Source organism: Paenarthrobacter nitroguajacolicus (assembly GCF_007786235.1).
Classification (GTDB): Bacteria; Actinomycetota; Actinomycetes; order Actinomycetales; family Micrococcaceae; genus Arthrobacter; species Arthrobacter nitroguajacolicus_A.
The window spans coordinates 57672-288357 of the sequence record NZ_VNFK01000002.1; the positions used below are offsets into that span (position 1 = coordinate 57672).

Below are 230686 nucleotides of genomic sequence, written 5' to 3' on the forward strand. Positions count from 1 at the left end.
CCTGCGGATATTGCCTGAGCAACTGCAGATCGCGTCCGGTTCCATCAGGCTCGGCTCCGTGGACGTAACCAGCGCGCCGGAAGCAGAGCTGAACCGTATCCGGGGCGGTCGTCTGGGGATGTTGTTCCAGCAGCCCAAAAGGATGTTCAACCCGAACAGAACCATCGGTAAGCATCTGAAGGAACCGCTGAACCTGCATGGAGGCCTTCGAGGCAGGGCTGCCGATGCGAAAGTCTACGAGTTGTTGGCCGACGTCGGCTTTGAAGACCCCGCGTGGGGTGCGCGGGCGTACCCGCACCAGTTGTCCGGTGGCATGGCGCAGCGGGCCATGACAGCCATGGCCTTGGCCGGCCAGCCGGAGTTCCTCTTGGCTGACGAGCCAACCTCCGCGCTGGACAAGGTCCTGGAGCAGCAAATTCTGGAATTGCTCGATAGGCAACGGATCCAACGTGGCCTGGGGATCCTTTACATTACGCACAATCTAGCCTCCGTGGCCGCCTTCGCTGACCGGGTGTTGGTGATGGAGGCAGGAGTGATTGTGGAAGCCGGCACCACCGAAGCTGTCCTGGGGACTCCCAGGACTGAGTGCACGCGCAGGCTGCTTGAGGCGTCCAACCTGGCCCCCACCCGCACCACGGAAGCCCCAACCTCCGAGCGCAACGTCCTGACACTGACAAATGTGGTGAAGCACTTCGGCTCCGGAAAGCGATGGGGCCGTGGAAGCGGTAACCGCCCGGCTTTGGACTCGATCTCACTCGCAGTGAAGCAGGGAGAGATCTTGGGCGTCCTTGGCCAATCCGGCTCAGGGAAGAGCACGCTGGCCCGCGCCATCGTCGGGCTGGAAGGAATCAGCAGCGGGAGCATCGACAGGACGCTCGCGGCCGGGGCAACGAGTCCTCACACTGCTGTACAGCTGGTCTTCCAGGAACCACACGATTCCTTCGACCCCCGGATGACGCTCCGCGCCAGCCTGGAAGCACCGCTCCGGGCCCGCAAGGGACTGAGCCCCGCTGACCGATCCCGCAGGCTCAACGAGGCCATGCTGGAAGTTGAGCTGGATCCTGACCTCTTGGACAGGCGCCCCAGCCAATGTTCCGGCGGCCAGTTGCAGCGTGCCACGATCGCCAGGGCACTGCTGATGGAACCCGAAGTGCTCATCTGCGACGAAGCGACCTCCGCCCTGGATGCCCTGACCCAGCGAACCGTTCTTGACCTGCTTCAGCGCCTCCACCGGGAGCGGGGAATGACCCTCGTCGTCATCACCCACGACATGGACGTGGTGCGGCATATGTGCCAACGTGTCGCCGTCCTGTTCCAAGGCCGTTTGGTGGAGCTCACCGACACGCCCGGGTTTTTCGCCGATCCGCAGCATCAGCACAGCAAAGACCTCGTGTCAGCGGCGATTCCCTGCCGAGGGCTGCACTTGAAGAAGATGCGGGCCCTGCCTTAACCGGACCCGGGGTGGTGCTTATCCGGTTTGACGTGGCAAACGTCGTCGCCGAAAGTCCTCATCCCAAGACTCCGCTCAGGTTGTGGATGTGAGTGCCGCCGCAGCCACCAGGTCTACAGTTGATGTATGGCTGCCAGCCGCAATCCGCTCGATGACCTGCGAGAAACAATCGGCCATCTGGCCAATCAGCTCAAGCTGCCCGGTTCGGAGCGTGTTGACGACCTGGTGGGCGATCTCATCGGTGCAAGGCCCGGGCCCGCCCGGCCGCTGTCCGAGGTGCAGGCCGATCTCGATGCGCTGGTGGGACTGGAAACCGTGAAGGAACAGGTGCGGGCCCTCGTCGCCTTGCTGCAGGTCCAGGCCCGCCGTAAAGCCCACGGCCTGCCGGAGGTGGCCACATCGCAGCATCTGGTGTTCCTCGGAAACCCGGGTACGGGCAAGACCACCGTGGCGCGGCTCCTGGCCGAAATGTACCGCGCGGTCGGTCTGCTGCAGAAAGGTCACCTGGTGGAGGTCGACCGCTCGGGCCTGGTGGGGCAGTATGTCGGGGCGACCGCCATCAAGACGGATCGGGTGATCCGGCGCGCCCTGGACGGAGTCCTGTTTATCGACGAAGCTTACGCGCTGGCCCCGGAGGACGGCCGCATGGATTTCGGCCCCGAGGCCATCGAGGTCCTGCTCAAGCGGATGGAGGACCACCGCCACCGTCTGGTGGTGATCGTGGCAGGGTATCCGCGCCTGATGGAATCCTTCTTGCTCTCCAACCCCGGCCTGCGCTCCCGATTCGCCCGCGAGATCACGTTCCCCGACTACTCCGTCGACGAACTCCAGACGATCTTCCGCCAGATGTTGGACCAGCACGAGTACACGCTGGAGCCTGGTGCGGACCAGATGCTGCGCCGTATCCTCGCCGGGCTCCACGCGAGTGAGGACTCCGGCAACGCACGCTTTGCCCGCACGCTGTTCGAACAGGCGCTCAACCGCCAGGCGCTGCGTCTTTCGCTCGACGAGGAACGAAGTCTCGACGACCTCGACCGCGAGGCCGTCATGACGCTTACCGCAGATGACATCGTCGAGGCGGCCCTCGCTTTGGGTGAGGAACCGGAGCCGGAACCGACGCCGGAGCCGGAACCGTCACGCTGGTGGCGCTGGTTGGCCTGACCTGACCAGCATGCCGGAGACGCGGGCCGCGAAGGCGAGGACGGTGGCTGAAAATTCCATCACGTCCGTCGCCGCGCGCTGGCCGTGACCGCCGTCGTGTTCTGAGAGCAGCCACGCGGATCCACCGTGGCGGCGGACAGCGTCCACGAAGTCGACGGCGGCATGGTTGTCCACACGCTCGTCGCGGCCCAGGACGCAGCAGAGAATGGGAGGTGTGCCCGCCGGGGACTGCAGTCCCGCCGCCACTTGCAGCGGAGAGTAGAGTGCCCTTTCCTGCTGGGAGCACTCACCGTCGGCACCGAACTCGTGGAGCCATTGCGTTCCCAACCCGTGGCGGTCAAGATTCACCGTATCCAACAGGGGTGCCACGGCCACCACGCCACCAAAGGAAGCCGGCGATAGCAGGGCAGCCGATGTCACAACGAGGCCACCATGCGAGGCCCCGAACGCTACCGTCTGAGCTGGCGTGCTCCACCCGGCCGCGGCGAGAAACTCGGCAACGTCCACCAGGTCGAGGACGGTACGCAGCTTGCGGGGGCCGCGGCCGGCGTCATGCCAGGCGTCGCCGAGTTCTCCGCCGCCGCGCAGATGCGCCGCAACATACACGCCGCCGCTTTCCAGCCAGGCCGGCACGCTCGGCTCGGCTTCGGTGCGATGCTTGACGCCGAACCCGCCGTAGCAGGTGAGGATGAGCGGCAGGGGACGGAGCGGCAGGCCGTCGGCAGCAAGGTCCGCCGCGCGTACGGACACGGTGAGGGGGATGTCGACGCCGTCACGCGCCTTTGCGAAGAGGCGTCGGTGAACGAAGCGCTGGGGGTGGAGCGGCAAGGGGACCTCGGCTGGGGGCAGCTCAAGACAGTACACGCCGGATGGCCGTTCCGGTGATGCTGAATGCATCCACAGGACGTCGTTACCAGATGCCGCATGGACAGCGAAGGATGTCACATGTTCCGCGGGGGAAAGTCGGTGTACGGGTGTCCCATCCAGTAGAACTGTCGTGCCGCTGCAGGACTCCGCCAGCGTGAGTCGGCTGGGAACGGGGGCCGGAGCGTCAACCCATGTTTCGTCCCGCCACTGCCATGATCTGCTGTCCCTGCCGGGCGTTGCTGCGGTGATTCGAAGCATTCCCTCCCGAAGTGACAGGGAGAGGCGCGACCCGCTGCCCTCGGATTCAAGCGTCCCGGGTAGGGGAATCTCCGTCCGTCCTCCGGTTCTAAGGTCTGCGGAGGTGATTCTCTGCTGGGGTGGCTTACCGGAGAGGATCCACAGAGCGGCTCCGTTGGGTTCCCAAACCGGTGCCGAGTACCATGCCGAGATGCCTGGAATCCTGATAGGGGCGGTGTCTTCGGCAAGGATCCACAGCCCGGCGAGCTCTGTCCGGGGAGTGCTCAGCAGGGCAGCGACGGTGAGGCCATCGGGCGACAGCGTGAATCCGCGGACCACAGATCCTGGCGGTGCCGGCAATCTGACGCCGACCCGGGACACGATGTCCCGGACCTTCCAGGCTGCACGGAGCTCGGGCTCGGATGCCACATGCAAGGACGGGAAGTCTTCGCCGAAGCCGCGCCAGGTGTACGCTGCTCGCCCGGATTGGACCTGGGGCAGGCCTTGCCGTGGAGATGAATCCCACCGTTCCAGCAATGCGCGGAACCGGTCCTTCAGCTCGAAGCCCGGGATGCTTCCTCCGGGGGTGGTGTCCACGCCGCTCACCGCCCCACCGTGTCGCCGGGGAGGTTGCGCGCCGTTGAGAGCCAGGCGAGGTGCCCGCCGTCGTGCAATGGTGTATCCAGGTGGTGCGTTATCAGGGGTGCTCCGGGCATCAGGGTGTCCACGAGATGGAGCTCGCCGTGGCCTCCACGGGTCACGGCGACAAGCTCGGAATCAGGCGAGGCTGCGATGGCCCTCCGCTCGGCGTTGTCCCACGGCTCGTGGCCCGGTCTGGGGGCGCCGTCCATCGCCGGGAGACGCCAGATGGCGCGAAGCTCCAGTTTCTCGGGTGAGCGCAGCTCATGCATGGTGAGTTCGTCGCCGTCCGGGTGGATCCGCGCGGCGGCAATGCCTGTGGCGGTGAGCGCGAACCTGAAGACCAGCCCCGGTCCCAGCGGGGCGGTGCGTGTCAGTCCTGTATCCACATGGTGCACCCATAGCGCGTTTGACCATGCGGCCCAGTTGCGCGGTTCCTCTCCACCATTGCGCAGAACGGCCACCACGATTCGCTTTTCAGGGCAGAACCTGAGGAAGTAGGCCCTGCCGGCGATGCCCCACGGCACGGTTGGCAGGGTCTTCGGTTGCGGTTTACGGATATCGAAGCGTTCCAACCCTGGTCCCGTGGCCACGAACATGGTGCCGGTGAGGGGATCGAAGGCGTCGCCGTGTCCATCGGCGGAGACTCCGACCTTCAGGCCCTGCAGGGGTGGGCAATGGATCCCTTCGGCCAGGATGCGTTCGACGCTGAAGGACTCGATGGCACCCGGTTCGCGGTGGCGTACGACGGCGACCGGACCGTCGGGCGTTTCACCCACCACTACTCCCGGTTCCCCAACCCGGGTGCGGATACGGCGGGAGGCAGGGCCGCCGTCTGACTTCAGGTCAACGATGGTGAGCAGGTCGCTCCACGGTTCCCATGAGAGGCCGAGGCCGGTGGTGACAGCGACGTACCGGCCTGTCGGATCGCAGGCCAGGTGTTCACCCGGAATGGCCACCGGGAAGAGTAGGGGATTCGTATCAGTGAATCCATCCACGATCACCAGAGCACCGCCGGCGTCGTCGACGAAGGCGCACTTCCCGGAGCCCAGGGGCAGGATGCCCGCATGTTCTGCCAGGACTACGGAATCGAGGCTGCGGTGAATGGTGCCACTGGTCGGGTCCATGAATGCCACGGATGCCGCGTTCTGGTCTGCGACCATCAGGATTTCGTCTCTCAAAAGTGCTCCCTTGTCGTTAAGTTGAGAATCATTCTCATTAACTATAGTGTGGCGATGTCGCCGCAACAGCGGTGACGACCAACACCATCGAAAGGAGACCAACCATGGAGAAGACCACGGTTCTGGTTGAAGTTGAAGAGACCGAGCAGCTGGCGCACCTGTCGGCGACGCACTCGAACGCACTGGTCGAAAACCCCTTCGACTAGTCACTAAGCCAGGGGGCGGGCGCGCCGGCGAGCCCGCCCCCTTAGTTTTGCCACCGCCGGCGGCCAGACCCATCCGGAGGACCATGGAACACGCAGTAGACACTTTCGACGTTGACGGACGGATCACGGTCCGCAGCGGTGACGGCATCTTCTTCCGGGTACCCGGAGGAAGCACCCCGGGAACGAATGGCGGGGCCGCTGACAGGATACGGGCGGAGCTGCTGGAACGACGCTTGGCCGGGCAACGTCCCGCGGCCGGCCGGGAACGTGTCAGCGTTGCGGGGCCGGGAGCAGGTCGGGTGGTTGGTGCCCTTGAGGCGGCCGGCGTGCTGGCCACTCCGTGGGACGACGCCCAGGATCCTGCTGTTCCAGGCCTGCTGATTCATCTCCCTTCCTCGCCGGCAGAGCGGACGCGTTTCGATCACCTCCCCGCCGCCGGAACCGCTGTGCTGCGCTGTTACGCGGAAGGCGAACTGGTGTTCCTCGATCCACTGGCACTCAGCCCCCGGGATCCTTCGAGCACACAGATTCTCCGCCGCAGGCTTGCAGCATCCGCAGCCGCAGCCGAGTTGAAAGCCTGGCTCCAGACGCCCGCGGCAGCAACGGAACTTTCACTGCCGGACACGGCGTGGAGCATGGTCATCGCCCGGGTGCTGGGCACCGTCAAGGCATGGCAGTCTGAATCCGCCGCGCTTCAACCCCTCAGGCGGACACTGTGGCGGCTGGACACGCGAACGCTGGCGGCCAGCGAACACCCGGTCCTGCCCTTTCCCGAACCGGCCCTTCTGGCTGGCGGCTTGCCGCTGCCGCGGCGATGACTGAAGCCGCGCCGGAACTGCTGGCCGTGACCACGGACGACGGCGTTCGGCTTGCCACGGACCACTACCGCACTGGACCGGATGGGTCTGCCCTGGGAACGGTGCTGATTCGAACGCCCTATGGCCGGGGCGGCTGTTCCGGGCAAGCACGGGCTTGGCTGCGCGCCGGATACTCAGTCCTGGTGCAGGACGTCCGTGGCCGATACGACTCGGAGGGCGATTGGGAACCCTATGACTCCGAGGGCCGTGACGGGGCGGCGGTGGTGCACCGTCTGGCCGACCACGGGGTATTGTCGGGGCCGTTGATCCTGGCGGGCGCCTCCTATGACGCACACTGCGCCGTGGAGTGCGCGCGGGCACTGGAAGCGGCGCGGACCATGAATGGACAGCGGGCCGTTACGCCTTTCGCCGTGCTGGCGATGGTCCCGGCCTTGGGCCTGTACGAGACAGCCCATGCCCCGGATGGTCGCCCACGCCTCCTGGACAGGATTGGCTGGTGGCATCAACACGGCTTCGCCGGAGAATCCCGCCCACCCCTTGCCAAGACCGAACTGCGCCGCAGGCATCTGCTGGCCAGGAGTTCAGGCATGGACTGGGTCAGGGAAAGCCTGGTCAAAGACTCCGAGTACGGCAGTGGTTCCGCGGCCAAGTGGCGGAGGCTCTGGGAGTCGCCGCCGCTCGATCTGACCGCCCGCTACGGAAACCTGACATCGCCGTTGTTGGTCATCTCGGGGAACAAAGACTTCTTTACTGCCGAGGCGTTGAGCTTGGCAGAAGCGTGGGGCAGCACGGCCACCGGGACCCGGGTTGAAACGCTCTGGGGGCCCTGGGGCCACCGCCTGTCCAACGACCTCAATGCCGAAACCGCCGTCGCGTTCCGCAGGGAGGGCGGACTGATGGCCCGCATTGAGGCGTTCCTCGCGGGTGTCGCATCAACGGCACCTGACAAATCCCGCACGGCCTGGCTATGGGGACAGTCCCCAGTCCACCCCACCTGGGCTTGGTGGCCTACCACTACCGAACACCTACGACGCCACGGAGAACCATGACCGCAACAGCTGAAACCCTGGGCCTTCTGCCCTTGCACACCCTCGTCGACGAACAAACGGGAATCATCCGGCGGGTACGGTCGGTACTGACTCCGGAGAACGCGCCGCCTGCGTACACGTCCATGACGGCAGAGGTATCCAACGCGCGGTGGCTCGGCGATTGGCCAGCAGACCGGGTGAGCCTGGGCACCACGTTCGGTGACCCCCGGCAGGCGTGGATTGCAGCTGTCGCGGAGGGTATGGAACGTTACTGTGGCAATTTCATTCCAGCTGACCTCCCCGTGCATGAGTACTTCGCCGGAACCCGGGATGAGCTGGACGCGTCCGGACGTGCCGCCGTCGGACTTCATGAACTGCCGCACTTCGCACCCTGGCAAGAGTCGCGCAAGGACTTTCCCTACCGGAACCTCCAGCCGCACACACAGACGCTATGGACCGCATGCCGGCGGGAGTCGGACCTAGCCGAGGTGTGGCTCCCGGCCAGCCTCACCCTGCTCAACTGGCGGCAGCAGCGATTCCGGGACCTGCCCCGCATCCATCATCTGAACTATGCAGGTATTGCAACGGGCCAGGGGCGCGCTGACGCGACGGACCGGGCAGTGTTGGAAACCATCGAACGCGACGCCCTGGAACTCTGGTGGCACCTGGACGGACCGACCCGCGGGATCCGGACTGAGAGCATCCCCGGACTCGCCAACGACATGGCCGGATGCCGGCTGGAGTACTGGGTGGTTGAAATGCCCAGCGAATTCGCACCGTGTATGGCAGCGCTGGTCTTCGACCCCGAGACCGGCCTCTATGCGGCCGGTTTCTCATGCAAGAACGATCCGATCGAGGCCGCACGCAAAGCCGTCCTCGAAGCCGTCCATACGTGGATCTACTCGCAAGGCGCCAAGGACGCCGACGGATGGGTTTTCCAGGCTGTAGAGGCTGGACTTATGGCCAAGGGTCTCTACTTGGAGCACCGCGAAGACCGAAGATATTTGGACTCCGTGGGGCCGGACTTCGAGTTTGTCCGCGATTTGGGAGCACATGTCCAGGTGTGGCTGGATCCGCGAACGCACCACCTCGCCCAACGGTTTACTGAGCCGGCTTGCGGAATGGTGGACATCGACGCCGTGCCCTATGTTTCCATGCCGGAGCTGTACAGCCGACTCGAAGCTGCCGGCCATACCGTCTATACCCGCGACCTGACCACCTCGGATGTTGCGGTCACGGGCCTCAGCGTGGTTCGTGCCGTGGTTGGCGGGCTGGTCCCCAACGCTCCCGCGGCGTTTGCCTACCTGGGATGTCCCCGGATCGGAACGGCAGCCCTTCAACGCGGGTGGAGGTCCACGGCCCCGGAACTGCCGCAGCACTTCACGCTCACCCCACCACCCCACATGTAACCCATGAACTTACCCGAGTATTTGGCACCCGAAAGTTTCGCCCGCGCCTGGGCCCCCGAAGTGCCCGGTCCCATGCAATCCCCGGGTCCCCGGCACAGTCCTGCTCCTGGTGCCAAGGAAGAACGTCCCGGGTCCTCCGGGATACCCATAGCGGCCCTGATGCGCGCAGTGTGGTGGAGCGGTGACTTCCACCTCAATCCCGCCACTGGCCAGCCAGGCAAAGTACGGAAACGGCCTGTGCCCTCCGCCGGGGGCTGTTACCCGGTGCAGCTCCATGTTCTCTGCGGTGACGGTTGCGATGTTCCGAAGGGGAGGTATGTCATCAGCAGCAGCACCGGCGGGCTGCGACGTCTGGCCTACGACGACGAAGTTCACCACGGTGCCGGCAGCCGCCAAGGCGTCGGCAATCACCGCGGCACGTCCGGACAGCCGCCCGAGGTGGGCGCCGTCGTCGTCCTCACTGTGCTGCCGCAGCGCACCGCGGCGAAGTACCACCACCGAACCGGTCCGTTGCTGATAGCCGACGCAGCCTACGCGGCCCTCGCCCTGGTGCACCATGCGAGCGCACTGTCGGTAGGTGCCAGCTGGAAGATCCTGAGACCCGGGCCATGGCCGGCATTCCCACAGGAGACCGCCTTGGCGTGCGTGGCGCTGGGTACGTCACTCCCGGCAACGGGAGTCGCGGGGGTGTCAACACATCAGTTGGCCCGGCGCCGCAGCGCCGATGTCTTCGCGCCGCGCACAACGCCACGCACGTCCCCGGCTCTTGACGTCCGCAGCATGGTCGCAGCGGCCGAGCGAGGGATCGTACCGCCGAAGCCAGCGTCCTGCCGCATGCGCTTGATCGATGATGCGGGACTCGACGATCCACTCCTGGCCCAACACTGCGCAGGCCAGCACTGGATCCGGAACCTCGACGCTTTGCTGATCTTCGAGACGGAGACGCTGCCCGATCCCGACGCGATGTGGTGGGCATCAGCAACAGCCGCGCATTGCCTCTACACCGCACTGGGTACGGACGTTGCGATCGACTTCCGGCCGGTCGGCGGCTGGACCAGTGCCCGGGGCGGCTGGGCTGCCCTGCACGGACTCGGAATGCTGCACCAACACACCCACCACACGAACGAAAGGGCCGTGCATGCTGGTCAATAAAAGACTCCTTCAATTGACCAAGGGAAACAGGGTCCGGCTTGCGGGAGTCACGGCGCTGCTGTTCACCGCCACCGCAAGCTACTGGGTGCAAGCGTGGTTCCTTGCCCACGCCCTCGCGGCACTGGTGGGGCTCATGCAAGGAACGGCAAACCCCGACGGCGGCCCCGGCGGCCCGCTGCTGACGCCCCTTGCAGGCGTCCTGGCCTGCGGTATGGCCCGCCTTGTCCTGCTGCAATTCCATGCACGGCTGGCGGGCACGCTCGGTTCGGCGGTGCGGCTCGAACTGCGCCGCTCGCTGGCGGAGCGACTGCTGCAGCCCGACCGCTTGCGGGACACCTCCGACAGGTCAGGAGCCCGCCGCCTGGCACTCAGCGAAGGCGTCGACGGGGTGGACAACTACATCAGCAACTACATTCCCCACGCCTTCCAACTGCAGCTTGTAGTGCCACTGCTCCTGCTCTGGATTGCGTGGTTCAATCCGATGTTGGCGGGAGCCCTGTTCTTGGCCGTGGCTGTCGCGGTTGGTGCGCCGAAGCTATGGGGCAAAGTCCTTTCCGCGCGAGGACAGCGCCACTGGGACAGTTACGAAGCCCTGAGTGCCGACTTCCTGGAGGCACTCCAAGGAATGCGAACACTGAAGATCCTGCATGCCGTTCCGCGTATCCGGGACAAGCTCAACCGCCGTTCCCAGGAGCTGCACCGCGCCACAGTGTCCACCATGCGCACCTCCCTGGTGGACACGGCACTGGCGGACTTGGGTATCCAGGCAGGTATGTTGGCCGCGGCGGCATTGGCGGCCTACTCAGTCCTCAATCCCGGCAGCACCCCGGCTGCGACGCCAGCGACGACCTACTTCCTGCTCATGCTCGCCAGTGAGGTGTTCCGCCCGGTCCGGGACCTCGCCCGCCAATGGCATGCCGGCTATCTGGGCCTCTCCGCACTGGGGAGCATCGACGCGGCCGGAGGTACAAGCCAGACCACTCCGGCACGCAAGGCTCCCTTCCGCCATGAGCCAGGTGCCGCCGTCGGGCTTCCCGAAAGCCTGCGTCTTGAGGACGTGAGTTTCCGGTACTCCAGTGAAGACCCCTGGGTCCTTCACAACGCCTCTGCTGAGTTCCACCGGGGCAGCCTCATCGCGCTCGCAGGCCCGTCCGGCTCCGGCAAAAGCACACTGTTTGACCTGCTGCTCGGCTTCCTGAACCCCGACTCCGGCAGCATCACCATGGACGGACGGCCCCTTGTGCCGGCCGACATCAGCGTGGTCTCCCAACGCAGCTACCTGTTCCCAGGAACCGTCAGGGAGAACTTCAGCATGGTTGCCCCCGCCGCAACCGAAGGACGGATGCAGCACGTCCTTGCTGCCGTCGGTCTCGCAGGGGAACTGCAACCCGACGGGTTGGACACGCGGCTGGCCGAAGCGGGAGGATCCGTCTCCGGCGGACAACTCCAGCGGCTGGCCATTGCCCGGGCTCTCTTGGTGGACAGGCCGGTCCTCCTGCTGGATGAGCCTACGTCGGCCCTCAACCAGCAGCTGGCCGCACACGTCCTCACCGGGCTGAGGGAGGTGGCCCGGGACAGGATCGTTCTCATGATCGCCCACCGCCCGGAAGCCTTGGCCGCAGCGGACACCGTCCTCCGGATGGACGCCGGCACTTTGTACCCGTCCAACCAACCGAAAGCAGCACAGCTATGATCGCCAGCATCCGCCATAACCCCCTTCTGGGCCTGGTTCCCCACATGGCTGGTGAGTGGTCCGGGATGGCGTGGACCGCCGTCGTGGGTATCCTCAATAACCTGGCGCTCATTTTCCTGGCCGTCGTCGGTTCGTACGTGGTGGCACTGGCGGTTCTGCGGCAGGATGTCGCGGCGCCGGGATGGTGGGCGGCCGGAATCGTTGCCGTCATTCTCCGGGCAGTCCTTACATGGCACGAGATGGATATCTCCCACAGCATTGCCTACCGAATCCTGGCTGCGCTGAGAATGGCACTTTTCGATGGTTTCGCCCGGGGTGTTCCGGCCCGACGGCCGGGGCAGCACACGGGGAAGCTGGCAGCGACGGCCATGGGAGATGTGGAGAAGCTCGAGTTCTTCTATGCCCACACCGTTGCCCAGCTGGCCGGATCGGCTGTCCTTTTCGTGGCTGGTGTTGGATTGCTGGTTCCGTTGGGCCTGGACGTGGCCGTTGCCCTGTTGTCCGGGTTCGTGGCGCTCATCGCTGTGACGTTGCCTGGTCTGAGGCGAGGAGCGGAGTTGGGTGCCCAGGTCCAGGATGCGAAGGCCGCTGTGTCCGTCCTGGCAGTGGACCTGCTGTCTGGAACCCGCGAAATTTTGGGCTTCGGACTCATCCCACAGGCACAGGCGCAGTTGGCCGAACGGAGCCGGGCCGTGGATTCGGTGCAGCGGAAGCTGAGCGCATTCTTGGCACTTGGCTCGTCAGCGCGGGAATTGTGCGTGCTGGGAACCGTCGTCGCGGTATTTCTCGCCGCTGTCTCAAAGCCGGGTGTGGACCCTGTGTGGATTCCGGCACTCGTCGCGGGGACGCTCACCCTGCTGGCACCAGTCGCCGAAGGCGTCGCAACCGTCACACAGCTCCAACCCCACCGCGCGAGTGCCCTGCGGGTGCTGGAGGGAATCAGCCTCGCCGCTACTGTTCCGGAGGTGGAAGCGCCGGTGGCGTTCAACCCGAGCGGACCGTTGGGCGTTGACGTCCGGGACGTCGAGTTCACGTACGACGGCGGGACACCGGCTTTGCGGCGTACCTCGCTTTCCGTAGCACCTGGCGAGCATGTGGGAATCAGCGGTCCATCGGGGGCTGGAAAGACGACCTTGGCCCGGCTCCTGCTGCGCCTATGGGTGCCGGACTCCGGGACTATCACGTTCGCTTCCGGAGATGGCAGGACGGTGGATTCATGGGCGCTACCGGAGCCTTCCTTCCGCCGAATGGTCACCCTTGTGGAGCAGGATTCCCCGGTCTTCCACGGTTCGGTACTGGATAACATGCACTTGGCGGATCCGGCCGCCACGGAGGAGGATGTCCTGGACGCGCTGGACCGGGCCGGGCTCCCTCTGGGCGGGAAACGGTGGACTTCCGGCGTGGACACACTCATCGGTGAACAGGGAATGAGCCTGTCCGGGGGAGAGCGCGCCCGCTTCTGCCTGGCCAGGGCGCTCCTGCTGAAACCGAAACTCCTGGTGCTGGATGAGACCACCGCCAGCCTTGATGCTGCCTCTGAGCGCGCGCTGCTGGACGCCGTCTCCAGACTGGCCGGAGAGACCACGGTCATCACCATCTCGCACCGGGAGTCGACGTTGGCGGCCTGTGATCGGAGGGTGCAGTTGGGGGTTTGACTTAGTCGTGGCTTTCCCACATGCAGGTGGCGCCAAGGTTCTCACGAACCTTGGCGCCACCTGCTTTCTGATCTAGAAGGCTTCCGGGTGGAGGCCCTTGGCTATCTGCTCTACGGCGCGGATGTTGCCCCAGGTACCGGGCATCACATCGTCCGAGTTCACTGCAACCAGGCGGTCACTCTTTACAGCGGCGACCTGCGGGAACTTCTCCTTCAGGAACGTGCGGGTTGCTTCTTCGTGCGCCTTGTCCAGGGTGGTGAAGACGATGACCTCCGGGTTCTTCTGCACCAGGGTCTCCGGGGAAATAAGCGCAGAGAAAAAGGTCGCGAATGCTTCATCGGACGGGCTGAAGAGATTGTCCCCGCCTGCGGTCTTGATCATGTCGTACTCCAGGCCTGCACCAATGGCCGCGATCGAATTTCCCTCGACGAACAACTCAACCACTGTGGGCTTTTGCTTTCCGGCAACAGCTTTGTTGACGGCGCTCAATGCGGTGGCTGCCTCGTCCCGGACAGCCGTGGTTTTTGCTCCTGCTCCAAAAACGGCGCCGATCTTGTCGATGTCGGTGAGGATGTCCGTGACTTCTGCCTTGCTTCGGCGCTCCTGGCAGCCCGCCGTGGCGATGTACGCTTCCGCGCCCGCTTGCTTCAGCTGTTCGATGCTGGCGAAGCCTTGCTCGGCAGTGAATTCGTAAGCCGTGGGTGAGTACACAAAATCCGGATTTGCTCCCAGCAGTACTTCCCGGGACGGCGGCATCTGGTCGCTGAGTTGCTTCACGTCCCCGCGAGCCTTCAGCTCCGGTTGCAACTTCCTGCCTTTGGTCTGTGCCTCGGCCACCACCTTGTGGGCCAAGCCGAGCTTCACCAGCAATTCCGATTGGCCAGGGGTCATGGCAACCACCCGGTCCGGTGCAGCGTCGAATGTCAGGGTGCGGCCGCAGTTTTCGATGCTGCCGGCGGATGCAGATGCGGGTGCGGTCCCGGCCTTCTGGGTAGCCGGCGACTGGCTGACGGCCTGGCCACAGCCGGCCATCAAGAGCGCCGCGAGCGCCATGGCGCCCAGGGTCGGAGCGGATTTGGGCAGGGCGGATCGATTCATGGATATGCCTCCGGTTGAGTGGTGTGTTTTCAGTGATGGACTGCTGACGGATTCGGCGGCGTGCCCGCTGCCTTCTGCCGGTTCGTTGAGGCGCGGGTGGCGGCGACGGCGATCAAGGCCTTACCAGTAAGGGGGTGCTCAAGTTTGCGGGACTCCACTCCGAAACACCGCCGGATGAGCTCGTGGTCCAGCGTGCTCGAGGGAGGTCCAAAGGCCCGCAACCGGCCGGATTGAAGGACCGCCACGTGGTCGCAGAACTCAGCAGCCAGGTTCATGTCATGCAGGGCAGCAAGAACTGTTCTGCCCCGGGAGGTCACCAACTGCATGAGTTCCAACTGGAAGGCAACGTCCACGTGGTTGGTGGGTTCGTCCAGGACAAGCACGGGGGCCTCCTGGACGAGGGCCCGGGCCAGCAGTATGCGTTGCTTTTCGCCACCCGACAATCCTCCAAAGAAGCGGTTCGCGAGCGAGGAGGCGCCGACGTCGAGCAGTGCGTGGTGAACCAAATGATGGTCCCGGTCCGAGTCGGCGCCAAAGCCGCGCTGGTGCGGCGCCCGTCCCAGCATCACCACCTCCCGGGCTGTCATGGGAAAGTCCTGGCTCGATTCCTGCGCCATCACGGCCACACGGAGTGCCGCCTGCCGGGAGGTCAACTTCCGGACATCGTCGCCGTCCAGCGTGACAGAGCCTGACGTCGGTTTGTTAACCCGGTACAGGGAACGCAGCAGCGTCGACTTACCGCAGCCATTGGGGCCAAGGATTCCCACCACGGATCCACTGGGAGCGGTGAAGCTGACATCGTGGACGATCGGTGTGCCGCCCAGGGCGATACAGACGTTCTGGAAGGCGACTTTCACCGTTTGATACCTCCCCGCACAGCACCGTTGCCGCGCATGAGCCATAGGAAAAAGGGGGCGCCCACCGTGGCGGTGAGGATGCCCAACGGGATTTCAGCCGGTTGGGCCACCGTGCGGGCCAGCAGATCCGTGAGCATCAGGAAGAAGGCTCCACCCAAGATTGTCACCGGCAGCATCCGGCGATGGTCCGAACCCACCAGGATCCGGGCCGCGTGCGGAACCACCAGCCCCACGAAGCCGATGCCACCGCAGACCGCCACCGTCGTGGCCGTCAGCAGTGCCGTGGCCAGGAGAAGCGTCCGTCGCAGCGATTCCACATTGACGCCCAACGCGGTAGCCGTTTCGTCGCCGGCCAGGAAGGCATTGAGCGCGCGCGAGCGGAACATCGCGAACGTACCTACGGCTGCGAGGGCAACCCCTGGAAGTAGCAATTGGGGGTAGCCTGCCGCGGAGACACTGCCCAAGAGAAAGAACAGGACGCTGTAAACATTCTGGGCATCCGTGGTGATGGTGAGGAAGTTGGTGATCGCCGCCAGGAGGGAGCCCAAAGCCACACCTGCCAGAATCAGCCGGGATGGTGCAATCACCCCGTCCTGTTTGGCCAAGAGGTACACCAGCGCCGTAGCGGCGGCGGCCCCGCCGAAGGCCGAAGCGTTGAGGCCAAGCCCGCCCACCGCCGTCGAGCCGGCCACGATGGCGAGCACCGCGCCGACGCCGGCGCCGGCCGAAACTCCCAGGATGTACGGCTCGGCCAAGGGGTTGCGGACGTTCGCCTGCAGCAGTGCCCCGGCCAGGGCGAGGCTTGCCCCGGCTATGCCCGCCAGCAGGGCCCGTGGAATCCGGAAACTCCATACGGCCTGGTCCTGGGAGACGCTCAAGGAACCGTCGGTCATCCAAGGCATGCCGGGCATCAAGTGACCACCGATGATCTGAAGGGATTCCACCAGCGAGGTTTGCAGGGGGCCCGTGCTCCCCGACACCACCAGGAGTCCCAGGATGGCGAGCCCCAGTGCAGGCGCCAACAACCGTTCGAGCACTGACCTTCGTGGGGCAACGGAAACGGAGGGGCGGTTCCGGCCGGCTGCGGGTAAAACGTCAGCTGTCATGAAGAGAGTCCGATCACATCCCCGATGCTAGCTTAATTGAGAATGATTCTCATACTGAAGCGGACTGCATCCTCTGTGAGGGAACCTCCGGGCAGATGTGGCGACTGTTGAACCTGTGCGGGGATTTGCGAAAAGCGTGCCGCCCGGGCATCGAGTTCGAGACCCGTCAATTCCCGTGTTTCTCGCTGCCGCAGCGACCGACCCTGACCGTGCGTAGCTTATCCTTGGCCCATGTCGACTGATGAAGAGAAAGACCCTCCCGTACCTGCTGACGTTGAGGGCAAGATCCCCAAGAAAGTCCACGACGACCCGGACGCCGCCAAGGACCCGGGGGCCGAAAAAGGTGAAACGACCGCCGGCGAAGCGGACTAAAGTTAGTCAGCTCACCCGTTCCTTCCGCACGTCAGGATGTCAGGCATTCCCTTCAGCACACAAGCAGGCGCATGACCACGGAGCAAGCCAGGTATGGGGTCAACTACACACCTTCGCGGGGATGGTTCCACCACTGGCTGGATTTCACCCTGGATGAGATCAGGCGCGATCTCGACACTGTGGCAGGCCTCGGGTTGGATCACATCCGCGTTTTTGCGCTGTGGCCCCATTTCCAGCCGAACCCCTCGCTGATCCGCGGACGTTCGCTCGATGACCTGCGTTCCTTGGTGGACGCTGCAGGGGACCGGGGGCTCGGTGTGTCCGTGGACGGACTGCAGGGGCACTTGCCATGGCCGGCGAACGCCTCGCCGTGATACTGGCCGCCAAAGGATCCTGGGCAATTCGCCCTCGTTGACCGTGGAGCTGTCCGGAGGCAGCCTCAAACGGCCACGCACCCGATAAAGCACACGCATCCAGATGGTGTCAGGTGTGCAGGGTGGGCCGGTAGACCAGCTCTTGCGTGCGGCCGTCGAGTGTCCGGGTCTCCATCAGTTCAAGGTCGAAGTCTTTGGCGCCGTGAAAGATCGGGCTCGTTCTGCTCAGACCCGTGATGACGGGAAAGATTGTCACTTGGACGTGGTCCACCAATCCCGCAGCCATCAATGCCCGGTTCATTGCCAGGCTTCCATGTGAGCGCAATGGCACATCGGATTCTGCCTTCAACCGTGCGATAACATCGACGGCGTCGCCGCTCACCAGGGTCGCATCAGGCCAGGCTGGAAGGTCATGCAGGGTGTCGGAGATAACCGTGGCCGGGAGGTTGATCATCCGGGTGACCCACGGATCTCTGACCTCCGATTGCTCGCCGCTGGAGGACAGCATCTCCACGAATGCCCTAAAAGTGTTGGCTCCGAAAACCATTCGCTGGTTCTGGCTGTACTGGGCCAGGCGGTGCGCCAGCAGTTCGGGGCCTTGCTTGCCCCAGTACCCGGTCCAGTTGCCGCTTGCGGTGCCGAAGCCGTCGAGACTGGAAAAGACGTCGAAGGTGTAGGTCGTTGACATGAAGTTCTCCCGGGATGCGCGGTGGTGACGGCAAGCCTGCTGAGCCGTGAAAGGCGCGTACAGGCCCTACATCCGACGCGCTTCTGGAACGTGCACTACCGGGCCGTCCGGGCGCGATCCAAGTAGCCACTTCCCGCCGGAGGTGCAAAAGACGAGTAGTGACTACTCGTGAACAACGGCTGCCGATGGACTTGACTGAACGCAGCGGAGCCAATGCAGCCGGTACGAACCCCCAGCGTTGCCAGGTTGCAGCCAACGGTCTCCGCCGGGCGGGGCCGGGCAGGGATACCAAGTATCGTTCGTCCGGCCCTTGCTCGATCATGACACCCCGAGCCGCGAGTTTGAGTCCTTCCTCAGCCGAATCGTCCATCGCTAGACTTGTCCAACACCGCGATGAGCACTTCTGCTGAAGGAGGCGGCCACTATGCCCAAGACCGGCAAGGACGATCATGCCCGCAAAGACGAGCTTCCATCGACTCTGCAGCGCTCCGAACAGAAGGCCCAGGACACCTTCGCCAAAACATACGATTCCGCCATGGCGTCGTACGGCAACGACGAAAGCCGAGCCGCCCGTACCGCTTTCGCGGCGTTGAAGCACAGCTACGAAAAGGTGGGGGACCACTGGGAAGCCAAAGACGAACCGGGGCCGTCCGACCAGCATGCAGAAGAGGGAGTCAATTCACGCCACCCAACAGCTGGAGGAGTGGACGCCAACGCCCCCAAGAAGCATCTCTATGAGCGTGCGCGGGAGCTGGATATCAAGGGTCGATCCACCATGGACAAGGAAGAGCTTGTCCGGGCACTTCAGAAGGCCAACGACGCCGCAACGAGAAGGGCGCGGGAAGGCTGACGCCGTCACTCCGGAAATGGCCCCGTCGTGCTATGGCCGATGCTGACCGGCCAAGGGGCAAGTAAACGGGTCTGCTGCCCTGAGTCCCACCGCGTTGAGGTACCGGATCACGATGGCGTATGAGCTCATCAGCCGGGTCTCTGTGTAAGGGATTCCTGCAAGAAGGCAATGTGCCTTGACCAGATGGCTTGCGTCGCGCAGATGCCGGCGAGGCATGTCTGGAAAGAGATGGTGTTCGATCTGGTAGTTGAGTCCACCCATCAAGAACGTCACGAAGCGTCCGCCGGTGATATTGCGGGACGTGAGGACCTGCCGGCTAAGGAAGTCGGCCCTGCTGTGCTCGGGGAGTATGGGCATTCCTTTATGGTTCGGTGCAAACGTTCCGCCCATATACAGCCCAAAAACGGCGACCTGCACCCCGATAAAGGCGGCGGCAACGCCAGGGGACAGGACCATGAAGAGCAGTCCGAGGTAGGTGCCAAAGCGGAGGCCCAGTAAGCCAAGCTCCAGCCACCGGAACTTCACAGGGCCGCGACGCAGCAAGTACTTCAGCGAATCAATGTGCAATGTCCATCCGAGGAACAAAAGCAGCGGAAAGAGCAGATAACCCTGCCGCTTGCCGAAGGCCCGGGAGAGCCGTCCACGATTGGTCGGCACTTGGTTGTGGAAGACCACTGCGCCGGGTGCAATATCCGGATCCTTGTTCACGACGTTCGGCCGGGCGTGATGCCTGGAGTGCTTATCGGTCCAGTATGCATAACTCATTCCCACCAACAGCGTGGCGATCAGCCGTGCAACCCACTCGTTGGCGGACCTGGTCTTGAACACCTGAAGATGCGCCGCTTCGTGTCCCACCAAGGCGAACTGCGTGAAAACGACGCCGAGCGCGGCCGCGACGACCAATTGGAGCCACGTGTCGCCAAGGAACAAGAACACCCCCCAGACGCCTATCCCGGCAATCACCAGGAGCGTCAACAGCAGGAGGTAAAAGCGGCGGCAGCGTTCCAGCAGTCCTGCTTCCTTGACCGACATCAAGAGACTTGCGTAGCTGCTGGTGACCTTATTGATCCGAATGCCGGTGGTTGCCTGCTGAGGTGCTGGCGTGAGAACCACCGGAATGGGCTGGTTGGCCAGTGACAATTGTTGCCTCCTCGTGTGCGCTGGTTATGCGCTGCCGAGGTCTGGGGCAACAACACCAGCGTAGGCACGAAGGGCGGTGAGAGTCCATAGGAAAAGGACCCTGCGGGTAGATCCGTTAGGACGCAGTCACCCAGCCAAGGGTTGGATCTTCAGGGCGCGTGTGACGATGCTTTCGGCGACGTCGTGCACTGATGTGAATCCCATGTCCAGGGCGATTTCTTGTGGCATCGATGGGCAGTTGCTGCAGGAACACGGCCTACAGATCGCCGAGGGGTAAACCCGCCGGCGGTGATGACTCCCGACGGCGGCTCACCGGTTTGGATGGTCACTTTCCCGCGAGCTCGGCTGGCCTGCGGCGGAGGGTCTTGGTGATGGAGAGCTTGCTGGAGTACTGAATGGACCCATAGCGGAACAGGTGGACCGCAAGGCGCAGGAGGAGCGCCCCGATGATCAACGTCGTCGGGTTCAGGGTTGTCAGGATCATTTCGGTGACCCTGTTCTCGTTCTCCTCAAGGGTGCTGCTCAGCATCTGGTTGGAGAGCAGGAGGATGACCACATAGAACAGCAGAAGGAACGTCAACGGAGGAATGGCGGAGCCGAAGCCGCCGGATGCTTGCCCGCCACGGAAGGTCTCGGTGTGGACCTTGACTTCGCCGCCCGCGGCAGCCGTGAGTTCAGGTGAGTTGATGGTGGTCTGTGCTGCGACGGCCAGGAGTTGCTTGGCGACGGCTTCGTAGGTAGCCGCGTTCTTCCGGCAGGTACCCCAGCCGGGCGCCGTCACTGGGTTCGAAGGGTTTCCCGTCGATGTGCAGGGTGCCAGCGGTGGGCTGGTAGATGCCCAACAGCGCCCGCAGGGTGGTGGTCTTGCCGGAGCCCTTACTGCCCAGAAATCCGAAGGTCCTTGATGTGCACCAGCGGCTCCATGGCCGCGCCCCCTGCAGACATAACTTCACACTACAAAAGCTTTTGAGGATTTATGCGTCATGATTTGAAAGTTCGCGACACTGTAACCGCAGGGGAGGGGTGGGCCCGTCCCCACCCCTCCGCCCGGCGGCCGGCGACGCGGCGCGCCTTCGCTATTACCCGTCCAGTGGCAGTGTTAGTGCCCGGCTTCTGCTGCTGCCTGCTTCTTGGCGCTCTTTTCAGCATCTTTCTCGGCTCGGAGCGCTTCAGCCTCGTGTTGTTCTTCGGCCTTTTCCTGATGGATGACATCCGCGAACAGCTTTTCCATTTCCTTGGCGACGCCAGCGGCTGAGGCTGGGTTCTGTCCAGTCACCAGCCGTTCGTCCACCACGACCTTCTCCTCGAACACGGGGGCGGAGGCATGGGTGGCGCCCTGTTCCACGAGACGGTCTGCCAGGAAGAACGGAATGACCTTGTCCTTCCCTGCGGCTACCTCTTCGTCATTGGTGAAGGCGGCCACCGTTCGGCCTTGGACCAGGCGGAAGCCATTATCCAGTTCCACGTTCAAGAGGCCCGCCGGTCCGTGGCAGACGGCCCCTACCAAGCCGCCTGCGTTGTAGACACTGGCTACGAGGTTCTGAAGGCCCTCGCTGTCCGGGAAGTCCCACATCGTGCCATGGCCTCCCACGAGGTAGACGGCGTCATACTGTCCGGGATCAACGACCTCCACACGGGCGGTGTTGTAGAGCCCTGCGCGCGTCGTCTCGTCCTCGGTGAAGGCAACCTGGATGGGATCATCCTGATCCACCTCGTCGCGCGGAGGCTGGCCGCCCTTGATGGATGCAAAGTCGACGAAGTGACCGGAATCCTTGAAGACCTTCCAAGGATGTGCAGCTTCGGCAACGTTGTAGCCGGTCTTCTCTCCCGTAGCGCCAATCTCGGAAACGCTGGTCAAAACCATGAGGATTTTCTTCATGAGATGCTCCTTTCGTCCACCTCCCACCCTACGCCCAGCCACTTTTGGGCGTCATTCTCCTCAAGGGGCCAACCATTTCCGGCCCAAACAGTGACGGAATTAACACGCTGCAACGGCCCTGAAATATGCAGTATCCGCCTCGCACCGGCATAGTTAACGTCTTGGGCTTGCACAAATGGGTACAGTCACCGCATGAATGCAGGACAGAAACGAACAGGGGCTTGACTTGGCAGGGAATGCAACCTTCCGGCACAGCAACACAGCGCTGCTCTCGGTGAGCAGTGTTGAGGCTCCGATGATCGTCAGTTCCAAGGACTTCGACCACAGGTTGGCCTCGACCCTCAAACGGCTGAAGTTCCCGCCGCGATTGCTGGAGCGCGTCGCGGGTATCACGCACCGCCGCTGGTGGGCCGCCGGGACATCGTTCGACGATGCGGCGGTAGAAGCGGGCGCCAAAGCCTTGGCCGAGGCCGGCGTCGGGGCATCGGAAGTCGGCCTGCTGATCAACACCTCGGTCACCAGGCGCAATCTTGAACCATCTGTGGCGGTCAAGATCCATCACGAACTGGGCCTGCCGTCGTCGGCCATGAATTTTGACCTGGCCAACGCCTGCCTCGGTTTCGTCAATGGCTTGATACTGGCCGCCAACATGATCGATTCCGGCCAAATCAAGTACGCAGTGATCGTCAACGGTGAAGATGCCCAGGTGACGCAGGAAGCCACGCTGGCACGACTGCAGCGGCCTGAGACCACCAGGGAAGACTTCAGTCGGGAGTTCGCCACGCTGACGCTCGGGTCCGGGGCGGCCGCAGCGGTTCTGGGACCCGCGGACGAATACCCGGGGGCGCACCGGCTGGTGGGCGGCGTGATGCGTGCGGGCACCGAACACCACGAATTGTGCGTGGGCGGCATCGATGGCATGACGACGGACACGAAGGGCTTGCTCGACGGCGGACTTCAGTTGGTGGTCGACGCCTGGCACGAAGCCCAGCCGGACTGGGACTGGGCCGCCATGGACCGCTACGTCACCCACCAAGTGAGCAATGCCTACACCCAGGCAATCATCAAAGCCATTGACTTGGACCCGGACAAAGTACCCATAACGTTCCCGCACTGGGGCAACGTGGGGCCTGCCTCCCTTCCCATGACGCTTGCCGCCGAGGCTCAGTCCTTGAACGCCGGAGATCGGGTCTTGTGTATGGGGGTAGGGTCCGGGCTCAATGCAGGAATGGTGGAAATCGTTTGGTAATCGCCTCCTGGCCGGGGGTGGACCCCGAATGGTCACGGACCATCCGGGTTGAGTCCACCTCGACCGTCGATACGCCCGGTACAACGCGCCGTTGGCACCTGTTGGACAACGGAGCCCAGCTCGCCCGCCGCGGACTGCAACCCGTCGGCACGCTGCTGTGCGTGCACGGCAACCCGACGTGGTCGTATTTGTGGCGGACGCTGCTGACTGCCGGATCCGATCCCGCACACCCGTGGCGGGTTGTAGCCGTAGACCAGCTGGACATGGGCTACTCGGAGCGCAGCGGCACTTTCCGACGCCTGGCGGACCGAATCAATGACCTCGGCGACCTCACGGACGCTTTGGGCCTGAAGGGTCCGGTGGTGACGGTGGGGCATGACTGGGGCGGCGTCATCAGCCTGGGGTGGGCATTGGCGCACCCGCGTCACGTCACCGGCGTGGTGTTGACGAACACAGCGGTCCACCACCCGTCCGACACCGCGCTCCCGCCGGCCCTCCGGCTGGCCTTGCATCCCGCCGTGCATCGGTGGGGGACAACGACGTCGGACGCCTTTCTCCGAGTGACGCACTCGCTGGCGGAACCACCGTTGCCCGCCGATATCCGCAGGGCCTACATGGCCCCCTACCGTGGTGCCGGGCGCAGGTCCGGGGTGGGCAACTTTGTGGCGGATATTCCGGCAGACGCGTCCCATCCAAGCTATTCCGCGCTCCAAGGGGTCTCTGAAGGGTTGCGCGGCCTGAAAGTCCCGGCTCTGATGCTCTGGGGCCCGCGGGATCCTATCTTTTCCGACCGGTACCTGAAGGATCTTGTCGGCCGGCTCCCGCACGCGGACGTGCATCGCTTCGAAGGCGCCGGACACCTCGTGGCGGAAGACCGGGACATCGCGACGCCAATCTTCCAGTGGCTCGCCGGGAACACCGAAGCTGCGGCCATCGGAGGCCACGGCCTGGGCGATAGCGCCGAGCGTGAGGAAGCAGCATTTCGCCCTCTGTGGGACTCGCTCGGCAAGCAGGCACAGGGACAGGCCAAGGGAGATACCGCTGTTGCCGAAATGGCGCCGGACGGCAGTATCAGCCGCTCGCTGAGCTGGCAGCAGTTGGACCGCGGCATCCTGGATCTCGCCGCGGGGTTGCGGGAAGTCGGCGTCAAGAAGGGGAGCCGGGTCAGCTTGATGGTTCCGCCTGGCGCGGACCTGACCGTAGCGCTCTATGCCTGCCTGCGGCTGGGCGCTGTGGTGGTGGTGGCCGACGCGGGTCTGGGAACCAGAGGCCTGAGTCGCGCAGTGAAGGGCGCCACCGCCGATTTCCTCATCGGAATCGACAAGGCCCTGACGGCTGCTGCGGTACTCGGCTGGCCCGGACGCCGGGTCAGCGTGCAGGATCTGCCAGCTGCCCGCCGTCGAATCCTCGGCGTCGAAACGTCCCTCGCGGCCCTGGCCAGGCGGGGGGCCGGTTCTGCGTTGCCGGCGCACGCTGTGGACGCAGATGCCCCGGCCGCTGTGCTGTTCACGTCCGGCTCCACTGGTCCAGCCAAAGGCGTGCTGTACACGCATCGACAACTGGCCGCCATGAGGGACACAGTGTCCAGAACGTTTGGGATCCGGCCCGGTTCCCGGCTCGTGGCAGGCTTCGCTCCGTTTGCCTTGCTGGGCCCGGCGCTTGGAGCGGTTTCGGTGACGCCTGCCATGGACGTCACTGCCCCACGAACATTGACGTCCCGCGCCCTGGCGGAGGCCGCCGCAGCCATCGACGCCACGGTGGTCTTCGCTTCACCGGCGGCGTTGGCCAACGTCGTTGCCACCAGTGATGCTGTCAATGGTGCAGGGCATGAAGCCCTGAACGGCGTCGAGTTGCTGCTTTCGGCGGGCGCCCCCGTCCCCGAGCCGCTGCTTCTTGAGGTGCAGCAACTGCTGCCTCGGGCGTCGCTTCATACTCCGTACGGGATGACGGAGGCGCTCCCGGTCACGGACATCAGCCTGGAGCAGATTCAGGCCGCAGCGGCCGAATCTGCTGCGGGGACTGTCAAGGGAGCAGGGAACGGAGTGTGCGTGGGGGAGCCCGTGCACGGCGCCCGCCTGGCGGTAATCCCCTTGGCTGGGGACGGAACCGCACCAGGGTCCGCGTTCTCCACCGAAGCCGGAGTAACCGGCGAGATCCTAGTCAGGGCACCGCACGTCAAAGAAGCCTATGACAGGCTCTGGCTGACCCAGTGCGAGAGCGCCGGCCTGCCCGGATGGCACCGCACCGGTGACGTAGGGCACTTCGACGCCGCTGGTCGGCTGTGGGTGGAGGGACGCCTCGCCCACGTGGTGACAGCGCCCGGGGGCGTCGTGACGCCCGTTGGCGCCGAACAGGCCATCGAACGGCTGGAGGAGGTCCGGCTGGCCGCTGTTGCCGGGGTGGGGCCGGCCGGGACACAGGCGGTTGTGGCCGTCGTCGAAACGGTGACGCCGTACCGTAAGGCCGGTCCTGCTGCGCCGGAGCTCGCGGGCCGAGTTCGCAGGGCCGCGCTGGAAGCCGGCGTCGGTGTCTCCGCCGTCCTGGCTGTCCCCGCACAGCCCACCGACATCAGGCACAACGCCAAAATCGACCGCACCCGCCTGTCCGCCTGGGCTTCGCATGTGCTGGCCGGTGGCCGGCCGGGAAAGCCATGAAGGTCCTGGTCACCGGAGCCAGTGGGCTGCTGGGAAGTGAAGTGGCCCGGCTGCTGGTCCGCCAAGGCCATACAGTGTCCACGTTCCAGCGCCGACCGTCCGGAGTCGACGGCGCGACAGACATCCGCGGGTCCATTACGGACGACGCCGCGCTTCGGCGGGCGGTGGAAGGGGCCGACGGCGTCATCCACCTCGCCGCGAAAGTATCCTTCACCGGTCGCGCCGCTGAGTTCGCCGAAGTGAACGTCGAAGGGACCCGCCGCCTGGTCCGTCGCGCCCGGGCCGCAGGAGTGCGGGATGTCGTGTTCGTCTCTTCCCCGTCCGTGGCCAACTCCGGCGCCGCCATCGTCGGGTTGGGCGCTGAGCCGGCTGACCCGAAGCGCGCGCATGGGCACTACTCCCGCACCAAAGCGGAGGCGGAGTTGCTGGCGCTGGCAGCCGACACCCCCGAATTCCGGGTGGCAGCAGTGCGTCCCCACATCGTCTGGGGCCCGGGCGACACCCAACTGGTGGAGCGGGTCCTGGCGCGGGCAAGCCGAAGCCGGCTGCCTCTCCTCGACGCCGGTGCGGCCCTCATCGACACCACCTACGTGGACAACGCAGCCTCCGCGATCGTCGCCGCGCTGCACCGCATGGACTACGTCCATGGCCGGGCACTTGTGGTGAGCAACGGCGAGCCCCGTCCCATCGGGGAATTGCTGGCAGGCATCTGCGGGGCGGGGGATGTTGCGGCGCCGTCGTGGACTATCCCTGGTGCCATGGCGCGGACGGCTGGAATGGTGGTGGAGAAACTCTGGATCCTGGCAGGGCGCAAAGAGGAGCCGCCGATGACGAGGTTCCTTGCAGAGCAGCTCTCCACAGCCCACTGGTTCGACCAGCGCGTAACCCGGGAGCTCCTCGATTGGACCCCCGGCGTTTCTCTCGATGAAGGACTGGCGCGGCTGGCCACCTATTACGGTTCCGGGCAGCCATAGCGGTATGTGCCTGAGAGGGCAGTTCCTGTGCGGTGCCTCCTCCCGACTAAGCCCCGGGTGTGTACTGTGCGGACGCAGCCGCTGCTCCGCTGGCGATTTCGTCGGAGGTTGCGGTTCCGGAGGCTTCTACGCTGTGCGTCCAGCGGCTGATCGATCCACGATTGAACTCCACCACTTCGGGCGAGTTGGCCATCTCGATGGGGTCGTCCACCGCCACACCGCGCAAGTACAGGCCAAGGCCCAGCATGGCCCCGTCCCAGCCGGGCCCCACGAACAGTGCTCCCGCTCCGCTGCCGGCCATGGACAACGGAACGGTGTGCGTGAGTTCGACAGTGGTCTTCCCCGCCGTCTCCGTCAGGGTGACATCGACGATGCTTTCCGGGCCCCCAAAGGTGACCTGCAAGGTTACTGGCGGTTCGCAGCGCCGGATCTCGCCGCCTGCGTTGCCCTCCAACTGAAAGCTCCCACCGGGGCGCAGGTCACCCGTGATCGGATAGAACCAGCGGAGCAGCCGCTCGGGTTCGGTCAGGGCTGACCAAACATCTTCCGGCTCTGCGTCGTAGGCGCGGCTGACCCGTACCGATACGGTTTCAGCAGCTTTATTCCTGGCTACTGATCGGTGAATTTCCGCGAGCTCTTGGAGCATGTCAAACATGTGATCATTCCTTGTCTGTCGATTTTCGTGCACGTCGATCGCGTCGTCCCCTGGCCAGCTCGGTGTCGAGCGCATCCAGGCGTTGCGTCCAGAAGTCCCGAAATGGCTGCAGCCACTGATCCACGTCCTTGAAAGGCGTTGCGTCGACGGCGTACAGCCGGCGTGTGCCAACCGGGCGCACCTGGACGAAACCGTTCTCCCGCAGCACCCTCAGATGCTGCGATACGCCGGGTTGGGAAATGCCGAACTCTTGGCTGATCACGGCAGACAGTGCGCCCGATGACTGTTCGTCGTCCATCAAGAGCTCTAGGATTCTGCGTCGGACCGGGTCACCCAGGACGTCAAAAGCGTGCACATTCCGCAAAATATCAGCAGTTTCTTATATAAGTCAATACTTATATAATTGACGGCTCGACGACGGGAGGTCGCCGTCGAGCAACTATTGCGTCGGGTGCGGAGAAGTTCATGTCCTGCGGCGGGCGTTGCTCTTCCTGGTGAGCAGCCACGTGATGAACCACAATACGATGCCGATGGCCATCAGGCCGCCGGCTACCTGGTACTGGATGACGTTGCGACCAACCCAGGGGCCCGCGAGGAAGGCGCACAACAGGGCCGCTACCAAGGGCAGTTGCCCCGGTGAGGTGAAGAAGACCTTGCGGTTGGGGTCCCGTTTGCGGCGAAGTACAACGCACACCACATTGACTACGGTGAACACGCACAGCAGAAGGAAGGCAGTGGTACCTGAAAGATTGGCCACGATGTTGCTGTCAGGATCACTGCTGACGTACCAGATCAATCCCAGCGCCAACACGGTGGAGAACGTGATCCCCGCCCACGGTGAACGGCGACCGGGCAGCACCTTCCCCAAGCCGCTCGGCAGGACGTGCTGACGGGCCATGCCGTAGATCAGGCGGCTCGCCATCAGCATGTTGATCAGCGCTGTGTTGGCCACTGCGAAGACCGCGAGGAACGGAAAGATCCTGTCGATGGGAAAGTCGGGCGAGCCCTTGTGCACGACTTCCAGCAGCGCTGCGCCCTCCGCTTCCCTGATCTCGCCGAGCTCTGTGGGCGAAAGGACGCTGACAACCGAAATGGCAACCAGCATGTAGAGAAGCACCGCGATCCCGAGCCCGGTGAGCATCGTTCGCGGAAATATCTTCTCCGGGTCCTTGGTCTCCTCCACCATGTTGACGGAGTCCTCGAAGCCCACCATTGCAAAGAAGGCAATTGACGTGGCCGCCGTGACAGCGAGGAACAATCCCTTGTCCTGCTGGTCCGTGAAGACGAGGATCTCCTGGAAATTTCCCGTGCCTTGGGCCATCACGAAGAAGCCAACCCCGATCACGATGCACAGGGCGAGTACCTCCACCAGTGTCAGCACAACGTTGAACTTGACGCTCTCACCCACGCCGCGCAGGTTGATCGCCGCCAGTAACAACATGAATGCCAACGCGACTGCGGTAATCACACTGCGGTCCGGCTTGTCCATCCAGCCATTGATCTCCAACCCGCCGAAGAGGTTTTGGGCAAGGACGTTCGCGGACGTCGAGGCACTGGTGATGCCGGAGCACACCACGGCGAACGCCACGAGGAAGGTGACGAAATGGATTCCGAAGGCCTTGTGGGTGTAGAGCGCCGCACCTGCTGCCTGTGGGTACTGGGTCACCAACTCCAGGTACGAAAGCGCTGTGAGGGTCGCGACAATGAACGCCAGGAGGAACGGCAGCCAGACGATGCCACCGACTGTTCCGGCCATCGTCCCGGTCACCGCGTAAACGCCGGCGCCCAGGATATCGCCGACGATGAAGAGGAGCAGGAGCTTGGAACCCAAGACCCGCTTGAGCTCCGGCTCTTGGCCGGCGGGCATGGGGTTGAGGACTTCGTCGGACGTGGTGCTCATGGTTGACCTCCACGGCGGGTGCACGGCTCCTGGAAACGACGGCCTTGTGTGGCCTACTTCACTGTGATCCTCTGGGCGGGGTTTGGCAACACCACCGGTTGAGCATCCACGGGATCACGTCCAGCCCAGGTCCTGTTCAGGTCAGGTGGTCGAAGTCGCCCCGCGCCCACGCCGCATGCCGTTGAGCCGAGAGGCGAAGGACCCGCTGGGCATCGGAGTCGATGGCATTGTTGAAGTTGCCGTAGATCCGATCGAATTCGAGTTCACCCAATTGCGCGGCGATTCGTAACGCCACGGCCCCGGAAAGCGGCAGATGGTTCGGGTAACTGCGCATGAAGGCAATACTGCGGCGGTCGGGGTTGGGGAAAACGCTGTCACCGGTCAGCAGGACTCCTTTGCCGCTGGCTCCGGCTGCCCAATGCGCCACCGCGCTGCCTGGAAAATGACCGCCGGTTTGATGAAGGTCCAAGCCATCGGTGATCGACAAGCTGCCGGACCACGTGGAAATGATCGGATTCGTCCTCCCTAACCATCCACGGTCTGCCTCGGCCACCAGAACCGGGACGTTGCCGAGTCGACGGGACCATTCAACTTGAACGCCGAACATGTGGGGATGGCTGGCGGCAATGGCCAGGACCGGACCTCGGTCCAGCACTGCCTCGACGGCGGTGTCGTCGACGTAGCCCACTGGATCCCACAGCAGCGAGCCCTGCGGAGTCACCACCAGCTGGGCGGTCTGGCCGATTCCGACTTTCGGTTCGGTTCTGATTCCGATGAGACCCGGCTCGTTCTCCGTCAACGTGATCTGCTGGCCGGTCCCTTCCAAGCCATCCCTGGTGAGCCACTTTTGTCCGTCTTCCGGCACGTACTGGCGTTCGTCGGTACAGATGGGGCAGAGTTCGGGAACGGGTTCGCCATATTCGACGGCGCACGTTGCGCAGATCAGCATGGGCGGTCCTTTCGTGGCCTCGGGCGTCCCTGCAGCGCGCTGCGTACGCTCACAGGCCCAGACTATGGCACGGCCAAGCAGCCAAGGAAGGGCAGGCCAGCTGCTACGGGCTTGATCTTGTCCGAGCATCCGCGGCACGCCAAACTGGAAGACACGCCAACTGACGAGGAGGCCTGCGGTGAGCGGTACACCGGACCAAGCCCAACAGAACACTCCAGAGCCGCCACTTGCCGGCGATGAGACCGCCACACTGCTGGGATTTCTGGAACGGCAGCGGGCAACATTTGCCTGGAAAACAGGTGACCTCGACTCGGCCGGCCTTCGCGCAAAACTGGCGCCGTCGGCCATGACGTTGGGTGGCCTGCTCAACCACCTGGCCCGCTTTGAGGATGATATGTCCACCGAGTGGCTGCATGGCCGCCCGCAACTTCCCCCGTGGAATAGCGTGGACTGGGATACCGACCCCGATTGGGACTGGATTTCGGCCGACGAGGAGACTCCGGAAGCACTCTACGGGAGATGGCGCGCGGCAGTGGCCCGGTCCCGGCTCCTGTTCGCCGAGGCACTGGCGGACGGCGGCCCAGGCCGGCAGGGAAGCACTGCCTCCAATCCGGACATCGAGTTGCCCAGCCTGCGATACATCCTGCTGAACATGATCGAGGAATACGCCCGCCATAACGGGCATGCCGATCTCCTCCGCGAATCCGTGGACAGCCTGGTGGGTCAGGACCCGCCAACTCGGGCCTGATGCGGCCCTCGTTGCCGACCTGCGGTACCGCAAAAAGGTCATCATGCTTACTATTGGGAAGCCCCGGAAGTTGGAGAGGGCACCATAGCTAGGAGCGGACATGGCACTAAGCAAGGGAACGCACGTGGAGTGGAACACCTCGCAGGGCAAGACGCACGGAAGGATCGTGGAAAAGAAGACCAGCGACTTTGTGCTGGACGGCAACACGCATCGTGCCAGCGAGGATGAGCCGCAGTACGTGGTGGAATCTGACAAAACGGGAGCCCGGGCCGCGCACAAGGGTTCCGCGCTGACTGAAAAGAAGTAGCGGCATGGCCCGGCAGCACGAAGTTGTGATCATCGGCGGTGGCAACGCAGGGGTGTCGCTGGCGGCCCGCTTGGTTCGGTACGGGGTCAAAGACATAGCCCTCATCGAACCCAAAGACCACCATTTCTACCAACCGCTGTTCTCCCATATCGCTGGAGGCCGCGCGCAGGTCAAGGAAGCCGTACGGAGCCAGGAAGCGGTGATGCCCAAGGGCGTCCACTGGATCAAGGACAAAGCGGTGGGCGTGGACGCCAACGCCAATACCGTGAGGCTGGCTTCGGGGTCAACAGTGGCTTACGTGCAGCTCGTGGTGTGCCCGGGGCTGCAATATCGCTGGGATGACGTGCCGGGTTTGGCTGAGGCGGTGCACTCTCCCTACGGTGCATCCCATTACGAATTCGAGCTTGCCCCCAAAGCGTGGACCCTCTTGAGCGGCCTGAGGTCCGGCACGGCCATCTTTACCATGCCTGCCGGGCCCATCAAGTGTGGGGGCGCCAGTCAGAAACCGATGTACCTGGCCTGTGACTATTGGAAGGAGCAAGGCGTCCTCGACCAGATCAGCGTGGTGATGGTCCAGCCGTACCCCACTGTGTTTGGCATCCCGGAAGTGGACCGGGAGCTTGAACGCAAGCTTGCTGAATATGGCATTGAGCTAAGGACAAACAGTGAGCTCGTGGCCGTCAGCCCTGGGAGCCGGAAAGCCACTATCCGGAACAATGCCACTGGCACTATGGAAGAAGTGTCCTACGACGTCCTCAACGCCGTTCCACCCCAAGCTGCTCCTGATTGGCTTCGGGCCACGGACCTGCCGGCGTCAGGTGACGAGGGCGGTTTCGTTGAGGTTGACACGCAGACCCTGCGGCACGTGCGCTACCCCAACGTCTGGTCCCTGGGGGACGCTGCCGCCACGTCCAACTCCAAGGCCGGCGGGGCGTTGCGCAAGCAGACCAAGGTGCTCGCCAAGAACCTGGTGGCTGCCCGTCAGGGCAAAGCGCCCACCCACAGGTACGACGGATACTCCGTGTGCCCCTTCACTGTTTCGCGCAACACGGTGGTCTTTGCCGAGTTCGATGACCAGTACCGGCCTAAACCCACCATCCCGATGGTTCCCACGTGGAAGGAAAGCAGGCTTTCGTGGTGGGTTGACCGGGACATGTTCCCGAAGGTCTATTGGCATCTGATCCTCAAAGGCCGGGCGTAACCGACAAGGGACCGGCCGGCGTGTAGCCGACCGGTCCCTGTGGCGCGGACCTAGAGCGGTTGGATGTTCTCGGCCTGTGGACCCTTAGGGCCCTGCGTGATATCGAACTGGACCTTTTGGTTCTCGTCCAGCGAGCGGTATCCGCTCGAAGTGATGGCTGAATAGTGCGCGAACACGTCGGGGCCTCCATCGTCGGGTGCGATGAATCCGAAACCCTTTTCGGCGTTGAACCACTTGACTGTACCTGTTGCCATGCCTGTTTCCTTCACGGGTAGCTGGTCGGTCCCGCTCATCGGATTGCCGTCCCCGCCACTCACGTAATTGACCCTATGGGCTGGCCTCCGGCGGGGCAACACTTTCCGGCGCCCATGCCGCAAAGCGTCTTACTTACGGGCCCGCTTCGTACTGGGATGAATTCGTATTGGGATGAATTTGTGCTGGATGAATTTGACGGAGCGCCAGTAACGGGAACAGCAGCACGGAGAGCATACCGGCCCCAACCAGAGCGGACGAGATGCCGCTGGTGATCAGCCCGTGGTCACGGCCAATGGCAGTCACGGCCACGATGATGGGCAGCCCTGTGGCACCGAAGAGGACCATGGCCCGCTTGGCCGCCGAAGCGGAGCGTGGGGGAGCAGCAAGCAGCGAAGGAAGTCCCCGGATGACCAGCAGCAGGACCAGGAACAAGGGGACCATCGCCAGGGTCGCGGGGCTTGCGACGAGTGCGCCAAGCTCGAAGTCAATCCCGGTATCGATAAAGAAAATGGGCACCAGAAAGCCAAATGCGACAGCATCGATTTTCGTTTCGATGACTTTCCGGTCTTCTTCCGGAGCTCGTGCGATGGCAACCTTCCAAAGTACTCCGGCAGCGAATGCACCAAGCAGCATGTCAAGTCCCAGCACCATGCTCAGTACAACAAGGGCGCTGAGTATCAACATGATGGTCCGCATGGCGAACTGCGCGCTGGTGTGGAGGGTCCGCGTGACCTGGGCATGAAACATCGTGTGCCGTGCCTGGGAAGCAAGGTAGATCGCCAGGCCCGTGAGAAGGACAAATCCGAGAAGTACGCCTGAGGCAGTTCCCAGTTGCCGGCCGCTGAAGAACAGCGAGATGGCAATCAGGGGACCGAACTCACCGACAGCGCCCACGGCAGTCACCGCGATGCCGATGGGAGACTTTGCTTCGCCCGCATCGCGGAGGATGGGCAGCAGGGTGCCAAGTGCCGTGGAACACAAGGCGACGCCGATGATGACGGCCGCTTCCGGTGCGGGGGCCAAGGCGAATCCAGCACCGATGCCGGCAACCAGGGAGATGAGCCAACCAGCGGATGCGCGGCTGATGGGCCGGCCCCGAATGGTCGTGAAGTCGATCTCGTTGCCGGCGACGAAGAACAGCATGGCCAGCCCGAAGTCAGCCAAGGTGTCGGTGAACTGTGTGGATTGGACCCAGCCCAGGAGGCTGGGTCCCAGCAACATTCCCAGGACAATCTCGAAGACCACGATGGGCACCTTCACCACGCGCTCGAGTGAACGGGCAGCGAGCGGAGCCGCGACGGCCAGGACAGCGATGAGAACCAGCGACACAGATAAGCCTTGCATCAGGGGTGCCTCCGGTAGCTCGGCTGCTTCCACGAAAAGTATTCCAAAGCTACCGCCACCTCTGCGCCCGCGCTATAGAACCAACGCCGGGTTCCCCGCCCGCTGCAGGAGTCGCATACAACCAAAGCGGGCGGTCCAACGGGGACTGGAGTCTCAGGTGCGTCCCGGCCACTGCTTGCCGGCCCACGGGTCGTAGTCCGCAATAAGCACCTCTTGCTGTGGCCGCTTGGCTTCGGCAACATGCTGTAGGTTTACTCGGACCCGGTACCAGAGGGAGCTCGATCCACGCATACCGTCAACCAACACATCGGAGGGATGCAAATCGGCGACCACCTCCTTATGCCGCGCCTTCCATTCGTCAAGGGCAGCGTGTGCCTCGGGCTTCGTCTTGGTGCGGGCAATCTCGATAAGCGGCATGGTGGACATCCGGCGGCCGGAGCCGTCTCCTGATCGTGGTGCCTTCTCGGCTGGGCCCATTTCAGCGGCCAAGGACAGCAGCCCGTCGAGCGAACCGGCGGCGTGGTCGATGCCGGAGTGCGGGTCTCCGAGGTCCTCGAAGCGATCCGGCACGGTACGCACCGTGAACTGTTCCGGCCGGGCGGATCGCACTTCGTCCCAACTCAGAGGGGTTGAGACGCGGGCATCGGGCCGTGACCGGACGGAGTAGGCGGAAGCCACAGTGCGGTCCTTGGCGTTTTGGTTGAAGTCGACGAAGACGCTCTCACCACGTTCTTCCTTCCACCATCGGGCGGTGGCAAGGCCGGGTGCACGGTTCTCCACCTCGCGGGCGAGGGTTTCGGCGGCGAGCCGCACGTCCCGGTAGGACCATCGTGGAGCAATGCGTACCAGGATGTGCAGCCCGCGTGAGCCGCTTGTCTTGGGCCAGCCAACCAGCCCGACGTCGTCCAGCACCTCCTGTGCGACGTAAGCGGTGTCGACAATCTGCGACCAGTCCACCCCGGGCATGGGGTCGAGGTCCACCCGCAGTTCGTCGGGATGGTCCAGGTCCTCTGCGCGCACGGGGTGGGGATTGAGGTCCAGGCATCCCAGGTTCACGACCCACGCCAGCCCCGCAGCATCTCGAATGACGGTCTCTTCGGCCGAAGTCCCGGACGAATAGTGCAGTGTTGCTGTGTGGATGAACCCTGGGTGGTTTTCGGGCACTCGCTTTTGGAAAAACGGCTCCGCGTCAATGCCCTTTGGGAAGCGCTTGAGCACCATGGGCCGCCCGCCGGCGCCCCGCAGCGCACCCTCTGCCACGGTGAGGTAGTAGTTGACTACATCAAGCTTGGACAGACCAGGCTCGGGGAACACTACTTTGTCCGGATTCGAGATGCGAACCTCGTGGCCGGCAACATCGAGGATCACAGCCGGGGGCTTGGCGGGGCTCATGCGGTCACGCTAGCAACGAACAGGCGTTCCAGCCAGAGTTTTGGACCGAAACAATCCGCCCGACATGGAGGGCTGGGGGCTGCAGCCGAGAATTTGAAACAAAAAAGCGCATAAAACTTGCCGACTGGCTTAAATAATAAAACTGGGTATGGTGTTGTCATAGCGACATGGAAAGGATGGGCAATAATGTCGAAAAAGTCCCCCAACACTCCCAGTGCAAAGAAGGCCGGTAAGTCAATTCTGGAAAAGCGTGCCGAAAAACGGGCCAAGGCGGAAAACAGCGAGAACCTGTTCTCAAAGCCACGGAAGAACCAGAGATAGCGGTACCACTGAGCCCGCCGTCTGCGTAGCGTTCCCGGTGTTCTGCGGCAGCCTTTTGTGGCTCCCGACTACGAAAGGTTGCCGCATGTAGCCGCCGCAAATTTTATGCATTTCTCGCTGTGCTGTCGATTTCAAGGTCTGCATTATTCACTCTTCAGTTCGCAGTATCGTCAATGTGAGAAAAGGTCTGTCCGGATTGTGGGACCGGTTGTGAGTCAACTATCCAAGGCGCTCATTATTGCGTCGCGCCAAATACATTCCCCAGCCACTTAACCGCAGAGCGGAGGTTCTGATCCGTCAGGCCGGCATCCCCTTTAAAGGATCTGTGACTGGAACGGCAGTGTTCCTCGGCCACAGCAAGAACGGCAGGGACAAAGACGTCCCTGGCCACCTGCTCCGGTTGGCCGTATGCCTCTTTGATGCCGCCCTTGCCGCGTAGGAAGACAGACAACCTTGGTCTCCCCGCAAGGTGGGCCGACTATATTTGGCCATGTCAGCCCACCACCAAACTGCGGGAGTCTGCACATCATGGCCAAGGAACTTGCCACCCAGCTCATTGAACAACTCCAGGCTGCCGGCGTGCAGCGGATCTATGGAATCGTTGGCGACAGCCTCAACCCGATCGTTGACGCCGTCCGTCAAACCGGGGGTTCAAGCCAAGGAGGCATCGACTGGATCCACGTACGCCATGAGGAGGCGGCCGCGTTCGCTGCGGCTGCAGAGGCGCAATTGACCGGCAAACTGGCCGTCTGCGCGGGATCATGTGGCCCCGGCAACCTGCACCTGATCAACGGCCTGTACGACGCCAACCGCACGGGTGCGCCTGTGCTCGCCATCGCCTCGCACATTCCCAGCAAGCAAATCGGCAGCGGCTTCTTCCAGGAAACGCACCCCGACCGTCTCTTCAACGAGTGCTCTGTGTACTCGGAACTCGTCAGCACGGCCGAACAAGCTCCCAGGGTCATGCACAGCGCCATCCAGAATGCCGTTGGCCTTGGCGGAGTCGCGGTGGTCACCCTGCCAGGTGACATCGCCGGCCTTGAGGCGACGGCGCCTACGCCGCTTCCCGCCACGTTCCGGCCCGCCAGCCTGGTGCCCGATCCTGCGAGCGTCCAGGACTTGGCCGACGCCATCAACGAGGCCGGTAAGGTCGCCATTTTCGCGGGTGCCGGCGTTGCGGGGGCGCACAACGAGCTGATCGCCTTGGCTGAACTGATCAACGCACCCATTGGGCACTCACTGCGGGGCAAGGACTTCGTCCAGTACGACAACCCCTTCGACATCGGCATGACCGGGTTGCTGGGGTACGGTGCAGCTGCCGAAGGCATTGAAGACGCTGATCTGCTGATCCTTCTCGGTACGGACTTCCCGTACGATCAATTCCTCCCCGACACTCGGACAGCCCAGGTGGACCGGGCCGCCCAGCGGCTGGGGCGTCGCACCGACGTCGATATCGCTGTCCATGGCGACGTACAGCCGACCTTGACCGCGCTGCTGCCGCTGGTGCAGCAGAAGAAGAACCGCCGCTTCCTGGACCATATGTTGAAGAAGCACGACCGGCTGATGAACAAGGCCGTGGGCGCTTACACGCGCAAGGTTGAGAAGAAGCAGCCCATCCATCCGGAGTACGCGGCGTCACTGCTGGATCAGGTCGCGGCGGAGGACGCCATCTTCACCGCGGACACAGGCATGTGCAATGTCTGGACCGCACGCTACATCAATCCTTTGGGCACTCGGCGTTTGATCGGTTCCTTCCTCCACGGTTCCATGGCCAACGCCCTGCCGCACGCCATCGGCGCGCAGGTGGCCTATCCCGGTCGGCAGGTAGTGTCTGTCTCCGGCGACGGTGGCCTGTCAATGCTGCTGGGGGAGCTCATTACCGTTGCCGCTCACAAGTTGCCGGTGAACGTGGTGGTGTTCAACAACTCCACCCTGGGCATGGTCAAGCTCGAAATGTTGGTGGACGGCCTTCCCGACTTCGGTGTGGACGTACCGGATGCCAACTATGCCGCTGTGGCCAAGGCATTGGGCTTCCACGCTGTGCGAGTCACCGATCCGGCCGACATCGAGGCGGCTTACCGTGCGGCCTTCGCGCACCCCGGTCCTTCGCTGGTGGAACTCATCACCGACCCCAATGCGCTGTCCATCCCGCCAAAGATCTCCGGATCCCAAGTCATTGGGTTCGCCACGGCCATGTCCAAGGTTGTCCTGAACCGAGGTGCCGGGGAGGCGGTCAGCATGGCGCGCAGCAACCTGCGCAACATTCCCCGACGGTAGGTCACCGCCCGAGGGCAGCGGCGAGGTAGGGAGCGGTTCGGCTTGTGGTGGAACGCGCGACGACGGCGGGCGGGCCTGCGACCATGATCTCGCCGCCGGCGTCGCCGCCACCTGGCCCCAAGTCGATGACCCAGTCGGCGCCCGCGACGACGTCCATTTCGTGCTCCACCACGATCACCGTGTTGCCGGCATCGACGAGCCTGCGGAGTTGGGCCATCAGGAGATGGACATCGGCTGGGTGCAGACCGGTGGTGGGCTCGTCCAAGAGGTAGAGAGTGTGACCTCGTTGGATGCGTTGGAGTTCAGTGGCCAGCTTGATGCGTTGGGCTTCGCCGCCGGAAAGCTCGGTGGCGGGCTGACCCAGCCGGAGGTAGCCCAGGCCGACTTCGAGCAGGGTTTGCAGGCTGCGTGACACCGATGGGAGGTCTGACAGGAACTCGGCGGCGGTGGTGACGGTCATGCCCAGGACTTCGGCGATGTTCCGGTCGCGGTAGGTCACTTCCAGTGTTTCGGGGTTGAATCGCGAGCCGTTGCATTCGGGGCACGGGCCGTAGCTCCCGGGCAGGAACAGGAGTTCCACGGCCACGAACCCTTCTCCCTGGCAGGTTTCGCAGCGGCCGCCGGCCACGTTGAAGGAGAAGCGGCCGGCTCCGAAGCCCCGGGAGCGGGCGCCTTGCGTAGCGGCGAATTCTTTTCTGACGCCGTCGAAGAGCCCCGTGTACGTTGCCAGGTTGGATCGTGGTGTCCGGCCGATGGGCTTCTGATCAACCGTGACCAGCCGGTCCAGGTGGTGGAGGCCCGATACCAACCCCAGGCCCTTGGGCAGGTCGCGGCTCACGGTGTCGGCGTTGTCAGGATGCAGCTCCGCTGCGACCACTTCAGCCAGAACATGGCTGACCAGGGTGGACTTACCCGAGCCGGAGACGCCTGTGACTGCAGTGAGCACACCCAGCGGGAATTCAGCCTCAAGATCGCGGAGATTGTGCCGGGTGATTCCCTGAAGAGTGAGCCACTCCTTCGCCTCCCGGGGATTCCCCGGTTCGCTGCGGGTCCCGGCAGGGAAGAGGAACGGCCGCGTGACTGAGTCTTGAACGCCTTCCAGCCCTGCCACGGGACCGCTGTAGAGGACCCGCCCACCGCCCTCACCCGCGTGTGGGCCAACATCGACGATCCAATCGGCCGCCTGCACAAAGTCCATGTTGTGCTCCACCACGAAGACGGAGTTTCCGGAGGTTTTGAGCTGTTCAAGGACGGCCAGGAGCGGTTCGGCATCGGCCGGATGGAGCCCGGCTGACGGTTCGTCCAGCACGTAGATCACTCCGAAGAGGCCAGAGCGCAGTTGCGTTGCGATCCGAAGCCGCTGCATTTCGCCGGGGGAGAGGGTGGGCGTCGGCCGCCCCAGGGCGAGGTATCCCAGGCCCAGGTCCAGGAGCACTGTGACCCGGGCGAGGAGGTCGCGGGTGATGGCCACGGCAACCTCGTTGGCTTCCCCGGACGTTTGTGTACGCGAGGCCGTCCCGGCGGATGTCAGTTCGGCCGTGGGCCTGATGACGGCGGCCAATTCGGTCATTGGCATCGCGTTCAGTTCGGAAATGGTCTTGCCGGCGAAGGTGACGGCCAGTGCATCCGGCCTTAGTCCGCTGCCGCCACAGCGAGGGCATTGGCCGGTCTCCATGAAGCGAAGTACGCGGTCGCGCATGGTGGTGCTTTTGGAATCTGCGAGCGTGTGAAGCACGTAGCTTTTGGCGCTCCAAAAGCGGCCTTTATAAGGCTTGGCCACCCGGTCCCGTTGTGGTGTCACTTCCACCACGGGCTGCTCATCGGTGAAGAGGATCCAGTCGCGGTCCTTCTTGGGAAGCTTCTTCCATGGCGTATCGACGTCGTAGCCCAAGTGGGTGAGGATGTCGCGCAGGTTCTTGCCTTGCCAGGCTCCGGGCCACGCGGCAATGGCGCCGTCCCGGATGCTTAGCGAAGGGTCGGGAACCAAGGATCCTTCGGTGACGGTGTGGGCCACACCCAAGCCGTGGCATTCAGGGCAGGCTCCTGCGGCTGTGTTGGGGGAGAAGGCGTCAGAATCCAGCTGCTTGGCGCCGTCCGGATAGCTTCCGGCTCGCGAGAACAGCATCCTCAGGGAGTTGGACAGCGTGGTCACCGTGCCGACGCTGGAGCGCGCCGTCGCCGTGCCTCGCCGTTGTTGAAGTGCGACGGCGGGTGGCAGCCCCGTGATCGCGTCGACCTTGGGGTTGTGTCCCTGTTGTATGAGGCGGCGGGCGTACGGCGCGACGGATTCGAAGTAGCGGCGCTGGGCTTCGGCAAAGATGGTGCCGAAGGCCAGCGATGATTTTCCAGATCCGGACACTCCCGTGAAGGCGACGATCGAATCCCGGGGCACATCGACGTCTACGTTGTGCAAGTTGTTTTCGCGGGCCCCCCGGACCCTGACGAAGCCGTCGTCGGCCTCTGCAAAGGGTGGAGTCGGCCGGATGGGTCCGGGACGCCGGGAAACAATCAGTTTGCTGTCCATTCATATGACTCTATCGGCGTTCACGTACGCCCACGTGCGTTCCCCCCAGGAACGGGAGGTCCGGCGGACGGCTTCACCGCCTCAGCGGTGGTGCAATCCGACGCCCAGGAGGACAATGCGGATCATGGCTCAGGAAAACGTCAACGAGAACGTGGTCAAACGGCTGATCGCCTGCATCAATGATCGCCATGTCGAGGTCATGGATGAGCTGTTCCACGACGACGCCGTGATGCATTGGCCCCAATCCGGGGAGATCGTGCGCGGCGCCGAGAACCGACGGGGAATCTACAACGCCTTCCCCCAGCTGCCCACCATCACGCCTCGCCGGCTGCTCAGCGGCGGGAACCTTGTAGTGGCCGAGGCATCGTTGGACTACGGCGGGCCGACGTACGAGACGGTGTTCATTTTCGAATTCCGGGACGGCCGGATCGCCAAGGAAACGGCTTACTGGAGCGAATCCTTCCAAGCCCCACAGTGGCGTTCGGAATGGGTCGAAATCAGCGGCCCTTAGTCGCGCTCAACGGCGGCTACCGCACTGATCTCCACCAAAGCGCCTTGCACCCCCAGACCTGTGACAAAGGCCGCCGTCACCAGGGGCGGCTCGTCGGAGGCGAGCTTGGAGGCGATAGCCCCGTATCCCGCGGCGAGGTCGGCGCCGTCGACAAAAAGCACGTTCCACTGAATGACATCTCCGAGGCTTGCTCCCGCGGCTTTCAGGGCAGTTGCGGCGTTGTCCAGGGCGCGGGCGGATTGAACGGCTGCATCGCCTTCGCCAATCAGGGTCCCGCCGGCGTCCACGGCGTTTTGTCCACCGATATAGATCATGGTCGCGCCGGGTGGAACGACCGCGACGTGGCTGAAGGCGGGGCTGGAGACCAGCCCCTCTGGACTGATGCGTTGAATGGGTGCCATGGATGTATGGTCCCACCGACGGCCGCCTGCCAACAGGGGATCGGCGCTACTCGGCGGCAGGTCGTCGTCGTTGCTGTTTGGTTGCCGAACGCTGTTCCTTGGCCACGCGGTGACGGCGGGCGGACCCGCGCGTGGGTTTGGAGGCGCGGCGGACGGATTCCGGGACAAGGCCTGCCGTGATGAGACGGGCGAGCTTGGCAAGGGCAAGCTCCCGGTTGCGAAGCTGGGACCGCTCCTCGGAAGCCGTCACTGAGATCACGCCGGCCACCAGGCGACGTCCGAGGCGTTTGAGCAGCAGTTGCCGTTGCTCGTCCGTCAGGACCGCGGAGTCGGCCAGGTTCCACAACAATTCGGCGCGGCTGTCGGTGGTATTGACGTGTTGTCCGCCCGGCCCTGAGGACCGGGAGAACCGCCAGCTGAGTTCCGACGCGGGAATAGTCAGCGAGGGCGAGATTTCCAGGTCCATGCAACAAGCCTCGCATGTCCCTGACGCCCCTGTGGGCAGGCTCACGATGACATTCGCGGACACGTTTGGAGTAATTAGGTAAGCCTAAGCTAATCTTTCATTTTGTGATTGAACTGAGCGAACTCTCCGGGCTCGAGGCCACTGACCTGGTCCTCCGCTACGGGGACAAGGACGTGGTCCATGGCGCTGGAATCCGGCTGGAGCCGGGCCGCATTGTTGCCTTGGTGGGTCCGAACGGCAGCGGCAAGTCCACGCTGCTTCGCGCGCTCGCGCGGCTGCATGAGGCGTCGTCGGGAACTGTTACTGTGAGCCCGCCTCACGGTACGCCGGCAGATGCCTTGATGATGAAGCGCAGCGACTTTGCACGCCACGTGACACTGCTCTCGCAGAGCCGTCCCGTGCCGCATGGCCTCAGTGTCCGCGACGTGGTCGAGTTCGGGCGCCATCCCTACCGGGGACGGTGGCGCGCTGCCGATCCCGAGGGTCCCGCCGCCGTCGACCGTGCCATGGAACTGACCGGCGTTGCCGAGCTTGCCGCCCGGGGCGTCCACGAACTCTCCGGCGGGCAACTGCAGCGCGTGTGGCTGGCGAGCTGCCTTGCGCAGGACACGTCGGTGCTGCTGCTCGACGAACCAACCAACCATTTGGACCTCCGGTACAAGGTGGAGATCTTCGATCTGGTGCATGACCTCGCGCGCGTCCACGGAGTGGCAATCGGCGTGGTCCTTCACGACCTCGACGAGGCAGCTGCGCTTGCTGACCATGTGGTTGTCCTGTCCGAAGGCCGTATTGCCGCCGCCGGGCCCGCCCACGAGGCACTCGATGCGGAACTGCTCAGCGATGTCTACTCAATCCCCATCGTTACCCATACCGATCCGCTGACCGGACGGCTGCGCACCCGCGCGGTCGGACGGCACAGCAACAGCTAGACCCCGGAAATACATCACCCCCACACTACGAAAGGGACCACTGTGTCCATGAAGATCCACAAAGCACTGGCTGCCACCGCTGCCCTGGCAGTCCTCCTCACCGGGTGCGGCACCACGGAAGGCCCCGCGAGCTCCGCCTCAAACGGCGCCGGCACGGGTGAAGCCATCACGGTAACGGATGCCCGCGGCACCGAGGTCAAGCTTGACGGCCCCGCCAAGCGCGTGGTTGGCACGGAGTGGAATGTGGTGGAGAACCTCACCACTCTGGGTGTCATGCCTGTCGGCGTGGCGGACGTCAAGGGCTACAGCGCCTGGGTCACCGCCGGGAAGCTGGACAGCACCCCCACCGATATCGGAACGCGCAACGAGCCCAGCTTTGACACCATTGCTTCCCTGGATCCGGACCTGATTGTCGCCACCACCGACCTCGCCGAGCCCGTCATCAAGCAGCTTGAAGAACTGGCCCCCGTGGTAGTCGTAAAGTCCGCTGATGGCAGCCGCCAGATCGCCCAGGCTGAGGACAACCTCAAGCTCGTGGCAAAGGCCACAGGCACCGAGAAGAAGGCCGACGAAGCCATCGCCGCCTTCGACGCCGCTGTTGCAGAGGGCAAGGCCGACCTTGAGAAGGCCGGCCTGGATGGTTCCCGCGTGGCGTTCGCTGACGGCTGGGTTGCTGACGGCAAGGTCTCCATCCGGCCCTTTACCAAGGGATCCCTGCTCGCTGACATCAACACCGAACTGGGACTCGTCAACCCTTGGACAGTTGAAGGCGACCCGGCTTACGGCCTTGGTTCCACCGACATCGAGGGCCTGACGGCCGTCAACGCCGACCACTTCGTCTACATCACCAACAGCGCCGATGGCGATTTCACCGAACAGTTGACGGATAACGCCGTCTGGAAGTCGCTTCCGTTCGTGGCAGCCGGCAAGGTGCACCGCCTCTCCGACGGCATCTGGATGTTCGGCGGGCCTGCCTCGATGACGCAGTACGTTGACGCAATCGTTGCGTCCCTGACCAAGTAGTCCCACGGCATGACCGACACTGTGAAGAGGCCCGCCATGACCGTACCCACGGCCGTGGTGGGTGCTCCCATGCCCGCCGCTCCGGCTGCTGGACCAGCGGCCGGCCGTCGTTCCGGCCCAGTCCTGGTGGCTGGCTCGGGGGTGGTCCTCCTGGCACTGTTCTCGTTGATCCACCTCACGCAAGGAACGGCCGACGTCGGCCCCCTCCAGTTGCTGGGGCTGCTCACCGGCAGCGGTTCCGACCAGGAAACCGCAGTGTTGGTCGCCTCGCGCGTTCCCCGACTTTTCGCTGGCCTGTTGGTCGGCGTCGCCTTGGGGGTGGCCGGCGCAGCAATGCAGTCGGCCACCCGCAACGTCCTTGCTTCTCCCGACACCCTGGCGGTCAATGCCGGGGCTCACTTTGCGATCGTAGCCATTGCTGCGTTTGGACTGTCCCTTCCATCACTGCTTTCCGGTGGTGTCGCCTTCATCGGTGGCCTCGCTGCGGCCGTACTCGTGCTTGCTTTGTCAGGCGGAGGCGCCAACGGGAACGGCGGCCCGATTCGTCTGGTCCTGGCGGGTACCGCACTGGCATTGGGCCTGCATTCGGCCACCAGCGCGCTGCTCCTCCTGTTCAGCCAGGAAACTACCGGCTTGTATGCCTGGGGCCAAGGAAGCCTGGCCCAGTCCCGCACCGATGAGCTGGTTCAGTTCACGCCCGTAGTTCTCTTGGCCATCGCCGGGCTCTTGATCCTCGCCCGAAGGCTGGACCTGCTGGGATTGGGCGACGACGCGTCCCGGCTGGCAGGCGCAGATCCGCGCCTTGCCCGGGTTGGCGCCGTCGTACTTGCCGTTGTCCTGTCCGCCGCAGCGGTGACGATCGCCGGTCCGATCGGATTCGTGGGGCTCTGCGCTCCTGCGATCATGCGCCTCTTGGCGTCGCGACTCCGTGGACTTGGACGTCACCGGGCGTTGCTGCCCATCTCCGGCCTGGCCGGTGCCATCGTAGTTGTCGGCGCCGATGTCCTGGTTCGTGGACTTTTCGGTGCGCAGGCTGGCGTGGAAGTTCCCACCGGTGCTGTCACCACGGTCTTCGGTGCCGTCTTCCTGGTGATCCTGGCCATGCGGATGTCTGACGCCGGCTTGAGTGTCGCCGGAGATGCCCTGGCCCGGCTGCGCTCCCGCCGGTTCTTCCTCACTGTATTGATCGGGCTCCTGGTCCTGCTCACGGGCTTGCTGGTGGCGGGAGCTTTGCTGGGCGATGCCAAACTACTGCTCGGTGATCTCGCCAACTGGCTCACTGGCCAGTCAGGAAACCGTGTCAGCGCCGTCTTGGGTACACGTATGCCCCGTGTGCTGGCAGCGGTCCTCGCCGGTGCGGCCCTGGCTCTCGCCGGAGCGCTGATCCAAGCGGTGTCCCGGAACTCGCTGGCCGAACCGGGCATTCTCGGCGTCTCAGGCGGTGGTGGCCTGGCGGCGATCATCGTCATCACCACTGTCCCGACGGCTGGTTCGTGGGTCGTTACCGGCTCAGCCCTTGGGGGAGCGGCCCTGTCCGCGGTGCTGGTCTTCGGGCTTGCTTTCCGTGGCGGACTTCAACAGAACAAGTTGGTGTTGATCGGTATAGGTGTTTCGGCGGGGCTGGCGGCGGCTATCACTGTTCTTTTGGTGACCACCGACCCGTTCAACCAAACCAAGGCACTCACCTGGCTGTCGGGTTCCACCTATGGCCGAAATTTCGCCTCCGTCCTGCCTCCGTTGCTGGCCCTGGTGCTGGCCTTGCCGGTGCTGGCCGGCATGAGGCGGGATCTGGACCTGATCGCAGTGGACGACGATTCTCCCCGCGTCCTGGGCATCCGGCTCTCCGGATCCAGGCTCCTCCTCCTGGCCGTCGCGGTGCTGCTGACCGCCGGTGCTGTCTCTTCGGTGGGCGTCATTGCCTTCGTTGGCTTGGTGGCCCCGCATGCAGCCCGCACGCTGGTGGGCGCACGGCACTCCCGTGTCCTTCCGGTCGCCGCGCTCATTGGCGCCTGCACCGTGGTGCTGGCCGACGTCATCGGCCGCACGGTCATCGCACCGGCCCAGATACCTGCCGGCATCATGACGGCGCTGGTGGGTGCTCCGTACTTTGTGTACTTACTGTGGCGTTCACGGGTGGACCGTACCGTCTGACTCCACGTCACCTGCCGGGCGTTCACCTCTTGCGTTTAGGATCAACTCATGGCCGGTTCCCTGGATGTTCTTGGCCCCATCCTGGAAATGATGACGTGGGTGGGGTTCGTCCCGGGCGTGCCTCTCCTGGTGAGCGCCTGGATCATAGCCAAGCGCCGGTGCCAGTGGGCCACCGCGGACGCCGAACAGTTTGCCGCCGGGGGATTCCTGGGACTCCAGTGGGTGGATCAGGCGAACGAGGAACAAAAAGTCCTGCTGGACGTCGCTGCCCGGGACGGGAGCGTGGATTCGCGGTCCGTTGTGGTCCACTACGACGTCTGCCATCCCTCCCGATGCTCGCTCCAGCCACCGCGCCACGACAATACGGTGCTGATCCTTGGCTGGATCCTCACCGGTGTTGGGATTCTGAGCACCCTCGGGGGATTCGTCCTCCTCCTGCTCTAGCGTGGAGCTCTTGAACGCCCGATCGGTCCGGGGCTAGCATTTCCGCGCACGGCCAATCCGCACGGCTAAACCGAGGAGACTGCTATGGGCGAGACAGCCGCAACCCTGATGGTGGACTTGATCATTTCCCTGGACGGCTATGCGTCCGCCGAAGGGTGGCCTGGTTGGTGGGGGCTGGAGGGTCCGGAATACCTCGCGTGGCTCGAAGAAGAGGGAAAGAAGGACTTCACCACCCTCATGGGCGCCAACACGTACCGGGTCATGGCTGGCCTCTCGGAGCAGGCTGCCGACGACGATTCAGGTTTCTCGGAGGAAGAAGGCGCCAGCCTGGGTGGCCTGGCAGCCATGCCCAAGGTCATCTTTTCCTCTACTTTGAAAGAACCCCTTGTGTGGCCCAACTCGGAGTTGGTGTCCGGGGACGCGGTTGAAGCCGTGCGGGAGATGAAGCGGACACGCACCGGCACCCTCAGCACACTGGGCAGCTTGAGCCTCTGCCGGTCCTTGGTGGCAGCTGGACTGGTGGACAGGTATCGGCTGGTTGTTTTTCCCGTGATCACCGGCAAGACCGGGCGTGAGCGCATCTACGACGGGTATCCGGACGTCGCCTTGGACATGGTGGACAGCCGGACGTTCGACGGCCGGCTCCAGTTGCTTGAGTATGTTCCCCGCGTCATCGATGCCCCCTTGAGGCGGGATTGATTCAGCGGGCGGGATTGATCCAGCGGGGGTTCGGCTACGTGCTTTGCTTGGCGAAGAAGGGCGCCAGGCAATCGGAGTAATGCGTCATGGTCTCCGAGAAGGTCAGGAGGCGTCGGCCGTCCAGCCCGGCTGAGTCCGTCTTTTGCAGACCTTCTGGGGACGCAATGCACAGCATGGGCTCCACGCTTCTCCCGCCCGACGTCAGGATGGCGATTCCCCATGGATCGCTCGGATCGGTGACCGAGATGCCGGCCTGATCGAAAGTGTCGCGGAGTACGTACCGTGTGACGGTCCGCCAAGATTGGAGGAAGGGTGGCTGCAACTGTTCTATGAGGTCTTCGTCGTTGGTGTCATAGGCCTGCAGCAGGCCGGCGGAAAGGCCGTCCCACTCCTTCACGTCGCGGACCATCAGGTGCGCGGCCCGAATGCGGGCGATTGTTTCATTCAACGTCATGGCAGTCCCCAAACTTCCCGTCGCTTTCGCTTGCCCATGGGCAGGCCTGACCGCCGTCGGCTGTCACTACCAAAGAGAACGGACAAGGGAGCGGCATGATTCCCCGAGAAGCCGGTCTCATTCCATCCTGGCCTGAAAGCGACATTCCTTGTCCTCCTAGTAAATCAGTAGGCTTACTATTAGGCTGGCCGTTTGGGGGAAGGCCCCCGGTACTTAGAGGAGTGAGGCGAGGAATGACTGAAGAGCAGGCAATCAGCAAGGTTGTTGGCATCATTAACGACTCCAAGATCGGAATGCTGACCACCATTAACCAAGAGGGCGCCCTGGTCAGCCGACCGCTGGCCGTTCAGGAAGTGAAGGACGACGGCGATATGTGGTTCTTTACGGGGCTGGGAACTTCCCAGGTAGCCCAGGTGCGCTTGGACCCTCGAGTCAATGTTTCCTTCGGCAAGAACACTGAATGGGTCTCCGTGGCAGGTACGGCGGAGGTCGTCACAGACCGGGAAAAGATCCGCGGGATGTGGAACCAGGTTGTGGAGGCCTGGTTCCCTGACGGCCCGGATACCCCGGAGGTTTGCCTGCTGCGGGTCGATTCGGAGTCGGCCGAGTATTGGACCAGCCCCGGTGGAACGGCCGCAACCGTACTGCAATGGGTCAAGTCCAAGGTCACCCATACCCGGTTCAGCGTTGGCGAGAGTGGCACGGTGGAATTATGATCCGCCGTGATTGACGTGGAACGGTTTCAACGCCTCCTTGAGGAAGAGCGTGATCGCAAGCTCGAACTGCTGAAGGCGTTGCGAAGCGACATCAGTTCGGTGAACCTTGCTCGACAGGATTCCAATGTGGACGATGAACATGATCCCGAGGGCAGCACCATTGCGTTCGAGCTGTCCCAGGCGTCGGCACTCCTCGACCAAAGCCGTGGGGGGCTGGAGCAGATCAACGCCGCTCTGCAGCGGATTGCCGCGGGGAGTTATGGCCGGTGCGAAATCTGCTCGGTAGCCATTCCGGAGGGGCGGCTCGAAGCCCGGCCATGGACGCCATTCTGCGTGGACCACGCCTCCGGGAAAAGCTAGCTATCCTGCCATTCCCGGCGAGACCGGCACGAACTCAATGCGCTGCTGGACCTTTTTCTTGGGGCCCCGGCTAAATCCCTTGGCGTCCAAGTGGTTCCCGGCGCGGTACGCTGCCAGCGCTTCGTCGTAGATCTCGTTGAGGCGTTTCCCAGTGAAAACTTCCTGGGTTCCGTCGGCAAAGATGACGGCTATGGAAATGCCGGCGGGAAAGTGCCTGTTCATTCGGATAAAGCCTTGGGGGTCCTGCTGCAGGGAGATCACGTGCCAACCGCTTTCAGTAGTGGGTGTTCCCAGTCTTGCCTATGTGGGCCGCTAACGTGGCTTCGGGCATTTACAACAAGCAGTGGCAGGGCCACAATTGCCCCCATGTCAATCCTCAAGGTGCCGTCCGAAGCCGAGGCCACCGGCATGACGGCTGAAATTTACGATGCCGATACCCGTTCCATGGGCTACGTCCCCAGCCACACCAAGGCCATGAGCCTGAACCCCGAGGCGTACCAGATCTGGGAGTCACTCACCCAGGCCATCAGTTCGTCCCTGGGCCTCCGGCGCTACGAGTTGGTGACCTTGGCCGCGGCCCAGGCCATCGGATCGTCGCACTGCCGACTGGCCCACGGCAAGAAGACACTGACCATCATCGACCAGGAGCAACTGCAGGCCATCGCCCGGAACTACCGTGACGCCGGGCTGCCCCCTGAAGACGTGGCCATGATGGATTACGCCGTGAAGCTCAGCACCGATGCCGCCGGAATGAGCGACGACGATTCGCAAAGGCTCAGGGATGCCGGCTTCAGCGACCGCGAGATTGCGGACATCACCCTGGCTGCCGCGGCCAGGAACTACTTCAGCAGGGCGCTCCTGGCCTTGAACGTGGAACTCGACGTTCCACCAGGGGTCAGCCCGGAACTCCAGGAGGCCCTTTTGTCGCCCCTGCCCACTGCAGGTGAGTGAGTCGTCGTCGCGCTTTCAGGCCCCTTGGGCCCGCACCCTGTAGTTGAGCAGCACGATCCCTGATGGGTAATGGCGGCACTCCAACAACTCCAGCTTTCTCCGCTGGCCGAGGCGGCCGAAGAACGGAACTCCGCCGCCCAGGATCACGGGGATCACAGAAACGCCCAGTTCATCGATCAGGCCATGCTCGACGAACTGCGTGACCAGTTCACCGCCGCCGAAGAGACAGATGTCTTTGTCCTCCGGTATTGACTTCCTGATCCGGGAGACAAGATCCCCAAGATCGCCGGAAAAGAGTTCGGTGTTGCCTGTGGCCACCAGCGTTGGATCGTGGGTCACCACGTAGGTGGGGATCCGTGATCCACCGCCGCCCATCCGTGACACGTCGCGGTAGGTATTGGCGCCCATCACATAGGCCCCGGTCCTGCGCTCGGTCGCTTCAAAACCGTAGTCTTCGTCCTTGGCCATGGCGTCGTTCAGCCACGCCAGATCGCCGTTTTCCGACGCGATGAAGCCGTCGAGGCTTGCGGCCATTCCACCGAATACGGTGCTCAAGGTCGGGTTTCCTGGTCTGTTTCGGTTTCGGACGTAGTGGCACGGTCCGCTGGCGCACCCTGCTTCCTGCTCGCCAGCAGGAAGGGCACAGCGACGAGCTCAATGACGCCCGCCATCGCCAACGACGCCGGGTAGCCGTAAAGGTCAGCTCCCCGCCCCAGGGCCGGTTGGATCACCACGCCACCACTTGAACCCATGAGCGAATCAAAGCTCAGGACGGTGGCGCGCTGCTTGGACGGGATCATGTCGTTCACATAAGCCTGCCGCACGGGGGTCGCCGCGGACCCCACCACGGCCCATAGTGCCAGCAGCACCAATGCCAACCAGAAGATCCGCGTGGATCCGAGGGTCAGCAGGATCACGCCGCCCACCACGCCGCCGAGGATCAGGACGGAAGTTCGTTTGTGGAACAGTCGCCGGGCGTGCGGGGCGAGCCAACCTCCCAGGATCTGCGAGCCTGCAACGATAGCCGCAGCCAGGCCAGCGATGGAGTACGCTTTTTGGTCGCCGTACAGATCCAACAGGAACGGCTGCAGTGCGTAGAAAACGTAGATCCCGACGCCGGCGCTGAAGGGGGCGGCGAGCATCACGTAGCGGACGGGCGGGTTTTTCAAACCGTTCTCGATCGATGCGGACAGCACCGCGCGGGTAGCGCGGAGAGGGTGCGTCGAGCGCTCAGGCGAGAAACCGACGTCGTGCATGAGGCCAAAGGCGACCGCAAACATGGCGAGCAATACCAGCACGCGCAGGAGGAACGGCACCCCAAGGTTGGTGGCTTGGGCAATCACACCGCCGGCCACCGAGCCCAACAACATGGCCACACCCTGCACCATCTGACCGCGCCCAAGGACAGACTCCAGACCGCCCTCGTAGCCCGAGAAGCGCAACGCATCTACGAGCCACGCTTCAACGGCGCCGGAGAAGAACGTAAAGCCCAGGCCCAACAGGACTGAGACCACCGCCCACATCCAGAACGGCGCGGAGATCTGCCAGAGCACGTAGTACAGGTACGTGGAGGCGGCCAGCGTCACGGTGCCGAGCAGGAACGACACACGCCGTCCCCAACCATCCGCAATCACCCCGGTGGGCACCTCGAACAGAACCATGCCGGCTGTGAAGAACGCGTTGGCCGCGAACGCCTCCAGGTTGCTCAGGCCAGCGTCCAGCAGGAAAAGCGTGTTGATGCCCCAAATGAAGGACGCCGCCACTGTATTGCCCAGCGTCAGCGTGAGGTAGACGCGTTGGATTTTCCGGGCGGCGTCGTTCATGGTGTCGCCGCCCCCGTTGGATCGAGGAGGGACCACCAGCTCATTCTCGTCCCGTTTACCGTCCTCCGCCAGACTCCCGCGATGGTGCTGGCCTGCCTAGGAAGCCCGGGGGGTGCAGGCTTTCGGCTCGTCGGCACCCACGAACCACGTGGGCAAGTCCGCGATGTAGGCGTCACGGACCGAGGTGTCCTGTGCGACAGTCCAGTCGACGTCGGCTTTGACCTCCACCTCCAGCTTGTCCCACTCGAACCAGTTGATCATCTTCAATTCGGGGAAGTCCCGGGGGATTGCGGGATCGAACAGCTGCCTCCACCAGGCTTGTTTGATGGATAGGGGATCCGCGCCGTCGCGCGAGCGAATGCTGAGGGCAGCGGTTTCAGGGATGGCGACCGGCTTGCTCCGCGCTTCGCCGTATTCCGTGTAAAAGTCAGGAACACCGAGGTCGTTTCCGCCGGCGCCGTTATACGTTCCCGTGAGTTGCTGCAGGAACTTGCCCTCCTCAGGCAGCACATTGGCACCCCACGGATAGGTGTTGCCCCAGTGGTAGAGGGACATGCCTACCCAGTCCACGGCATCGTCGCCGGGATAGTAGGGCTGGTAGGGGTCGTCCGCCGCACTGACTTTTCCGTCGCCGTCGGTATCCAGCGCCACAGCGTCCGCGGTACCCGCCGCAGCTTGGTACTGGCCGCCACTGAAGGGGTACCCACCGCCGTAGTTGGGTGCCCACATCATGTCGCTACCAGGAGCGAATTGGTGCACGGCGTCCGCCACGACCTTGAATGCCGCTACATAGTCGGCAGGTTTCTGTCCCCATTGGTACCAGGAACCATTCATCTCGTGGGCAAACCTCACGATCACCGGAACACCGGCTTTGTTGTAACCGTCAAGCCGCATTGCAAGTTCCCCAGCCCGCTCCTTGGTGACTTCCCCAAGTCCCTCGTGGGGTTCCAGCGTCAGGAGCAGGGTGCCGCCATTGCCCCTGACCTGTTCGACGGCGGCCTCGACGTTGCGGTTGTCTGTGTCCGACATCGGGAACGGCGAAAAGCTGACGACGACGGCGGGTCGCCTCCCGAGGTTGGCCGCGTACTCGGCCAGCGTCTCGTGTTCCCAGTCCAGGTTCACCCCTGACAGGATTCCGGTCTCTGGTGCGAGGTTGGTCTCCACCACGCATTCAGGAGCCGCTGCAGGCTGCGGCGCGCCACATCCTGTCAAGGCCAAGCCAACAGAAACGATGACTGCGCCCCCAGCGCTTCGCCTGAACATGCCACCAATCTAACCATTTTGACGTGTTGTTCAGCAGCAGGAACGGCCCGGATGCCCGCACGTGGTGGGCGTCCGGGCCGCAGCCAGGTGGTTTGTCAGTGCCAGAGGCCCAGGGCGAACTCCGCAATGACTGTGGAAAGCAGGAAGGACGCGGTAATGGCCACGAGACCTACGGGAATGATCTTCCAACCGATATTCCGCAGCAACGGAATGTCCTTGCCAAGGGAAAGGCCGGCCAAAGTCAGCATCACCGTGGCGATGGACAGGAAGTCCACAGTCTTGACGGCCTCGTTCAAAACGTCGGCTCCGAAGAACCACGGGCTGGAAATGTACGCGCCGATGGTGGTGATGAAGACGATGGCAGAGATCTTCCTGGTGATCTTTGCCAGGAACAGGCTGACGAGGACCAGGGCCAGCATGATGCCGTAGCCGGCAAGGATGGACCAGCTCAGGCCCTTCGCGGCCACCGCAGCGGTTCCAACACCCAATACGGTCAAGACTGACAAGGAAAGCCACAGGGGCAACTTCATCGCCGCAGAGGACTTTGCCACCTCTTCCCGGAAGCGGCGGTTCTCCTCGGCCTGGACCTCGTCCTGTTCCAACTCAGCCGCGGTGCGGGCCTGGGGAGCTGTGCCGGCAGCAACCTTCTGAGATTCCTTGTTGCGGGTGAGCACCTTGTAGAACCGGTCTGCCACGGGCAAGGCGATGTAGATGCCCACATAGACGCCCAGGATGGTGGTGATGAGGTTGGAGACGGCGGCCATGCCCAGGATGGCTTCCTGGTCTGCCGGGTAGGCGGCAATGATGCTCGCCGCTGAGGCAGCCATCATGGAGCCCGAACCAACGCCCGCCCCCATGGCCAAAGCCAGGGGATCAAAGATCTTCCAGTTGGCAACCAGCGACGTCAGCAGTGTGATGAAGATGGCGCCGAACAGGGTGCCGAAAACGTACATTGCCAGGACGCCGCGGTACTGATCGGAGTCCGGACCATACTTCTCCGAGACCATGGCGAACGACGGTTCACGGTCCAGGGAGAACGTGGCGCCCACGGTGGCTTTGCCCATCCGCAGCAGGACAGCCAATGGCAGTGCCAACACGATGGTTCCCAACAAGTGGCCCACCTCTTGCAGTAGCAGCGCGGGGCCGGCCTTGATGAGGCTCGGCAGGCTGGGCCCAATGTTGAAGGCAAGCCTGGCCACCAGGAGCAGGACGGCGACACCAACAAGGGCCGCTGCCACGCGCTGGAGATCCAGGCCGAGCGGCTTGAACTTTTGGATGGAGACCAATAGGCCAAGAATCAAGCCCCAGACCATGGGGAAGATGATGATCGCTCCAATGCCGAGATCAATCTTGGCCTGGCCGATGAACTGGACCGCAAGGGCGATGACAAACGCCAGGGCGGCAATCGGAAGAGTCAGCCGCGTTCCGGCCTTGTCTGTCCGCGCGGTTTCGGTGCTGGTGCTCATGATGTTGCCTTCTGGATAAGGGCTTCACGGCGGTAGGCCGCCTTGACGAAGCGTTCTCTCTGCTGGGGATTTGTTGCGGCACCCGCCACAGTCCAAGCCAGCGCAGTAGCTGCCTCGAACATCACGGCGTATGCCTCGGGAGTGTTCGCAAGAGCTGCAAAGCCGTGCGAATGGATGGGGACGTTGGCGCCGGGAATGCTCAACCACGGATGCAGGGAAGGAATGACTTGGGAGATGTTGCCCATGTCCGTGGAGCCCCCTCCCATTCCCGCCGCCGGGGATGTGTCTTTGCCGAAAGCATCCATGGCTTCGGTCCAGTGGGCGGCGAGTTCCCCGTCTTGGACCAGCGGCTCGTAGAGCGGTTCCGCGGCAGCGATCTGGAGCGTTGTGCCCGTGGCGAGAGCCGCGCCTTCAAAGCAGTGCTTGACCCGTTCGAGCAGTGCCTCGTACTCCGGGAGGGTGAAGGCACGGCATTCGAAGGGAACCACGGCATGATCCGGAATAATGTTGGTGACGTGGCCCGCCTCCGCCACGTAGCAGGCAACACGGTGGTCGCCGGGAATCTGCTGGCGGAGCAAGCCAATGGCAACTTGGCTGAGCACGGCCGCGTCCCCGGCGTTGACGCCCATATGTGGGGCGGAGGCCGCGTGGGCGGCCTTGCCGGTAAAGACGGCCTCGTAGCGGCCCACAGCCTGGGCCGTGGTGCCCGCAGGGTTGTACGTCACGCCGTCCTGGACCGGGTGGACCATCAATGCCAGGCCTACGCCGTCGAAGGCACCCCGCTCCAGCATCAGCACTTTACCGCCTCCATGCTCCTCGGCTGGCGTGCCGATCGCCTTCAACGTGATGCCAAGGTCATCCACATGGGGAAGGAGCGCCAGCGCAGCAGCCACCGAGGCTCCAGCGATGAGGTTATGTCCGCAGGCGTGCCCCACCGACGGCAAGGCATCGTATTCCACGCACAGGGCAACCGTGAGATCTCCGGTTCCCGCGGTAGCGGTGAAGGCTGTCGGAAGGTCGGCCGTTCCCTGGGTGACGTCAAAGCCACCTTCGGCGAGCAGGGACGTAATCGATTCTGCGGCCCGGACTTCCTGGAAGGAGATCTCTGGGTTGGCGTGCAGGTTCTCCGACAGGGACTGAACCCGGGGTTTCCATGACGTGACGCCTTCCGCCAAGGCTTGACGCAGCACAAGTGAGGAGGATGTATTGGTGAATTCCATGATTCTTCCTGCTAGTAGGACAGGGACGGGAAGGGGGATCCGGCTGCACGGGTGGGAACCCAAACCGCCTTGGTCTGCGTGTACTCGTCCAATACGCCGGGCCCGGAGGAGCGGCCGTGGCCGGAATCGCCGAAACCGCCAAAGGGAACGGCAACGTGGATGGTCTTGTACGAGTTGATCCAGAACGTCCCTGCCTTCACCTCACGGGCGATGTGGTGGGCCCGGGAAACGTCCGAGGTCCACACAGCGCCGGCCAGTCCGAAGTTGGTGTTGTTGGCACGGGCAATTGCTTCGGCTTCCGTGTCAAAGGCGTCGGCACCGACTACTGGTCCGAAGACTTCAGTGGTCTCCAGGCGGTTTGCCGGTGTCACGCCATCCAACAGCGTCGGCATGACCCAGTGGCCGCCAGCCAGAGACGACCCGGCCAAGGACTCAGGCAACGTTCCGCCCGTGAGCCTGCGGCCGCCGTCGTTCATCCCGGCCTCAATCAGCGCAGTGACGGTCGCGAACTGTGGCGCGGTGATAATCGGCCCCACCTCGGTGGCGGCGTCCAGCGGATCCCCGACCCGGAGCCGGGCAGCACGTTCGGCCACCATTTCAATAAACCGGGCGTGAACGCTGCGTTCCACCAGCAGGCGCGACCCTGCCACGCAGGATTGCCCGGCACCGGAGAAGATGGCGGAGATGGCGCCGTCGGCGGCGCGCTCGAGGTCGGCGTCGGCGAAGACGATGTTGGCACTCTTGCCGCCAAGCTCCAACAAGGCTGGAATTCCGGCTTCCGCAGCGGCTACGGCAACCCGTCGGCCCGTGGGGACGGAACCGATGAAGCTGACTTTGTTGACCCGGCGATCGGACGTGAGGGTGGCTCCCACAGTCTGCCCGAGCCCCACGGCTACGTTGAAAACGCCGTCGGGGAGTCCGGCTTCGTGGGCCAGTTGGGCGAGACGGACGGTTGTGGCAGGTGTGAATTCGCTGGGCTTGATGATGACGGCGTTGCCGGCTGCGAGTGGCGCCGCCGAGTTCCAGCCGGCCGTGAACAGCGGGGCATTCCAAGGAGTAATCGCCACCACGACTCCCCACGGGACCCGCTCTGTGTACGTGTGCCACGGGCCCGGCACGGGAATGGTCTGGCCAGTGAGCTTGTCCGCCCAGCCTGCGTAATAGCCGAACATTTCGGCCACTTTGGATGCTTCAACGCGGGCATCACGGATGGGCTTTCCAGTGGTGGCCGATTCGAGGATCGCCAATTCCTCGGTGTGGGCTTCGACCACCCTGCTGACGTTACGGAGAATGGCAGCGCGGTCGAAGCCGTTCAGGGAGCCCCATGCTGCAGCGCCGCGAACGGAGCTCTCCAGAATGGCGTCGGCACCTTCAGTGCCGGGATCGGCATACGTGGCAAAGGCTTCACCCGTGGCCGCAGACGTCAGAGTGACATTGCTGCCTGATCCAGGGAGCACCCTTCCGTCGACGAAAGCGCCCAGGCCCGTAGGAAAGGCTGCGCCCAGGACATCGCGGGCTGTCTTCGCGGAGGAGGCAGGAGGGGCTGTAGTGATGTTCAAAATACTGTCCTTTTGTTACTGATGGCTACGCGACGTGCGTGGTTTTGGGGGCGCCGGCGGGAGTTACAGCGGGCGCAACTGTCCTGGCGATCTCGGTGAAATCTGCGGCCGGCCCAAGGGCAGCCAGTGCTTCCTGCCATTGTTCGGCCGCGGCTGCCAAAAGTTCGGGGTGCTCGCCGACCTGCCGTGCCATGTCGATGGCGAGGGCAGCATCCCGTGCCATCAGGCCGAGGGAAAAACCGGAGTCGTGGGTGCCGGACAAAACCCAGTTGGGGTACATCGCGGCGGAGACTTTGCTGCCTCCGGAGGCGTTGCTGATGCTGGCGGCAGCCACGGCCGGATCGATTCCATAGGCCTTCGCAACGCCGAGGGCTTCTCCCACGGAGACGAGGTTGGCGGCGGCAAGGACGTTGTTCAACAGTTTGACGACGTTTCCGCTGCCGGGTCCGCCGATGTGGGCGTACCTTCCGCCGGTGAGCGCGTCGAGGACGGTCTGTGCAGCCGCCACGGCGGTGTCTGTTGCTCCGACGAAGGCACTGAGTGTTCCGGTTGCTGCGCCGTCGCGCCCGCCGGAAACCGGCGCATCCACGAACGCTGCGCCGTGGGAGTCCGCCAGGGTCGCCATGGACGTGCTGGTGCTTGGTTCGGAGGTGGTGGTGTCAATAATTGCGATGGTCCCGGGCGCTGAGAGGAGCACCGGTACGGTTGCCTCGACTATTTTGGCTGAGGGCAAGGACAGGACGACGTACGGGACGCCGGCGAGGTCGCGTAGTTCTGCCGTGGTGGAGATTCCAGCCCCGGCAGCGGCGTTGCGTGCAGCTTCCGAGGGGTCGAAGCCTGTGACGTCCCAGCCCGCACTGTGCAGGGTTGACGCCATCGCGCCTCCCATGGATCCGAGGCCGATGACGGCTATGCGGCGGTTGTTGCTCATGAGTACTCCTAAGTGGGGATCTTGACGGAGGAAGACTGTGGTGGCCAACAGCCCGCGTCAGTCCAGGTAGATGTCCAGGTCTTTCCAGAGTTGCTGGGTTCGCCGGATGGCAGTTCGGCTGCGCTCCGGGTGGGCTGCTTCCATGCCGGCCAGCAGGCCGTAAACCATGGAATTGGCCGCGGTCACGGACTGGAAGAAGGAGATTCCTTCCGAGGCGACGATCAGCAGGTGGTCTGCGGCTGCAGCAAGGCGTCCACGGCGCATATCGCTGATGGCCACGACGGTGGCACCGGACTGCTTGGCGGCTTCTGCAGTGACGATGATCTGTTGGACTGACCGCCACATATTGACCACCACCAGGACGTCACCGGGGCCGAGGCTGTTGGCTGCCGAGGCCAAGTGGACGCCGCCCCGGTTTTCGAGCGTGATGGGGTATCCCATGGTGGACCCTAAGTGCGCCATGACGCTTGCCGGTCCAGCGAAGGAGCCGATGCCAATGGTGGTGATGGACTGCGCTGAGGCGAGGGCGGCGATGGCGGCCTCGACGTCTTCGGCAGTGTTTGAGTCGAGGGTGAGCCGCAGGTTCTCGATGTCGTGAGTCAGTGCGTCGTGGAGCGGGCTGCGGTGCTCGCCGTGCTCGAGAAGGGTGTCTTCGGTGGAGATCATCACCAGGTACCGAGAGCGAAGCTCGCGCTGGAGGTCGGGCCAGCCGCGGTAGCCCAGGCGCTGGGCGGTACGGACAACGGTGGAATTGTTGACGTCGGAGCGTTGGGCGATTTCTGCGATGTCCGCATATGAAGAAAGCTGCGGATTTCGGGCAATGACTTCCACAACCCTCGCCTGCGACTTGGAGAGCGCAACCTCGGGGAGCGCGTCTCCCAGCCACGCGTGGTCCACGGCTTCCCGCGCCATGGGTGCGGTGCCCGCCTCGTCTTGCTTGCTTGTCACGGTCTCAAACTCCTTGTAATGCACATCACTCGGCAAACTGGATTGCACTTAACATACTCTGCAATTTTGTTTGCGGCTAGTGGTTTGCGTTACAGCCGTGTAAACCTTCCGCCTGTACGCCGAAACGTCATGGCACCCCGTTAAACGACAGGTGCCGGGAAACCCCTGTGGGGCTCCCCGGCACCTGTTGGACGCCTAGGCTTGGTTGCTCACCAGGCCTTTATTCGCCCGCGCTGCTTCAATTCGCCGAGCGGAATGCAGAGGTGCGAAGAACGAGCCGAGTTCCGCCGTCGCCGTCAACGGCAGCACGTTGGCCACGTACTGGTCAGGGCGGACAACCACCACCACGCCGTCACGACTGAGGCCGCGCAGTTCGAAAATGTCGTTCGCCGGATCTGCGCCGAATACCTTCTCCAGGTAGGTGAGCTTGAAGGGCCCGACGGTGGGTTTGAAGGCCGCCGGAACGGCGTTGATGTCCACGTTGGTGTGGTCCTGCTGGTAGATCACCTTGACGTCGAACCAGGCATCCCTGTCAAGGTTCGACGGCGTTGCGGCCAGCGGGGAGTCCGGCGAGTTCGCTATCCACTCGGCCAAGTCCGCTACCGCGCCTGGGGCGCCGGCCTTCGCGGAGTCGGCGAAGACGTAGATACGCCATCGGCCGTCGGCTTTGGCATGGTGGCCCAGGTGCATCGGGTTGGTATCGCAGACACGGAGCACCGGCGCAGACTTGAAACGCTTTCCGATGGGGAAGCCCGTTGCGAGTCCCTGGTGCTGCGGCTCAGCGACCAGGACGGAAGGGGCGTACTGCGTCATGAAGCCCGCGGGGAACTCGGCGGTGCTGGTGTAGAAGTTCTCCAGTTCCGTGGGGTCTTCAAACTCTTCGGGCTTCTTGGCCATAAGGGAGGACCATTGTTTGTCGAAGTCGATAAGGTTCTTCGCTACCACCTGGCGCTCCGCAGAGTACGTATCCAGCAGGCTTTCGGGGCTGCGGCCTTCAAGGACGTGTCCGAGCTTCCAGCCAATGTTAAAGCCGTCCTGCATGGAGACGTTCATTCCCTGGCCGGCCTTAGCACTGTGGGTGTGGCACGCGTCGCCGGTGATGAACACCCGCGGGGTGCGGGTCCCGCGCTCCTCCGGCAGAACGTCGTCGAACCTGTCCGTGAGGCGGTGGCCGACCTCGTACACGCTGTGCCACGCCACGTTGCGGACGTCCAGGGTGTAGGGGTGGAGGATGTCGTTGGCCTTCTGGATGATCTGCTCAATGGTGGTTTTCCGGACGGCCCCGTGATCATCGGCCGCTACTTCGCCCAGGTCCACATACATGCGGAACAGGTGGCCGCCTTCGCGGGGAATCAGGAGGATACTGCCGCCGCTGCCGGATTGGATGGCGCATTTGGTGCGGATGTCCGGGAAGTCGGTGACGGCCAGGACGTCCATAACGCCCCACGCGTGGTTGGCTTGGTCTCCGGCCAAGTGGCAGCCGATTGATTCACGGACCCTGCTCCGCGCACCGTCCGCGCCCACGACGTACTTGGCACGGATGGTGCGGGTATGACCTTCGTTTGGCCCGGACGTATGGAGCAGCGTTACCGTGACGGGATATTCGCCCGCACCCGTGACCTCAAGGCTGTGGAATTCGTAGCCGTAGTCAGGAGTCATGCGTGTGGGGGAGTTGGCCATGAATTCGGCGAAGTAGTCCAGCACGCGAGCCTGGTTGACGATCAGGTGCGGGAACTCGCTGATGCCCGCGGGATCGTCAACAGCCCGGGCGGCGCGCACGATGCGGGAGTGGTCAGCGGGGTCCGGCTTCCAGAAGGCCATCTCGGTAATACGGTAGGCCTCTGCGGTGATGCGCTCGGCGAACCCGAAGGCCTGGAATGTCTCGACGCTGCGAGCCTGGATGCCGTCGGCTTGGCCAATAGCGAGCCTTCCGGGGCGACGCTCAATGATCCGGGTGGTGACGTCAGGGAACTGCGACAGCTGCGCCGCGGCCAGCATCCCAGCCGGACCACTGCCCACGATGAGGACGTCAACTTCGTCTGGAAGATCGGCTGGGCGGTCGATTCCGACGCCGGCCACCGGTTCGACTCGGGGGTCACCGGATACGTATCCGTGATGGTGGAACTGCACGGGCTTTCCTCACTTCTTTGTGGGCTGACAATCGCCAAGTTGTTCGATAATAGAACATGGTGTTCTATTATCGCTCACACAATGGTAATCCTGCTCACATCGGTGTTCAAGTCTTGGCGCCCTGTTCCGACTGAATCGGGTTGGTTCCTTCGTAATGGACGGTCGGCGTGTCAGGATCGGGGGTATGCCGCGACTGATGCTCCTGGACACCGCTTCGTTGTATTTCCGTGCTTTCTATGGCGTGCCGGATTCCATCCGTCGGCCGGACGGAACACCGGTCAACGCCGTTCGCGGACTGATGGACATGATTGCCCGCCTCACCACCGACTACGAGGCAACGCACGTCGTCGCCTGCTGGGACAACGATTGGCGCCCGCAATGGCGGGTGGACCTGATCCCCAGTTACAAGTCACACCGGGTGGCCGAGATCGTGGCGGACGGACCCGACGTCGAGGTAGTCCCCGATCCGCTGGAGGCGCAGATTCCCATGATCCGACGCGTACTGGCTCTCGCTGGCATCGCGGTGGTGGGTGTTGATGAGCATGAAGCGGACGACGTCGTGGGTACCTACGCAACCCAGGCCCGCATCCCCACCGATGTGGTGACAGGTGACCGCGACCTCTTCCAGCTCGTAAACGACGACCGTGACGTCAGGGTCATCTACACCGCCCGCGGCATGAAGAACCTGGAGGTACTCACCGAGGTTGCAGTGGTGGGGAAGTACCGCGTCCTTCCGCAACAGTATGCAGACTTTGCCACACTCCGAGGGGATGCTTCGGACGGTCTCCCCGGCGTGGCCGGGATCGGCGAGAAGACAGCAGCGTCCCTCCTCGGCGAGTACGGTTCGCTGGATGCCCTGCTGGAAGCGGCTGAAGACCCCGACGGCGGGTTGTCGGCTACCGTCCGAGCCAAACTTTCAGCGGCGGCGGATTACCTTAAGGTGGCGCCCGCCGTCGTCAACGTTGCGCGGGACCTGAAGGTCCCCACGCTCGAGGACGCGGGCGCCGAACTGCGTCCCGTCGCTGGCGAGGCGCGGGCGGAACTGGAGCAGCTGGCCGTCGACTGGAACTTGGGCGGATCGGTCAAGCGCCTCCTCGATGCCTTGGATCGTGTTCACTGAAACAGCTCCATTTCACAGCCCCGCCCTTGCATTCACAGCACAATCAAAGGTTCGCAACAGCGTGGACTGGGGTGGCCCTCTCATGGTGATAAGAGGACGGCACCATCGACCGTCCCTCAGACACCAGCCGTACCTAACGGCTCATTGAGGAGAGGTACATGTCGAAAACCAAGAGAATTACGCTGGGCGTTGCAGCAGGAGCGCTGGCGTTGGGTGCAGGAATGGGCGTAACCAGTATGGCCACAGCGGCCACCACCCCGTCGCCCAGCGCTACCTCGTCAGCAGATGCAACCACCCCTTCCGATCGCGGCGGCAAGCCAGGCGGCCACGGACATGGTCGTGACGGTGGCCAGATTGCCACTGAGCTGGCCACCAAGCTCGGCGTTGACGAAGCCAAAGTGACCGAGGCGCTCAAGGCCTTCCGTGAGGCCAACAAGCCCACCACGCCGCCAACCGGGGGCGCGGAGGGTACCAAGCCGGACCGTTCGGCGCAGGACGCAGCCCTCGCCAAGTCGCTGGCCGAAGCGCTCGGCGTTGACGAGGCCAAGGTGACGACGGCCCTGGAGGAAATCCGTGCCGACAGCCAGGCCCTACGCGCTGCTGCGCTGAAGACGCGACTCGATAAGGCCGTCACGGACGGCAAGCTGACCCAAGCCGAAGCCGATGCTGTGACCAAGGCAGTTGAAGCGGGAGTCATCGGAGGAGGCGGCCGGTAGGGCGCCACCCACGGCCGTAACGGATGAAAAGGGATCCCCTGGGTACGCTCGGGGGATCCCTGTTCATCACTGCCGGAAACTTTTCCAGGGTGTTGTCGATTTGTCCTCGCACTGTTCGACCTATGGATGAGAAGGTCGAAAGGCGACCTTCCACAACACAGGAGATTGATCCAAATGGCCAAGTACATGCTGATCATGCGGGCAGACGACGACTCATACGCCAAGTTCCAAGACATCGACTTCAACGAGATCCTCGAAGCCATGGGAAAGTTCAACGACGAACTGATCCGCGCCGGCGTCCTCCTCGCAGCTGAAGGGCTGGACGACGCCAAAGATGGCGTGGTGGTCGACTTCACCGGCGAAACTCCCGTTGTCACTGACGGCCCCTACGGTGAAACAAAAGAACTGTTCGGCGGTTATTACATCCTGGATGTCGCGTCCCAGCAGGAAGCGATCGAATGGGCTAAGCGGGCACCGATGACCTCGGGAACCAAGACCGAGATCAGGCGCGTCACCAGCATCGACGAGTTCCCCCAGGACAACGAATGGATCCAAAAGGAACGCGCGTGGCGCGAGCAGACCGGGCAACTCTAGGCCCACTGAACAGCCGTAGGCAGCAGCCGAATTGAGCCGCAATGAGGCAAGGGCCGCCGTCGAAGCTGTGTGGCGTAGTGAATCTGCCCGCATCGTCGGCGCCCTCGCCCGCTACACGGGGGACTTCCCGCTGGCCGAGGACCTTGCGCAGGAGGCACTCGCGGAAGCGTTGGTGTCATGGTCGGTGAGCGGCATTCCGGCTGAGCCGGCGGGTTGGCTCCTGACCACCGGTCGGCGGCGTGCCATCGACTCGTTCCGGCGGCGTGCCCTCCGTGATGAAAAGTACGCCCTACTGGCGCACGACCTGTCCGAGGAGGCACCGGGCGTGGACACTTTGTTCAACCCTGACGCCATCGACGACGACGTGCTGGCACTCATGTTCATTTCCTGCCACCCGGTGTTGTCCAAGGAAGCTCGAATCGCCCTGACGCTTCGGGTGGTTGGTGGCATGGGTACCGACGAGATTGCCAAGGCCTTTCTGGTCCCCGTTCCAACTATTCAGGCGCGCATTACGCGTGCCAAGAAGACGCTTGCGGCGGCCCACGTCCCGTTTGGCGTGCCGGAAACAGGCGAGATTCCTGAGCGGCTGGGGTCCGTTCTGCAAGTGGTCTACCTGATTTTCACCGAGGGTTCGTTCGCCTCCGGCGGTGATACTTGGATGCGGACAGAGCTGGCCAATGAGGCCCGCCGACTTGCCCGTGTGTTGGTGCGGCTGGCCCCTGAGCCCGAGGTGTTCGGGCTGTTGGCGTTGATGGAATTGACTGCGGCCCGCTTCCCGGCGAGGCTCGACGCTGCTGGACTGCCAGTGCTTCTGGAAGACCAGGATCGACGGCGGTGGGACCAGTCCGCCATACGGCGAGGCAGGGCGGCGCTTGCGACGGCCGTGGCGGCGGGCCGGGGTCTCGGCGCCTATGGACTGCAGGCCTCGATTGCTGAATGCCATGACGTGGCGCGTACGGCGGGGGAGACGGACTGGCAGCGGATTGTGATCCTGTATGAAGCACTTGGCCGACTGACGCCGTCGCCCATCATCGAATTGAACCGCGCCGTGGCAGTGGCCATGGCTTCGGGCCCAGCCTCGGGCTTGGAACTCCTGGATGCGCTTCAGGTCAGGGGTGAGCTGGACGGTTCCCACCTCGTGCCGACAGTGCGGGGTGAGTTGCTGTCCCGGCTTGGCCGCTACAGCGAGGCGAGGGAGGCCCTGGCTGAAGCCTTGGACCTCTGCTCGAATGCCGCCGAACGCACATCCCTGGAACGCAAGATCGCCCACTTGCCCGAGTAGTAGGTCACGGATTCACCTATGTGGAAAACACTGGCTTGTTGTCTCCGTTTACAGAGTCGGCAGATAGTGGGCAGGCTCAGGGCGGTGAACTCCGCGGGGGCGGTAGCCCAGGGCTTCGGCGCCTCCGAGAAGGTCGGCGAGGTACCAGATGATGGCGAGCCACATCTCTGTGCCTTGTAGCGTTGACAGGTGTTGGTTTCCGCTTTCCGGCGCGATGCTGAAGGCCATCCCTTCCCCAGCACGCCACCAACCCAGCGCCTGGCTGAGCTGGCCCCGTGCCCAGGCGTTCGCCTCGTCCCGGCGATGATTGGACTGCTTGGCCGCGAGCCACAGGGGATGGGCAACATCCAGGACGTTGCAGGCATTTTGCCTACCCGGGCCGAAGTACCGCGGATCCGCCGAGTGCTCCAGCACGGTGTCCACGAGCCGTTCGACGTACGGCACAGGCAACCCAAACTGAGCGAAAGTGCCACGCGTCAGGCGGTAGTAGCCGTTGACCACCTCGAGGCGGGTGTCGTCCGTGGGAGTGCCCCACGTCCCGGCAAGCGGATTGGCATGGGTCATCAACCAACCGAACAAGGTATTCAGTGACCCCGGAGAACTGCCGTGGTTCTGTGTGAGGTTCCAATAGGCAGCGGTTCCCCATGCATCAACCCACGCACCTGATTCCCACGCTTCCTTTCGCCAGGGAAGGGAGTCCATCTGAGCCACCAGCGACGCAGGGTCGGTGTCCGCCACCGCGTGAATCGGGTGCACGAACCGGCTTCCTGCGAGGTCCAGGGCATACCCTACGGAGAGCACATGGTAGGTCGCCGGGCCAGCGCCGAATCGAAGACCTCCAGCGGAGGCCGGCCCATCAAGCCCGAGTTCCGGCACGAGGCCAGTCACGGGATCCTGAAGGCCTTGGAGTCGACGCACGTGTTCTTCCCGCGAAAGTTGCGGAGGAACAGAGCCCAGGAGCAGGTCCGCGATCTCAATCGCGTCGCAATGTGCCCTTACTGTGGGTTCCACGCCGGGTCGGTCCAGGAACTGACCATCGGCAGCGGGCCTCCAGCTGCGCGCGAGAATCGTTGGGGCGTCGGCGCGCGCCGTATTGGCGAAGGCCGCAAGCGCGGAGCGCATCCTGTCGTCAGCTGCTGGTGGTTGGGCGGCTGGCTTGGCACCGGAGGTATCCCGCCGATCCCGGATCCTACGCGCGGGATTACCACCCACCACGGACCACTCCGGAACGTTTTTGGTGACTACGGCACCCGCGGCGAGGACGGCGTGTGACCCAACGGTGACGCCATCAAGGATCACGACGTTGGAACCGATCCAGACGTCGTCTCCAATGGTGATGCCTTTGCTGGTGAGCGGCTGCCTGAACACAGGCTCAGACGGGTCCATGGAATGGTTGAAGCCCAGGATGGATGTGTGTGCGCCAATCCGGACACCGTCGCCCATGGTGATATTCCCACGGACCACCGTGAAGGCATTGATCGTGCAGTCGTCGCCAATGGTGATGGAGCCAGTGACGTATGCATGGGCGGCGATGAACGAGCCGACGCCGATCGAGAGTGTGTCTGTATCAAGATTGGCCAGTGGGGACAGGAAGGCCCGCTCTCCAAGGAGGATGCCCAGCCGTTCAGCAATGCCCTCTTGGTACTCGAGCTGCGCCTCGCGCTCGGAATCCGCGGCTGAGCCCCAGAACGTCCAGGGCGAATAGTCGTACTTAAGATCGTGCCGGGGATTCACGTTGTTGTCTCCGCAATCAGGGATAGGGGCCACATGGCTGGAACGGGAAAGCGCTTGCCATCATTATTGGCTGGCCTACAAGCCCGGTCAACGCCTGGCCGCTAAACGATCAGAACTGAAAGGGCCAGGTGGTCACTGGCGAAGGTTCTGGCGCACGACTTCTGACGACTGCGGGGTCAGCTGGGTTGCCGCCCAACTCGCAAGCAGAGTCAGGGCATCAGCGGTGCCCGTGCCGGGCTCAGCGTTGTAGACCGTGAGGGTCAAGCCGGAGTCGGCCGATAGTTCAAGGGCTTCATAGAGTAAATGCAGGTCTCCCACGATCCGGTGCCGGAAGTGCTTCTTCCCGGTGTAGTGCAGCCGGACGTTGTGGGAGGCCCAGCGGACCCTGAATTCCTCGCTGCGGGTGGAAAGTTCGCCCACCAGGTCGCTGAGTCCGCGGTCGTAGGGATCTCGGCCTGCCTCTGTACGCATGATGGCCACGGTGTCGTTGGCTGCTCGTTCCCAGTCCGTGTAGAAGTCGTGGCTGCGGGGGTCGAGGAACAGGAAGCGGGCATGGTTGGGCGGACCGGCGGGGCTGTCATGGATATCGGCGTAGAGTGCCCGTCCCAAGGCGTTGGTGGCCAGAATGTCCAAGCGTCCATTTCGGACAAACGCCGGTGACTGCGTGATCGCGTCCAGCGTGAGTTGCACTCCAGGTCGAATGGCTTGCTTCCGCACCGGTCGCCGCCGTGCTCTGCCGCCGTCGCTCGCTGCCCGGGCGAGGTCGTACAAATGCGCCCGTTCTGCGTCATCCAGTTGCAACGCGCCAGCCAGTGACTCCAGGACGCTTTCCGAAACGCCTGAGAGGTTACCGCGCTCAAGACGCGTGTAATACTCCACGCTCACACCAGCAAGCATGGCTACCTCACCGCGTCGTAGCCCCGGCACGCGCCTGTTCCCGCCGTAGGCGGCGAGCCCCGCTTGTTCGGGAGTGATCTTGGCCCGCCGAGTGGCCAGGAAGTCGCGCGTCTCAGTCCGGTTGTCCATGCTTCCAAATGTAGGCGTTTTGACCTGCTGAGGGAGTCCCTGCCATTACCCCTAACAGCAGTAACTCCTTTCACCCAGGGAAAGAGGGTTAGATGGAAAGCATCCACAACGTTCACCACGCAGGAGAAACATGCCTACCGCTAACGCTTACGCTGCCCCCTCGGCTACGGGCGACCTGACCCTCACCACTATCGAACGCCGCGACGTCGGCCCCAACGACGTCAGCATCGACATCAAGTTCGCCGGCATTTGCCACTCTGACATCCACACTGTGCGGGGCGATTGGGGCCCACAGCAGTATCCGCTGGCGCCCGGCCACGAAATCGCGGGCATCGTCACCGAAGTTGGCTCGGATGTCTCCAAACACAAGGTGGGCGACCGGGTTGGCGTTGGCTGCATGGTCAACTCGTGCAAGGAATGCAAGCATTGCCTGGCCGGGGAAGAACAGTACTGCCTCAACGGAAACGTCGGTACATATGGGTCCGTTGACCGTGACGGCACCATCACCCAAGGCGGCTACACCAGCCACGTCGTGGTTAACGAAGACTTTGTTGTCACGATCCCGGAAGGCCTGGACCTGGACGTCGCCGCGCCGCTGCTGTGTGCCGGTATTACCACCTACTCACCCCTGCACCACTGGGGTGCCGGCCCCGGCAAAAAGGTTGCCGTTGTTGGTCTTGGCGGCCTTGGCCACATGGCCGTGAAGCTCGCCCACGCCATGGGCGCGGAGGTGACAGTCCTCTCACAATCCTTGAAGAAAATGGAGGACGGTCTCCAGCTGGGCGCGGACCACTACTACGCCACCAGCGATCCGTCCACGTTCGAACAGCTCGGCGGGACGTTCGACCTCATCATCAACACGGTCAGTGCGTCCATCGACATCAGCGCCTACCTGCAGCTGCTGACGCTGGATGGCACGCTTGTCAACGTTGGTGCTCCGGCGGAGCCGTTGCCGGTGAACGTTTTTTCATTGATCACCGGTCGTCGCCGTTTTGCCGGTTCTGCGATTGGCGGCATCCGCGAAACGCAGGAGATGTTGAACTTCTGCGCGGAGCACGGCCTGGGTGCCGAGATCGAGGTCATTCCGGCCAGCAAGATCAACGAGGCCTATGAGCGTGTGCTCGCCTCGGACGTCCGCTACCGCTTCGTCATTGACGCCTCCACCATCGGCTAGAAGCCACGGCACCACCGATCAGGCCGCGCTCCCTCACGGGGTCGCGGCCTTTTCGGTGCCGCGCAACAGGGACAATGGACAGGTGACTTTCAGACTGGACACCATGGGGACGGGGCTGGTCTTTGCTGATTCCCTCAAGGACCTGGCTGCGGCCCTGACAGAACAGGGCGACGGCGGCACGGCAGTAGTGCAGGCGCCGCCCGGCACGGGCAAGACCACGTTGGTGCCGCCGCTGCTTGCCAATCTTCTGGACCAGCGGCACGGTGTTCGGCCCCGTGTCGTCGTCACCCAACCCCGACGTGTTGCGGCCCGTTCAGCCGCTCGTCGCCTTGCCGTGCTGGACGGCAGCCGCCTTGGCGACCGCGTGGGTTATACCGTCCGCGGGGAAAGCAAAACGAGCCAGGACACGGTGGTTGAATTCGTCACACCAGGCATACTCCTCCGACGACTCCTCGCCGACCCCGGACTTGAGGACATCCACGCCGTGGTCCTTGATGAGGTGCATGAGCGTGGACTGGAAACAGATCTGCTGGTGGGCATGCTCGCCGAAGTCCACGAACTTCGCGGCGACCTCATGCTCGTCGCCATGTCGGCCACCCTTGACGCACCGCGTTTCGCCGCGCTGTTGGGAGGAAGCACCCACGACGGCGGCGGGCCGGCTCCCGTTGTTGACTGTCCCTCAGCGTTGCACCCCTTGGAAGTGGTATGGGTTCCGGGCAGGGAACAGAGGCTGGATGGCAGGGGAGTGGCACGGGCCTTCCTCGATCACGTCGCCCGCACGGCGGCCGCGGCGCACGCGTCAGCGTTGCTGCTGAATCCCGATGTGGACGCCTTGGTGTTCCTTCCAGGCGCGCGTGAAGTATCCGACGTCGCCAGCCGCCTCCGCGCGCAGGTGCAAGGAGGCGTTGAGGTACTTGAATTGCATGGCCAGATCGGCCCGGAGGCCCAGGACCGCGCCATCTCCGGCCGGGAACCGGGAGGCCCGCCACGGATCATCGTGTCCACGTCGTTGGCGGAATCCTCGCTCACTGTCCCGGGGGTGCGGCTGGTGATAGATTCCGGGCTTTCCCGCGAACCCCGCCGCGATGCGGGGCGGGGGATGACGGGCCTGGTAACGGTCTCCTGTTCCCGCGCATCCGCTGATCAGCGGGCGGGCCGCGCTGCGCGACAAGGACCCGGTACGGTAGTTCGCTGTTACGACCAACAGGCTTTTGCCGCTGCTCCCGCACATCAAACCCCCGAAATTTCGGTCGCGGACCTGACCGGTGCTGCCTTGGTTCTTGCCTGCTGGGGCGCACCGGGAGGCCGTGGCCTTTCGCTTCCTGACACACCGCCCCGGACGGCCATGGACGATGCCGTTGAGGTCCTCCGGGAGTTGGGTGCCGTCGCTGACGATGGGGTAGCCACCGCCTTGGGCAAAACCTTGGCGCGGGTCCCTGCCGACCCCCGGCTTGCCCGCGCCCTGATCGACGGAGCCGCGGTGGTGGGCCAGCGCGCAGCGGCGGAAATCGTCGCTCTCGTGGCAGGTGACCATCGGGCACCAGGGGCTGACCTGACCAAGCTGCTGACGTCCCTTCGTTCCGGTTCCGACCCCGGCAGGCGGCGTTTCACTGAGGAGGTGAAGCGCATGGAGTCGATAGTGCGGCAGGAAGCGGCCGCCGTCGAGCGTCAGTCCTTGGTCACTGACGTCACCGCGGTGGAGGCTGCTGGACTTGTAGTGGCCTTGGCCTTCCCGGACCGCGTGGCTCGTCGTGTTCCAGGCGATGGAACCACCACGTACCTGTTGTCGTCGGGGACGCGGGCCGGCTTGCCGGCAGGAAGCCCGTTGTCCGGCCAGGATTGGCTCGCCATCGCCGAAGTGTCGCGCGCCCAAGGCCGGGACGCTGCCGGAACCGGGGCGGTCATCCGTGCGGCGGCCCCATTGTCTGCTGAACTGGCGGAAGCTGCAGCGCCGGGGCTGCTGGAAGAAAGTGTGCAAGCGGCCTTTGGGCAGGGACGGGTGACTGCCCGACTGGAGCGACGCTTGGGAGCGATCGTCCTCTCATCCACGCCCGTTCGCGCCACCCCGGAGGCAGGACGCCAGGCCGTCGCCGAGGCACTCGGAAAGTCCGGACTGTCCATGATCGGCTGGTCAACCTCCGCTGATGCCCTGCGGCGGCGGCTCGCGCTGTTGCATCGTGAGCTCGGCCCACCGTGGCCCGACGTGAGTGAATCGAGTCTGTTGGCCAGGCTGGAGGAGTGGCTTGCCCCTGAACTGGAGGCCATGGCCACGGGCACCCCCGCACGATCCATCAACCTCACGGACCCACTGCGGCGCCTTCTGCCTTGGCCGGAGGCCACCCGCCTGGACGACCTGGTGCCTGAACGCTTGGCGGTGCCCAGCGGTTCTCGCGTGCGGATCGACTACCCGGAGGCTTCCGATGGCAGCAGTCAGCCCGACGGCGGCCGGCCTGTGGTGGCGGTTAAGCTCCAGGAGTGTTTCGGCTGGGACAGCACCCCTCATGTGGTGGACGGCAGGGTGCCGGTGCTGTTCCATCTGCTGTCCCCGGCAGGCAGGCCGCTGGCCGTCACGGACGACCTCGCGTCGTTCTGGTCCGGGCCCTATGCGCAGGTCAGGGCCGAGATGCGTGGGCGCTACCCCAGGCATCCCTGGCCCGAAGACCCGTGGACTGCGCCTGCTACGGCCAAGACCAAAAACCGTATGTAGTTCCTTCCGGCTACGCCAGACGTTCCAGCAGGAACTGAATTTCGCCGTCCACGAAGGTCCCCAGCACGCTGCTGGCGGCGAACTCGTCCGGATCCGCGGTCAAGGGATCGAGTTCGAACGCAGTGAAGTCTGCGCGCTTCCCTACTGTGATCGAGCCTGAGACGTCCCAGAGCCCGGCGGCCTTGGCCGCGTGCGAGGTGTAGCCCTCAAGGGCTTGGAGTGCACTAAGGGCCTGTGACGGCGCGATGGGTTCCTGCTCTGGCGCTCCGGAACGGCGCCGCAGCTGGGCATCGGCCATGATCGGCAGGGGCTCATAGGGAGCGATCGGCCAGTCAGAGCCAATGCCCAGGGTCACTCCGGCCTCGCGAAGATCCCGGCACCGCCACGCCCGGTCGGCACGCTCCGCCCCGAGACGCGTGGACCAGTTATCGCTGTGGTCGGCGAGGGAGTAATGCGTGCAATGCGTCGGCTGCATGCTGGCGACCACACCCGTTCCCTTGAAACGGTCCACGAGATCATCCGGCACGGTCTCCAGGTGCTCGATCCTGTGGACGGTCCCGCGCAGAATGTCTGCCGGCACAAGACCCCGCAGTGATTCCAAGGCATCCAACACGTGTTCCACTCCTGCATCACCAATCGCATGCGTCGCCGTGGGGATGCCGCGGGAAGCGAAATACTGGACAGCGCCCGTGTATTCCTCCGGCCGTGGCCAGAACGGTGCCGTGGACTGGCCATACAGGTCCGGTTCGTAGAGCCAGGCAGTGCCATTATCCACGGTTCCATCGACGAACAGCTTGATGGCTTCAATGGACCAGCGTCGGCCTCCCGTGCCAATGGTCCGGGCAAGTTCTTTCCACTCGCCTTCGCCGCTGCCCGGCATGCACCACGGTGCCGTACGCAGCCGTAGCGGCAGTTCGCCGTCGTCTTCAAGTGCCTGCAAGAGCGCCGACGATTCGTCACTGTGGTCCATGACATGGCCACCGGTCAGGCCCGAGCGGGCAAAGTCACGCAGGAGCGCGCCGAGCCTGCTCTTGCGCTCGTCGAATGGTTCCTTGGGTATGTGGCTTTGGACCAGCTCCATCGCGGCGGCTTCGATGAGGAATCCGGTGGGGACGCCGTCACTATCGCACACCACTTCCGACGCTTGCTCGAATTCGTACCGGCCGTGGATTCCGGCCACGGCCAGTGCACGACTGTTGGCCACCGCCGAGTGCCCGTCGAACAGCCGGATGAATGCGGGCTTACCGTCGCTGACGTCGTCCAGCACGTTGCGGTGCAGAGGCGCTGTACCGAAAGCGTTCGGGTTCAGTCCCCACCCGCGCAACCAGTCGACGTCGCGCGCTGCTTCTGTCCGCAGGAGCGCACGGACTTCCTCCAGCGTCGACGCGCTGGAGAGGTCCACGCCGATAGTGAGGTCCAATCCGAACACTGGGTGGATGTGGCAGTCCACCAGGCCCGGCGTCAGGGTTGCGCTGCCGAGGTCCACCACGCGCGTGCCGGTGGCCTGCCAGTCCAGTGCGTCCTGGCGGCTTCCGACGGCGGCTACCACCCCACCGCTGACGGCGACTGCTTGGAGGGGATGGGCATGGTGGCTGTCCAGCGTGTGGATGGTGTCAGCAAGGACGATGAGGTCAGGAGTCATGGGTTTCGAAGCTTCCAATTCGGGCGAAGTCGTTGGGACGGTTGGCGCGCAGCCTTCGGGCGAGGAGCAGCCCTACCAGGAAAACGGTGGGCGCCACCAGGAGAAGGATGGTGTTGGTCAGCGCGTCCGCGAAGGTCAGGAGCTCGATATTGACGGCGATCAACGCCACCACCCCGAACAAGAGGACGGCCGAGGCAGCGCTGACGGGTATGAGGAACCGGTTGGTGACCGCAGCTGCATTGCGGCGCAGGTAGATGAACGCTGCGACGGACACCAGCCCTTGCAGCGCGACGATCCCTACGATGCCTGGGGTGTTGACCCAGATCAGCAGGTGCTTGTAGGGGTCGGCGCCGGCAATGGCGCAGATCATGATGACGATGGCGGCCAGGACAGTCTGGATCTGCCCGGCACGGTGCGGCGACTTGTACCTGGGGTGGGTCCTGCCGAGGAACGCCGGTAGGATCCCATCCTTGGCGAGCATGTAGACGTAGCGGTTGATGGCGTTGTGGAAAGCCAACTGGGAGGCGTACACGCTGGTCACGATGAGCACATACATGACCACCTCGGCCCACGGGCCCACGTACTGGCTGATGGTGGCGAAGAACATCCCGTCGGCGAGCTCTCCCGCTGCACTCACCACGTTGCCGTCGCCATAGGCCTGGATAACGGTCCAAACGATGAAGGCGTAGAACACGGACATGAAACCAACGGCGATGTAGGTTGCCCTGGGGACGGACTTGTCCGGATTACGTGCTTCCCGGCGGTACAGCACCGTTGATTCGAATCCCATGAAGGCCGCGAAGCAAATGGCCAGGATCGCGAGGACGCCAGGGGTGAAAGCGTGCTCCGGGGCGAACGATCCGAAGCTGATGCCTTCCGCGCCACCTCGCGCCAGGATTCCGACGCCCATGATGGCAAGGATCGCCGTCTCGGCGATGAGCAGAATCCCCAGGACTTTGGCTCCGACGTCGATGCCGCGGTAACCAAGGAGCCAGACGGCGGCAATAGCCACCAAGGCGACGGCCGGCCATGGCACGTCCAGGCCGAACAGTGTCAGCAGCATGGCCTGGGTTTGGACGGCGAACAGACCATAGACGCCGATTTGCAGGCAGTTGTAGGAAACGATGGCCAGGACCGCCGCGGCCAGTCCCACTGTCTTGCCCATGGCCAGCGTGATGTAGGTGTAAAAGCCGCCGGCCGCTTTCACATGCTTGGTCATCGCCATGAAGGAAATGGCAAAGACGAGCAGGACCGCGCCGGCAATGATGTAGCCCATGGGGGCGCCGATGCCCCCGATGCCAATGGCTACAGGCGCCACGCCGGCCATCACGGTCAAGGGCGCTGCTGCGGAGATCACCAGGAAGGCGATGCCACCGGTGCCGATCGCGTTCCGTTTGAGTCCATTTCCAGCATCCGCTGCTGGAGGTCGGGTTTCGAGGTCAGGCATGGGGGTCCTCTGAGTTCATGGGGAGGGAAGTCTTCACAATGAGCCGAACGCTTAGCGAAAGGCTTTCGTTTATGGTAGGTCCTTGTGACCGGCGGCACAATACCTTGACGCAAAGTTCTGGCTAGAGTCGTAACAACAACCTTGAATGGAGACACCCGTATGGCACGCCCGCTGGTCCCGCTGATATCCATCGATGCCCTCGTCACTGCCGCCCTGGAACTGGTGGATGAAGCGGGGGACTTCAGCCTGCCAAAGCTCGCAAAACGCATCGGGGTCAGCCAGTCCTCCATCTACAACCACGTCAGTGGCCGGGAAGAGATCCTTGAGCTGATGCGGGGCCGGATTATCTCCGAAAGCCCCTACGCCCTCAAAGACGGAGAGGACTGGGAGGCGGCCCTGCGCGCCATCGTCCGCAGCTATCGTGACGCCTTCGCCCGCCATCCCAAACTCGCGCCCCTGCTGGTGCTCCAAACCGTCCAGGATGACCAGGTCCTGGCGCTCTACGAAAATCTGGCGGTGGCACTCGAAGGGGCCGGCTTCCGTGGCCAAGACGTCGTTTCGGCGATCTCCACCATTGACAGTTTCGCCTTGGGCTTCGCACTTGACCTCGCAGCGCCGGACGTTGTGTGGGCCCCACCAGCACAGGGTTATCCCATGCTCACCCGCGCTTTGGCGGACGCAGGACCGTCCGGGGAGCGCGGCGAAGCCGCCTTCGACTTCGGACTGGAAATACTCGTCGCGGGGCTGCGTTCCCGCCTGCAGACGACAGTGCTGTGATCGACCACAGTGCTGTGAACTACGTCGGTCCTGTGAATGACGTCGAAACTGTGAATGACATCCAAACTGTGAATTTCGCACAGACCTGGTGGGACGCAGTGGTCCGAGGATTTACGGATACGCACACCACGGAGGTCCCTTTACCTGCCCTGCTGGCTATCCTCGCATGCGCTGTGATCCTGAGCATTCCCCGCGTTACCTGGCGATGGTTCGGCCTGTATGTCACGTTCGTCCACGAGCTCGGCCACGCCTACGCTGCACTCATGACCGGACGTTTCGTCCACGGCCTCAGAATAGGGCTTGACCATTCGGGACGCCTCGTCAGCAGCGGAAGGAGTGCTTTCGGCGCAGCATGGTCCGGCTTTTGGGGTTACCCGGCGCCTGCTGTCGTCGGGCTGGCCCTGATCGCCGCATTTGCCTTAGGCCGATCCGGCGCGGCCATGTCCGTGGGAGCCGTGGTCCTGCTCGTCTCCCTGATCTTCCTCAGGAACCTCACCGGGATCCTGGTGGCCGTCCTCAGTGCCGGCGTTGCCCAGGCCCTGATCCTGTTTGCGACTCCCACTACGGTCAACTATGTGGTGCTGGCGCTTGGAATTGCGCTTTCCGTGGGCGGCGTCCGCGACCTGATGAAGCTCGCGGGTGTTCACACCCGCCGCCGCGACAGGCTGGCAGCGTCCGATGCCTTCATTCTTGGCCGTACCACGGGCGTCCCGGCGTTCGTTTGGCTGGCAGGCTTCACCGTGGTGATCGCCGGCTGTGCTGCAGTCTCTGCCTGGTTGTTGTGGGGCATGCTTTCCTCCAGCAGTTGAGCCCTTGCCCTGTGGTCCCTTGAGGGTGTCCAATCCTCTTTAACGTTCGAACCTCTTCGACGTTCGGACTCCATACTGGGATACACCACCAGGAGGTGCCCATGTCCGTGAAGGGCACGCGCGAAACTGCCAAGGCCACAGGGTCGGGCACACCCGAGGCCCGACGAAGTGACAACGGATCGGTACTGGCCGCAAGCGATCCTGCGAAGATTCGCAACGTTGCGCTGGTAGGGCATTCCGGCGTCGGCAAGTCGATGCTGGTGGAGGCTCTGCTGGCTGCAACCGGAGCCATCAACAGGATGGGATCCATCAGTGAAGGCACCACCGTCAGCGACTCCGATCCGTCCGCCATCCATCAACAACGTTCCGTGACGTTGTCAGTGGCACCGATCCTCGTAGGGGACATCAAGGTCAACCTGATCGACACCCCCGGCTACACTGACTTCACCGGCGAACTGCGCGCTGGCTTGAGGGCCGCCGATGCGGCCCTTTTTGTTGTCTCCGGAAATGACGGCATCGATGGTGCCACCATCGCCCTCTGGGGCGAGTGCGAAAAGATCCGCATGCCGCGCACGGTGGTGGTCAGCAAACTGGACCATCCGAGGGCCGACTTCAGTGCCGCCGTCGTGCGTTGCCAGGAAGCCTTCGGCGACGGCGTCCTCCCGCTCTACCTTCCGGCTGAAGGCAACCAGGGTCTAATGGGGGTCCTGCACAGCGGCAGCGACCACGAGGCTGTTGAGGAAGCAAGGGGGCCGTTAATCGAGGGGATCATTGCCGAGAGCGAGGACGAAACGCTCCTGGACCGTTACCTTGGCGGGGAGGAACTGCCATTGGCGGACCTGATCACCGATCTGGAAACGGCCGTGGCGCGGGGCAGCTTCTTCCCTGTCATGCCGACATCGGCCGAAACAGGCCTCGGCCTCCCCGAACTCATGGCCCTGATGACCGATGCGTTGCCGTCACCGTTAGAACGTACTCCTCCGGCAGCCATGAAACTCGATGGCTCCTCCCTGAAAGCGCTGGATTGCGATCCGGCAGGACGTCTCGCCGCAGAAGTTGTTCGGACCACCGTGGATCCCTTTCTTGGCCGCGTGTGCCTGGTCCGCGTCTTTTCGGGGACCCTGCGTGAGGATTCATCCATCCATATCGGCGGCAGGGGACTGGCAAACAGGGGGCACGAGGACCACGACGCCGATGAGCGCCTGACGCACCTCTACTCACCTGTGGGCTCCAGCCTGAAGGCCGTTCCACAGTGCATTGCGGGGGATATCTGCGCCATCAGCAAACTCACCAGTGCCGAAACGGGGGACACCGTCTCCGATCGGGAAACGCCGCTGCTGATCGAAACATGGAACATGCCGGAGCCCCTCATGCCGATCGCCATTGAAGGTGCCTCGCGCAGTGATGAGGATGCCCTTGCCAAGAGCATTGGAAAAGTGGCGGCAGCCGATCCTACACTTCGGCTGGAGCGAAACCAGGACACCCATCAGCTCATCCTCTGGTGCATGGGCGAGGCCCACGCGGACGTGGTGCTGGACAGGCTCCGCGGGCAAGGAGTCAAGCTCCAGACCGTGGACGTGATCACTCCTCTCCGCGAAACGTTTGCCACCAAGGCGACGGGCCACGGCCGCCACGTCAAGCAATCCGGCGGCCATGGCCAGTTCGCCATCTGCGACATCGAGGTGGAACCGTTGGCCCGCGGCGAGGGATTCACGTTCACGGACAAAATCGTGGGCGGCGTCATCCCGGGAACCTTCGTCACGTCCGTGGAGAAAGGCGTGCGCTCACAGATGCTCAAAGGGGTGTCAGCAGGATTCCCCGTGGTGGACATCAAAGTGACGCTGCTGGGTGGAAAGACCCACAGCGTTGACTCGTCCGATGCCGCGTTCCAGGCAGCGGGGGCGCTGGCGCTGAGGGAAGCGGCTGCGGCGGCGAAGATCCAGCTCCTGGAACCTGTGTCCTCGGTGGTCGTCAGTGTCCCCGATGAGCATGTGGGGGCCGTGATGAGTGACTTGTCCGGGCGGCGGGGACGCGTCACCGGAACCACCGCGGATGAGGGCGGTGGAACGGAGATCAGCGCAGAAGTGCCGGACCAGGAGCTCCTGCGCTACGCCATCGAACTTCGGGCGCTGACAGCAGGGACCGGCCGGTTCCGGCGTTCCTACCTCCGCCATGACCCCGTTCCTAGATAGCCCCTAGGAGTGTGTCCGCAGGAAAGCGGCCACCGCGGGAGCGAGCGACGCGCCCACTTCGGCCGGGGTGCGCTTCACGCCCTTGACCGCGAACGAATGGTCGCCGCCCTCGCTCCACTGAAGTGTCGCCGTCGGGCCTATCTTTTCCACCACGCTCTCCAACAGTGAAGGCGTGGCGAAGGTATCCCGAGTGCCTTGAAGGAAGAGCATGGGCGCCGTGACACCGTACAGGTGTTCATCGCGCAACTTCTCTGGCTTACCGGGAGCGTGCAACGGATAGCCGAGGTACACCAGCCCGCGGGCGGGCATGCCTTCGGCCACTGCCATGGATGCCATGCGCCCGCCGAAGGACTTGCCGGCGGCCCAGAGAGGCTCGGTATCGGATAGTTCCGCGGCTTTGTCCATCACGGCCCGCCACGTGGCGATGGCCAGCGGTGGACGGTCCGGGAAGCGCCTGCCTGCTTCGCGGTAGGGAAAATTGAAGCGCAGCGTGGCCACACCTTCGTCGGCCATTGCTTCGGCGAATCCGCGCAGGAACGGGTGTTCCATCCCGGCGCCTGCCCCGTGGGCCACCACCAAGGTGGCAAGAGGCTGTTCCGGCCGGATATGAAGGCCCGATACTTCGGTCTCGCCGACGGCAATGGTGACGGATGGTTCTGGTTTTGGCATGTATCCATCATGCTGCAGTCACCGGCGTGCTTGGGACGCGCGGCACAAATGCAGTGGTGAGTGCTGACGCGGGCCGCCACTTCGGGGTAGCTTGTGCCCATGGCGAGCGAAGCAACCACTGTTACCGTGCCCGGTCCCCACGGCCCCCGGGAGGTTCGAATCTCCAGTCCCAGCCGTGTGATGTGGCCTGAGGCAGGACTGACCAAACTGGACCTGGCCAACTACCTCATCGACGTCGGGGAAGCCTTCGTTACGGCGAACGGCAACAGGCCCATCAGCCTCCAACGCTATTCCGGCAACATCGAAGGGGAGATGTTCTTCTCCAAGAATCCACCCAAAGGCGCCCCGGAGTACGTCCGGTCTGTTCCGGTGACCTATCCCAGCGCGCGTTCGCATCCACAACTGGTCATCGACGAACCAGCTGCCGCTGTCTGGGCAGCCCAAATGAACACGGTGGTGTTCCACCCGTGGGCGTCGCGGGCCGATGATCCCGACAACCCTGACCAGCTTCGCATCGATCTCGACCCGCAGCCGGGGACGGACTTCGATGACGCCATTCCGGCCGCGCTGGAACTCCGATCCGTGTTGGAGGAGGCTGGGCTGACGGCCTTCATCAAGACCTCCGGCAACCGTGGACTGCACGTGTACGCGCCCATCCACCCCAAGCACGAGTTCCTGGACGTACGCCACGCAGTGATCGCCGCTGGACGCGAGTTGGAGCGCCGCATGCCGGAAAAGGTCACCACTGCATGGTGGAAGGAAGAACGCGGATCGAGGATCTTCGTGGACTTCAACCAAGCCAACCGGGACAGGACCATCGCCGGGGCGTACAGCCCCCGTGCCGTGCCCACGGCGCAGGTATCCTGCCCGCTTTCATGGGACGAACTGGAGAGCGCCGACCCTGCAAAATACACCATCGCAACGGTTCCCGATCGCCTGAAGACCATCGGCGACCCTTGGGCTGGCATGCACCAACAGCACGGCGACATCGACGTACTGCTTACGTGGTGGGACCGCGACGTCCGGAACGGACAGGGCGAGATGCCTTTCCCGCCCGAATTTCCCAAGATGCCGGGCGAGCCCATGCGCGTGCAGCCGAGCCGGGCCCGCAAGCCGGAGGAGTAGACCCAGGAGCCCATGTGCGAGGACGTCCGGGGCGGGGGATCCTGTCAGCCGCACTGGCGTGCGGCCTGCTGGTCAGTGGTTGCACCGACGAGCCGGTGCCGCTGCCGCCTGAGTCGACCACAGCCGTGCCGACGACGACGGCAACCACTCCGCCGGACGTAGTGACGCCCGCCCCGCCTGCGGTCCCGACACCCACCGTGGCAAGTCCGACGGAGACTGCATCAACACCGGCCTTCCAGGAACTTCGCGCGACCCTGGAGCTCTTCAGCCGGGAGAAACTGCAGGAAGGCGCCTCAGCGATCCTGATCAAGGCCAAGGTCGGCAGCCAGGAGTGGACGCATGCCGCCGGTGTCAGGAGCCGCGACGGACGTGTCGCCGCCCAACCCGGTGACCGCTTCCAAGTAGGTGGCCAGGTCCGGACCATGATCGCTGTTTCTGTGATGAAGCTCGTCGACGAGGGACGGTTGCGTTTGGACGACGCCATCACCACGCTTCTGCCCACGGCCATCGTCCCGGCAACGAATCCGGTGACCATCCGCCAGCTCCTGGGAAACAGGGTGGACCTGCCTGGAGCCCAGGCAGATGCCCTGCTGGCACAGGTGGTGGAGCAGCTTCGCGGGGCACCGCTGGACGCTGTGCTCCGAACGGACATTCTGGCGCCGCTGAACCTCGGTTCGACGGGGCTGCTGGGGGCCAACACCGGCGTGCCCGACGACTTGGTCCACGGCTACGTCCGGATAGGATCCGACACGGTGGATGTGACCAGCCCTGGCACGCCGGGCAGTGCTGCGTCCGCTGGCCTGATGTCCTCGGTGGAGGACATCACCAGGTTCCAGGCCGCGCTGTTGAACGGACAGTTGATGTCCCCACAGAGCCTCATCGATATGAAAAGCACGGTGTTCGCCGACTACGGACTGGGCCTGGACCATTGGCACGACCGCTGCACCAACGGGACCTACTTCGGTCATGCCGGCGACGTTCCCGGGTACGGGAGCATCGCCATCAGCAGTGCGGACGGTAACCGCCAACTGGCCATTTTCATGGCCTATCCGCCACTGCCTGCAGCACAGCAGCCCTCGGCCCTCGCCTTGGAGATGACAGGGGTGGCGCAAGTTGCCTTGAACACCGTCTGCCGGTTCCAGTTCCGCTGAGGGACTCTATTCGAAGCGCGAAGGATCGCCGGTTCCGCGTCGGACCACTTCTGCGACGCCGCTGGAGAAATCGATCACCGTGGTGGGCTCAGAGCCGGTATCGCCGGAATCGATGACGGCGTCCACCTCGTTGTCCAACCGTTCCTTGATTTCCCAGCCCTGGGTCAAGGGCTCCTCCTGGTCCGGCAGCAGGAGGGTGCTGGAGAGCAATGGTTCGCCCAATTCGGCGAGGAGTGCCTGAACCACCTTGTGATCCGGAATGCGAACGCCCACAGTTTTCTTCTTGGGATGGAGGAGTCGCTTGGGAACTTCCCGCGTGGCCGGGAGGATAAACGTGTAGCTGCCCGGAGTGACGGCTTTGATGCTCCGGAACACGTCGTTGTCGATCATGACGAACTGCCCCATCTGGGCGAAGTCCTTGCACACCAACGTGAAGTGGTGTTTGTCGTCCAGGTGGCGGATGGTCCGGATGCGGTCCAGCGCTTCCCTGTTGCCAATCTGCGCGCCGAGCGCGTAGCAGGAGTCGGTGGGGTAAGCGATCAAGCCGCCGTCCTGCAGCATATGGACCACTTGGCCAATGGCGCGCGGTTGGGGATCTTCCGGGTGGACGTCAAAGAATCTGGCCATGGGAAGAGCCTACGACAAAGCTATGACAAGACGTCCTTGTTGGAGAATTTCGCGTAGGCCAGCGCGCCGCAGACAGCGATGTATCCGGCCTGCAGCAGCGCGTTCTCACCAAACGACGTCCAGGCGATCGGCTGCCGAAGCAGATCGGCGAACCCCAGCCAGTGGTGGCTGAACAGCCATGGATGCAACCATTCCAGCTGCGGCAGGTTGTCCAGGACCTGTGAGACCACGGAAAGGACAATCGTCGCAGCCATTGCCCCCACCGGCACATCCGTGAACGTTGAGATCAGGAGTCCGATCGCGGACAACCCCAGCAGGGAAACGGTAATGTACGCAGCGATCAGCAGCGATCTCAGGGCCGACTCGCCCACGCTGATGGTGTCACCTGACAGCAGTGTCACCGGCCCCACGGGAAAAAGCACGACGCCGGCCAAGGCACCTGACGCTGCCACCGTCGCCGTGGCGGCAAAACAGAATGCGACGGCCCCGGCATACTTCACCAGCAGCAGGCGCACCCGCCCGGCAGGCGCCAGCAACAGATATCGCAAGGTCCCGAGGTTGGCCTCTCCGGCGATGGTGTCTCCGGCCACCACCCCGATGGTGAGGGGCAGGAACAACGGCACGCACACCACCAAGGCCGTCACTGCCACAAACAGGCCGTTTTGCGTGATGCGGTCCAGGAACAGTGGACCGCGTCCGGGCGTAGCGGGCCGGGACGATAACTTCACGGCGACGGCAATCAGGATGGGAACGGCAGCGAGGGCGATCAGCATGGCCCAGGTGCGGAGCCGGCGGAAAAGCACAGACAATTCCGAGGCGAGGAGTGCCCACCCGGCCCCGGGGCCAGCGGTGGCAACGGACGAAATCCCGGCAGCTTCAGCCGACAACGTCGAACCCCTCTCCGGTCAACGACACAAAGCGATCTTCCAAGCTTGCGTTTTCCACAGTGAAGCCACGGACCCGGACGCCATCTGCCACCAAGGCAGCCACGATCGACTCCGGTTCCACCCCATTGAGCCCGGTGCCCAACAGCGCCGTGGCCTCCCGTGGACTACCTGGGCCCGGAGCCTCGCCGGGGACAAGCCCCAGGCGTGCCAGGACGCGGGCAGCACGTTCGACGTCGGGCGTTTGGATGAGGACGTGAGCCTGCCCGGAGGACCGCAGTTCGTCCAGCGGCCCTTGGGCTACCAACCGGCCGGCGCTCATGACGCCAACGTGGGTGCACATTTGCTCAACTTCGGCCAACAAGTGGCTGGAGACAAAAACGGTTGTCCCACCGGCGGCCAAGGAACGAACCAGGCCCCGGACCTCGCGGGTGCCTTGGGGGTCCAGCCCGTTGGTTGGTTCGTCGAGGACCAGCAGTTCCCGTGGCCTCAGCATGGCGTTCGCCAAGCCCAGCCTTTGTTTCATGCCCAAGGAATACGCCCGGACCTTCTTCCCGGCAGCGTGGCTGAGTCCTACCCGGTCCAAGGCGTCGTGGACCCGTTGCCGCCTCGTGGCTGACGGTGCGTGGCGGTCGGCGGAGTCCAGGCGCAGGAGGTTGCCCGCGCCCGAAAGAAAAGGGTAGAAGCCCGGGCCCTCCACCAAAGCGCCAACATCAGGCAGCACCGAAGCCAGGGCACGCGGCATCTCCCGACCAAGGACGCTGATGTCACCGCTGTTGGGTGTCGCTAAGCCCAACAGCAGCCGGATGGTGGTGGTCTTCCCGGAACCATTCGGCCCCAGGAAGCCGAAGACGGAACCGCGCGGCACCGAAAGGTCGATGCCGTCCACAGCCGCCCGGTGACCGAAGCGTTTGACCAGGCCCCGGGTTTCTATGGCAAGGCCGGCCGCGACTGGCGGCCCGGGCTCGTGGGGGTCGGTTGCCTTCACTGGGCGGCAGCGGCTGACTGAAGCCGATCCAGAGGCACCATGCCCACAAAGATGCGGCCGTCGTCGAGAATGAGGACGCTCAGCAGAGACGATGTCAATGCCCTGCCGCCGGAAACGGGCTGAAGCATCTGGGCGAGCTGGGGACTGGACATGAGCTCAGCCGGAGCAGAACCTGCCGGCAGTGCGACAACGGCGCCCCAGCCTTCGCCGGAGACGGTGGCCCCATGCTGTTTAGGGTCCGCCTGGCCGAAGGCTTCCGGCGTGGCATCAGGCCCGGGGACCGCGGAGTCGGGCTCCGGCGCTGGCATGGACGGTACCGGTTTGGCGGGCAGCGCTTTCTCAGTGACCGTCGCGCCGGGCGGGGGCGTGAAGTTGAACAGCCCGGCGTCCGGAGTGGATAGATTCAGTTCCGTAAATGCCAGGGAGTAGGCAGGCTCGTCTTGTCCATTGGCCCGCACTTGGACGCCCAAGGGGAGCCCCGTCTCTGCATCCACGTCGATATCCACCGTATCAACCAACGTTTCGGCACTGCGAGGGTTGAGGCTCAGGCGGTAGGCGCTCCGGCCAGCGACCGATGACGAGCCTCCCACAGTCACCTCGGTGGTGGCATCAATGGCTGCGAGGAAGCGTTTCGCCATGGCCTCCGGAGTGGGCATATCCGGCCGTGGAGACGCGGAAGGAAGAGACTCCCTGAGTTCGGCCCTTGACGGCACCGGGACGCTCAGGTGGGTGGCGCTGTTGTCCGCCGAGTTGTAGAACCAGGCATCCCCACCATTGACCACGAGGTCACGTTCAGCCATCGGATCCAGGATTTGCACCCGCGCCTTGAACGGACCGTCCACGTAAACCCGGGCCGTATGGGAGCCTGTCAGGAGCTCCAGCGCAGACGCAGTACCGGGGGCGATACCAGGACCAACAGCTGGCACTTCGGGAAGTCCCAGCTCAGACGCCTGCTCCACCGTGCCGGACAGGGCGCGCACCTCGGTCCGCGCGATCATGGCGAGGACTTCGTCAGCTGACTTGGGTGGAAGGGATACAGTGGCGCCTGCTTGGACTGAACCGAAGAGGACTGCCACCGCCAAGGCAAGTGGAATCAGGAGAGCTGGCAGCCAACGCTGCCTGGCCCGTGCCATTGCTACCAACCACCGCATGTGAAAGGCATAAATCCAGATTACTCCGGATACCTACGGGCACCACCCCGCCAGCGGCTGGATACGGTCCAGGCTGGATGTGCCGAACCGTACCCAATCCGCGAAGGGCGGCTACCAGGTTTGCGTGACCTTCAGCAGGCCGCGCGGGGCGTCGGGATCATTGCCACGTGCCACCGAAAGCTGGAGTGCGAGCAATTGAAGGGGCAGGATCTGCAGGATGGGAGAAAGCTCCTCTGGCACACCCGTCGGCAACGGCAGCACCAGTCCGTCCCGCAGTGCAGCAGTGGGATCACCCACGACGCACACATGCGCGCCCCGGTCAGCCAGCCGTTCCAGAACAGGACGCATGGCCGCCCCACCGATGCCTTCCGGGACCACTGCGACGACGGGGTGCTGGGAATCGATCATGGCGAACGGACCATGCAGCAAATCCGCACCGGAGAAGGCCTGTGCAGGAAGGTAGGAAGTCTCCATGAGCTTGAGTGCACCTTCCCGGGCCGTGGGGTAGGAGTAGCCGCGCCCCGTGGTGATGATGCGATCGGCAAACCGGTACTTGCCGGCAATGTCCACGACGGCGTCGTCTTCCAGCACTGTCGCCGCCCACTCCGGAAGCCGCCTGGCGTCGTCAGCCGAACCACCACCCCAGGCTTCGATCAGCAACCACAGCGCCAGGAGTTGCGCGGTGTAGCTCTTGGTGGCCGCCACGGCGGATTCTTTTCCGGCCTGAATGTCCAGATGGTGTTCGGCGGCGCCGGCCAGCGGCGAATCCGGCGAGTTGGTCACAGCCACAGTGAGGGCGCCCAGGCGGCGGGCTGCCGCCGTCGACTCCACCAGGTCCGGGGAGCCGCCGGACTGGCTCACTGCCAGCCAGAGGACACCGTCCAACGTCGGAGCGGCACCGTAAGCGGTGAGGGTCGACGGCGACGCGAGGCCCACCGGCAGCCCAAGCTTGATTTCGATGAGGTACTTCGCGTAAAGCGCGGCGTGGTCGCTGGTTCCGCGTGCGGCCAGCAGGACAAAACGCGGGGCGGCCTTCTTGATGATGTGAGCCATGGCGCTGAACTGGTGCAGGCCGGAATCGAGCAGTCCGGCAAGCACCTGCGGCTGTTCGCCGATTTCGCTGGCCATCAGGAAACCGGGAGCGGCCTCCATGGGTGCGGGGGAGTCGGAAATGATGGTCATGGGTTCCTGTCTGGGTAGGAGGGTGGGAATCAGTCCTGGATCAGCTGGCGGGCCAGTTCCACCGCACCGTGGACGGGTGCCTGCGTCAGGATCCGGATGGACGACGGATCTTCCAGGGAGAGTTTGCGGGCAACGGCCCCGGCGAGTTGGCTTTGGTTCACCAAGAGGGCGCCGGCCATGACCAAGGGCAGGTCCAAGCCCAGTTCACCCATCACCTGCCGGGCCAAAGTGGCCAGCGAGTGGGCGGCTTCGGCCTGGATCCTCAAAGCCGCGGGATCGCCCTCGGCTGCCAGGTCCAGGACCAGTGGGGCCAATCCCGCCCAATGGTCCGGCTCTGGCTTGGCGTAGAACGAATCCATGAGCTGCAAAGCGTCAGCGCTTGCGGTGGCCGCCATCAGTGCCCGGACCAGCGTGCCGGGCTCCAAGCCGGCGTAATACTCGCGGAGAGCCTCGCGAACAGCGTCCCGGACCACGGAGTAACCGCCACCTTCGTCACCCAGCAGGTAGCCGTAACCTCCGCTGCGGGCTTCGCGTCCGTCACGGCTCCTTCCCCATGCCACGGAGCCGGTGCCCGCCACCACCACGGCGCCGGCGTCCAGGCCTGCTGCAGCCAGGACTATGCGCGTGTCATGGACGACGTCGATCCTGGCACCGGGGAAGTGTTCCGTCAGCAGGGCGGACAGGACAGCCCGGCTCGCCGGGGTGTCCGCGCCGGCGGCACCGACGCAGACGGCTTCAATTCCGCCGCCGACGCTCGTAGCGATCCGGCGCAGCACGGCGTCGGCTCCTTGGTGGCCCACCGACGACAGGTTGGCGCTGGCTTCGGTAATTTCGACGCCGGAACCACCTGGGGGCGCTGTGTTCGGCTGCCGGTCGTCCCACCGCACGGCGTGTGTCTTGGAGCCCCCGATGTGGAGGCCCAGAACCGCCGGCGTCACCGGACTGCCGCCGGTTCGGTGATCTCGCCCAATGGCGTCTTGCCGGCCTCAGCCTCAGGCCACTTCCCGCCGTTTTCCCAGAACTGCTGTATTTCTTCCAACTGACGTCCCTTCGTTTCGGGTGCGAACTTGCGGACAAACATAAAGCCGAGGATAGCCAGTACGCCGAACACAGCGAAGGTTCCCGCACCGCCAAGTCGCTGAAGCATCGTGAGGAAGAATGCCGCCACCAGCACGTTGGCCACCAAATCGGACGTCAGCATGGCGCTCGCCCCGAGTGATCGCAGCCGTGACGGGAAACTCTCACCGGCGTAAACCCACACCAAGGCACCGAAGCCGAAAGTGAATCCAACGGTGAACAGCAGGACCCCGAGGAAGCCCAGCACGGTGAGGAGCCCGCCGAAGTCCTGGCCAGCGATGAAGACGCCCACCAACAGGACGTTGGCCACGACCATCATGCCGATGCCGGTCAGGAGCACCGGGCGGCGGCCCAGCCGGTCCACCAGAGACAGAGAGACGAAGACGGCCGCAAGTGCGGCAACCTGAACCGCGGCCGGGAGGAGCAAAAGCGCTGCGTTGCCACTGAAGCCCATAGCTTCGAAGATTCTGGGGCTGTAATAGACCACGGCGTTGATGCCGGTGATTTGGATGAAGAAGCCCAAGCCCACAACAAACACGGTGGCCCTCAGGTAGGGGGTGCGCAGCATTTCACGAATTCCGCCACCGCGTTCTTCGCGGATGGCGCGCTGCATCTCGGCAAGTTCAGCCTCCACGTCGGTGTCCGGCTCGATGGCGCTGAGTGTCTTCCTGGCGTCTGCGGTCCTGCCTCGCATCATGTACCACCGCGCGGTGTCAGGGAGCTTGATGACGATGGCCAGGACAATCACCGCGGGAACCGCGGCCAGGCCCAGCATCCATCGCCAGGAGCCGGTGCCCGCCAGGGCGTAGGCGGCGACGTATCCGACGATGATGCCGATGACCGTGGCCACCTGGTAGGCAACCAGCAGCGCTCCACGGACTTTTGCCGGAGCCGACTCTGCTACGAAGACCGGAACCACCACCACGGAGACACCGATGGTCAAGCCAAGGAGGAGGCGTGCGATCAGCAGCGTGGGAACGTCGTTGGACATCGCGCTGAGGATGGCGAAGAGCGCGTACCCCACGGCGAGCCCCACCATGCAGGCCTTGCGGCCCAATCGGTTGGATAGCCAGCCACCCACCAGGGCCCCGAGGACTTCGCCAGCAACCACGGCGGTGGTGACCAGTTCCTGCTGGGAGGTGGTGAGGTCGAACTGCTTCGTAATGAACAGCAGGGCACCGGCGATGTTCGACATGTCGTAGCCGTAGATCACGCCAATGGTGGCGGCAGCGCCGCCCACCAGGAGCCCGAGCCGGGGTGTTTGCCGTAGGTCGTGCAGGATCGACATCTTTGTCCCTTGAATCTGTGGAAAAGTAGGGTCTTGCCGGAGGATTTCCGGAATTGGTTTAGACCAACCTGCACAAGATTGGCATAGACCAATCATGTTGTCTACAAGTAGGATGTCCAATATGTCCGCAGATGCCGCGCCAGCGACCCCAAAGTACTATCTCCTCAAGACCGAGGTGCTGGGACTCATAGCCGGGCTGCAGCCGGGCACGCTGATCCCCACGGAGCGTGCCCTGGCGGAGAAGTATTCGACATCCCGTACCACGGTCCGGCAGGCCATCAGTGAGCTCGTGGCGGAGGGAAGGCTGGGCCGCATCCAAGGGCACGGAACCTTCGTGGCTCCGCCGAAAGTGACCCACGTCCGGCAGCTGACATCGTTCTCGGATGATGCCCGAACGCAGGGGCTGCGGCCGGACTCCCGGTTGATCGCCCTCGATGTCGTCAAGTCTGACGCCGACGTCGCAGGCCATCTGGGGCTAAACCAAGGAGATCCGGTGACCCGGCTTGAGCGCATCCGCTTGATAGAGGGGGAGCCGTTGGCGCACGAGACAGCCTGGCTGCCCGGCAAGCTGCCACGATTCAAGTCGAATCTCGCCAAGGCTGGTTCGCTCTATGCAGTGTTGGCCGATGCCTACGCCATCAATATCGCCGACGTTGAGGACACGGTGGAGACCGCACTGGCCGGTCCAGCCGATGTCAGGCTGCTGGGAATCGAAATGGGGGCACCCTTGCTGGTGGTCCATCGCCTGGCCCGTGACGCCGCTGGCGCCCCGGTGGAGTGGACCCGCAGCGCGTTTCGCGGGGACAGGTTCCGGTTTGTATCGCGAGTGAAGGCCGGAGGTTGACCGCCCCTTTCCTGCCGGTGACCGCCGTCAGGAAGCCGTAACCCCTGCTGTTTCCTTCAAAGTACGGCGAACGAACTCCGCGCTCGGCTCCGCATAGGCGGCCACGATCCGGCGGAACAGATCCGCGCCTTCGCCCCCGGGCCAGTCCTCAGGTAGGAACGCGGACGGGAGGCCTGGATCGAGGTACGGAATGATTCGCCACCGGTCAATGCACTGGACATAGGTGGCAAAGGCATCGGGAGAAGAGTGCACGGCCGCACCGGCACGCGCGGCGCCGGCTGCGCCGTGCTCCCGGATAAAGTCGTTGTGCAATTCGGCCACTGCGTCCAGGTCCCACCACTTGGAAGCGGCATCCCGGAGGCTGCCACCCACCAGCGGGGTGTCAGTCACGAAAATCGTTGCCATGTCCCGCAACTCCAGGTCCGACAGGATTTCCTCGACCTCAACACGCAACGAGTCCGGGCAGATCCAGAGGCCGGCCGCCACCGTCCCACAGCCAATCCAGTGGAGCCTGCGGCGCAGCTGATGGCGCTTCTCCCGCTCCGTCTCCGGGATGGAGAAAGAGATCAGGCACCAGGGATCCGAAGCCGACATGCTCCGTGGGTGGTAGATTCTGCGGTCGCCACGGGCCAGCATGGCGGAGGCCCCGTCGGTGAGGGTGAAGCCTGGGACGCCATTGCGGACCTCCTGCATCACAACGTCCTTCTTGCGCAGGCGCCCCAGGGCCGTCCGGGACACTGTCCCGGACGTGCCCAGGGCCGCCATCAGAGCAACGATGTCCTTGGCCGACATCCATCCGCCAGCGTCCCGCAGATACAGGCCGATGACCGTTCGCAGCAACGACGTTGTGCTCCCGGGACGGGAGTCCATGTCGTCAAGGACGGCGCTCACAGCAGTTCGGAGAGGGCGTCGCGAATGGCTGCCACTCCCAGCTCAACCTCGGCGTAGCTCGTGCTCAGCGGGGACAGCCCAATGCGCAGGCCATGCGGAGGACGGAAGTCGGGGATGACCCCCTTCTCCCAGAGTTTGGCCGTGACGTCAGCGAAGAGCGGGTGGTCCACGGTGATGTGCGAGCCACGCTCAGCAGGATCCCGCGGGCTCACGATCTTCACGCCGAGCGGTACCAAAAGCTCCTCGGAGAGTGCAATGGCGTACTCAGTGAGCTTGATTGATTTCTCGCGCACGGCGTCCATGCCCACGGAGGCAATCAGCTCAACCATGTCCTTGAGGGGCTGCATGGCCAACACGGGCGGCGTTCCTGTGATGAACCGACGCATACCCTGTGCAGGACGATAGGAGTCGGTCATGCCGAAGGGGTTGTCGGCGCCCATCCACCCCCAGATCGGCTGTTGCAAACGATCCTGCTGCGAAGCATTCACGTAGCCGAAAGCGGGTGATCCCGGTCCGCCGTTGAGATACTTGTACGTGCAGCCGACTGCGAGGTCCACGTCCCAGGCGTCCAGTTCCAAGGGCACGGAACCAACAGAGTGGCAGAGGTCCCAGAGCATGAGGGCACCGGCTTGATGCACCTTGGCGGTGATACCCTTGGCGTCCGCCAGGAACCCTGAACGGTACGCAACATGGCTGAGAACGACGACGGCGGTCCGCTCGCCGAGCAGTCCGTCCAGGTCGGCTTCGCGTACACCGCTGGCAGGGTTGGCGGCGATCCACCTGATGCTGGCCCCGCGCTCCTTGGCGATGCCCTCGATGATAAAGCGGTCCGTGGGGAAGTTGTCGCGGTCGATGATGATTTCGTCCCGGCCCGGCTGGGCGTCCACGGCTGCGCGGATCATCTTGTAGAGCATCACGGAAGTGGAGTCGCCAACGGTGGTTTGGCCAGGGGCTGCGCCGAGGGCCACTTCGCCGATGCGGTCGCCCACAGCCGTGGGCTCGTCCATCCACTGCTCGTCCCAGCCGCGGATAAGGCGGCTGCCCCAAGCGTCATGAACGAACGAAGCGAGATTTCCGGCCGTTGCCTTCAGCGGGCGCCCCAATGAGTTGCCGTCCAAATAGGAGGTGAGTTGGTCGGCGTCGGGCGCATAGAAGGCGTCACGCTGGGCGGCGAGCGGATCGGCGGCATCCAGTGCGGCCGACGTTGGCCGCTGGGTTTCCTGTGCGGTGGTCATGGTTCCTCCTGGGAGAGTGTGGTTCAGGGGTGGTTGCTTAGTTACCGATCTCGGTGCGAACGGCGTAGAGCTCAGGGAAGAACGTCAGGTCCAGGGCGCGCTTGAGGAAGTCGACGCCGGATGAGCCGCCGGTTCCCACTTTGAAGCCGATGGTGCGTTGGACGGTCCGGAGGTGGCGGAACCGCCACGCCTGGAAGTTGTCCTCGATATCCACCAGGTCCTCGCAGGCTTCGTAGAGACCCCACGGCGTATCGTCGGATTCGTAGATCTTCTGGAAGACCGGGACGAGGTCCTTGCGGAACGTCCATGGCTCGCTCTTGTCACGCTCAAGGATGTCGGTGGGGATGTCGTAGCCGGCGCGTGCAAGGACGGCCAGGAACGCGTCGTACAGCGTGGGCTCCTCCAACAGCGTACTGAGCAGGGCGTGGGCCTCGGGCTCGCTTTCGAAGACGCGCAGCATGCCTCGGTTCTTATTCCCCAGGAGAAATTCGACACCGCGGTACTGGTACGACTGGAATCCGGAAGAGCTTCCCAGGAAGCCCCTGAACTGCGCGTATTCGCGGGGAGTGAGCGTTCCGAGGACGGACCATTGTTCGGTCATGGTGCGCTGGATGGCCTTGACACGGGCGATGCACTTAAGCGCCTTGCCCAGGTTGTCGGCGTCGAAAAGCCTACGGGCCTCCAGCAGTTCATGCAGGACCAGCTTGAGCCAGAGTTCGCTGGTCTGGTGCTGAATGATGAACAGCAGTTCGTCGTGGTGTTCCGGCTCGCTGAGCGGGTGTTGAGAGCTGAGCAGGTGGTCGAGGTCCAGATATCCGCCGTACGACATCGCGTGCCGGAAATCGGTGCGGACAGTGTCCTCAATCGGGCGGACGCTGTGGGCGGACTGGACTGCGGGCTTTTCCATATCCCGAGATTATCACTTCCATGACGAACGTCAAGAGATTGATTTGCCTCTCGATGTCACTCGGGTCCCGTAGTCTGATCCTCAACCGTTTGGGGAAGGGGGAGCGACCATGGATTCCGTCCGAGGCGCCGTGACGCCGGTGTCCATCTACTTGGATGTCGACGGCGTGGTGAACCCCTTCAGTCCGTTGGGAACCACCGACTGGGGTGGGGAATGGACCATTGCCGATGCTGGCATCCTGGAGGTTGCCTACGCGCCCGAGGCAGTGTCTGAGCTCAACGATCTTGCAGGCCATCCCGCAGCGCGCTTCGTCTGGCTCACAACGTGGGAGCGCCTCGCCCCTGAGTTTCTCTGCCCCGCCATCGGCCTGAAGGGCCAGGACTGGCCCGTACTGTCCAGCCAAGGCTGGGACGAGGGCCCTGAGTGGTGGAAACTGGTGGCCCTCCAAAAAGATGTGGCCGCCTCCGGCAGCGAGCGGATCGTCTGGCTCGACGACCAACTCCGCCACGAGTCCGACGCCCGCTCGTGGGCCGAGTACCAGCAAGACCGTGTGCTTTGCATCTCACCGGATCCCCGCAAGGGTCTGTCCCGTCGCGACCTCGCGGCGGTGCGGGCGTACCTGGGCTGAACCGGGGTCCCGGTACGTTTGTCCGCTCACGGGATGGCACGTAGGATTCTTAAGGTTTCAAGCCCGCCAGAGTGAATCCCGCAAGTCGAGTCAGTTGAACAATTGCTGAACTATGCTGTGGATGGCAGGTATGGGGAAGTGAAACTGCTGAACGTCGACGACTCTGCAGATTGGGCAACAGGTGGATATCACCTTCATGGTCGCGCTGGTAATAGCGTTGGCCCTATTCTTTGACTTCACCAACGGGTTTCACGACACAGCCAATGCGATGGCCACGCCTATCGCTACGGGGGCGATCAAGCCCAAGACGGCCGTCGCACTGGCCGCGGTGCTCAACCTCGTAGGTGCGTTCCTTTCCACGGAAGTGGCCAAGACCATCTCCGGTGGACTGATCCGGGAAGGTTCCGACGGCATCCACATCACGCCGGACATCATCTTTGCCGGCCTCATGGGGGCCGTGCTGTGGAACATGATCACCTGGCTCAAGGGACTGCCCTCCAGTTCCTCGCATGCCTTGTTCGGTGGCCTTATCGGCGCCGCAGTAGTCGGCATCGGCTTCCATTCCATCAACTTCGAGACCGTCCTGCAGAAAGTCATCCTGCCGGCGATCTTCGCGCCCCTCATTGCTGGCCTTGTGGCGTACATCTGTACACGCCTCGCCTACGCTCTGACGTCACGGCATGATCCCGAAACCGGCGACAAACTGACACAGAAGCGTGGCGGTTTCCGCACGGGGCAGATCTTCACCTCGAGCCTGGTGGCCCTGGCGCACGGCACCAACGATGCCCAGAAGACCATGGGCATCATCACCCTGGTCCTCATTGCAGGGGGCACCCAGGCGCCGGGCAGCGGCCCGCAGTTCTGGGTCATCGCGGCCTGTGCCTTTGCCATCGCCATTGGAACCTATGCCGGCGGATGGCGCATCATCCGCACCATGGGCTCCGGACTCACCGAAGTAAAGCCCGCACAGGGCTTCTCTGCTGAAACCAGCACCGCCTCGGCCATCCTGGCCTCGTCCCACTTGGGCTTTGCCCTGTCCACCACGCAGGTCGCCTCGGGCTCGGTCATCGGCTCCGGCCTCGGGCGCAAGGGAACGTCCGTCCGCTGGGGCACCGCCGGCAAGATTGCCTTGGGCTGGCTGTTTACACTCCCGGCCTCGGCAATTGTGGGCGCCCTCACCGCACTACTGGTGAGCATCGGCGTCGTAGGTGTTGTCATTGCAGCAGTGGTTGGCACAGCCGCGGTCCTGTTTATGTTCGTGGTTTCGCGCAGGTCCCACGTGGGCCACCACAACGCCGTCGAGGTCGAAGAAGCCGGCCATGCCGTGCGGTTCCGGAAGAAAAAGAAGTCTCGAAAGACCACCCAGAGCGAGGACGTGCAGCGATGAAATGGTTGGAATTGCTGCAGGTCGCCGGAGTGACCCTCCTGGCAGCCGTAACGCTGGTGGTCCTCTATTCCTTGGGTGTGCGGCTTACGGCCATCGCAGGTGACGCACGGCAAAAGTCGCCCGCCGTGGTGCGCTCCCTGGCCTACGTATGCTTCGCCTTCTGCGGCGCAGCCGTACTTTTCGGCATTTACCTGATTGTTCCGTACTTCGGAAAGTAGAAGTCTCTCTGGCAGTCAGATCCATTCGGGAGAATAATCAGCAGTGTAGTTATGCACATAACTGCGTGGTCGTGATCCGGCAGATGTGGGGCTGTCATGAAGTTCCAATCCCGAAGCCAGCTCATCGGACTGGCGCTGGTTCCGGTCCTGACGCTCGGCCTCTCCGCTTGCCTCCCACCTTCTTCCGACGGACTTTCTCCCAGCCCTGGCCCCGGATCGTCCACCACGGGAACGTCGGCGCGTCCGCAACCCACCGCCGTCGTACCGACGGCCGGCCAGCCCGCGGGTCCTGCAGGTCCTGGCGCGCCCCAGGCTGAGGCACCCGTAGTGCGCTGGGTTCCGGTGGGGCCGATCGGGCCCAACGACCCCACGTCGGGCCAGCGGTACCTCCTGCTGCAGCAGTTCCAGTGCGACGCCTTGTCCCAGAGCGTGGAGGGCGCCGATGACGCTGCCGTATGGGAGGCGGGCGCGGCCGTTTGCCGGGCGCTGCAAACGGGCAGTCAACAGGACTGGCAACGGGCGTCCATCGCTGTTGCCGCCACACCCAGGATTCCCCAAACTCAATGCCTTGAATTCAGGGTGGCCGCCACCGCAGCTTCGCTCGTGGCCCAACACCGCAGCAACCCAAGCGCCGCCTACCGGGTAGAGCCGGGACAGGGCGAGGCATGCCCGCGTCAGCTGCTGGGGCTGACGGTCGTCGACGAGGATTTGCGACCTGTTCCGGGAATGCCCCGGGCTTCCGGTCCCCGTACGGGCGGCACGATTGTTCGCCTGGATGGCTACTACGTGCGGGTGGGCGAGGTCCTGTTTGACGGCGTCCCCGCAGTCCCGGACATCGTTGGCGGGGGCGGCGACTACGAGACACTGTTCCTGCGTATGCCGCCGGCAGAAGGCAGGGAGACCATCCGGATCTCCATTACGGACACGGTGGACATCAGTGGGACTGTGACGTTCTTCTATGACGATTCCGGTGGGGCCGGCAGTTCACCAAGCCCATCGGAAACCGGGGGCAGCATCCCTTCCTCGGAGCCGCCGACCAGCAGCCCGGCGCCCACTGCTACGTCCAGTGGGACCTCCGCGACGGCTGCCCCGTGAGCGCTTCCCCCGAGCCTGATGAACAGAGCCTGATCAACGCCCGTTGGCAGAGGACCAAGGATGTGCTCTCCGTCGTCGGTCCGCCGTTGACTGTTGTTACGGCGCTTCTGGTGTACTTCGGCTGGGCCCGCACCGATGCCCAGGCAAAGGCCATGGGATTGGATGTGAGCCTCTTCGGGTACACGGTCCAGGACTTCATCCTCCGCAGTATCCAGTCCTTGTTCCAGCCGTTGGCCTGGCTGGTGGTGATCGGGCTGCTGTGGCTGATGCTTGACAGGGCCGTGTCACAGCTCCTCGAAGGCGGGCGGCATCGGGGTCTCATCCGCAGGACAGCGACAGTGGTGCTGGTTCTCGGTTTCGCCTACGCGGCCGTGATGTGGGTGGTGGTCGTGACGCAGCCGGAGCGGATTCTGCTGTATGCGCCCTTCCTCATCGCAGCGGGGCTCGTCGTAGGGGCCTGGGGCCTCAGTGTCCGACGCCGAGCTGTTTCGCCCGGCGATAAGCCGGTCCGGTCAAGGCCCCGCGCCCTTGAAACAGCGCTGGTGTTTGTCCTCGTCACGCTATTGCTGTTTTGGGGAACATCCGATTTTGCCCAGGCGCTGGGACGGGGAGCCGCCGTCGATTACCAGGAGAGATCCGGCCTGCTGCCCACGGCTGTTGTCTACAGCAAGGAGCGCCTGGCGGTCAGTGCCCCCAACGTCCATGAGGAGTCGACCGGCACCGAAGCGGCTCCGCTGTACCGCTACACGGGTCTCCGGCTATTGGTTGTCAGCGGCGGCAGGATTTTTTTGCTGAACGATGGGTGGAGCCTGGCCCAGGGGCGTGTGGTGGTCCTTCCGGACAACGGCACCGTCCGCGTGGAGTATGGGAACCCCACCGCCGACTGATTAGTCTGGGTCCATGGGGACTTTCCAATACTACGTAGCTTCCACCATTGACGGCTTCATCGCATCACCGGACGACGACCTTGGCTGGCTGTTGCAGTTCGACAAGGTGGATGGGGTCAGCCAGAGCATCGAATCCTTCATGGCCGAGGTCGGGTGCATCGCCATGGGCGGCGATACCTATCGGTGGCTCATGGAACACGAGCCTGGCAAGTGGCCCTATCCGGGTACGCCTTGCTGGGTCTTCACCCATCACGAATACTCCGCGCCGGCCGGCTCGGACATCACCTTTGTTCGGGGCGACGTCCGCGAGTTCGCGCCGGACCTGCTCAAGGACGCAGGAGACAAGAATGTCTGGCTGGTGGGCGGAGGCGACCTCGTGGCCCAATTCGCCAATGCGGGACTGCTCCACGAAATGATCGTCACCATCATCCCGGTGGTGTTGGGAGCCGGTAAGCGGCTTTTGCCGCTGGACGGCCCGACGGCGCCACTTGAGCTGGTCTCGTCCAAGATCCTGGGTGGGGCCGCCGCAGAGCTGCACTACCGGCTGCCGCAACGGCCACACTAGTCGCCCGGCGCCGGGACCTGCCGGGGACTCAGTGGCGGTTGTCCCGGATCATGTTGGTGATCCGGGCAGTTGAGAGCCGTCGGCCTTTCTCATCGGTGATGACGATTTCGTGCGTGGCCAGGGTTCCACCGAGGTGGATGGCGGTGCACGTGCCCGTCACGGTGCCGCTGGCAACCGAGCGGTGGTGCGTAGCGCCCACCTCGATGCCCACGGCGTGACGATCCTTCCCGGCGTGCAGCGAAGCAGCAAACGATCCCAGTGTCTCCGCGAGGACCACGTGTGCTCCGCCGTGCAGAATCCCTGCCACTTGGGTGTTCCCCTCCACCGGCATGGTGGCCACCATGCGCTCGGCACCCATCTCCGTAAAGCGGATCCCCATCTTCACCACAAGGTCACCGACGCCGTGCGCTGAGAGCCAATCGTGGAATTCTTCCGGCACACCTGCCTCGTTGAGCTGGTCGACAAACCGGTTCGGCGTGAAATTGTCCATCATGCCAACTAGGCTGGCACCTGTGAGTGAAACAACCAAACCGGACCAGGTTCCAACGGCCCAAGCTGCTGCCATCGCTACAGCACCCACCCCCTCTGCCACGGCATCCACCAGCACTACGGGGGAGGGTCGGCCCAGGCTGCTGGTCCTGGACGGCCACTCCATGGCGTTCCGGGCTTTCTACGCCCTTCCAGCCGAAAATTTCTCCACGGCCAGGGGCCAGTACACCAACGCCGTCCACGGCTTCACCTCCATGCTGATCAACCTGATCAAGGACCAGAAGCCCACTCATATCGCCGTGGCCTTCGACGTCTCTGACGACACCACATTCCGCAAAGCCGAATACAGCGAGTACAAGGGCGGCCGCAACGCGACCCCGGCGGAATTCGCAGGCCAGATCGGGCTGATTGCAAGGGTGATGGAGGCCTGGGGCATCAGGACCATCGCCATGCCCGGATACGAAGCGGACGACGTCCTGGCAACCCTGGCCGCACAGGCTGACGCTGCCGGTTTCGAGGTGTTGCTGGTCTCCGGCGACAGGGACGCTTTCCAGCTCATCAACGACAACGTCTTTGTGCTGTACCCCAAGCAGGGGGTCAGTAACATCCCCAAAATGGACGCCGCAGCCATTGAAGAGAAGTACTTCGTCAAACCCGGTTTGTACTCGGATCTCGCCGCCCTTGTTGGCGAAACCGCGGACAACTTGCCCGGAGTACCGGGCGTTGGCCCCAAGACCGCTGCAAAGTGGATCAACCTCTATGGCGGCCTGGAAGGAATCCTGGAAAACCTCGATGCCATCGGCGGCAAAGTGGGCGGAGCGCTCAAGGAAAACCTCGAGAACGTCAAGCGCAACCGCAGGCTCAACCAGCTGCTGACCGATCTGGACCTGCCAATCACGCTGGCGGACCTGCACGAGCCGCGTCCGGACCGCCAGGCGATCGAGGACCTCTTTGAAGAACTCGAATTCCGCACGCTCCGCACCCGGCTCTTCGACCTCTACGGCGACGACACCGCGGGAGCCGCGCCGGACACCATCGAGGCCCCTGAATTTTCCGTGCTCACTGACGCAGCCGGGCTCGAGGCATTCTTCGCCGCAGGTTCAGGTGTGCGTTCGGCATTGGCCGTCCAGCTCGTCCCGGGCCGGATCGGTGACGATGCCAGTGCCCTGGCTGTTGTCCGGAGCAACGGAGCGGCCTACATCGAGCTCGCAGGCTTGGACGCTGCGGCTGAAGCGGTCCTCGCGCGCTGGCTGCAGGACCCCGAGGAAGCCAAGGTCCTCCACGAGTTCAAATCGGCGCTCAAGGCCCTGCACAATCGGGGCCTGGGGCTCGAAGGCGTGGTGGATGACACGTCCATTTCCGGCTACTTGATCCAACCGGACCGCCGCAGCTATGACCTGGCCGAACTCGCACAGGTTCACCTGAAGATCTCACTGGCTGCCGCTGCAGCACAGTCGGGCCAGCTTGAGCTCGACCTTTCGGGTGATACTGATCAGGTTGCGGCTACATCGCTGGTCCAGCATGCCGCCGTCGTGCACGCCCTCAGCAAGCACTTCGAAACGGAACTAGCCGAAATCAAGGCTGACGCCCTGCTGACAACGTTGGAACTGCCGGTGGCACGCGTCCTGGCGCAGATGGAACTTACCGGTATTTTCGTTTCCACGGACCGCATGGACGAGCAACTCGCAGACCTCACCAAGGTGATCCAGAATGCCCAGGAACAAGCGTTTGCGGCAATCGGGCATGAAGTGAACCTTGGATCCCCCAAGCAACTGCAGACAGTCCTCTTCGAGGAACTTGGCCTGCCCAAGACCAAGAAGATCAAGTCCGGCTACACCACCGACGCGGCTTCCTTGAAGGGGCTGTTGGAAAAGACCGGTCACGAATTCCTGGTCCAGCTCATGGCGCACCGTGAGTCCTCCAAGCTGGCCCAGATGGTGGAGACCCTCAAGAAATCCGTGGCTGACGACGCCCGTATCCACACTACGTACGCGCAGAACATCGCAGCCACCGGCCGTATCTCGTCCAACAACCCCAATCTTCAGAACATCCCGGTCCGCAGCGAGGAGGGCCGGCGCGTCCGTGGAATCTTCGTGGTCAGTGAAGGCTACGAATGCCTCCTGTCCGCCGACTACTCACAGATCGAAATGCGCATCATGGCGCACCTTTCGGGAGATGAGGCCCTGATCCAGGCTTACCGCGACGGGGAGGACCTGCACCGCTTCGTTGGGTCGCGGATCTTCAACGTTGAACCAGCCGAGGTCACCAGCGCCATGCGCTCCAAGGTAAAGGCCATGTCCTATGGCTTGGCCTACGGCCTAACGTCTTTCGGCTTGTCCAAGCAGTTGGAAATCTCCGTGGATGAAGCGCGGACACTCATGAAGGACTACTTCGACCGCTTCGGGGGTGTACGTGATTACCTGCGGGGAGTTGTGGACCAAGCCAGGACCGACGGTTACACAGCCACCATCGAAGGCCGCCGCCGTTATCTCCCGGACCTGACCAGCACCAACCGACAAGCCCGAGAGGCAGCAGAGCGGATTGCGCTGAACTCACCCATCCAGGGCTCAGCAGCGGACCTCATCAAACGCGCCATGCTGGGAGTTTCTGCAGAGCTTGCAAGCCAGGGCCTGAAGTCCCGCATGCTGCTGCAGGTCCACGACGAACTCGTCCTGGAAGTTGCGCCCGGGGAACGCGAAGCAGTGGAGAAGCTGGTGATCGAACAGATGGGCTCGGCCGCCGAATTGTCAGTGCCCCTCGACGTCCAGATCGGCGTCGGGTCAAGCTGGTACGAGGCCGGACATTAGTCCAGGCACGGATTCAAAGGACCGCCGGAGGGCGCGCCGCCGAGATGGTGGCGCGCCCTCCGGCGTCTGGCTAGGCTCGAGGGCGTGGCTGATCCCAATGAACGAAACCTTGAAAAATACTCCGTCCAGCGTTTCCCTGCCGTAGCCGATTCCACCGCCGCAGATTACAACCGGTGCACCACATGGGTGCAGGCGGTGTCACACGGGTTCCACCAGCAACGGCGCGATGACGAATACCTGGCCAAGACGTTGAAGGCTTACCAAACAGATCAACGCGAGCTGACAGGTGTTTACGTCAACGGCGGCGTGCCCGACCATTCGCTGGCGGCCGACGTGCCCGTGGCTACGTACGCCACCATGCGCAAGGCCTTGAACGTTGGCTTTGGCCGCCAGCTGGAGTCGAATCTGGTCACGGCTGTGACCGTCCGTGGTACCCACCGCCGGAACGGAATCCTTCGCGGCATGATCACCGCAGATCTGGAAGCTGCCAAGGATGATGGACTGGCCATGGCGGCCCTCACGGCCTCCGAGGGTTCCATCTACGGCCGCTTCGGCTTCGGGGTGGCTACATTCGAGCGGAGCATCAAGGTTGATACCGGTCCACGCTTCCGCCTCAGGGGAGTGCCTGAAGGCACTGTGGAAGTCGCCGATCCCTCTGAGCTGTTGACGGTGGCGCCACAGGTATTTGAACGGGTCCAGCGGCTTTCACCCGGTTCCATTGACCGGCAGGAGTACTACCGCCTGGTGGCCTCCGGTTCCATAGGCCACGACGGCAAGCCGGACACCAGCGTCCGCTGCGCCCTGCACTACGACCTGTCCGGAACGTTGGATGGCTATGTTTCCTACCGTTTCAAGGGCTGGGACCACAAGCCATACACCATGGAAATCGTGGACCTCGTGGCCGCAACGAACGCAGGCTATCTTGACCTTTGGCGCTTCCTGGGCAGCATCGACCTTATTGACGAAGTGACCTGGGCTGAGGCCCCCGTGGACGACCCCCTCGTGTGGGCACTCGAGGATCCAAGGTGTATTGATGCCTCTGAGATCCGCGACATGCTGTGGCTCCGGATCCTGGATACCGCCGCCGCCCTGCAAGCACGCAGCTTCCCCGTTGCTGGAAAACTGGTGCTTGAGGTCACGGATTCCTTGGGTTTGGCCGGAGGCACCTGGGTTCTGGAGTCCGACGGCGGTGCTGCCGCCGTCGTCAATAACGCGTCGGGTGCGACGCCAGACCTCAGCATGGACGTTGCGGATCTCGCGTCCATCTACCTGGGTGCGGTGTCTCCGGTGACGTTGACCGCAGCCGGACGCATCCGGGAGATGACGCCGGGCGCTGCACTCAAGGCCCAGCAGTTCTTTACGGTGGAACGTTCCGCGCACTGCCTGACCCATTTCTAGACCACTCCACAACACCACAACCACAAACACATAGTCACAACCAGATAGGACATCCATGGGGGATTCCAAGCGGCGGCCATTGGCCGGCCGGCGATCAGTTCTGCTTGGAATGGCCGGCTTGATGTCGGCGGCCCTGGCGGCGTGCGCGGACAGCGGGCAGGGCAACCGGCCGGAGATGTCGGGGGAGCAATCGGGGGCACCGCGAACAGGCCCGGCAACCCCGCCGCCGTCCATTGCCGCCATATCCAGCGAACAGGCGGCCGCTGCCTTGGCTCCTGCCACTGCGTCCGCACCGCCTCCCGCGCCTGACAAGCAGCAGGTCCTCGCCGAGTTCGCAGGGAGGTATCCCAAGGAGTGGGGGCTCCACATTACGGGCGTTGTGAACAGGTCAACATCCCACAAAGTGGCGCTGACCTTTGATGCCTGCGGCGGTCCGGGCGGGACAGGCTGCGATCACAGGCTCCTCCAGACCCTTCGGAAGCTCAGCGTCCCGGCCACCTTGTTCATCAACAGCCGGTGGATCCAGGCCAACCCGTCCCTCTCGGTGGAGCTGGCCGCCGACCCGCTGTTCGAACTGGCCAACCATGGAACCGCGCACCTCCCGTTGTCGGTCTCCGGGAAGTCCGCCTACGGGATCGCAGGGACAGCCAATGCGGCCGCGGCGTACGACGAACTCATGGGCAACCAGGCCATCATGCAGCAACTGACAGGAACGCCTCCGCGCTTCTTCCGGCCCGGGACTGCGTTCTACGACGACGTCGCAGTGGAGATGACGCGGAGGCTTGGCATGTTGCCGGTCAACTTTTCGGTCAACGGCGACGGCGGCGCCACCTATCCGGCGGCCACGGTCGCCACCGAAGTGGGGCGGGCGGGAGCTGGCGACATCGTGATTTCACACTTCAACAGGCCGGCATCCGGAACCGCGGAAGGCTATGCGCTGGCCCTGCCACGACTCTTGGACCTCGGGGTGCCGTTCGGACGTCTAGGCGACATCCTGGCGCCGTAACACTCCTTTTGACCCTGCTTTGCCAATGCGACTAGAATAAACGGGCGTGTACTACGTGCATGCATCCATTTTGTACTAATCCACAAATCAGGATGACCCGGCGATTTGCCGTGTTCTGCCGTCCGGACCCGGGCGGCAGCGGTTTGCCTGACCGACTATCTATCCACAACGGAGCCCCTACTACATGACCATCACCTCCACCGAGAAGCCCGGTACCCCCGTAGTCGCCATTAACGACATCGGTACCGCTGAGGACTTCCTCGCAGCTGTCGACGCCACCATCAAGTACTTCAACGACGGAGACCTCGTCGAAGGTACCGTCGTCAAGGTCGACCGCGACGAAGTTCTGCTCGACATCGGTTACAAGACCGAAGGTGTCATCCCTTCCCGCGAGCTTTCCATCAAGCACGATGTTGATCCCGGTGACGTCGTCGCCGTTGGCGATCAGGTCGAAGCTTTGGTTCTCACCAAGGAAGACAAAGAAGGCCGTCTGATCCTCTCCAAGAAGCGTGCTCAGTACGAGCGCGCCTGGGGCGACATCGAGAAGGTCAAGGAAGAAGACGGCGTCGTTACCGGTACCGTCATCGAGGTTGTCAAGGGTGGCCTCATCCTGGACATCGGCCTGCGCGGCTTCCTGCCCGCATCGCTCGTGGAGATGCGTCGTGTCCGCGACCTCGCTCCGTACATCGGTCAGCAGATCGAAGCCAAGATCATCGAGCTGGACAAGAACCGCAACAACGTTGTGCTGTCCCGCCGTGCATGGCTCGAGCAGACCCAGTCCGAGGTTCGCTCCACGTTCCTCAACAAGCTGGAAAAGGGCCAGGTTCGTCCGGGCGTTGTTTCCTCCATCGTCAACTTCGGTGCCTTCGTGGACCTGGGCGGCGTAGACGGCCTCGTTCACGTTTCCGAGCTGTCTTGGAAGCACATCGACCACCCGTCCGAGGTTGTCGAGGTTGGCCAGGAAGTCACCGTCGAGGTCCTCGAGGTGGATCTGGACCGCGAGCGTGTCTCCCTGTCGCTCAAGGCTACGCAGGAAGATCCGTGGCAGACCTTCGCCCGCACCCACGCCCTCGGCCAGGTTGTTCCGGGTAAGGTCACCAAGCTGGTTCCGTTCGGTGCGTTCGTTCGCGTCGAAGACGGCATCGAAGGCCTCGTTCACATCTCCGAGCTGGCTGTCCGCCACGTTGAGCTCGCCGAGCAGGTTGTCTCCGTTGGCGACGAACTGTTCGTCAAGGTCATCGACATCGACCTCGAGCGTCGCCGTATCTCCCTCTCCCTCAAGCAGGCTAACGAGGGCGTTGACGCTGACAGCACCGAGTTCGATCCCGCTCTGTACGGCATGGCCGCTGAGTACGACGAAGAGGGCAACTACAAGTACCCTGAGGGCTTCGACCCCGAGTCGAACGAATGGCTCGAAGGCTACGAGACGCAGCGCGCCGCTTGGGAGCAGCAGTACGCTGACGCCCAGACCCGCTGGGAAGCCCACAAGAAGCAGGTTGCCCAGCACGCTGCCGACGACGCTGCAGCTGCAACGTCCGGTGAGAGCGATTCCGGCACCACGAGCTACTCCTCGGAGCCGGCTGCTGCTGAGTCCAACGCCGGCACCCTGGCGTCCGACGAAGCACTCGCCGCACTGCGTGAGAAGCTGACCGGCAACTAATTCCGCCGCCCTCACGGGATGTGCTGAATAGCCAAAGAAGGACCCCTGCCTCCGGGCGGGGGTCCTTCTGCGTTGTAACGCATGCTGTCAGCTGGAGACGTCGATCCACTCGGTTCTTTCGGGGCGCAACTCCGCATTGCCGGCGGTCAACGAAGCTACCCGTGCCCGGGCTTCGGCGATGGCTTCCGGCTGGTCCCGCAGCGCCACGCGCAGAATGGCGTGCCGGGCCTCATATGCAGTCTCCGCCATGACGTATCCGGCACCCCGCAGTTCATTTTCCAGGCGGCCGGCGTCGGCGTGGGGGACCTCAACAGCGCACAGCCGCAGGCGGCGCCTGTGGACCAACGGTGCCAGGTTCAAGGCAGTGGAGACCGATTCGGAGTAGGCGCGTACCAGCCCGCCGGCGCCCAGGAGGATCCCACCGAAGTAGCGGACGACGACGGCACTGACGTCGCTGAGGTCGGTCGCCCCAGGCGCTGTTTCGCGTTTGATGAGGGCTTCCAGCATGGGGATGCCCGCCGTGCCGGACGGTTCGCCGTCATCACTGGAGCGTTGGATCATGCGGTCCGGTCCTATGACGAACGCCGAGCAATGGTGGCGGGCATCGTGGAATTCACGTCGCAGGTCAGCCACCAGGGAACGAGCGGTTTCTTCGTCCGGTGAGCGCCGGAGAACGGTAATGAAACGGGACCGGCGGATTTCCAGTTCGTGGCGAAAGTCAGGACCTGCCGTCAGCGTCGTGTAGTTGGTCGCACGGCTGTCTTCCTCAAATTCCACCGCTTCAGTCTAGTGTTGAGGAGTGCTGAAAATCGGACTGACGGGCGGCATCGCCTCGGGGAAATCACTGGTGGCCTCCAGGTTGCAGGAACTGGGTGCACTCCTTATCGATGCGGACCTTATCGCACGGCAGGTGGTAGAGCCTGGAACTGCAGGACTGGATCGTATTGTCGAGGCGTTCGGTCGCGGCATTCTGGATGAGGAGGACCGGCTGGACCGGCCCAAACTCGGCTCCATTGTTTTTCACGACCCTTCCCAACGCGAAGTGCTCAACGGCATCGTTCATCCCTTGGTTCGCGAGGCTGCGGCCGCAATGATGGCCGGCGCCGCCGCGGGCGACATCGTGGTGCAGGACATCCCCCTCCTGGTTGAGACCGGGCAGGGCAGCAAGTTCCACCTCGTGGTGGTGGTTGATGCACCCGACGACCTTCGCGTCCAGCGGATGGTGGAACTCCGCGGGATGGCGCCCGAGGATGCTCGTTCCCGCATGGCAGCGCAAGCCACACGTAAGGACCGGAACGCCGCTGCCGACGTTATCCTGGACAACGCAGCAACCCGCGAAGAGTTGCTCGCCACCGTCGACGGCCTCTGGGAACAACGCCTGGTGCCCTTTGCTGAGAACATCAAACGTGGTGTCCGGGCAGTTCGAAGCGACGGCCCTGTCATGGCCTCATCGAAGGAGCACTGGGGATCCCAGGCCGCACGCCTCGCGGAGCGCCTTATGGCAGCAGCGCCCGAAGAGATTATGGCGGTGGACCACATAGGGTCCACTTCGGTGCCGGGGTTGGCCGCGAAGGACGTTCTTGACCTCCAAGTGGCCGTGGCGGACCTTGACACAGCGGACCGAATTGCGCCGCGGCTGGCAGCCGCCGGGTTCCCTGCAGTGCCCCATGTCCGTCAGGACACGCCGAAACCCTCGCACCCCGAGCCTGAAGGCTGGCAGAAGCGATTCCATGCCAATGCCGATCCTGGCCGGCCGGTCAACCTGCACGTACGGGTGGCGGGCTCACCGGGATGGCACTATGCGTTGTTGTTCCGCGACTGGTTGCGGGCAGAGCCGTCAGCGGTCGCGCTGTACGAGAGCCACAAACGCGAACTCGCGGGCCGGTATGCGGAGGACCGGGATACCGCCGCCTACGCCGATGCCAAGGAGCCGTGGTTCACGGACATCGCGTGGCCCCTCATGGAAGAGTGGGCCAACCGCACTGGTTGGAGGCCGCCGTCGTATTCCTCTTCTGCTGTCCGCAAACGCGGACAGTAGCTGTCCTGGGGCAGGGGTAGATTGGTTTCATGAGCCTTGCCCAGGAAATCAACCGTGTCGTCGCGCCTTTTGAAGTGGTCAGTGAATACAAACCTGCCGGCGACCAACCCACCGCCATCGCCGAACTGACTGAACGCATCAATAACGGCGAGAAGGATGTTGTGCTCCTGGGCGCCACGGGTACGGGCAAGAGTGCCACCACGGCGTGGCTCATCGAGCAGGTTCAGCGGCCCACCTTGGTGATGGTCCAGAACAAGACCCTCGCCGCGCAGTTGGCCAATGAATTCAGGGAGCTCCTGCCGAACAACGCAGTGGAATACTTCGTTTCCTACTACGACTACTACCAGCCTGAGGCCTATGTCGCCCAGACGGACACCTTCATCGAGAAGGATTCCTCCATCAACGAGGAAGTCGAACGGCTCCGCCACTCCGCCACCAACGCCTTGCTCACCAGACGCGATGTCATCGTGGTGGCCACCGTGTCGTGCATCTATGGCCTTGGTACCCCGGAAGAGTACATCGCCGGAATGGTCACCCTGCGGAAGGGCGCGGAGATGAACCGCGACCACTTGCTGCGGAAGTTCGTTTCCATGCAGTACGCCCGCAACGACATGGACTTCCACCGTGGCACCTTCCGGGTTCGCGGTGACACTGTTGAAATCATCCCCATGTACGAGGAACTCGCCATCAGGATAGAGTTCTTCGGCGATGAGATCGAGAACATCCAGACCCTCCATCCACTGACCGGCGAGGTGCTTCGCGACGAAGAAGAGATGTATGTTTTCCCCGCCTCGCACTATGTGGCTGGTCCTGAGCGCATGGCGCGCGCCATCAAGCGGATCGAAGACGAACTCGCCGACCGCCTGAAGGTCCTGGAAAGCCAGAACAAACTGGTGGAAGCCCAGCGACTCCGTATGCGTACCACTTATGATCTCGAAATGATGCAGCAGATGGGCTTCTGCAACGGCATCGAAAACTACTCCGTGCACATTGACGGCCGTGAGCCCGGAACGGCACCCCACTGCCTGATCGACTATTTCCCCGACGACTTCCTACTGGTGGTGGATGAGTCGCATGTCACCATTCCACAAATCGGCGCCATGTACGAAGGCGACATGTCCCGCAAGCGGAACCTCGTGGACTTCGGCTTCCGGTTGCCGTCAGCCATGGACAACCGGCCCTTGAAGTGGGACGAATTCCTGGAGCGGATCGGCCAGACAGTCTACCTGTCCGCAACTCCTGGCAAGTATGAGCTTGGCAAGGCAGACGGCTACGTTCAGCAGATCATCCGTCCCACCGGGCTGATCGATCCCGAGGTTGTGGTCAAGCCCACCAAGGGCCAGATCGACGACCTGTTGGGGGAGATCAGGACCCGTACGGAGAAAAACGAGCGCGTCCTCGTGACGACGCTGACCAAGCGGATGGCGGAAGATCTCACCGACTACCTGGTGGGTCACGGCGTCAAGGTGGAATACCTCCACTCCGACGTCGACACCCTGCGTCGCGTCGAACTGCTGCGGGAACTCCGCATGGGCGTCTTCGATGTCCTCGTGGGCATTAACCTGCTCAGGGAAGGCTTGGACCTGCCGGAGGTCTCCTTGGTAAGCATCCTGGACGCGGATAAGGAAGGCTTCCTGCGGTCCTCCACCTCCCTGATCCAGACCATCGGACGTGCAGCCCGTAACGTTTCGGGCCAGGTGCACATGTACGCAGACCGCATTACGGATTCCATGGCTCACGCCATTGAAGAGACCAATCGCCGCCGCGCCATCCAGGTCCAGTACAACACCGACCATGGCATCGACCCCCAGCCGCTGCGGAAGAAAATCGCCGATATCACCGATCAGCTGGCCAAGGAAGACGCCGATACCCAGGAGCTGCTCAACAACAACCGCCTGGCCAAGGGTGGCAAGCGTGGCAAGTCTGCTGCCAAGGGCGCGGCCACCGTACGGCAGGACGGCCTCGCTGCGGCGCCGGCCGAGGACCTCGTGGGCCTCATCGAGCAGCTCACGGAGCAAATGCATGGTGCAGCCGCTGAACTCCAGTTCGAAGTAGCAGCCCGCATTCGCGACGAAGTCAAGGAGTTGAAGCGCGAGTTACGGCAGATGCAATCCGCCGGGCACGCCTAAGGTAAGGTTGAGGTCACGTAGGGGAGTATCCCAAGCGCTACATCCGTCAGCACGCAAGGCACAGATGCCTCGCCGGATCTAGCGGGCCGCCATCATCTGCATTCACCGCACCCTGGCAGGCCGGAGAGACTTACACCGCTTTCCCGTACCCTGCGAAAGGCACCTTAATGCAGCTTCCCGTCTGGTTCGAGGTCGGCTCCTTTGTCGTCCTCGGAATCATCCTACTGATCGACCTCCTGTTGGTCGTCAAGCGTCCCCACGAACCTTCCATGAAGGAGGCCGGCCTCTGGGTTGGCTTCTATGTTGCCCTGGCGCTGGTCTTCGCCGTCGCCATGTTCTTCTTTGCCGGCGCTGAATACGGCGGACAGTTCGTCGCCGGTTGGGTTACTGAGTACAGCCTCAGTATCGACAACCTGTTTGTGTTCATCATCATCATGGCCCGCTTCTCCGTACCCCGTAAGTACCAGCAGGAAGTGCTGATGGTGGGCATCATCATCGCGCTGATCCTTCGGGGTATCTTCATCGCCCTTGGCGCCGTGGTCATCGAACAGTTCAGCTGGGTGTTCTACATCTTCGGCGCGTTCCTGCTCTGGACTGCTTGGAAGCAGGCCAAGGATTCCGGTGAGGATGAGGAAGAGGGCGCGGAAAACCCGCTCATTGCCCGCCTTCGTAAAGTCCTGCCGATGTCCGAGAAGTTTGACGGCAACAAGATCCGCACCGTAGTGGACGGCAAGAAGGTCTTCACCCCCATGCTGATTGTGTTCATTACGATCGGCCTCACCGACCTCTTGTTCGCAGTTGACTCCATCCCCGCCATCTTCGGGCTGACCCAAAGCGCGTTCATCGTTTTCACCGCCAACATCTTTGCGCTGATGGGCCTGCGCCAGCTGTACTTCCTGCTCGGTGGATTGATGACCCGCTTGGTCTACCTCAAGCATGCGTTGTCGGTCATCCTGGCGTTCATTGGCGTCAAACTGGTTCTTCACGCCATGCACGTCAACGAGCTTCCGTTCATCAACGGCGGCCACCACATTGAGTGGGCTCCGGAGATCCCCACCTACGTGTCCCTGGCAGTGATCGTAGGCACCATCATCGTGGCGGTTGTCGCCAGCCTCCTGAGCCCGGCTGCCCGCCAGGCCAAGCTGGATGCCCGTTTGGAAGAAGACGCGCAGAAGAGCATGAGCGAGGCAGAGTAACTGACGCAGAAAGTTGTAGTCTCGTGAAGTGACTACCACTTCAAGAACGGCGCTGGACCCCCAAAGGGTTCAGCGCCGTTCTGTTTTCCTGCTCAGTTCGGCCCAGCTCCTTAGCGGCGTTGGCAACGGCGCCACGCTCTCCATCGGGTCCTTGCTGGCCGTGGACTTATCAGGTTCCGAGGCCTGGGCGGGTTCCATCACCACCATCCTGACACTGGCCGCAGCGGTCTTCGCCCTTCCCTTGGCACGGTTGGCTGAGGTGCGTGGACGCCGTGTTGGGCTTGTTACTGGTCTGGTCGCCGCCATGATCGGAGCCCTTCTGATCATTGCTGCCGTGATGGCGCAATCCTTCCTCTTGCTATTGCTGGGAGCTGCATTCCTCGGGCTTGGCACCGCGGCGAATCTTCAGGCGAGATTCGCCGCCGTCGACCTCGCCGATCCTGAGCACCGCGGGAGGTCGCTGTCCACCGTTGTCTGGGCCATCACCATCGGCGCAGTGGCGGGGCCGAACTTGATTCAACCTGGCGCAGTGGTGGGCGCTGCCCTGGGGCTGCCACCCATTGCAGGGCCGTTCGTGTTTTCCGCGGCAGGGCTTTTCCTGGCGGCCGTCCTGCTGTTCGTCGGGCTAAGGCCAGACCCGTTGCTGCTGGCACGCCGCCTGGCGTCCACTGCCAAGGGTGCCAGCGACCCAGGCGAGCAGCCCGTCCGGGGCACCATCCGTTCCGGCCTGCGGGCGGTCCGCTCCTCGCCACTGGCGATCCTGGCCCTCGCGGCCGTGGTCGCTGCCCACGGTGTGATGGTGGCCGTGATGTCCATGACGCCACTGCACCTGCAACAGCTGGTGGGTGGATCCCACGAAGGCCACCATGGCGGAACCACCGACAGCACCGACGCGCTGGTGGTCATTGGACTCACCATCTCGCTTCACATTGCCGGCATGTTCGCGTTGTCTCCGGTGTGGGGCTGGCTGACGGACAAGGCCGGGCGCCTGCAGACCATAGCCATGGGACACGGGCTCCTCCTGGTAGCTGTCTTTATCGCCGGTTTCGGGCAGCGTGAACCTGTGCTGGTAACTGCTGGCCTGATCCTGCTCGGCCTGGGATGGTCGGCAGCAACCATTGCCGGTTCAACCTTGTTGGCCGAAAGCGTTGCTCCTGACCAGCGGGTGACAGTCCAAGGCGTCTCGGACACGTTAATGGGGGCCGCCGGAGCAGTCGGCGGCGCAACCTCCGGACTGCTTCTCGCATGGATCGGATACCAAGGACTCAACGTTGCTTCCAGTGTCATGGCGGCAGCGGTGCTCGCCCTGACAGCCCTGGTGGCAAGCCGCCCGAGGTCGCCTAACGCGGCGGAAGGGACCCCGGGCAAGCCACCAAACTAGCGTGCAGGGCGCACCATCGCGAAGAGTCGGCCGAAAATCCCCTCACCGTCCTCACCGATGCCGTCGTGATGGAAGTCGGACGTCACCCATGGTTGAAGCCCCCGCACAGCAGCGGCGGTTTCGAGGGAGAGGTCGTGGTCCACGTAGATGTCGTCCTTGTAGACGGCCGCGGCAACCGGAATCGTGTTGGCTGCCAGCCGTTCGGTGTCATACAGCGGCTTCCAGTCCTTCCTCGCAGCCAGCAACTCTGCCACCTCGCGCAGGGGAGCCAAGGATGGGTCCTGTTCGAAGTACCAGGGGTACACCATTTCCCCCGTCAGAAGGGGCTCCTCAGCCCCAGGCTTGAACTCCGGGTATTCCTCAAGCACACGCCAGGCTGCCCAGTTGGTCGCCTCGCCCTGACCGTAGATTGACTCGTGCAGGACCGCGTAGAGGGGATTGGCTGCCCTGCTCACCAGTGCCCGGACCTGCTCGAGGAACGCCTCGGACAACCGTTCTCCGGACGGAGTGTCGATGAAGGCATCCTCCAAAAGGTAGTGCAATGAGTCCACACGGGTGTTGCCACCCAGGAACGACCCCACCATCTGGAACCGTTCCGGTGTGAGCCGTTCACCGCTTGCCAGGAACTCCGCGTGTTTCTCCAAGTGGCGGGCTATCCGGGTGACCAGCTCCCTGTCTTCCGGGTACCACGAGAAGTACTCGGCGTTTCGGGCAGCCACACGGCGGAAAGTTGCGCGGTACACCCGCTCGGCGGAACCTTCGAGCGGTGCCAGGCCACCAGTGATCAGGACTTCCCGCAATCCTTCCGGTGCGAACGAAAGGTAGGTCAGCGCACAGAAGCCGCCGAAACTCTGCCCCAGAACCGTCCACGGTCCGGAGTCCAGGACGCCCCGGATGAATTCAGCGTCAGCCACGATCGAATCGGCGCGGAAGTGGGTCAAGTAGTCGGCCTGGGCGTTGGCGTCTCCTTGGAGTTCCAACGACTGCCGTTCAATAGGCGTGGACAGCCCGGTGCCACGCTGGTCAAGCATCAGGATACGAAAATCTTTTGCAGCCGCCTTCATCCACCCTGACAGCGACGTGACCCTGTTACCGCGACCGCCCGGACCACCCTGCAGGAACAGCAGCCACGGGAGCCTGCCGGCTTCCTCAGCCGTGTGTTCCGTGGAGGAGTACTCCCTGGCGAACACGGTGATCGTCTCAGGGGTGTCGCTGTCCACCTCGGGTGCATGCACCAAAGGAACTGTGAAGTAGTGCTCAGCAGTCCGGACGCCACGGAACTCGTGACGTGCCCGGATGCTGTGTACGTCGCCGGAAGTCACGTGTTCAGCCACGGGCAAGCGCTTCCTTCGAGGTGTCGGCGTTCGCTCCGAATGCTTCGAGCGCGTGGCCCGTCAATCGGAAGGTGGACCACTCCTCCATGGGGAAGGCCCCGAGGTTCTTGTAGAAGTTGATGGACGGTTCGTTCCAGTTCAGGACGCTCCACTCCACCCGGGCATAGCCACGTTCGACGGCGGTTTGGGCCAGGTGCTGCAACAGCGCCTTGCCGTGGCCCTCGCCTCGGGCGTCAGGAACCACATAGAGATCCTCCAGGTAGATGCCGTGGACTCCTTCCCACGTGGAGTAGTTCAGGAACCACAGCGCAAAACCCTGGACGGCCCCGGCGGCATTCTCAGCCATCGTGGCATGAACGCGGGGATTCTCGCCAAAGAGGACTTCCGTCAACAATTCCGGGGTGTTTTTGACAGCGTCCGGTTCCTTTTCGTAGATCGCAAGATCGTGGATCATACGCAGGATCGCAGGGACGTCTTCAGCGGTGGCGGGGCGGATTACACTCATGTCTTCGAGCTTACTAGGGGAGTCAGGCGCGCTGCCGCCAGGCGGGAACAGACGTTCCATACCGGACAGGCGGCTCCCTGTATCGGAATGGGACGCCATCAACCACGAATGGTGGCCCAACAAACCTGAGCTGGCCGTAGGGGCTGTCCATGTCAAGGTAGTCGGGCTCGGCAACCCAACTCGTGGAAGCGTCCGCAGGGCTCGACGGCAGCCCGAAGAGCTCCTCCGCCGTCCGAGCCAGGGAGAGCTTGGCTGAACCACCAGCTCCGGTCCTGAGGCGCTGGGCGAGCAGTGCCAGCACCGCTGCCGCCAGCCCGTACCCGGTGGCGTGGTCCAGGGCCTGGACGGGCAATGCGCCCGGCGTCCACCCGGCGTCGCCATGCTGTCCGTAGCGTTCGGCAATTCCGGAGGCAGCCTGGACAAGGCTGTCGAAACCGCGCCGACCTCTCCACGGTCCGATTCCTCCCCACGCCGTCAATGTGGCCACCACGAGGTCGGGCTTTCGTGCCAACAACGCCTCGGACCCAAAACCAAAACGGTCCAGACCGCCGTCGCGGTATCCCGTCACGACGACATCGGCGGAATCGACAAGGCAGGTGACGGCGGCCAACTCCACAGTGTCCTCCAGATTTGCAAGAGCACTCCGTTTGTCGAAGCCCCCATCCACAAATGCATCGGTCAGTTCCGGAATGCCTGGCGGGTCGACGCGCAGCACGTCCGCACCCAGAGCGCCGAGCAGGCGGGTGGCTGTTGGTCCGGCGATGACGCGCGTAAGGTCCAGGACCTTCAAACCGTCCAACGGCAGAAGCCGGTTCCCTCCCGGCGTCCACGGTGGGGCACCCGTCCCCGAGGACTGAACCTTGGAACGGTGGAAGCTGATCCAGGGGCCGGAGCTGGCCGCGGCATGCATGGCTGAGGACATCCATTCCGTTCGCCTGCGAACGGCGGCAGCGACACCTTGGTGCGAGACGATCGCCTCCTCGGCCTCCAACGACGTCATCGACAACAGGACGCGGTCAACATCGTGGGGCCCGGTTGCCGAAAGGGCCGCCATCAACCGGGCAGCGTGGTGAGGGTAATTGGCATGGAGGCGGATCCAGCCGTCCGAGGTACGCCGGAACCCCGACATGGCCGCAAAGCCTTCGGGCTTCTGCCCGGCGATCCTGAGGTACCCCAGGGAGTCGAAGGCTCCCGCCACCAACTCTGCCGCCGCTCCGTACGTACCGGCAGACCCTGTCAGGGCGTTGAGTGCCGTCGCTGCGGCCTGAACAGAACCAACCGCCAGCCCCTCAACATCCAGACCACCGCCCCACCACCGCCGCGGACCTGTACAGGACGCCCGCGGCACCTCGCGTACGGCTTCCAGTTGCCTCAGGCTGCCCGTAAGGTCGGGGATGGACTCCATGCGTACCAGCTACAGCCTGTTGACGTCGGTCACGCGGACCACGGCGGTGCCTGTCTCGTCAGAAGCTGCCAAATCAACGTCAGCCGAAATGCACCAGTCGTGGTTGCGGGCCGGGTCATCGAAGATTTGCCGGACTTTCCACACTCCGGCTTCCTCAGTGATGATGAGTAAGCCCGGCCCACGTGCATCCGGCCCGGTCCCAATGTCGTCGTGTTCGTCGAAGTAGTCGTCCAGGACCTCTTCCCAGCGGTCAGCATCCCAGCCGGCATCGGAGTCCAATTCGCCCAAGGCAGCTGAGTCCTCGTCCGCAAAGAGTTCAACGCGGCGGAACATCTCGTTCCTGACCATCACCCGGAAGGCCCGGATATTGGAGGTCAGCAGCGGCGGTGGGGGCGGTGGCGCATCATGCGGCGTCGGCGTCAATCCCGACGTGAGCTCTTCCCATTCGTCCAGCAAGCTGGAGTCCACTTGGCGCACCAGTTCGCCCAACCACGCAATGAGGTCTTCAAGATCCTCACGAAGCGAGTCCTGGGGAACGGTCTGGCGCAGGGCCCGGAAACCGTCAGCCAGGTAACGCAGGACGATACCTTCCGAGCGGGCGAGGCCGTAGAACTGCACGAACTCACCAAAATTCATGGCGCGCTCGTACATGTCACGGATGATCGATTTCGGTGCAAGCTCGAAGTCGCCCACCCACGGTGCCGCTTTGCGATAGACCTCAAAGGCTTCGCCCAGGATCTCCGCCAATGGCATCGGATAGGTGACTTCATCCAGCATGGCCATGCGTTGCTCATACTCGATGCCATCAGCCTTCATGGCGGCCACGGCCTCGCCGCGTGCCTTCTTCTGCTGGGCTGAGAGAATCTGGCGCGGCTTCTCCAGCGTCGATTCGATGACGGAGACCACGTCAAGGGCGTACGACGGCGACTCCGGATCGAGTAGTTCCAAGGCAGCAAGCGCGAAGGGGGAGAGGGGCTGGTTCAAGGCGAAGTTGGCCTGCAGGTGAACGGTCAGACGGACTGACCGTCCTTCTGCTTCCTGCTCCTCTTCCGGGATGCGCTCCACGACGCCCGCAGCCAGCAGTTCGCGGTAGATCCCCAGGGCTTTCTTCATGAGCCGCAACTGCGCAGGCCGGCTCTCATGGTTTTCGGTGAGCAAGCGACGGGTCGCCTGGAAGGGATCTCCCGGACGCTCCATGAGGTTGAGCAACATTGCGTGGGTCACCGTAAAGCTTGAGGTCAGTGGCTCAGGAACGGATTCAACCAGTCGATTGAACGTGGGTTCGCCCCAGGACACGAATCCCTCCGGCGGCTTCTTCTTGACCACCTGGCGCAGCTTCTTCTGGTCGTCGCCAAACTTGGCGGTGGCCTTTGCCATGGCTTTGGTGTTTTCCACCACATGGTCAGGAGCCTGGACCACCACCGTGCCGGCGGTGTCGTAGCCGGCACGGCCGGCACGTCCCGCAATCTGGTGGAACTCACGGGAGTTGAGCGCCCTGGTTCGGACGCCGTCGTATTTGCTCAAGGCCGTCAACAAAACGGTGCGGATGGGCACGTTGATGCCCACGCCCAAAGTGTCAGTGCCGCAAATGACCTTGAGGAGCCCTGCCTGGGCGAGCTGCTCCACCAAGCGGCGGTATTTGGGGAGCATACCGGCGTGGTGGACCCCGATCCCGTGGCGAACCAGCCGGTTGAGCGTCTTTCCGAAACCGGCGGCGAACCTGAAGCCGGCAATGAGCTCGGCGATCCGGTCCTTTTCATCGCGGCTGCACATGTTGATGCTCATGAGGTTCTGCGCGCGTTCAATGGCTTCAGCCTGGCTGAAGTGGACCACGTACACCGGAACCTGCTTGGTGGCGAGCAGTTCTTCCAACGTCTCGTGGACCGGGGTGAGGTGGTAGTAGTAATGCAGCGGAATGGGACGTTCGGCAGAACTCACCGTCGTGGTCGCCCGGCCCGTCAGCCCAGTCAACCCGGTTTCAAAACGGCTGACGTCGCCCAGCGTGGCGGACATCAGGAGGAACTGCGCTTGGGGCAGTTCCAGCAGGGGCACCTGCCAGGCCCAGCCGCGCTGGGGATCGGAGTAGAAATGGAACTCGTCCATGATCACCGAGCCCAGTTCCGCTGACGCTCCTTCGCGCAGCGCGATGTTGGCGAGGATCTCCGCCGTGCAGCAGATGATGGGGGCGTCCTGGTTCACACCGGAGTCACCGGTGATCATGCCCACGTTCTCGGCTCCGAAGATATCGCACAGCGCGAAGAACTTCTCCGAGACCAGCGCCTTGATCGGAGCCGTGTAGTAGCTCCGCTGACCTCGGGCCATGGCCTCAAAGTGGGCTGCGATGGCTACCAGTGATTTGCCCGAGCCCGTAGGGGTGGCAAGGATGACGTTGGCGCCGGCGGCGAGTTCCATGATCGCTTCGTCCTGCGCAGGGTACAGCTGCAGCCCGCGGCTCTCCGTCCACTCCACGAAGCGTGTGTAGATTGCGTCCGGGTCCAAGGGACCGGTAGCGGTGGAACCAGGGAGCTGCTCAAGAAGTTTCATTGGTTTCCAGCTTAGTGCCCGGACGGTTTAGGCTCGGCCCAGCAGTGGTGCCGGATGCGAGGAGGCTTTTGTGAAATGGGATCCGTCCAAGTATGTGGAGTTTGGCAATCATCGGGACCGCCCGTTCCATGATCTTGTCGCGAGGGTCCATTCCAGCGATCCGCGGCTCGTGGTGGATCTTGGCTGTGGCCCCGGAAACCTGACGGCCACGCTCACGGCCCGTTGGCCAGCAGCGCGGATTGTGGGCATCGACTCGTCGGAGGAAATGCTGCAGAAGGCCGAACGCCAGGCACTGCAGTCCAGCCAGTTGACTTTCGAGCAGGGGGACATCGCCGACTGGGCCCCTGACCCCGAAACTGACGTCGTTGTCACCAATGCCGCCCTCCAATGGGTTCCCGGCCATCGGGAAATGCTCAGCAACTGGCTCGCTGCCCTGAAACCCGGCGCCTGGTTTGCCATGCAGGTTCCGGGAAACTTCACGTCGCCGTCGCACACGCTGATGCGCGGACTCGCCGAATCTCCGCAGTGGCGGCCGCTGCTGGGCGGAGTGCTGCGGCACGACGGCGCGGTTGGCACTCCTGCGGAGTACCTGGGCATCATGCTCGACGCCGGATGCTCGGCTGACGCTTGGGAGACCACCTACCAGCAGGTCCTGGAAGGTGGGAATCCCGTTTTGGAATGGGTCCGCGGCACGGGGCTCAGACCGGTGCTGGCGGCCTTGTCCACGGCAGAAGCCGCCGACTTCGAACAGCAGTACTCCGCGCTGCTGCGGGAGGCCTACCCGGCGACGAGCCACGGAACGGTATTTCCGTTCCGTCGCATCTTCGCGGTCGCGCGAAAGAACGCATGAACCGGCGGTCTGCTGCCTTTTGCGTAGCAATCAGGTTCCGGCGGTGCGATGGCTTGTCCCATGCAGGCGTCGCTGGTCTAATTCTCGGCATGGACCAAGGACGCTTCAATCTTCAGCCGCACCGAGTGGTGCGGGCACACGGCCGGAGTTCCTCGTGACTCCCACCGGGGAGTTCCCGGGCGTCTGGCGCCCCAACACGGCCAGCGCTGTGGCGCTCTTTGAACAGCTGCGGCTGCGGATCATTGAGCTGGCGGACTCCGGCGTCCTCGCCGTCGGGGCTAAACTCCCGCCAGTGCGCAACCTGGCCGGGGTGCTCGACGTCGCTCCACACACTGTGGCCCGGGCGTACAAGGAGTTGGAAGCGGCAGGCGTCGTGGCCACCCGTGGGCGCAATGGAACGGTGGTGTGCGCACGGGATGACCGTTGGGGCGCGCTGGCTGATGTCGCTGCGCAGTATGCGGCCGCCGCGAAAGCTCAAGGGGCTTCCTTCGCCGAAGCAGTGCAGCTTCTTGCAGCTGCCTACGATGCCGATTGATACCGATCAGTAGCATGTGAGGCACGACATGGAAATTCGAAGAAGTTTTCGATTAGCATTGGTAAGTGCCCAAAGCCTTAGCTGAAGATACCGCCATCGATTCTCCCAAGAGCGTCTCCGTCGTTCCCGATACGAAGCCGAGCAAGCCAGACCTGTCGCGGCTTGTGGTGAAGGGTGCCCGGGAACACAACCTCCGCAACGTGGATCTCGACCTCCCGCGTGATGCCATGATCGTGTTCACGGGGCTCTCAGGTTCCGGTAAATCGTCCTTGGCCTTTGACACCATTTTTGCCGAAGGCCAGCGCCGGTACGTGGAGTCGCTGTCCGCGTACGCCCGCCAGTTCCTTGGCCAGGTGGATAAGCCCGACGTCGACTTCATCGAAGGCTTGTCGCCGGCAGTGTCCATCGACCAGAAGTCCACCAGCAAGAACCCCCGTTCCACGGTGGGCACCATCACTGAGATCTACGACTACATGCGTTTGCTGTGGGCCCGCGTAGGCCGCCCGCACTGCCCTGTCTGTGGCGAGCCCATTGCCCGGCAGACGCCGCAGCAGATCGTGGACCAGCTCCTGGAACTGGAGACAGGCACTCGTTTCCAGGTCCTCGCCCCGGTGGTTCGCGGGCGCAAGGGCGAATTCGTTGATCTCTTCAAAGAATTGACCGCGAAGGGCTATTCCCGTGCCCGGGTGGATGGGGAACTCGTTCAGCTGAGCGATCCTCCCAAGCTGGGAAAGCAGTTCAAGCACACCATCGAGGTCGTGGTGGACCGCCTGGTGGTGAAGGAAGATATCAGCCAGCGTCTTACGGACTCCGTGGAGACCGCCTTGGGCCTGGCTGAAGGGCGCGTGCTGGTTGAATTCGTGGACCTTGATGCCGAGGATCCCGCGCGTATCCGGGCCTTCTCCGAGAACCTGGCCTGCCCCAACGAGCACCCGCTGGCCATCGATGAAATCGAACCCCGCTCCTTCTCGTTCAACAACCCCTTCGGCGCCTGTTCCGCCTGCAGCGGCATCGGCACCAAGCTGGAAGTGGATGAGGAACTCATCGTTCCCAACCCGGAACTGTCCTTGGGCGAGGGTGCCATCGCCCCTTGGTCTTTGGGCACAGCGACTACTGAGTACTGGAACCGCCTCCTGGAGGGCCTGGCCCACGAGCTTGGCTTCTCCATGAAGACCTCGTGGGAAAAGCTTCCCAAGGACGTGCGGAACACCGTTCTTCACGGCAAGGACCACAAAGTGGTTGTCCAGTACAAGAACCGCTTCGGTCGTGAACGCAAGTACAGCACCGGCTTTGAAGGTGCCATTCAGTACGTCCATCGGAAGCACGGCGAAACCGACTCCGACTGGGCCCGCGACCGATACGAAGAGTACATGCGCCAGATCCCGTGCCCTGAGTGCAACGGTGCGCGCCTCAACCCCGCCTCCTTGTCCGTACTCATTAACGGAAAATCGATTGCCGCCGTTGCGGCCCTGCCGATGCGCGAGTGCGCAGAGTTCCTGGGCAGTTTGACCCTCACCAACAGGGAAGCCCAGATCGCCAACCAGGTGCTGAAGGAGATCCAGGCCCGCCTGACCTTCCTCCTGGATGTCGGCTTGGAATACCTCAACCTTGAGCGCCCCTCGGGTACTTTGTCCGGTGGTGAAGCCCAACGCATCCGTCTCGCCACTCAGATCGGTTCCGGCCTGGTGGGTGTCCTTTACGTTTTGGATGAGCCGTCCATCGGCCTTCACCAGCGCGACAACCGGCGACTCATCGAGACACTGACCCGCCTGCGCGACCTCGGCAATACCTTGATTGTGGTGGAACACGACGAAGACACCATTCATGAGGCCGACTGGGTAGTGGACATTGGACCAGGAGCCGGCGAGCACGGTGGACAGGTGGTGCACTCCGGTACCTATAAGGAACTCCTGGCGAACACCGACTCCCTGACCGGCGACTACCTGTCGGGACGTCGCAAGATCGACATCCCCGCCAAGCGCCGCAAGTACGACAAAAAGCGTGAGCTCAAGGTTGTCGGCGCACGGGAGAACAACCTCAACAACGTTGACGCGACGTTCCCGTTGGGACTCTTCACTGCAGTGACCGGCGTGAGCGGCTCGGGCAAGTCGACACTGGTGAACGAGATCCTTTACAAGGTCCTCGCCAATAAACTCAACGGCGCCAAGCAAGTGGCAGGACGCCACCGGACTGTTGCAGGACTGGAGCACCTGGACAAGGTGGTCCACGTGGACCAAAGCCCCATCGGGCGGACGCCCCGTTCCAACCCGGCAACCTACACAGGTGTGTTTGACAACATCCGCAAACTGTTCGCGGAGACCACCGAAGCCAAGGTTCGCGGATACCAGCCAGGACGGTTCTCGTTCAACGTCAAGGGCGGGCGCTGCGAAGCCTGCTCAGGCGACGGCACGCTGAAGATCGAGATGAACTTCCTGCCTGATGTCTACGTGCCCTGCGAGGTGTGCCACGGCGCCAGGTACAACCGGGAAACACTTGAGGTCCACTACAAGGGCAAGACCATTGCCGATGTCCTCAACATGCCCATCGAGGAAGGCGCCGAGTTCTTTGCCGCCTTCACCCCCATCGCACGGCATTTGAACACGCTGGTGGACGTTGGCCTTGGCTACGTTCGTCTGGGTCAGCCGGCCACCACCTTGTCAGGTGGCGAAGCCCAGAGAGTGAAGCTCGCGGCCGAGCTCCAGAAGCGCTCCAACGGGCGCAGCATTTACGTCCTGGACGAGCCCACCACCGGCCTGCACTTCGAGGACATCCGGAAGCTGCTCATGGTGCTGCAGGGCTTGGTGGACAAAGGCAACACCGTCATCACCATCGAGCACAACCTGGACGTCATCAAGTCCGCAGACTGGATTGTGGATTTGGGCCCGAATGGCGGTTCGGGTGGCGGAAAGATCGTGGCCACCGGCACACCGGAGCAAGTTGCCAAATCGACCGACAGCCACACAGCTACCTTCTTGGCAGAGATTCTGGGCTAGTACCTGACTGGCGGCCATGAGGCTGTCAAGGGAATATCTCTCCAACCCAGGAAGTATTCCGGTAGCGGCATGCGAGTTTCAGGCATGCCGCTACTCGTGAGAAACTAACCCGGTGACTCAAACAACGGTGCCCGTAATATTCGATCTGGACGGCACCCTTGTCGATCCCGCAGGTGGTATCACAGGAGGAATTTCGGCAGCGCTCCAGGAAATGGGCCTGCCCGTTCCCGAACAAGCCGTACTGAATTCCATGGTGGGGCCCAAGCTCAGCGACTCCCTCCTGCATTTGGCAAACGTCCCTGCGGAATTGGTGGATGAAACCATTGATCGCTATCGGCGCCATTACCGGGAATCCGGTATAGCCCAAAGTAAGCTTTACCCCGGAATATCCGACCTCCTTGAGTTCTTCGCCGAATCCGGCCGGCCAGTGGCAGTGGCTACCCAAAAACCGCAGTCGATTGCGCAGCTCGTGCTGGAGCACCACAACATTGCTGATTTCTTCGTCTCCATTCGTGGAGCGGCGGATGACGAGTCCGTGGGGGCGAATACCACGTCCGGCAAGGTGGAGATCGTTGGCGCTGCTTTGGCGGACCTCCATTCCCAGCCGGCGGTGATGGTGGGGGACAGGCACCAGGACGTCGCCGGCGCAATGGCCAACGGCTTGGACTGCATCGGCGTCACGTGGGGATTCGCCCCGGACGGCGAACTGGAAGAAGCCGGTGCGGTAGCCGTCGTGGGAACCGCGCTTGAACTCCGAAACAAAATTGAAGAACTTGACGCTGTCCGTGCGGCAGCCCTTAGCGAGGTACAAAACGATGGCAGTCTTTGATGCGATCCGGTGGACCACCCGCGGACTGATCTCCTCCACATGCCGGCCTACGGTCATTGGACTCGAAAACGTCCCCAAGGAGGGACCGTTCATCGTTGCTCCCAATCACCTTTCCTTCCTGGACAGTGTCATCGTCCAAGCCCTCATGCCCCGTCCTGTCGCTTTCTTCGCCAAGGCCGAATATTTCACCACCAAGGGCGTCAAAGGCGCTGTGATGAAGTCCTTCTTCGAGGCCGTAGGTTCCATCCCCGTTGAACGCGGCGAGCAGGCGGCAAGCGTACAAGCGCTCAAGACCCTCCTGGACATTCTCGAATCCGGAAAAGGCATCGGCATTTACCCTGAGGGAACCCGGTCCCGTGACGGCATCCTTTACCGTGGTCGGACCGGGGTGGGCTGGCTTGCCTTGACGACCGGAGCGCCGGTCATCCCCGTGGGCCTGATCGGTACGGAAAAGCTGCAGCCTGCGGATAAGAACGCCGTACGCCCGCAGCATTTCACCATGAAGGTCGGCGAGCCCCTGTACTTCGATAAAACGGGCCCTGACCACTCGTTGCCCGCACGCCGTGAAGTGACTGACAAGATCATGGACGCCATTGCCCTCCTCAGCGGACAGGAACGCTCCACGAGTTACAACCAGAGCAAGTCGGTGGACTAGGGCCAGCAGCGCGTCCGAACGGTTGTCAATGGCTGTCGGTCCTGTTCACTAGACTGGAATCGTGGCAGATCCAGCAAGTTACCGGCCCCAAACGGGTGAAATTCCCACCACCCCGGGCGTCTATCGATTCCGCGACCCCCATGGCCGGGTCATCTATGTGGGCAAGGCAAAGAACCTCCGGTCCAGGCTGAACTCCTACTTCGCCAACCCTGCGGGGCTGCTCCCGAAAACCCACGCAATGGTCCACGCGGCCAGTAGCGTGGAATGGACCGTGGTGGGCAGCGAACTGGAATCGCTGCAGCTGGAATACACCTGGATCAAGGAATTCAAGCCGCGCTTCAATGTGGTTTTCCGCGACGACAAGACCTACCCCTACCTCGCCGTGACCATGGGCGAGAAGTACCCCAGGGTGCAGGTCATGCGTGGGGAGCGGCGGAAAGGCACCCGGTACTTTGGGCCCTACACTGCTGGAGCCATCAGGGAAACCATGGACACCCTCCTGCGGGTCTTTCCGGTCCGCAGCTGCAGTGCAGGGGTCTTCAAACGGGCGCAGTCCAGTGGACGGCCATGCCTCCTGGGCTACATCGACAAGTGTTCGGCCCCCTGCGTTGGCCGGGTCACACCCGATGAACACCGGGCCCTCGCCGAGGATTTCTGTTCCTTCATGGGGGGCGAAGCCAAGCGCTTCATCGGACGGCTTGAAAAGGACATGACGGCGGCCGTGGCCGAGCTGGATTACGAGCGTGCCGCGGGACTCAGGGATGACATCATTGCCCTCCGCAAGGTCTTTGAACGCAACGCCGTGGTCCTCGCGGAGGATACCGACGCAGATGTCTTCGCGTTGCACGACGACGAACTGGAAGCCTCCGTGCAGGTGTTCCACGTGCGCGGCGGCCGTGTCCGCGGGCAGCGGGGTTGGGTGGTGGAGAAAGTCGAGGACGCCACCACACCGGAACTCATTGAGCACTTGCTTCAGCAGGTGTACGGGGAAGACAGCGAGGTGCAAGGCCGCATCCCGCGGGAGGTACTGGTACCGGAGAACCCCAGCAACCACGCCGAACTCACCGAATGGCTGGGTGGGTTGCGCGGCGCCAAGGTAGACATCCGTGTGCCGCAGCGCGGAGACAAAGCTGCCTTGATGTCCACCGTGCGGGACAATGCGGAGCAAGCCCTCAAATTGCACAAGACCCGCCGCGCCGGCGACATTACCGTGCGCTCCCTGGCGCTCCAGGAACTGCAGGAAGCACTCGAGATACCGGTTCCCCTCTTGCGCATCGAATGCTTCGATATCTCCCACGTACAAGGCACCAACGTGGTGGCCTCCATGGTGGTGGTCGAAGATGGGCTGCCCAAGAAATCGGACTACCGAAAGTTCTCCATTACCGGTCCCGCGGCAGCGGACGACACCGCTGCCATGCACGACGTCCTGACCCGGCGCTTCCGGCATTACCTGACGGACAAGGCCGCACAAGTCCCGGTAGTGTCCGGGGAGATCGTCAACCCGACAAGGGCGGGCGCCAAGACCGCAAGTGAAGTGCCGCCGTCGGACCCAAGCATGCCTGCGCCAAAGGCGAAGTTCGCCTACCCGCCCAACCTGGTGGTGGTGGACGGCGGGCAACCGCAGGTCAACGCCGCCGCGCGCGCCCTCGCCGCGCTTGGAATCGACGACGTCTACGTGGTGGGTTTGGCCAAGCGTTTGGAGGAGGTCTGGCTCCCCGACAGCGACTTCCCGGTGATCCTTCCCCGAACGTCGCAGGGACTGTACCTTCTCCAACGGATCCGCGACGAAGCCCACCGTTTCGCCATCACCTTCCACCGGCAAAAGCGCGGCAAGGCCATGACGGTCTCCGTTTTGGACGGTGTGCCTGGCCTGGGCGAGGCCAAACGAAAGGCCCTGGTGGCACATTTTGGTTCGCTCAAGAAGATCCGGGCCGCATCCGTGGAGGAGCTCACTTCCGCCAAGGGCATCGGGCCGGCCCTGGCCGCTGCAGTCGTCCAGCATTTGGGTTCCACCGCGGACACTGATGAAACAGCGCCCGCGGTCAACATGACCACCGGCGAAATCCTTGAATCTTAGCTAGGGTTAGAACTTGCTGTACTGAGCACTTCCGACGAAACGGGGACAATTGATGGATGAGGCAACGGCAGGGTCCGGCACGGAGCAGGACGGCATGACGCCCGTCAAGCCACCGGAGGCGGAGCTGCTGGTCGTCACCGGCATGTCGGGGGCGGGACGCAGTACCGCTTCGGATGCCCTGGAGGATCACGGCTGGTACGTCGTGGACAACCTGCCTCCGCAAATGCTGGGTACGCTGGCCGAAATCGTCTCCCATGCCCCCAAGTCAATTCCCAAGCTGGCTGTGGTGGTGGATGTCCGCAGCAAGGATCTCTTCACCGACATCCAGACTGCGCTGGGCGCTTTGAGTGCCACCGGCATTTCGTTCCGGGTGCTCTTCCTGGACGCAAGCGATGAAGTCCTGGTCCGCCGGTTCGAGCAAGGCAGGAGGCCTCACCCCCTGCAAGGTGGGGGTCGCATCCTTGATGGCATCGGCATCGAGCGGGAGGTCCTGCGGGAACTGCGGGAACACGCCGACATTGTTTTGGATACCAGCGAGTTCAACGTCCATGGCCTTGCCACGGCCATCACCGAGCTGTTCAGCGACACTGGACCGGTGACCCTTCGGCTCAACGTCATGAGCTTTGGTTTCAAATACGGGCTGCCTGTGGACGCCAACTTCGTAGCCGACGCCCGCTTCATCCCCAACCCGCACTGGGTCCCGCAACTTCGGCCCCACACAGGGCTCGACGAGGACGTCAGCAACTACGTGCTGGCCGCCGATGGTGTGCATGAGTTCGTAGACCGCTACGTCAGCGCCCTGGAACCCGTTTTGGACGGGTACCGCCAAGAAAACAAGCACTACGCCACCTTGGCCGTAGGCTGCACCGGCGGCAAGCACCGTTCGGTGGCGGTCGCCGTCGAGCTTTCCAAACGCCTGGCACAATATCCTCGCGTCACCGTCACCACCACCCACCGCGACCTGGGACGCGAGTAGTGGGGGTACTGACTGGTCCGCTGCCCCTCATCCCGCCGAAGGGCGTTCCAGGCAGCCAGCAGAAGAAGAGCCCCTCGGTGGTCGCCCTGGGTGGCGGGCACGGGCTGGCGGCCTCCTTGTCGGCCCTGCGCCTGCTCACCTCAGAGCTGACGGCCATCGTTACGGTAGCGGACGACGGCGGCTCCTCCGGGCGGCTCCGCGACGAGTACGGCGTCCTCCCGCCCGGTGACTTGCGGATGGCCTTGAGCGCCCTGTGCGATGACACGGACTGGGGGCGGACTTGGCGCGACGTGATGCAGCACCGCTTCGACGCCGGATCGGCCAAGGGTGGTTCGCTGGACAACCATGCCATGGGCAACTTGCTCATCGTGACACTATGGGAACTGCTCGGCGACACCGTTGCCGGCTTGAAGTGGGCTGGAGCCCTGCTGGGCGCCCGCGGTCAGGTGCTTCCCATGTCCAGCGTCCCGCTGACCATCGAAGGGCAGGCGCGAGTAGAGCTGCCAGGCGGCGGGCATGAGCTCCAGACCGTGCGGGGACAAGCGAAATGCGCCGTCGCCGGAAAGTTGGAAGAGGTCACGCTCCTGCCCGAAGACGCCCCGGCCTGCACGGAGGCGCTCACAGCGATAGAGCTCGCAGACTGGGTCATCCTCGGTCCCGGGTCCTGGTACACCTCTGTGCTGCCGCATTTGCTCCTGCCTGAGCTTCGGCAAGCCCTGGGCGATACTGCAGCCAAGCGCTGCCTCACCATGAACCTTGATGTGGAAACAAAGGAAACATCAGGCATGACGGCGGCCGACCATTTGGACGTCCTGCGCCGCTATGCACCTGAGTTCAGCGTGGACGTGGTCCTTGCGGACCCCGCAGCCATCCAGGATCTCAAGGCCTTCGAGAAAGCCGCAGGGATGATCGGCGCGGAAGTGGTGTTGGGTAGAGTAGGGGCGTCGAGGCGCCGCCCCGTCCATGATCCACTGCTGTTGGCAGCGGCGTACCACGATATCTTCGGGAACAGTTAGGAACACACGATGGCACTTACTGCGTCGGTCAAGGACGAACTGTCCCGGCTGGACATCAAGAAATCTTCAGTCCGCAAGGCGGAGGTTTCGGCAATGCTGCGCTTTGCAGGCGGCTTGCACATCATTTCGGGACGGATCGTCATTGAGGCCGAGGTCGACCTCGCCTCCACGGCCCGGCGTCTCCGCGCGGCAATCGCAGAGGTCTACGGCCATCAGAGCGAGATCATTGTGGTCTCCGGCGGCGGGCTGCGACGGGGGAGCCGCTACGTGGTCCGCGTTGTCCGCGACGGAGAAGCACTTGCCCGCCAGACCGGCCTGCTGGATGGACGCGGCCGTCCTGTCCGGGGCTTGCCGTCGGTTGTCGTCAACGGCTCCGCCGCGGACGCCGAGGCAGTGTGGCGGGGCGCTTTCCTCGCGCATGGATCCCTTACTGAGCCCGGACGTTCGTCCTCGCTCGAAGTGACCTGCCCCGGCCCTGAGTCGGCCTTGGCGCTCGTCGGAGCTGCCCGCCGCCTCGGCATCCAGGCCAAGGCACGGGAGGTTCGCGGCGTTGACCGCGTCGTCATCCGCGACGGCGACACCATCGCGGCTCTCCTGACCCGAATGGGCGCCCACGACGCCCTGATGGTCTGGGAGGAACGGCGCATGCGTAAGGAAGTCCGCGCCACTGCCAACCGGCTTGCCAACTTTGATGACGCCAACCTGCGGCGCTCTGCCCAGGCGGCCGTGGCAGCCGGCGCAAGGGTGGACCGCGCCCTGGAGATCCTGGGCGACGACGTCCCGGATCACCTCAAATACGCGGGGGAGCTCCGGGTGGCCCACAAGCAGGCGAGCCTGGACGAGCTGGGCCGTCTTGCCGACCCCCCGATGACCAAGGACGCCATTGCGGGGCGCATCCGCCGCCTTCTGGCCATGGCGGATAAACGCGCAGCAGATTTGGGCATCCCGGGCACTGAAGCAAATGTGACTCCCGAAATGATGGACGAGTAGTCCACACCCATAGAATCGAAAAAGTGCGGAGGAAATACTGCGAGGCCACCGCGGGTTGTTCCCGGTGGAGGCAAGAGCAGGTTTCTTCGCCAAGGATTTCCGGCCGGCCCGCTGGTCGGATGAAATAACGAGAGTTACCAAACCGGACTTCAGTCCATTACATTGGAGGATTTCGTGACAGAGTACGTTCTGCCCGAGCTCGGCTACGACTACGCAGCACTCGAGCCGCACATTTCGGCAAAGATCATGGAGCTGCACCACAGCAAGCACCATGCGGCCTACGTTGCTGGCGCCAACAACGCGCTCTCGCAGCTGGCCGAAGCGCGCGAGAAGGGCGACTACGCCAACATCAACCGCCTTTCCAAGGACCTCGCGTTCCACACCGGCGGCCACATCAACCACTCCGTGTTCTGGAACAACATCTCCCCGGACGGCGGCGACAAGCCCGAGGGCGAGCTCGCAGCCGCCATCGACGATGCTTTCGGTTCGTTCGATGCCTTCCGCGCCCAGTTCAGCGCTGCCGCGCTGGGCCTGCAGGGTTCCGGCTGGGCTTTCCTGGCCTACGAGCCCATCGGTGGCAACCTGCTCATCGAGCAGCTCTACGATCAGCAGGGCAACGTGGCCGTGGGCACAACCCCGCTGCTGATGCTGGACATGTGGGAGCATGCTTTCTACCTGGACTACGTCAACGTCAAGGCCGACTACGTCAAGGCCTTCTGGAACATCGCCAACTGGGCAGACGTTGCCAAGCGGTTCGAAGCTGCGCGCGCCAACGCCACGGGCCTCATCGTCCTGTAGTTGGTGAGTTCCGGTTCACGCCGATGTAACAAAAGTCACTTTTTGCGTGAAATGGGACCAAATGCTGGAAAGCCTGCCTCCGCAGTTGCGGGGGCAGGCTTAGTTAAACGTAAGATGGATCACGGAAGGCGGTTAGCCTTCAGCAACGTGGCTGGTCGCCCTCCGATCTGATAATCACCTCTGCCCAAAGACGTGCGGGGTCTGTTAGTTGGAAATTTACTAAATCCGACTCACTAGGCGTGCTTGCAAGAGCACCAAGGAGATTGACACATAGTGACCACCCGTATTGGTATTAACGGCTTCGGCCGCATCGGCCGTAACTACTTCCGCGCAGCACTGGCCCAGGGCGCAGACCTTGAGATCGTTGCAGTCAACGACCTCACCAGCCCCGAGACCCTCGCCCACCTCCTTAAATACGACTCCGTCGGTGGACGCCTCGCCCAGACCGTGGAAGTTGTCGATGGAAACCTGGTAGTCGACGGCAAGTCCATCAAGGTCCTTGCCGAGCGCGATCCCGCCAACCTTCCCTGGGGCGAGCTGGGCGTGGACATCGTTATCGAGTCCACCGGCTTCTTCACCAAGGCAGCAGCGGCCCAGAAGCACATCGACGCCGGCGCCAAGAAGGTCCTCATCTCGGCACCTGCAAGCGACGAAGACATCACTATCGTCATGGGAGTAAACCACGAGCTCTACGACCCCGCAGCTCACAACATCATCTCCAACGCTTCCTGCACCACCAACTGCCTTGGCCCGCTGGCCAAGGTAGTCAACGACGCTTTTGGCATCGAACGTGGCCTTATGACCACGGTCCACGCCTACACGGCTGACCAGAACCTGCAGGACGGGCCGCACGGCGACCTTCGCCGCGCCCGCGCCGCCGCCATCAACATGGTCCCCACCTCCACCGGTGCTGCCAAGGCCATCGGTCTGGTCCTGCCGGAGCTCAAGGGCAAGCTTGACGGCTACGCCATCCGCGTTCCCGTCCCCACGGGTTCCGCCACCGACCTCACCGTCACCGTTTCCCGCGAAGTGACTGTGGAAGAAGTTAACGCCGCCGTCAAGGCAGCTGCAGAGTCCGAGCAGTTCGCCGGCATCCTGAGCTACACCGATGCCCCCATCGTGTCCTCCGACATCGTGGGCGACCCCGCTTCCTCCATCTTCGACTCCGGTTTGACCAAGGTCATTGGCAACCAGGTCAAGGTTGTTTCCTGGTACGACAACGAGTGGGGCTACTCCAACCGCCTCGTGGACCTTACGGAGCTCGTCGCATCCAAGCTGGGCTAGGGTAGACACATGACATCTCACACCCTCAACGAACTCATCGCTGAAGGTGTCCGCGGGCGGTACATTCTGGTCAGAAGTGACTTGAATGTGCCGCTCGACGGCTCTACAGTGACTGACGATGGCCGCATCAAAGCGTCCCTTCCGGTCCTCAAGAAGCTCTCGGACGCCGGTGCCCGTGTGCTCGTAACAGCCCACCTGGGACGCCCCAAAGGTGCCCCTGAAGACAAGTACTCATTGAAGCCCGCCGCTGCCCGCCTGGCAGAACTCGCGGACTTCAAAGTCCAGCTCGCCGAAGATACGGTGGGTGCCTCCGCAAAGGAGCTTGCCGGGGCACTGCAGGACGGCGAAGTACTCGTCCTGGAGAACGTTCGCTTTGATGCCCGCGAAACCAGCAAGGACGACGCCGAGCGCGGCGCCTTCGCTGACGAACTGGTGGCCCTCACGGGAAGCAACGGCGCGTTCGTGGACGATGCTTTCGGCGCTGTCCACCGCAAACACGCCAGTGTCTATGACGTCGCCACCCGGCTGCCGTCATACCTTGGCGATCTCGTACACACCGAGGTGGAAGTTCTCCGGAAGCTCACCACGGACACGCAACGTCCCTACGTTGTGGTCCTTGGCGGTTCCAAGGTCTCCGACAAGCTGGCCGTCATCGACAACTTGCTGGGCAAGGCCGACACCATCCTTGTCGGCGGCGGCATGCTGTTCACCTTCCTCGCCGCTGCCGGACACAAAGTGGCAGGCAGCCTCCTGGAAGAAGACCAGATCCCCGTCGTCCAGGACTACCTCAAGCGGGCTTCTGCCGCAGGCACCTCCTTTGTCATCCCCACGGATGTGGTGGTCGCCAGCCGTTTCGCGGCCGATGCTGAGCATGAGGTGGTCAAGGCGGATGCCATTGAGGACAGCGCCTTCGGTGCTTCCGGCATTGGCCTGGACATTGGCCCCGAATCGGCGTCCGCCTTTGCGGCTCAGATTGAAGGCGCCAAGACAGTCTTCTGGAACGGCCCCATGGGCGTTTTCGAATTCGAAGCGTTCGCCAATGGCACCCGGGCCATCGCCCAGGCGCTGACGGACACCGTGGCCTTCACGGTGGTCGGCGGCGGCGATTCCGCAGCGGCCGTTCGAACCCTCGGCTTCGAGGACTCGCAGTTCGGCCACATTTCCACCGGTGGTGGCGCCAGCTTGGAATACCTTGAAGGCAAGGAACTTCCCGGCCTCAGCGTCCTGGACCGCTAAGCATCACACCGGCCGGCAGGACGCTCACACGTCCTGCCGGCCGTTCCATATTTCAACGCATTCTTTGGAGTTCATGTGACTACCTCTGCCAACGGCAACTTTGTCCGCAAACCCTTCATCGCCGGCAACTGGAAGATGAACATGGACCACGTCCAGGGCATCACGTTGCTGCAGAAGCTCGCCTGGACCTTGTCCGACGCCAAGCACGACTACAAGCGTGTCGAGGTTGCTGTCTTCCCTCCGTTCACCGATCTCCGCGGCGTCCAGACACTGGTACAGGGCGACGAACTGGAAGTTGTGTACGGCGGCCAGGACCTGTCCCAGTTCGACTCCGGCGCTTACACCGGCGACATCTCCGGACAGTTCCTTAGCAAGCTGGGCTGCGCCTACGTCCTGGTGGGCCACAGTGAGCGTCGCACCATCCACAATGAATCGGACGATGTTCTGAACGCCAAGGTCAAAGCTGGCTTCCGTCACGGGGTCACCCCGGTTCTCTGCGTGGGCGAAGGCTTGGAGATCCGCCAAGCAGGCACACACGTCGATCACACGCTGGCTCAGTTGCGTGCCGGCGTTGAAGGCCTCACGGCAGAGCAGGCAGCCGAACTCGTGGTTGCCTATGAGCCTGTCTGGGCCATTGGTACAGGAGAGGTAGCCGGCCCCGACGATGCACAGGAAATGTGCGCCGCCATCCGTGCCGAACTTAGCGAGCTCTTTGATGAGTCCGTTGCCGCCAGGACGCGCCTGCTTTACGGCGGCTCGGTCAAGGCCAACAACGCTGCCGCCATTATGGCCGAAACCGACGTAGATGGATTGCTTGTGGGTGGCGCCAGCCTGGACCCCGCCGAGTTTGCTAACATTGTCAGGTTCGAGAGCCACCTCGTCACGGACTAGTCCGGCTCCCGTTTTCCGCTTCTTCGAAAGGCCGTCGTGGACGTTCTTCAAGTCATTCTGCAGATCCTGCTGGGCATCACCAGCCTTCTGCTGACGCTGCTCATCCTCCTGCACAAGGGACGTGGCGGCGGTTTGTCCGACATGTTCGGTGGCGGAATGAGCTCCGGATTGAGTTCGTCCGGCGTAGCCGAGCGCAACCTGAACCGCTTCACCATCATTCTTGGTATTACGTGGGGCGCAGTCATCATCGGCTTGGGCCTGATCATGCGCTTCACGTCGGGTGGCGACTCCTAGTCGTCCCCGGCTGGGGAGGCTCCTCGAAGGGGCCTCCCCATTTTTTCTGCTCGGCGGCACCAATCACTAGTGCCGCCGTCGAACCTCCCGCATTAGACTGGCCCTGTTGGCCGTAAGGCCCACGGGCCGTGACGGCCAACCACCGAGTCGCTAGGGGTTCGAAAATGGTTCATGGCACGCCTGGTTACCGCGGCACCCGCGTTGGGGTAGCCCTCGGATCCGCTCCCAGAAATCAAAGCGACCACGGCGAAGGTGAACAATTGCCGCGTATTCGTGTCCCCTATTGGTGCGCCAAGGGACACGAAACGCGGCTCGTTTTTCTTAAGCTGCCGGATGACCAGCTTCCCAAGACCTGGGACTGCCCTAAATGCGGCTTGCCGGCTTCACGGGATCCCGGTCACCCTGCGGAACCAAGACCCGAAGACGAACTCTTCAAATCCCACCTGGATTACGTTAAAGAAAGACGCTCCAGCCAAGACGCCGAAGTTGTCCTGGCTGGAGCGCTGGAGCGGCTACGCGCCCGCGGGGTCCTTCCGGACCAGCTGCTGGGGGACGCGTGAGGCCGCATTCTCGTCAATAAGCCACAGGGTCCTCGCCCGGCCGGCGGGACCAGCTGCCGGCACCTGAACGGGGTTGGCACCTGCAAGGGCAAGGCCAACGGCACCCGCCTTGTCTTCACCGGCAACAACCATCCAAATTTCCTGGGCGGTGTTGATGGCCGGCAGGGTCAAGGAAATACGCGACGGCGGCGGCTTGGGTGAGTTTTCGACGCCCACCACGGTGCGTTCTTTCTCCCGAATGCCGGCCTGCTCCGGGAAGAGCGACGCCACGTGGGCGTCCGGACCTACGCCAAGAAGCAGGATGTCGAAGCGGGGCAGCTTGCCGGGCTGCTCCGGCCTGTCATCAGACATGTCCGCGGCGTGCTCAGCCTGGGCTGCGGCTTTGAGTTCTTCGGCGTAGGCAGCAGCTGCATCCTCCGCGGTGGAGAACTCGTCGGCCGAACCAGGTTCGTGAACCCGTGCGGGATCAACAGACAAGTGGGCCAGCAAGGCCTGGTGTGCTTGGCGGGTGTTCCTGTCGTCGCTGTCAGCGGCGACGAACCGCTCGTCACCCCACCAGAAGTTGACCTTCGACCAGTCGACTGCAGGTGCGGCGGCAGAGTCGGCCACCGCCTTCAGCGTTCCAATGCCTACGGTTCCGCCGGTGAGGACCACCGTGGCTTCGCCGTGCTTGTCCTGGACATCCACGAGCTTGGTGATGAGACGGGCTGCAATCGCGGCCATCAACACCTTGGAGTCGGGGTGGATGCTTACTCTTGGCTCAGCGTGCACTTGTCTGGACTCTCCTCTGGCTGGTAAGTGGAAGTCCCATCGTAATCACTTCTCCGAAGACTTCGTCGGGGTCCAGCCGCCGGAGTTCCTCGGCCAGGCAGTCCTTAAGGCTGCGCCGGGGGAGGGTGATGCGCTGCGCGGGTTGTCCTGGCTGGGTCAGCTCGGCCACGGACAAGCCGGGTCGGAAGAGCTGCACATCGCCGCTGGCGCGGGTGAGGCGCACGCGGCGGATACCGGTACCCGCCGGGTCTGCCACGATCGTGACGGGAGCCTGCAGGGCAAGGCTCAACCAGGCGGCGAGGAGCAATGTACTGGGTGAGTCCGATGCGCCTTCGACGGCCACCGCCGAAACCGGGTCGCCGTCAACCTGGTCGAAGACAGCTGCGAGCTGCATGCGCCAGTTGGTCAGGCGGGTCCAGGCAAGATCGGTATCGCCGGCCTTGTACGTTGCACGAATGTTCTCAAGAGCACGTCGGGGGTCCGGCTCGTTCGCGGAGTCCGTGATGCGGCGGTGCGCAATGCGGCCGATGGAAGTTTCGCAGGCACTTTCCGGGGCACCGTGCGGCCACCAGGCTACGATCGGTGCATCCGGAAGCAGAAGTGCCGCCACCAGCGATTCGCTCTCGTGGGCCATATGCCCGTGGCCGCGCAGGACGATGACCTCGGAAGCACCGGCGTCACCTCCAACACGGATCTGCGCGTCCAGGCGGTCCGGACCTTCGACGCCTGCGTCGGCAAGCACAATGATCCTGCACGGGTGTTCCCGGCTGGCTTCATTAGCCGCCTCGATTGCTTCCTCTTCCTGCCCGGACTTGGTCACCACCACTAGGGTCAACACTCGGCCCAACGCGATGACACCGCCTTGTTCGCGCAGCGACATGATCTTCTTGGAGACCTTGGAAGTAGTGGTATCTGGAAGATCTACAATCATGGCCTTCTCCAGGTTCGTCCGTCGCGGGCCAGCAGGGCGTCGGCCGAAGCCGGACCCCAGCTGCCGGGTGCGTAAGGTTGTGGTTGTTCTTCCAGCCCGGCCCAGTATTCCTCGAACGGGTCAAGGATCTTCCAGGACAGCTCCACTTCCTGGTGACGCGGGAAGAGCGGGGGTTCGCCCAGGAGTACATCCAGGATGAGGCGTTCATAGGCTTCGGGGCTGGACTCGGTGAAGGAGTGGCCGTAGCCGAAGTCCATGGTGACATCGCGGACTTCCATCTGCGTGCCCGGAACCTTGGACCCGAACCGGATCGTGGCGCCCTCGTCGGGCTGGACACGGATCACCACGGCATTCTGGCCGAAGTCGTCCTCGCCGTGATCACGGAACAGCAGGTTGGGTGCCCTCTTGAAGACCACCGCGATCTCTGTAACGCGGCGGCCAAGGCGCTTACCGGCCCGCAGGTAGAACGGCACACCATTCCAGCGGCGGGTATTGATATCCACCCGGATCGCGGCGTACGTCTCGGTCTTGGAGTCAGCCGGGATACCGTCCTCGTCCAGGTAGCCCAGGACTTCCTCGCCGCCCTGCCAGCCACCAGTGAACTGACCACGTGCGGAGTGAGTGGAGAGGTCCTCGGGCAACTTGACCGCAGCCAGAACTTTTTCCTTCTCCGCCCGCAAGTCATCGGCGTTAAAGGAAATGGGTTCTTCCATCGCCGTCAACGCGAGCAACTGCAGGAGGTGGTTCTGGATCACGTCACGGGCCGCGCCCACACCGTCGTAGTAGCCTGCGCGCCCGCCGGTGCCGATGTCTTCGGCCATGGTGATCTGGACGTGGTCCACGTAGTTGGCGTTCCAGAGGGGTTCGAACAACTGGTTCGCGAAACGAAGCGCGAGGATGTTCTGCACCGTTTCCTTACCCAGGTAGTGATCGATCCTGAACACCGCATCGGCAGGGAACACGGACTCCACAATGTCGTTGAGCTGCCGGGCGGACTCGAGGTCGTGTCCGAACGGCTTCTCAATGACCACGCGACGCCACTGCCCGGGCTTGGCCTGTGCCAGGCCGTGCTTGGACAGCTGACGACAGACTTGCTCGAACGCCTTGGGCGGGATGGACAGGTAGAAGCCATGATTGCCGCGCGTGCCGCGGGTTTCGTCCAGCTCATCCAGGACATCTCCGAGGCGCTCGAAAGCGTCGTCGTCGTCGAACTCGCCCTGGACAAAGCGGATACCGGAAGCAAGCTGCTCCCAGACCGCTTCATCGAATTTCGTCCGGGCGTGGGCCTTGACGTTCTCCTTGACCTCAGCGGCAAATTCCGCGTTGTCCCACTCGCGGCGGCCGAAACCCACCAAAGCGAAGCTGGGAGGAAGGAGACCACGGTTCGCGAGGTCATAGACCGCGGGCATGAGCTTCTTACGGGCGAGGTCGCCGGTGACTCCGAAGAACACCAACGACGATGGCCCGGCAATGCGGTTCAGGCGCCGGTCCCGCGGATCCCGCAATGGGTTCCGCAGGCCGGCGTTCTTCCTGCCGTTTTCAGTTTCTGGCATGTTTGGTTCTGTGCCTTAGCTTTCGAGTGCGCTGGCCTGGCCGGCCAACGCAGCGACGACTTCCTGGAGTTGGGCTACGCCGGCAGCACGGTCGGTGAGGTGCAGGCGCAACACGGGGCGGCCATGGCCTTCCAGGACCTGGGCATCGCCCGAGGCCTGCGCGGCAATGAGCTGACCGAAGGTGAAAGGGCGCTCCGGGATGGCCAGATCGGTGGACGATGCAGCGGTGATCTGCAGGAACACCCCAATGGCCGGTCCACCCTTGTGGAACTGCCCGGTGGAGTGCAGGAACCGGGGGCCCCAGCCGAAGGTCACCGGACGGCCACTGACAGCGGCGAGTTCGTCGCGAATTCCTTCGAGCGGAGCGTGCGAAATGCGGTCAAGGTAAGCCTGGACGCTTAAGTAGCCATCCGTGCCGAGCTGGCCGAGGAGCGCCTGCACGGCTTCCGATGCAGTTGACGCTGAGCCGAGCCACTCGCCACCGCGTACTTCAACGGCACCATCCGTGAAGGCTGCGGGAGTGGGTTCCGGCCGGGCGTCCAACAAGCCACGGGCAGCCACCTTCGCGGCCTCGACGTCTGGCTGGTCGAACGGGTTGATGCCCAGCAGGCGACCGGCGACTGCCGTGGCGAATTCCCAGACGAACATCTGGGAGGGCAGCCCACCGGCGATGGCAACCTCGTTTTCGCGAAGTTCGACGTCGGCATCCGCACTTACCAGCCGAACCACCAGGACGTCGTCGGCTCCGTTGAGGGCCTCCGGGGACTCCGGGCCGGCCACGACCGGAAGAACACCGGTACCGAGTTTGCCGGTGGATTCCGCGATGAGCTGCTCGGCCCAGTCGGCGAAGCCCACAATGCCCGAACCATCCTCGGCGATGACGATCTTGTTGCGCAGCGGGTTGGTACCACCCAAGGCAATGCCCAGGGCAAGGCCGATGTTGTCAGTGGAGTCCTCGTTGAGGATCTCCGCAGCCTCTTCCGCTTCATCCAGGAATGCCTGGATGTCCACGCCGGCCAGCCCGCAAGGTACCAAACCGAAAGCAGTGAGTGCCGAGAAGCGTCCGCCGACGTTGGGGTCGGCGTTGAACACTGCACGGTAGCCGGCTTCGCGGGATGCCTTGTCCAGCGGAGACCCGGGGTCCGTGACGATGACGATGCGGCTCTTGGCGTCGATACCGGCGTCGTTGAACGCCTTTTCGAAGACCCGTCGTTGCGAGTCGGTCTCCACAGTGGAGCCGGACTTGGAGGAAACGACGATTGCCGTCTCCGCCAACCGGTCTGCCAGAGCAGCACTGACCTGTTCAGGATCGGTGCTGTCCAGCACAGTCAGCTCGACGCCGGCGGTACCCGCAATAACCTCCGGTGCCAGGGACGATCCACCCATGCCGCACAGGACAATGCGTGAAACGCCTTCGGCGCGAAGGGCATCGCGAAGCTCCAGGATCCCGTCGACCAAGGGCTGGGACACTGTTGCGGCCTCAACCCAGCCAAGGCGGATCGCTGACTCGGACTCCGCGTCAGGGCCCCACAGCGTGTGGTCCTTGGCGAAGATTCGGGTGGCGATCTTCTCTTCGACCAAGCCGTCAATGTGTTCTGCGATGGCCTGCTGGGCGGCACCGCTGGCGTCGTAGCTGATAGTGCTCATAGTGGGTTAGGAAGCCTTCCGTGCGGTGACGAGTGCGCCTTCGACGTCGGCGAGGAGTTCCTTCCAGGAGCCCACGAACTTCTCGAGGCCTTCGGTCTCGAGGAGGGTGACGACGTCGTTGTAGGAGACACCGAGCGCTTCGAGGGCGTTGAGGGTCTCGTTTGCTTCGTCGTAAGTGCCCGTGATGGTGTCACCGGTGACCACGCCGTGGTCGAAGGTGGCGTCGAGCGTCTTCTCCGGCATGGTGTTGACCACGCCTGCTGCAACGAGTTCCGTCACGTAGAGGGTGTCCGGGTAGGCCGGGTCCTTCACGCCGGTGGAGGCCCAGAGCGGACGCTGCGGGAGGGCGCCGGCTTCGGCCAAGACCGACCATCGTTCGGTGGAGAAGAGTTCTTCGTAGACCTGGTAAGCCAGGCGTGCGTTCGCGACGCCGGCCTTGCCCTTCAGTGCCTTCGCTTCATCGGTGCCGATGGCGTCAAGGCGCTTATCGATCTCGGAGTCCACGCGGGAGACGAAGAACGAAGCCACGGAGTGGATCTTGGAGAGGTCGTGGCCGTTCTCCTTGGCCTGCTCAAGGCCGGACTGGAATGCATTGATGACTGCGCGGTAGCGCTCCAGGGAGAAGATCAGGGTCACGTTGACGCTGATGCCCTCGGCCAAGGTGGCCGTGATGGCTTCAAGGCCCTCCAGGGTTGCCGGGATCTTGATGTGGACGTTGTCCTTGTTGACCTTGGCGTAGAGGTGCTTGGCCTCGGCGATGGTGCCGGCGGTGTCCCAAGCCAAGCGGGGATCAACCTCGATGGAGACGCGGCCGTCCACGCCATGGGTGGCTGCAGCGATGGGCGCGAAGAGGTCGCAGGCGTCTGCAACGTCGGTGGTGGTGATCTCGAAGATCGTCTCTTCGACACTGGCGCCCGCCGCAGCCTGGGCTGCAATGGTGGCGTCGTAGTCCGTGCCGGAGGTGATGGCGGCGTGGAAGATCGACGGGTTGGTGGTTACACCAACAACGCTCTTCTCGTCGATGAGCTTCTGCAGGGTGCCGGTCTCCAGACGGTTGCGGGAGAGGTCATCGAGCCAGATCGAAACGCCGGCGTCGGAAAGCTGCTGCGTGGGAGTTGTAGACATGTGTTTTCTCCTGTTGTGGGGGATCAGGCCGTCAAGCCTGCGAGGGAGTCTTTGGCTGCGGCTTCCACGGCTTCGGCGGTGATGCCGAATTCGTTGAAGAGTCGCTTGTAATCGGCCGAGGCACCGAAGTGTTCCAGGGAGATGGATCGGCCTGCGTCGCCGACGAATTCGCGCCAGCCGAGCGCCAGGCCGGCCTCGACGGAAACGCGGGCCTTCACGGAAGCGGGGAGCACAGATTCGCGGTAAGCCTCGTCCTGCTTGTTGAACCACTCAACACACGGCATGGAGACAACGCGCGCTGCGATGCCTTCGGCCTGGAGGGCTTCGCGGGCCTGGACTGCGAGCTGGACTTCCGAGCCGGTGCCGATCAGGATGACCTGGGCGTCAACGGTTTCGCCGTCCTTGGAGGCTTCGGCCAGGACGTAACCGCCCTTGGCAACACCAGCGGTGGAACCGAACGTGTCACCAGCAGCTTCGCCTTCACCGCGGGCGTAGGTGGGGATGTTCTGGCGTGTCAGGACGATGCCGGCCGGGTTCTCGTGGTTCTCCAGCATGGCCTTCCATGCCGCAGAGACTTCGTTTGCGTCGCCGGGGCGGACAACATCCAGGCCCGGGATGGCCCGCAGGGATGCGAGCTGCTCCACCGGCTGGTGGGTGGGTCCGTCTTCGCCCAGGCCGATGGAGTCGTGCGTCCACACGTACAGGGACGGGACACCCATCAGCGCGCCGAGGCGGATGGCCGGCCGCTGGTAGTCGGAGAAGATCAGGAACGTGCCGGAGAAAGCGCGGGTGCGGCCGTGCAGGGAAATACCGTTCACGATCGACGCGGCAGCGTGCTCACGGATACCGAAGTGCAGCACGCGTCCATACGGGTTGCCCTTCCAGGCATCCGTGGAACGCGAGGTCGGGATGAACGACGGCGAGCCTTCGATGGTGGTGTTGTTGGACTCGGCGAGGTCGGCCGAACCGCCCCACAGCTCCGGAAGAACCGGACCAATGGCGTTCAGGACCTTGCCCGAAGCCGCGCGGGTGGAAACGTCCTTGCCGGCTTCGAACACCGGAAGCGCGGCATCGATGCCCACGGGAAGCTTCTTGGCTTCCACACGCTCCAGCAGGGCGGCGGCGTCCGGGTTGGCTGATTGCCATGCCTCGAACGAAGCCTGCCAGGCTGCACGGGACTCAGCACCGCGGTCAAGGACCTTGCGGGCATGTGCCAGGACTTCTTCGTCAACGTCGAAGGACTTGGCCGGATCAAAGCCGAGCACGGTCTTCAGTGCTGCGACTTCCTCGGCACCCAGGGCCGAACCGTGGATCTTGCCGGTGTTCTGCTTCTTCGGAGCCGGGTAGCCGATGATGGTGCGCAGCGAGATGATGGACGGCTTGTTCGTCTCTGCCTTGGCCGCCTGAAGTGCGGAGTACAGCTCCTGGACGTCTTCGACGTAGTCGCCGGTCTTGGTCCAGTCGACGCGCTGGGTGTGCCAGCCGTAGGCCTCGTAGCGCTTGAGGACGTCTTCGGTGAAGGCGATGTCAGTGTCGTCTTCGATCGAGATGTGGTTCTCGTCATAAATGACGACGAGGTTGCCCAGTTCCTGGTGGCCGGCAAGCGAGGAGGCCTCGGAGGTCACACCTTCCTGCAGGTCGCCGTCGGAGGCAATGACCCAAATGGTGTGGTCGAACGGCGACTCGCCGGCGGGAGCATCGGCGTCGAACAGGCCGCGCTGGCGACGCTGTGAGTAGGCGAAACCAACAGCGGAAGCCAGGCCCTGGCCCAGGGGACCGGTGGTGATTTCCACGCCGGCGGTGTGCTTGTACTCGGGGTGGCCCGGGGTCAGCGAACCCCAGGTGCGCAGCGCTTCCAGATCCTTCAGTTCCAGGCCGTAACCGGACAGGAACAGCTGGATGTACAGCGTCAGCGAGGTATGGCCGGGGGACAGGACGAACCGGTCGCGGCCAATCCAGTCCGGGTTCTTGGGGTCGTGGCGCATCAGCTTCTGGAACAGCAGGTACGCTGCCGGAGCCAAGCTCATTGCCGTACCAGGGTGGCCGTTGCCGACCTTCTCCACGGCGTCGGCGGCCAACACACGAACGGTGTCAACAGCCTTCTTGTCCAGATCGGTCCATGACAGTTCTTGCTCTTCCAAATGTGGCACGAAAACCGAGCCCCTCTCTGTGCTGACGGCAGGCGTATGGACACGGCACGCAGGAAGCACAGGATGGCGCCCGCTGCAATGTGTCTACCAGCCGTTCACCATTGAAACGTTGATCTCTCATCCAGACGCACGGATATCCGAGAATACGGTTTCCCGGATGGTCAACGTGTGCTGATCTGCTCAACAGCTTAGCCCTAAACGTGTCAGGGAACTCAGGGAATCCCACTAACTGGACAGAAATTCCCTTATATGAATCACGATGGCCCGCCGGGGGAGTGAAGATTCGGAAACATTGACGTATTTTGCGGACATCGGGCCACTTCCGGCCACGGTATGATATTTGGAGGCCACCAGCGGTTCACGCGCCCGTGCTTGCTTTCGACAACCGGGACGCCAGCCGCTGCGAGAACCCCAGAGCATAGAACAGAGTGACTGCCGCCGTGAGCACAACTGATACGCCCCTCAACGCGTCCCCGGCCCGGGGAAGCATCGGAATTTCCCGCAAGTTCAAGGCGTATCTGGCACTGACAAAACCCCGTGTCATCGAACTGCTCCTGGTCAGCACCCTTCCCACCATGATCTTCGCCCAGCGCGGATTCCCGTCGATCGGCCTCATCCTCGCCACCCTCGTGGGCGGCGCGTTCGCCGCAGGCAGCGCCGGCGTCTTCAACTGCTACATCGACCGCGATATCGACAAACTGATGCACCGCACCGAGAAGCGTCCCCTTGTCACTGGCGAGGTGACTCCGCGCGAGGCCTTGGTTTTCGCCTGGGTTCTTGGCGCTGCGTCCATCGCGATCCTGTGGTTCGGGGCCAACCCGCTGTCAGCCTGGCTGGGCCTCGGTGCCATAGTCTTCTACGTCGTCATTTACACCATGATCCTGAAGCGCCGCACCGCCCAGAACATCGTCTGGGGCGGGGCCGCCGGTTGCTTCCCGGTCCTCATCGCGTGGGCAGCGGTCACCAACACTGTTGAGTGGCCCGCAATCGTGCTCTTCATGGTGATCTTCCTCTGGACGCCTCCCCACTACTGGCCGCTGTCCATGCGCTACGGCGAGGACTACCGCAACGCCAAGGTACCGATGCTCGGCGCCATCGCCGGTGCGAAAGTGGTCTCTGTGCAGGTCGTCCTGTACGCCTGGGCCATGGTTGCCTGCTCCTTGCTGATGGTCCCCGTTGGCGGGGCCGGATGGGTCTACACCATCGTCGCAGTTGCTGCGGGTGCATGGTTCCTCTACGAGAGCCATGCACTGTACAAGCGCGCACAGGGTGGCGACGTCTCCAACAAGGGTGCAATGAAGGTCTTCCACGGTTCCATCAGCTACCTGACGCTGCTCTTCATCGCCCTTGCCGTTGACCCCTTCATCGGTTCACCGATCATCGGCGGCTAGGGCGTCCCACCCCGCAAGCAACAGATACTGACGACGCCGGCACTCACCCGAGTGCCGGCGTCGCTGTTTCGCCCAACGCCACCGCGACGCTCTCTCACGTCCCGCACCCTTTCGCCGGTCCCTCTCGCACCTCCCGCACCCTTTCGCCGGTCCCTCTCGCACCTCCCGCACCCTTTCGCCGGTCCCTCTCTCACCTCCCGCACCCTTTCGCCGGTCCCCCTCTCACCTCCCGCACCCTTTCGCCGGTCCCTCTCGCACGTCTCGCACATGGCACAGGTCGGGAGTTCCAAGGGTGGTGTTCGCGACTGGGCGAGGGGCGAAGGCGGAGGGGCACACCTCCCCATCGCGAAGGCTTCCCTGAGCAACGCCGAAGTGGGGGCATTGTTAGCAACTGACCGACCCCGGAGTCCCCGCCGTCGCCTTGTTTCGAGCTGTTCGGGAATCGAGGGATGCTGAGGGCTCGAACCAAGGCCCCTCCCTGCTGAGCGCTGCCTGGATCACGCTCCAGTGGACAATCCTCGCTGTCTACAGCCACGGTCGGAGCCCGTCCTCGTACAACGGCGCGGTTCGGTAAGTCCAGCGGCATCCAACGAGGAAAGGCGCTGTTCAGCGAGGAGATACAGACACCAATCGCCGCGTGTCATGGTCACGCCCGGGTGCCGGCGCCGCGACCACTTACAGACGACAAAAGGGAGCAGTTCAGGATGTGGGAGAGGGTCCCGTTAAAACCCGTGGGATGTGAGTGAGCGAACCTCAAAAAGGGGCGGGATGTGAGAGAGCGAACCTCAAAAAGGGGCGGGATGTGAGAGAGCGTGCGGGGTTCAGGTGGCGGGGCTGTACTTTGCCAGGTCTGCTGCATTCGTCGCAGCGCTCATCAGCACGGCAGCGCCGAACATGTGGGCACCGACGAGGAGGGCCGGGATGCCGTTGTAGTACTGGGTGAACCCAATGATGGCCTGCAGCAGGGTTACGCCCAACAAGAGATAAGCCGCTGTGCGGAACGGTCCGCCGATCTTGTGGCGCACCACCAGGAACACCGCGAGAAGCGTTCCGGCCATGATGAGGTAGGCGGGAACGGCGTGGATGTGCGAGAAGAGGTCCCAGTCGAGGTCGTTGCGGGGAGCGTCGGCGTCGCCTGCGTGCGGTCCGGCACCGGTGACTACAACGCCAAGCATCACAGAAAGGGCCGAGAAGACGGCTACGGCCATCATTGCCGGGCGGGCAATCGCCGGAAGGGACGGCAGCGTGCGATTCATGAAGCCCCCGGTCCTGCCGTAAGCCCGGTTGACGAGCAGCGTTGCGAAGACCACCAATGCCATGGACACCAGGAAGTGGAGGCCTACAACCCAGGGGTTGAGCCCTGACAACACGGTGATGCCGCCAATGATGGCCTGGGCCGGGATACTTGCGAGGAGTCCCAGAGCCAGGACAAAGAGGTCGCGACGCTCCTTGCGGAGGTTCCACAAATACACCAACATGAGCGCTGCAACGGCCGCGAGGGCGAACGTAAGCAGTCGGTTGCCGAACTCAATGAATCCGTGAATGCCCATCTCCGGTGTATTGACCAACGAGTCGTTGGTGCATCGCGGCCACGTGGGGCAGCCCAGACCCGAGGCGGTAAGACGGACCGCACCACCGGTCACCACAAGAACCGTCTGCCCAATGAGCGACAGCAGGGCCAGTCGGCGCACCGCCTTGTTGACTTCGGTGGGCAACTTGGACGTGAATCGCTGGATGGTTTTCGGGAGGCGCGATGCCGTGCTCACAGTTTTCTCAACTCTCAGTTCTGCATTGTTAGTGGCTACAGGCTGGTTAGTTCCACTTGAACCAGCGGATGGCTGCGGCGCCGGCTAGCACTGTCCACAGCAGGAGGATCACGACGGCGGGAAGCGGGACGGCCCCCAGCAGGAAGGCGTCACGGAGTGCTTCACCCAACGCGCCGGAGGGAAGGAACTGCACTATGCCCTGGGCGAGGGCGGGAAGCCGTTCGGCAGGGACCACAATGCCGCCCAGCGCGCCCAGCAGGATCCACAGCAGGTTGGTGATGGCCAGCGTTGCTTCCGGTCGCACCGTGCCCGCCACCAGCAAGCCCAGTGCTGTGAAGGCGGCGGCACCGAGGACCAGCAACCCAAGCCCAGGCAACCATGCCTCTGGACGTGGCTGCCAGCCAAGAAGGCCGGCAATCGCGCCGACCACCAGGACCTGGAGGAACAGGACCACCAGCACTGCGAGAATCTTGCCCGCAATCAGGCCTCCACGGCCCAGGGGAGTAGTGGAGAGGAACCGGAGGACACCATAGCGACGATCAAACCCCGTCGCGATGCCTTGGCCGGTAAATGCTGTGGACATGGCGCACAGGGCGAGAATTCCAGGGGTCGCCACATCCACACGCGATCCGCCCATGCCGTCCAACATGGGGGTGACCACCAGACCTATAAGTGCCATCAACGGCAGCACGATGGCGAGAATCAGTTGCTCGCCGTTGCGCAGCATGGTGATGGTCTCGTAGCGGCCCTGCTGGATGATCCGGCGCGGCAATGACGCCGGACCGGCGTTGGGTGAGAGGAGCTTGCTCATCTGAGGTCCCTTCCGGAAATATCCAGGAACACATCTTCAAGGCTACGGGCTTCCAAGCGCAGTGAAGCGGGCAAGATGTTCCGTTCTGCCCACCAGGCGGTCAGGGCCGCAAGGTCGTTTGGCGTCAGCTCACCGCTAATCGTGTAGCTGCCCGACCGGGTCTCTGTGATCTGGAGCCCGGCGCCGAGGACACCGGCAAAGTCGAGTCCGGCCGGGGCATCGAAGTACAAGGTCCGGTCCGTCATGGAGGTGTCGGAAGAATGGTCGTGCTTCAGAAGCTCGGCGACTGTTCCTTCTACAACATTGTGTCCGCCGTCGATGATATAGACGTAGTCCGCCAAGCGTTCGGCGTCGTCCATGAGATGCGTCGTGAGGACGATCCCCATTCCTGCGTCCCGAAGTTCTGCGATGAGGTCGAACACCATCTGGCGCGACTGGGGATCCAGCCCTGCACTGGGTTCGTCCAGGAACAGGATCTCCGGGTTTCCCACCAGCGCGGCCGCCAAGGCGAGCCGTTGCTTTTGGCCGCCGGAGAGGCGACGAACAGTGGTCCTGGAAAATTGGTCGATTCCGAGGCGCTCCACCAAGGCGTCAACGTCCATGGGGTTTCGGTACATGCCGGCGACGTGCCGCAACAGTGGGATGGGACGGGCCGACGGCGGCAAGCCACCGTCCTGGAGCATCACACCTACGCGCGCCCTCAAGTCCGCACCCGCCGTGTCCGGGTCCGCGCCGAGCAGCGAAATAGTCCCGCCGGTACGTTTTTGAAGACCTTGGGCGCACTCGAGGGTGGTGGTCTTGCCCGCCCCATTTGCCCCCAGAAGGGCGGTGACTTGGCCGCGCTCGGCTACCAGTGACAGTCCGCTGACCACCCGCAGCATTTTGCCGTCAAGCGAGGCCAAAGGGCCTACGTCCTTAATGAGTCCGTCTATGGTGAGGACAGGGGAATCGGGTGATCGCACCAAAGTATTCTACGTGAAGTAGTACGGTCACACTTGGCGGGCAGCCCCAGGTCAGTCTTGCCTTACTGGATGCATGAAACAAATTACGACATGATTGTGTTGTGTATTCCATGAGCAGTCCAGTTTCCATGCCCTCAAAGCGGCATGCTGCAGCGGCAGAGGCCTACGTGCCTCCGCCGGCGCTGCCGGACGCGGATGACCGTACACGGGATCGCGTCCTGAGCGCCGTCTTGGAGAATGGCCCGGTAAGCGCCGCAGAGCTGGGAGATCTTCTCGGCTTCACCCCGGCCGCAGTGCGCAGGCACCTTGACCACTTGGAACGCAGTGGCGTAATCGAGGTCAAAAGGGTGGCCAAGGCCGGCTCCGGCGCAGGTCGTCCGGCACGCCGCTATGTCCTCAGTTCCCAGGGCCAGTCAACGCTTGGCGACGATTACCTGAACATCGCCAGTTCCGCGCTGCGGCGCCTGCAGGAACTTGCGGGCGAGGACGCAGTGCGGGAGTACGCGGAAGAACGATTCGCCGACATGGAACGCCGTTACGCCCCTGAGGTGGAAGCGGCCGGTGATGACATCACGGCTCGTGCCATGGCGCTCTCCAAAGCCCTGAGCCGCGACGGCTTCGTCGCCTCTGCCCATTCCATTGAGGCCAAGGCCCCCTTGCCCGCTGCGTTGTCCAGCGTCCAGCTATGCCAAGGGCACTGCCCCATCCAGCGTCTTGCCGCCGAGTTCCCGGTGTTCTGCGATACAGAGACCAAGGTCTTCTCCCGCTTGGTGGGCGTCGACGTCCGGCGGCTCTCCACGCTCGCGCAAGGCGGGCACGTCTGCACCACCCATATACCTACCGGGCGACTGGCTGCCACGGCATCCCCAGATGTCGCAGTGCAGTCCGGGAACCCGTATCAGGAATCAAACAACCAGCAAGAAAGGCCGTGATGACGGACCAAATAGCAGAGAAAGCGGTAGCCGACGGCACTGTGATCTCGGAGATTCTGGAGAAGAATCCCGAACTGCACGGTATCGGAAACTACGAGTACGGCTGGGCCGACAAGAACGACGTAGGCGCAAATGCCCGTCGTGGCCTCAACGAGGAGGTTGTCCGCGACATCTCCTCGAAGAAGAACGAGCCCGAATGGATGCTCGATCTGCGCCTCAAGGGCCTGAAGTACTTCGACCGCAAGCCCATGCCCACCTGGGGTGCAGACCTCTCGGGCATCGACTTCGACAACATCAAATACTTCGTGCGTTCCACGGAGAAGCAGGCAGCTACGTGGGAAGACCTCCCCGAAGACATCCGGAACACCTACGAGAAGCTGGGTATCCCGGAAGCTGAGCGCAGCCGTCTCGTCTCGGGTGTCGCTGCCCAGTACGAATCCGAGGTTGTCTACCACCAAATCCGCGAGGATCTGGAAGCCCAGGGCGTCATCTTCCTTGACACGGACACCGCGCTGCGAGAACACCCGGAGATCTTCCAGGAGTACTTCGGCACCATCATCCCGGTGGGCGACAACAAGTTCGCCTCGCTGAACACAGCTGTATGGTCCGGCGGATCGTTCGTGTACGTGCCCAAGGGCGTGCACGTTGATATCCCGCTGCAGGCCTACTTCCGCATCAACACGGAAAACATGGGCCAGTTCGAGCGCACGCTGATCATTGCCGATGAAGACTCGTACGTTCACTACATCGAAGGCTGCACGGCTCCGATCTACACCTCGGACTCCCTGCACTCGGCTGTTGTGGAAATCATCGTGAAGAAGGGCGCCCGCGTCCGCTACACGACCATCCAGAACTGGTCCACCAACGTGTACAACCTCGTCACCAAGCGCGCTATCTGCGAAGAGGGCGCCACCATGGAGTGGATCGATGGCAACATCGGTTCCAAGGTGACCATGAAGTACCCTGCCGTCTACCTTGTTGGCGAGCACGCCAAGGGTGAGACCCTGTCCATCGCCTTTGCCGGCGAAGGCCAGCACCAGGACACGGGCTCCAAGATGGTGCACATCGCGCCGAACACCAAGAGCTCCATCATCTCCAAGTCCGTTGCCCGTGGCGGCGGACGTGCTGCCTACCGCGGCTTGGTCCAGGTCCGCGAAGGCGCCAAGCACTCGGCCAACACGGTCCGCTGTGATGCCCTTCTGGTGGACACCATTTCCCGTTCGGACACGTACCCGTACATCGACATCCGTGAGGATGACGTTGTGATGGGGCACGAGGCCACCGTTTCCCGCGTCAGCGAAGAGCAGCTCTTCTATCTGATGTCCCGCGGCATGCCTGAAGACGAAGCCATGGCCATGATCGTGCGCGGCTTTATCGAGCCGATCGCCCGTGAGCTGCCCATGGAATACGCCCTGGAGCTGAACCGCTTGATTGAACTGCAGATGGAAGGGTCCGTCGGTTAACAATGACTGATATCACTACTGAAAAGGCGCGCATCGGCGCGCCCTCGGCCCAGCCGTTTATCAACGGTTTCACCGAGGAAGGCGAAAACCTTTCGCCCGTAAACACCGGGACGAACACCAGCACGACGTCGGAGCAGCCTTCCGCTGGTCCGCTCGCTGGCGCTTCGGCCAAGAGCCACTCGCACGGTGGCGGCGTAGGCATCCCGGACAGCTCGCGGGCAGGCCGCCTCACTTCCTACAAGCTGGCTGACTTCAAGCCGCTGAACGGCTTGGAGGAAGACTGGCGTTTCACACCGCTGAAGCGCCTGCGCGGCCTCCACACCGAAGTCCTCAACGGCGCAGCTCCGGCGGTCAGCGTCACCGCACCGGCCGGCGTCGTTGTTGAAACCGTAGGACGCGATGACAAGCGCATCGGCCAGGCCGCCATCCCGGAGGACCTCGTGTCCGCCAACGCCTGGGAAAACTTCGCCGAAGCCACGGTGGTTACCGTGCCCGCGGAACTGCAGGCGGACAGTGAAGTTTCGGTCCTCATCACCGGTGCCGGAGAGGCTCCTTCCGCCCAGCACATCGTGATTGTGGCGGAGCGTTTCTCCAAGGCCGTCGTGGTCCTAGACCACCAGGGCACCGCAGTTGTCTCCGAGAATGTGGAGATCATCGTCGAAGACGGTGCGGAACTGACCGTAGTCTCACTGCAGGAGTGGGCAGACAACGCCGTCCACGCGTCATCGCAGCAGGCCAAGATCGGCCGCGACGCCAAGTTCAAGCACATCGTGGTCAGCCTCGGCGGGGACCTCGTCCGCGTTACGCCGTCCACTCGCTTTACTGCACCTGGCGCCGACGTCGAAATGTTCGGCTTGTACTTCGCAGATGCCGGACAGCACCTCGAGCAGCGCCTCTTCGTGGACCACGCAGTGGCCAACTGCAAGTCCCGGGTTCTCTACAAGGGCGCACTGCAGGGCCGCAATGCCCACAGTGTCTGGGTTGGCGACGTCCTGATCCGCAAGGAAGCCGAAGGCACCGACACCTACGAGGCCAACCGCAACCTGGTGCTCACCGACGGTGCCCGCGCGGATTCGGTTCCCAACCTCGAAATCGAAACCGGCTTGATCGAGGGTGCAGGCCACGCCAGCGCCACCGGCCGTTTCGATGACGAGCACCTGTTCTACCTGATGGCCCGTGGCATTCCCGAAAAGGTTGCCCGCCGCCTGGTGGTTCGAGGATTCCTCAACGAGATCATCCAGCAGATCAAGGTCCCGGCAATCGAAGAGCGCCTGACCGCAGCCGTTGAGCGCGAACTCGCCGCGACCGACAACTAAGACAGGCCAGGCAGGACAACAATGAGTGAAGAAACCAAGGGCGAACTGGTATGCAACGCCAATGACATCCAGGTCAAGCAGGCGCTGCGTGTCCTGATCGACGACTACCCCGTAGCCATCGTGAAGGACTCGATGGGCGATATCCACGCCATCGCCGATACCTGCTCGCACGCGGACATCTCGTTGTCCGAGGGCGAGGTTGAAGGCTGCGCGATCGAATGCTGGGGACACGGTTCCCAGTTCGATCTTCGCAGCGGCCAGCCCCTCCAGCTGCCTGCTTATGACCCCGTCCCGGTTTTCGCCGTCACCATCGACGGAGACGACGTTTACGTGGACGTGACCAACGTTGTGAACGGCGCTTCGGTAGATAACTACTGAGCGTCCAGTACCGCCAGACTTACGAACGAAAAGAAAGAAGAGCATGTCAACTCTTGAGATCAAGGACCTGCACGTCAGCATTGAGACGGAGCAGGGCACCAAGGAGATCCTGAAGGGCGTCAGCCTGACCATCAAGACCGGCGAGACCCACGCCATCATGGGCCCCAATGGTTCGGGCAAGTCCACGCTCGCCTCCACCATCGCCGGTCACCCGCGCTACAACGTCACCAGCGGCACCATCACGCTGGACGGCGAAGACGTCCTCGAGATGAGCGTCGACGAACGTGCCCGCGCAGGCGTCTTCCTGGCCATGCAGTACCCCGTAGAGGTTCCGGGCGTCACCATGACCAACTTCCTGCGCACCGCCAAGACAGCCATCGACGGTGAAGCACCGGCGCTGCGTACCTGGACCAAGGACGTCAAGGCGGCCATGCAGCAGCTGCGCATCGACGCCGACTTTGCCCAGCGCAATGTCAATGAAGGCTTCTCCGGTGGCGAGAAGAAGCGTGTCGAGATCCTGCAGCTTGAGCTCTTCAAGCCGAAGTTCGCCATCCTCGACGAGACCGACTCGGGCTTGGACGTCGACGCCCTGAAGGTTGTTTCCGAGGGCGTCAACCGTGCGCACGAAGAAGGCAACATGGGTACGCTGCTCATCACCCACTACACCCGCATCCTGCGCTACATCAAGCCGGACTTCGTTCACGTCTTCGTCGACGGCAAGGTTGTTGAAGAGGGTGGCCCCGAGCTCGCGGACCGTCTCGAAGAAGAAGGCTACGACCGCTACGCTCCAGGCGCCGGCGTTGCCGTTGCTCCTGCCGTGCAGGCCTAGTTAGGATCGTTCCATGACCGAAATCAACACGGCGCGCACCAGCCTCGAGGACGTCGAGGAAGCGCTTAAGGACGTCATTGACCCGGAACTTGGGGTCAACGTGGTGGACTTGGGCCTCCTTTACGGACTCAAGTACTCGGACGAGGACGGCGCCCTCCTGATTGACATGACACTGACCACGGCGGCGTGCCCGCTGACGGACGTGCTTGAAGAGCAGGTTGGCAAGTCCCTCGACGGAGTCGTTGACGATTGGCGCCTGAACTGGGTATGGATGCCGCCGTGGGGTCCTGAGCGGATCACCGACGACGGCAAGGACCAGATGCGGGCCCTCGGCTTCAACATCTGATCAGCAGGATTTGTCCGGAAAGCGGGCATAAGGAAGGGTTCCGGGCATGTTGCCCGGAACCCTTCCTTTTTCATGACACCACAGCCCTAGGGCGTGGCCACTCCGAACGTGTCGCATTTGTTGATGTCGCCGGTGGTGTAGCCCTGATAGAACCATTTCTGCCGTTGCTCGCTGGAGCCATGGGTCCACGACTCGGGCGAGACCCTTCCGGTTGCTGCTTGTTGGATCCGGTCGTCGCCGACGGCGGACGCGGCCGAGAGCGCATCCTGCAGGTCCTGCTCGGTGAGCGGATCCAGGAAGGGCCTGCCGCTGGCATCGGTTTGCGTTGTGGCGTGGCGAACCCACAGCCCGGCAAAGCAATCCGCCTGCAACTCCACCCGGACTGCTCCGGACTGCGGGCCCTGTGGGTCCTGCTGGGCCTGGTCCAAGGTCCCCAGGATGTTCTGTACGTGATGCCCAAACTCATGGGCCACCACGTATTCCTGTGCCAAGGGCCCACCCGATGAACCGAAGCGGGTCACCAACTCATCAAAGAAGCCCGGATCAAAATAGGCTTTGACGTCCGCCGGGCAGTAAAAGGGTCCCACTGCCGTGGTGGCTGGGCCGCACCCTGTGTTCGTGGCCGTATCGAAGATGACCGTCCCCGGCCGCGAGTACTGCACGTTGTACTGGGCCAGGTAATCGGGCCAGAAGGCATTGAGACTGTTCACAGTGCCTGTGATCCGGCAATCCAGGCGCTTGTCCGCATCGGCACCCGTCTGGCATTCCTGGATACCTCCCGCGCCGGGACCGCCACTTTCGACGGCGGGTGGCTGGCTTCCGCCGCCCGTCAAGTCTCCCAGGACGTTCGGATTTACCCCGAGCAGCACCAGCAAAAGCACCACGATGCCGCCGCCGATGCCACCACCAATCTTGGTCCCTCGGCCCATTCCACCGCCGCGTCGGTCTTCTACTTGGGACGGGTCAAGCTGCGCACCATCGTTGAAACTCATACAGTCAGAATAGACGTCACTTTTAGTGCCGGAGGCTGGACACTGCCGTAAAATTGCTTGGATGCCTTTCCTGGACAAACTTCAACTCTGGGCTGATGAGCGCCCCCACGACACCGCCGTCGTTGTTGGCAGCAGCCGAATCACCTGGGTGGAACTCCGCGATGCCGCAGCAGCGCTGCTCGGAACCGCCGGAGCCACTACGGTGCTGGCTGAGCCAAACTCCGTCCGCTTCGTCGCACACTATGCTGCCGCCGTAGCAGGGGAGCGGCGCTGCGCCGTCCTGGACCCGCAATGGCCGGCCGCCATGATCGAGGACGTGGCTTCGCGCCTCCTGGACAACGCCTCTGCGACCGGGACAGAACTCGTGGATGGAGATACTTCCAGCACTTTCCTGATCGGTCTCACCTCCGGCACCACTTCCGTGCCGAAAGCATTCACTCGCTCCCGCCGCTCGTGGCAGGTGTCCTTTGACGCCTCCATCGAGTTTTTCGGGCTTGCGCAGGATGACCGTACGCTGGCGCCTGGCCCGCTTTCCGCCAGCCTGAACCTCTATGCCCTCTCGGAGTGCCTGTATGCCGGCGCCGCGTTTCACACCCTGGCATCCTTCGATGTTGGTGACGCCCACGCAGCCATCAGCCATGACGGCATCACCCGTCTTGTGCTGGCTCCCACCATGCTCCGGTTGCTCAGTGAAAGGGGCCTCGCCGGTGATGTCGATGCCTCCGGTATCCGCAGCATCATTTGCGCGGGTTCCAAGCTGGACGCCCGGACTTTGGAGGCGGCACGCCGATGGGCGCCGCATGCCGCCATCTATGAGTACTACGGCGCCTCGGAGCTGAGTTTCGTCTCCGGCACCCGCCTTGCCGCGGGTGAACCGCTGGACGCCGGAGGCACAGGAATCGGAACCCCGTTTCCCGGTGTCGAACTGAGCATCCTTGACGATGCAGGCCGGCCGCTTCCCGATGGAGACCATGGGAATATCAGCGTGCGCAGCGGTATGGTCAGCAACGGCTACTTGTGGGGCGATGACGGGCAGGCGTTGCGGTGCCTCGATGGCTGGTACACGGTGGGGGACCAGGGCTACCTCGACCATGGCACCCTCCACATCCTTGGCAGGCGTTCGGACATGATCATCACGGCCGGAAAGAACGTCTACCCGCACGAGGTTGAACTCGCCATCGCCTCCGTTCCCGGGATCGAGCTCGCCATCGCCGCCGGGGCGCCCGACGATCTCCGCGGTCAAAGAGTGATCGCCGGAATCGTGCCTGCCTACGGTGCCGTGACAGCTACGCAGCTCCGTACGGGCCTTGATGGCCTGCTGGCACGGGACAAGTGGCCGCTGCAGTATTACGTATTGTCGGAGTTGCCCATGACCGACCGAGGCAAGGTCAGCCGCAAGGTGCTCCTCGATTGGATCAAGAACCATGATGCGCGGGCGCAGCCTCTTGGCTAGCGTCAATCCGTCCGGCAGGGGCACAGATGAATCCCGGCAGCCGGTCATCATCGCCGCGTTGCGGTCACCGATATGTCGCGCCAACGGGCAACTGAAGCAGTTCCGAGCGCCGGACTTGCTGGCACCAGTGTTGAGTTCGCTGCTGGAGTCCACAGGTATGGACCCAGTAGAAGTGGATGATGTCATCATCGGCAATGCCGTGGGTGGGGGAGGAAACCTTGCCAGGTACGCCGCCCTCCAGGCCGGCTTGCCCATGACCGTTCCAGGGCTCACTGTGGACCGCCAGTGCGGCTCAGGGCTGGACGCGATTGCCCTGGCCTCGCGGCTGGTGGCGGCCGGCGGCGATCCCCTGTACCTGGCCGGCGGCGTCGAAAGCATCAGTTCGGCACCGGCCCGCGCTCACAGGAACGACGACGGCGGCCTGGACTTTTACGCCCGGGCCACCTTCGTGCCACCCGAGTTCGGCGACCCGGACATGGGTGTGGCGGCGGAGAACGTGGCAAGGGACTTTGGGGTGACCCGGCAGCGGCAGGACGAGTACGCGCTCAGAAGCCATCGCCGTGCAGTGGGCGCCGCTGCTGCCGGGAAGTTCTCGGAGGAGATCGTTCCACTCACGAGCAATGGAACACTGGTGGATACCGACGACGGCCCCAAACCTTCACTGCGGGCGCCGCTGATGGCGAGGTTCCCGGCTGCGTTCGTGCGCGGTGGAACGGTCACGGCAGCAAACTCATGCTTCGACGCCGACGCGGCGTCCGCGGTCGTCATCACGTCGCTGAAGCGTGCACGCAGCATGGGTGCCGCAGACGGCTTGACTGTTTTGGGCTGCGACACCCATGGAGTGGACCCGGAACTGCTGGGTATCGGTGCCGCCTACGCAGCCGAACGCTTGCTGTCGTCGAGCAACCTGGTGGCTGATGAAGTTGACCTCATCGAATTCAACGAGGCTTTCGCATCCCAGACGATCGCATGCCTGGAGCATTTGGGCGTGGACCCTGCCAGGGCCAACCTCGAAGGAGGAGCGCTGGCGTTGGGCCACGGCTACGGAGCTTCGGGGGCCGTCCTGGTCACGCGACTGTTCGCACAAGCGCGCAGGAAGTACCAGGAAACGGGTGCGTCGGCGCTCGGGTTGGCGATGATCAGCATCGCCGGCGGCATGGGAACTGCTGCCCTCCTGCGGTATTCAAGGCTCTAGCTCTTCTCCGGGATTTCCTCAGCCTCGCCCAGCCCCCGGGCGGCCAACGCGTCGCCCGTCTGCCGGGCGTAGGCCACAGTGGTGATGAAGACAGGAAGGACCAGCGCCCGGGGATTGCGTTCCAGACCGCGGGCACGCGCTGAGTCCCGGACATCGGAGAAGGCGCCGGCGATGAAAGGAATGCTCCTCAGCATCACTGCGATGGTCAGTGCGAAGCGCTCGGGGTCGGCACCGAGCCGGCGGAAGGGCTTGGCCAACGACACCACGCCGTCCAGAAGGTCCTGCACCGGTGTTGTTGCTGTCAGCACCGAGGCCGCCACAACGCAGACCAGGATGTTCACTACGATGCGGGCCGCCGTCGGTCCCCCCAGCTGCCACCACTGGAAGAGCCCGATGACCAGGAGGATCGGCGCCACCATCCAGATTGCCCTGAGGAGGCGCCGCACGCCGGCACCGCTGAGAAGGAACAGCCCGCACATGACGGCGAAGATCGCCAGGGACACAGCCCAGTCCACGATCAGGAACGACGCCGTTCCGCAGGCAACCACCACCAGGAATTTCAGCCAGAGCGGAGTGCGGTGGATCACCGAGTCTCCGCGTACGTAGTTGGCAATCAGGAAGCCGTGGCCCCTCACCGTGGAGCACTTTCGTGCGGCAGTTCACCCAGGGAAGCTGCGCACAGCGCCCGGTAAAGGGCAACGCCCTCGGCTGCACCGCCGTCGAACACTATGCGGCCCGACTCCACCACCAGGACGCGATCCATGTCCAGCGCCAGATCGAGGTCGTGCGTGGACATGATGACCTGCTGGTCCAATCCCGCCAGTGTTCGGCGCAGAAGTTCGCGGTTGCGGAGGTCCAGCAGCGTGGAAGGCTCGTCCAGGACCAACACTCCAGGATTCACGGCCAGGACGGCGGCCAGCGCCAGTAACTGCCGCTCGCCACCAGAGAGCTCATAAATGCTTTGGTCGGCAAGGTGGAGCAGGCCAAAGCGATCCAGGACGGACTCGGCCCGGGCCGCACGTTCCTTCGAATTCTTCACGGATCGACGCAACGACAACTCAACGTCCTCGCGCCCTGTCGGCATGACCAGCTGGGACAGGGGATCGGTGAAGACGAAGCCAACATTGCCCCGGACACGGCGGACGTCCGTCACCGTGTCGGCGCCACCCACGGTCACCGTTCCGGCACTCGGTTCCACTAAGCCATTCAGGAGGCGCAGAAGCGTTGATTTCCCGGATCCGTTGGCGCCAATCACGCCGATGCGACGCTCGGACAACTCCAGGGAGAAGTCATGCAGCAGGGTCTTGGGCGCGTCCCGGCCGTCGACGACGACCCGCACCGAGACCCTGCTGAAACTGATGAGGTTCATGTACTGGTTGTTCCCGCTTTACTTGACTCGACGTACCAGGACGTCAGGGAAGGCCTTGTGGATTGCCAAGGCAATCACCACGGCCAGTACGTTCTTGATGATGTCGCCCGGGTAGAAGGCGAGATCTGCGATGAACGCCTTGGTGAAATCCAGTTTGCCGTTAACCATCATCCCCAGGACACCCAGGCCGTGGACGATCACGATGCTGCTGACCATGGTCGCGGCAAAGAGCCACAGCCCGCGGTTCCTGACCGTCCGGCGAATCACGACGCCGGCCAGGTAACCGGTGGCGGCAGCGGCCAGAGGGAACGCGATAATGTAGCCGGCGGAAGGGCTGGCAAGGATACCCAGGCCGCTGCGGCCGCCGCTGAAGATCGGCAAGCCTGCCAGGCCCAGGAGGACATAAAGACCGACGGCGGCAAAGCCGCGCCCAGCGCCGAGGACCAATCCGCTGAGCATCACTGTAAGGGTCACCAAGGTAATCGGAACCCCAAGCGCCCCTACAGGAATGCCGGGCACAATGGCGGAGGCGGCCACAAGGGCCGCAAACACGGCAATGAGGCCGAGGTCAGTCGCGGTCCAGCGTTTTCGGGAGGCGGCGGTGCGCTGCGACGTGGAAGCGGCAGCAGCGGCAGAGTCAGTCTTGCTCATGACGGTCCTATCAGGTGTGGTGCGATGCGATGGAAGTGCGTGTTTTTCCCCTGCTTTTGAGGATACGGAGGCCTTGGAACCGGGTTTTTGGAGCCTCTCCACAACGGACGGGCAGCAATCTTTGGTCGATGACACAGTTTTCGCTGTCCGGGGACGATGTCAGCCAGCGGCCATGCTGCCGGTAGACTTGAACAGGCTGTTCTCACGGCCGCCCCCGCCGCACTTATCGGACCCACCGGTCCCCGCAGGCGTTCCCCATTGAAAGGCATCACCCGAATTGATTACCGTCCAGGAACTCGAACTCCGCGCCGGCGCACGCCTGCTCATGGACCAGGTTAACTTCAGGGTGGACAAAGGCGACAAGATCGGGCTGGTTGGCCGCAACGGTGCCGGCAAGACCACGCTCACGCGCGTCCTCGCAGGAGAAGGCCTTCCCGCTGGTGGAAAGGTAACCCGAAGCGGCGAGATCGGGTACCTGCCGCAGGACCCGCGCACTCCGGACATGGAACAGCTCGCCCGTGACCGCATCCTTTCTGCACGTGGCCTGGACGTGGTGGTGGGGAAGCTCAAGAAGGCCCAGATGGAAATGGCCAGCGAGGACGCAGCCGTCCAGCGCAAGGCCATGAACCGCTACGACCGCTTGGAAGCTGAGTTCCTGGCTGGGGGCGGCTACGCCGCAGAAGCCGAAGCCGCTGCGATCTCCTCCAACCTTGCCCTGCCGGAGCGCATCCTCAACCAGCCGCTGAAGACCCTTTCCGGTGGTCAGCGTCGTCGTGTGGAGCTCGCCCGCATTCTCTACTCTTCGGCTGAGACGCTGCTGCTTGACGAACCAACCAACCACCTCGACGCCGATTCCATCACCTGGCTGCGCGACTTCCTCAAGGACCACCAGGGCGGGCTGATTGTCATCAGCCACGACGTGGAACTGCTGGAAGCCACGGTCAACAAGGTCTACCACCTGGACGCCAACCGCGCCCAGATCGACTACTACAACATGGGCTGGAAGCGCTATCTCCAGCAGCGCGAGACGGATGAGCGGGCCCGCAAGCGTGAGCGTGCCAACGCTGAGAAAAAGGCCCAGGTCCTCATCGACCAAGCCAACAAGATGCGTGCCAAGGCTACGAAGGCCGTCGCGGCGCAGAACATGGCCAAGCGGGCTGAACGCCTCCTCGGCGGCCTGGAAGCTGTCCGCGAGAATGATCGCGTGGCCGCGCTGCGGTTCCCGGACCCGTCACCATGTGGCAAGACGCCGCTCACCGCGGAGGGCCTGAGCAAGTCCTACGGATCCTTGGAGATCTTCACAGATGTGGACCTCGCCATCGACCGCGGCTCCAAGGTGGTCATCCTGGGGCTCAACGGTGCAGGCAAGACCACCCTGTTGCGGATGCTGGCAGGAGTCGACAAGCCGGACACCGGCGACATCATTCCGGGCCACGGCCTTAAGGTTGGCTACTACGCCCAGGAACACGAAACCCTGGACCACGATCGCACTGTCCTGGAAAACATGCGGTCTTCCGCCCCGGACATGAAGGACGCCGAAGTGCGCGGAATCCTGGGCTCGTTCCTGTTTTCCGGTGACGACGTCGACAAGCCTGCCGGCGTCCTGTCCGGCGGCGAAAAGACGCGCCTGGCTCTAGCGACGATCGTGGCCTCAAGCGCCAACGTGCTGCTCCTTGACGAGCCCACCAACAACCTGGACCCTGCCAGCCGTGCAGAGATCCTGGGCGCACTCAAAAACTACAGCGGCGCCGTCGTCATGGTCAGCCACGATGAAGGTGCCGTCTCGGCACTGAACCCGGAGCGTGTGGTGCTGCTCCCGGACGGTGTGGAGGACCACTGGAACGAGGACTACCTGGACCTCATTACCCTGGCCTAGGAGCCTCTGGCTAACGAACCTGCAAGGGTTCCGCACCCGTGATGCGTGCCAGTTCTTCGTAGCTGATCGAGAACATCGAGTTGTGGTCTCCCGCGCCAGCCCACAGCACTGGGTGTTCCTGCAGCGACGTGTCCAGGAGGGTCCGGATTCTGCGGGGGTGGCCCACGGGGGCAACTCCACCCACTTCCTGGCCGGTGTGTTCCAGCACGAATTCTGGCTTGGCGCGGCGGATTTTCCCCGTTCCCAGCTGATTGGCCACCAGTGCCGTGTCCACCTTTGCTGCGCCGCTGGCGAGGATAAGCAGGGGTTCGCCATCCAGCTCAAAGATCAAGCTGTTAGTGATTGCGGCTACGTTGCAGCCGAGTTCCGACGCAGCTGCGGCGGCTGTAGGCACTGTGGCAGCGAAAATCCGAACAGTGTCCTGCGCGCCGGCAGCCACCAAGGCGGACCTGACGTTGAGGACGGGGTCGGGAACCGGTTCAGTAGCCTTGTGCATCCAGGATCGCGTCTTCCTCTTCTTCGGACGTTGGCCGTTTGTTCTTGCGGGGGGCAGGAGTTCGGCGTTTGGGCGTGCCGCCGGCGGCGATGATCTCTTCGTCCTCTTCGTCTTCGGCGTCAATGGCGGCATTGCGGGCCTGCTGCCGCGCCGCGTAACCGAAACCGATGAACATCAGGACGCCAAAAGCGAACCACTGCAGGGAATAGGAGAGATGTGTTCCCTCTTCCGTGGCCGGCTTGGGGAACGGTGTGGGCATGGGCTGCACGGCAGGATCTTCGCTGGCGAGCTGCCCATACGCGCCCGTGGCGATCGGGTAGGGGAGTTCGGTGGCATAGCTGGCAAGGTCAATGGAGGCGAGCTGGCCGTCCACTGCGCCGCGGTCCAGTTTGGGCTCTGCGGGTTTGAGGCGGGCAACCACGGTGACCTCACCTGTGGGAGGCGGCGGAACGACGTCGGGGTGGCCGGGTGTGTTGTTTCCGATCGGTAACCAACCGCGGTCAATCACCACCGCTTCACCGGTGGTGAGGCGGAAAGGAACCACGACGTCGTAACCTGGCTGGCCATTCAGCGGCCGGTTCCGGACAACCCGCTGACCGTCAAGGTCGTAGGAACCGCGCAGTTGGACCTGCGTCCATTCACGCTCAGGGTCCAAAGCGTCGAATTGGCCTTTGATCTCTGTGTAGGGGACAGGCGTTGCGGAGTAATTACTGACCACGCGGTTGATTTCGGCCAGGGTCTCGGCCCTTCGGTCCATTTGCCAACGGCCCAGGAACACGCAGGCGGTAGCGAAGATGACAGCAAGAACGAAGTACCCCAGCCACTTGCTGGAGAAAAGGAAACGATACATTCAGCCAGCCTCGTTCGCCGTTGAGTGGTCCGTGAACGGCACAGTGTCTTTCCAGAGGCCACGCGTCTGCAGGTAATCCTCAAGCCACTCGCGGTGATCGCCACAGGAAAGCCAGACCTTGCGGCGTTCCGGAGTGTGAATCCGCGGATTGTTCCACAGCAGTTGCCATTGGGCCCCAGATCGGCAGCCCTTGCGCGAACATACCGCCGGACCGGCGGCACGTTCGGACTCCTGGCCGGCCATTCCTGCGCCGCCAAGGTTAAAGATGTTCATGAAGCCGCCCGTTCATCGCCGGCGTGTCCGGCCTCGCTTGCGTGGCCCTTAGTCGGGTCCGCTTGATTGCCTGTTGGTTCGTCATCCACCAATTCGCCTTGGAGCACCGTGGGTGCCTCAGCCCGTTCATCGTCGTCAGGCTGGGCCGAGCCCTCGATTTCCGGGACAGCAACGTAGTCCAACAAAGACTCGCTGTGGTCTTCGGCTTTGTCATTGCCGTTGGCGATCACCACGGCAATCCACGGAAGGAAGACAGCCCCGGCGATGGCAATAATCTTGAACCAGCCGTCAACCACGAAGATCAGGATGATGCAGACCATGCGGATGCCCATGGCAACGGCATATTTGATCATGCGTTCGCGCATGTCCTCAGAGTGGGCCGCAGCGGCATCGGTGATGCTGTGGACTTCGGGGTCGCTGGAAACAGCGTCCGGTTCCCCGGGCACTTGCTGCAGGGGACTGCTTTCTGGTGTCACAGCTGAATCATCACGCTCCAAAGGCCTCTCTCAATTCTCTCACCAAGGCTGTACCGGCCCAAACCGCGCAGGTGGCTGGTTACCCGCCGGTTGCTGCAGGCGGCGGATAAGATCGACACAGGAAAATCCCCCTTCACAGCGGCAATCGACTGCCGCGGAACCTGGAGCAACAGTATGTCTGAAGCAGTATCCACCGGTCGCAGCGTCCTGATCACGGGCGGGAACCGTGGCATCGGTCTGGCCATCGCCGAGTCATTCCTTGCCAATGGCGACAAGGTGGCTGTCACCTACCGCAGTGAAACAGAACTGCCTGAAGGCATCCTGGGTGTGAAGGCCGACGTCACGGATGAAGCATCGATTGACGCAGCGTTCAAGATCGTTGAAGAGGCACACGGTCCCGTGGAAGTGTTGGTGGCGAACGCGGGTATCACCAAGGACACTCTCCTGCTTCGCATGAGTGAGGACGACTTCACCTCAGTCCTGGACACCAACCTCACCGGCGCTTTCCGTGTCATCAAGCGGGCGTCCAAGGGCATGATCCGGCTGCGCAAGGGCCGTGTGGTTCTTATCTCATCAGTGTCCGGCCTCTATGGCGCTCCCGGCCAGATCAACTACTCCGCCTCCAAGGCCGGCATGGTGGGCATTGCGCGTTCCCTGACCCGCGAGCTCGGTAGCCGCGGCATCACCGCCAACGTCGTGGCTCCGGGATTCATCAACACGGACATGACTGCTGAACTCCCCGAAGACACGCAGAAGTCCTACTTGGCCAACGTCCCCGCTGGTCGTTTCGCCGAGGCGTCCGAGGTTGCCGATGTTGTGCGTTGGGTTGCAAGCGACGAGGCCGCCTACATCTCCGGCGCGGTGATTCCGGTCGATGGCGGCCTCGGAATGGGCCACTAGCAAACTAGCCCCAACAGCAGTTTTTGTCCGGGGTCAACAACGGATTTCGGCTCGGCCGCTGGCATGATGGAATCCGAGCCCACGGAATTTGGATGAAGTGAACAAAAGGAGCACGAATGGGAATGCTGGATAACAAGACCGCGATCGTCACGGGGTCTTCCCGCGGAATCGGCGCCGAAGTTGCCAAGATCCTCGCCGGCGAGGGTGCCGCCGTCGTAGTCAACTACCGCCAGAAGGCGCCGCGCGCCAACAAGGTAGTGACCGAAATCCAGGCAGCGGGTGGCCGTGCCGCTGCTGTCGGCGCCGACCTCACCACCGATGAAGGCGTGCACGCCCTGGCCAGCACTGCCATGGAGGAATTCGGTTCCCTCGACGTATTGGTCCTTAACGCCTCCGGCGGCATGGAGTCCGGCATGGAGGAGGGGTACGCGTTGAAACTGAACCGCGATGCCCAGATCAACATGCTCAATGCCGCAGTGCCGCTCATGCCCGAAGGCTCACGGGTTGTCTTCGTGACCAGCCACCAGGCGCACTTCGTAGAGACCCTTCCCACCATGCCCGAGTACGAACCCGTGGCAAAGAGCAAGCGTGCCGGCGAGGATGCACTGCGCGCCTTGCTTCCCAATCTTGCGGACAAAGGCATTTCACTGGTGGTCGTTTCCGGCGACATGATCGAGGGCACCGTTACGGCAACGCTTCTTGACCGCTCCAACCCGGGTGCCATCGAGACTCGCCGCGCGGAAGCCGGCAAGCTCTACTCCGTTGAGGAGTTCGCGGCCGAGGTTGCCAAAATGGTTACCGCCGATGTCGAATCCGGTCACACGGAATACGTGGGAGGCGCCGACTACTTCGGTAAAACAGCCGAGTAGCGCTTCGCCCTCTGCAACGGCCCGGGACAATGTCCCGGGCCGTTGTTGTTTATAGGGCCACTCACCCGAATCCTGATAGATGACAATTTGATAAATAATAGTGAATTTAGCGTCACGAAATCAGAAACCTTGTTTCGCTAATATGCTTTTGCGTTAACTGTTTCCATCTGATTGAATCTGCAAGGCGCCCAATCCGTAATTGAGCACAGCATTACGTTCCGGGCGGCGCGCGACTCCAGCTTCTCCAGCCCACCTCGAACGCATTGAACTGCGAACTAGGAGCTTCTTTGGACCTGTTACTACATGCAGATGGCATTCATGCGTCTTATGATCAACGGCACATCCTCAAAGGCATTGGATTTTCGTTGCACCGAGGAGAAATCCTGGGGTTGATCGGCACCAATGGTGCAGGCAAGACGACCTTGATGGACGTACTGTCCGGATCCCACAAGCATGATTCCGGACAACTGATGTTGGCCGGTGAAAAGTACGGGCCGGATTCCGTGGAGGAAGCACAGGCCTGCGGCGTGGGACTCATCCCACAGAACTTCCGGCTCCTGCCTGAACAGACCGTCGCCGAAGCAATTTTTCGAGGCACGTTTCAAGCCAACAAACCGCACCTGGAACTCCGCGACCAAGCACTCACGTTGATCCGGGACATCGGAATCGCGCTGGACCCGGACGTGAGGGTGGGGACGCTGATACGCGCGGAGCAAGCCCTGGTGGAAGTCCTGCGGATGGTGGCCGAGGAAGCCCAGCTCGTGATCATGGACGAAGTTGCTGCGTCGCTTCCGGACCACGACGTCGCCGTCCTGCACAAAGTCCTGCGAATGCTGATCGGGCAGGGCAGGGCCATCATCTACATCACCCACCGCTTGGACGAGGTCCGTTCCATTGCGCATCGCATCGCCGTCCTGCGGGACGGCAGGGTGCACAAGACCTTGGAAGCGAGCCGGACCGACGTCGGCGAACTTGCCTTCCTCCTGCTCCAGCAGGAACTCGAGGACAGCGCCCGGCCCGCCGGTCCTGCAGGCGGCGACGAGGCGCTGCGGGTCCTGAAACTCAATGCGGGCAAGAATGTCCGGGACGTGACGTTCAGCGTGGCAAAGGGCGAGATTTTCGGCCTGGCCGGTACACACCGCTCCGGCATCTACCAGTTGGTCGAAGCACTTGTGGGCATTCACCCGATCAGTTCGGGGCAGATTCTCCTGAACGGACAAGCGGTCCAGATCCAGAGCCTGGAGGATGCAGCCCGTTTGCGGGTCGGGTACTTGTCAGACGCTGCGGACGCCGTGGATACCGACGCCAGCATCGCGAACGGCCTCCGCCCTGGATCCGATGCAGGGCTGGCGGATCTCCACACGGAGATCACCCAGCTCCGAACCGTCATCGAACTCGTCCGTCGCATGCGGATCAGAACCACCAACATCCATGGCAGCATCACCACCCTTTCCGGCGGCGACCGGCAGAAGGTGGAGCTTGCCAAATGGATGTCCACTGACTGCGACGTCTTGATCCTGAGCCATCCCAGTCGGGGCATAGACATTGGGGCCAAGGAAACTGTCTACAAGATGCTCACCGAGCTCAGTCAATCAGGCGTGGCCATCATTCTCTTGTCTTCGGACATGTCGGAACTGGTCAACTGGTGCCACCGGATCGGTGTGATGCGCGAAGGGGAACTTGTCACCATCGAGGCAAACGCAAATACCAACGAGGACGTCCTGGTTCACCACATGTTGGGTCAGAAGTTCGATTCCAAGGGCAGCGAAGCCCGCCGCGTGAAGGCCCAGGAGCCCGGCCCCCTCCTACGATGAACCGACAGAGGGGCGGCCATGGATGGCCGCCCCTCTCACTTTTCCTGCTCTTGTTGGTTCAGATGGTGATGGCCTTCGCGAAGGTCTTGAGCTTGTGGCGGGCCAATGCCAGGTTTGCATAGGTTCGGTCGAGTACCAGGTACACAAACAGGCCCTTGGATCCGTCTGAATTCAGGACGTTAATCAGGTGGTACTGGGAGCCCAGCGTAATGAGGATGTCCTCGATATCGCTCTCCAGGCTCAAGTCGGCCATAGTGCGGAGCTTCGCGCTGACCACGTTCGAATTGCCGGCGGCAGCCACGCCGAGGTCAAATCCAGGGCTTCCGCCCTGCGCCAAGGCCATTCCGCTGGTGTAGTCCACAATGGCCGCACCCGTGGCGCCTTCGATGGAAAGCAATTGCTTGATAGCTTCATTCAGTGAGCTCATGGTGAATTCATCCTCTTCTTCTTCATCATCAACGGTCTCCGTGAAGTCGGCCATCCGGGCTCCCTGGTAAGGGCTTGCATTGCGGAGATGTTCAGGCACGGCGGCATTTACCGCGGATGCTTCCGTGTCCCAGTCTTCGCCATGGAACATTTCGTGGAAAGGCGTTTGCTGGCTTGTGTTTGCAGCCCAGCCATTGGCATCCGGCTCAAATTCATCGCGCCGCTTCCACCATTTCCATGTGCGCTGCGAATGGTTCACTCTTTGCCCCTGTACCTATATCCCGAATTAGCGCATGCTTCACAGCTTCGTCTTGGAATTCGAAATCTAACACATCGAATGCCAGCGTGGACAATGCGCAGGGAAATGATTTCGATTCAGTAAATTGTTTGGAATTTGGCGTCACGAAATCCATTTGCTTGTTTCGCGGCGTTCTTGCCGCACGCCGCTCATGTGGAGCCGCCGTTGTTTTGGGCACGCGAAAGGATCCGACCAAGCAAGAGCGGATGACCGGTAAGGGGCTGCAGGTGCTTACCCTGCGGATCAGACGTTGGCGATGTGCCTCACGGCGTCAAGGTACGGCATGTTGATGACGGCGTCAGCCACTGCCCGAACGGCTGGCTTTGCATTGAAGGCAACGCCTATTCCGGCCGCCCCGAGCATGTCGAGGTCATTGGCACCGTCGCCTACTGCAATGGTGTGTTCCAGGCTGATGCCTTCTGCGGCTGCCCACCGGCGCAGGTACTTTTCCTTGGCGGCACGATCTACGACATCTCCGAGGACCTTGCCAGTGAGAGCGCCGTCGACAATCTCAAGCTCATTGGCAATCCAGTAATCAAGGCCCAGCTCCTCTGCGATGGGACCCAGGATCTGGTTGAACCCTCCGGAAACAACCGCCACCACGTGGCCAGCCGCCTTGAACGCCGCAACCAGTTCTGCCGCACCAAGGCTAAGGCGCACCTCGTGACGCACGGATTCGATGACGGCGGACGGCAGACCGGCGAGGACGGCCACACGGGCATGAAGGCTCTGGGCAAAGTCCAGCTCGCCACGCATGGCAGCCTCAGTCACCTCGGCAACTTCTTCGCGCTTACCGGCATGGCCTGCCAGCAGCTCGATTACTTCCTGCTGGATGAGCGTTGAGTCCACGTCCATGATGAGGAGCTTCCGGGCAGCCTGGCGAAGGTCCTCCGGAACAATGGCCGTATCCACGCCGGCATCGGCGGACTGGGCCACCAAGCGCCGCACGGACAAAAGGTCGACGGCAGAGTTCGCCGGCAAAGTGAGGTTGGCCGTGTGGACTGTGAAGCGCCCGTCTCCACCGTGTGATTCCGATGACACTGCAACGCCGGCGTCGGCAAGCACCTTCCGCACACCCTCGAGGGACCCGGGGGACAAATTCACGCCATAGCTGACTGCAGCCAAGTTCGAAGTCATGGCCTCAATCCTACTGAGGGTGCTCTGTCCACCCGAAACTGTTTCGACTCATATCCGAGCAGAAACATCAGTTATCAGTCATGTGCAGTTTTGTCCTAGTGTCTACTGCTATGAGTGATGTTCTGGAATTGGCTTCCGTCAGCGTTGTCCGAGGCAAGAAGACCCTGCTGGACAAGGTCGACTGGGAGGTCAACGAAGGCGAACGTTGGGTCATCCTGGGCCCCAACGGTGCCGGCAAGACGACGCTTCTCCAGATCGCAGCCGCTCGCTTGCACCCGAGCAGCGGCAAGGCAGGAATCCTTGACGAGACGCTGGGCCGTGTGGATGTCTTTGAACTCCGCCCGCGCATCGGGCTTTCTTCGGCGGCCCTCGCCACCCAGATCCCGGAGCACGAAAACGTCCTGAACGTCGTGGTGACCGCCGCCTATGGCGTCACCGGACGTTGGCGGGAGGGTTACGAGCGCGACGACGAACGGCGCGCCTTCGGCCTCTTGAACGACTGGGGCATGGGGCCGTTGCTTAACCGCACCTTCGCAACACTGTCCGAGGGGGAGCGCAAGCGAGTCCAGATTGCCCGCGCCCTCATGACCGACCCCGAACTGCTTCTGCTGGACGAGCCCGCGGCCGGCCTCGATCTCGGTGGTCGCGAAGAACTCGTCCACAAGCTCGGCGAACTTGCCAGCGACGAAGCCGCACCCGCCATGGTGCTGGTCACCCACCACCTCGAGGAAGTGCCGCCGGGCTTCACTCACGCCATGCTTCTCCGCGAAGGCGGAGTGGTTGCGGCCGGCCCCATCAAGGAAGTCCTCACCGACGAACATCTAAGCACCACCTTCGGCCTGGCCCTGGATGTCTCGGAAAACGGTGGTCGCTACACTGCGACTGCCCGCCGCTAAGCGAAATCGTAGCCAACAGTGGAAATTCTTAGCAGCATCCTGGTCTTTTTCGCGGGCTTGTGGGCCGGCACCATCAACGCAGTAGTCGGTTCCGGCACGCTGGTGACTTTCCCCGTTCTCATCGCCATCGGCATTACTCCCGTGGTTGCGTCCATGAGCAATGCGATGGGCCTCGTCGCGGGAACGGCTGCCGGGGCTTGGGGCTATCGCCGAGAACTGGCCGGCAGGGGCCGGCAACTCATGAAGCTGCTGCCAGCGTCGTTGCTGGGCGGCATCACCGGTGCGTGGCTGCTGCTGCATCTCCCGGAGAAAGTCTTCCACTACGTTGCGCCCGTCCTGCTGGTTCTGGCCCTGATGATGGTCCTCTTCCAGCCGAAGCTGCAGGCGTGGGTGCGCAGCAGGGAACAGAACCCTGAACATGCCATCCGGGATCGCAGCCACGGCATTTTGCTGGTGGCCCTGGTGTATCTTGCCGGCGTCTACGGCGGTTACTTCGTGGCAGCCCAGGGCATCCTGCTGGTAGGAATCCTCGGGGTGTTCCTCACGGGAACCATGCAAAACGCCAACGCCATGAAGAACATCCTGGTGCTGGGCGTAAACATGGTGGCGGCCGTCTCGTACCTGATCTTTGCCTTCGACCGCATCAACTGGCTTGTGGTCCTGCTCATTGCCGTCAGCTCAACCATCGGCGGTCTTGTGGGCTCAAGGGTTGGCCGAAAGCTTTCGCCGCGAATCCTCAGGGCGGTCATTTTCACCCTCGGCATCGTGGCCCTTGGCTTCATGATTGCCAACCTGCTGAAATAATCTCCCGGTGACCTTCCACTACCTCGAGTCGGCTGACGATCCCCGCGTCACTGACTACACCACTCTCACCGACGTACATCTCCGCAAACTCCGTGAACCCGAAGAAGGCATGTACATTGCCGAATCTTCCCGTGTACTCCGGAGGGCGCTTGCCGCGGGGCACCAACCCAGATCCTTTTTCCTTGCAGAGAAGTGGCTGGAGGACCTCGACGATGTCTTCCAGGCCTATCCCGACGTTCCTGTCTTCATTGGCAAAGCGCCCTTGCTGGAGGAGATTACTGGCTTCCACCTCCACCGCGGCGCGATGGCTGCCATGCACCGGCCAGCTCCCGTTCCGCTGGAGGAGCTCTTGGTGAACGCACAGCGGGTCGCCGTGCTCGAAGACATCGTGGACCACACCAACGTGGGCGCCATCTTCCGTTCGGCTGCTGCGCTCGGAGTGGACGCCGTCCTCGTATCGCCGCGGTGTGGTGACCCACTGTACAGGCGCAGTGTCCGCGTCAGCATGGGAACTGTCTTCCAAGTGCCGTGGGCACGGTTGGAAAGCTGGCCCAATGACTTGGACCGCCTCAAGGAGCAAGGCTTTACCGTGGCTGCCATGGAGCTGACCGATGATGCCCTTGACTTGGACGAGCTGGCCGCCAGACGGTACCCGAAACTTGCCCTGGTTCTCGGCACCGAAGGTGCCGGCATGAGCAGCGACACCTTGAACGCCGTCGACCTCGCAGTCAAGATTCCGATGCGGGCCGGTGTTGACTCGCTCAACGTCGCGTCGGCGTCCGCGGTGGCGTTCTGGGAGCTTCGTCCGCGCGGATAATCCCCGGTTCGTGCCGGGTGGCTGTTTCCGCTATGATTGGTTGTTGGCCCGGCCGCTGAAATTTTCACATTCCAGCAATCGGACCACCTCCATTCATACCTGGCAGCTGGCAAAATCCAGTTGCGTGAACAAAAGGTCCCATTATGAAGTCTGATATCCACCCGAAGTACGAAGCTGTTGTTTTCAACGACCTGGCTTCCGGTACGCAGTTCCTGACCAAGTCCACCGTGTCTTCCTCGAAGACCATCGAGTGGGAAGACGGAAACACCTACCCGGTTATCGACGTCGAAATCTCTTCGGAGTCCCACCCGTTCTACACGGGCAAGCAGCGCATCATGGACTCCGCTGGCCGCGTCGAGCGCTTCAACGCTCGCTTCAAGGGCTTCGGCGGCAAGAAGTAACCCACTTCACCCCAAGGCTTTCAAAGCCCGCATTGCTGGAATTCCGGCAATGCGGGCTTTTGCGTTTTCCGGCAAGATGGACAGCATGACTTCCCAGCCCAAACCAGAAACAAAAATGCACGACGGCGGCACTCGCCTGCACGGGGAATACAAAGTCCCGGGCGGAAAACTCGTGGTGGTGGACCTGGATGTGGTGGAGGGGCGGTTCGCCAACGTCTCGCTGAGCGGCGACTTCTTCTTGGAGCCCGATGAGGCTTTGGAGGACATCAACGGGGCCCTCACCGGACTTTCGGATGCCTCTTCGGCCGCCGATATCGCAGCGGCTGTTACAGCCCGCCTGCCCGAAGGGGCTGTACTGTTCGGATTTTCCGCGGAAGCCGTGGCAGTCACTGTTCGCCGGGCGCTGTCCAAAGCAACCAGCTGGGCAGACCACCAGTGGGACGTCATTCCGCCAACGGTACTTCCCACGCAAGTGAACGTGGCGCTGGACGAGGTGCTCACTGAGGAAGTCGGGAGCGGCAGGCGCAATCCCACTCTCCGTTTCTGGGATTGGGAAGAACCCTCCGTGGTGATCGGCAGTTTCCAGTCGGTGCGGAACGAAGTGGATCCGGAGGGTGTGGCCCGCCATGGCATCACAGTGGTTCGCCGGATCAGTGGTGGCGGTGCCATGTTCATGGAAGCTGGCAATTGCATCACCTACTCCCTGTACTTGCCGCAGACGCTCGTGGACGGCATCAGCTTCGCGGACTCCTACGCCTTCCTGGACGCCTGGGTCATGGCCGCGCTTGAGAAGCTCGGCATCACGGCCTTCTACGTACCGCTCAACGACATCGCCACGGACCAAGGCAAGATTGGCGGGGCTGCGCAGAAGCGGCTGGCCAACGGCGGCATGCTGCATCACGTGACCATGAGCTACGACATCGATGCCGACAAGATGGTGGACGTCCTGCGAATCGGCAAGGAGAAGCTCTCTGACAAGGGCACACGGAGCGCCAAGAAGCGCGTGGATCCATTGCGCCGGCAGACCGGACTGGCCCGGTCAGCCATCCTTCACGCCATGCAGGAAGTCTTCACCGAGCGTTATGGCGCGGTGGAATCCCGGCTCACTGAAGCAGAACTGGACGAAGCCCGGAAGCGGGTGGACTCGAAGTTCGGCACCGAGGATTGGTTGAACCGGGTTCCCTAAGCGCACTTTCGACCTGCCGGCAGCTAGCCCTCCGACGCTTGCGCTGTCAGTGCCCGCAGGAGATGGCTGCGCTGTTCGATAATGATGCGCCGCAGGGCCCTGGGAGCACCCTTGTGATTCTGCATCCATTCATCAGTCCGGAGCATGACCGGATGGCTGGTGGGCCGCATTCCGTCCGCAAGATCCTGTGCGGCCGGGAAAAGTCCGCGGACGATCCTGCCGGCGATTTCAATACTTCGCTCAGCCCATACTCGTTCAAGGCACTCGAAGTACGGCTCAACATAGGGTTTCAGCATGTCAGCGGGCGCCGTCGCGAAGCCAGCGATCGTAGCGCTGAGGATCTCGTTGGAAAGGCCGGTGGTGTTGACCGCGGAGTCCCAGGCTGCTGCTTTCACTGAGGCATCCGGTCGGGCGGCCGAAGCCAGCGCGTGGCCCTCCCTGCCCGAAGCGGTTTTGTCAGCTTCAAGTTCCCGGTCCAGCTCAGCCTGCGTCGCTTGTCCGTGTGCTGAGAGTGCTTGCCAGAGGCTCCACCGCAGCTCCGCATCCACAGCAAGGCCGCCAATGACCGTAGAGCCCTCCAGGATGGCCCGGATCAGCGAGAGCTCGCTGTCACCGTGGCGCGACACGTCCGCGAGTGTCCTGGCCCACGCAAGTTGCTGATCCGATCCTGCCGCAGCGGCCTGCAACTGGTTTGCAGCAACAGCCAGGAACTCCTTGCGGACGTCGGCCCGCGTCGCGGCCGGAACAAAACGTTCAATGGCGCCGGTGGCATTGGCCAGCACGTTGAGCAGGACACCGATTCCACTCTCTGCTGGAGCAAACTGCTCGACGGCGGCAACGTACCGTGCAGCAGGCGTGACACCATCCCGGGCAGAGTCCCAGAGCGCCGTCCAGCAGAGAGCACGCGCCATGGGGTCCTGAATTCTGTCCAGTGAGGTGCGCACCGTGTGCTCGGACACGGGATCGAGCCGGACCTTGGCGTAGCTGAGGTCGTCATCGTTGACCAGCAGCAGCGCCGGCCTCCGCTTCCCGTTCAGCTCGGCTACCAGTGTGCTGGGGCCGACGACGTCCACGTCGATGCTCTCCGACCTGACCAGGGCGCCTGTTGTGTCGGCGTCGTACAAGCCCAGGCGCATGCGGTGCGGACGGAGCTCCTGGTGACCGGTGATGGGATCGATGGCGTCCTGTCGGAGTGTTACCGCGCCGAGCGTCCCACCGTCTTCCACGATCTCGGCGGAAATGGTGGAGATCCCGGATGTCTGCAACCATTGGCGTGCCCAGGTGGCGAGGTCGCGTCCGGAGGCTGCGCTGAGGGCCTTCAGGAGATCCTGCAGGGAAGTATTCCCGAAGGCGTGGTCGCGGAAGTACTGCCGGGAGCCGTCAATGAAAGCGTCAAACCCCACATAGGCCACCAATTGCTTCAGGACCGACGCGCCCTTGGCATAGGTGATGCCGTCAAAGTTTTGCTTGGCTGCTTCAAGATCGGGGATGTCGGCAACGATCGGGTGCGTCGTGGGCAACTGATCCTGCAGGTAGGCCCAGGCCTTACGCTTGCTGGCGAAGTTCACCCAGGCGGTGTCCCAATCGGTAGCCCGGTCCACTCCGAGGGTTCCCATATAGTCGGCAAAGGACTCCTTGAGCCACAGGTCATCCCACCAGTTCATGGTCACGAGGTCGCCGAACCACATGTGCGCCATCTCGTGCATCAGGGTGTTGGCGCGTGCCTGGTACTGTGCGTCAGTGGCCCTTGAGGCGTACACGTACTTCTCCGTGAACGTGACCAAGCCGGGGTTTTCCATGGCTCCCAGGTTGTATTCGGGAACAAAGGCTTGGTCGTATTTGCCCCACGGATACGGATAGTCAAAGAGCTCGTTGAAGAATGACAGGCCACCCTTGGTCAGACGGAAGAGTTCGTCGGCGTCGAAGGAGTCGGCCAAAGAGGCCCGGCAGAAAAGTGCCAGCGGCACGTCAAGGCGGGTGCCGTCGTCGAAGGTTGCTCCCCAGTGGTCCGTGGCCTTGTAGTAGGGCCCGGCAAGCACAGTGGTGATGTAAGTGGACATGCGCTTGGTGGTGGCGAAGTCCCAGCGGGCCACCCCGGGGTCGGATGTGGCGGGCGTCCGGGCGGCTTCAACGCCGTTGGATGCAACCTCCCAATCGGCGGGCGCGATCACATGGAACGTGAACTCGGCTTTGAGGTCCGGCTGTTCGAAGTTGGCGAAAACGCGTCTGCTGTCCGCCGGTTCGTATTGGGTGTAGAGGTAGCACTGGCCGTCGGCGGGGTCCACGAAGCGGTGCATGCCCTCACCGGAGCGGCTGTAAAGGGCCGTTCCCGTGACTGTTACCTCGTTCTCGGCAGCGAGGCCATCCAGGATGATCCTGTCGCGGTCCACCGCGCTCCCAATATCCAGCGGTACGCCATTCAACACCACCGACTGCACGCCTCCGCTGATGAAGTCCAGGAAGGTTGCGGAGCCGGGTTTGGCGGAGAAGGTGATGGTGCTGATACTCGGGTAGCCGGCGACTTCGGGATCTGCCGCGTCTCGGACATCGAGGGTGACGTCGTAGCTGTGGGTGGTGATCAGGGCTGAACGGGTAGCGGCTTCATCGCGCGACAGATTGTGATTCGACACACAGCTATCTAATCATGATCCACGCGGCACCCAGACCCAGCGAAGCGATGATCAGCCAGGAACCCAGCGCCACCAGCACAGCGCGTCCACCGGTGTGAATCAGGGTGCGCACCCGCACCGCCGAGCCCAGACCGAACAGCGCCGTTGCCAAGAGGATGTCTTGAAGGGCCGCCGCTGTTTCGAGTCCCATCTCCGGTGCCCAGCCCAGGGAGCGGACCACCACCATCGCGATAAAGCCAAGGACGAACAACGGCACGATGGGCGGGAACTTTCCCTCGCCGACGGTCGCCGCGTCCCCTGAACCGTTAGCGCGCTGTCGCAGATGGTCGATCCTCTGGTGCAGGCCGCCCGCTGCCGCGATGGGCGCAAGAAGGACCACCCTGGTCAATTTGACGACGACGGCGATCGCCAGCGCCGCTGGACCCGCGGTTTGCGCCGTGGCCACCACCTGGCCAACATCGTGCACGGACGCTCCGGTCCACGCACCGAACTGCTCAGGACTCAGGTTCAAGGGGTGCATCAGGAGTGGCAGCACGCCAATAGCCAACGTACCGCACAGTGTCACGAGCGCCACGGGGAGCACCGTGTCCTGGTGCTTGATGCGCCGCACCGCCGCCATGGCTCCGATCGCGGAGGCCCCGCAGATGGAGAAGCCCGTGGCGATCAGCAGGGCAGCTTCGCCGGGGAGGCGCAGCAGGCGGGCCAAGCCATAGGTTCCTGCGAAGCTCACCAGCACAACTCCGGCGATCAGGAGCAGGGAAAGCCAGCCGAGGCCGAGCACATCCTGAATGCTGACCTTGAGGCCCAGCAGTACGATTCCCGCTCGCATGAGGTGCTTCCCCGCGAAGTCCAGGCCGGGGCGGGCGCGCCCGGCAGCCAAGACAGCTGTGCCCGGTATATTGGCTGAGAGCAAGCCCAAGGCAACAGCGAGCGTCATGGCTGGTACGGCTGGAAACACCGCGTGGATGGCGAAGGCCAGACCCGTTGCGGCGATGCTCAGGACCAACCCGGGCCCCAGCCGGGACAGCTGGGGCGAAAGACTGTTGAAGGGCATGCCTCAACCCTGCCGGATGGGGGCACGGAAAGGCGAACCGGGACCTCCCGGAAACTGCGACACAATCTGCGCGTAATGCGCCCGACTCAAAAAGGTGATTGTCTAATTCCCATGTCTGACCTATTCCAGGATTACTCCGAGGCCGCTGCGCGCAGTGGCGCCTACGACGAGATGTTTGCCCCAGGCCACGTTGCCAGAAAATCCTACGGTCAGGTTTCCGGCGCTCTGCGCGAACTTTCCCTGGCGGACGTCACGGCCCGTGCCGATTCCATGGCCCGTACGTTCCTGGATCGCGGTGTGACGTTCGACTATGCGGGGGAGGAGCGGCCGTTCCCGCTGGACATCGTGCCAAGGGTCATCCCGGCCGACGAGTGGGACGTGCTGGAGCGCGGTGTCGCCCAACGCGTCAAAGCGCTCGAAGCCTTCCTGAATGACGTGTACGGACGCATGGCCGTGGTGACCGACGGCGTGATCCCGAGGCAACTGGTGACCACCAGTGCACACTTCCACCGGGCAGTCCACGGTTTCGAGCCGTCCGGCGGCGTCCGCGTCCATGTCTCGGGTATCGACGTCGTCCGCGATGCTGCGGGAACCTTCAGGGTGCTCGAAGACAACGTCCGGGTACCTTCCGGTGTCAGCTACGTGCTGGAAAACCGGCGCGCCATGGCGAAGGGCCTGCCCGAAGCGTTCGGCCAGCAGCACATCCGCCCCGTCGAAGAGTACCCCCGCCGGCTCCTCTCTGCCCTCCGCAAGACGGCCCCCGCCGGCGTCGACGATCCCACCGTCGTTGTGCTTACACCGGGTGTCTTCAACAGCGCCTATTTTGAGCACACCCTCCTGGCGGGGCTTATGGGCGTGGAACTGGTGGAAGGCCGCGACCTCATCTGCCGTGGCAACCGCGTCTACATGCGGACCACCGCGGGCGAGCAGCGCGTGGATGTCATCTACAAGCGCATCGATGACGACTTCCTGGATCCCCTGCAGTTCCGTTCCGATTCCATGCTTGGCTGTCCGGGCCTGGTCAACGCAGCCAGGGCCGGGGGCGTGACCATTGCCAATGCCGTGGGCAACGGCGTAGCCGATGACAAGCTCGTGTACAGTTACGTCCCTGACCTGATCCGGTACTACCTTCACGAAGAGCCAATTATTGCCAACGTCGACACCTTCCGGCTTGAAGAAAAGGAAGCCAGGGAGCATGTGCTGGACCGCCTCGATGAGCTCGTGGTGAAGCCCGTTGACGGCTCCGGTGGCAAGGGTTTGGTCATTGGCCCGGACGCCTCGAAGGAAGAACTTGATGCGTTGCGAAAACGTGTCATTGCCGATCCCCGCGGCTGGATCGCCCAACCCGTGTTGCAGCTCTCCACCGTGCCGACTCTTTCCGGTGACAAGTTCGGGCCACGCCACGTGGACCTGCGGCCTTTTGCAGTGAACGACGGCGACGACGTCTGGGTCCTGCCCGGCGGTCTCACCCGGGTGGCGCTCAAGGAAGGCTCGTTGATCGTGAACTCCAGCCAGGGCGGCGGGTCCAAAGACACCTGGGTCTTGGCCAATTCGCCGCAGATGCCCGCCGAAGTCATCCCGCGCCAGTCCGTCACCGTTCGCGAGCAGGTTTCCGTGTGGCCCGTGGAAAGCAACTGGCGGGACCGCCAGACGGAGCAGCAGCAGTGACCCCGCTCCACCCAACAACTGAACTTCGACATGCACCACGCGAAGGAGGCGCAGCCACATGCTGAGCCGTATTGCTGAATCACTTTTTTGGATCGGACGCTACGTAGAACGCGCCGACGGCACTGCCAGGATCCTGGACGTCCACCTGGAACGCCTGAACCACCTGCCCCTTGAAGAGCAGCGCAGCGTGGCCAGGGAGCTGCTGGCGGTCATGGGAGCGAAGCCCCAAAGCGAAGACTTTGGCCTGCCCGAACTTCTCCATGCCTTGGCTTACGACAAACAGAGCGCATCATCCATTGCCGGTTCCCTCGGTGCAGCCCGCGAGAATGCACGGCGGGCCAGGGAAACTGTCTCCCAATCCCTCTGGGAGAGCCTTAACACCACGTATTACGGACTCAACCAGCACCGCAAGGACGTGGTGGGAACGTACCGTTTCTGCAACTGGGTCCTGGAGCGGACCGCCATGGTTCGCGGTCTGGCGGACACCACGGTCAGCCATGACGAAAGCTGGCTGTTCATGGTCCTCGGCCGGTCCCTGGAACGGGCCGACATGACTGCACGCATGTTGTCCACGCGGGACGTCCAGTCCGCGGGAATGTCCTGGGTGAACATGTTGCGGTGCGCCGGCGCTTACGAGTCCTTCATCCGGACCCGACGGGCCGCGTTCGGAGACCAGCACGCGGCAGAGTTCCTGCTCCTGGACCGGCTGTTCCCACGCTCCATCGTGTACGCCCTGCGTGACGCCGACGAGTGCCTCGCCAAACTGGATCCGTCCGCGCAACGCGTTGGCTTCATCAACGATGCCCGGCGCATCGTGGGCCAAGCGAGGACGTTCCTTGAGTTCCACCGCACGGATGACCTTATGTCCGAGTTGCCTGAGCACATGGAACGTGTGCAAAAGGCAGTGACGCAAGCGTCAGACGCGATTTCCCGTAAGTACTTCAATCAGGCTGATGAACACGCCTGGGTGGGAGAAGTTTCATGACCCGGCTGAGCATCGTCCATAAAACGGCCTATAAGTATCACCGACGCGTGACTTTGTCCTACAACGAGGCCCGGATGACCCCGCTGACCGACGGCCAGCAGGTGGTCCTGGAGTCCTCCCTCAAGGTCTCGCCCAACCAGGCCTCTGTCAGCACCTACCGCGACTACTGGGGAACACGAGTCACGGCGTTCGATATGCAGATGCCGCATGAGAGCCTTGAGGTCCTCGCTACGGCCACCGTGGAAGTGCATCGAACCGAGCGGATCGCTGCCGAGGATGACATCGTGGGATGGGACGTCATAGCCTCGGAGAAAGTACAGGACGAGTTCAGCGACTGGTTACCCCAGTCACGGCTCAGTGGCCCGGGCGACGAAGTCCTCAGCATCGTTCCCGGAATCGTCGATGGCAAGAACCCGCACGAGGCGGCGCTGGCGGTGTTCGCGTGGATGGCCGGCGAGATGACCTATATGAAGGGCACCACCGGTGTCACGACGAATGCCGAACAGGCGTGGTCGCAACGCCAGGGTGTCTGTCAGGACCTCGCCCACTTGGCCATCGGCGCCCTGCGGTGCAGCGGTATTCCCGCCCGTTATGTCTCCGGGTACATCCACCCCCGGTCCTCGGCGGACATTGGCGAAACCGTGGCCGGTCAGTCACACGCCTGGCTGGAATGGTGGGACGGGGAGTGGCGCAGCTGGGACCCCACCAACCACAAGCCCGCCGGTGACTACCACGTGACTGTTGCCAGGGGGCGGGACTACCGCGACGTGCCACCCTTGAAAGGTATCCTGTCCGGTGGCGGCGGATCCGGGCTCTCTGTGTCAGTGGAGATCACCCGGCTCGCTTAGAAATTTTGTACAGATAAGGCCCTTAAGAACATTCTTAAGGGCCTTATCTGTACTCAAATTCGAGAGTTTTACCAGGGGGACGGTTTGTAATCCTTAAGGAAGACGCCGTACTGATCCTCGCCCTTTTCCCCCATCACAATGGGGTCGTACACACGGGCTGCGCCGTCCACCAGGTCCAAGGGTGCGTGGAACCCTTCCTCCATGAGCCGGACCTTGGTGTAGTGGGGACGCTCATCTGTAATCCAACCGGTGTCCACAGCGGTCATCAGGATGCCATCGGAGTCCAGCATTTCCTGTGCACTGGTCCGCGTCATCATGTTCAAGGCCGCCTTGGCCATGTTGGTGTGAGGGTGTCCGGGACCCTTGTAGGCACGGGAGAACTGCCCTTCCATGGCAGATACGTTCACGATGTACTTCCTGTGGGCCGTGGAGCGCTTCATGGCATCCCGCAATCGGCTGACCAAGAGGAAGGGCGCGGTCACGTTGCACAGCTGGACCTCGAGCATTTCCAGGGGGTCCACTTCGTCAACAACCTGGGTCCAGCTGTTGATCGAGGCAAGGTCCGGAACCAGGCCACCGGCGTCAATCGCCGTTCCCGACTCAATCCGCTGCAATGATGCCGATCCGGTGGAGAGGGCCAGCGAGGTGATCGCGTCCCCCGCCAGGACCGGGTGTTCGGTGACGCTGCTGGCAAGGGCAAGCGGGTGCTTGTCATGTGCGTGCCCGAAAGTCACCAACTCGGGACCGCCGTTGGCCGCCTCCAGGGCCGCAGGCAACGGTTCGTCCTCGGCGTCGACCAAGGGCTTGTACGCGTTGCCGGATCGCCGCACCGTCTGCGCTGCGTTGTTGATGATGATGTCCAACGGGCCGGCTTCGTTCAGCGAGTCCGTCAGGGCCATGACCTGTGCAGGATCGCGCAGGTCGATGCCAACGATCCGGAGCCGGTGAAGCCACTCGCCGCTGTCTTCCATGGCGGCGAAACGACGCGCCGCGTCCTTGGGGAATCGGGTGGTGATGGTGGTGTGCGCGCCGTCCCTGAGCAGGCGCAACGCGATGTACATGCCGATCTTGGCACGACCACCGGTCAACAGCGCCCTACGGCCGGTGAGGTCGGTGCGCGCGTCGCGCTTGCTGTGGCTGAAGGCCGCGCATTCGGGGCAAAGCTGGTGGTAGAAGGCGTCCACCTGCGTGTAGTGCTTCTTGCAGATATAGCAGGGACGCGAGCGGATGAGGTGGCCCGCGATCTCGCCGGTAGCGGAGGGGGCCAGCTTGTTGCCGCGGGTTTCATCGTCAATACGGTCCGGCGCGGCGGTAGCAGTCAGGGCGATGACGGCGCGGTCCGCCTCGGCGATGGAATCGCGTTTGGTCACGCGGCGGTGGCGCTTGACGGCCTTGAACATCTTGCCGGTGGCACGCCGGACTGCAACGTAGTCCGGGTGCTCTTCGTCGTAGACGTGGATCGTGGTCAGAACCTTGAGGCAGGCCTGGATCTCTTCAGGCGTCAGATCGGTGGAGCTCATTGACCTGATTTTACAGCCTTGGGAGCCCGCGGCCTGCCTCGGGTTCTGTCTGCGTCAGCTGGAGGGGTACAGGCTAGTGCGCGGCACCCTGCGCAGCAGCGTCCGCCACGCGTGACTGGATGCCGGCCGCTACCTTTTCGGCTGAGTCACGGATATCGGGGTCGTCATGGGTGGCCGCCTTGACAGCTTCCGGCAGCGCTCGGCGATGTTGTGCGGACAGAGCGAGCTCTGCCTCGCCGGGCTCGGGCACCACTTGCCCCTTCGCCAGGACGGTGATGCCGGACTCCGTAACCTTGTAGCCGCGGGCCTTGTCCAGTGCGGGATCCAGACCGATGGCAGCCCCGGCGGGGACCTTGACGTTCTTGTCCAGGATGGCCCGTTTGATGACGGCACCCTCACCGACGCGGACCTTGTCCATCAGCACGGAGTCCTGGACCCGGCTGCCAGCCGCCACATAGGCGTCGTTTGAGAGGACAGAGCCCTCTACGATGCCGCCGGAGATCACCACGCCACTGGCCACGATGGAATCGAGGGCCGTGCCCACCGTGTTGTTTTCCCCACGGACGAACTTTGCGGGCGGGGAAATGCTCTGGCGGGTGTAGATCGGCCACTCAGAGTTGTACAGGTTGAAGACCGGCACGGGGGAGATGAGGTCCATGTGTGCGTCGTAGAACGAGTCGATGGTACCGACGTCGCGCCAGTAGGTCCGGTCGCGTTCGGTGGCGCCGGGGATGTCGTTGAGGGTGAAGTCGTACACGCCGGCTTCGCCCTGGTCCACGAAGTAGGGAATGATGTCGCCGCCCATGTCGTGTTTGGTGTCGAGGCGTTCCGCATCCACATGCAGTGCCTCAACAAGAGCATCAGCGTTGAAGACGTAGTTACCCATGGATGCCAGGAACTGCGTGGGGTCCGCCGCCAGCCCGGGGGTGCTGGCCGGCTTCTCCACGAAGGCTGCAATCTTCTGGGGATCGTTCTGGTCCACCTCGATCACGCCGAACTGGTTGGCCATGTTCAGTGGCTGCCGCACTGCAGCAACTGTGGCTTTCGCACCGCTGGCGATGTGCTGCTCCACCATCTGGGAGAAGTCCATGCGGTACACGTGGTCAGCGCCAACCACTACCACGATGTCCGGGGCGTCGTCGTGGATCAGGTTCAGCGATTGATAGATGGCGTTGGCACTGCCAAGGAACCAGCTCTTGCCTACACGCTGCTGGGCCGGAACGGATGCCACATAGCGGCCCAGCTGCGTCGACATGCGCCAGGTTTCCGAGATGTGGCGGTCAAGGCTGTGCGATTTGTACTGCGTCAGAACCACAATTTTCAAATATCCCGAATTGACGAGATTGGATAGTGCAAAGTCAATGAGACGGTAGCCGCCAGCAAACGGAACCGCGGGCTTGGCCCGGTCCGCCGTCAGCGGCATGAGTCGGTTACCCTCTCCGCCTGCCAATACGATTGCCAAAACTTTCTTCAACGCCATGGTCACAGCTCCCCGTACGTCTTCGTAGCCCCCAAAAGTCCGATTTTCCGGACTCTTTCACACTAGAACACATACGCCGGAACGACTACGTTGGTTAGCGTGCGAATAGACATTGTGACTAAAGAATTCCCTCCGGAAATTTATGGCGGTGCCGGTGTCCACGTTGCCGAGCTCAGCCGGGTGCTGGCAAAGCACGTCGATCTTCACGTTCGGGCGTTCGGCGCCCCTCGTGATGCCGACTATCACGGGGCGACTGTGGCCTCCTACGCCACGCCCGAGGACCTCGGCGACGCCAACGCTGCCATCCAGACGCTGGGCGTTGATCTGAGGATCGTTCCGGACATTGCGGGAGCGGACCTTGTCCACTCGCACACCTGGTACGCCAATATGGCCGGCCACCTCGCTTCGCTGCTGCACGGCATTCCGCACGTGCTCAGCGCCCACAGTCTTGAGCCCCTCCGCCCGTGGAAGGCCGAGCAGCTTGGCGGCGGTTACGCGCTGTCTTCCTGGGTGGAGCAAACCGCCTACGAAGCCGCTGCCGCCATCATCGCCGTATCGGACGGCATGCGCCAGGACATCCTCCGCAGCTATCCCAACGTTGATCCTGACAAGGTCCGCGTGGTCCACAATGGCATTGATGTCTCGCTGTGGGAGCGGGACGAGGAAGACGACGCAATCCGGGCCTTGGGCATCGACCCTGCCAAGCCCAGCGTGGTGTTTGTTGGCCGCAACACCCGACAAAAAGGTGTCCCGTACCTGCTCCGCGCCGCGTCCAGCCTCCCTGATGACGTCCAACTGGTGCTCTGCCTCGGCGCGGCCGACACCCCCGAACTGGCCGCCGAGACGGCGCGCCTCATCGAGGAACTGCAGACCAAGCGCGAAGGCGTCGTCCTGATTGAACGGATGCTGCCGCGCCGCGAGCTTATCCAGGTCCTCAGCCATGCCACAGCCTTCGCCTGCCCTTCAATCTACGAGCCATTGGGCATCGTGAACCTGGAAGCCATGGCCTGCGGTGCAGCCGTTGTGGCCAGCGCCACGGGCGGCATCCCCGAAGTGGTCCAGCACGGGGAAACGGGGCTGCTCGTCCAATTGGAACAGGTCACGGACGGAACCGGCACACCGTTGGATCCGGAGAAGTTCGTCAGCGATTTCGCTGCCGCCTTGAACGAGGTAGTGGCCGATCCTGCCCGTGCGCGCGAGATGGGCATCGCCGGTCGACGCCGGGCAGAGGAGCATTTCTCCTGGGAGTCCATCACGGAAACAACCCTTGAGGTCTACCGCTCCGTACTGCGGTAGCCGGAACTGCGGTAACCAGTACCGCGATTTATCGGGATTGAAGCGTCCCAACAGCAGTCCAAACCACGACGGCGCCGCCCCCTTTGCTGGGGCGGCGCCGTCGTGGTTTACCAAAGTTCCGCTGCTGTTCACCGCAAGGTGGCGGAGAACTGCTACCGCGACTTGTTGGCCTTCAGTGCCAGGAGCGTTTTCTCGTCCGCAGGGGCACTTCCACTGGCACGCTGCTCGCGGAAATACCGGCGTGCTTCGTCCTGTCGCGTCGCCTCTGCGCCTGTGGCAATCGAGGCGCGGAGGTGTTCAGGGCCGTAGCCGAAGGCGTCCACAAGGTCCACCGCATGCGGGCGGATCTTGACCAGCAGTCGGTTGATATAGGTGCCCACGGTCCGGCCACGCTGCATGGAGAGCCGACCATTCATGAGGTACCAGGAAAGATGCTTCTCAATCAGCGACAATCCGAAAAGGTCGCGCAGCCACGTCAGGACACGCTTTGTTCCTTCGTCGGAGACCTGGGCAAGGGCCTCGGTGAAGGCTTCCCACTGCAGCAGTTCAGCGTGCGCCTGGGCAGCCTCGATCAGTTCGTGCTGGTGCTGGTTGAACAGGGCCGCTGCCTGGTGCTGCGGAAGCTTGTTGGCTCCCTTCAAGGCTGCGCCAACCTCAGCCACCATGGACTGCACCCGGTCGGCAAGAAGGGTCCGCTGGCCTTCCTCGTCCCGCAAGGCCAGCGCTGCCTTTTGCACCGAGCCGGTGTCCGCCACAAACTGGGCCACTTGACGCAGGCCCGTGCGGTGCAAAGCCACGCCGGCGGCCTGGTCCACGACGTAACGGGCCAGGACGCCAAAGTCCGCGCTACGGAATTCCTTGGCGTAGTCAGCCAGGAGCCTTTTGGCTACCAGCTGCAGCAGGACGGTGTTGTCACCCTCGAACGTGACGTAGACGTCCAGGTCCGCCCGAAGAGAGGCGAAGCGGTTTTCGATCAGGAAGCCGGCGCCGCCGCAGGCCTCCCGGCATTCCTGCAGGGTATCCAGGGCATGCCAGGTGCTCAGTGGTTTGAGTGCGGCTGCCAGCGTTTCCAGGTCCTGGCGGTCGGCGTCGGTGTCGTGGGCGCCGGAGAAGACGTCGTCAAATTTCTGCAGGAGCTGTTCGTGCGCGAAGCTGGCCGCGTACGTGGTGGCCAATCGGGTGAACAGGCGACGCTGGTGCCGCTGGTAGTCAAGGAGGACTTCTTCGTCGGTGGCTGACGATGCGTTGAACTGGCGTCGCTCGGTTGCGTACTGGATGGCCGTCTTGAGGGCCAACTTGCTGGCAGCTACCGCCGCGCCATCCAGTGAGACGCGTCCCTGCACCAGCGTGCCGAGCATGGTGAAGAAGCGCCGACCGGGGCTTTCGATGGTGGAGGAGTAGGTGCCGTCCTCAGCTACGTCGCCGTAGCGGTTCAGCAGATTGGTGCGGGGGATACGGACGTTCGTGAAATGAAGCCGGCCGTTGTCGATGCCATTCAGTCCGCCCTTGATGCCATCGTCTTCGCCGCCGATACCCGGAAGGAATTCCTTACTGGCAGGATCGCGGAGTTCCACATAGAACGCGTGGACGCCACGGTTGACGTTGCGGGTAATCAGTTGGGCGAACACGACGGCGGCCAGACCGTCATTGGCCGCATTGCCGATGTAGTCCTTCCACGCTGCGCGGAAAGGCGTGTTGATGACGAATTCCCCGCTCGCTTCGTCATAAGTAGCTGTTGTGGCAATGCTGGCGACGTCCGAACCATGACCTGTTTCCGTCATGGCAAAGCAGCCCGGGATCTCCAGGCTCATGATGCCGGGCAGCCATTTGTCCTGGTGTTCGACGGTGCCAAGGTGCATCACCGCTGATCCGAAGAGGCCCCACTGGACGCCGGCCTTGATCTGAAGTGAGGGGTCGGCAGTGACGATCTCTTCGAACCCGGCGATATTGCCGCCATGGTCATCGGAGCCGCCCAGACGGGTGGGGAAAGCGCGATGAACAGTGTTGTTGTCCACCAGGAACTTCAACTGTTCGAACACCCGGGCACGGTGCTCCGTGTGAGACAGGCCCTCGACCTTCTGCACAGCCGGATTGCCGGCAACAGCACGGGCCTGGTGCCGGATGTGGGCCCACTTGCCCAGGAGTTGCTCGCCAAGGGCAGCAACATCCACCACAGGCTCCGCGCCTGTGGTGGTGGCTGCGTCATCGCGGCCTGAGGGTTGGTTGGCTGATGAGGCCCGGTCCACTACTTCAGTCATGTTGTTTCCTTCTTTGGTTCCGACAACTGATGAGTCATTGCTGTGTCAGGTGGTGGTCTTGAGTTCCGGGGCTATGCCGAGGCACAGCCAATCGGTGATCCGCCCGGCCATGGTTGCCTGATCGGGTTTGGTGCTGCTGGCGGGGCTTCCCAACCACATCTCGCCCGCGTTCCTGACGAGTCCAATGGCGGCGGTGGGCCAGTAGACAATCACTGCTTCCTTTTCCTCGCCAAGGTGCTCCCGCATGGGGGTCGCGATCATGTCCGTGATCTGTTCGAAAAAGTTGCCCAACGCTCCGGATGCTGCGATGGCGTCCTGCGCCGACGCCTCCCCGGGGCTCAGCCGCGTTATGAAGGCATAGACATTGGGGCTGGATTCCGCCATCTGCAGGTACGCGGAGACCATGGCGAGCAACCCTTCACGGGGCGTCTGCGCTGACTGGGCAGCTTCCTGCATCCGGCGCTGCATCTGCCCCAGCACAACTTCGCCCATGGCTTGCTGAAGCCCCGCCTTGTCGCCGAAATAGCGGTAGAAGACGGATTTTGATGTGCCGGCCGCTCCGGCAATGTCCTCCATGGAGGCCTCGCTGCCCAAGCGGTGAACAGCCTTTCGTGCCGATTTGATCAGCTCGCGGCGCCGTTCTTCGCGATGGGATTGCCACCGTGCTGTGCGTCCATCCACAGTTGCGCTGATGGCATCCTGCGGGGCGTTGACGGCAACGGCGACTTCTTCGGAGCGACTGTTCACGATACCCAGCGTATCAGGTACGCTGGGTATCAGTAACTGGCATTGATCGAAGGAGACAAGCATGGCTGCAGCAGATGTGACCGCGGGCGCGACCCGGGAAGCAACCACAACCCCTCAAGCAACACGCTCCGCCGTCATCGTGGGCGGCAACCGCATCCCCTTCGCCCGCACAGGCGGTGCCTACGTGAAGTCGTCCAACCAAGACATGCTCACCGCGGCATTGGAGGGTCTGGTTGCACGTTTCGGACTTCAGGATGAACGCATTGGCGAAGTTGCTGCAGGCGCAGTGCTCAAGCACTCCAGGGACTTCAACCTCACTCGGGAAGCCGTGCTGGGCTCCGCTTTGTCGCCGGAAACTCCGGCGTACGATCTCCAGCAGGCCTGCGCAACCGGTTTGGAGACCGTGATTGGGCTGTCCAACAAGATCAAGCTCGGCCAGATCGATTCAGCCATCGCTGGAGGAGTGGACTCGGCATCCGATGCGCCGATCGCGGTCAGCGAGGGACTTCGCGAGATCCTGCTGGACCTCAACCGTGCCAAAACGCCCGTGCAGAAGCTGAAGATCATCGGCCGCATCAGGCCCAAGGACCTGGCCCCCGACGCACCCAACACCGGCGAGCCCCGCACTGGCCTGTCGATGGGTGAGCACCAAGCCCTCACCACTGCACAGTGGAAGATCGCCCGTGAAGCCCAGGACGAGCTGGCCTTCAACAGCCACCGCAACCTTGCTGCCGCCTATGAGCGCGGCTTCTTCGACGACCTCATCACGCCCTACCGCGGACTCAGCCGCGACTCCAACCTCCGTGCCGACACCACGCTGGAGAAGCTCGCCACGCTGAAGCCCGTTTTCGGCAAAAACCTGGGCTCCGAGGCGACCATGACGGCCGGTAACTCCACGCCCCTCACCGATGGCGCCTCCACCGTCCTGTTGGCCACCGAAGAATGGGCAGACTCCCATGGCCTGCCCAAGCTCGCCACCGTCCTGGATGGCGAGGCAGCCGCCGTCGACTTCGTCCACGGCAAGGATGGCCTCCTCATGGCGCCCGTCTTCGCAGTCCCGCGCTTGCTGGCCCGGCACGGGCTGACGTTCGAAGACATCGACTTCTTCGAAATCCATGAGGCCTTCGCTGGCACAGTGCTGAGCACGTTGGCAGCATGGGAAGACGAGGAGTTCGGACGCACCCGGCTTGGCCTCGATGGAGCGCTTGGCAAGGTGGACCGCGCCAAGCTCAACGTCAACGGATCTTCCCTGGCCGCAGGGCATCCCTTCGCCGCGACGGGTGGAAGGATCGTGGCTTCACTTGCAAAGATGCTGCATGAGAAGGGCGCGGTCGACGGACGGCCCGCACGGGGACTGATTTCCGTGTGCGCCGCCGGCGGGCAGGGCGTCGTTGCCATCCTGGAAGCAGCGTAGGGGGAACTCCATGACAGACAAATACACACAGCTGGTGAGTCAGGGATTGGGCAAGGACGTCGCCAAGAAGCTCGGCCTGCCGCAGCCTGTGGTCCTGCGACGCCATCAACCAGGTGCCCCGCTGGTGATCGGCCCCGTGCTGGTCAGTGGCGACAGCGCAGGTGCCGATGACATCGCCACGACGCTGCTGGGTTGGGGCCTGGATGTTCGGCGCAACGCGTTGCCCAAGGAAAAGCTGGGTGCCATCCTCTTGGTCCTCGATGCCGTCCAACATCCCGAAGACCTGGCCAAACCTGTACTGACTGCCGGCGCCTCCCTGCGGGACCTCGCGTCGAACGCCCGAGTGGTCACGATCTCCCGGACAGCCCACTCGGCAACGTCTCCTGCGTCCGCGGCGGCACGTCAGGGTATCGACGGTCTCCTGCGGTCCCTGGCCAAGGAACTCCGCGCTGGGGCGACAGCCAACGGAATTCTCTTGGACGACGACCTCGCAACCACAAGCCCCTCGGCGCTCGGCGCCCTGCGGTTCTTCCTTTCCGGACGCTCCGCCTATGTGGACGGACAGTTCCTGACCGTCAGCTCGGCCTCGGGCACATTGCCGACCGATTCGGAGAAGCCACTGGCAGGCAAGGTCGCGGTTGTCACAGGGGCAGCCCGGGGCATCGGAGCAGCCATCGCACGCACGCTGCGCCGGGATGGCGCCACGGTGGTCGCTGTGGACATCCCTGCGGCCGGGGATCACCTGGCAGCGGTGGCCAACGAGGTACGGGGAACGGCACTGCAGCTTGATATCAGCCGGGACGACGCCGGCCACCGAATCATCGAACATGCTGTGCAACGCCATGGCAGGATCGACATCGTGGTGCACAACGCCGGAATCACCCGCGACAGGCTCCTGGCCAACATGGACGAGGGACGCTGGCAGTCGGTCATCGCGGTGAACATCGCCGCTCAACTGAGGATCAACGAGGCCCTTCTGGCGTCCGAGCACTTCAAGAATTCGCCACGCATCGTTTCGGTCGCTTCCACCAGTGGCATCGCCGGCAACAGAGGCCAGACCAACTACGGCGCGTCCAAGGGTGGGGTGATCGGCATGGTGAAGTCCACCGCGCCACTGCTGGCGCCCTTCGGCGGCACCATCAACGCGGTTGCCCCGGGCTTCATCGAAACCGAAATGACAGCCAGGATGCCGTTTGCCATCCGTGAAGCCGCACGCCGCCTGAACTCGCTCAAACAGGGCGGCCAGCCCCAGGATGTCGCCGAAGCGATCGCCTTCCTGGCCAGTGATGCCGCCGGCGGAATTTCTGGTGGAGTGCTGCGCGTCTGCGGACAACAACTGGTGGGAGCATGACCGATCCCCAGCCAGTCATCCTTGGTGAGCTGCCGTCGCTGTCCAAGCTGTATGTCAATGCGGCCGCAACTGCTGCGCGCCGCAGGGTCCTTGGGGCGTCGACAGGGAAGACCAGATTGCCGGCTGTCAGCCACGAGGTCCGGAATATCCGGGCCGAGGTGGAAAACCTGACCGCCTACCAGCACCTGGTAGGCGAGACCGCAAGCGATATCCTCCCTGCGGGTTTCGTTCATGCGCTGGCGTTTCCGGTGTCCATGAGCGTCATGAACAGGGACGACTTTCCGTTACCTCTCTTGGGGATGATCCATCTCAAGAATCGTGTGGAGCAGCGTGTCCCCATCCAGTTCACCGAGTCCCTGGATATCCGATCATGGGCGGCCAACCTCGCCGGCCACCGTGCAGGGACGCAGTTGGACATCGTAGCTGAAGTCCGTTCAACGTCCAGCGGCGACTTGCTCTGGCGGGGTGTTTCAACCTACCTTGCCAAGGGTGTTTTCCTGCCAGGCATAGATAAGGCGGGAAACCCCAATGGTGCGTCAATGGCCGGTGATTTCTCGCCGCCGGACCCCACTGCGCTGTGGCAGCTCGGCCTGGAGACCGGCCGAAGCTACGCCACCGTTTCGGGCGATTTCAATCCGATCCACCTGAGCGTCTTGTCCGCCAAGGCTTTGGGGCTGCGGGGATCGATTGCCCACGGAATGTACCTGGCCTCACGGGCATTGGCTGACGTCGGTGCGGTCAAATCGGAGTCCTTCGCCTGGGACGTCGCCTTTGAAGCCCCGGTGTTCCTTCCGGCACGGGTTGCCTTGGATATCGCCACAGTCCAAGGGAACTCGGGCACTTGGGAACGATCGACGTACGTGGCTTGGAACCCACGCACCGGACGGCGCCATTTCGTGGGCAGCGTTTCCCATCTGCCCTGACAAACAAGGCAGTAAACGGCGGCGGTCACCTCAGGTGACCGCCGCCGTCGTTAACTCGCTGCTGCTGCTCCAGCTCAGCGCTTCGCCGCACTTTCCGGCACGTAAGCGCCCGCCCAGCGGAAGACTTCTTCGAAGAATCTGCTCCGCGCCGGTTCGGCAGACAGGGCGAGATCGTGGATACCGCCATCGATCCGCGCCAAGGTCACCAACCGCCCCAGTCGTGTACTGCGTTCGGCGATATGCCGGACGTTGAGCACGATGTCCGAGGAATTGATGGTCTCGGGCGGTGCCGTTACCGATGCACTGGCGGTGGAGGCGCAGACCAGGACGGGACAGCGGATATCCAGGCCCCTGGCGAGTTCGGCGTGTCCGCGCCTGATGGCGCGCAACCAGCCGGCCAGAACGGGAAATCCTTCCAGCGGCTTCCAGCTGAGGTTGAAATCCCACGCGCCGCCCGTGGTTGAGTGCAGGCTGCGTCCGTAATGCTCACCCAGGACGCCCACCTGCCGCCTCGGCTGGTACGTCGCAAGACGGTCGACGACGGCGGTCCCCACCGTCCGCTGGAGGAACGGCTTATTCAGGTCGAACCACGGACTGTTGAGGATCAGCGCATCCACGGTGCCATCGAAGCGTCGCCGGTGTGCCCAGAGGCTGGTAATCAAGCCTCCCGTGGAGTGGCCCAGGACAACCAGGACATCGTGCCCATCCTCATCCCTGATGATGCGGGCTGCCTCGTCGAGCTCCTCGTCGTAGCTCTGCAGGGATTCGATGTAGTTGGGCGTTTGGTGGGGGAGCAGGGACCGTCCATACTTTCGAAGGTCCAGGGCGTAGAAGTCGTATCCGGCGTTGGCCCACTCATCGGCCAAGTGCGCCTGGAAGAAGTAGTCCACGAACCCGTGGACATAGAGGACGGCACGCCCGGTGCCGGTAGGTATCTTCCTGCTGACCAGCGTCGCCACCACATCGCCCTCGGAGTCGGGCTGGAGGGTCAGGGTCCGAGCTATGTAGTCGGGACCGAGGATGTCTTCAGAGCTGGTCATGTTTTTCCTTCACTGTCCACGGAAGAAACAAAGGTGATCAAACTCGCATCCTATTTCGCCCGGAGGGGCCGAGGCAAAAAACAAACAAGGCCCGGAATCCGTGGATTCCAGGCCTTGTGATTGTGCGCGGAGGGGGACTTGAACCCCCACCCCCTTTCGAGGACTAGCACCTCAAGCTAGCGCGTCTGCCATTCCGCCACCCGCGCAAGGTGGTGTTCAGATGGGTCGTTTTGCACCTTCCGGTGCTTCACTTTCCTCCGAAGCAGCGAGAAAAACTCTAACACGGTTTCGGGTAGCTGAAAAATCGGCGCTGGTCAGGGCCCTTCCGTGCCCGTCGGAGGACCCACGACGAAACGAATTCCTGACTGGGGCCGCTGCTGGTGAGTAGGCTGAGGGAACACGGGACGGGCTGCGGAGCCGCAGTTTGCGTCGCCGGAACCTGCAGCCCAGCCACACAAGGAGAATTTCCATGTCTGTCATCCGCCCCGAAGACGAAGTTGTCCGGATCTGCCAGGAGCTCATCCGCATCGACTCCTCCAACTTCGGCGACGACACCGGCCCGGGGGAGCGTGCAGCAGCCGAGTACACGGCCGGCCTGATCACCGAGGTAGGCCTTGACGCTGAAATTTTCGAGTCCGCCCCTGGCCGCGCCAACGTGGTAACCCGCCTGGCCGGCGAGGACCCGTCCGCAAATGCGCTGGTGGTACACGGACACCTCGACGTGGTCCCTGCCCTGAGGGACCAGTGGAGCGTGGACCCGTTCAGCGGCGAACTGAAGGACGGCCTGGTCTGGGGACGCGGCGCCGTGGACATGAAGGACATGGACGCCATGATCCTGTCCGTCATGCGGAACTTCGCCAGGACGGGCCGTAAACCCAAGCGCGACATCATCTTCGCGTTCTTTGCCGACGAGGAGGCCGGTGGCACTTATGGCGCCCGGTACGCTGTGGAACACCGCCGCGAGCTTTTCGACGGCGCCACCGAGGCCATCTCCGAGGTGGGCGGCTTCTCCGCCACCATCGGCGGACAGCGGACCTACCTGCTCCAAACTGCCGAAAAGGGCCTGTCCTGGCTGCGGCTGGTGGCCCACGGCCGGGCGGGACACGGCTCCCAGATCAACACCGACAACGCCGTCACCCGGCTTGCAGCTGCCGTGACCCGGATCGGTGAATACAAGTGGCCGGTGGAACTGACGCCCACCACGCGCCAGTTCCTGGACGGCGTCACCGAACTGACCGGCGTCGAGTTCGATGCCGACAACCCGGACATCCTCCTGAAGGAGCTGGGCACGGTGGCCCGGTTCGTTGGCGCGACACTGCAGAACACATCCAACCCCACCTTCCTGCGTTCGGGTTACAAGCACAATGTCATCCCTGAGTCGGCCGAGGCATTCGTGGACTGCCGCACCCTCCCGGGTCAGCAGGAACTGGTGTTTGAGACCATCAAGGAACTCGCCGGCGACGGTATCGAGATCAGCTACGTCAATAAGGACGTCTCCTTGGAGGTACCGTTCGCGGGCAACCTCGTGGACTCCATGATCGACGCCCTGCACTCCGAGGACCCGGGCGCCAAGGTGCTTCCCTACACGCTCTCCGGCGGCACCGACAACAAGTCGCTGAGCAAGATCGGCATCACAGGCTACGGATTCGCCCCGCTGATGCTGCCGGACGAGCTCGATTTCACCGGGATGTTCCACGGCGTTGATGAGCGCGTTCCTGCCGAATCACTCCAGTTCGGCGCCCGCGTCCTGAATACGCTGCTCAGCAACTACTAGAGCAAACCACCAAAAGGAGGCCCTGCGATGGTTCCCGAAGACATCCTGCCCGAGGCCCTGCTCGAACGCCTGCGCGGCCGCGCAGCCGGGTATGACCAAAACAATCAGTTCTTCCACGAGGACCTGGAAGACCTGGCGGCTGCCGGATACCTCAAGCTGTTCGTCCCGGAGGCCGACGGCGGTTTGGGACTCGGCCTGGAAGCGGTAGCTGCGCTGCAGCAGCGACTGGCCACGGCTGCCCCCGCCACAGCACTGGCCGTCAACATGCACTTGGTGTGGACCGGCGTCGCGCAGGTCATGGCCGCCAGGGGAGACGATTCCCTGGACTTTGTCCTGAAAGAAGCCGGGCAGGGCGAAGTCTTTGCCTTCGGCATCTCGGAGGCCGGCAATGATTCCATGTTGTTCGATTCCGGCACGGTTGCCGAGCCGCTGGCCGACGGCAGCTACAGGTTTACGGGCCGCAAGATCTTCACGAGTCTTTCCCGTGGCTGGACGCGTTTGGGGACCTTTGGCAAGGATGCGGACGCCCGGGAAGGTGAGGGAGAACTTGTCTTTGGCTTCCTCCGCCGCGATGAGCCCGGCCATGAGACCTTGAGTGACTGGGATACTTTGGGAATGCGGGCCAGTGCTTCGAACACCACACTCCTGCATGGGGCCGTCATTCCCCCGGAACGTATCTTCCGCAAGCTGCCCGTAGGTCCGAACAAGGACCTGCTCATTTTTGCGATCTTCGCTTGCTTCGAAACGTTGCTCGCTGCCGTCTACACTGGCGTGGCCGAGCGCGCATTTACCTTGGGCGTGGAGAACGTCAAGCGCCGCGTGTCAGCGAAGTACGGTGGGCGCAGCTACGCCCAGGATCCGGATATCCGGTGGAAGGTGGCAGACGCTGCCTTGGCGATGGATGGGATTTATCCGCAGATTTCGGCAGTGGCCCGCGACGTCGACAACCGGGTTGACCACGGGGCGCAATGGTTTCCCAAGCTCGTGGGGATCAAATCCCGGGCTACGGAGAACGCACGCCACGTGGTGGATCTGGCCATCCGGGTGACGGGCGGATCCAGCTACTTCAAGGGTTCCGAGATGGAGCGCCTGTATCGGGATGTCCTGGCCGGCATCTTCCACCCATCCAACGATGAATCCGCACATAACACCGTGGCCAACGCGTGGTTGGGCCCCTTGGAAGGCTAGCCGACGTCGCCGCCGGGACTAGACGGTTCGCTGTACGGAATAGACCTTTCGGCGAAGCCAGAAGCGCCGCCCGCCTCCAAGGTAGAGGACGCTGCGCTCGAGTTCCCATTTGCCGTACTCGGAATGTTCGGCGAGCCGGCGCCGTGCTTCAGGCAGCGAATCGTCAGGTCCCACTGTCAGGACGAGGTACTCGTACTGACGTGCGTAGTCTCGTTGGCGCTCCACGGAGCTGCCCGGAAATTGTTCTCTCATCCCTCTCCATTTTCGTCCTTTTCCGGCTAACGTGAAGTCATGAGCATCGATCCGCGTGTCGCGCTTCAATCACTGACCGCCGCCCTTGAAGAGCATCTGGCCGCCGCATCCGCCCGGCGGGGCGAGGGCGACCCCAACGTCGAAGCCGCGTTCTTCGCCGTCGCGGACGCCTTCGAGGTTTACGAAGACGCACTCTACGAGGCCTACTCCGAGGTTACTCCGCTGCAGGTCTTTGATGACGACGACGAGGATGATGACGAGGCCCTCGATGAAGACCTCGAAATCGTGGAGGACTAGCACCTGATCAACCGGCCACCTTCGGGTGGCCGGTTTTTTGTGGCTTTCCTCCGCCAGGATCCCTGCGTAAATCGCCCGGATTTCTGCGGGTTTTGATCGTTTCGCTACGCCCGAAAACACGTAGTCCCGCCGATGCCAGCTAGGTACTTGCACGTAGGGTGCATGGGTAATCCTGCGCAAACTTGAGTACCGACTACTGGTGCGCCTCCTGACCGCCGCGGCTTCACTGATAGGTAGGCAACGGCAGGTCTGCAAAGAAGGCTGACATGGTGAAAATTCCAGTCTTGCGTTTAGGCAAGGCAGCGGCACCCAAAAGTGCGGCCCATGCCTCCGTGGGGCCAGCCTTCTCGGTCGATACAGCCGTTTCCGACGTCAATCCGCCGGTGTCTCCCTGGATTGGCAAGTCCGCTGCTGCACAGCGGACTGAAAAGGCGGGACTGGCGGCGCTGAGGTCGGATGTCACCCTGGACCTCATGCCGCCAGTCACCCACCGCCGCGCGCGGGGTGTCACCCAGCACAAGGACCGCTCAACCTGGACACACTTCCTGACCACCAGTCTCCGCTTGGCGGACTCCGCAGTGGTTGCCGCAGCCGTTGTTGCAGGCCTGTTGATGAATGTCGGTGGAGTGCACCCGTCCACCGACAGCCCCGAGCATACGGCGCGCCTGATGCTGGGATTGATCCTGGGCATCGTCTGGGTGGCCGCTCTGGAGGTCTACAGGACCCACGATCCCAAAGTACTTGGTGTTGGTCCCGAAGAATACAAGCGCGTGCTCTCCGCCAGTTTCCGCGTTTTCGGCTTCCTTGGCCTCGTGGCGGTGGTTTTCCATCTCGAAGCCGTCAGCTCATTCGTCCTGGTGTCATTGCCGCTGGGCCTGGTGGCGCTCACAGGCAGCAGATGGGGATTCCGGCGGTGGCTGACCTACGAAAAGTCGCGAGGCCGCTGCTTGTCCCGCGCGATCGTGGTGGGCGAACCGCAAGACGTCAGATACGTCATCAAACAGATTAACCGGAAGTCCGGCGCCGCCTACGACATCCTGGGAGCCTGCCTGCCCGGCGCGCGGCGTGGAACCGTCCTTGCGGTGGACCACCTGCGTGTCCCTGTCCTGTCGTCGATCTACGGCGTTGCACAAACCGTCCGTCAGACCGGCGCCAACGCGGTGATCGTTGCCGGCCCGGTTCCGGGCGGCAACCAGTTCATCCAGGAGCTCGGGTGGCGGCTGGAGGAGAACGCCGCTGAATTGGTCTTGGCGGCAACACTGACCAATGTGGCCGGTCCCCGCATCCACTGGCGGCCCGTTGAGGGTCTGCCGTTAATGCACGTGGACATTCCCCACTACTCCGGCGGCAAACACACCCTCAAACGACTGATGGACATCACCGTCTCCGCTGTGGCTTTGCTGGTCCTGGCACCGCTCCTGCTGCTTCTCGCCGCGATTGTCCGCACCGACAGCCCCGGACCTGTCCTGTTCAAACAAGAGCGGATCGGCAAGCAAGGAACCACGTTCCGGATGCTGAAGTTCCGTTCCATGGTGGTTGACGCCGAAGCACACCTGGACGCCCTCGGCGGCCAGGATGAGGGGGCAGGCGTCCTGTTCAAGATTCGGGGCGATCCACGGATCACCCGATGCGGGCGGTGGATGCGGAAGTACTCGTTGGACGAACTGCCGCAATTCTGGAACGTCCTGGTGGGAAACATGAGCCTTGTGGGTCCCAGGCCGCCGTTGTCCCGCGAGGTCAGCGGGTACGAACGCCACACGCACCGCCGGCTTTTGATCAAACCGGGGATCACCGGTTTGTGGCAGATCAACGGACGCTCCGACCTTCCCTGGGAAGAGGCTGTCCGGCTGGACCTGTATTACGTGGAGAACTGGTCGATAGCGGGGGACTTGATGATCATGTGGCGGACGTTCCGGGCCATGACCCGGCCTTCCGGGGCCTACTAGCGAAAGCCACGCATTAGCCAACAACAACCGCGCTATCAACACAGAAGTCGAGTGGGAAATGAGTATACGAACTGTTCCATCAGGACAACTGAACGGCCACGCAGTGCGGCCGAGGCTTCGCATTGCGGTGGTAGGAGCGGGCTATTGGGGTCCCAACCTTGCCAGGAACCTGAAGGCCAGCCCCGACTGGGACCTGGTGGCCATCTGCGACCTCGACGTCGAACGCGGCCTGAAGCTCGCCGAAACGGTAGGTGGCGTGGCCGTCGTCGAGTCCCTGGACGAACTGCTGGACACCTATAACTTGGATGCCGTCGCCGTAGCGACCCCGGCGCATACCCATCACGGAGTAGTGATGACGGCATTGCGCGCCGGAAAGCATGTACTGGTGGAGAAACCCTTGGCAGACAGCCGTGCCAAGGGTTTGGAAATGGTCGAGGAAGCCAAGGCCAGGGGACTGGTGCTGATGGCGGACCATACGTACTGCTTCACCCCAGCGGTCCTGAAGATTCAGGAACTGGTGGCCAGCGGAGCCTTGGGGGACATCCTGTACGTCGATTCCGTCCGCATCAATCTTGGACTCGTCCAACCCGATGTCAACGTCTTCTGGGACTTGGCCCCCCACGACCTCTCCATCCTGGACTTTGTCCTGCCAGGCGGATTGCACCCCACCGAAATCGCTGCGCACGGCGCAGACCCGCTCGGCACGGGTCGGGACTGTGTGGGGCACCTGACCTTCGGCCTCCCCAATGACGCCATGGTTCACATTCACGTGAACTGGCTCAGTCCCACGAAGATCCGGCAAATGATCATCGGTGGATCAAAGCGGACCCTCGTGTGGGACGACCTCAACCCCCAGCAGCGGATCAGCGTCTACGACCGCGGGGTCAGCCTGGAGCACCAGCCACGATCGGCCGCCGACAAACGGACCTCGGCCATATCCTACCGCCTCGGCGATACGTGGTCACCCGCGTTGCAGGAACGTGAGCCCCTGGGCCAGGTGGTGGCCGAACTCGCAGGTTCCATCCGGAACCACACCATGCCCCGCACCAGCGGCGAATCAGGACTTCGCGTTTTGTCTGTCCTGGAGGCCGTCACCCAAAGCCTCAGTTCGGACGGGCAGTCCACCCTGGTGGCTGGCAACGAGGTCAATCTCCAGGTTGCGCGGTGAAAGAGCTGCTGGGCGCCAACGTCCTGGTCACCGGCGGCGCGGGAACCATAGGGTCCACGGTAGTCGACCAACTGCTCGACGCCGGTGCTGCCCACGTTGACGTCCTGGACAACCTCGTACGGGGACGCCGGGCGAACCTGGATGCCGCCCTTGCCAGCGAACGCGTTCAGCTGGTGGCGGGCGACGTGCGGGATCGAGACCTGGTCCACGACCTCACCCGGGGCAAGGACCTGGTGTTCCACCAGGCGGCCATCCGCATCACCCAATGCGCGGAGGAACCACGGCTGGCACTCGAAGTGCTGGTGGACGGCACGTTCAACGTGGTGGAGGCAGCAGCGCAGGAGAAAGTGGACAAACTCATCGCAGCATCCAGTGCCTCCGTCTATGGCATGGCGGAGGAGTTTCCCACCGGGGAAAGCCACCACCACCACAACAACGACACCTTCTACGGCGCAGCAAAGTCATTCAACGAAGGGATGGCCAGGAGCTTCCGGGCCATGTCCGGGCTGGATTACGTGGCCCTTCGGTACTTCAACGTTTACGGGCCCCGGATGGATGTGCACGGGCTTTACACCGAGGTATTGGTCCGATGGATGGAGCGGATCGTCGATGGCGTTCCTCCGCTGATTTTCGGCAATGGACAGCAAACCATGGACTTCATCCACACAGCCGACGTCGCAAGGGCCAACATCCTGGCCGCAGTCAGCGGCGTGCGGGAGGGCGCCTACAACGTGGCCAGCGGCACCGAGACAAGCCTGGCCGAGCTGGCCCGCACCCTGCTCAGGGTCATGGAATCACCCCTGCATTTGGAACATGGCCCCGAGAGGGCAGTGAACGGTGTCGCCCGTCGCTTGGCGGACGTCTCAGCGGCACGGAAAGACCTCGGCTTCGAGGCTGCCATCGGATTGGAAGATGGGCTGCGCTCGTTGGTGTCCTGGTGGCGGCCACTTCGCGAAGAGATCGCCTCCGCCCGCACAACGGCCCGGCCCGAAGCGCCGGCAGTTGGTGCTCGATGACAACGTCGGAGACCCGTGTAGCACGCATCGACGTCATGAAGCCATGGCTCGGCGTAGAGGAAGCGCAAGCAGTGGCCGAGGTGATCGCCTCCGGGTGGGTCGCCCAGGGACCCAAGGTTCGCCAGTTCGAGGAAGCCTTTGCCATGGAACAACAGGCGGGTTACGCCGTGGCGACCTCCAGCTGCACGTCCGCGCTGCACTTGGCGCTCGCCGCTGCAGGCATAGGACCCGGGGATGACGTTGTGGTGCCGTCGTTCTCCTTCATTGCCACTGCGAACGCGGCAACATATGTGGGAGCGCGTCCGGTGTTTGCCGACGTGGACATTGTGACCGGCTGCGTGACAGCAGAAACCATCCGTGCCGCTTTGACTCCGGCGACCACTGCGGTGATCGCCGTCGACCAGGGTGGGGTGCCCGTGGATCTTGGCCCAGTCCGGGCGCTGTGCGATCCCCTCGGTATCACGGTGGTGGAAGACGCGGCGTGTGCCATTGGTTCCCGCTATCATGGCCTGCCCGTTGGAGCGGGCGCGGAAGTGGCTGCGTGGTCCTTCCACCCGCGCAAAATCCTCACCACCGGCGAGGGCGGCATGCTCTCCACCTCACGCCAAGACTTTGCGGACAGATCAAGGCGCCTCCGGGAACATTCCATGAGCGTCTCAGCTACTGACCGCCACGCCAGCATCCTCGCACCCGCCGAAGAGTATCTCGAAGTCGGTTTCAACTACCGCATGACCGACCTTCAGGCCGCCGTCGGAATCGTCCAGTTGGGTCGGCTCCGCGAGGCTGTCCGTCGGCGGCGGGAACTCGCGGCCACCTATGCGAACGCCTTCGCCGGTATCGAAGGCCTCCGGCTGGTCAGCGACCCGGACTACGGCATCAGCAATTTCCAGTCCTGCTGGCTGGAGGTCGGTCCCGGGTTCCCGATGGGAAGGGACGCCTTGATGACCCGCTTGGCAGAAGACGGGATCTCCGCCCGCCGCGGGATCATGGCTGCCCATCGGCAACCGGCCTACGCCGGACGGGACACTGGCGCCGCCTCTTTGGACGCCACCGAATGGCTGACGGACCACACCCTCATCCTGCCTCTCTACCACCAGCTCGCCTTGGGCGACCAGGTCCGTGTCATCGATTCAGTGCTTCGCGCGGCAGGACTGGGACGATGAGCGAACTCCTCCTGATCGCCGCCAGCGGCCTCGCCCGCGAGGTGCTTGCCATGGTCCGGAGCAGCGGTCCGTTCGATGTCATCGGCATCCTCGACGACGACGAGGACAAACTCGGGCGCGTGGTGGACGGCGCACACGTGCTGGGTCCCGTCCGGGACGCCCTGAAATTCCCCCACGCGCTCCTGCTCGTGTGCATTGGATCCGGAACCGGCCGGGAGAGCGTCGTGATGCGGCTGCGCTCTCTGGGGCTTGCCGAAGACCGGTATGCGACAGCGATCGATCCGTCCGTCAATGTTCCCGAAGGATGCGAGATCGGCAGGGGAAGCATCCTCCTGGCGCATGTCAGCATGACCGCTTCGGTCACTATCGGCTCCCACGTGGTGGCGATGCCTGGCGTCACGTTCACCCACGACGACGTGATCGGTGACTTTGCAACGTTCGCCTCCGGGGTGTCCCTGGGCGGAAACGTACACATCGGCCGTGCGGCCTACATCGGGATGAATGCCAGCGTCCGCGAGCGCCGATCCATCGGCGCGAAGGCAACCATTGGGATGGGTGCTGCGGTCCTTAATGATGTCCCCGAGGACGAGACCTGGGCAGGTGTCCCGGCCCGGGTCATCCGGCGGGGCAATTCTCCTGCACTGGAGGGAGTCCAGTGAAACTGATGCGCCCAGTGCCCACAGCGGACCGGCCCAGCGTGACCGTGGTGATTCCTTGCTACAACTATGGCCGGTACCTGCCTGACGCCGTGGAGAGCGCGTTGTCCCAGGACGGCGTGGAGGTGGAGGTCATAGTGGTCGATGACGCCTCCACTGACGGCAGTGCGGCCGTGGCATGGCGTTTGGCGTCGATGGACCGGCGCATTACTGTGGTCCACCACGAACGGAACCAAGGGCACATCGCGACCTACAACGATGGGCTTTCCCGGGCCGGGGGCCGCTACGTCACGCTGCTTTCGGCGGACGACCTCATAGCACCAGGGGCCTTGTCCCGGGCAGCTGCTTTGATGGAAGCCCATCCCCGGGTGGGTATGGTCTACGGCTTGCCGAAGGACTTCACTGACCAGCCCCCGCCTGTTCCCTTGCATGAGCGCACCACCTGGACGGTGTGGGGCGGATTGAACTGGATCGGTTTGGCGTGCGCCCGCGGACGGAATTTCATCCTCTCCCCGGAAGTGGTGATGAGGACAGCGGCTGTACTCGACATCGGCGCGTACAGTGCAGCACTTCCCCACTCCGGGGACTTGGAGTATTGGTTGCGTGCCGCCGCTCGCTGGGACGTGGGACGGATCAACGGACCGGTCCAGGCGTTTTATCGTGTCCACGGGGCCAACATGCACCAAACCGAGTTCGCAGCTGCCGCTGTGGACCTACGGCACAGGCTTGACGCCTTCCGCGTCCTTGAGGATCCCCGGTTCCCTTGTTCCCCGGAAAAACGGGCCAAGCAACTGCAGCGGGCCAAGCGCGCCTTGAGCAAGGAAGCTGTGCAGCTCGGGTTCAAGGAGATCACAGGGGGCGGTTCCGCGGAGGCCGCTACGGAACTGCGGAAGTTCATTGAGTGCCTGCATGACGTTCCGGGCAACATCCACCGGGCAAACGCGTTGCAAGCCCGGATCACGCAGGTCTCCCGCGGCAAGAAGCCTGGTACCGGTCGGGCTGCTGCCCACTTTCTACACAGCCAACTGGATCGTGTCCGCTGGCGCGTGTGGGCGATGACGGGGATTTCATGACAACCGTCCGCGGGGAAGGCCGCACGCTGGGCAACCGGGCCGCGAGCGCCACGCTCTGGGGCGGGGCGAACATGGCCCTCGGCAGGATCGTCCAGTTCGCCACCACCATCATCGTGGCCCGCATGATTGCGCCGGAACACTTCGGGGCGCTGGCGGTGGCCATCGTGGTGCAAACCATCGCCACCAACATGGCTGAGCTTGGTGCGACCGCCGCGTTGGCTCGGGGCAATGGTGATCCGGACAGGATCGCACCCACCGTCTTCTCCATTGCCTTGGTCACGAGTGGAATCATGACCGGGGCCGCCATCGCCTTGGCGCCGGCCCTGGCGGCGGCCTTTGACGATCCCGCCGCGACTCCCGTGATTCAGGTCCTGTCGATCACCATCCTCCTGCAGGGCATCAGCGCAGTACCGTCCACCATGGTGTGGCGGGAGTTCCTGCAAAAGCCGCGGGTCGTCGTCGACGTCTGCAGCCTCCTGACCGTGCTGGTTCTGGTGGTTCCGATGGCCTTGGACGGCTGGGGCGCCATGGCGCTGGCTTGGTCCAGGGTTGGCGGGCAGGTGGTTGCCATGGCCGGGTACTGGATCATCACACCCGCACGGTATGCCCCTGGGTTTGACCGCTCCGTGGCTGTGGAGATCCTGCGCTTGGGCATGCCGCTGGCCATGGCGAACCTGGTCGTTTTCGTGACCTTGAACATTGACTACCTGCTGATCGGAAGGATGCTGGACCCTGCGGCGTTGGGGTTGTACCTGCTGGCCTTCAATCTGGCAGGGCTGCCAAGTTCGGTGATCACGGCGGTTATCCGCGCTACTGCCGTTCCCACGTTCGGCAGGCTCTTCCAGGACGGGACCCTGGGCGCTCTCGCCGGCAGGTTCGTGGCCGGAGTGTCCTACTGTGCCTTTCCCATCTCGGCATTGGTGATCGCATTGGCGTATCCGCTGATCGTCACCGCCTATGGTGATGCCTGGGCCGGGGCGGGGATCGCCCTGGCCACCCTGGGAGTCTTCGGTGCCACCCGGATCCTCGTGGAGCTGTTCGCGGACCTGAGCGTGGGCGCCGGCCGGACCGTGTGGCTCTTCTGGGTCCAGGTGGCGTGGCTCGTCACTCTTGCTCCGGCTTTGTACTTCGGCATCCAATGGTGGGGGATAGCCGGCGCAGGGGTGGCGCATGCAGCCGTCGCCTGCCTGGTGGTTATTCCCCTGTATGTCAAAGCCCTGACAACTGTCCTGCGCGTCTCCGCGTGGCAACTGCTCAGCGGAAGTCTGCCATCCCTGCTCGCGGCGGCCCTGGCGGGAGTCGGCGCTTGGCTGGCCACCCACAGCATGGGCAATCCCTTCCTGGCACTCGCCGTCGGCGCACTGCTGGGAACAGCCATCTACACAGCATTGACGTTCCACCGCGGCAAACGCCTCGTGGCTGAAATCCGCACGCTGCTCAGCGAGAACCGGGCCGCCCCCCAGGAACCGGCAACGACGCCTTCCCATATCACCGGAAGCGCAGGCCAGCCATGACACCATCGACGTTGGCAACAGCCAAGCTCATCGCACGACGCCTGCGCACCGATGGCTGGCGCCCAGTGGCGCGAACCGCAGCGGCCAAACTGGCTGCCACGGCCGTCGACACCTGGAACCTGGCAGAACCACACCTTCCGCTCCGTGATACGGACATCATGGATTCCCGGACACGTGTTCCTTCATCACCGGCGCCCTATAAAGCCGGCAACCTCAGGGTTGGCTGGGTCTGTACCCCGCCAGCCGCCGGTTCAGGTGGCCACACCACTTTTTTCCGAATGGTGGAGGAGATGGAGGAAAGGGGCCACCAGTGCACCTTGTTCCTCTATGACCCCAATGATGACGACGCAAGCCGTCACGAAGAGACTATCCGCCGCCACTGGCCGGCGCTGCGTGCCGGGGTTCGCAGCGCCACATATGGGATGGAAGGGGTGGACGCCATTGTCGCGAGTTCCTGGCCGACTGCACACGTTGTTGCGGGGCAGGCGCCGGACGGCGTCCACCTCTTCTATTTCATCCAGGACTACGAGCCCTACTTCTACCCACGCGGGTTTCTTTATGCCCTGGCCGAAGAGAGCTACCGCCTTGGACTGACCAATGTTGCGCTCGGGGCCATGATCGGCCAGGTCATGCAGTCCGAACTCGGCTTACCCCCACAGGCCGTGGTTCCTTTCGGCTGCGCCACAGACACCTACCGGCTGCTCGAGCACGCACCAGGGACCAACCGTTCAGGCGTGGTGTACTACGCCAAGAAGAAAGTGGACAGGCGCGGCTACCTCTTGGCCAAGCTGGCCCTGGAACATTTCCACGCCCTCCACCCAGAACAGGAAATCCACATCTATGGGGATACCGTCACTGGGTGGGACATCCCGGTAACGAACCACGGCAACCTCAGCCCCCAGGATTTGAACGCCCTGTACAACCGGACGATCGCCGGCTTGGCCATCTCCTTCACCAACATTTCGCTGGTTCCCGGAGAGCTGCTGGCAGCCGGAAACGTTCCCGTCCTCAACAAGGCCGCCTTCGCATCCGGGCTGCTCACGGACCCTGACGCTGTATGGGCCCCCGCGACACCTCAGGGCCTTGCCATGGCGCTCGCAGACGTGGTCACTGCTCCCGGCATCGACGAACGCGCAGCAGCCGTCGCGGGCAGGACAAGGCTGGGCTGGGCCGACTCCCGCCAATCGTTTGCGCGTTTCCTCGAGACATCATGCGCGGGCGCGCCCCTTGAAAGTCCCAGTGGTTCCCCATGGGGTGGGCGACCATGAGGGCCACGAGGAGGTCGCTCATCTTTCCGCCGGCCCGCGAGGTCCAGCTCCACGACCTGGTGGGAAGCACAAGCGATGCCGGACACGTGAGCCTGCTGCTGAAGTTCGCAGCCTTCGCCGTGTTCTTCTTCCCCTCCAACATGATCATCAAACCCATAGGCGCAGTCGGCACCATACCGATCATGCTGGCGCTCCTGCTCCTGGCGTTCTGGTTGTGTTCGGCACTCTTTGGACTCCACAACCCCTTCAGGACCAGCCATCCCGGACGTTTGGGGCTCGGGCTCCTGTGGGTGGGAACATGCGCTTCCTATGTGGCTCTTTTCTCAGGCTTCACCGGCAACACCAACGTTTCCGCGCAGGCCGCCGCAGACCGGTGGCTGATCCTCATCCTGGCCAGCGCGGGGATAGCCCTGGTGGCCACCGAAGCTGTCCGTACCCTGAACGACGCCATGTCATTGGTAAGGGCCATCCTGGCCGGAGCATTCTTCTGCTGCCTCGTCGCCCTGGTCCAGTTCCTGTTCCGCGTCAATCCCATGGTGTGGATCCAGGAGGCGATGCCCGGCTTCACGGATAATGGCGGAAACACAGCCTTCCAGGTGCGCGGCTTCATGACACGGGTTGCGGGGAGCACCTTTCACTCCATCGAACTGGCAGTGGTTTGTTCCATGCTGCTGCCCCTGTCCATCTGGCGGGGAATCTATGACCGCACCGGCCACAAGTGGCTGCACTGGGCAGGGACCGGGCTCCTGGTGGTCGCCATCGCCTCCACGGTTTCCCGATCAGGAGTCCTCGGACTGGTGGTGGGCATGCTGGTGTTCATCCCCTTCCTGCCCCGCGTAGCACGGCGGTGGGCCTTGGTTGCAGCCCCCACAGCCATGGCCGCATTGTTCGTGGCCATCCCCGGCCTGGTGGGAACACTGACCTCCTCCTTCACGGCTGGACAAAGCGACCCCTCCCTGACAACGCGGACCAACAACTACCCCCGGGTGGCCGAGATGTTCGGTGAGCTTCCATTCCTTGGGCTCGGGCCTGGCAACTATCTTCCGGACAACGCCCTCCACATCCTGGACAACCAGTACCTCAACTCGCTGGTAACCCTCGGGCTCGTGGGTTTCATCGGTATGGTGGCCTACCTGGTCCTTCCCTTCATTTCGTCAGTCCTGGCCGCCAGGGCATCACGTTTACCGGCACTGCGTTCCCTTGCCGGGGCCGTAGCAGCAGGGGGTGCCGTGGCTGCCGCTTGCTCCCTGACGTTCGACTCGATGGCCTTCCCCGTGTTCGCCCTGGTCTACCCGTTCATTGTTGGCCTCGGAGGAGGCACATGGACCATGGTCCGCCGTGAAATCGAACTCCGGGAATCCGCAGTTCCACACCAAGAAACCGGCGGCGGGCCGCCCCGGAACGGACTTCCCGTCAAACCTTCCACCCTGAACGAAGAGGCGATCACATGGACCCGGTAGCAGTTTTCAAAACGTTGTGGCATCACAAATTCATCGTGCTGCCTGTCCTGCTGGTGACCGCGCTCGCAGCCCTCTACGTCTACTCTTTCGCTCCACGGTCCTACGAAGCCAAGGCCACCTACGCCATTGTGAATCCGAAGATCCCTTCGGCCGCGGAACTTGAGAAGAACCCGTCCCTTAACTCACTGAACACCGATAATCCCTACCTCCGCTCAGCGGACTCCTCCCTGATCGCCCAAGTAGTGGGCACACGGTTGAACGACGACACCACCGGCGACGCCCTCCTTCGAGAGGGGCTCAGCACGGACTTCACAGTCCAACGCCCGCCCGCGTCCTTCCTGATCGAGATTTCAGCGGCCTCGGAAAGCAAAGAGAAAGCCGTAGCCACCGTCAAAGCGCTCGGAGCCCGGCTGGAGAACGATCTCCTGGCCATCCAGTCCATCAATGGCGCTGATGAACGGTACCTGTACACCTCGCTGATGGTCGCCGCTCCGGACAACGCCACCGAACAGTTCTCCAGCCGCCTCAGGTCCCTGATCGTCGTACTCGTCGCTGGCGTGGTCCTGACCTTCGGGGCAGTGTCCATCGCCCGCGGATTGGAAGCATCCAGGGCGCGGGCCCGAACAGCGGCATCGGCAGGGGAGCAGAAGAAACCCCGCCGTCGGCAGCACAGGCCAGACCAGAACGGTAAGGGCACGGGGACTGGTCCAACCATGGACGAACTCACCATCCAGGACGTCCTGGAGCCAGCTGAAGCAGACCCGTTCCTCGCAGCCAACGGACCATTGAGTCAATCCCTCCGCTCACGCGCCAACGGCAAGTCGCCCATCAAGGAAACCTCTGCCTGAAAGGCCTCCCGTGAAACCGAGGACAGCGGGCATCTTAGGCGGAACTGTCGTGGCCAGCCTGGCCATTGCGGTGGCTGCTGCCAGCGGCGTGCCACCCTTTGCCGGGGGTGCGCCCAGTACCACTGCATCCAGCACCGCACCCCCAACCGCATCCTATGAAGGAGTGGTGATCCGCCCCGTGGACGGCGGGCCGGACTTCTATGCCAAATTCAAGGACGGCCTCCCCTCGGACCCTTCGTTCTTTCCCATTGCAGTGTGGTTCGAAAGCGTCCTGGACAAGGGAAACGTCACCTTGGACACGGGGATTGGGCTGAACACCTACGTCGAACTGACCGCCAATTCAGATCTGCACCTGGTGCAAGCGTCCGGCATGTATGCCATCCCGACGTTTCCGTCCGAATATGCCTCCGGATTCGCCCTCAGCGACGAAGTGGACATGTGGGCGGGGCCGGGAAATGCCCCATGGACCGGCAAATACCCCGGCGAAGGACCACTCTGTGTTCCGGAAGAAAGCAAGTGCGGTTACACCGTCCAGAAGGAGCGACGAGCCGTGGCACCACAAGGGGCCATGCTGTACGCCAACTACGGCAAAGGCGTCGCCTTCTGGCTGTCCGACGAAGAGTCGCAGGTCTTCTTTACAGGGGTCCAGGACGTCGTCTCGGCTGACACCTACTGGTTCACGGACCCCAATATCTGCGCCAAAGGCGAAGGGGGAGCCCTCAACGGCTACACCCGGGACCTCACAGAGGACGAGTGCCGGCTCGCGGCTAACTATGGGTGGACCATCGATCGGGTCCGCAAGCTCCACGCTCCCGGTCCAATCAGCCCCGTATGGGCCTTCGTCGAAGCAGGCCACCCCTTCAAGGACTCACCCGGAGCAACCACCATCACCGCCCCCGAAATCAGGGCAGCCGTCTGGAGCAGCCTCATCCACGGCGCCCGGGGAGTCATCTATTTCAACCACAATTTCGGCAGCGAATGCATCTCCCAGCACGTCCTGCGGGACTGCGGCGCCAACGTGCGGCCCACCGTGGGAGCCCTCAACCAACAAATCACCGAACTCGCTCCCGTCCTGAACGCACCTTTCCTGGACGGCGCCACCACAGCAACCGGCCCCGTGGACGTCGCCACGAAACTCCACGACGGCACAACCTACGTCTTCGCCGGCGCCAACAAGAAGACCGGCGGAAAGGCAGCATTCCACCTACGCTGCGGCGGCAGCTCCGCCGTCGTCATCGATGAAAACCGGACCATCCCCATCACCGACGGCACCTTCACGGACGCCTTCGCCGACGGCAACGCCGTCCACCTCTACCGCATCGAAGGCGGCGGAAGCTGCGGCTTCTGACTACCGGCTGGTCTCGTCCCGCTCCCAAGCGGTTGCCGGCTTACGCAGCAACAGCGGACGACGGCGGCCGAGACCGGCGAAGACAGCGTAGACGGCGGCGTCAACAGCAGTCAGCGGACCCCGCACGGACAACAGCAACTCGCCAAAGGTCCGGGTCGTCGTCCCACCAGCATCCACCACATCCTGCTGGGCGTTCCCGCGGTACGTGCGCCGAAGGATTGCCAGCAACGCAGCCGACGTTCGCGGCGTCCGGACCACCACCGGTTCGGTGGCAAGCACTGCCTTCTCCTCCGCCTCGAAGAGCCGGTCCACGTAGTAGTCGTCCCCGGTCAGCGGTGGAAACGTGCCCAAACGATCGTGCCCGGCCCTGCTGAGGGCATAAGCCCCCGCACCCCAAAGACCCCCCGCGTTGGCAGGGATCCTGCTCCTGGCCCGATAATACGAACGGACCAGCGCCGAAGCACCGGAAGCGTCGTAACGGAACCCCGGACGGGCCGCCAACAGGGAACCACCGTCAAGCGCCGCGAACACCGCGCCGATCGCCCCGGCCGTGACCTCAATGTCAGCATCCAGGTAGAGACGGGGCCAGCGTTGGGTCACCAGGTCAGCAGCATTCAGCGCCGCAGTCTTGGACGCTTCCTCCACCTGAAGGACACGGACGCCCTCATAGCCCGACGCGATGGCCGCGGTATCGTCCGTACAGCCGTTACACGCCACAACCACCTCAACGGAGCCCCAACCACTGACCTCACACAGCGAATCCAACGTCCTGGCGATGACCGCCGCCTCATTGTGCGCCGGAATGATCACGGCCCCTGACGGGAGAGTCCCACCGAATTCATTGTTCCGCGAGGCTTCATTGTTCCGCGAGGCCTGTGGCAAAGAACCCCATCGCCGACGGCTGGCCACGGCCAGTAGCGCCTCACGGTGCCCAGGCCTGTGGAGCCGAACAAGATCCGACGACAGAACCACAGCCCTGAAAGCCACCAACCGGGCCGACCCTCCATACTTGGCCGCGTAACGCACACGGTTGACCGACATTAGTGCCGTCAACTGCGACGACGTCCCCGACCCCCCGCGTTCGTGCCACATCCGGGCAGAAGGTTCAAACCAAATGGAACGGCCGGACTCCCGGACGCGTCGGCAATAGTCCGTTTCCTCCGAGTACAGGAAGAACTGCTCATCCCACTCACCAACCTCCTTCACCACGTCCGCCCTGATCAACAACGCCGCCCCCGTGGCCCATTCAACACAATGAGCATGCTGGTAACTCTCCGGCGCACAATCCATCTCGGACAACCACCCCGGCCGCCCAGGCACATGGCTGCCAAATGCCGCGTCCCCCAGCGCTCGCAGGAATCCCGGCTCCCTCCGCAGGGAAGGGTAGACGCTGCCGTCATCGTCCAACAGGACCGGAACCACCATTCCTGCACCAGACGCTGCCATCCTCCTGCGCATGGCAGCCAACGCGCCGGGCTCCACCCGGAGATCTGGGTTCAGGATGAGGTAGGTGTCAGCAGGACCGGCGACCCGCATCGCCGCGTTGATGCCGCCGGCGTATCCGAGGTTGCCGCCCGTCGCGAGGGTCACTACGTCCGGGTGCCGCGCCACTTCTGCCAAAGTACGGCCGTCGGGGGAGTTGTCGGCCACCACCACCTTGATGGATTGCTCCACGGTTTCCTTGCGAAGGCTCGCCAGCAAGGGCCCGACATCGTCGGCATTGTTGTACGTCACCACGATCACGGCAATCTTCGCTGCGGCCTCGGCAGGTAAGAAGGCTCCCGGAACACGGCTGGGCTCGTGCTCCGGGAAGGCTTGCGCCACAGCGGGCCCCAAAGAAGGCAGCGTTGCACTGCTGGACCGTCGAAGCTTGAGGTATGCCCCGGGCCCCTCCACCACATATCGTCGGGCCAACCTGCGGGGCTCCAGCATCAAACGCCATGCCCACTCGAGGCCATGGGCGCCCACCCAGGCCGGTGCACGCCTCACCCGGCCGGCCAGGAAGTCCACAACAGCCCCGAACGCGAGCATTACCTTGGCCCCGCAGAGGTTCCCGTATTCAGCAATCCACAATTCCTGCCGGGGCTTCCCCAATCCCACCACCAAGATATCCGTGGAGCTGGCAGCTATGTCCGCTGCCAGTTGCTTCGAGGCTTTCCGATCGGCCAGCACTGGGCGCTCCGGCGCCCACCACCCGGAAACTGTCAAACCAGGACGCTCCACCGCGAACTTCTTCCGGATGAGCTGCTGCGCCTCCTCGGTCCCGCCCAGGAAGCCCACGCGCAGGCCACGGCGTTCAGCCTCATCCAGCAAGGGGCCCACCAGATCGCTGCCTGCGAGCCGCGGCCACCGATGGTGCGTCAAGCGCCCGGCTTCCGACACCAGCGGCGCACCATCGATCAACGTCAGCCATTCCACCGGTGAAGGCTGGTCCAGGATGCCGCGCCAGCGGCTGCCCACGCCGAAGTGCCGGATATGGTCGAGATTGGCCGAACAGACGCCGAGCGGTTTCGCGCCGGTTATCGTCGTGCGGTCAAGGATCTCGCGTATGGCGGGATCGAACTCCATAAGTTTCACTGGCGCTCCGCCGAGGCTGACCCATTGCTGTGAGTTCAGCCCTTGCGGTGCGGAGACTTCGGACCGGACCGCCGGGCGTCTGTGCGGCGGGAGCAGCAGGGCGCCGGCATCGACGTCCAAGGAGGGGTGGCGGTGGGGGAGTGTGCCCCTTTTGGGGGCAATCTTCGGCAGCAGCATTCTCGGCTCTCCAGGCTCAAGGTCCAGCTCAGGGCACAACCATCAGGCCGACGATCCGAGGCTGCTGCACTGCCTGGACCGCCGGGGGCAGCGGGTGCTGCCCAACCATCTTGTTTACTTGAGTTGTCTCCCGGCCCAGCCACATGGTGGGCTGCCGTAGGGCCACTTTAGGCCGTTTTTTCGCGCTCCGCTAGGTCCCGGAACCGTCCAGATAGGCGGCAAGCCGCTCGGCCGCCGTCGGTGGATTAAAACCGGCGCCGCGAATCCTGGACAGGTCCAGGACGCTGCTGCGGGGGCGCGGTGCCGTACCCGGCTTGGCGTATTCAGCGGTGCTGGTCCGGCGAACAAGGCCGGGATCTGCGCCGCGCAGGCGATAGACGTCCTCGGCAATATCCGCCCACGTCTGTTGTTCTCCGCTATTGCTGAGGTTGTAGGTTCCGTAAGGTGCCCGGTTATCGAGCAAGTGCCGGATGCCCGAGGCGATGTCCGACGCAAAACTCAGCCGTCCCCACTGGTCATCAACCACCTCAGGCGATGCTCCCCGTGAGGCCAGCCCTGCCATGGTTCGCACAAAGTTTGTTCCGTCGCCCACCACCCAGCTGGTGCGAACAACGTAGTGTTGCGGCACAGTGCCCACCGCAAGGTCGCCGGCCGCTTTGCTTTGTCCGTAGACGCCCAAGGGAGTCAGGTGTTCATCTTCCCGATGTACGTCATTGGTGCCATCGAAGACGTAGTCGCTGGAAATGTGGACAAGAGTGAGTGAATGCTCGACGGCGGCCCTCGCCAATCGGGCTACGGCCGTTGCGTTGATGCTCCAGGCAGTCGGGCGGCCTTCCGGGGTCTCGGCGGCGTCTACAGCCGTGTAGGCCGCTGCGTTGATCACAGTGGAGTATTTCCGCCACTCATGGTTCACGAACGACGCTTCAGAGGTGATGTCAAACTGTTTCCGTCCGGCAAAATCCACGGTGGGGTCCCCTGTGAAAACCACCCTCAAAGCCTTCCCGAGTTGCCCGTCCGCTCCCAGCACCAGCGTGCGGCGACCTGGCATCGGCACCACTTCCTGGAGGCGTGGATGGTTCCTGTCCTGGGCAGACACAATCGCCCTGTCCAGGGAAATCGGCCAGGGTACGGCAGTGGCTTCGTCCGCCAGGTTGAGGAAGGTGTAATCCGTCTGTGCCTCCGCACTCCAATGGTCGTTGACCAGGTACGTGTAGGCAGTATCGTCTTCCAGTGTCTGGAAGGCATTGCCCACCCCGCGGGGAACAAAGATTGCGTCCTGGGCCGTGAGCTCCGAGCAGAACACCGTCCCGAACGCGGGACCCTCGCGCAGGTCCACCCAAGCACCGAAGATGCGGCCTGAGGCGAGGGAAATGAACTTGTCCCATGGCTCAGCATGGATGCCGCGGGTGGTCCCTCTCGCAGTGTTGAAGGAGATGTTGTTCTGGACCGGGCCGAAGTCCGGGAGCCCGAGGTCCAGCATCTTGCTCCGGTGCCAGTTCTCTTTGAACCATCCCCTGTCGTCTTTGTGGACCGGCAGCTCGAACAGCACCAGCCCGGGGATCGGCGTGGTCCTGGAGCGCAGCTGCCGTGCCGGTTCCACGGTTCAGTGCCCCTGGCCGGCGTACTTGGATTCCGTGGCAGCCTTCTGGGGCCGCCACCACTGTTCGTTGCTTCTGTACCACTGCACGGCTGCAGCCAGTCCGGCGTCGAAGTCCGAATAACGTGGCGCCCAGCCGAGCTCCCGGCGGAGCTTGCTTGAATCGATCGCGTACCGCAGGTCATGGCCCGGTCGGTCGCCCACCAGGTCGTAGGCCTCGGGGGACTGGCCTGTGAGCGCCAGCAGCTTTTCCACTACCTCACGATTCGAACGTTCGCCGTCCGCCCCTATCAAGTACGTTTCGCCCAGCCTGCCGCCCTCGAGTATGGCGAGCACAGCCGAGGAGTGGTCCTCCACGTGGATCCAGTCCCGGACGTTGCGCCCATTGCCGTAGAGCCTCGGGCGCATGCCATCCAGGATGTTGGTGATCTGTCGCGGAATAAATTTCTCCACGTGTTGGTAGGGGCCGTAGTTGTTGGAGCAATTACTGATGGTGGCTTTGAGGCCGAAGGACCGTACCCACGCCCGGACCAGCATGTCCGAGCCCGCCTTGGTTGCAGAGTAGGGACTTGTTGGCCGGTACACCGAATCTTCGGTGAAGCGTCCGGGATCGTTCAGGGCAAGGTCGCCGTAGACCTCATCCGTGGAGATGTGGTGGAAGCGCGTGCCGTGCTTCCGGGCGGCTTCGATCAGCGTGAACGTACCCAGCAGGTTGGTGTCGACGAAGGGCCGGGGCTCCTGCAGGGAGTTGTCGTTATGAGACTCGGCAGCGAAATGCACCACGGCATCCACAGCGGCGGTCAACGGATCCACCACCGTGGCATCGCAGATGTCGCCGTGGACAAAATCAAAGCGTTGTGACGGCAACCCGGAAAGCGATTCGAGATTGCCCGCGTAGGTCAGTTTGTCCAGGACCGTGACATGCAGGCCGGTGTGCTCCATGATGTAGTGGACAAAGTTGCATCCGATGAATCCGGCCCCGCCGGTGACAAGGATTCTCTGCATGGCCCTAGAGTAGCCGTCCGCGGCGAGACTGGGCACAGGTGAGGACGGCAGGTTTGCGAGGAATTGTTCTTGCAGGTGGGACGGGTTCGAGGCTCCATCCCATCACGCTCGGAATCAGCAAGCAGCTGGTTCCCGTGTTCGATAAGCCCATGATCTACTACCCCCTGTGCACGCTGATGCTCGCCGGCATCCGGGACATCCTGGTCATCACCACGCCGGGGGACGCAGCTCAGTTCCAGCGGCTGCTCGGTGATGGCTCTCAGTTCGGCGTCAACCTCAGCTACGCGGAGCAGCCGACGCCGGACGGCCTCGCCCAGGCGTTCATTCTGGGCGCCGGCCACATCGGCAGCGGCAAGGTGGCCCTCATCCTGGGGGACAACATCTTCAACGGGCCCGGCATGGGCAATCAGCTCCGCCACTACGTGGACGTCGACGGCGGCGCCATCTTCGGCTATTGGGTCAAGGATCCGTCCGCTTACGGCGTGGTGGAATTCGACGACGACGGCCTGGCCGTTTCCATCGAAGAGAAGCCCACCGTGCCAAAGAGCAACTATGCCGTTCCTGGCCTGTACTTCTACGACAACGACGTGGTGGCCATGGCGAAAGATCTCAAGCCTTCCCCTCGCGGCGAGCTGGAAATCACGGACATCAACCGTCAATACATGGACCTCGGCCGGTTGCACGTGCAGAAGTTTCCGCGGGGTACCGCCTGGCTGGACACGGGTACTTTCAACGACTTGAACGACGCCTCGAACTACGTACGCACCACCGAGAACCGGCAGGGTCTGAAGATCGGCGCCCCGGAGGAAGTGGCGTGGCGGATGGGCTACTTGACCGACGACGAACTTCGCCAGCAGGCGGCAAAACTCGCCAAGAGTGGCTACGGCAACTACCTGCTGGACATCCTGGACCGCCACTAGCGGACTTACGGAGCGGAAACGTCCTCCAGGGCGCGCGATATCTCGGCGGGCAGCACCGTCAACTGCGCGTCCAGCAGTTCCTTCAACTGGACAGCGTTCCGGGCACCAACGATCGCCGTGGCAACACCGGGACGCGACAGCAACCAGCTCAGGGAAACGTCCAGCGGCGACCGGCCCAGTCCACGGGCGGCCATCGCCACAGCTTCCACCACGCGGGACGCCCCCGGTTCAAGGTACGGCTCAACGTAAGCAGCAAGCCGGCTCTGCGCTGCCCGGGAATCAGCAGGTATCTGTCCACGATATTTGCCGCTCAGGACACCCCGGCCCAGCGGCGCCCAGGCCATGAGCCCCAGCCCGGCGTCCTCCACTGCAGGGATGAGTTCCTCCTCGGCCTTGCGTTGCACGAGGGAGTATTCGGACTGATTGGCTACCAGCGTGAAACCGGCCACGGCAGCGGCTTTCGCTGTCTGCCACCCGTTGTAGTTGGAAATTCCCACGTAACGAGCGCGTCCCGTCCGTTGGGCGAGCTCCAGAGCTGAAAGGGTCTCATCAAGTGGCACATTCGGGTCCCACTCGTGGGCGAACCAAATGTCGATGTAATCGGTTCCCAGCCGGGCAAGGCTGGCATCGAGGGCGGACAACATTGAACCTCGGGAAGCGTTGATGCTTCGCCGGGAGTCCGACGACGACACGCCGGCTTTTGTCGAGATGACGACTTCTGAACGGGCCACCACGTCACCCAGCATGGACCCCAGCATTGCTTCGGCCCGGCCTTGTCCGTAGGACGCGGCCGTGTCGATGACCGTGCCGCCGGCAGCAACGAATGCGTGGAGCACTTCGGCAGCGTCCTGCTCATCTGTTTCCTGCGCCCAGGACATGGTTCCGAGGGACAAAGAGGACACACGGAACCCGCTGTTTCCGACATAACGCTGCTGCATAGCTGCTAGCTTACGGGCAGTTCCCAGTCTTCATGACGTAGGGTCTATTCACGTGAACTGGATAGAAGCAGCCTTGCTGGGCCTCGTGCAGGGCCTCACCGAATTCCTCCCGATCTCCTCAAGCGCACACCTGCGGATTGTGGGCTCATTCCTTCCGAATGCCGCCGACCCCGGTGCGGCGTTCACAGCGATCACGCAGCTCGGGACCGAAACCGCCGTCATCGTCTACTTCTGGCGCGACATCGTACGGATCGTGCGGGCCTGGTTCGGGTCCCTCACGGGCAAAGTAGAGCGCAACAACCCGGACGCCCGCATGGGGTGGCTGGTGATCCTGGGCAGCCTGCCGATCATCGTCCTGGGCCTGTTGTTCCAGGACCAGATCGAATCAGTGTTGCGCAGCATGTGGATTGTTGCCACCATGCTGATCGTGTTCGGCATGATCCTCGCCGTAGCGGACGCCATTGGGCGGCAAGAGAGGGATCTCACACAACTGACCTACAAGCACGGCATCCTGTACGGCTTTGCGCAGGCGATGGCCTTGATTCCCGGTGTTTCCCGCTCCGGCGGCACCATCACCGCTGGACTGCTCATGGGCTACACCCGTGAAGCCGCCGCCCGGTACTCCTTCCTCCTGGCAATCCCTGCGGTGTTCGGCAGTGGCCTCTTCCAGCTGTATAAAACGGTTTCGAACGAGGGCCTTGCCGGGCCTTACGGCCTTCCGGAGACGGCCTTGGCCACCGTCATCGCCTTCGTGGTGGGCTACATCATCATCGGATGGTTCCTGAAGTTCGTCTCCACCCGCAGCTACAGGCTGTTCGTTTGGTACCGGATCCTGCTGGGCCTGGCGTTGTATGTCCTGCTCGGTTTCAATGTGATCAGCGCCTAGCACTAAGGTTGAGTCGTGAAATCGTGGACCTCCCGCTCTGTTCCTGAGCTGCCTGGCAGCATGCCGCAACTACGGCTGTACGACACAGCCCTTGGCCGCGTCGTGGAGGTCGAGCGGCAACCGGAACAGTCCATGTACGTCTGCGGCATCACGCCGTACGACGCCACTCACATGGGACACGCGGCCAGCTACGTAGCCTTCGATCTCCTGAACCGCGCCTGGCGGGATGCCGGCATCCGCGTCTCCTACGTCCAAAACGTCACGGACATCGACGACCCCCTCCTTGAGCGCGCCACGGCCACCGGAGTGGACTGGAGGGACCTGGCGCAGAGCCAGATCGACCTGTTCCATACGGACATGGACGCCCTGAACGTCATTGCTCCCAGCCACTACATTGGCGCCGTCGAGGCCATCCCTGACATCGTGCCCGCCATCGAGCGGCTCCTTGCGGACGGCGTCGCCTACCGCGTCCATGGAACGGATGGCGAACCCGACGGCGACGTCTACTACGACGTCGAAATGGCCGGCAAGCGGTCGGACGCAACAGACGCGTGGAAGCTGGGAGACGTTTCCGGGTTGGGCGAAACCGAAATGCTTGCCTTGTTCGCCGAACGTGGCGGCGACCCCACAAGGGCCGGGAAGCGCCATGCCCTGGACCCCTTGCTCTGGCGCGTTGCCCGGGAAGGCGAACCGAGCTGGTCCGGAGCAACCCTGGGCGATGGCAGGCCCGGCTGGCATATCGAATGTACGGTGATCGCACAGAAGTACCTACCGGCGCCCTTCACCGTTCAGGGTGGCGGCTCGGATCTGGTGTTCCCTCATCACGAGATGGGTGCCGGCCACGCCTATTCGCTGTCCGGCGTCCCGCTGGCCCGCCATTATGCCCACGCCGGCATGGTGGGTTTGGACGGCGAAAAGATGAGCAAGTCCAAGGGAAACCTGGTGCTGGTCTCCAAACTCCGCGCGGCAGGGGAGGAGCCCGCCGCCATCCGCCTGGCCATCCTCGCCCACCACTACCGCTCTGACTGGTCGTGGACCGCAGAAGACTTCGCGGCAGCAAAGGAGCGGCTCGGGCGTTGGCGTGTTGCCCTGGACCACGCTCCGGCCAGTTCCGCGGCCGCTTTGGTGACCGCGATGCGCAGCGAGTTGGCCAATGACCTCAACGCTCCTGGAGCCATTGCCGCTGTTGACCGCTGGGCCGACGAAGCCCTCCGAGCAGAAACCCCCGTGTCCGCGCTTGACGCAGCCCAGGTTGGCGACGCCGTCAATTCCTTGCTCGGCGTTGAGCTCTAGGCACACGCCAGAACCGCTGAAGCAGCAACGGCCCTGACTTCCTGTCAGGGCCGTTGTCTTTGGTGTGTCCGTCAGGGTCGGTCTTTGCCGCGTCGCTTAAGGTATCGCTCGAATTCACGGGCAATGGATTCGCCGGAAGCTTCCGGAAGATCTGCGGTGTCCTTGGCTTCCTCAAGTTGCCGCACATAGGCAGCTATCTCAGGGTCCTCGGTGGCAAGTTCGTCCACGCCGCGTTCCCAAGCCTCGGATTCTTCGGCCAGCGCCTGGCTGTCCAGGGGAACCTGGAGCAGGTCCTCGACCTTGTGCAGGATTGCGAGCTGGGCCTTGGGAGACGGCGGCTGGGCAACGTAATGGGGAACTGCTGCCCACAAGGACACTGTGGGCAATCCCGCCAGCATGGCGAACTCGGCGAGCACGCCGACGATCCCCACCGGTCCCTCGTACTGTGATGCCTCCAAGTTGAGGCGTTCCCTGAGGGAACTGTCCTCGGTGGTCGTGCTGACTGGAATGGGTCGGCTATGGGGGACATCGGCCAAAAGCGCCCCGATCAGGATCACGGAATCGACCTTGAGCGCCTCGGCATGGACCAGCAATTCAGTGGTGTAGGCGCGCCAACGGTAGGAGGGTTCGGTGCCCAGTACGAAGACGACGTCCACGTTGCTGTCCGGAACAGCTGCCTTGTAGATCCTGGTGGATGGCCACTTGACCTTCCGCGCGCCCGAGGATGTACGGCGCACGGTGGGACGCGTGAACTGGAAGTCGTAATACTCCTCGGCGTCAACCGTGCCAACCTTCTTGCCGTCCCAGAGTTTGTTCAAGTAGTGCAGCGCATCACTGGCGGCTTCACCGGCGTCGTTCCAGCCCTCAAAAGCTGCGAGCATGACGGTGACGCGTTGGCCGTCCGCGGGTTCCTTGAGGAAACGCTCGGGCTCCGCGGTGATGTCCTGCCCTTCGGGGGTCCCGTCCACACTGTTCATCCACTCACCCTACGTCCAAGACCCTCGTGGATGCATGGCATTTCATGTCAATGCGTGTCACCGATTCGCGCACAGCGCAATGCAGGCACAGCCGGCCGTCAGGTTCCACGTAGACTGGAAACCATGCATTCGTTACCCAGCCAGCCCCTCCTCAAAGCCGTGCTCTGGGATATGGATGGCACACTCGTGGACACCGAGCCCTACTGGATTGCAGCCGAACGCGCGCTGGTGGAGTCCCATGGCGGCAGCTGGTCGCATCAGCAGGCCATGCAATTGGTGGGACAGTCCCTGCTTCATTCGGCGGCGGTTCTTCAGGCCGCCGGCGTCAGGCTTGAGGCCCGTGAAATCGTGGACACCCTCAGCACCCAAGTCATCGCACAGGTCCGCAAGGAAGTCCCGTGGCGACCCGGCGCGCGTGAACTGCTGGATGAACTCAACACGGCCGGCATCCGCTGCGCCCTGGTGACCATGTCCGAAGGCCCCCTCGCCGGCGTCGTAGTGGAGAGCCTTCCCAAGCCCTACTTCGAGTTCATGGTTACCGGCGATACCGTCACCAACGGCAAGCCACACCCGGAGGCCTATCTGACGGCGGTCGAACGGCTTCGGCTGGACGACCCCACCCTGACCATCCACCATTGCGTGGCCTTGGAAGACTCCGTACCCGGCGCTACGGCCGCCATCGCTTCGGGTGTGGTCACCGTTGGGATTCCCCACCAGGTGCCCCTTCCCGAGGACCCTCGCATGATCATGTGGGACACCCTGGTTGGCCGGACTGCCGCGGACGTCGGCCAGTTGGTCGATGACCGCTTCACGGCAGAAAACCTGCTTGAAGGGGCCAACTAGGTGAGCAGTTCTCCCGCCCCCCATCACGTTGCGACGAAGAGGGAAGGCATCCCGCTGGGGAAGATCGCGGGCGTGCCCGTCTATCTGGCCTACTCATGGTTTGTCATCGCCGCTGTCACTGTGGTTTTCTACGGCCCGGTTGTCATTGACTTATTCCCGGGCATTGGCAACTGGGGCTACCTGGTAGGGCTGGCCATCGCCTTACTGCTGGCTGTGTCGGTCCTGATCCACGAACTGGCACACGCGCTGAGTGCCCGGGCGTTCGGATGGCCCAGCGAGAAAATAGTCCTCAATCTCTGGGGCGGGCACACGCAGTTCGAGAACTTCACGGCTTCGCCTGGCCGTTCCGTCACCGTTGCCCTGGCCGGACCGGCTTCAAACTTCGTCATCGCCGCGCTGATGTGGGCAATTCTGTCAACCCACGCGCTGACCGGCGTGCCCGCCATGCTCGCGGACATCCTGAGACTGGCCAACCTGGTGATCGGTATCTTCAACGTCCTCCCCGGAATGCCGCTCGATGGCGGCCGGTTGGTGGAATCTGCTGTCTGGAAAGCCACCGGCAGCCAGGACAAGGGGACCATTGCTGCCGGCTGGTCCGGTCGAATCATCGTGGTGGCCCTGGTCATCTGGTTCATTGTTGTGCCATTCCTGCAAGGGCAGCTGCCCAACCTCATGTACACGGTCATTACTGTCCTCGTTTGCGGATTCCTCTGGATGAGCGCTTCGAGCTCCATCCACCACGCCAAGCTCCGCAGCCGTCTCTATCTTGTCAGTGCCGCCGGCCTGGCAGAACCCGCTGTCGGTGTACCGAACACGGCCACCGTGGCAGATGTCCTGGCCGTAGCACCCGCGGGAAGTCCCGCCGTCGTGATTTGCGGACCTGACGGCAAACCGCAGGGTGTGGTGGACGTCGGCGCAACTGCCGCTGTTCCTGCCGAAGCCACGACGACGACGCCCGTCACCGCGGTTGCCCATGCCCTGGCCGCCGGGGCCTACGTCCCCGAATGGTCCAAGGGTCAGGAACTGATCCAGTACTTGGCACGGTTGGAGGGCGGCGAATACGCTGTGGTGGACCACAACGGAATCGTCACCGGGCTCCTCCGCCAGCAGGCCGTAGTGACGGCCATAACAGGCAAGGAAGCCCGCCGGAGCGGACGCGCCTGACACCCTGCCGGTAGAGTTACATGCCGGCCGCTTTAACCCAACCACCCGTTGAAATTTTTGGCGCCCACCAGCCAGCAACACATCGCGGCCCAGCCGTACAGGAGCGAGGAACCCCACATGAGCAGCGAAACCGCCGCCCCCGAAGCAGGCGCAGGCACTGACGAGGCAGCAACCGGCACTCCCGTGCAGCCGACGGGCGCTGCGCGTCGCCGCGGGCCTTTCCGCGTGGGCGAGCGGGTCCAGCTCACCGACGAGCGCGGCCGCATGAACACCATTACTTTGGAGGTGGGCGGCGCTTTCCATACCCACCGCGGCTTCCTGAACCACGATGAAATCATCGGCAAGGTGGACGGCTCCGTGGTGAGCAACAACGTCGGTCAGCAGTACCAGACGCTGCGGCCACTGCTTTCGGACTTTGTCTTGTCCATGCCCCGTGGCGCTGCGGTTGTCTACCCCAAGGACGCAGGCCAGATCGTCACCATGGCCGACATTTTCCCCGGCGCACGCGTGGTGGAAGCGGGCGTGGGTTCTGGCGCACTCTCTATTTCCCTGCTGCGCGCAGTCGGCGACGGCGGCTACCTCCACTCCTTCGAGCGTCGGGAAGAGTTCGCGGATATTGCGCGTGGCAACGTCGAGACCATCTTTGGCGGAACTCACCCGGCGTGGCAGATCTCCCTGGGTGACTTCCAGGAAGAGGTCGTCAAGGCCGAGGCTCCGGGCTCCGTGGACCGTGTGGTCCTGGACATGCTCGCTCCGTGGGAGTGCCTGGACGCCGTTGCCACCGTCCTGGCCCCGGGCGGCGTGTGGATCAACTACGTGGCAACCGTCACGCAGCTGTCCCGCACTGCCGAGGCCATCCGTGCCGATGGCCGCTTCACTGAGCCCGATGCCTGGGAGTCAATGGTTCGCGGCTGGCACCTGGAGGGCCTGGCCGTCCGGCCGGACCACCGCATGGTGGCCCACACTGGATTCCTCCTGGTCACGCGCCGCCTCGCCGATGGCGTCACCGGAATCTCCGTGAAGCGCCGTCCGTCCAAGACGGAATTCAGCGAAGAGGACCTCAACGCCTGGACCCCGGGCGCCGTGGGGGAGCGTTCAGTGTCGGACAAGAAACTCCGCCGCGCCGCCCGCGATGCCATCGCCGGAACCAACGTTCAGGATGATCCGTCGGTCACAAACTGAAAAGGTCACAATAGGGTCCGCATTCCGGATGTCACCCAGCACCCTGAGCTTTTCGGGACTATGGTCTTGTTAAGCGCAGGAAGGGGCTGATGAATCGTGGATACGTCAAACAACGACCTTGGACGGCCGACGCCGGAAGAAGCAGACGCAGCGGAAGAAACGGCAGGCCGGAGGCTTGCCGCTGTCCAACCGCCAGACCCTTCGAGTGAACTGACGGTTGCCGAACGGCAGATCAACATCCTCCGGGACAAGCTTCGCCACATCGACCGCCAGTTGGCAGCGGCCACCCAGAACAACAGCAAGCTTGTGAGCATGCTGGAAACGGCAAAGGCGGAGATTCTCCGCTTGAAGGGAGCCCTTGAACAGGAGGGCCAGCCGCCCTACAGCTTCGGGACCGTGGTGCAGATCAATCCGCGCAGGCAGCCGGCCGCCGGCAGTTCTGGTCAGGCAGCTACCGAAGAGTCCGTGGATATCTTCAACGCCGGACGCAAAATGCGCGTGGGCATCAGCCCGTTGGTCAACGTCAACCAGCTTGCCGTTGGACAGGAAGTCCTCCTGAACGAGGCACTCCTGGTAGTGGCCGGTCTTGGCTATGAACGTGCCGGGGAACTTGTCACCCTCAAGGAATTGCTGGGCAAGGATCGGGCACTTGTCGTGGGTCGGGCGGACGAGGAACGCGTCGTCCGGTTGTCCGGGGCGCTCCAAAGCGTCCACCTGAAGGTCGGGGACGCACTGTCCTTGGATTCCCGTACGGGCTACGCCCTTGAGAAGGTTCCGAGGGCAGAGGTGGAGAACCTCGTCCTGGAAGAAGTCCCGGACATCACGTACCAGGACATCGGTGGGCTCGGGCCGCAGATCGAGCAGATCCGCGACGCCGTCGAGCTGCCGTTCCTTCACCCGGACCTGTACCGCGAACACGGCCTGAAGGCCCCCAAGGGAATCCTTCTCTACGGCCCTCCGGGTTGTGGTAAGACCCTCATCGCCAAGGCAGTAGCGAATTCCCTGGCGGCCCGCGCTGCAGAACGCGCCGGCAACACCGATCTCAAGAGCTACTTCCTGAACATCAAGGGACCCGAGCTCTTGGACAAGTATGTGGGCGAGACTGAGCGCCATATCCGCCTCATCTTCTCGCGTGCCCGTGAAAAGGCATCGGATGGCAGCCCAGTAGTCGTCTTCTTCGACGAGATGGACTCGTTGTTCCGCACCCGCGGTACCGGTGTGTCGTCCGACGTCGAAACCACCATCGTGCCCCAACTGCTGAGTGAAATCGACGGTGTGGAGCGCTTGGACAACGTGATCGTCATTGGCGCCTCAAACCGCGAGGATATGATCGATCCCGCCATTCTCCGGCCTGGACGCCTCGATGTGAAGGTGAAAATCCAGCGGCCGGACGCCGAGGCAGCAGCCGACATTTTTGCCAAGTACATCACCACTGATTTGCCCTTCCATTCCCAGGATCTGGCTGAGTACGGCGGAGACGTGCAGGCAACCGTGGACGCCATGGTGCAGCGCACGGTGGAGGCCATGTACTCCACGGAGAAATCCAATGAATACCTCGAGGTCACTTATGCCAATGGTGATACCGAGATGCTCTACTTCAAGGACTTCAACTCCGGTGCAGTGGTGCAGAACGTTGTTGACCGCGCCAAGAAATACGCCATCAAGGATCTCCTGACCACCAACCAAAAGGGACTCCGGATCGACCACTTGTTGCGTGCGGTGGTTGATGAATTCCGTGAGCACGAGGACATGCCGAACACCACCAACCCTGATGACTGGGCGCGTATCTCGGGCAAGAAGGGTGAACGGATTACCTACATCCGCACCATTGTTCAAGGCAAGGCCGGGCAGGAACCGGGCAAGTCCATTGAAACCACCGCCAACACGGGCCAGTACCTGTGACAGCAAGACCCGAAGGTTCGCCTGCTGAAAAGTTGCCTGCCGGCGGCGCCATGCGTGTGATGGGCTCGGAAACTGAATACGGAATCCACGCACCGTCGGCCCCCGGGGCGAATGCCACCATGATGTCTGCACGAATCATCCAGGCATATGCCACGGTGACCCGGCAACGGGCGGCCGGGGGAGCCGAGACGCGTTGGGATTACACAGACGAAGAACCGTTGCACGACGCCCGCGGCTGGACAGTGGACAGGGCGGCGGCCGACCCCAGCCAGCTCACCGACCAGCCGCCGGTGCTCGACGCCGAAGCAGTCGCCTTGGCCTATGGTCGCCAGGAACTGGAACTGGATGGCGCGGACGAGTCCGGGTCGCTGCTGATGAACATGGTGCTTGGCAACGGTGCGCGGCTCTACGTGGACCATGCGCATCCCGAGTATTCAAGCCCCGAGGTCACCAACCCGCGGGACGCTGTGGCCTGGGACGCGGCCGGGGACTTGGTGGCCCTGGCCACGGTTCGGAAGGTGGCGGCTGACACAACGCTTCCCCCCATCAACCTCTACAAGAACAACACCGACAACAAGTCCGTGTCCTATGGATCCCACGAGAACTACCTCATGCCGCGCTCGGTGCCGTTCGGAGACATCATCCGTGGCCTGACGCCGTTCTTCGTATCCCGCCAGGTAGTGTGCGGTGCCGGACGCGTGGGCCTTGGGCAGGACAGTTCGACGCCCGGGTACCAGATCAGCCAACGTGCCGATTTCTTTGAGGCCGAGGTTGGGCTGGAAACAACCATCCGGCGTCCCATCATCAACACCAGGGATGAGCCTCACGCGACAGCGGATAAGTACCGCCGCCTTCATGTCATCATCGGAGACGCAAACCTCAGCCAGGCTTCCAACTATCTCAAGTTTGGTACCACCGCCATGGTTTTGAGCCTCATCGAGGCGGGACAGGCGCCGAAGATCGAGGTGCACGAACCTGTCCAGGCGCTGCAGTCCATCAGCCACGACACCACGCTCACTGCCACGGTGCGGCTCCTTGATGGACGAAGGATTACTGCCCTCGATATCCAATGGATGTATTACGAGGCCGCCGCGAAACTCGCCCAGGAGACCGGCGTGGCCGATTCCGTGACAGGCGACGGCCATACCCACGCGGTCCTGGCGCGCTGGGAGTCCACGTTAACAACGCTGGGCAGTGACATCAGCGCCGCCGCTTCCTCTGTCGAGTGGGTGGCAAAGAGGTCGTTGCTGGAGGGTTACCGTCACCGTGATGGGCTCGCGTGGGACGACGCGCGGCTCGGCTTGGTGGACCTGCAATGGTCGGACATACGCCCCGAAAAGGGCCTTTACTACCGGCTGCTCTCAAGGGACCGCATGACGCGGATAGTCGACGACGGCGACATCGCCAGGGCGGTCAGCGAACCACCGTCGGACACCCGCGCGTATTTCCGTGGCCGCTGCGTTTCCAAGTTCGGCAAGGACGTTGTCGGTGCCAGTTGGGACTCAGTGATCTTCGACGTTCCCGGGTTGGGAAAGCTGCAGCGCGTCCCCACCCGCGAACCCTTGAGGGGAACCCAGACCCTGACCGGCGCACTCTTTGAACGCCATCAGGACGCGGGCTCATTCCTGGCCGAATTGATGGGCCAGAATCCGCCGGCGGCCAAGAGCTGAGGCGTGCCCGCCACGGGAAGATTCATGCCTGGTCAAAGCCATCCGCAGCAGCCCGCAGCGTGGCAATATGGCAGTAGGAAGTCTCCGTCATCAGGAGACTGACAGTAGGGAGAAAGAAAATGGCAGCTCAGGAGCAGCAACAACCGCAGTCACGGGAAACCGAAACTGAAGTGGACGTCCCGGAGGCCCCACCGGCAGCACCCGAAGCGCAAGCATCGGAAGCAACACAGGGCGTGGACGACCTCCTCGACGAAATCGACGGCGTCCTGGAATCAAACGCCGAAGAGTTCGTCAGGGCGTTCGTCCAAAAGGGCGGCCAGTAACCGGACCCACCCCGGAATGTACTGCCCGGCCGGCGAGAGGCCGCCGGGCATCGGAACGCAGAGTCGAAGGAGTGCAGCAATGCAGGACCCATCAACTGGCCCCCTGGCCACCCAGGCAACGTCTTCCTTTACGGAACATCTCCAACGCTCGCGTCCCGAACTCCTGCCGTTCAATCAATCGTTGCCCGCCGGCACGGTCCCATCGTCGCCACACGCCACCACCATCGTCGCCTTGACGTACGCGGGGGGCGTCCTCATGGCCGGGGACCGCCGCGCCACCATGGGCAACATCATCGCCAGCAGGCACATCGAGAAGGTATTCCCGGCCGACGAGTACTCCGTGCTGGGCATCGCTGGAACGGCCGGGCTGGCAATCGACATTACCCGACTGTTCCAGGTCGAACTGGAACACTACGAGAAGATCGAGGGCACACTCCTCAGCCTCGTCGGCAAGGCCAACCGTCTCGGAGCCATGATTCGCGGGAACCTGCCCATGGCCATGCAGGGCATGGCAGTTATTCCGCTGTTTGCGGGCTTCGACCAAGTCTCCGGCGTGGGCCGCTTGTTCTCCTATGACGTCACGGGTGGCCGCTACGAGGAGCAGGAACACCACTCCGTTGGTTCAGGTTCGGTTTTCGCGCGTGGTGCCCTGAAGAAACTGTGGAAGCCAAACCTGTCGGAAGAGAATGCCATCGCCGTGGCCGTCGAGGCTCTCTACGACGCCGCCGACGACGATTCTGCGACGGGCGGCCCCGACCCCGTGCGCCAGCTGTGGCCGGTGGTCTACACCGTGAACCGGGCAGGCAACCGACGCGTCCCTGACCGGGATCTGGCCAACATTGCCGCCGCCATTGTCGAATCGCGGGCCATCGCCGGACGGGAGGCCTGACATGACACAGCAGTTCTACGTCTCGCCCGAGCAATTGATGAAGGACCGTGCGGACTTCGCACGGAAGGGCATCGCCCGCGGACGCTCCGTGGTGGTCATCAGCTGCGCCGACGGCATCGCGCTCATCGCGGAGAACCCCTCGCCGTCGCTGCACAAGATCGGTGAGATCTACGACAAGATCGCTTTCGCTGCGGTGGGCAAGTACAACGAGTTCGAAAGCCTGCGGCAAGCAGGCGTCCGATACGCCGACGTTCGTGGCTACTCGTACGATCGCGAAGACGTCACGGCCCGGGGTTTGGCCAGCGTATATGCGCAGAGCCTCGGAGCTGTCTTCACGGCCGAGCAGAAGCCGTTCGAAGTGGAACTGGCTGTAGCCGAGGTGGGTCTTGCACAGGAGCAGGACCACCTCTACCGCCTCACGTTTGATGGTTCCATCGCCGACGAGAACGGTTTCGTGGTTATGGGCGGACTGGCCGACCAGATATCCGACGTCGTCAGCGGGGCTTGGGAGCCGGAGTTGACCCTTGCGGGGGCCATGCGTTTGGCGCTCCAAGCTTTGGCCGCCGACAAGGACGTTGACGCGTTGCCGGCAACCGCAGTCGAAGCAGCAGTCCTGTACCGCGCTTCGGAGAGTCACCGTGGCTCACGCAGAGCCTTCCGGCGGCTGCTGCCCGAAGACATGACCCGCCTGCTCACAGAGGAGAGCTGAGATGGATAAGCGAATATTTGGCATCGAAACGGAATTCGGAATCTCGTATTCCAGCCCGGATTCGCGACCGCTGGCTCCCGAGGAAGTGGCACGCTACCTGTTTCGCAAGGTGGTTAGCTGGGGCAGGTCCTCGAACGTGTTCCTAACCAATGGCTCACGGCTCTACCTGGATGTGGGTTCGCACCCGGAATACGCCACGGCGGAGTGCGACGACCTCGCGCAACTCATTGCCCATGACCGAGCCGGCGAACTCATCCTTGACGACCTCGTGGACGAGGCACAGGCCAGGCTCGCTGCGGAGGGCTTCAACGGCACGGTCTACCTCTTCAAGAACAACACCGATTCCGCCGGAAACTCCTACGGCAGCCACGAAAACTACCTCATACCGCGGCGCGGGGAATTCTCTCGCCTTGCCGAGATCCTCATTCCGTTCCTGGTGACCCGCCAACTGATTGCCGGGGCAGGGAAGGTGCTGAAGACACCACACGGAGCCACGTTCGCTTTCTCCCAGCGCGCGGACCATATCTGGGAGGGCGTGTCTTCTGCTACCACCAGGTCGCGCCCCATCATCAACACCCGCGACGAGCCACACGCGGACGCCGAGTTCTACCGTCGCCTCCACGTGATCGTGGGCGACTCCAACATGTCCGAAACATCGGCACTGCTCAAAGTCGGCACGGTGGACCTCATCCTGCGCATGATCGAAGCCGGAGTCATCATGCGGGACATGCGCATGGAGAACCCCATCCGCAGCATCCGGGAGATCTCCCACGACCTCACGGGCCGGGCCCTGGTTCGGCTGGCCAATGGCAGGCAACTTACCGCACTTGATATCCAGCGGGAATACCTGGGCAAGGTGACCGAGTTCGTCGCCGCGAACGGCGCCCATAACGCCCATGTACCGCTGATCCTTGATCTGTGGAAGAGGACCCTTGACGCCATCGAGAGTGGCGACACCAGCACCATCGATACCGAGGTCGACTGGGCCATCAAGAAGAAGCTCATGGACGGTTACATGCGTCGGCATGACCTTAGCCTTGATTCGCCCCGCATCGCACAACTCGACCTCACCTACCACGACATCTCGCGGCAGCGTGGCATCTTCTTCCTGCTGCAGGCCAGGGGAGCAGCACGACGACTTGTCACGGAGACCGATGTCAAAGATGCCGTGGACGCACCGCCCCAGACAACCCGCGCCAAACTGCGTGGCGACTTCGTGCGCCGCGCGCAGGAACTTGGGCGGGATTACACCGTTGATTGGGTGCACTTGAAACTCAACGACCGCGCGCACCAGACGATTCTCTGCAAGGATCCGTTCCGCAGCGTCGACGAACGGGTGGATGCGCTCCTGGACTCTATGAGCTGACTCCCAGCTTCACGGGCTATTCTGGATAGTGGTCTCTTCCCAAGAGACAACCTGCTTGGATGCGCTACGCGCTATTCCGAGTGTCCCTTGCCCCGACGAAAGTGCCTTTTTGTGCGCCGACTCCTAGCAATTCTCCTTCCCGCCTTGCTGCTCATCACCGCGTGCGGTGGAGGAAGCACTCCGGCCGCCGAGCCCACCAGCCAGTCGGCTGGTGACGTTTCCAAGCTCGACTCCGTGAAAGTGACGGACAACGGAGACGACAAAGCACCCGGTATCGAATTCTCCAAGCCCCTCACCGTTGCCGAGCCCACCGTGAAGGTGGTCAGCGAAGGCAGTGGCGATGCCGTGAAGGCCGGGCAGACCGTCCAGCTTGCCTACGTCGTGATGGACGGCAACGACGGCTCGTCTCTGGAGGATACCTACACGGCCGATCCCGAGTCCTTGGGTATCAACGATCAGTTGAAGTCAGCCAACCCGGCCATGTACAACGCAATTGTTGGGGCAAAGGTGGGCAGCCACATTGCCATCGCTGCTCCCGGGGATGCCACGGCTTCTCCCGCAACCTCGTCCAAGTTGATCGTGTTCAAGCTCGTCTCGGCGAAGGACGCACCCGGCCTCCTCAGCAAGGAAGACACCGAGCAACTGGACAAAGACGGCAAGCTGCCCAAGGTGACTTTCGATGACAAGGGTGTCCCGTCCGTGGAGATTCCCAAGGTTGACGCCCCTGCCGGGTTGTCCGTGAAGGTTCTGTCCGAAGGGTCCGGCGAGGAACTGGCGAGCACCGACACCATTGACGCCAACTACACGGGCTGGCGTTGGGAAGACAGCAGCAAGTTCGACTCGAGCTATGACCGAGGAGAGCCCGCAACATTCGGCCTGAACCAGGTCATCCAGGGCTGGACGCTTGGGCTGACCGGCCAAAAAGTAGGGTCCAAGGTCCTCCTGACTATTCCGACCGACCTGGCATACGGCGCCAACGCTGCAGCTCAGCAGCGCCCGGCGGGCCCGCTGGTCTTCGTTGTTGAGATCACTGGCAAAAAGTAGATCCTGCTTGGCCCAAGCACTGGCTAAGCTGGTTCTTGACACCAATTCGTCCCCTCACACCAAGGAGTAACCATGTCATTCGGTCAGCGTGACTTCGACCGCACCAAGCCGGAAATCGACTTCCCCGAAGGCGACGTCCCCACGGACCTCGTCATCACGGACCTCATTGAAGGCACAGGCACGGAGGCCAAGGCCGGCGACACCGTGTCCACCCACTACGTCGGTGTGGCTTGGTCCACCGGCGAAGAGTTCGACGCTTCCTGGGGCCGTGGCGCTCCGCTCGACTTCCGTGTTGGCGTCGGCCAGGTCATCCAGGGCTGGGACCAGGGCCTCCTTGGCATGAAGGTCGGTGGCCGTCGCCGCCTCGAAATCCCCTCGGAACTGGCTTACGGCTCCCGTGGTGCAGGCGGAGCAATCAAGCCCAACGAGGCACTGATCTTCGTGGTCGACCTCGTAGCTGTCCGCTAGGACTCAGTTTCTTCGCAAGGCGCGTTACCTCCCGGTTTTGCCGGCCGGTGACGCGCCTTGCTGCTTTCCTGCTGGTCTTTAGTAACGTAGCAACCGTGTCCGCATCCCGCACTGAACGACTCCTGAACCTTCTCCTTGCATTGCTCAACACCAAGGTGGGACTGACGCGTGCCGTACTGCGCGACAAGATCTACCACGATTCCGCTGAGAACGACGTAGCCTTTGGGCGCATGTTTGAGCGCGACAAAGTGGATCTGAAGCAATTTGGCTTCGAGATCGAGACCCTCATGGATCCCCGGAGTTTCGCAGGTGACGACCCTGCGACAACCCGCTACCGGATCGGCAAGGATTGCAACAGGCTGCCCGACGTCAGCCTGACGCCTGCGGAGTCCACAGTGCTCCTGCTGGCCGCCCAACTGTGGGAACGCGCCGCGCTGGGCACTGCTGCAGCAAACGCCGTCCGTAAGTTGCAGGCGGCCGGCGGCTTTACCGACGTCGACCTTCCCGCGGGGGTGCAGCCGCGCATCAAGCCCGCCGGACAAGCTTTCGACGACGTCGTGGCGGCCATGCATGGCAGGAACCCGGTCCGCTTCGGCTACCTTGCGGTCAGTACCGGACGCGAAGAAGTCAGGGAAGTGGAACCGTGGGGACTCGGCAGTCGCTTCGGCCAGTGGTACCTCGTGGGTTTGGACCGGGGGAGGGGTGCCAAGAGGCTCTTCAGGCTCTCACGGATGACTACTGCGGTCAGTGTGGTGGCCGGAGAACATTTCGATCCTCCCGAGGGCTTCAACGCCCGCGCAGAGCTAGCTGAGCTCAATGAGCTGCCCGTGCAGCAAGCCGTCCTGGAAGTGGACATGGACAGGCTGCTCGCGTTGCGCAAAAGGGCAGCGTTTGTTGAGGCTGTTCCGGACGACAACAACCGCGATCACATCGTGGTGGAATTCCGGGATCCGGAGCAACTTGCCGAAGAGCTTGCCTCCTATGGCCCCCACGTGAAGGTGGCCGGACCCGCGGAACTGCGTGCCGCCGTCGTGCGGCGCCTCAAAGCTGCCGTGGACTTCGACGCCCTTCCGTTGCCGCAGCTAACGTTTCCTGAAGCGGGACGGGCGCCCCGGGCACGAAAGCGCACCTCGGAGGACCAGTTGGCAAGGATGCTGCAGTTGGTACCGTTTCTGGTCCACCACCAAGGCCTGCATATCCAGGAAGTCGCTGACCACTTCGGGATTACGCGCAAGGCCCTCATCGACGATCTCAAGATCCTGATCTGTTCAGGGCTCCCCGAAGGCTACCCGGACGACCTCCTGGACATCCAGTGGGAGAACGATCACGTCTACATCTCCGAGCACCTGGACCTCAACCGCCCGGTGCGGTTCAGCGAGGACGAGGCCGGTGCCTTACTGACCGGACTTGCCATGTTGGGCGATCTGCCCGCCCTGGCCGGCATGCCGGAGGACGAGCCGGGAAGCGCGCTGGAATCCGTCACCCTCAAGCTGACCGGCGCGGCCGGGCAGGCCGGACGCTTGGCTGGATCTGTGGCCGGCCAGTCCGTCGCGCCCGAACAATCTCAGGCTTTCGCCACCATCACCCGCGCGATCAGGGAAGGCCAACAGCTTCATTTGCACTATCTGTCCCTGCAACGCGACGAGGTGACTGAGCGGGACGTGGACCCCCTCCGACTGTTCTCCTTGGATAACACCTGGTACTTCGAGGCCTACTGCCACAGCAAAGCGGGGCTCCGCAATTTCCGGCTGGACAGGGTGGAACTGCTGGAACCGAATGGACGTCCCGTATCCGGCACGGCAACAGCGGAACAGGATTTCCCAGCCAGGTTGTTTACTCCCAGCGATGACGACGTCCTGGTGGTCCTGCAGCTGACCCGGCAGGGCGCCGGACTGGCGGACGACTACTACGCTGAGCGCACCGCGCAACTGCCCGACGGCGGCCTTCTTGCAGAAGTGCGGTTTGGCAACGCCGAGTGGCTCCCCATGTTCGTGTCCCAGCACGGAGGCGCCGTTCGGATCCTCGAGCCCGAGGGCCTGCGGCAGGTAACACGTGCCTGGCTCGACGCCGC

The 230686-nt window shown here is 63.2% G+C and carries 206 protein-coding genes, 1 tRNA gene and 2 pseudogenes (2 of these 209 only partly in view); 123 read left to right on the plus strand and 86 right to left on the minus strand.

Features of this window, described 5'->3' with window-relative positions; all coding sequences use genetic code 11:
- Together FQP90_RS02280 and FQP90_RS02285 are read left to right on the plus strand one after the other, a co-directional pair.
- Positions 1-1450, plus strand: the 3' portion of a protein-coding gene (locus tag FQP90_RS02280) for an ATP-binding cassette domain-containing protein (protein WP_144648132.1). Its footprint begins 152 nt before the window's first position; only the last 1450 of its 1602 coding nucleotides appear in the window; the start codon falls outside the window, past its left edge; the stop codon is at positions 1448-1450.
- A 126-nt stretch (positions 1451-1576) separates the two neighbouring features.
- Positions 1577-2611: an AAA family ATPase gene (locus FQP90_RS02285; RefSeq protein ID WP_144648133.1), complete on the plus strand. Its 1035-nt coding sequence runs from the start codon at positions 1577-1579 to the stop codon at positions 2609-2611.
- Here the strand turns inward: FQP90_RS02285 and FQP90_RS02290 are convergent.
- Together FQP90_RS02290 and FQP90_RS02295 are read right to left on the minus strand one after the other, a co-directional pair.
- Positions 2585-4321 carry a prolyl oligopeptidase family serine peptidase gene (locus tag FQP90_RS02290; protein WP_144648134.1) on the minus strand — a complete coding sequence of 579 codons (1737 nt, stop codon included), beginning with the start codon at positions 4319-4321 and terminating at the stop codon, positions 2585-2587. The two genes, FQP90_RS02285 and FQP90_RS02290, sit on opposite strands and share 27 nt — an antisense overlap.
- On the minus strand, positions 4318-5535 hold the full coding sequence (locus FQP90_RS02295) for a hypothetical protein (protein WP_208759915.1): 1218 nt from the start codon (positions 5533-5535) through the stop codon (positions 4318-4320). Before FQP90_RS02295 ends, FQP90_RS02290 begins: the two co-directional genes overlap by 4 nt.
- Before the next feature lie 104 nt (positions 5536-5639).
- Here FQP90_RS02295 and amiA point away from each other — a divergent pair, with 104 nt between their 5' ends.
- From amiA to FQP90_RS02325, 7 genes are all read left to right on the plus strand, one after another.
- Positions 5640-5741, plus strand: coding sequence for a streptamidine family RiPP (amiA, locus tag FQP90_RS23555; protein ID WP_242703463.1), 102 nt, complete (start codon positions 5640-5642; stop codon positions 5739-5741).
- A gap of 83 nt (positions 5742-5824) precedes the next feature.
- Positions 5825-6559, plus strand: a complete 735-nt coding sequence (locus FQP90_RS02300; protein ID WP_144648135.1) for a hypothetical protein — start codon at positions 5825-5827, stop codon at positions 6557-6559.
- Positions 6556-7608 carry a CocE/NonD family hydrolase gene (locus FQP90_RS02305; RefSeq protein WP_144648136.1) on the plus strand — a complete coding sequence of 351 codons (1053 nt, stop codon included), beginning with the start codon at positions 6556-6558 and terminating at the stop codon, positions 7606-7608. Before FQP90_RS02300 ends, FQP90_RS02305 begins: the two co-directional genes overlap by 4 nt.
- The gene (locus FQP90_RS02310; protein ID WP_244296447.1) at positions 7605-8996 is read left to right on the plus strand and encodes a YcaO-like family protein; all 1392 of its coding nucleotides are present in this window, start codon (positions 7605-7607) and stop codon (positions 8994-8996) included. The genes FQP90_RS02305 and FQP90_RS02310 overlap by 4 nt, the downstream gene beginning before the upstream one ends.
- Before the next feature lie 3 nt (positions 8997-8999).
- A complete protein-coding gene (locus FQP90_RS02315) occupies positions 9000-10148 on the plus strand; it encodes a hypothetical protein (RefSeq protein ID WP_144648137.1) in 1149 nt (382 codons plus the stop codon).
- Positions 10149-10161: 13 nt separating this feature from the next.
- Positions 10162-11841 (plus strand): ABC transporter ATP-binding protein/permease, encoded by a 1680-nt coding sequence (locus FQP90_RS02320; RefSeq protein ID WP_167510402.1) that lies wholly within the window; start codon positions 10162-10164, stop codon positions 11839-11841.
- Complete coding sequence (locus FQP90_RS02325) at positions 11838-13496, plus strand: amino acid ABC transporter ATP-binding/permease protein (protein WP_144648139.1); 1659 nt, start codon at positions 11838-11840, stop codon at positions 13494-13496. The genes FQP90_RS02320 and FQP90_RS02325 overlap by 4 nt, the downstream gene beginning before the upstream one ends.
- A 72-nt stretch (positions 13497-13568) precedes the next feature.
- Here FQP90_RS02325 and FQP90_RS02330 read toward each other — a convergent pair whose 3' ends face one another.
- From FQP90_RS02330 to FQP90_RS02340, 3 genes are read right to left on the minus strand one after another with little or no spacing between them, the layout of a single operon-like run.
- A complete protein-coding gene (locus FQP90_RS02330; protein ID WP_144648140.1) occupies positions 13569-14594 on the minus strand; it encodes an ABC transporter substrate-binding protein in 1026 nt (341 codons plus the stop codon).
- Between the two features lie 29 nt (positions 14595-14623).
- Entirely contained in the window at positions 14624-15451 is an 828-nt protein-coding gene (locus FQP90_RS02335; RefSeq protein ID WP_244296449.1) for an ABC transporter ATP-binding protein, read from the minus strand.
- Positions 15448-16557: a FecCD family ABC transporter permease gene (locus tag FQP90_RS02340; RefSeq protein ID WP_208759916.1), complete on the minus strand. Its 1110-nt coding sequence runs from the start codon at positions 16555-16557 to the stop codon at positions 15448-15450. The genes FQP90_RS02335 and FQP90_RS02340 overlap by 4 nt, the downstream gene beginning before the upstream one ends.
- 231 nt (positions 16558-16788) lie before the next feature.
- Here FQP90_RS02340 and FQP90_RS23230 point away from each other — a divergent pair, with 231 nt between their 5' ends.
- Both FQP90_RS23230 and FQP90_RS02345 read left to right on the plus strand, forming a co-directional pair.
- Complete coding sequence (locus FQP90_RS23230) at positions 16789-16929, plus strand: hypothetical protein (RefSeq protein WP_167510403.1); 141 nt, start codon at positions 16789-16791, stop codon at positions 16927-16929.
- 71 nt (positions 16930-17000) lie between these two features.
- Complete coding sequence (locus tag FQP90_RS02345; RefSeq protein WP_208759917.1) at positions 17001-17303, plus strand: hypothetical protein; 303 nt, start codon at positions 17001-17003, stop codon at positions 17301-17303.
- Between the two features lie 109 nt (positions 17304-17412).
- Here FQP90_RS02345 and FQP90_RS02350 read toward each other — a convergent pair whose 3' ends face one another.
- The gene (locus FQP90_RS02350) at positions 17413-17991 is read right to left on the minus strand and encodes a dihydrofolate reductase family protein (protein ID WP_144648142.1); all 579 of its coding nucleotides are present in this window, start codon (positions 17989-17991) and stop codon (positions 17413-17415) included.
- 424 nt (positions 17992-18415) lie between these two features.
- Between FQP90_RS02350 and FQP90_RS02355 the strand changes: the two genes are divergently transcribed.
- Positions 18416-18841 (plus strand): ChaB family protein, encoded by a 426-nt coding sequence (locus FQP90_RS02355; RefSeq protein WP_144648143.1) that lies wholly within the window; start codon positions 18416-18418, stop codon positions 18839-18841.
- Positions 18842-18871: 30 nt separating this feature from the next.
- Here FQP90_RS02355 and FQP90_RS02360 read toward each other — a convergent pair whose 3' ends face one another.
- The 4 genes and pseudogenes from FQP90_RS02360 to FQP90_RS02375 all read right to left on the minus strand — a co-directional run bounded on the left by FQP90_RS02360 (position 18872) and on the right by FQP90_RS02375 (position 21860).
- Positions 18872-19981: a fatty acid desaturase family protein gene (locus tag FQP90_RS02360; RefSeq protein WP_244296450.1), complete on the minus strand. Its 1110-nt coding sequence runs from the start codon at positions 19979-19981 to the stop codon at positions 18872-18874.
- A gap of 325 nt (positions 19982-20306) precedes the next feature.
- Positions 20307-20762 carry an ABC transporter permease gene (locus FQP90_RS02365; protein WP_208759918.1) on the minus strand — a complete coding sequence of 152 codons (456 nt, stop codon included), beginning with the start codon at positions 20760-20762 and terminating at the stop codon, positions 20307-20309.
- Positions 20722-20934 (minus strand): annotated as a pseudogene (locus tag FQP90_RS02370) (ATP-binding cassette domain-containing protein); the annotation flags it as partial. The gene FQP90_RS02365 and the pseudogene FQP90_RS02370, both read right to left, overlap by 41 nt.
- A gap of 146 nt (positions 20935-21080) precedes the next feature.
- Positions 21081-21860, minus strand: coding sequence for a type 1 glutamine amidotransferase domain-containing protein (locus tag FQP90_RS02375; protein WP_144648144.1), 780 nt, complete (start codon positions 21858-21860; stop codon positions 21081-21083).
- 196 nt (positions 21861-22056) lie between these two features.
- Here FQP90_RS02375 and FQP90_RS02380 point away from each other — a divergent pair, with 196 nt between their 5' ends.
- The 3 genes from FQP90_RS02380 to FQP90_RS02390 are packed head-to-tail and all read left to right on the plus strand — an operon-like array spanning position 22057 to position 26737.
- Entirely contained in the window at positions 22057-23109 is a 1053-nt protein-coding gene (locus tag FQP90_RS02380) for a 3-oxoacyl-ACP synthase III (RefSeq protein ID WP_144648145.1), read from the plus strand.
- Complete coding sequence (locus FQP90_RS02385) at positions 23103-25763, plus strand: alpha/beta fold hydrolase (RefSeq protein WP_144648146.1); 2661 nt, start codon at positions 23103-23105, stop codon at positions 25761-25763. Before FQP90_RS02380 ends, FQP90_RS02385 begins: the two co-directional genes overlap by 7 nt.
- Entirely contained in the window at positions 25760-26737 is a 978-nt protein-coding gene (locus FQP90_RS02390; RefSeq protein WP_144648147.1) for an NAD-dependent epimerase/dehydratase family protein, read from the plus strand. The genes FQP90_RS02385 and FQP90_RS02390 overlap by 4 nt, the downstream gene beginning before the upstream one ends.
- Before the next feature lie 46 nt (positions 26738-26783).
- Here FQP90_RS02390 and FQP90_RS02395 read toward each other — a convergent pair whose 3' ends face one another.
- From FQP90_RS02395 to FQP90_RS02410, 4 genes are all read right to left on the minus strand, one after another.
- Positions 26784-27392: an SRPBCC family protein gene (locus tag FQP90_RS02395; RefSeq protein ID WP_144648148.1), complete on the minus strand. Its 609-nt coding sequence runs from the start codon at positions 27390-27392 to the stop codon at positions 26784-26786.
- Between the two features lie 4 nt (positions 27393-27396).
- On the minus strand, positions 27397-27747 hold the full coding sequence (locus FQP90_RS02400; protein ID WP_144648149.1) for an ArsR/SmtB family transcription factor: 351 nt from the start codon (positions 27745-27747) through the stop codon (positions 27397-27399).
- A 108-nt stretch (positions 27748-27855) separates the two neighbouring features.
- Positions 27856-29292 carry an APC family permease gene (locus FQP90_RS02405; RefSeq protein ID WP_144648150.1) on the minus strand — a complete coding sequence of 479 codons (1437 nt, stop codon included), beginning with the start codon at positions 29290-29292 and terminating at the stop codon, positions 27856-27858.
- 136 nt (positions 29293-29428) lie between these two features.
- A complete protein-coding gene (locus FQP90_RS02410; RefSeq protein ID WP_144648151.1) occupies positions 29429-30241 on the minus strand; it encodes an MBL fold metallo-hydrolase in 813 nt (270 codons plus the stop codon).
- A gap of 178 nt (positions 30242-30419) precedes the next feature.
- Here FQP90_RS02410 and FQP90_RS02415 point away from each other — a divergent pair, with 178 nt between their 5' ends.
- The 3 genes from FQP90_RS02415 to FQP90_RS02425 all read left to right on the plus strand — a co-directional run bounded on the left by FQP90_RS02415 (position 30420) and on the right by FQP90_RS02425 (position 32497).
- On the plus strand, positions 30420-30989 hold the full coding sequence (locus tag FQP90_RS02415; RefSeq protein WP_144648152.1) for a mycothiol transferase: 570 nt from the start codon (positions 30420-30422) through the stop codon (positions 30987-30989).
- 100 nt (positions 30990-31089) lie between these two features.
- On the plus strand, positions 31090-31296 hold the full coding sequence (locus FQP90_RS02420) for a DUF2945 domain-containing protein (RefSeq protein ID WP_144648153.1): 207 nt from the start codon (positions 31090-31092) through the stop codon (positions 31294-31296).
- A gap of 4 nt (positions 31297-31300) precedes the next feature.
- Positions 31301-32497: an NAD(P)/FAD-dependent oxidoreductase gene (locus tag FQP90_RS02425; RefSeq protein ID WP_144648154.1), complete on the plus strand. Its 1197-nt coding sequence runs from the start codon at positions 31301-31303 to the stop codon at positions 32495-32497.
- A gap of 50 nt (positions 32498-32547) precedes the next feature.
- Here FQP90_RS02425 and FQP90_RS02430 read toward each other — a convergent pair whose 3' ends face one another.
- The 3 genes from FQP90_RS02430 to ligD (FQP90_RS02440) all read right to left on the minus strand — a co-directional run bounded on the left by FQP90_RS02430 (position 32548) and on the right by ligD (FQP90_RS02440) (position 35488).
- A complete protein-coding gene (locus tag FQP90_RS02430) occupies positions 32548-32751 on the minus strand; it encodes a cold-shock protein (RefSeq protein WP_144648155.1) in 204 nt (67 codons plus the stop codon).
- Positions 32752-32884: 133 nt separating this feature from the next.
- Positions 32885-34096: a cation:proton antiporter gene (locus FQP90_RS02435; RefSeq protein WP_144648156.1), complete on the minus strand. Its 1212-nt coding sequence runs from the start codon at positions 34094-34096 to the stop codon at positions 32885-32887.
- Between the two features lie 153 nt (positions 34097-34249).
- Positions 34250-35488, minus strand: coding sequence for a non-homologous end-joining DNA ligase (gene ligD, locus FQP90_RS02440; RefSeq protein ID WP_144648157.1), 1239 nt, complete (start codon positions 35486-35488; stop codon positions 34250-34252).
- Positions 35489-36337: 849 nt separating this feature from the next.
- Here ligD (FQP90_RS02440) and FQP90_RS02445 point away from each other — a divergent pair.
- Positions 36338-38086 (plus strand): pyruvate dehydrogenase, encoded by a 1749-nt coding sequence (locus tag FQP90_RS02445; protein ID WP_144648158.1) that lies wholly within the window; start codon positions 36338-36340, stop codon positions 38084-38086.
- 1 nt (position 38087) lies between these two features.
- Here FQP90_RS02445 and uvrA (FQP90_RS02450) read toward each other — a convergent pair whose 3' ends face one another.
- Complete coding sequence (uvrA, locus tag FQP90_RS02450; protein ID WP_144648159.1) at positions 38088-40610, minus strand: excinuclease ABC subunit UvrA; 2523 nt, start codon at positions 40608-40610, stop codon at positions 38088-38090.
- Positions 40611-40734: 124 nt separating this feature from the next.
- Here uvrA (FQP90_RS02450) and FQP90_RS02455 point away from each other — a divergent pair, with 124 nt between their 5' ends.
- Complete coding sequence (locus tag FQP90_RS02455; RefSeq protein ID WP_208759919.1) at positions 40735-41121, plus strand: nuclear transport factor 2 family protein; 387 nt, start codon at positions 40735-40737, stop codon at positions 41119-41121.
- Here FQP90_RS02455 and FQP90_RS02460 read toward each other — a convergent pair.
- Both FQP90_RS02460 and arfB read right to left on the minus strand, forming a co-directional pair.
- Entirely contained in the window at positions 41118-41522 is a 405-nt protein-coding gene (locus FQP90_RS02460) for a RidA family protein (protein WP_144648161.1), read from the minus strand. The two genes, FQP90_RS02455 and FQP90_RS02460, sit on opposite strands and share 4 nt — an antisense overlap.
- Before the next feature lie 46 nt (positions 41523-41568).
- Positions 41569-41988: an alternative ribosome rescue aminoacyl-tRNA hydrolase ArfB gene (gene arfB / locus FQP90_RS02465; RefSeq protein WP_144648162.1), complete on the minus strand. Its 420-nt coding sequence runs from the start codon at positions 41986-41988 to the stop codon at positions 41569-41571.
- Positions 41989-42092: 104 nt separating this feature from the next.
- Here arfB and FQP90_RS02470 point away from each other — a divergent pair, with 104 nt between their 5' ends.
- The 5 genes from FQP90_RS02470 to FQP90_RS02490 all read left to right on the plus strand — a co-directional run bounded on the left by FQP90_RS02470 (position 42093) and on the right by FQP90_RS02490 (position 47234).
- On the plus strand, positions 42093-42917 hold the full coding sequence (locus FQP90_RS02470) for an ABC transporter ATP-binding protein (RefSeq protein WP_208759920.1): 825 nt from the start codon (positions 42093-42095) through the stop codon (positions 42915-42917).
- Positions 42918-42959: 42 nt separating this feature from the next.
- Complete coding sequence (locus tag FQP90_RS02475; RefSeq protein ID WP_144648163.1) at positions 42960-43940, plus strand: ABC transporter substrate-binding protein; 981 nt, start codon at positions 42960-42962, stop codon at positions 43938-43940.
- A 9-nt stretch (positions 43941-43949) separates the two neighbouring features.
- Entirely contained in the window at positions 43950-46091 is a 2142-nt protein-coding gene (locus FQP90_RS02480) for an iron ABC transporter permease (RefSeq protein ID WP_144648164.1), read from the plus strand.
- A gap of 48 nt (positions 46092-46139) precedes the next feature.
- The gene (locus FQP90_RS02485; protein WP_144648165.1) at positions 46140-46535 is read left to right on the plus strand and encodes a hypothetical protein; all 396 of its coding nucleotides are present in this window, start codon (positions 46140-46142) and stop codon (positions 46533-46535) included.
- An 84-nt stretch (positions 46536-46619) separates the two neighbouring features.
- A complete protein-coding gene (locus tag FQP90_RS02490) occupies positions 46620-47234 on the plus strand; it encodes a dihydrofolate reductase family protein (protein ID WP_144648166.1) in 615 nt (204 codons plus the stop codon).
- Between the two features lie 34 nt (positions 47235-47268).
- Here FQP90_RS02490 and FQP90_RS02495 read toward each other — a convergent pair whose 3' ends face one another.
- Positions 47269-47688 (minus strand): hypothetical protein, encoded by a 420-nt coding sequence (locus tag FQP90_RS02495; protein WP_244296452.1) that lies wholly within the window; start codon positions 47686-47688, stop codon positions 47269-47271.
- Between the two features lie 233 nt (positions 47689-47921).
- Between FQP90_RS02495 and FQP90_RS02500 the strand changes: the two genes are divergently transcribed.
- Both FQP90_RS02500 and FQP90_RS02505 read left to right on the plus strand, forming a co-directional pair.
- The gene (locus tag FQP90_RS02500; RefSeq protein WP_144648168.1) at positions 47922-48404 is read left to right on the plus strand and encodes a pyridoxamine 5'-phosphate oxidase family protein; all 483 of its coding nucleotides are present in this window, start codon (positions 47922-47924) and stop codon (positions 48402-48404) included.
- A gap of 6 nt (positions 48405-48410) precedes the next feature.
- Positions 48411-48764 (plus strand): TraR/DksA family transcriptional regulator, encoded by a 354-nt coding sequence (locus FQP90_RS02505; RefSeq protein WP_144648169.1) that lies wholly within the window; start codon positions 48411-48413, stop codon positions 48762-48764.
- Here the strand turns inward: FQP90_RS02505 and FQP90_RS02510 are convergent, their stop codons facing one another.
- A complete protein-coding gene (locus FQP90_RS02510) occupies positions 48765-49025 on the minus strand; it encodes a hypothetical protein (protein WP_144648170.1) in 261 nt (86 codons plus the stop codon).
- A 105-nt stretch (positions 49026-49130) separates the two neighbouring features.
- On the opposite strand from FQP90_RS02510, the gene FQP90_RS02515 reads away from it, so the two are divergent.
- On the plus strand, positions 49131-49715 hold the full coding sequence (locus FQP90_RS02515) for a carboxymuconolactone decarboxylase family protein (RefSeq protein ID WP_208759922.1): 585 nt from the start codon (positions 49131-49133) through the stop codon (positions 49713-49715).
- Positions 49716-49730: 15 nt separating this feature from the next.
- Here FQP90_RS02515 and FQP90_RS02520 read toward each other — a convergent pair whose 3' ends face one another.
- The 9 genes from FQP90_RS02520 to FQP90_RS02560 all read right to left on the minus strand — a co-directional run bounded on the left by FQP90_RS02520 (position 49731) and on the right by FQP90_RS02560 (position 61055).
- Positions 49731-50270, minus strand: coding sequence for a dihydrofolate reductase family protein (locus FQP90_RS02520; protein WP_244296454.1), 540 nt, complete (start codon positions 50268-50270; stop codon positions 49731-49733).
- On the minus strand, positions 50267-51538 hold the full coding sequence (locus FQP90_RS02525; protein ID WP_208759935.1) for an MFS transporter: 1272 nt from the start codon (positions 51536-51538) through the stop codon (positions 50267-50269). Before FQP90_RS02525 ends, FQP90_RS02520 begins: the two co-directional genes overlap by 4 nt.
- Positions 51539-51634: 96 nt before the next feature.
- Complete coding sequence (locus tag FQP90_RS02530; RefSeq protein WP_167510404.1) at positions 51635-52801, minus strand: glycoside hydrolase family 26 protein; 1167 nt, start codon at positions 52799-52801, stop codon at positions 51635-51637.
- Between the two features lie 95 nt (positions 52802-52896).
- The gene (locus tag FQP90_RS02535) at positions 52897-54267 is read right to left on the minus strand and encodes a DUF3100 domain-containing protein (RefSeq protein ID WP_144648172.1); all 1371 of its coding nucleotides are present in this window, start codon (positions 54265-54267) and stop codon (positions 52897-52899) included.
- Entirely contained in the window at positions 54264-55487 is a 1224-nt protein-coding gene (locus FQP90_RS02540; RefSeq protein ID WP_144648173.1) for an amidohydrolase, read from the minus strand. The genes FQP90_RS02535 and FQP90_RS02540 overlap by 4 nt, the downstream gene beginning before the upstream one ends.
- 11 nt (positions 55488-55498) lie before the next feature.
- Positions 55499-57046, minus strand: a complete 1548-nt coding sequence (locus FQP90_RS02545) for an aldehyde dehydrogenase family protein (protein ID WP_144648174.1) — start codon at positions 57044-57046, stop codon at positions 55499-55501.
- A 25-nt stretch (positions 57047-57071) separates the two neighbouring features.
- The gene (locus FQP90_RS02550; protein WP_144648175.1) at positions 57072-57977 is read right to left on the minus strand and encodes an NAD(P)-dependent oxidoreductase; all 906 of its coding nucleotides are present in this window, start codon (positions 57975-57977) and stop codon (positions 57072-57074) included.
- Positions 57978-58034: 57 nt separating this feature from the next.
- Positions 58035-58889 (minus strand): MurR/RpiR family transcriptional regulator, encoded by an 855-nt coding sequence (locus FQP90_RS02555; protein WP_244296471.1) that lies wholly within the window; start codon positions 58887-58889, stop codon positions 58035-58037.
- Between the two features lie 231 nt (positions 58890-59120).
- On the minus strand, positions 59121-61055 hold the full coding sequence (locus FQP90_RS02560) for an FAD-binding monooxygenase (RefSeq protein ID WP_144648177.1): 1935 nt from the start codon (positions 61053-61055) through the stop codon (positions 59121-59123).
- A gap of 184 nt (positions 61056-61239) precedes the next feature.
- On the opposite strand from FQP90_RS02560, the gene FQP90_RS02565 reads away from it, so the two are divergent.
- The 4 genes from FQP90_RS02565 (at position 61240) to FQP90_RS02580 (ending at position 64767) form a co-directional block, all read left to right on the plus strand.
- The gene (locus FQP90_RS02565) at positions 61240-62175 is read left to right on the plus strand and encodes a 5'-3' exonuclease (protein WP_208759923.1); all 936 of its coding nucleotides are present in this window, start codon (positions 61240-61242) and stop codon (positions 62173-62175) included.
- 158 nt (positions 62176-62333) lie between these two features.
- Positions 62334-62891 carry a Clp protease N-terminal domain-containing protein gene (locus tag FQP90_RS02570; protein ID WP_144648179.1) on the plus strand — a complete coding sequence of 186 codons (558 nt, stop codon included), beginning with the start codon at positions 62334-62336 and terminating at the stop codon, positions 62889-62891.
- A 174-nt stretch (positions 62892-63065) separates the two neighbouring features.
- Positions 63066-63485, plus strand: coding sequence for a YciI family protein (locus FQP90_RS02575; protein WP_144648180.1), 420 nt, complete (start codon positions 63066-63068; stop codon positions 63483-63485).
- 31 nt (positions 63486-63516) lie between these two features.
- Positions 63517-64767, plus strand: a complete 1251-nt coding sequence (locus tag FQP90_RS02580) for an RNA polymerase sigma factor (RefSeq protein ID WP_144648181.1) — start codon at positions 63517-63519, stop codon at positions 64765-64767.
- Positions 64768-64815: 48 nt separating this feature from the next.
- Here the strand turns inward: FQP90_RS02580 and FQP90_RS02585 are convergent, their stop codons facing one another.
- Positions 64816-66501 carry an acyltransferase gene (locus tag FQP90_RS02585; protein ID WP_144648182.1) on the minus strand — a complete coding sequence of 562 codons (1686 nt, stop codon included), beginning with the start codon at positions 66499-66501 and terminating at the stop codon, positions 64816-64818.
- 132 nt (positions 66502-66633) lie between these two features.
- Positions 66634-67527: a helix-turn-helix transcriptional regulator gene (locus FQP90_RS02590; RefSeq protein WP_144648183.1), complete on the minus strand. Its 894-nt coding sequence runs from the start codon at positions 67525-67527 to the stop codon at positions 66634-66636.
- Positions 67528-67657: 130 nt separating this feature from the next.
- Between FQP90_RS02590 and FQP90_RS02595 the strand changes: the two genes are divergently transcribed.
- A complete protein-coding gene (locus FQP90_RS02595) occupies positions 67658-68701 on the plus strand; it encodes an NAD(P)-dependent alcohol dehydrogenase (RefSeq protein WP_144648184.1) in 1044 nt (347 codons plus the stop codon).
- Complete coding sequence (gene hrpB / locus FQP90_RS02600; protein ID WP_144648185.1) at positions 68637-71408, plus strand: ATP-dependent helicase HrpB; 2772 nt, start codon at positions 68637-68639, stop codon at positions 71406-71408. The genes FQP90_RS02595 and hrpB overlap by 65 nt, the downstream gene beginning before the upstream one ends.
- A gap of 10 nt (positions 71409-71418) precedes the next feature.
- Here the strand turns inward: hrpB and FQP90_RS02605 are convergent, their stop codons facing one another.
- Positions 71419-73050 (minus strand): amidohydrolase, encoded by a 1632-nt coding sequence (locus FQP90_RS02605; protein WP_144648186.1) that lies wholly within the window; start codon positions 73048-73050, stop codon positions 71419-71421.
- Complete coding sequence (locus tag FQP90_RS02610; RefSeq protein WP_144648187.1) at positions 73040-74497, minus strand: APC family permease; 1458 nt, start codon at positions 74495-74497, stop codon at positions 73040-73042. Before FQP90_RS02610 ends, FQP90_RS02605 begins: the two co-directional genes overlap by 11 nt.
- Before the next feature lie 159 nt (positions 74498-74656).
- Here FQP90_RS02610 and FQP90_RS02615 point away from each other — a divergent pair, with 159 nt between their 5' ends.
- The 3 genes from FQP90_RS02615 (at position 74657) to FQP90_RS02625 (ending at position 78275) form a co-directional block, all read left to right on the plus strand.
- Positions 74657-75274, plus strand: coding sequence for a TetR/AcrR family transcriptional regulator C-terminal domain-containing protein (locus tag FQP90_RS02615; RefSeq protein ID WP_144648188.1), 618 nt, complete (start codon positions 74657-74659; stop codon positions 75272-75274).
- Positions 75275-75342: 68 nt separating this feature from the next.
- Positions 75343-76083, plus strand: coding sequence for a M50 family metallopeptidase (locus FQP90_RS02620; RefSeq protein ID WP_144648189.1), 741 nt, complete (start codon positions 75343-75345; stop codon positions 76081-76083).
- Between the two features lie 101 nt (positions 76084-76184).
- On the plus strand, positions 76185-78275 hold the full coding sequence (locus FQP90_RS02625) for an elongation factor G-like protein EF-G2 (RefSeq protein ID WP_144648190.1): 2091 nt from the start codon (positions 76185-76187) through the stop codon (positions 78273-78275).
- Positions 78276-78278: 3 nt separating this feature from the next.
- Here FQP90_RS02625 and FQP90_RS02630 read toward each other — a convergent pair whose 3' ends face one another.
- On the minus strand, positions 78279-78944 hold the full coding sequence (locus tag FQP90_RS02630) for an alpha/beta hydrolase family protein (protein ID WP_144648191.1): 666 nt from the start codon (positions 78942-78944) through the stop codon (positions 78279-78281).
- A gap of 99 nt (positions 78945-79043) precedes the next feature.
- Between FQP90_RS02630 and ligD (FQP90_RS02635) the strand changes: the two genes are divergently transcribed.
- Together ligD (FQP90_RS02635) and FQP90_RS02640 are read left to right on the plus strand one after the other, a co-directional pair.
- A complete protein-coding gene (gene ligD / locus FQP90_RS02635) occupies positions 79044-80069 on the plus strand; it encodes a non-homologous end-joining DNA ligase (protein WP_144648192.1) in 1026 nt (341 codons plus the stop codon).
- Positions 80070-80083: 14 nt separating this feature from the next.
- Positions 80084-81220: a serine hydrolase domain-containing protein gene (locus FQP90_RS02640; protein ID WP_144648193.1), complete on the plus strand. Its 1137-nt coding sequence runs from the start codon at positions 80084-80086 to the stop codon at positions 81218-81220.
- A gap of 6 nt (positions 81221-81226) precedes the next feature.
- Here FQP90_RS02640 and FQP90_RS02645 read toward each other — a convergent pair whose 3' ends face one another.
- From FQP90_RS02645 to FQP90_RS02675, 7 genes are all read right to left on the minus strand, one after another.
- Complete coding sequence (locus tag FQP90_RS02645; RefSeq protein ID WP_144648194.1) at positions 81227-81847, minus strand: L-threonylcarbamoyladenylate synthase; 621 nt, start codon at positions 81845-81847, stop codon at positions 81227-81229.
- 20 nt (positions 81848-81867) lie between these two features.
- Positions 81868-82734 carry an ABC transporter permease gene (locus tag FQP90_RS02650; protein WP_280115937.1) on the minus strand — a complete coding sequence of 289 codons (867 nt, stop codon included), beginning with the start codon at positions 82732-82734 and terminating at the stop codon, positions 81868-81870.
- Positions 82724-83719 carry an ABC transporter ATP-binding protein gene (locus tag FQP90_RS02655; protein WP_144648195.1) on the minus strand — a complete coding sequence of 332 codons (996 nt, stop codon included), beginning with the start codon at positions 83717-83719 and terminating at the stop codon, positions 82724-82726. The genes FQP90_RS02650 and FQP90_RS02655 overlap by 11 nt, the downstream gene beginning before the upstream one ends.
- Positions 83716-84852, minus strand: coding sequence for a LolA family protein (locus FQP90_RS02660; RefSeq protein ID WP_144648196.1), 1137 nt, complete (start codon positions 84850-84852; stop codon positions 83716-83718). Before FQP90_RS02660 ends, FQP90_RS02655 begins: the two co-directional genes overlap by 4 nt.
- A gap of 129 nt (positions 84853-84981) precedes the next feature.
- Positions 84982-86052, minus strand: a complete 1071-nt coding sequence (locus tag FQP90_RS02665; protein WP_144648197.1) for an SIS domain-containing protein — start codon at positions 86050-86052, stop codon at positions 84982-84984.
- Positions 86053-86081: 29 nt separating this feature from the next.
- Positions 86082-86990: an N-acetylglucosamine kinase gene (locus FQP90_RS02670; RefSeq protein WP_144648198.1), complete on the minus strand. Its 909-nt coding sequence runs from the start codon at positions 86988-86990 to the stop codon at positions 86082-86084.
- Entirely contained in the window at positions 86987-88417 is a 1431-nt protein-coding gene (locus tag FQP90_RS02675) for a sugar porter family MFS transporter (RefSeq protein ID WP_144648199.1), read from the minus strand. Before FQP90_RS02675 ends, FQP90_RS02670 begins: the two co-directional genes overlap by 4 nt.
- Positions 88418-88529: 112 nt before the next feature.
- On the opposite strand from FQP90_RS02675, the gene FQP90_RS02680 reads away from it, so the two are divergent.
- Positions 88530-89261, plus strand: a complete 732-nt coding sequence (locus FQP90_RS02680) for a GntR family transcriptional regulator (protein WP_144648422.1) — start codon at positions 88530-88532, stop codon at positions 89259-89261.
- A 27-nt stretch (positions 89262-89288) separates the two neighbouring features.
- Here the strand turns inward: FQP90_RS02680 and FQP90_RS02685 are convergent, their stop codons facing one another.
- From FQP90_RS02685 to kynA, 3 genes are read right to left on the minus strand one after another with little or no spacing between them, the layout of a single operon-like run.
- Positions 89289-90152, minus strand: coding sequence for a PaaX family transcriptional regulator (locus tag FQP90_RS02685; protein WP_144648200.1), 864 nt, complete (start codon positions 90150-90152; stop codon positions 89289-89291).
- Entirely contained in the window at positions 90149-91387 is a 1239-nt protein-coding gene (gene kynU / locus FQP90_RS02690) for a kynureninase (protein ID WP_144648201.1), read from the minus strand. The genes FQP90_RS02685 and kynU overlap by 4 nt, the downstream gene beginning before the upstream one ends.
- Positions 91388-91424: 37 nt before the next feature.
- Positions 91425-92294: a tryptophan 2,3-dioxygenase gene (kynA, locus tag FQP90_RS02695; RefSeq protein WP_144648202.1), complete on the minus strand. Its 870-nt coding sequence runs from the start codon at positions 92292-92294 to the stop codon at positions 91425-91427.
- A gap of 109 nt (positions 92295-92403) precedes the next feature.
- On the opposite strand from kynA, the gene FQP90_RS02700 reads away from it, so the two are divergent.
- From FQP90_RS02700 to FQP90_RS02725, 6 genes are all read left to right on the plus strand, one after another.
- Positions 92404-92922, plus strand: a complete 519-nt coding sequence (locus tag FQP90_RS02700; RefSeq protein WP_144648203.1) for an HAD domain-containing protein — start codon at positions 92404-92406, stop codon at positions 92920-92922.
- A gap of 181 nt (positions 92923-93103) precedes the next feature.
- Complete coding sequence (locus FQP90_RS02705) at positions 93104-94309, plus strand: inorganic phosphate transporter (protein ID WP_144648204.1); 1206 nt, start codon at positions 93104-93106, stop codon at positions 94307-94309.
- Positions 94306-94527, plus strand: a complete 222-nt coding sequence (locus tag FQP90_RS02710) for a hypothetical protein (protein ID WP_144648205.1) — start codon at positions 94306-94308, stop codon at positions 94525-94527. The genes FQP90_RS02705 and FQP90_RS02710 overlap by 4 nt, the downstream gene beginning before the upstream one ends.
- Before the next feature lie 96 nt (positions 94528-94623).
- Positions 94624-95622 carry a hypothetical protein gene (locus FQP90_RS02715; RefSeq protein ID WP_144648206.1) on the plus strand — a complete coding sequence of 333 codons (999 nt, stop codon included), beginning with the start codon at positions 94624-94626 and terminating at the stop codon, positions 95620-95622.
- Positions 95619-96509, plus strand: coding sequence for a hypothetical protein (locus tag FQP90_RS02720; protein WP_244296458.1), 891 nt, complete (start codon positions 95619-95621; stop codon positions 96507-96509). The genes FQP90_RS02715 and FQP90_RS02720 overlap by 4 nt, the downstream gene beginning before the upstream one ends.
- 13 nt (positions 96510-96522) lie before the next feature.
- Positions 96523-97074, plus strand: coding sequence for a dihydrofolate reductase family protein (locus FQP90_RS02725; RefSeq protein ID WP_144648207.1), 552 nt, complete (start codon positions 96523-96525; stop codon positions 97072-97074).
- A 28-nt stretch (positions 97075-97102) separates the two neighbouring features.
- On the opposite strand, the gene FQP90_RS02730 is transcribed toward FQP90_RS02725, so the two are convergent.
- Positions 97103-97567, minus strand: coding sequence for a hotdog fold thioesterase (locus tag FQP90_RS02730; RefSeq protein ID WP_144648208.1), 465 nt, complete (start codon positions 97565-97567; stop codon positions 97103-97105).
- A 19-nt stretch (positions 97568-97586) separates the two neighbouring features.
- Between FQP90_RS02730 and polA the strand changes: the two genes are divergently transcribed.
- The 4 genes from polA (at position 97587) to rpsA (ending at position 104434) form a co-directional block, all read left to right on the plus strand.
- Entirely contained in the window at positions 97587-100370 is a 2784-nt protein-coding gene (gene polA / locus FQP90_RS02735) for a DNA polymerase I (RefSeq protein ID WP_434371801.1), read from the plus strand.
- Positions 100371-100454: 84 nt separating this feature from the next.
- Positions 100455-101768, plus strand: coding sequence for a GNAT family N-acetyltransferase (locus FQP90_RS02740; RefSeq protein WP_144648210.1), 1314 nt, complete (start codon positions 100455-100457; stop codon positions 101766-101768).
- Between the two features lie 55 nt (positions 101769-101823).
- The gene (locus FQP90_RS02745; protein ID WP_144648211.1) at positions 101824-102774 is read left to right on the plus strand and encodes a polysaccharide deacetylase family protein; all 951 of its coding nucleotides are present in this window, start codon (positions 101824-101826) and stop codon (positions 102772-102774) included.
- A 184-nt stretch (positions 102775-102958) separates the two neighbouring features.
- Positions 102959-104434, plus strand: coding sequence for a 30S ribosomal protein S1 (gene rpsA, locus FQP90_RS02750; protein WP_011774756.1), 1476 nt, complete (start codon positions 102959-102961; stop codon positions 104432-104434).
- An 87-nt stretch (positions 104435-104521) separates the two neighbouring features.
- On the opposite strand, the gene FQP90_RS02755 is transcribed toward rpsA, so the two are convergent.
- On the minus strand, positions 104522-105211 hold the full coding sequence (locus FQP90_RS02755; RefSeq protein ID WP_144648212.1) for an IMPACT family protein: 690 nt from the start codon (positions 105209-105211) through the stop codon (positions 104522-104524).
- A gap of 22 nt (positions 105212-105233) precedes the next feature.
- On the opposite strand from FQP90_RS02755, the gene coaE reads away from it, so the two are divergent.
- The 4 genes from coaE to FQP90_RS02775 all read left to right on the plus strand — a co-directional run bounded on the left by coaE (position 105234) and on the right by FQP90_RS02775 (position 111178).
- Positions 105234-106472 carry a dephospho-CoA kinase gene (gene coaE / locus FQP90_RS02760; RefSeq protein WP_144648213.1) on the plus strand — a complete coding sequence of 413 codons (1239 nt, stop codon included), beginning with the start codon at positions 105234-105236 and terminating at the stop codon, positions 106470-106472.
- 29 nt (positions 106473-106501) lie between these two features.
- Positions 106502-108601, plus strand: coding sequence for an excinuclease ABC subunit UvrB (uvrB, locus tag FQP90_RS02765; RefSeq protein WP_144648214.1), 2100 nt, complete (start codon positions 106502-106504; stop codon positions 108599-108601).
- A 167-nt stretch (positions 108602-108768) separates the two neighbouring features.
- On the plus strand, positions 108769-109797 hold the full coding sequence (locus FQP90_RS02770) for a TerC family protein (protein WP_144648215.1): 1029 nt from the start codon (positions 108769-108771) through the stop codon (positions 109795-109797).
- Between the two features lie 28 nt (positions 109798-109825).
- Positions 109826-111178 carry an MFS transporter gene (locus tag FQP90_RS02775; protein WP_144648216.1) on the plus strand — a complete coding sequence of 451 codons (1353 nt, stop codon included), beginning with the start codon at positions 109826-109828 and terminating at the stop codon, positions 111176-111178.
- Here FQP90_RS02775 and FQP90_RS02780 read toward each other — a convergent pair.
- Genes FQP90_RS02780 through FQP90_RS02795 form a run of 4 tightly spaced genes read right to left on the minus strand, consistent with a single transcriptional unit; the run spans position 111175 to position 116966 of the window.
- On the minus strand, positions 111175-112512 hold the full coding sequence (locus FQP90_RS02780; RefSeq protein WP_144648217.1) for an alpha/beta fold hydrolase: 1338 nt from the start codon (positions 112510-112512) through the stop codon (positions 111175-111177). The genes FQP90_RS02775 and FQP90_RS02780 overlap by 4 nt on opposite strands.
- Complete coding sequence (locus FQP90_RS02785; protein ID WP_144648218.1) at positions 112505-113017, minus strand: GNAT family N-acetyltransferase; 513 nt, start codon at positions 113015-113017, stop codon at positions 112505-112507. Before FQP90_RS02785 ends, FQP90_RS02780 begins: the two co-directional genes overlap by 8 nt.
- A gap of 22 nt (positions 113018-113039) precedes the next feature.
- Positions 113040-114422, minus strand: a complete 1383-nt coding sequence (locus FQP90_RS02790; protein WP_144648219.1) for a CoA transferase — start codon at positions 114420-114422, stop codon at positions 113040-113042.
- 9 nt (positions 114423-114431) lie between these two features.
- The gene (locus tag FQP90_RS02795) at positions 114432-116966 is read right to left on the minus strand and encodes a DEAD/DEAH box helicase (protein ID WP_144648220.1); all 2535 of its coding nucleotides are present in this window, start codon (positions 116964-116966) and stop codon (positions 114432-114434) included.
- Positions 116967-117036: 70 nt separating this feature from the next.
- Here FQP90_RS02795 and FQP90_RS02800 point away from each other — a divergent pair, with 70 nt between their 5' ends.
- From FQP90_RS02800 to FQP90_RS02870, 15 genes are all read left to right on the plus strand, one after another.
- Entirely contained in the window at positions 117037-117816 is a 780-nt protein-coding gene (locus FQP90_RS02800) for a trans-aconitate 2-methyltransferase (RefSeq protein ID WP_144648221.1), read from the plus strand.
- Between the two features lie 154 nt (positions 117817-117970).
- Positions 117971-118351: a GntR family transcriptional regulator gene (locus FQP90_RS02805; RefSeq protein ID WP_144648222.1), complete on the plus strand. Its 381-nt coding sequence runs from the start codon at positions 117971-117973 to the stop codon at positions 118349-118351.
- A 65-nt stretch (positions 118352-118416) separates the two neighbouring features.
- Positions 118417-121344 carry an excinuclease ABC subunit UvrA gene (uvrA, locus tag FQP90_RS02810; RefSeq protein ID WP_144648223.1) on the plus strand — a complete coding sequence of 976 codons (2928 nt, stop codon included), beginning with the start codon at positions 118417-118419 and terminating at the stop codon, positions 121342-121344.
- A gap of 112 nt (positions 121345-121456) precedes the next feature.
- On the plus strand, positions 121457-122173 hold the full coding sequence (locus FQP90_RS02815) for an HAD hydrolase-like protein (protein ID WP_144648224.1): 717 nt from the start codon (positions 121457-121459) through the stop codon (positions 122171-122173).
- The gene (locus tag FQP90_RS02820; protein WP_144648225.1) at positions 122160-122828 is read left to right on the plus strand and encodes a lysophospholipid acyltransferase family protein; all 669 of its coding nucleotides are present in this window, start codon (positions 122160-122162) and stop codon (positions 122826-122828) included. Before FQP90_RS02815 ends, FQP90_RS02820 begins: the two co-directional genes overlap by 14 nt.
- 61 nt (positions 122829-122889) lie before the next feature.
- Positions 122890-124905 (plus strand): excinuclease ABC subunit UvrC, encoded by a 2016-nt coding sequence (uvrC, locus tag FQP90_RS02825; RefSeq protein ID WP_144648226.1) that lies wholly within the window; start codon positions 122890-122892, stop codon positions 124903-124905.
- A gap of 52 nt (positions 124906-124957) precedes the next feature.
- Positions 124958-125881 (plus strand): RNase adapter RapZ, encoded by a 924-nt coding sequence (gene rapZ / locus FQP90_RS02830; RefSeq protein WP_144648227.1) that lies wholly within the window; start codon positions 124958-124960, stop codon positions 125879-125881.
- Positions 125881-126897: a gluconeogenesis factor YvcK family protein gene (locus FQP90_RS02835; protein WP_144648228.1), complete on the plus strand. Its 1017-nt coding sequence runs from the start codon at positions 125881-125883 to the stop codon at positions 126895-126897. The genes rapZ and FQP90_RS02835 overlap by 1 nt, the downstream gene beginning before the upstream one ends.
- A gap of 9 nt (positions 126898-126906) precedes the next feature.
- A complete protein-coding gene (whiA, locus tag FQP90_RS02840) occupies positions 126907-127887 on the plus strand; it encodes a DNA-binding protein WhiA (protein WP_144648229.1) in 981 nt (326 codons plus the stop codon).
- A 174-nt stretch (positions 127888-128061) separates the two neighbouring features.
- On the plus strand, positions 128062-128685 hold the full coding sequence (locus tag FQP90_RS02845) for a superoxide dismutase (protein WP_144648230.1): 624 nt from the start codon (positions 128062-128064) through the stop codon (positions 128683-128685).
- A gap of 273 nt (positions 128686-128958) precedes the next feature.
- The gene (gene gap, locus FQP90_RS02850; protein ID WP_089595055.1) at positions 128959-129969 is read left to right on the plus strand and encodes a type I glyceraldehyde-3-phosphate dehydrogenase; all 1011 of its coding nucleotides are present in this window, start codon (positions 128959-128961) and stop codon (positions 129967-129969) included.
- Positions 129970-129978: 9 nt separating this feature from the next.
- Positions 129979-131205: a phosphoglycerate kinase gene (locus FQP90_RS02855; protein WP_144648231.1), complete on the plus strand. Its 1227-nt coding sequence runs from the start codon at positions 129979-129981 to the stop codon at positions 131203-131205.
- A gap of 75 nt (positions 131206-131280) precedes the next feature.
- Positions 131281-132096, plus strand: a complete 816-nt coding sequence (tpiA, locus tag FQP90_RS02860) for a triose-phosphate isomerase (protein WP_144648232.1) — start codon at positions 131281-131283, stop codon at positions 132094-132096.
- 36 nt (positions 132097-132132) lie between these two features.
- Positions 132133-132390 (plus strand): preprotein translocase subunit SecG, encoded by a 258-nt coding sequence (secG, locus tag FQP90_RS02865; RefSeq protein WP_024821019.1) that lies wholly within the window; start codon positions 132133-132135, stop codon positions 132388-132390.
- Between the two features lie 164 nt (positions 132391-132554).
- Complete coding sequence (locus FQP90_RS02870; protein ID WP_144648233.1) at positions 132555-132950, plus strand: RNA polymerase-binding protein RbpA; 396 nt, start codon at positions 132555-132557, stop codon at positions 132948-132950.
- Here the strand turns inward: FQP90_RS02870 and pgl are convergent.
- Genes pgl through tkt form a run of 6 tightly spaced genes read right to left on the minus strand, consistent with a single transcriptional unit; the run spans position 132903 to position 141127 of the window.
- Positions 132903-133721 (minus strand): 6-phosphogluconolactonase, encoded by an 819-nt coding sequence (gene pgl / locus FQP90_RS02875; protein ID WP_144648234.1) that lies wholly within the window; start codon positions 133719-133721, stop codon positions 132903-132905. The genes FQP90_RS02870 and pgl overlap by 48 nt on opposite strands.
- Positions 133711-134652, minus strand: coding sequence for a glucose-6-phosphate dehydrogenase assembly protein OpcA (locus FQP90_RS02880; protein WP_144648235.1), 942 nt, complete (start codon positions 134650-134652; stop codon positions 133711-133713). The genes pgl and FQP90_RS02880 overlap by 11 nt, the downstream gene beginning before the upstream one ends.
- Positions 134649-136205, minus strand: coding sequence for a glucose-6-phosphate dehydrogenase (zwf, locus tag FQP90_RS02885; protein ID WP_144648236.1), 1557 nt, complete (start codon positions 136203-136205; stop codon positions 134649-134651). The genes FQP90_RS02880 and zwf overlap by 4 nt, the downstream gene beginning before the upstream one ends.
- Positions 136206-136220: 15 nt before the next feature.
- Positions 136221-137852, minus strand: a complete 1632-nt coding sequence (locus FQP90_RS02890; protein WP_144648237.1) for a glucose-6-phosphate isomerase — start codon at positions 137850-137852, stop codon at positions 136221-136223.
- Positions 137853-137858: 6 nt separating this feature from the next.
- On the minus strand, positions 137859-138977 hold the full coding sequence (gene tal, locus FQP90_RS02895) for a transaldolase (RefSeq protein ID WP_110504609.1): 1119 nt from the start codon (positions 138975-138977) through the stop codon (positions 137859-137861).
- A gap of 23 nt (positions 138978-139000) precedes the next feature.
- Positions 139001-141127: a transketolase gene (gene tkt / locus FQP90_RS02900; RefSeq protein WP_244296461.1), complete on the minus strand. Its 2127-nt coding sequence runs from the start codon at positions 141125-141127 to the stop codon at positions 139001-139003.
- A 428-nt stretch (positions 141128-141555) separates the two neighbouring features.
- Here tkt and FQP90_RS02905 point away from each other — a divergent pair, with 428 nt between their 5' ends.
- A complete protein-coding gene (locus FQP90_RS02905) occupies positions 141556-142518 on the plus strand; it encodes a heme o synthase (protein WP_144648238.1) in 963 nt (320 codons plus the stop codon).
- Between the two features lie 821 nt (positions 142519-143339).
- On the opposite strand, the gene FQP90_RS02910 is transcribed toward FQP90_RS02905, so the two are convergent.
- The 3 genes from FQP90_RS02910 to FQP90_RS02920 are packed head-to-tail and all read right to left on the minus strand — an operon-like array spanning position 143340 to position 146057.
- Entirely contained in the window at positions 143340-144284 is a 945-nt protein-coding gene (locus FQP90_RS02910) for a COX15/CtaA family protein (protein ID WP_144648239.1), read from the minus strand.
- A 46-nt stretch (positions 144285-144330) separates the two neighbouring features.
- Complete coding sequence (locus FQP90_RS02915; RefSeq protein ID WP_144648240.1) at positions 144331-145095, minus strand: ABC transporter permease; 765 nt, start codon at positions 145093-145095, stop codon at positions 144331-144333.
- Complete coding sequence (locus FQP90_RS02920; protein ID WP_144648241.1) at positions 145092-146057, minus strand: ABC transporter ATP-binding protein; 966 nt, start codon at positions 146055-146057, stop codon at positions 145092-145094. Before FQP90_RS02920 ends, FQP90_RS02915 begins: the two co-directional genes overlap by 4 nt.
- 110 nt (positions 146058-146167) lie before the next feature.
- Here FQP90_RS02920 and FQP90_RS02925 point away from each other — a divergent pair, with 110 nt between their 5' ends.
- From FQP90_RS02925 to FQP90_RS02950, 6 genes are read left to right on the plus strand one after another with little or no spacing between them, the layout of a single operon-like run.
- Complete coding sequence (locus FQP90_RS02925; RefSeq protein WP_144648242.1) at positions 146168-146989, plus strand: helix-turn-helix transcriptional regulator; 822 nt, start codon at positions 146168-146170, stop codon at positions 146987-146989.
- Positions 146989-148452, plus strand: a complete 1464-nt coding sequence (sufB, locus tag FQP90_RS02930) for a Fe-S cluster assembly protein SufB (RefSeq protein ID WP_011774792.1) — start codon at positions 146989-146991, stop codon at positions 148450-148452. The genes FQP90_RS02925 and sufB overlap by 1 nt, the downstream gene beginning before the upstream one ends.
- 2 nt (positions 148453-148454) lie before the next feature.
- On the plus strand, positions 148455-149768 hold the full coding sequence (sufD, locus tag FQP90_RS02935) for a Fe-S cluster assembly protein SufD (protein WP_144648243.1): 1314 nt from the start codon (positions 148455-148457) through the stop codon (positions 149766-149768).
- Between the two features lie 21 nt (positions 149769-149789).
- A complete protein-coding gene (locus FQP90_RS02940) occupies positions 149790-150146 on the plus strand; it encodes a non-heme iron oxygenase ferredoxin subunit (protein ID WP_011774794.1) in 357 nt (118 codons plus the stop codon).
- 43 nt (positions 150147-150189) lie between these two features.
- Positions 150190-150975, plus strand: a complete 786-nt coding sequence (sufC, locus tag FQP90_RS02945; RefSeq protein WP_011774795.1) for a Fe-S cluster assembly ATPase SufC — start codon at positions 150190-150192, stop codon at positions 150973-150975.
- A 13-nt stretch (positions 150976-150988) separates the two neighbouring features.
- On the plus strand, positions 150989-151321 hold the full coding sequence (locus FQP90_RS02950) for a metal-sulfur cluster assembly factor (protein ID WP_011774796.1): 333 nt from the start codon (positions 150989-150991) through the stop codon (positions 151319-151321).
- A gap of 86 nt (positions 151322-151407) precedes the next feature.
- Here FQP90_RS02950 and ypfJ read toward each other — a convergent pair whose 3' ends face one another.
- Entirely contained in the window at positions 151408-152313 is a 906-nt protein-coding gene (gene ypfJ, locus FQP90_RS02955) for a KPN_02809 family neutral zinc metallopeptidase (RefSeq protein ID WP_144648244.1), read from the minus strand.
- A gap of 61 nt (positions 152314-152374) precedes the next feature.
- Here ypfJ and FQP90_RS02960 point away from each other — a divergent pair, with 61 nt between their 5' ends.
- A complete protein-coding gene (locus tag FQP90_RS02960) occupies positions 152375-153766 on the plus strand; it encodes a class I adenylate-forming enzyme family protein (protein ID WP_144648245.1) in 1392 nt (463 codons plus the stop codon).
- Complete coding sequence (locus FQP90_RS02965; protein ID WP_144648425.1) at positions 153741-154961, plus strand: thiolase family protein; 1221 nt, start codon at positions 153741-153743, stop codon at positions 154959-154961. The genes FQP90_RS02960 and FQP90_RS02965 overlap by 26 nt, the downstream gene beginning before the upstream one ends.
- Here the strand turns inward: FQP90_RS02965 and FQP90_RS02970 are convergent.
- The 3 genes and pseudogenes from FQP90_RS02970 to FQP90_RS02980 all read right to left on the minus strand — a co-directional run bounded on the left by FQP90_RS02970 (position 154958) and on the right by FQP90_RS02980 (position 156981).
- Positions 154958-155596, minus strand: coding sequence for an energy-coupling factor transporter transmembrane component T family protein (locus tag FQP90_RS02970; protein WP_144648246.1), 639 nt, complete (start codon positions 155594-155596; stop codon positions 154958-154960). The two genes, FQP90_RS02965 and FQP90_RS02970, sit on opposite strands and share 4 nt — an antisense overlap.
- Positions 155593-156249: pseudogene (locus tag FQP90_RS02975) on the minus strand (energy-coupling factor ABC transporter ATP-binding protein); the annotation flags it as partial. The gene FQP90_RS02970 and the pseudogene FQP90_RS02975, both read right to left, overlap by 4 nt.
- Before the next feature lie 99 nt (positions 156250-156348).
- Positions 156349-156981, minus strand: coding sequence for a biotin transporter BioY (locus FQP90_RS02980; RefSeq protein ID WP_144648248.1), 633 nt, complete (start codon positions 156979-156981; stop codon positions 156349-156351).
- Positions 156982-157258: 277 nt separating this feature from the next.
- Between FQP90_RS02980 and FQP90_RS02985 the strand changes: the two genes are divergently transcribed.
- Complete coding sequence (locus FQP90_RS02985; RefSeq protein WP_144648249.1) at positions 157259-158857, plus strand: ABC-F family ATP-binding cassette domain-containing protein; 1599 nt, start codon at positions 157259-157261, stop codon at positions 158855-158857.
- Between the two features lie 10 nt (positions 158858-158867).
- Here FQP90_RS02985 and FQP90_RS02990 read toward each other — a convergent pair whose 3' ends face one another.
- Genes FQP90_RS02990 through FQP90_RS03005 form a run of 4 tightly spaced genes read right to left on the minus strand, consistent with a single transcriptional unit; the run spans position 158868 to position 160973 of the window.
- Entirely contained in the window at positions 158868-159353 is a 486-nt protein-coding gene (locus tag FQP90_RS02990) for a YbaK/EbsC family protein (protein WP_144648250.1), read from the minus strand.
- Positions 159337-160203 (minus strand): SURF1 family cytochrome oxidase biogenesis protein, encoded by an 867-nt coding sequence (locus FQP90_RS02995; protein WP_144648251.1) that lies wholly within the window; start codon positions 160201-160203, stop codon positions 159337-159339. The genes FQP90_RS02990 and FQP90_RS02995 overlap by 17 nt, the downstream gene beginning before the upstream one ends.
- Entirely contained in the window at positions 160204-160476 is a 273-nt protein-coding gene (locus FQP90_RS03000) for a hypothetical protein (RefSeq protein ID WP_144648252.1), read from the minus strand. It lies immediately after the preceding gene.
- The gene (locus FQP90_RS03005; RefSeq protein WP_144648253.1) at positions 160473-160973 is read right to left on the minus strand and encodes a DUF3099 domain-containing protein; all 501 of its coding nucleotides are present in this window, start codon (positions 160971-160973) and stop codon (positions 160473-160475) included. The genes FQP90_RS03000 and FQP90_RS03005 overlap by 4 nt, the downstream gene beginning before the upstream one ends.
- 153 nt (positions 160974-161126) lie before the next feature.
- Between FQP90_RS03005 and FQP90_RS03010 the strand changes: the two genes are divergently transcribed.
- From FQP90_RS03010 to FQP90_RS03020, 3 genes are all read left to right on the plus strand, one after another.
- Positions 161127-161852, plus strand: a complete 726-nt coding sequence (locus tag FQP90_RS03010; protein WP_144648254.1) for a beta-ketoacyl-ACP reductase — start codon at positions 161127-161129, stop codon at positions 161850-161852.
- 116 nt (positions 161853-161968) lie between these two features.
- The gene (locus FQP90_RS03015) at positions 161969-162721 is read left to right on the plus strand and encodes an SDR family oxidoreductase (protein WP_144648255.1); all 753 of its coding nucleotides are present in this window, start codon (positions 161969-161971) and stop codon (positions 162719-162721) included.
- Positions 162722-163008: 287 nt separating this feature from the next.
- Complete coding sequence (locus FQP90_RS03020; protein WP_144648256.1) at positions 163009-164535, plus strand: sugar ABC transporter ATP-binding protein; 1527 nt, start codon at positions 163009-163011, stop codon at positions 164533-164535.
- 58 nt (positions 164536-164593) lie between these two features.
- Here the strand turns inward: FQP90_RS03020 and FQP90_RS03025 are convergent, their stop codons facing one another.
- The 3 genes from FQP90_RS03025 to serB all read right to left on the minus strand — a co-directional run bounded on the left by FQP90_RS03025 (position 164594) and on the right by serB (position 166396).
- On the minus strand, positions 164594-165016 hold the full coding sequence (locus tag FQP90_RS03025; protein ID WP_306439357.1) for a hypothetical protein: 423 nt from the start codon (positions 165014-165016) through the stop codon (positions 164594-164596).
- A gap of 157 nt (positions 165017-165173) precedes the next feature.
- Positions 165174-165437, minus strand: a complete 264-nt coding sequence (locus tag FQP90_RS03030; protein WP_144648257.1) for a hypothetical protein — start codon at positions 165435-165437, stop codon at positions 165174-165176.
- A gap of 65 nt (positions 165438-165502) precedes the next feature.
- Positions 165503-166396 (minus strand): phosphoserine phosphatase SerB, encoded by an 894-nt coding sequence (gene serB / locus FQP90_RS03035; RefSeq protein WP_144648258.1) that lies wholly within the window; start codon positions 166394-166396, stop codon positions 165503-165505.
- Between the two features lie 110 nt (positions 166397-166506).
- On the opposite strand from serB, the gene FQP90_RS03040 reads away from it, so the two are divergent.
- The 5 genes from FQP90_RS03040 to FQP90_RS03060 all read left to right on the plus strand — a co-directional run bounded on the left by FQP90_RS03040 (position 166507) and on the right by FQP90_RS03060 (position 170500).
- A complete protein-coding gene (locus FQP90_RS03040) occupies positions 166507-167292 on the plus strand; it encodes an ABC transporter ATP-binding protein (protein WP_144648259.1) in 786 nt (261 codons plus the stop codon).
- An 18-nt stretch (positions 167293-167310) separates the two neighbouring features.
- On the plus strand, positions 167311-168096 hold the full coding sequence (locus tag FQP90_RS03045) for a sulfite exporter TauE/SafE family protein (RefSeq protein ID WP_144648260.1): 786 nt from the start codon (positions 167311-167313) through the stop codon (positions 168094-168096).
- 7 nt (positions 168097-168103) lie between these two features.
- Positions 168104-168913, plus strand: coding sequence for a TrmH family RNA methyltransferase (locus FQP90_RS03050; protein ID WP_144648261.1), 810 nt, complete (start codon positions 168104-168106; stop codon positions 168911-168913).
- A gap of 143 nt (positions 168914-169056) precedes the next feature.
- Positions 169057-169314 (plus strand): type B 50S ribosomal protein L31, encoded by a 258-nt coding sequence (locus FQP90_RS03055; RefSeq protein WP_017200906.1) that lies wholly within the window; start codon positions 169057-169059, stop codon positions 169312-169314.
- An 85-nt stretch (positions 169315-169399) separates the two neighbouring features.
- Positions 169400-170500 carry a lipoate--protein ligase family protein gene (locus tag FQP90_RS03060; protein ID WP_244296465.1) on the plus strand — a complete coding sequence of 367 codons (1101 nt, stop codon included), beginning with the start codon at positions 169400-169402 and terminating at the stop codon, positions 170498-170500.
- Between the two features lie 23 nt (positions 170501-170523).
- Here FQP90_RS03060 and pepN read toward each other — a convergent pair whose 3' ends face one another.
- Together pepN and FQP90_RS03070 are read right to left on the minus strand one after the other, a co-directional pair.
- A complete protein-coding gene (gene pepN / locus FQP90_RS03065; RefSeq protein WP_144648263.1) occupies positions 170524-173130 on the minus strand; it encodes an aminopeptidase N in 2607 nt (868 codons plus the stop codon).
- A 4-nt stretch (positions 173131-173134) separates the two neighbouring features.
- Positions 173135-174184 (minus strand): YeiH family protein, encoded by a 1050-nt coding sequence (locus FQP90_RS03070; RefSeq protein ID WP_144648264.1) that lies wholly within the window; start codon positions 174182-174184, stop codon positions 173135-173137.
- Between the two features lie 111 nt (positions 174185-174295).
- On the opposite strand from FQP90_RS03070, the gene FQP90_RS03075 reads away from it, so the two are divergent.
- Genes FQP90_RS03075 through FQP90_RS03085 form a run of 3 tightly spaced genes read left to right on the plus strand, consistent with a single transcriptional unit; the run spans position 174296 to position 177685 of the window.
- Positions 174296-175852 (plus strand): circularly permuted type 2 ATP-grasp protein, encoded by a 1557-nt coding sequence (locus FQP90_RS03075; protein ID WP_144648265.1) that lies wholly within the window; start codon positions 174296-174298, stop codon positions 175850-175852.
- 58 nt (positions 175853-175910) lie between these two features.
- Positions 175911-176837, plus strand: coding sequence for an alpha-E domain-containing protein (locus FQP90_RS03080; RefSeq protein ID WP_144648266.1), 927 nt, complete (start codon positions 175911-175913; stop codon positions 176835-176837).
- Positions 176834-177685: a transglutaminase family protein gene (locus FQP90_RS03085; RefSeq protein ID WP_144648267.1), complete on the plus strand. Its 852-nt coding sequence runs from the start codon at positions 176834-176836 to the stop codon at positions 177683-177685. The genes FQP90_RS03080 and FQP90_RS03085 overlap by 4 nt, the downstream gene beginning before the upstream one ends.
- A 68-nt stretch (positions 177686-177753) precedes the next feature.
- Here the strand turns inward: FQP90_RS03085 and FQP90_RS03090 are convergent, their stop codons facing one another.
- Both FQP90_RS03090 and glgC read right to left on the minus strand, forming a co-directional pair.
- A complete protein-coding gene (locus FQP90_RS03090) occupies positions 177754-179205 on the minus strand; it encodes an SDR family NAD(P)-dependent oxidoreductase (protein ID WP_144648268.1) in 1452 nt (483 codons plus the stop codon).
- Positions 179206-179278: 73 nt separating this feature from the next.
- Complete coding sequence (gene glgC, locus FQP90_RS03095) at positions 179279-180691, minus strand: glucose-1-phosphate adenylyltransferase (protein ID WP_208759924.1); 1413 nt, start codon at positions 180689-180691, stop codon at positions 179279-179281.
- 93 nt (positions 180692-180784) lie between these two features.
- Here glgC and glgA point away from each other — a divergent pair, with 93 nt between their 5' ends.
- Entirely contained in the window at positions 180785-181981 is a 1197-nt protein-coding gene (gene glgA, locus FQP90_RS03100; RefSeq protein WP_144648270.1) for a glycogen synthase, read from the plus strand.
- Positions 181982-182133: 152 nt separating this feature from the next.
- Here the strand turns inward: glgA and FQP90_RS03105 are convergent, their stop codons facing one another.
- Positions 182134-184239, minus strand: coding sequence for an acyl-CoA dehydrogenase family protein (locus tag FQP90_RS03105; protein ID WP_144648271.1), 2106 nt, complete (start codon positions 184237-184239; stop codon positions 182134-182136).
- A gap of 45 nt (positions 184240-184284) precedes the next feature.
- The gene (locus tag FQP90_RS03110) at positions 184285-185049 is read right to left on the minus strand and encodes a TetR/AcrR family transcriptional regulator (RefSeq protein WP_208759925.1); all 765 of its coding nucleotides are present in this window, start codon (positions 185047-185049) and stop codon (positions 184285-184287) included.
- Here FQP90_RS03110 and FQP90_RS03115 point away from each other — a divergent pair.
- Genes FQP90_RS03115 through FQP90_RS03125 form a run of 3 tightly spaced genes read left to right on the plus strand, consistent with a single transcriptional unit; the run spans position 185048 to position 188674 of the window.
- Entirely contained in the window at positions 185048-186400 is a 1353-nt protein-coding gene (locus FQP90_RS03115; RefSeq protein ID WP_144648272.1) for an acetyl-CoA C-acetyltransferase, read from the plus strand. The genes FQP90_RS03110 and FQP90_RS03115 overlap by 2 nt on opposite strands.
- Positions 186401-186410: 10 nt before the next feature.
- Positions 186411-187751: a 3-oxoacyl-ACP reductase gene (locus tag FQP90_RS03120; protein WP_144648273.1), complete on the plus strand. Its 1341-nt coding sequence runs from the start codon at positions 186411-186413 to the stop codon at positions 187749-187751.
- The gene (locus tag FQP90_RS03125; protein WP_144648274.1) at positions 187748-188674 is read left to right on the plus strand and encodes a MaoC/PaaZ C-terminal domain-containing protein; all 927 of its coding nucleotides are present in this window, start codon (positions 187748-187750) and stop codon (positions 188672-188674) included. The genes FQP90_RS03120 and FQP90_RS03125 overlap by 4 nt, the downstream gene beginning before the upstream one ends.
- Positions 188675-188748: 74 nt before the next feature.
- Here FQP90_RS03125 and FQP90_RS03130 read toward each other — a convergent pair whose 3' ends face one another.
- Together FQP90_RS03130 and FQP90_RS03135 are read right to left on the minus strand one after the other, a co-directional pair.
- On the minus strand, positions 188749-189714 hold the full coding sequence (locus FQP90_RS03130) for an alpha/beta hydrolase (RefSeq protein WP_144648275.1): 966 nt from the start codon (positions 189712-189714) through the stop codon (positions 188749-188751).
- A 123-nt stretch (positions 189715-189837) separates the two neighbouring features.
- A tRNA-Leu gene (locus tag FQP90_RS03135) sits at positions 189838-189920 on the minus strand.
- A gap of 263 nt (positions 189921-190183) precedes the next feature.
- Here FQP90_RS03135 and FQP90_RS03140 point away from each other — a divergent pair.
- Positions 190184-191488 carry a M20/M25/M40 family metallo-hydrolase gene (locus FQP90_RS03140; protein WP_144648276.1) on the plus strand — a complete coding sequence of 435 codons (1305 nt, stop codon included), beginning with the start codon at positions 190184-190186 and terminating at the stop codon, positions 191486-191488.
- Between the two features lie 27 nt (positions 191489-191515).
- Entirely contained in the window at positions 191516-192676 is a 1161-nt protein-coding gene (locus tag FQP90_RS03145) for an acyl-CoA dehydrogenase family protein (RefSeq protein WP_144648277.1), read from the plus strand.
- Positions 192677-192694: 18 nt separating this feature from the next.
- On the opposite strand, the gene FQP90_RS03150 is transcribed toward FQP90_RS03145, so the two are convergent.
- Positions 192695-192928, minus strand: a complete 234-nt coding sequence (locus FQP90_RS03150; protein ID WP_017200923.1) for a DUF5703 family protein — start codon at positions 192926-192928, stop codon at positions 192695-192697.
- A 39-nt stretch (positions 192929-192967) separates the two neighbouring features.
- On the opposite strand from FQP90_RS03150, the gene FQP90_RS03155 reads away from it, so the two are divergent.
- The 12 genes from FQP90_RS03155 (at position 192968) to FQP90_RS03210 (ending at position 206685) form a co-directional block, all read left to right on the plus strand.
- A complete protein-coding gene (locus tag FQP90_RS03155) occupies positions 192968-193225 on the plus strand; it encodes a hypothetical protein (RefSeq protein ID WP_144648278.1) in 258 nt (85 codons plus the stop codon).
- Between the two features lie 266 nt (positions 193226-193491).
- Complete coding sequence (locus FQP90_RS03160) at positions 193492-195171, plus strand: sugar transferase (RefSeq protein WP_144648279.1); 1680 nt, start codon at positions 193492-193494, stop codon at positions 195169-195171.
- 58 nt (positions 195172-195229) lie between these two features.
- Positions 195230-196339 carry a Gfo/Idh/MocA family protein gene (locus tag FQP90_RS03165; protein WP_144648280.1) on the plus strand — a complete coding sequence of 370 codons (1110 nt, stop codon included), beginning with the start codon at positions 195230-195232 and terminating at the stop codon, positions 196337-196339.
- Positions 196336-197355 carry an NAD-dependent epimerase/dehydratase family protein gene (locus FQP90_RS03170; RefSeq protein ID WP_144648281.1) on the plus strand — a complete coding sequence of 340 codons (1020 nt, stop codon included), beginning with the start codon at positions 196336-196338 and terminating at the stop codon, positions 197353-197355. Before FQP90_RS03165 ends, FQP90_RS03170 begins: the two co-directional genes overlap by 4 nt.
- On the plus strand, positions 197352-198518 hold the full coding sequence (locus FQP90_RS03175) for a DegT/DnrJ/EryC1/StrS family aminotransferase (RefSeq protein ID WP_144648282.1): 1167 nt from the start codon (positions 197352-197354) through the stop codon (positions 198516-198518). The genes FQP90_RS03170 and FQP90_RS03175 overlap by 4 nt, the downstream gene beginning before the upstream one ends.
- Positions 198515-199177 (plus strand): acetyltransferase, encoded by a 663-nt coding sequence (locus tag FQP90_RS03180; RefSeq protein WP_144648283.1) that lies wholly within the window; start codon positions 198515-198517, stop codon positions 199175-199177. The genes FQP90_RS03175 and FQP90_RS03180 overlap by 4 nt, the downstream gene beginning before the upstream one ends.
- A 5-nt stretch (positions 199178-199182) precedes the next feature.
- Positions 199183-200247, plus strand: a complete 1065-nt coding sequence (locus FQP90_RS03185; RefSeq protein ID WP_244296475.1) for a glycosyltransferase family 2 protein — start codon at positions 199183-199185, stop codon at positions 200245-200247.
- Positions 200244-201761, plus strand: a complete 1518-nt coding sequence (locus FQP90_RS03190) for an oligosaccharide flippase family protein (protein WP_144648285.1) — start codon at positions 200244-200246, stop codon at positions 201759-201761. The genes FQP90_RS03185 and FQP90_RS03190 overlap by 4 nt, the downstream gene beginning before the upstream one ends.
- A complete protein-coding gene (locus FQP90_RS03195) occupies positions 201758-203029 on the plus strand; it encodes a glycosyltransferase family 4 protein (RefSeq protein WP_144648286.1) in 1272 nt (423 codons plus the stop codon). The genes FQP90_RS03190 and FQP90_RS03195 overlap by 4 nt, the downstream gene beginning before the upstream one ends.
- The gene (locus tag FQP90_RS03200) at positions 203026-204489 is read left to right on the plus strand and encodes an O-antigen ligase family protein (protein WP_144648287.1); all 1464 of its coding nucleotides are present in this window, start codon (positions 203026-203028) and stop codon (positions 204487-204489) included. Before FQP90_RS03195 ends, FQP90_RS03200 begins: the two co-directional genes overlap by 4 nt.
- On the plus strand, positions 204477-205337 hold the full coding sequence (locus tag FQP90_RS03205; RefSeq protein WP_144648288.1) for a Wzz/FepE/Etk N-terminal domain-containing protein: 861 nt from the start codon (positions 204477-204479) through the stop codon (positions 205335-205337). Before FQP90_RS03200 ends, FQP90_RS03205 begins: the two co-directional genes overlap by 13 nt.
- Positions 205338-205386: 49 nt before the next feature.
- A complete protein-coding gene (locus FQP90_RS03210) occupies positions 205387-206685 on the plus strand; it encodes a hypothetical protein (RefSeq protein ID WP_244296467.1) in 1299 nt (432 codons plus the stop codon).
- On the opposite strand, the gene FQP90_RS03215 is transcribed toward FQP90_RS03210, so the two are convergent.
- The 3 genes from FQP90_RS03215 to rfbB form a co-directional block, all read right to left on the minus strand.
- On the minus strand, positions 206686-209439 hold the full coding sequence (locus FQP90_RS03215; protein WP_144648290.1) for a WecB/TagA/CpsF family glycosyltransferase: 2754 nt from the start codon (positions 209437-209439) through the stop codon (positions 206686-206688).
- A gap of 190 nt (positions 209440-209629) precedes the next feature.
- Positions 209630-211039 carry a sugar nucleotide-binding protein gene (locus tag FQP90_RS03220; RefSeq protein ID WP_144648291.1) on the minus strand — a complete coding sequence of 470 codons (1410 nt, stop codon included), beginning with the start codon at positions 211037-211039 and terminating at the stop codon, positions 209630-209632.
- 3 nt (positions 211040-211042) lie between these two features.
- Positions 211043-212041: a dTDP-glucose 4,6-dehydratase gene (gene rfbB, locus FQP90_RS03225; protein WP_144648292.1), complete on the minus strand. Its 999-nt coding sequence runs from the start codon at positions 212039-212041 to the stop codon at positions 211043-211045.
- Positions 212042-212094: 53 nt separating this feature from the next.
- Here rfbB and rfbA point away from each other — a divergent pair, with 53 nt between their 5' ends.
- Positions 212095-212961: a glucose-1-phosphate thymidylyltransferase RfbA gene (gene rfbA, locus FQP90_RS03230; RefSeq protein WP_144648293.1), complete on the plus strand. Its 867-nt coding sequence runs from the start codon at positions 212095-212097 to the stop codon at positions 212959-212961.
- 5 nt (positions 212962-212966) lie between these two features.
- On the opposite strand, the gene FQP90_RS03235 is transcribed toward rfbA, so the two are convergent.
- Complete coding sequence (locus tag FQP90_RS03235) at positions 212967-213899, minus strand: aldo/keto reductase (protein ID WP_144648294.1); 933 nt, start codon at positions 213897-213899, stop codon at positions 212967-212969.
- 52 nt (positions 213900-213951) lie between these two features.
- Between FQP90_RS03235 and FQP90_RS03240 the strand changes: the two genes are divergently transcribed.
- Together FQP90_RS03240 and mshC are read left to right on the plus strand one after the other, a co-directional pair.
- Entirely contained in the window at positions 213952-214785 is an 834-nt protein-coding gene (locus FQP90_RS03240; protein ID WP_144648295.1) for an undecaprenyl-diphosphate phosphatase, read from the plus strand.
- 15 nt (positions 214786-214800) lie between these two features.
- Positions 214801-216078 carry a cysteine--1-D-myo-inosityl 2-amino-2-deoxy-alpha-D-glucopyranoside ligase gene (gene mshC / locus FQP90_RS03245; RefSeq protein ID WP_144648296.1) on the plus strand — a complete coding sequence of 426 codons (1278 nt, stop codon included), beginning with the start codon at positions 214801-214803 and terminating at the stop codon, positions 216076-216078.
- Between the two features lie 71 nt (positions 216079-216149).
- Here mshC and FQP90_RS03250 read toward each other — a convergent pair whose 3' ends face one another.
- Positions 216150-217055, minus strand: coding sequence for a PAC2 family protein (locus tag FQP90_RS03250; protein ID WP_144648297.1), 906 nt, complete (start codon positions 217053-217055; stop codon positions 216150-216152).
- A gap of 30 nt (positions 217056-217085) precedes the next feature.
- Here FQP90_RS03250 and FQP90_RS03255 point away from each other — a divergent pair, with 30 nt between their 5' ends.
- From FQP90_RS03255 to FQP90_RS03310, 12 genes are all read left to right on the plus strand, one after another.
- Positions 217086-217898, plus strand: a complete 813-nt coding sequence (locus tag FQP90_RS03255; RefSeq protein ID WP_144648298.1) for an HAD family hydrolase — start codon at positions 217086-217088, stop codon at positions 217896-217898.
- The gene (locus FQP90_RS03260) at positions 217899-219062 is read left to right on the plus strand and encodes a site-2 protease family protein (protein WP_144648299.1); all 1164 of its coding nucleotides are present in this window, start codon (positions 217899-217901) and stop codon (positions 219060-219062) included.
- Between the two features lie 117 nt (positions 219063-219179).
- The gene (locus FQP90_RS03265; protein ID WP_144648300.1) at positions 219180-220244 is read left to right on the plus strand and encodes a tRNA (adenine-N1)-methyltransferase; all 1065 of its coding nucleotides are present in this window, start codon (positions 219180-219182) and stop codon (positions 220242-220244) included.
- 96 nt (positions 220245-220340) lie between these two features.
- The gene (arc, locus tag FQP90_RS03270) at positions 220341-222146 is read left to right on the plus strand and encodes a proteasome ATPase (RefSeq protein WP_144648301.1); all 1806 of its coding nucleotides are present in this window, start codon (positions 220341-220343) and stop codon (positions 222144-222146) included.
- Positions 222147-222196: 50 nt separating this feature from the next.
- Positions 222197-223816 carry a depupylase/deamidase Dop gene (dop, locus tag FQP90_RS03275; RefSeq protein WP_144648428.1) on the plus strand — a complete coding sequence of 540 codons (1620 nt, stop codon included), beginning with the start codon at positions 222197-222199 and terminating at the stop codon, positions 223814-223816.
- A gap of 119 nt (positions 223817-223935) precedes the next feature.
- Positions 223936-224139 carry a ubiquitin-like protein Pup gene (locus FQP90_RS03280; RefSeq protein WP_043806102.1) on the plus strand — a complete coding sequence of 68 codons (204 nt, stop codon included), beginning with the start codon at positions 223936-223938 and terminating at the stop codon, positions 224137-224139.
- 79 nt (positions 224140-224218) lie between these two features.
- Positions 224219-225028 carry a proteasome subunit beta gene (gene prcB / locus FQP90_RS03285; RefSeq protein ID WP_144648302.1) on the plus strand — a complete coding sequence of 270 codons (810 nt, stop codon included), beginning with the start codon at positions 224219-224221 and terminating at the stop codon, positions 225026-225028.
- A 1-nt stretch (position 225029) separates the two neighbouring features.
- Positions 225030-225737: a proteasome subunit alpha gene (gene prcA / locus FQP90_RS03290; RefSeq protein WP_144648303.1), complete on the plus strand. Its 708-nt coding sequence runs from the start codon at positions 225030-225032 to the stop codon at positions 225735-225737.
- 1 nt (position 225738) lies between these two features.
- Positions 225739-227103: a Pup--protein ligase gene (gene pafA, locus FQP90_RS03295; RefSeq protein WP_144648304.1), complete on the plus strand. Its 1365-nt coding sequence runs from the start codon at positions 225739-225741 to the stop codon at positions 227101-227103.
- A gap of 111 nt (positions 227104-227214) precedes the next feature.
- The gene (locus FQP90_RS03300) at positions 227215-228147 is read left to right on the plus strand and encodes an FKBP-type peptidyl-prolyl cis-trans isomerase (protein ID WP_144648305.1); all 933 of its coding nucleotides are present in this window, start codon (positions 227215-227217) and stop codon (positions 228145-228147) included.
- Positions 228148-228219: 72 nt separating this feature from the next.
- Positions 228220-228615, plus strand: a complete 396-nt coding sequence (locus FQP90_RS03305; protein ID WP_011774867.1) for an FKBP-type peptidyl-prolyl cis-trans isomerase — start codon at positions 228220-228222, stop codon at positions 228613-228615.
- Positions 228616-228710: 95 nt separating this feature from the next.
- Positions 228711-230686, plus strand: partial view of a helix-turn-helix transcriptional regulator gene (locus FQP90_RS03310; protein ID WP_208759926.1) — the 5' portion only. 43 nt of this gene lie beyond the right edge of the window; only the first 1976 of its 2019 coding nucleotides appear in the window; it begins with the start codon at positions 228711-228713; its stop codon lies beyond the right edge, outside the window.

Coding starts and splice junctions, on each gene's coding strand:
- FQP90_RS02285 (WP_144648133.1), top strand. CDS start 1,577: ATGGCTGCCAGCCGCAATCCGCTCGATGACCTGCGAGAAACAATCGGC.
- amiA (WP_242703463.1), top strand. CDS start 5,640: ATGGAGAAGACCACGGTTCTGGTTGAAGTTGAAGAGACCGAGCAGCTG.
- FQP90_RS02300 (WP_144648135.1), top strand. CDS start 5,825: ATGGAACACGCAGTAGACACTTTCGACGTTGACGGACGGATCACGGTC.
- FQP90_RS02305 (WP_144648136.1), top strand. CDS start 6,556: ATGACTGAAGCCGCGCCGGAACTGCTGGCCGTGACCACGGACGACGGC.
- FQP90_RS02310 (WP_244296447.1), top strand. CDS start 7,605: ATGACCGCAACAGCTGAAACCCTGGGCCTTCTGCCCTTGCACACCCTC.
- FQP90_RS02315 (WP_144648137.1), top strand. CDS start 9,000: ATGAACTTACCCGAGTATTTGGCACCCGAAAGTTTCGCCCGCGCCTGG.
- FQP90_RS02325 (WP_144648139.1), top strand. CDS start 11,838: ATGATCGCCAGCATCCGCCATAACCCCCTTCTGGGCCTGGTTCCCCAC.
- FQP90_RS02330 (WP_144648140.1), bottom strand. CDS start 14,594: ATGAATCGATCCGCCCTGCCCAAATCCGCTCCGACCCTGGGCGCCATG.
- FQP90_RS02340 (WP_208759916.1), bottom strand. CDS start 16,557: ATGACAGCTGACGTTTTACCCGCAGCCGGCCGGAACCGCCCCTCCGTT.
- FQP90_RS23230 (WP_167510403.1), top strand. CDS start 16,789: ATGTCGACTGATGAAGAGAAAGACCCTCCCGTACCTGCTGACGTTGAG.
- FQP90_RS02345 (WP_208759917.1), top strand. CDS start 17,001: ATGACCACGGAGCAAGCCAGGTATGGGGTCAACTACACACCTTCGCGG.
- FQP90_RS02350 (WP_144648142.1), bottom strand. CDS start 17,991: ATGTCAACGACCTACACCTTCGACGTCTTTTCCAGTCTCGACGGCTTC.
- FQP90_RS02355 (WP_144648143.1), top strand. CDS start 18,416: ATGCCCAAGACCGGCAAGGACGATCATGCCCGCAAAGACGAGCTTCCA.
- FQP90_RS02375 (WP_144648144.1), bottom strand. CDS start 21,860: ATGAAGAAAATCCTCATGGTTTTGACCAGCGTTTCCGAGATTGGCGCT.
- FQP90_RS02380 (WP_144648145.1), top strand. CDS start 22,057: ATGCAGGACAGAAACGAACAGGGGCTTGACTTGGCAGGGAATGCAACC.
- FQP90_RS02390 (WP_144648147.1), top strand. CDS start 25,760: ATGAAGGTCCTGGTCACCGGAGCCAGTGGGCTGCTGGGAAGTGAAGTG.
- FQP90_RS02395 (WP_144648148.1), bottom strand. CDS start 27,392: ATGTTTGACATGCTCCAAGAGCTCGCGGAAATTCACCGATCAGTAGCC.
- FQP90_RS02405 (WP_144648150.1), bottom strand. CDS start 29,292: ATGAGCACCACGTCCGACGAAGTCCTCAACCCCATGCCCGCCGGCCAA.
- FQP90_RS02410 (WP_144648151.1), bottom strand. CDS start 30,241: ATGCTGATCTGCGCAACGTGCGCCGTCGAATATGGCGAACCCGTTCCC.
- FQP90_RS02420 (WP_144648153.1), top strand. CDS start 31,090: ATGGCACTAAGCAAGGGAACGCACGTGGAGTGGAACACCTCGCAGGGC.
- FQP90_RS02425 (WP_144648154.1), top strand. CDS start 31,301: ATGGCCCGGCAGCACGAAGTTGTGATCATCGGCGGTGGCAACGCAGGG.
- FQP90_RS02430 (WP_144648155.1), bottom strand. CDS start 32,751: ATGGCAACAGGTACAGTCAAGTGGTTCAACGCCGAAAAGGGTTTCGGA.
- FQP90_RS02435 (WP_144648156.1), bottom strand. CDS start 34,096: ATGCAAGGCTTATCTGTGTCGCTGGTTCTCATCGCTGTCCTGGCCGTC.
- ligD (WP_144648157.1), bottom strand. CDS start 35,488: ATGAGCCCCGCCAAGCCCCCGGCTGTGATCCTCGATGTTGCCGGCCAC.
- FQP90_RS02445 (WP_144648158.1), top strand. CDS start 36,338: ATGGCCAAGGAACTTGCCACCCAGCTCATTGAACAACTCCAGGCTGCC.
- uvrA (WP_144648159.1), bottom strand. CDS start 40,610: ATGGACAGCAAACTGATTGTTTCCCGGCGTCCCGGACCCATCCGGCCG.
- FQP90_RS02455 (WP_208759919.1), top strand. CDS start 40,735: ATGGCTCAGGAAAACGTCAACGAGAACGTGGTCAAACGGCTGATCGCC.
- FQP90_RS02460 (WP_144648161.1), bottom strand. CDS start 41,522: ATGGCACCCATTCAACGCATCAGTCCAGAGGGGCTGGTCTCCAGCCCC.
- arfB (WP_144648162.1), bottom strand. CDS start 41,988: ATGGACCTGGAAATCTCGCCCTCGCTGACTATTCCCGCGTCGGAACTC.
- FQP90_RS02480 (WP_144648164.1), top strand. CDS start 43,950: ATGACCGACACTGTGAAGAGGCCCGCCATGACCGTACCCACGGCCGTG.
- FQP90_RS02485 (WP_144648165.1), top strand. CDS start 46,140: ATGGCCGGTTCCCTGGATGTTCTTGGCCCCATCCTGGAAATGATGACG.
- FQP90_RS02490 (WP_144648166.1), top strand. CDS start 46,620: ATGGGCGAGACAGCCGCAACCCTGATGGTGGACTTGATCATTTCCCTG.
- FQP90_RS02495 (WP_244296452.1), bottom strand. CDS start 47,688: ATGACGTTGAATGAAACAATCGCCCGCATTCGGGCCGCGCACCTGATG.
- FQP90_RS02500 (WP_144648168.1), top strand. CDS start 47,922: ATGACTGAAGAGCAGGCAATCAGCAAGGTTGTTGGCATCATTAACGAC.
- FQP90_RS02515 (WP_208759922.1), top strand. CDS start 49,131: ATGTCAATCCTCAAGGTGCCGTCCGAAGCCGAGGCCACCGGCATGACG.
- FQP90_RS02525 (WP_208759935.1), bottom strand. CDS start 51,538: ATGAACGACGCCGCCCGGAAAATCCAACGCGTCTACCTCACGCTGACG.
- FQP90_RS02530 (WP_167510404.1), bottom strand. CDS start 52,801: ATGTTCAGGCGAAGCGCTGGGGGCGCAGTCATCGTTTCTGTTGGCTTG.
- FQP90_RS02535 (WP_144648172.1), bottom strand. CDS start 54,267: ATGAGCACCAGCACCGAAACCGCGCGGACAGACAAGGCCGGAACGCGG.
- FQP90_RS02540 (WP_144648173.1), bottom strand. CDS start 55,487: ATGGAATTCACCAATACATCCTCCTCACTTGTGCTGCGTCAAGCCTTG.
- FQP90_RS02550 (WP_144648175.1), bottom strand. CDS start 57,977: ATGAGCAACAACCGCCGCATAGCCGTCATCGGCCTCGGATCCATGGGA.
- FQP90_RS02555 (WP_244296471.1), bottom strand. CDS start 58,889: ATGGCGCGGGAAGCCGTGGACCACGCGTGGCTGGGAGACGCGCTCCCC.
- FQP90_RS02565 (WP_208759923.1), top strand. CDS start 61,240: ATGCCGCGACTGATGCTCCTGGACACCGCTTCGTTGTATTTCCGTGCT.
- FQP90_RS02570 (WP_144648179.1), top strand. CDS start 62,334: ATGTCGAAAACCAAGAGAATTACGCTGGGCGTTGCAGCAGGAGCGCTG.
- FQP90_RS02575 (WP_144648180.1), top strand. CDS start 63,066: ATGGCCAAGTACATGCTGATCATGCGGGCAGACGACGACTCATACGCC.
- FQP90_RS02590 (WP_144648183.1), bottom strand. CDS start 67,527: ATGGACAACCGGACTGAGACGCGCGACTTCCTGGCCACTCGGCGGGCC.
- FQP90_RS02595 (WP_144648184.1), top strand. CDS start 67,658: ATGCCTACCGCTAACGCTTACGCTGCCCCCTCGGCTACGGGCGACCTG.
- hrpB (WP_144648185.1), top strand. CDS start 68,637: ATGAGCGTGTGCTCGCCTCGGACGTCCGCTACCGCTTCGTCATTGACG.
- FQP90_RS02605 (WP_144648186.1), bottom strand. CDS start 73,050: ATGACTCCTGACCTCATCGTCCTTGCTGACACCATCCACACGCTGGAC.
- FQP90_RS02610 (WP_144648187.1), bottom strand. CDS start 74,497: ATGCCTGACCTCGAAACCCGACCTCCAGCAGCGGATGCTGGAAATGGA.
- FQP90_RS02615 (WP_144648188.1), top strand. CDS start 74,657: ATGGCACGCCCGCTGGTCCCGCTGATATCCATCGATGCCCTCGTCACT.
- FQP90_RS02625 (WP_144648190.1), top strand. CDS start 76,185: ATGTCCGTGAAGGGCACGCGCGAAACTGCCAAGGCCACAGGGTCGGGC.
- FQP90_RS02630 (WP_144648191.1), bottom strand. CDS start 78,944: ATGCCAAAACCAGAACCATCCGTCACCATTGCCGTCGGCGAGACCGAA.
- ligD (WP_144648192.1), top strand. CDS start 79,044: ATGGCGAGCGAAGCAACCACTGTTACCGTGCCCGGTCCCCACGGCCCC.
- FQP90_RS02645 (WP_144648194.1), bottom strand. CDS start 81,847: ATGGCCAGATTCTTTGACGTCCACCCGGAAGATCCCCAACCGCGCGCC.
- FQP90_RS02660 (WP_144648196.1), bottom strand. CDS start 84,852: ATGGCACGGGCCAGGCAGCGTTGGCTGCCAGCTCTCCTGATTCCACTT.
- FQP90_RS02665 (WP_144648197.1), bottom strand. CDS start 86,052: ATGACCATCATTTCCGACTCCCCCGCACCCATGGAGGCCGCTCCCGGT.
- FQP90_RS02675 (WP_144648199.1), bottom strand. CDS start 88,417: ATGTCGATCCTGCACGACCTACGGCAAACACCCCGGCTCGGGCTCCTG.
- FQP90_RS02680 (WP_144648422.1), top strand. CDS start 88,530: ATGTCCAATATGTCCGCAGATGCCGCGCCAGCGACCCCAAAGTACTAT.
- kynU (WP_144648201.1), bottom strand. CDS start 91,387: ATGACCACCGCACAGGAAACCCAGCGGCCAACGTCGGCCGCACTGGAT.
- kynA (WP_144648202.1), bottom strand. CDS start 92,294: ATGGAAAAGCCCGCAGTCCAGTCCGCCCACAGCGTCCGCCCGATTGAG.
- FQP90_RS02700 (WP_144648203.1), top strand. CDS start 92,404: ATGGATTCCGTCCGAGGCGCCGTGACGCCGGTGTCCATCTACTTGGAT.
- FQP90_RS02710 (WP_144648205.1), top strand. CDS start 94,306: ATGAAATGGTTGGAATTGCTGCAGGTCGCCGGAGTGACCCTCCTGGCA.
- FQP90_RS02715 (WP_144648206.1), top strand. CDS start 94,624: ATGAAGTTCCAATCCCGAAGCCAGCTCATCGGACTGGCGCTGGTTCCG.
- FQP90_RS02725 (WP_144648207.1), top strand. CDS start 96,523: ATGGGGACTTTCCAATACTACGTAGCTTCCACCATTGACGGCTTCATC.
- FQP90_RS02730 (WP_144648208.1), bottom strand. CDS start 97,567: ATGATGGACAATTTCACGCCGAACCGGTTTGTCGACCAGCTCAACGAG.
- FQP90_RS02745 (WP_144648211.1), top strand. CDS start 101,824: ATGGGGGATTCCAAGCGGCGGCCATTGGCCGGCCGGCGATCAGTTCTG.
- rpsA (WP_011774756.1), top strand. CDS start 102,959: ATGACCATCACCTCCACCGAGAAGCCCGGTACCCCCGTAGTCGCCATT.
- uvrB (WP_144648214.1), top strand. CDS start 106,502: ATGAGCCTTGCCCAGGAAATCAACCGTGTCGTCGCGCCTTTTGAAGTG.
- FQP90_RS02770 (WP_144648215.1), top strand. CDS start 108,769: ATGCAGCTTCCCGTCTGGTTCGAGGTCGGCTCCTTTGTCGTCCTCGGA.
- FQP90_RS02785 (WP_144648218.1), bottom strand. CDS start 113,017: ATGAGTGTAATCCGCCCCGCCACCGCTGAAGACGTCCCTGCGATCCTG.
- FQP90_RS02790 (WP_144648219.1), bottom strand. CDS start 114,422: ATGGAGTCCATCCCCGACCTTACGGGCAGCCTGAGGCAACTGGAAGCC.
- FQP90_RS02795 (WP_144648220.1), bottom strand. CDS start 116,966: ATGAAACTTCTTGAGCAGCTCCCTGGTTCCACCGCTACCGGTCCCTTG.
- FQP90_RS02820 (WP_144648225.1), top strand. CDS start 122,160: ATGGCAGTCTTTGATGCGATCCGGTGGACCACCCGCGGACTGATCTCC.
- rapZ (WP_144648227.1), top strand. CDS start 124,958: ATGGATGAGGCAACGGCAGGGTCCGGCACGGAGCAGGACGGCATGACG.
- whiA (WP_144648229.1), top strand. CDS start 126,907: ATGGCACTTACTGCGTCGGTCAAGGACGAACTGTCCCGGCTGGACATC.
- FQP90_RS02855 (WP_144648231.1), top strand. CDS start 129,979: ATGACATCTCACACCCTCAACGAACTCATCGCTGAAGGTGTCCGCGGG.
- FQP90_RS02870 (WP_144648233.1), top strand. CDS start 132,555: ATGGTTCATGGCACGCCTGGTTACCGCGGCACCCGCGTTGGGGTAGCC.
- FQP90_RS02880 (WP_144648235.1), bottom strand. CDS start 134,652: ATGATTGTAGATCTTCCAGATACCACTACTTCCAAGGTCTCCAAGAAG.
- zwf (WP_144648236.1), bottom strand. CDS start 136,205: ATGCCAGAAACTGAAAACGGCAGGAAGAACGCCGGCCTGCGGAACCCA.
- FQP90_RS02890 (WP_144648237.1), bottom strand. CDS start 137,852: ATGAGCACTATCAGCTACGACGCCAGCGGTGCCGCCCAGCAGGCCATC.
- tal (WP_110504609.1), bottom strand. CDS start 138,977: ATGTCTACAACTCCCACGCAGCAGCTTTCCGACGCCGGCGTTTCGATC.
- FQP90_RS02915 (WP_144648240.1), bottom strand. CDS start 145,095: ATGAGCAAGCTCCTCTCACCCAACGCCGGTCCGGCGTCATTGCCGCGC.
- FQP90_RS02925 (WP_144648242.1), top strand. CDS start 146,168: ATGAGCAGTCCAGTTTCCATGCCCTCAAAGCGGCATGCTGCAGCGGCA.
- sufB (WP_011774792.1), top strand. CDS start 146,989: ATGACGGACCAAATAGCAGAGAAAGCGGTAGCCGACGGCACTGTGATC.
- sufD (WP_144648243.1), top strand. CDS start 148,455: ATGACTGATATCACTACTGAAAAGGCGCGCATCGGCGCGCCCTCGGCC.
- FQP90_RS02940 (WP_011774794.1), top strand. CDS start 149,790: ATGAGTGAAGAAACCAAGGGCGAACTGGTATGCAACGCCAATGACATC.
- sufC (WP_011774795.1), top strand. CDS start 150,190: ATGTCAACTCTTGAGATCAAGGACCTGCACGTCAGCATTGAGACGGAG.
- FQP90_RS02950 (WP_011774796.1), top strand. CDS start 150,989: ATGACCGAAATCAACACGGCGCGCACCAGCCTCGAGGACGTCGAGGAA.
- ypfJ (WP_144648244.1), bottom strand. CDS start 152,313: ATGAGTTTCAACGATGGTGCGCAGCTTGACCCGTCCCAAGTAGAAGAC.
- FQP90_RS02960 (WP_144648245.1), top strand. CDS start 152,375: ATGCCTTTCCTGGACAAACTTCAACTCTGGGCTGATGAGCGCCCCCAC.
- FQP90_RS02965 (WP_144648425.1), top strand. CDS start 153,741: ATGCGCGGGCGCAGCCTCTTGGCTAGCGTCAATCCGTCCGGCAGGGGC.
- FQP90_RS02980 (WP_144648248.1), bottom strand. CDS start 156,981: ATGAGCAAGACTGACTCTGCCGCTGCTGCCGCTTCCACGTCGCAGCGC.
- FQP90_RS02990 (WP_144648250.1), bottom strand. CDS start 159,353: ATGCACAAGGCTACTGAACCGGTTCCCGACCCCGTCCTCAACGTCAGG.
- FQP90_RS02995 (WP_144648251.1), bottom strand. CDS start 160,203: ATGTATCGTTTCCTTTTCTCCAGCAAGTGGCTGGGGTACTTCGTTCTT.
- FQP90_RS03000 (WP_144648252.1), bottom strand. CDS start 160,476: ATGAACATCTTTAACCTTGGCGGCGCAGGAATGGCCGGCCAGGAGTCC.
- FQP90_RS03010 (WP_144648254.1), top strand. CDS start 161,127: ATGTCTGAAGCAGTATCCACCGGTCGCAGCGTCCTGATCACGGGCGGG.
- FQP90_RS03015 (WP_144648255.1), top strand. CDS start 161,969: ATGGGAATGCTGGATAACAAGACCGCGATCGTCACGGGGTCTTCCCGC.
- FQP90_RS03025 (WP_306439357.1), bottom strand. CDS start 165,016: ATGGCCGACTTCACGGAGACCGTTGATGATGAAGAAGAAGAGGATGAA.
- serB (WP_144648258.1), bottom strand. CDS start 166,396: ATGACTTCGAACTTGGCTGCAGTCAGCTATGGCGTGAATTTGTCCCCC.
- FQP90_RS03040 (WP_144648259.1), top strand. CDS start 166,507: ATGAGTGATGTTCTGGAATTGGCTTCCGTCAGCGTTGTCCGAGGCAAG.
- FQP90_RS03055 (WP_017200906.1), top strand. CDS start 169,057: ATGAAGTCTGATATCCACCCGAAGTACGAAGCTGTTGTTTTCAACGAC.
- FQP90_RS03060 (WP_244296465.1), top strand. CDS start 169,400: ATGACTTCCCAGCCCAAACCAGAAACAAAAATGCACGACGGCGGCACT.
- FQP90_RS03070 (WP_144648264.1), bottom strand. CDS start 174,184: ATGCCCTTCAACAGTCTTTCGCCCCAGCTGTCCCGGCTGGGGCCCGGG.
- FQP90_RS03075 (WP_144648265.1), top strand. CDS start 174,296: ATGTCTGACCTATTCCAGGATTACTCCGAGGCCGCTGCGCGCAGTGGC.
- FQP90_RS03080 (WP_144648266.1), top strand. CDS start 175,911: ATGCTGAGCCGTATTGCTGAATCACTTTTTTGGATCGGACGCTACGTA.
- FQP90_RS03085 (WP_144648267.1), top strand. CDS start 176,834: ATGACCCGGCTGAGCATCGTCCATAAAACGGCCTATAAGTATCACCGA.
- FQP90_RS03090 (WP_144648268.1), bottom strand. CDS start 179,205: ATGAGCTCCACCGATCTGACGCCTGAAGAGATCCAGGCCTGCCTCAAG.
- FQP90_RS03105 (WP_144648271.1), bottom strand. CDS start 184,239: ATGACTGAAGTAGTGGACCGGGCCTCATCAGCCAACCAACCCTCAGGC.
- FQP90_RS03115 (WP_144648272.1), top strand. CDS start 185,048: ATGGCTGCAGCAGATGTGACCGCGGGCGCGACCCGGGAAGCAACCACA.
- FQP90_RS03110 (WP_208759925.1), bottom strand. CDS start 185,049: ATGCTTGTCTCCTTCGATCAATGCCAGTTACTGATACCCAGCGTACCT.
- FQP90_RS03120 (WP_144648273.1), top strand. CDS start 186,411: ATGACAGACAAATACACACAGCTGGTGAGTCAGGGATTGGGCAAGGAC.
- FQP90_RS03125 (WP_144648274.1), top strand. CDS start 187,748: ATGACCGATCCCCAGCCAGTCATCCTTGGTGAGCTGCCGTCGCTGTCC.
- FQP90_RS03130 (WP_144648275.1), bottom strand. CDS start 189,714: ATGACCAGCTCTGAAGACATCCTCGGTCCCGACTACATAGCTCGGACC.
- FQP90_RS03140 (WP_144648276.1), top strand. CDS start 190,184: ATGTCTGTCATCCGCCCCGAAGACGAAGTTGTCCGGATCTGCCAGGAG.
- FQP90_RS03145 (WP_144648277.1), top strand. CDS start 191,516: ATGGTTCCCGAAGACATCCTGCCCGAGGCCCTGCTCGAACGCCTGCGC.
- FQP90_RS03150 (WP_017200923.1), bottom strand. CDS start 192,928: ATGAGAGAACAATTTCCGGGCAGCTCCGTGGAGCGCCAACGAGACTAC.
- FQP90_RS03155 (WP_144648278.1), top strand. CDS start 192,968: ATGAGCATCGATCCGCGTGTCGCGCTTCAATCACTGACCGCCGCCCTT.
- FQP90_RS03160 (WP_144648279.1), top strand. CDS start 193,492: ATGGTGAAAATTCCAGTCTTGCGTTTAGGCAAGGCAGCGGCACCCAAA.
- FQP90_RS03165 (WP_144648280.1), top strand. CDS start 195,230: ATGAGTATACGAACTGTTCCATCAGGACAACTGAACGGCCACGCAGTG.
- FQP90_RS03175 (WP_144648282.1), top strand. CDS start 197,352: ATGACAACGTCGGAGACCCGTGTAGCACGCATCGACGTCATGAAGCCA.
- FQP90_RS03180 (WP_144648283.1), top strand. CDS start 198,515: ATGAGCGAACTCCTCCTGATCGCCGCCAGCGGCCTCGCCCGCGAGGTG.
- FQP90_RS03185 (WP_244296475.1), top strand. CDS start 199,183: ATGCGCCCAGTGCCCACAGCGGACCGGCCCAGCGTGACCGTGGTGATT.
- FQP90_RS03190 (WP_144648285.1), top strand. CDS start 200,244: ATGACAACCGTCCGCGGGGAAGGCCGCACGCTGGGCAACCGGGCCGCG.
- FQP90_RS03195 (WP_144648286.1), top strand. CDS start 201,758: ATGACACCATCGACGTTGGCAACAGCCAAGCTCATCGCACGACGCCTG.
- FQP90_RS03200 (WP_144648287.1), top strand. CDS start 203,026: ATGAGGGCCACGAGGAGGTCGCTCATCTTTCCGCCGGCCCGCGAGGTC.
- FQP90_RS03205 (WP_144648288.1), top strand. CDS start 204,477: ATGGACCCGGTAGCAGTTTTCAAAACGTTGTGGCATCACAAATTCATC.
- FQP90_RS03215 (WP_144648290.1), bottom strand. CDS start 209,439: ATGCTGCTGCCGAAGATTGCCCCCAAAAGGGGCACACTCCCCCACCGC.
- rfbB (WP_144648292.1), bottom strand. CDS start 212,041: ATGCAGAGAATCCTTGTCACCGGCGGGGCCGGATTCATCGGATGCAAC.
- FQP90_RS03235 (WP_144648294.1), bottom strand. CDS start 213,899: ATGCAGCAGCGTTATGTCGGAAACAGCGGGTTCCGTGTGTCCTCTTTG.
- FQP90_RS03250 (WP_144648297.1), bottom strand. CDS start 217,055: ATGAACAGTGTGGACGGGACCCCCGAAGGGCAGGACATCACCGCGGAG.
- FQP90_RS03255 (WP_144648298.1), top strand. CDS start 217,086: ATGCATGGCATTTCATGTCAATGCGTGTCACCGATTCGCGCACAGCGC.
- FQP90_RS03265 (WP_144648300.1), top strand. CDS start 219,180: ATGAGCAGCGAAACCGCCGCCCCCGAAGCAGGCGCAGGCACTGACGAG.
- dop (WP_144648428.1), top strand. CDS start 222,197: ATGCGTGTGATGGGCTCGGAAACTGAATACGGAATCCACGCACCGTCG.
- FQP90_RS03280 (WP_043806102.1), top strand. CDS start 223,936: ATGGCAGCTCAGGAGCAGCAACAACCGCAGTCACGGGAAACCGAAACT.
- prcB (WP_144648302.1), top strand. CDS start 224,219: ATGCAGGACCCATCAACTGGCCCCCTGGCCACCCAGGCAACGTCTTCC.
- prcA (WP_144648303.1), top strand. CDS start 225,030: ATGACACAGCAGTTCTACGTCTCGCCCGAGCAATTGATGAAGGACCGT.
- pafA (WP_144648304.1), top strand. CDS start 225,739: ATGGATAAGCGAATATTTGGCATCGAAACGGAATTCGGAATCTCGTAT.
- FQP90_RS03305 (WP_011774867.1), top strand. CDS start 228,220: ATGTCATTCGGTCAGCGTGACTTCGACCGCACCAAGCCGGAAATCGAC.